The 201,876-nt window shown below is 70.5% G+C and carries 170 protein-coding genes, 1 rRNA gene and 8 pseudogenes (1 of these 179 running past the window's edge); 98 read left to right on the top strand and 81 right to left on the bottom strand.

Annotated elements, in window-relative coordinates; translation table 11 throughout:
• Positions 1-179: 179 nt before the first annotated feature.
• From rrf to ACIRB1_RS20775, 3 genes and pseudogenes are all read left to right on the top strand, one after another.
• A 5S ribosomal RNA gene (rrf, locus tag ACIRB1_RS20785) occupies positions 180-296 on the top strand.
• 147 nt (positions 297-443) lie between these two features.
• A pseudogene (locus ACIRB1_RS20780) lies at positions 444-1,697 on the top strand (hypothetical protein); the annotation flags it as partial.
• A 246-nt stretch (positions 1,698-1,943) separates the two neighbouring features.
• Positions 1,944-2,885, top strand: a complete 942-nt coding sequence (locus ACIRB1_RS20775) for a hypothetical protein (RefSeq protein WP_403466508.1) — start codon at positions 1,944-1,946, stop codon at positions 2,883-2,885.
• Between the two features lie 82 nt (positions 2,886-2,967).
• Here ACIRB1_RS20775 and ACIRB1_RS20770 read toward each other — a convergent pair whose 3' ends face one another.
• On the bottom strand, positions 2,968-4,260 hold the full coding sequence (locus ACIRB1_RS20770) for a DUF1015 domain-containing protein (RefSeq protein ID WP_352180115.1): 1,293 nt from the start codon (positions 4,258-4,260) through the stop codon (positions 2,968-2,970).
• Between the two features lie 72 nt (positions 4,261-4,332).
• Between ACIRB1_RS20770 and ACIRB1_RS20765 the strand changes: the two genes are divergently transcribed.
• The 4 genes from ACIRB1_RS20765 to ACIRB1_RS20750 all read left to right on the top strand — a co-directional run bounded on the left by ACIRB1_RS20765 (position 4,333) and on the right by ACIRB1_RS20750 (position 8,519).
• On the top strand, positions 4,333-5,361 hold the full coding sequence (locus ACIRB1_RS20765) for an HAD hydrolase-like protein (RefSeq protein WP_352180116.1): 1,029 nt from the start codon (positions 4,333-4,335) through the stop codon (positions 5,359-5,361).
• Positions 5,362-5,455: 94 nt separating this feature from the next.
• Positions 5,456-6,499, top strand: coding sequence for an iron chelate uptake ABC transporter family permease subunit (locus ACIRB1_RS20760; RefSeq protein ID WP_352180117.1), 1,044 nt, complete (start codon positions 5,456-5,458; stop codon positions 6,497-6,499).
• Entirely contained in the window at positions 6,496-7,551 is a 1,056-nt protein-coding gene (locus ACIRB1_RS20755; protein WP_403466491.1) for a FecCD family ABC transporter permease, read from the top strand. Before ACIRB1_RS20760 ends, ACIRB1_RS20755 begins: the two co-directional genes overlap by 4 nt.
• Before the next feature lie 122 nt (positions 7,552-7,673).
• Complete coding sequence (locus ACIRB1_RS20750; RefSeq protein ID WP_403466507.1) at positions 7,674-8,519, top strand: ABC transporter ATP-binding protein; 846 nt, start codon at positions 7,674-7,676, stop codon at positions 8,517-8,519.
• Here ACIRB1_RS20750 and ACIRB1_RS20745 read toward each other — a convergent pair.
• Positions 8,503-8,850 carry an SCP2 sterol-binding domain-containing protein gene (locus ACIRB1_RS20745; RefSeq protein WP_352180119.1) on the bottom strand — a complete coding sequence of 116 codons (348 nt, stop codon included), beginning with the start codon at positions 8,848-8,850 and terminating at the stop codon, positions 8,503-8,505. The genes ACIRB1_RS20750 and ACIRB1_RS20745 overlap by 17 nt on opposite strands.
• 42 nt (positions 8,851-8,892) lie before the next feature.
• On the opposite strand from ACIRB1_RS20745, the gene ACIRB1_RS20740 reads away from it, so the two are divergent.
• From ACIRB1_RS20740 to ACIRB1_RS20720, 5 genes are all read left to right on the top strand, one after another.
• Complete coding sequence (locus tag ACIRB1_RS20740; protein WP_403466490.1) at positions 8,893-9,210, top strand: hypothetical protein; 318 nt, start codon at positions 8,893-8,895, stop codon at positions 9,208-9,210.
• 7 nt (positions 9,211-9,217) lie between these two features.
• Positions 9,218-10,033 (top strand): TlyA family RNA methyltransferase, encoded by an 816-nt coding sequence (locus ACIRB1_RS20735; protein ID WP_403466489.1) that lies wholly within the window; start codon positions 9,218-9,220, stop codon positions 10,031-10,033.
• A complete protein-coding gene (locus tag ACIRB1_RS20730) occupies positions 10,030-10,935 on the top strand; it encodes an NAD kinase (RefSeq protein ID WP_352180122.1) in 906 nt (301 codons plus the stop codon). The genes ACIRB1_RS20735 and ACIRB1_RS20730 overlap by 4 nt, the downstream gene beginning before the upstream one ends.
• A 208-nt stretch (positions 10,936-11,143) precedes the next feature.
• Complete coding sequence (gene recN, locus ACIRB1_RS20725; protein WP_403466506.1) at positions 11,144-12,862, top strand: DNA repair protein RecN; 1,719 nt, start codon at positions 11,144-11,146, stop codon at positions 12,860-12,862.
• Between the two features lie 359 nt (positions 12,863-13,221).
• Positions 13,222-14,361 carry a glycosyltransferase family 4 protein gene (locus ACIRB1_RS20720; RefSeq protein ID WP_403466488.1) on the top strand — a complete coding sequence of 380 codons (1,140 nt, stop codon included), beginning with the start codon at positions 13,222-13,224 and terminating at the stop codon, positions 14,359-14,361.
• A gap of 10 nt (positions 14,362-14,371) precedes the next feature.
• Here ACIRB1_RS20720 and ACIRB1_RS20715 read toward each other — a convergent pair whose 3' ends face one another.
• A complete protein-coding gene (locus ACIRB1_RS20715) occupies positions 14,372-16,018 on the bottom strand; it encodes a PucR family transcriptional regulator (RefSeq protein ID WP_403466487.1) in 1,647 nt (548 codons plus the stop codon).
• 66 nt (positions 16,019-16,084) lie between these two features.
• A complete protein-coding gene (locus tag ACIRB1_RS20710; protein ID WP_352180125.1) occupies positions 16,085-17,887 on the bottom strand; it encodes a glycoside hydrolase family 15 protein in 1,803 nt (600 codons plus the stop codon).
• 458 nt (positions 17,888-18,345) lie between these two features.
• Between ACIRB1_RS20710 and ACIRB1_RS20705 the strand changes: the two genes are divergently transcribed.
• The 12 genes from ACIRB1_RS20705 to ACIRB1_RS20650 all read left to right on the top strand — a co-directional run bounded on the left by ACIRB1_RS20705 (position 18,346) and on the right by ACIRB1_RS20650 (position 31,886).
• Entirely contained in the window at positions 18,346-19,995 is a 1,650-nt protein-coding gene (locus ACIRB1_RS20705) for a CTP synthase (protein WP_352180126.1), read from the top strand.
• 126 nt (positions 19,996-20,121) lie between these two features.
• Positions 20,122-20,748 (top strand): NUDIX domain-containing protein, encoded by a 627-nt coding sequence (locus ACIRB1_RS20700; protein WP_403466486.1) that lies wholly within the window; start codon positions 20,122-20,124, stop codon positions 20,746-20,748.
• Positions 20,749-20,967: 219 nt separating this feature from the next.
• Positions 20,968-23,055 carry a tetratricopeptide repeat protein gene (locus ACIRB1_RS20695; RefSeq protein WP_403466485.1) on the top strand — a complete coding sequence of 696 codons (2,088 nt, stop codon included), beginning with the start codon at positions 20,968-20,970 and terminating at the stop codon, positions 23,053-23,055.
• Positions 23,056-23,197: 142 nt separating this feature from the next.
• On the top strand, positions 23,198-24,313 hold the full coding sequence (gene ald, locus ACIRB1_RS20690; RefSeq protein ID WP_403466505.1) for an alanine dehydrogenase: 1,116 nt from the start codon (positions 23,198-23,200) through the stop codon (positions 24,311-24,313).
• A 401-nt stretch (positions 24,314-24,714) separates the two neighbouring features.
• Entirely contained in the window at positions 24,715-25,851 is a 1,137-nt protein-coding gene (locus tag ACIRB1_RS20685; RefSeq protein WP_078532803.1) for a ParA family protein, read from the top strand.
• On the top strand, positions 25,848-26,384 hold the full coding sequence (locus ACIRB1_RS20680) for a hypothetical protein (RefSeq protein ID WP_352180527.1): 537 nt from the start codon (positions 25,848-25,850) through the stop codon (positions 26,382-26,384). Before ACIRB1_RS20685 ends, ACIRB1_RS20680 begins: the two co-directional genes overlap by 4 nt.
• Before the next feature lie 18 nt (positions 26,385-26,402).
• A complete protein-coding gene (locus ACIRB1_RS20675; protein WP_403466484.1) occupies positions 26,403-27,425 on the top strand; it encodes a segregation and condensation protein A in 1,023 nt (340 codons plus the stop codon).
• On the top strand, positions 27,422-28,078 hold the full coding sequence (scpB, locus tag ACIRB1_RS20670) for an SMC-Scp complex subunit ScpB (RefSeq protein WP_352180130.1): 657 nt from the start codon (positions 27,422-27,424) through the stop codon (positions 28,076-28,078). The genes ACIRB1_RS20675 and scpB overlap by 4 nt, the downstream gene beginning before the upstream one ends.
• A complete protein-coding gene (locus ACIRB1_RS20665) occupies positions 28,078-29,232 on the top strand; it encodes a pseudouridine synthase (protein ID WP_403466483.1) in 1,155 nt (384 codons plus the stop codon). The genes scpB and ACIRB1_RS20665 overlap by 1 nt, the downstream gene beginning before the upstream one ends.
• 153 nt (positions 29,233-29,385) lie before the next feature.
• Positions 29,386-30,114 (top strand): NUDIX hydrolase, encoded by a 729-nt coding sequence (locus ACIRB1_RS20660; protein ID WP_403466482.1) that lies wholly within the window; start codon positions 29,386-29,388, stop codon positions 30,112-30,114.
• Positions 30,111-31,133: an ADP-ribosylglycohydrolase family protein gene (locus ACIRB1_RS20655; RefSeq protein ID WP_403466481.1), complete on the top strand. Its 1,023-nt coding sequence runs from the start codon at positions 30,111-30,113 to the stop codon at positions 31,131-31,133. Before ACIRB1_RS20660 ends, ACIRB1_RS20655 begins: the two co-directional genes overlap by 4 nt.
• Positions 31,134-31,136: 3 nt before the next feature.
• Complete coding sequence (locus ACIRB1_RS20650) at positions 31,137-31,886, top strand: DNA polymerase beta superfamily protein (protein ID WP_403466480.1); 750 nt, start codon at positions 31,137-31,139, stop codon at positions 31,884-31,886.
• On the opposite strand, the gene ACIRB1_RS20645 is transcribed toward ACIRB1_RS20650, so the two are convergent.
• Genes ACIRB1_RS20645 through ACIRB1_RS20630 form a run of 4 tightly spaced genes read right to left on the bottom strand, consistent with a single transcriptional unit; the run spans position 31,812 to position 34,299 of the window.
• Positions 31,812-32,555 carry a DNA polymerase beta superfamily protein gene (locus tag ACIRB1_RS20645; protein WP_403466479.1) on the bottom strand — a complete coding sequence of 248 codons (744 nt, stop codon included), beginning with the start codon at positions 32,553-32,555 and terminating at the stop codon, positions 31,812-31,814. The two genes, ACIRB1_RS20650 and ACIRB1_RS20645, sit on opposite strands and share 75 nt — an antisense overlap.
• A gap of 21 nt (positions 32,556-32,576) precedes the next feature.
• The gene (locus ACIRB1_RS20640) at positions 32,577-32,990 is read right to left on the bottom strand and encodes a Rieske (2Fe-2S) protein (protein ID WP_403466478.1); all 414 of its coding nucleotides are present in this window, start codon (positions 32,988-32,990) and stop codon (positions 32,577-32,579) included.
• A 22-nt stretch (positions 32,991-33,012) separates the two neighbouring features.
• Entirely contained in the window at positions 33,013-33,597 is a 585-nt protein-coding gene (locus ACIRB1_RS20635) for a DUF6529 family protein (RefSeq protein ID WP_403466477.1), read from the bottom strand.
• 27 nt (positions 33,598-33,624) lie between these two features.
• Positions 33,625-34,299, bottom strand: coding sequence for a hypothetical protein (locus tag ACIRB1_RS20630; protein ID WP_403466476.1), 675 nt, complete (start codon positions 34,297-34,299; stop codon positions 33,625-33,627).
• Positions 34,300-34,456: 157 nt separating this feature from the next.
• On the opposite strand from ACIRB1_RS20630, the pseudogene ACIRB1_RS20625 reads away from it, so the two are divergent.
• The 6 genes and pseudogenes from ACIRB1_RS20625 to der all read left to right on the top strand — a co-directional run.
• A pseudogene (locus ACIRB1_RS20625) lies at positions 34,457-34,915 on the top strand (YidB family protein); the annotation flags it as partial.
• Between the two features lie 91 nt (positions 34,916-35,006).
• Positions 35,007-35,375, top strand: a complete 369-nt coding sequence (aroH, locus tag ACIRB1_RS20620; protein WP_403466475.1) for a chorismate mutase — start codon at positions 35,007-35,009, stop codon at positions 35,373-35,375.
• Positions 35,372-36,457 (top strand): prephenate dehydrogenase, encoded by a 1,086-nt coding sequence (locus tag ACIRB1_RS20615; RefSeq protein ID WP_352180140.1) that lies wholly within the window; start codon positions 35,372-35,374, stop codon positions 36,455-36,457. The genes aroH and ACIRB1_RS20615 overlap by 4 nt, the downstream gene beginning before the upstream one ends.
• Before the next feature lie 288 nt (positions 36,458-36,745).
• The gene (gene cmk / locus ACIRB1_RS20610) at positions 36,746-37,441 is read left to right on the top strand and encodes a (d)CMP kinase (RefSeq protein ID WP_352180141.1); all 696 of its coding nucleotides are present in this window, start codon (positions 36,746-36,748) and stop codon (positions 37,439-37,441) included.
• Positions 37,399-38,082, top strand: a complete 684-nt coding sequence (locus ACIRB1_RS20605) for a lysophospholipid acyltransferase family protein (RefSeq protein ID WP_403466474.1) — start codon at positions 37,399-37,401, stop codon at positions 38,080-38,082. The genes cmk and ACIRB1_RS20605 overlap by 43 nt, the downstream gene beginning before the upstream one ends.
• A 74-nt stretch (positions 38,083-38,156) precedes the next feature.
• The gene (der, locus tag ACIRB1_RS20600; RefSeq protein ID WP_352180143.1) at positions 38,157-39,632 is read left to right on the top strand and encodes a ribosome biogenesis GTPase Der; all 1,476 of its coding nucleotides are present in this window, start codon (positions 38,157-38,159) and stop codon (positions 39,630-39,632) included.
• Positions 39,633-39,707: 75 nt separating this feature from the next.
• Here der and ACIRB1_RS20595 read toward each other — a convergent pair whose 3' ends face one another.
• Entirely contained in the window at positions 39,708-40,112 is a 405-nt protein-coding gene (locus ACIRB1_RS20595) for a hypothetical protein (RefSeq protein ID WP_403466473.1), read from the bottom strand.
• Between the two features lie 38 nt (positions 40,113-40,150).
• Complete coding sequence (locus ACIRB1_RS20590; protein WP_352180145.1) at positions 40,151-40,939, bottom strand: hypothetical protein; 789 nt, start codon at positions 40,937-40,939, stop codon at positions 40,151-40,153.
• 504 nt (positions 40,940-41,443) lie between these two features.
• On the opposite strand from ACIRB1_RS20590, the gene ACIRB1_RS20585 reads away from it, so the two are divergent.
• Complete coding sequence (locus ACIRB1_RS20585; protein WP_352180146.1) at positions 41,444-42,160, top strand: transglycosylase family protein; 717 nt, start codon at positions 41,444-41,446, stop codon at positions 42,158-42,160.
• Between the two features lie 54 nt (positions 42,161-42,214).
• Here ACIRB1_RS20585 and ACIRB1_RS20580 read toward each other — a convergent pair whose 3' ends face one another.
• From ACIRB1_RS20580 to ACIRB1_RS20570, 3 genes are read right to left on the bottom strand one after another with little or no spacing between them, the layout of a single operon-like run.
• On the bottom strand, positions 42,215-42,850 hold the full coding sequence (locus ACIRB1_RS20580; protein ID WP_403466472.1) for an ATP-binding cassette domain-containing protein: 636 nt from the start codon (positions 42,848-42,850) through the stop codon (positions 42,215-42,217).
• Positions 42,847-45,525: an ATP-binding cassette domain-containing protein gene (locus ACIRB1_RS20575; protein ID WP_403466471.1), complete on the bottom strand. Its 2,679-nt coding sequence runs from the start codon at positions 45,523-45,525 to the stop codon at positions 42,847-42,849. The genes ACIRB1_RS20580 and ACIRB1_RS20575 overlap by 4 nt, the downstream gene beginning before the upstream one ends.
• The gene (locus ACIRB1_RS20570; protein ID WP_352180149.1) at positions 45,525-46,001 is read right to left on the bottom strand and encodes a hypothetical protein; all 477 of its coding nucleotides are present in this window, start codon (positions 45,999-46,001) and stop codon (positions 45,525-45,527) included. The genes ACIRB1_RS20575 and ACIRB1_RS20570 overlap by 1 nt, the downstream gene beginning before the upstream one ends.
• 122 nt (positions 46,002-46,123) lie before the next feature.
• Between ACIRB1_RS20570 and ACIRB1_RS20565 the strand changes: the two genes are divergently transcribed.
• From ACIRB1_RS20565 to ACIRB1_RS20550, 4 genes are all read left to right on the top strand, one after another.
• Positions 46,124-46,678, top strand: coding sequence for a hypothetical protein (locus ACIRB1_RS20565; RefSeq protein ID WP_403466470.1), 555 nt, complete (start codon positions 46,124-46,126; stop codon positions 46,676-46,678).
• Positions 46,647-47,942: an ABC transporter substrate-binding protein gene (locus ACIRB1_RS20560; protein ID WP_403466469.1), complete on the top strand. Its 1,296-nt coding sequence runs from the start codon at positions 46,647-46,649 to the stop codon at positions 47,940-47,942. Before ACIRB1_RS20565 ends, ACIRB1_RS20560 begins: the two co-directional genes overlap by 32 nt.
• A gap of 63 nt (positions 47,943-48,005) precedes the next feature.
• Complete coding sequence (locus ACIRB1_RS20555; protein ID WP_403466468.1) at positions 48,006-49,010, top strand: helix-turn-helix transcriptional regulator; 1,005 nt, start codon at positions 48,006-48,008, stop codon at positions 49,008-49,010.
• A 261-nt stretch (positions 49,011-49,271) separates the two neighbouring features.
• On the top strand, positions 49,272-49,487 hold the full coding sequence (locus ACIRB1_RS20550) for an I78 family peptidase inhibitor (RefSeq protein WP_352180152.1): 216 nt from the start codon (positions 49,272-49,274) through the stop codon (positions 49,485-49,487).
• Positions 49,488-49,585: 98 nt separating this feature from the next.
• Here ACIRB1_RS20550 and ACIRB1_RS20545 read toward each other — a convergent pair whose 3' ends face one another.
• Both ACIRB1_RS20545 and ACIRB1_RS20540 read right to left on the bottom strand, forming a co-directional pair.
• Positions 49,586-50,620: a phosphatase PAP2 family protein gene (locus tag ACIRB1_RS20545; protein ID WP_352112452.1), complete on the bottom strand. Its 1,035-nt coding sequence runs from the start codon at positions 50,618-50,620 to the stop codon at positions 49,586-49,588.
• Between the two features lie 239 nt (positions 50,621-50,859).
• A complete protein-coding gene (locus ACIRB1_RS20540; RefSeq protein ID WP_403466467.1) occupies positions 50,860-52,086 on the bottom strand; it encodes a hypothetical protein in 1,227 nt (408 codons plus the stop codon).
• 262 nt (positions 52,087-52,348) lie between these two features.
• Between ACIRB1_RS20540 and ACIRB1_RS20535 the strand changes: the two genes are divergently transcribed.
• Both ACIRB1_RS20535 and ACIRB1_RS20530 read left to right on the top strand, forming a co-directional pair.
• A complete protein-coding gene (locus tag ACIRB1_RS20535; RefSeq protein ID WP_403466466.1) occupies positions 52,349-53,950 on the top strand; it encodes an MFS transporter in 1,602 nt (533 codons plus the stop codon).
• A 201-nt stretch (positions 53,951-54,151) separates the two neighbouring features.
• Positions 54,152-55,342 (top strand): acyl-CoA dehydrogenase family protein, encoded by a 1,191-nt coding sequence (locus ACIRB1_RS20530; protein WP_403466465.1) that lies wholly within the window; start codon positions 54,152-54,154, stop codon positions 55,340-55,342.
• Between the two features lie 57 nt (positions 55,343-55,399).
• Here ACIRB1_RS20530 and ACIRB1_RS20525 read toward each other — a convergent pair whose 3' ends face one another.
• On the bottom strand, positions 55,400-55,840 hold the full coding sequence (locus ACIRB1_RS20525) for a cell division protein SepF (protein ID WP_019059292.1): 441 nt from the start codon (positions 55,838-55,840) through the stop codon (positions 55,400-55,402).
• 332 nt (positions 55,841-56,172) lie between these two features.
• Here ACIRB1_RS20525 and ACIRB1_RS20520 point away from each other — a divergent pair, with 332 nt between their 5' ends.
• From ACIRB1_RS20520 to ACIRB1_RS20500, 5 genes are all read left to right on the top strand, one after another.
• Positions 56,173-57,336, top strand: coding sequence for a DUF5685 family protein (locus ACIRB1_RS20520; RefSeq protein WP_403466464.1), 1,164 nt, complete (start codon positions 56,173-56,175; stop codon positions 57,334-57,336).
• A gap of 305 nt (positions 57,337-57,641) precedes the next feature.
• Complete coding sequence (locus ACIRB1_RS20515) at positions 57,642-59,903, top strand: nitrate- and nitrite sensing domain-containing protein (RefSeq protein WP_403466463.1); 2,262 nt, start codon at positions 57,642-57,644, stop codon at positions 59,901-59,903.
• Positions 59,900-60,328 carry a roadblock/LC7 domain-containing protein gene (locus ACIRB1_RS20510; protein ID WP_033286269.1) on the top strand — a complete coding sequence of 143 codons (429 nt, stop codon included), beginning with the start codon at positions 59,900-59,902 and terminating at the stop codon, positions 60,326-60,328. Before ACIRB1_RS20515 ends, ACIRB1_RS20510 begins: the two co-directional genes overlap by 4 nt.
• Positions 60,325-60,681: a DUF742 domain-containing protein gene (locus ACIRB1_RS20505; RefSeq protein WP_352180158.1), complete on the top strand. Its 357-nt coding sequence runs from the start codon at positions 60,325-60,327 to the stop codon at positions 60,679-60,681. The genes ACIRB1_RS20510 and ACIRB1_RS20505 overlap by 4 nt, the downstream gene beginning before the upstream one ends.
• The gene (locus ACIRB1_RS20500; protein WP_403466462.1) at positions 60,665-61,264 is read left to right on the top strand and encodes a GTP-binding protein; all 600 of its coding nucleotides are present in this window, start codon (positions 60,665-60,667) and stop codon (positions 61,262-61,264) included. Before ACIRB1_RS20505 ends, ACIRB1_RS20500 begins: the two co-directional genes overlap by 17 nt.
• Positions 61,265-61,307: 43 nt before the next feature.
• On the opposite strand, the gene ACIRB1_RS20495 is transcribed toward ACIRB1_RS20500, so the two are convergent.
• Complete coding sequence (locus ACIRB1_RS20495; protein ID WP_403466461.1) at positions 61,308-62,264, bottom strand: ABC transporter substrate-binding protein; 957 nt, start codon at positions 62,262-62,264, stop codon at positions 61,308-61,310.
• Positions 62,265-62,679: 415 nt separating this feature from the next.
• Between ACIRB1_RS20495 and ACIRB1_RS20490 the strand changes: the two genes are divergently transcribed.
• From ACIRB1_RS20490 to ACIRB1_RS20450, 9 genes and pseudogenes are all read left to right on the top strand, one after another.
• Positions 62,680-63,537 carry an amino acid ABC transporter permease gene (locus ACIRB1_RS20490; protein WP_403466460.1) on the top strand — a complete coding sequence of 286 codons (858 nt, stop codon included), beginning with the start codon at positions 62,680-62,682 and terminating at the stop codon, positions 63,535-63,537.
• Positions 63,534-65,333 carry an FAD/NAD(P)-binding protein gene (locus tag ACIRB1_RS20485; protein ID WP_403466459.1) on the top strand — a complete coding sequence of 600 codons (1,800 nt, stop codon included), beginning with the start codon at positions 63,534-63,536 and terminating at the stop codon, positions 65,331-65,333. The genes ACIRB1_RS20490 and ACIRB1_RS20485 overlap by 4 nt, the downstream gene beginning before the upstream one ends.
• Before the next feature lie 43 nt (positions 65,334-65,376).
• Positions 65,377-66,138 carry an amino acid ABC transporter ATP-binding protein gene (locus ACIRB1_RS20480; protein WP_403466458.1) on the top strand — a complete coding sequence of 254 codons (762 nt, stop codon included), beginning with the start codon at positions 65,377-65,379 and terminating at the stop codon, positions 66,136-66,138.
• Positions 66,139-66,162: 24 nt separating this feature from the next.
• Complete coding sequence (locus ACIRB1_RS20475) at positions 66,163-67,239, top strand: LLM class flavin-dependent oxidoreductase (protein ID WP_403466457.1); 1,077 nt, start codon at positions 66,163-66,165, stop codon at positions 67,237-67,239.
• Positions 67,236-68,588 carry an NtaA/DmoA family FMN-dependent monooxygenase gene (locus ACIRB1_RS20470; RefSeq protein ID WP_403466456.1) on the top strand — a complete coding sequence of 451 codons (1,353 nt, stop codon included), beginning with the start codon at positions 67,236-67,238 and terminating at the stop codon, positions 68,586-68,588. The genes ACIRB1_RS20475 and ACIRB1_RS20470 overlap by 4 nt, the downstream gene beginning before the upstream one ends.
• A gap of 137 nt (positions 68,589-68,725) precedes the next feature.
• A pseudogene (locus tag ACIRB1_RS20465) lies at positions 68,726-68,951 on the top strand (DUF1684 domain-containing protein); the annotation flags it as partial.
• 241 nt (positions 68,952-69,192) lie between these two features.
• Complete coding sequence (locus ACIRB1_RS20460) at positions 69,193-70,092, top strand: S1 family peptidase (RefSeq protein WP_352180166.1); 900 nt, start codon at positions 69,193-69,195, stop codon at positions 70,090-70,092.
• A 159-nt stretch (positions 70,093-70,251) separates the two neighbouring features.
• Positions 70,252-71,169 carry a slipin family protein gene (locus ACIRB1_RS20455; protein ID WP_403466504.1) on the top strand — a complete coding sequence of 306 codons (918 nt, stop codon included), beginning with the start codon at positions 70,252-70,254 and terminating at the stop codon, positions 71,167-71,169.
• Positions 71,170-71,400: 231 nt separating this feature from the next.
• Complete coding sequence (locus tag ACIRB1_RS20450; RefSeq protein ID WP_403466455.1) at positions 71,401-72,483, top strand: S1 family peptidase; 1,083 nt, start codon at positions 71,401-71,403, stop codon at positions 72,481-72,483.
• A 106-nt stretch (positions 72,484-72,589) separates the two neighbouring features.
• On the opposite strand, the gene ACIRB1_RS20445 is transcribed toward ACIRB1_RS20450, so the two are convergent.
• Both ACIRB1_RS20445 and ACIRB1_RS20440 read right to left on the bottom strand, forming a co-directional pair.
• Entirely contained in the window at positions 72,590-73,789 is a 1,200-nt protein-coding gene (locus ACIRB1_RS20445; protein WP_403466454.1) for an AAA family ATPase, read from the bottom strand.
• Positions 73,786-74,868: a DUF3533 domain-containing protein gene (locus ACIRB1_RS20440; RefSeq protein ID WP_352180169.1), complete on the bottom strand. Its 1,083-nt coding sequence runs from the start codon at positions 74,866-74,868 to the stop codon at positions 73,786-73,788. Before ACIRB1_RS20440 ends, ACIRB1_RS20445 begins: the two co-directional genes overlap by 4 nt.
• Before the next feature lie 278 nt (positions 74,869-75,146).
• Between ACIRB1_RS20440 and ACIRB1_RS20435 the strand changes: the two are divergent.
• The 5 genes and pseudogenes from ACIRB1_RS20435 to ACIRB1_RS20415 all read left to right on the top strand — a co-directional run.
• Positions 75,147-76,898 (top strand): annotated as a pseudogene (locus ACIRB1_RS20435) (PHP domain-containing protein); the annotation flags it as partial.
• A 110-nt stretch (positions 76,899-77,008) separates the two neighbouring features.
• Complete coding sequence (locus ACIRB1_RS20430; protein WP_403466453.1) at positions 77,009-78,466, top strand: site-specific integrase; 1,458 nt, start codon at positions 77,009-77,011, stop codon at positions 78,464-78,466.
• Complete coding sequence (locus ACIRB1_RS20425; RefSeq protein ID WP_403466452.1) at positions 78,466-80,169, top strand: hypothetical protein; 1,704 nt, start codon at positions 78,466-78,468, stop codon at positions 80,167-80,169. The genes ACIRB1_RS20430 and ACIRB1_RS20425 overlap by 1 nt, the downstream gene beginning before the upstream one ends.
• Positions 80,166-82,337: a site-specific integrase gene (locus ACIRB1_RS20420; RefSeq protein ID WP_403466451.1), complete on the top strand. Its 2,172-nt coding sequence runs from the start codon at positions 80,166-80,168 to the stop codon at positions 82,335-82,337. Before ACIRB1_RS20425 ends, ACIRB1_RS20420 begins: the two co-directional genes overlap by 4 nt.
• The gene (locus ACIRB1_RS20415) at positions 82,334-82,783 is read left to right on the top strand and encodes a hypothetical protein (protein ID WP_403466450.1); all 450 of its coding nucleotides are present in this window, start codon (positions 82,334-82,336) and stop codon (positions 82,781-82,783) included. Before ACIRB1_RS20420 ends, ACIRB1_RS20415 begins: the two co-directional genes overlap by 4 nt.
• A 43-nt stretch (positions 82,784-82,826) precedes the next feature.
• Here ACIRB1_RS20415 and ACIRB1_RS20410 read toward each other — a convergent pair whose 3' ends face one another.
• The 4 genes from ACIRB1_RS20410 to ACIRB1_RS20395 form a co-directional block, all read right to left on the bottom strand.
• Positions 82,827-84,287: a UvrD-helicase domain-containing protein gene (locus ACIRB1_RS20410; RefSeq protein ID WP_403466449.1), complete on the bottom strand. Its 1,461-nt coding sequence runs from the start codon at positions 84,285-84,287 to the stop codon at positions 82,827-82,829.
• A gap of 9 nt (positions 84,288-84,296) precedes the next feature.
• Positions 84,297-84,788 carry a hypothetical protein gene (locus ACIRB1_RS20405; RefSeq protein WP_403466448.1) on the bottom strand — a complete coding sequence of 164 codons (492 nt, stop codon included), beginning with the start codon at positions 84,786-84,788 and terminating at the stop codon, positions 84,297-84,299.
• Positions 84,785-85,669 (bottom strand): DUF6083 domain-containing protein, encoded by an 885-nt coding sequence (locus ACIRB1_RS20400; RefSeq protein WP_403466447.1) that lies wholly within the window; start codon positions 85,667-85,669, stop codon positions 84,785-84,787. Before ACIRB1_RS20400 ends, ACIRB1_RS20405 begins: the two co-directional genes overlap by 4 nt.
• Positions 85,670-85,828: 159 nt before the next feature.
• Positions 85,829-86,092 (bottom strand): helix-turn-helix transcriptional regulator, encoded by a 264-nt coding sequence (locus tag ACIRB1_RS20395; protein WP_403466446.1) that lies wholly within the window; start codon positions 86,090-86,092, stop codon positions 85,829-85,831.
• A gap of 1,450 nt (positions 86,093-87,542) precedes the next feature.
• On the opposite strand from ACIRB1_RS20395, the gene ACIRB1_RS20390 reads away from it, so the two are divergent.
• Together ACIRB1_RS20390 and ACIRB1_RS20385 are read left to right on the top strand one after the other, a co-directional pair.
• Complete coding sequence (locus ACIRB1_RS20390; protein WP_403466445.1) at positions 87,543-90,995, top strand: DNA polymerase III subunit alpha; 3,453 nt, start codon at positions 87,543-87,545, stop codon at positions 90,993-90,995.
• Positions 90,992-91,972, top strand: a complete 981-nt coding sequence (locus ACIRB1_RS20385; RefSeq protein ID WP_403466444.1) for a DNA polymerase thumb domain-containing protein — start codon at positions 90,992-90,994, stop codon at positions 91,970-91,972. Before ACIRB1_RS20390 ends, ACIRB1_RS20385 begins: the two co-directional genes overlap by 4 nt.
• Before the next feature lie 62 nt (positions 91,973-92,034).
• On the opposite strand, the gene ACIRB1_RS20380 is transcribed toward ACIRB1_RS20385, so the two are convergent.
• The 6 genes from ACIRB1_RS20380 to ACIRB1_RS20355 form a co-directional block, all read right to left on the bottom strand.
• Positions 92,035-93,375 (bottom strand): NtaA/DmoA family FMN-dependent monooxygenase, encoded by a 1,341-nt coding sequence (locus ACIRB1_RS20380; protein WP_403466443.1) that lies wholly within the window; start codon positions 93,373-93,375, stop codon positions 92,035-92,037.
• A gap of 97 nt (positions 93,376-93,472) precedes the next feature.
• The gene (locus ACIRB1_RS20375; RefSeq protein ID WP_403466442.1) at positions 93,473-94,174 is read right to left on the bottom strand and encodes a nitroreductase; all 702 of its coding nucleotides are present in this window, start codon (positions 94,172-94,174) and stop codon (positions 93,473-93,475) included.
• Positions 94,175-94,414: 240 nt separating this feature from the next.
• Positions 94,415-95,152 (bottom strand): NAD(P)-binding domain-containing protein, encoded by a 738-nt coding sequence (locus ACIRB1_RS20370; RefSeq protein ID WP_319097815.1) that lies wholly within the window; start codon positions 95,150-95,152, stop codon positions 94,415-94,417.
• Between the two features lie 105 nt (positions 95,153-95,257).
• Positions 95,258-95,851: a helix-turn-helix domain-containing protein gene (locus tag ACIRB1_RS20365; protein ID WP_319097813.1), complete on the bottom strand. Its 594-nt coding sequence runs from the start codon at positions 95,849-95,851 to the stop codon at positions 95,258-95,260.
• 248 nt (positions 95,852-96,099) lie between these two features.
• Positions 96,100-96,936, bottom strand: coding sequence for a helix-turn-helix transcriptional regulator (locus tag ACIRB1_RS20360; RefSeq protein ID WP_403466441.1), 837 nt, complete (start codon positions 96,934-96,936; stop codon positions 96,100-96,102).
• A gap of 509 nt (positions 96,937-97,445) precedes the next feature.
• On the bottom strand, positions 97,446-98,195 hold the full coding sequence (locus tag ACIRB1_RS20355) for an SDR family oxidoreductase (RefSeq protein ID WP_286253758.1): 750 nt from the start codon (positions 98,193-98,195) through the stop codon (positions 97,446-97,448).
• Positions 98,196-98,318: 123 nt separating this feature from the next.
• Between ACIRB1_RS20355 and ACIRB1_RS20350 the strand changes: the two are divergent.
• A pseudogene (locus tag ACIRB1_RS20350) lies at positions 98,319-98,492 on the top strand (DUF6233 domain-containing protein); the annotation flags it as partial.
• Positions 98,493-98,786: 294 nt separating this feature from the next.
• Positions 98,787-99,179, top strand: coding sequence for a nuclear transport factor 2 family protein (locus ACIRB1_RS20345; RefSeq protein ID WP_385993986.1), 393 nt, complete (start codon positions 98,787-98,789; stop codon positions 99,177-99,179).
• Here the strand turns inward: ACIRB1_RS20345 and ACIRB1_RS20340 are convergent.
• Positions 99,157-100,003: pseudogene (locus ACIRB1_RS20340) on the bottom strand (IS5 family transposase). The gene ACIRB1_RS20345 and the pseudogene ACIRB1_RS20340 sit on opposite strands and share 23 nt — an antisense overlap.
• Positions 100,004-100,100: 97 nt before the next feature.
• Between ACIRB1_RS20340 and ACIRB1_RS20335 the strand changes: the two are divergent.
• Positions 100,101-101,039 carry an alpha/beta hydrolase gene (locus tag ACIRB1_RS20335; protein ID WP_316779893.1) on the top strand — a complete coding sequence of 313 codons (939 nt, stop codon included), beginning with the start codon at positions 100,101-100,103 and terminating at the stop codon, positions 101,037-101,039.
• A 105-nt stretch (positions 101,040-101,144) separates the two neighbouring features.
• Positions 101,145-101,594 carry a hypothetical protein gene (locus ACIRB1_RS20330; protein ID WP_403466440.1) on the top strand — a complete coding sequence of 150 codons (450 nt, stop codon included), beginning with the start codon at positions 101,145-101,147 and terminating at the stop codon, positions 101,592-101,594.
• Positions 101,595-102,005: 411 nt separating this feature from the next.
• Here the strand turns inward: ACIRB1_RS20330 and ACIRB1_RS20325 are convergent, their stop codons facing one another.
• The 21 genes and pseudogenes from ACIRB1_RS20325 to ACIRB1_RS20225 all read right to left on the bottom strand — a co-directional run bounded on the left by ACIRB1_RS20325 (position 102,006) and on the right by ACIRB1_RS20225 (position 127,132).
• Positions 102,006-102,749, bottom strand: a complete 744-nt coding sequence (locus ACIRB1_RS20325; RefSeq protein WP_185007532.1) for an NADPH-dependent F420 reductase — start codon at positions 102,747-102,749, stop codon at positions 102,006-102,008.
• A gap of 229 nt (positions 102,750-102,978) precedes the next feature.
• A complete protein-coding gene (locus tag ACIRB1_RS20320) occupies positions 102,979-103,215 on the bottom strand; it encodes a hypothetical protein (RefSeq protein ID WP_286253768.1) in 237 nt (78 codons plus the stop codon).
• 487 nt (positions 103,216-103,702) lie between these two features.
• A complete protein-coding gene (locus tag ACIRB1_RS20315; protein WP_316779882.1) occupies positions 103,703-104,542 on the bottom strand; it encodes a helix-turn-helix transcriptional regulator in 840 nt (279 codons plus the stop codon).
• A 353-nt stretch (positions 104,543-104,895) separates the two neighbouring features.
• Positions 104,896-105,645: an SDR family NAD(P)-dependent oxidoreductase gene (locus ACIRB1_RS20310; RefSeq protein ID WP_316779879.1), complete on the bottom strand. Its 750-nt coding sequence runs from the start codon at positions 105,643-105,645 to the stop codon at positions 104,896-104,898.
• Positions 105,646-105,733: 88 nt separating this feature from the next.
• A complete protein-coding gene (locus ACIRB1_RS20305; RefSeq protein ID WP_286260058.1) occupies positions 105,734-106,099 on the bottom strand; it encodes a hypothetical protein in 366 nt (121 codons plus the stop codon).
• Between the two features lie 82 nt (positions 106,100-106,181).
• Positions 106,182-106,721: pseudogene (locus ACIRB1_RS20300) on the bottom strand (winged helix-turn-helix domain-containing protein).
• 114 nt (positions 106,722-106,835) lie between these two features.
• Complete coding sequence (locus tag ACIRB1_RS20295; RefSeq protein WP_319097805.1) at positions 106,836-107,849, bottom strand: amidohydrolase family protein; 1,014 nt, start codon at positions 107,847-107,849, stop codon at positions 106,836-106,838.
• 52 nt (positions 107,850-107,901) lie between these two features.
• Complete coding sequence (locus ACIRB1_RS20290; RefSeq protein ID WP_316779874.1) at positions 107,902-108,876, bottom strand: Lrp/AsnC family transcriptional regulator; 975 nt, start codon at positions 108,874-108,876, stop codon at positions 107,902-107,904.
• A 201-nt stretch (positions 108,877-109,077) separates the two neighbouring features.
• Positions 109,078-110,718: an MFS transporter gene (locus ACIRB1_RS20285; protein WP_316779871.1), complete on the bottom strand. Its 1,641-nt coding sequence runs from the start codon at positions 110,716-110,718 to the stop codon at positions 109,078-109,080.
• A gap of 329 nt (positions 110,719-111,047) precedes the next feature.
• A complete protein-coding gene (locus tag ACIRB1_RS20280) occupies positions 111,048-112,208 on the bottom strand; it encodes an XdhC family protein (RefSeq protein ID WP_403466439.1) in 1,161 nt (386 codons plus the stop codon).
• A gap of 303 nt (positions 112,209-112,511) precedes the next feature.
• Positions 112,512-114,686 carry a xanthine dehydrogenase family protein molybdopterin-binding subunit gene (locus ACIRB1_RS20275; RefSeq protein ID WP_403466438.1) on the bottom strand — a complete coding sequence of 725 codons (2,175 nt, stop codon included), beginning with the start codon at positions 114,684-114,686 and terminating at the stop codon, positions 112,512-112,514.
• Positions 114,683-115,684: a xanthine dehydrogenase family protein subunit M gene (locus tag ACIRB1_RS20270; protein WP_351417194.1), complete on the bottom strand. Its 1,002-nt coding sequence runs from the start codon at positions 115,682-115,684 to the stop codon at positions 114,683-114,685. The genes ACIRB1_RS20275 and ACIRB1_RS20270 overlap by 4 nt, the downstream gene beginning before the upstream one ends.
• 3 nt (positions 115,685-115,687) lie before the next feature.
• Positions 115,688-116,206 carry a (2Fe-2S)-binding protein gene (locus ACIRB1_RS20265; protein ID WP_403466437.1) on the bottom strand — a complete coding sequence of 173 codons (519 nt, stop codon included), beginning with the start codon at positions 116,204-116,206 and terminating at the stop codon, positions 115,688-115,690.
• Positions 116,207-117,039: 833 nt separating this feature from the next.
• Positions 117,040-117,729, bottom strand: coding sequence for a TetR/AcrR family transcriptional regulator (locus ACIRB1_RS20260; RefSeq protein ID WP_319097798.1), 690 nt, complete (start codon positions 117,727-117,729; stop codon positions 117,040-117,042).
• A 134-nt stretch (positions 117,730-117,863) separates the two neighbouring features.
• Entirely contained in the window at positions 117,864-118,832 is a 969-nt protein-coding gene (locus ACIRB1_RS20255; protein WP_286253789.1) for an NADPH:quinone oxidoreductase family protein, read from the bottom strand.
• A gap of 126 nt (positions 118,833-118,958) precedes the next feature.
• Positions 118,959-119,717, bottom strand: coding sequence for an SDR family NAD(P)-dependent oxidoreductase (locus ACIRB1_RS20250; protein WP_286253790.1), 759 nt, complete (start codon positions 119,715-119,717; stop codon positions 118,959-118,961).
• Positions 119,714-120,502 carry an enoyl-CoA hydratase/isomerase family protein gene (locus ACIRB1_RS20245; protein WP_319097796.1) on the bottom strand — a complete coding sequence of 263 codons (789 nt, stop codon included), beginning with the start codon at positions 120,500-120,502 and terminating at the stop codon, positions 119,714-119,716. The genes ACIRB1_RS20250 and ACIRB1_RS20245 overlap by 4 nt, the downstream gene beginning before the upstream one ends.
• Positions 120,499-122,142 carry an AMP-binding protein gene (locus ACIRB1_RS20240; protein ID WP_319097795.1) on the bottom strand — a complete coding sequence of 548 codons (1,644 nt, stop codon included), beginning with the start codon at positions 122,140-122,142 and terminating at the stop codon, positions 120,499-120,501. Before ACIRB1_RS20240 ends, ACIRB1_RS20245 begins: the two co-directional genes overlap by 4 nt.
• Positions 122,139-123,884 carry a CocE/NonD family hydrolase gene (locus ACIRB1_RS20235; protein ID WP_319097794.1) on the bottom strand — a complete coding sequence of 582 codons (1,746 nt, stop codon included), beginning with the start codon at positions 123,882-123,884 and terminating at the stop codon, positions 122,139-122,141. The genes ACIRB1_RS20240 and ACIRB1_RS20235 overlap by 4 nt, the downstream gene beginning before the upstream one ends.
• A 574-nt stretch (positions 123,885-124,458) precedes the next feature.
• A complete protein-coding gene (locus ACIRB1_RS20230) occupies positions 124,459-125,802 on the bottom strand; it encodes a cation:dicarboxylate symporter family transporter (protein ID WP_390105897.1) in 1,344 nt (447 codons plus the stop codon).
• A gap of 163 nt (positions 125,803-125,965) precedes the next feature.
• Positions 125,966-127,132 carry a mandelate racemase/muconate lactonizing enzyme family protein gene (locus tag ACIRB1_RS20225; protein WP_403466436.1) on the bottom strand — a complete coding sequence of 389 codons (1,167 nt, stop codon included), beginning with the start codon at positions 127,130-127,132 and terminating at the stop codon, positions 125,966-125,968.
• Between the two features lie 110 nt (positions 127,133-127,242).
• Here ACIRB1_RS20225 and ACIRB1_RS20220 point away from each other — a divergent pair, with 110 nt between their 5' ends.
• The gene (locus ACIRB1_RS20220; RefSeq protein WP_403466435.1) at positions 127,243-127,926 is read left to right on the top strand and encodes a GntR family transcriptional regulator; all 684 of its coding nucleotides are present in this window, start codon (positions 127,243-127,245) and stop codon (positions 127,924-127,926) included.
• 526 nt (positions 127,927-128,452) lie between these two features.
• Here ACIRB1_RS20220 and ACIRB1_RS20215 read toward each other — a convergent pair.
• A complete protein-coding gene (locus ACIRB1_RS20215) occupies positions 128,453-129,028 on the bottom strand; it encodes an ImmA/IrrE family metallo-endopeptidase (protein WP_403466434.1) in 576 nt (191 codons plus the stop codon).
• Positions 129,029-129,031: 3 nt separating this feature from the next.
• On the bottom strand, positions 129,032-129,514 hold the full coding sequence (locus ACIRB1_RS20210; protein ID WP_403466433.1) for a helix-turn-helix domain-containing protein: 483 nt from the start codon (positions 129,512-129,514) through the stop codon (positions 129,032-129,034).
• A gap of 239 nt (positions 129,515-129,753) precedes the next feature.
• Here ACIRB1_RS20210 and ACIRB1_RS20205 point away from each other — a divergent pair, with 239 nt between their 5' ends.
• The 7 genes and pseudogenes from ACIRB1_RS20205 (at position 129,754) to ACIRB1_RS20175 (ending at position 136,521) form a co-directional block, all read left to right on the top strand.
• Positions 129,754-130,671: an AAA family ATPase gene (locus tag ACIRB1_RS20205; RefSeq protein ID WP_403466432.1), complete on the top strand. Its 918-nt coding sequence runs from the start codon at positions 129,754-129,756 to the stop codon at positions 130,669-130,671.
• A complete protein-coding gene (locus ACIRB1_RS20200; RefSeq protein ID WP_403466431.1) occupies positions 130,668-131,132 on the top strand; it encodes a hypothetical protein in 465 nt (154 codons plus the stop codon). The genes ACIRB1_RS20205 and ACIRB1_RS20200 overlap by 4 nt, the downstream gene beginning before the upstream one ends.
• Positions 131,129-131,650: an HORMA domain containing protein gene (locus ACIRB1_RS20195; RefSeq protein WP_095749562.1), complete on the top strand. Its 522-nt coding sequence runs from the start codon at positions 131,129-131,131 to the stop codon at positions 131,648-131,650. The genes ACIRB1_RS20200 and ACIRB1_RS20195 overlap by 4 nt, the downstream gene beginning before the upstream one ends.
• Positions 131,647-132,534 (top strand): CBASS oligonucleotide cyclase, encoded by an 888-nt coding sequence (locus ACIRB1_RS20190; protein ID WP_403466430.1) that lies wholly within the window; start codon positions 131,647-131,649, stop codon positions 132,532-132,534. The genes ACIRB1_RS20195 and ACIRB1_RS20190 overlap by 4 nt, the downstream gene beginning before the upstream one ends.
• Entirely contained in the window at positions 132,531-133,454 is a 924-nt protein-coding gene (locus tag ACIRB1_RS20185) for an S-4TM family putative pore-forming effector (RefSeq protein ID WP_403466429.1), read from the top strand. Before ACIRB1_RS20190 ends, ACIRB1_RS20185 begins: the two co-directional genes overlap by 4 nt.
• Positions 133,455-133,798: 344 nt before the next feature.
• Positions 133,799-135,544: pseudogene (locus ACIRB1_RS20180) on the top strand (DNA polymerase III subunit alpha); the annotation flags it as partial.
• Entirely contained in the window at positions 135,541-136,521 is a 981-nt protein-coding gene (locus tag ACIRB1_RS20175; RefSeq protein ID WP_352180171.1) for a DNA polymerase thumb domain-containing protein, read from the top strand. The pseudogene ACIRB1_RS20180 and the gene ACIRB1_RS20175, both read left to right, overlap by 4 nt.
• 28 nt (positions 136,522-136,549) lie before the next feature.
• Here the strand turns inward: ACIRB1_RS20175 and ACIRB1_RS20170 are convergent, their stop codons facing one another.
• On the bottom strand, positions 136,550-136,753 hold the full coding sequence (locus tag ACIRB1_RS20170; protein WP_352180172.1) for a hypothetical protein: 204 nt from the start codon (positions 136,751-136,753) through the stop codon (positions 136,550-136,552).
• A 188-nt stretch (positions 136,754-136,941) separates the two neighbouring features.
• Positions 136,942-137,316, bottom strand: coding sequence for a cupin domain-containing protein (locus tag ACIRB1_RS20165; RefSeq protein ID WP_403466428.1), 375 nt, complete (start codon positions 137,314-137,316; stop codon positions 136,942-136,944).
• Positions 137,317-137,411: 95 nt separating this feature from the next.
• Between ACIRB1_RS20165 and ACIRB1_RS20160 the strand changes: the two genes are divergently transcribed.
• Both ACIRB1_RS20160 and ACIRB1_RS20155 read left to right on the top strand, forming a co-directional pair.
• Positions 137,412-137,855: a MarR family winged helix-turn-helix transcriptional regulator gene (locus ACIRB1_RS20160; protein WP_403466427.1), complete on the top strand. Its 444-nt coding sequence runs from the start codon at positions 137,412-137,414 to the stop codon at positions 137,853-137,855.
• 146 nt (positions 137,856-138,001) lie between these two features.
• Positions 138,002-138,862: an esterase/lipase family protein gene (locus tag ACIRB1_RS20155; RefSeq protein WP_403466426.1), complete on the top strand. Its 861-nt coding sequence runs from the start codon at positions 138,002-138,004 to the stop codon at positions 138,860-138,862.
• A gap of 67 nt (positions 138,863-138,929) precedes the next feature.
• Here ACIRB1_RS20155 and ACIRB1_RS20150 read toward each other — a convergent pair whose 3' ends face one another.
• Complete coding sequence (locus ACIRB1_RS20150) at positions 138,930-139,967, bottom strand: lytic polysaccharide monooxygenase (RefSeq protein ID WP_403466425.1); 1,038 nt, start codon at positions 139,965-139,967, stop codon at positions 138,930-138,932.
• Positions 139,968-140,277: 310 nt separating this feature from the next.
• Entirely contained in the window at positions 140,278-140,412 is a 135-nt protein-coding gene (locus tag ACIRB1_RS20145; protein WP_352180177.1) for a hypothetical protein, read from the bottom strand.
• A 135-nt stretch (positions 140,413-140,547) separates the two neighbouring features.
• Between ACIRB1_RS20145 and ACIRB1_RS20140 the strand changes: the two genes are divergently transcribed.
• Positions 140,548-141,156 carry a class I SAM-dependent methyltransferase gene (locus tag ACIRB1_RS20140; RefSeq protein WP_403466424.1) on the top strand — a complete coding sequence of 203 codons (609 nt, stop codon included), beginning with the start codon at positions 140,548-140,550 and terminating at the stop codon, positions 141,154-141,156.
• Positions 141,157-141,163: 7 nt separating this feature from the next.
• Here the strand turns inward: ACIRB1_RS20140 and ACIRB1_RS20135 are convergent, their stop codons facing one another.
• Entirely contained in the window at positions 141,164-141,664 is a 501-nt protein-coding gene (locus ACIRB1_RS20135; RefSeq protein ID WP_403466423.1) for a DUF402 domain-containing protein, read from the bottom strand.
• Positions 141,645-142,574: a GNAT family N-acetyltransferase gene (locus ACIRB1_RS20130; protein WP_403466422.1), complete on the bottom strand. Its 930-nt coding sequence runs from the start codon at positions 142,572-142,574 to the stop codon at positions 141,645-141,647. Before ACIRB1_RS20130 ends, ACIRB1_RS20135 begins: the two co-directional genes overlap by 20 nt.
• A gap of 104 nt (positions 142,575-142,678) precedes the next feature.
• On the opposite strand from ACIRB1_RS20130, the gene ACIRB1_RS20125 reads away from it, so the two are divergent.
• On the top strand, positions 142,679-143,050 hold the full coding sequence (locus tag ACIRB1_RS20125) for a GntR family transcriptional regulator (protein WP_403466421.1): 372 nt from the start codon (positions 142,679-142,681) through the stop codon (positions 143,048-143,050).
• Between the two features lie 144 nt (positions 143,051-143,194).
• On the opposite strand, the gene ACIRB1_RS20120 is transcribed toward ACIRB1_RS20125, so the two are convergent.
• The gene (locus tag ACIRB1_RS20120) at positions 143,195-144,289 is read right to left on the bottom strand and encodes a DUF5925 domain-containing protein (RefSeq protein ID WP_352180182.1); all 1,095 of its coding nucleotides are present in this window, start codon (positions 144,287-144,289) and stop codon (positions 143,195-143,197) included.
• Between the two features lie 238 nt (positions 144,290-144,527).
• Between ACIRB1_RS20120 and ACIRB1_RS20115 the strand changes: the two genes are divergently transcribed.
• Positions 144,528-145,952 carry a xylan 1,4-beta-xylosidase gene (locus ACIRB1_RS20115; protein WP_403466420.1) on the top strand — a complete coding sequence of 475 codons (1,425 nt, stop codon included), beginning with the start codon at positions 144,528-144,530 and terminating at the stop codon, positions 145,950-145,952.
• 35 nt (positions 145,953-145,987) lie between these two features.
• Here the strand turns inward: ACIRB1_RS20115 and ACIRB1_RS20110 are convergent, their stop codons facing one another.
• The 5 genes from ACIRB1_RS20110 to ACIRB1_RS20090 form a co-directional block, all read right to left on the bottom strand.
• Positions 145,988-149,812 carry a lipopolysaccharide biosynthesis protein gene (locus ACIRB1_RS20110; protein ID WP_403466419.1) on the bottom strand — a complete coding sequence of 1,275 codons (3,825 nt, stop codon included), beginning with the start codon at positions 149,810-149,812 and terminating at the stop codon, positions 145,988-145,990.
• The gene (locus ACIRB1_RS20105; protein ID WP_403466418.1) at positions 149,805-150,605 is read right to left on the bottom strand and encodes a polysaccharide deacetylase family protein; all 801 of its coding nucleotides are present in this window, start codon (positions 150,603-150,605) and stop codon (positions 149,805-149,807) included. The genes ACIRB1_RS20110 and ACIRB1_RS20105 overlap by 8 nt, the downstream gene beginning before the upstream one ends.
• Positions 150,602-151,651 carry a glycosyltransferase family 2 protein gene (locus tag ACIRB1_RS20100; RefSeq protein ID WP_403466417.1) on the bottom strand — a complete coding sequence of 350 codons (1,050 nt, stop codon included), beginning with the start codon at positions 151,649-151,651 and terminating at the stop codon, positions 150,602-150,604. Before ACIRB1_RS20100 ends, ACIRB1_RS20105 begins: the two co-directional genes overlap by 4 nt.
• Positions 151,648-152,466: a glycosyltransferase family 2 protein gene (locus ACIRB1_RS20095; protein ID WP_352180187.1), complete on the bottom strand. Its 819-nt coding sequence runs from the start codon at positions 152,464-152,466 to the stop codon at positions 151,648-151,650. Before ACIRB1_RS20095 ends, ACIRB1_RS20100 begins: the two co-directional genes overlap by 4 nt.
• Before the next feature lie 370 nt (positions 152,467-152,836).
• Positions 152,837-153,331 carry a hypothetical protein gene (locus ACIRB1_RS20090; RefSeq protein WP_403466416.1) on the bottom strand — a complete coding sequence of 165 codons (495 nt, stop codon included), beginning with the start codon at positions 153,329-153,331 and terminating at the stop codon, positions 152,837-152,839.
• 139 nt (positions 153,332-153,470) lie between these two features.
• Here ACIRB1_RS20090 and ACIRB1_RS20085 point away from each other — a divergent pair, with 139 nt between their 5' ends.
• Positions 153,471-154,277: an SGNH/GDSL hydrolase family protein gene (locus ACIRB1_RS20085; protein ID WP_403466415.1), complete on the top strand. Its 807-nt coding sequence runs from the start codon at positions 153,471-153,473 to the stop codon at positions 154,275-154,277.
• Between the two features lie 22 nt (positions 154,278-154,299).
• Here ACIRB1_RS20085 and ACIRB1_RS20080 read toward each other — a convergent pair whose 3' ends face one another.
• The 4 genes from ACIRB1_RS20080 to ACIRB1_RS20065 form a co-directional block, all read right to left on the bottom strand.
• Positions 154,300-155,907, bottom strand: a complete 1,608-nt coding sequence (locus ACIRB1_RS20080) for a serine/threonine-protein kinase (protein WP_403466414.1) — start codon at positions 155,905-155,907, stop codon at positions 154,300-154,302.
• A 45-nt stretch (positions 155,908-155,952) separates the two neighbouring features.
• A complete protein-coding gene (locus tag ACIRB1_RS20075) occupies positions 155,953-157,668 on the bottom strand; it encodes a sulfite exporter TauE/SafE family protein (RefSeq protein WP_403466413.1) in 1,716 nt (571 codons plus the stop codon).
• Entirely contained in the window at positions 157,665-159,275 is a 1,611-nt protein-coding gene (locus ACIRB1_RS20070; protein WP_403466503.1) for a tetratricopeptide repeat protein, read from the bottom strand. The genes ACIRB1_RS20075 and ACIRB1_RS20070 overlap by 4 nt, the downstream gene beginning before the upstream one ends.
• Before the next feature lie 706 nt (positions 159,276-159,981).
• Entirely contained in the window at positions 159,982-161,523 is a 1,542-nt protein-coding gene (locus ACIRB1_RS20065; protein ID WP_403466412.1) for a DUF4331 domain-containing protein, read from the bottom strand.
• A 230-nt stretch (positions 161,524-161,753) separates the two neighbouring features.
• Here ACIRB1_RS20065 and ACIRB1_RS20060 point away from each other — a divergent pair, with 230 nt between their 5' ends.
• From ACIRB1_RS20060 to ACIRB1_RS20050, 3 genes are all read left to right on the top strand, one after another.
• A complete protein-coding gene (locus ACIRB1_RS20060) occupies positions 161,754-162,296 on the top strand; it encodes a sigma-70 family RNA polymerase sigma factor (RefSeq protein ID WP_352180194.1) in 543 nt (180 codons plus the stop codon).
• Positions 162,293-163,132, top strand: a complete 840-nt coding sequence (locus ACIRB1_RS20055) for an anti-sigma factor domain-containing protein (RefSeq protein ID WP_403466411.1) — start codon at positions 162,293-162,295, stop codon at positions 163,130-163,132. Before ACIRB1_RS20060 ends, ACIRB1_RS20055 begins: the two co-directional genes overlap by 4 nt.
• 126 nt (positions 163,133-163,258) lie before the next feature.
• Positions 163,259-163,525, top strand: coding sequence for a hypothetical protein (locus tag ACIRB1_RS20050; RefSeq protein ID WP_033286328.1), 267 nt, complete (start codon positions 163,259-163,261; stop codon positions 163,523-163,525).
• Positions 163,526-163,567: 42 nt separating this feature from the next.
• On the opposite strand, the gene ACIRB1_RS20045 is transcribed toward ACIRB1_RS20050, so the two are convergent.
• The 4 genes from ACIRB1_RS20045 to hmgA all read right to left on the bottom strand — a co-directional run bounded on the left by ACIRB1_RS20045 (position 163,568) and on the right by hmgA (position 168,181).
• A complete protein-coding gene (locus ACIRB1_RS20045) occupies positions 163,568-164,764 on the bottom strand; it encodes a CaiB/BaiF CoA transferase family protein (protein ID WP_403466410.1) in 1,197 nt (398 codons plus the stop codon).
• Positions 164,765-164,784: 20 nt separating this feature from the next.
• Complete coding sequence (locus tag ACIRB1_RS20040; RefSeq protein WP_403466409.1) at positions 164,785-165,951, bottom strand: type ISP restriction/modification enzyme; 1,167 nt, start codon at positions 165,949-165,951, stop codon at positions 164,785-164,787.
• Between the two features lie 139 nt (positions 165,952-166,090).
• Positions 166,091-166,837 (bottom strand): GntR family transcriptional regulator, encoded by a 747-nt coding sequence (locus tag ACIRB1_RS20035; RefSeq protein WP_352180198.1) that lies wholly within the window; start codon positions 166,835-166,837, stop codon positions 166,091-166,093.
• 27 nt (positions 166,838-166,864) lie between these two features.
• Complete coding sequence (gene hmgA, locus ACIRB1_RS20030) at positions 166,865-168,181, bottom strand: homogentisate 1,2-dioxygenase (RefSeq protein WP_403466408.1); 1,317 nt, start codon at positions 168,179-168,181, stop codon at positions 166,865-166,867.
• Between the two features lie 161 nt (positions 168,182-168,342).
• Here hmgA and ACIRB1_RS20025 point away from each other — a divergent pair, with 161 nt between their 5' ends.
• From ACIRB1_RS20025 to ACIRB1_RS19965, 13 genes are all read left to right on the top strand, one after another.
• Entirely contained in the window at positions 168,343-168,906 is a 564-nt protein-coding gene (locus ACIRB1_RS20025; protein ID WP_352180200.1) for a hypothetical protein, read from the top strand.
• A 64-nt stretch (positions 168,907-168,970) separates the two neighbouring features.
• Positions 168,971-169,588 (top strand): TetR/AcrR family transcriptional regulator, encoded by a 618-nt coding sequence (locus ACIRB1_RS20020; RefSeq protein ID WP_352180201.1) that lies wholly within the window; start codon positions 168,971-168,973, stop codon positions 169,586-169,588.
• Between the two features lie 66 nt (positions 169,589-169,654).
• A complete protein-coding gene (locus ACIRB1_RS20015) occupies positions 169,655-170,515 on the top strand; it encodes a hypothetical protein (RefSeq protein WP_403466407.1) in 861 nt (286 codons plus the stop codon).
• Positions 170,496-175,925 carry a caspase family protein gene (locus tag ACIRB1_RS20010; RefSeq protein WP_403466406.1) on the top strand — a complete coding sequence of 1,810 codons (5,430 nt, stop codon included), beginning with the start codon at positions 170,496-170,498 and terminating at the stop codon, positions 175,923-175,925. Before ACIRB1_RS20015 ends, ACIRB1_RS20010 begins: the two co-directional genes overlap by 20 nt.
• Positions 175,926-176,073: 148 nt before the next feature.
• Positions 176,074-178,314, top strand: a complete 2,241-nt coding sequence (locus ACIRB1_RS20005; RefSeq protein WP_403466405.1) for a molybdopterin oxidoreductase family protein — start codon at positions 176,074-176,076, stop codon at positions 178,312-178,314.
• 122 nt (positions 178,315-178,436) lie between these two features.
• Positions 178,437-179,840: a citrate:proton symporter gene (locus ACIRB1_RS20000; protein ID WP_352180203.1), complete on the top strand. Its 1,404-nt coding sequence runs from the start codon at positions 178,437-178,439 to the stop codon at positions 179,838-179,840.
• 23 nt (positions 179,841-179,863) lie between these two features.
• The gene (locus tag ACIRB1_RS19995) at positions 179,864-181,102 is read left to right on the top strand and encodes an MFS transporter (RefSeq protein WP_403466404.1); all 1,239 of its coding nucleotides are present in this window, start codon (positions 179,864-179,866) and stop codon (positions 181,100-181,102) included.
• A 112-nt stretch (positions 181,103-181,214) separates the two neighbouring features.
• A complete protein-coding gene (locus ACIRB1_RS19990) occupies positions 181,215-181,823 on the top strand; it encodes a hypothetical protein (protein WP_403466403.1) in 609 nt (202 codons plus the stop codon).
• 630 nt (positions 181,824-182,453) lie between these two features.
• Complete coding sequence (locus tag ACIRB1_RS19985) at positions 182,454-183,200, top strand: class F sortase (protein ID WP_403466402.1); 747 nt, start codon at positions 182,454-182,456, stop codon at positions 183,198-183,200.
• 174 nt (positions 183,201-183,374) lie between these two features.
• A complete protein-coding gene (locus tag ACIRB1_RS19980; protein WP_352180207.1) occupies positions 183,375-184,709 on the top strand; it encodes an ABC transporter ATP-binding protein in 1,335 nt (444 codons plus the stop codon).
• A gap of 20 nt (positions 184,710-184,729) precedes the next feature.
• Positions 184,730-185,245, top strand: coding sequence for a DUF3574 domain-containing protein (locus ACIRB1_RS19975; protein WP_352180208.1), 516 nt, complete (start codon positions 184,730-184,732; stop codon positions 185,243-185,245).
• Positions 185,246-185,324: 79 nt separating this feature from the next.
• Positions 185,325-186,713 carry an aldehyde dehydrogenase family protein gene (locus ACIRB1_RS19970; RefSeq protein WP_403466401.1) on the top strand — a complete coding sequence of 463 codons (1,389 nt, stop codon included), beginning with the start codon at positions 185,325-185,327 and terminating at the stop codon, positions 186,711-186,713.
• A 19-nt stretch (positions 186,714-186,732) separates the two neighbouring features.
• Positions 186,733-187,815 carry a Zn-dependent alcohol dehydrogenase gene (locus tag ACIRB1_RS19965; protein WP_403466400.1) on the top strand — a complete coding sequence of 361 codons (1,083 nt, stop codon included), beginning with the start codon at positions 186,733-186,735 and terminating at the stop codon, positions 187,813-187,815.
• Between the two features lie 59 nt (positions 187,816-187,874).
• Here the strand turns inward: ACIRB1_RS19965 and ACIRB1_RS19960 are convergent, their stop codons facing one another.
• Both ACIRB1_RS19960 and ACIRB1_RS19955 read right to left on the bottom strand, forming a co-directional pair.
• Positions 187,875-188,843 carry a DMT family transporter gene (locus ACIRB1_RS19960; RefSeq protein WP_403466399.1) on the bottom strand — a complete coding sequence of 323 codons (969 nt, stop codon included), beginning with the start codon at positions 188,841-188,843 and terminating at the stop codon, positions 187,875-187,877.
• 251 nt (positions 188,844-189,094) lie between these two features.
• Positions 189,095-189,733, bottom strand: a complete 639-nt coding sequence (locus tag ACIRB1_RS19955; RefSeq protein WP_390921477.1) for a TetR/AcrR family transcriptional regulator C-terminal domain-containing protein — start codon at positions 189,731-189,733, stop codon at positions 189,095-189,097.
• A 93-nt stretch (positions 189,734-189,826) separates the two neighbouring features.
• Here ACIRB1_RS19955 and ACIRB1_RS19950 point away from each other — a divergent pair, with 93 nt between their 5' ends.
• The 3 genes from ACIRB1_RS19950 (at position 189,827) to ACIRB1_RS19940 (ending at position 192,027) form a co-directional block, all read left to right on the top strand.
• Positions 189,827-190,978: an acyl-CoA dehydrogenase family protein gene (locus tag ACIRB1_RS19950; RefSeq protein WP_403466398.1), complete on the top strand. Its 1,152-nt coding sequence runs from the start codon at positions 189,827-189,829 to the stop codon at positions 190,976-190,978.
• Between the two features lie 106 nt (positions 190,979-191,084).
• A complete protein-coding gene (locus tag ACIRB1_RS19945; RefSeq protein ID WP_352180214.1) occupies positions 191,085-191,330 on the top strand; it encodes a YiaA/YiaB family inner membrane protein in 246 nt (81 codons plus the stop codon).
• Between the two features lie 73 nt (positions 191,331-191,403).
• A complete protein-coding gene (locus tag ACIRB1_RS19940; protein ID WP_043681459.1) occupies positions 191,404-192,027 on the top strand; it encodes a TetR/AcrR family transcriptional regulator in 624 nt (207 codons plus the stop codon).
• Between the two features lie 27 nt (positions 192,028-192,054).
• Here the strand turns inward: ACIRB1_RS19940 and ACIRB1_RS19935 are convergent, their stop codons facing one another.
• The gene (locus ACIRB1_RS19935; protein ID WP_352180215.1) at positions 192,055-192,516 is read right to left on the bottom strand and encodes a MaoC family dehydratase; all 462 of its coding nucleotides are present in this window, start codon (positions 192,514-192,516) and stop codon (positions 192,055-192,057) included.
• A 125-nt stretch (positions 192,517-192,641) separates the two neighbouring features.
• Between ACIRB1_RS19935 and soxR the strand changes: the two genes are divergently transcribed.
• Positions 192,642-193,148, top strand: a complete 507-nt coding sequence (gene soxR / locus ACIRB1_RS19930) for a redox-sensitive transcriptional activator SoxR (protein ID WP_403466397.1) — start codon at positions 192,642-192,644, stop codon at positions 193,146-193,148.
• Positions 193,149-193,200: 52 nt separating this feature from the next.
• Here soxR and ACIRB1_RS19925 read toward each other — a convergent pair whose 3' ends face one another.
• The 3 genes from ACIRB1_RS19925 to ACIRB1_RS19915 all read right to left on the bottom strand — a co-directional run bounded on the left by ACIRB1_RS19925 (position 193,201) and on the right by ACIRB1_RS19915 (position 196,201).
• Complete coding sequence (locus tag ACIRB1_RS19925; RefSeq protein ID WP_403466396.1) at positions 193,201-194,286, bottom strand: RNA ligase (ATP); 1,086 nt, start codon at positions 194,284-194,286, stop codon at positions 193,201-193,203.
• A gap of 119 nt (positions 194,287-194,405) precedes the next feature.
• On the bottom strand, positions 194,406-195,134 hold the full coding sequence (locus tag ACIRB1_RS19920; RefSeq protein WP_403466395.1) for a 3-keto-5-aminohexanoate cleavage protein: 729 nt from the start codon (positions 195,132-195,134) through the stop codon (positions 194,406-194,408).
• A 50-nt stretch (positions 195,135-195,184) separates the two neighbouring features.
• Entirely contained in the window at positions 195,185-196,201 is a 1,017-nt protein-coding gene (locus tag ACIRB1_RS19915; protein ID WP_403466394.1) for a hypothetical protein, read from the bottom strand.
• Positions 196,202-196,481: 280 nt separating this feature from the next.
• Between ACIRB1_RS19915 and ACIRB1_RS19910 the strand changes: the two genes are divergently transcribed.
• Positions 196,482-197,285 (top strand): G1 family glutamic endopeptidase, encoded by an 804-nt coding sequence (locus tag ACIRB1_RS19910; protein WP_403466393.1) that lies wholly within the window; start codon positions 196,482-196,484, stop codon positions 197,283-197,285.
• Between the two features lie 145 nt (positions 197,286-197,430).
• On the opposite strand, the gene ACIRB1_RS19905 is transcribed toward ACIRB1_RS19910, so the two are convergent.
• Complete coding sequence (locus tag ACIRB1_RS19905; protein ID WP_352180221.1) at positions 197,431-198,033, bottom strand: hypothetical protein; 603 nt, start codon at positions 198,031-198,033, stop codon at positions 197,431-197,433.
• Between the two features lie 222 nt (positions 198,034-198,255).
• Here ACIRB1_RS19905 and ACIRB1_RS19900 point away from each other — a divergent pair, with 222 nt between their 5' ends.
• Positions 198,256-201,054, top strand: coding sequence for a penicillin acylase family protein (locus ACIRB1_RS19900; protein WP_352180222.1), 2,799 nt, complete (start codon positions 198,256-198,258; stop codon positions 201,052-201,054).
• Here the strand turns inward: ACIRB1_RS19900 and ACIRB1_RS19895 are convergent.
• Positions 201,043-201,876, bottom strand: the 3' portion of a protein-coding gene (locus tag ACIRB1_RS19895; protein WP_403466392.1) for a serine-threonine protein kinase. It continues 531 nt past the right edge of the window; the window shows 834 of its 1,365 coding nt (coding positions 532-1,365); the start codon falls outside the window, past its right edge; it ends in the stop codon at positions 201,043-201,045. The two genes, ACIRB1_RS19900 and ACIRB1_RS19895, sit on opposite strands and share 12 nt — an antisense overlap.

Raw genomic sequence — 201,876 nt, 5'->3', positions numbered from 1 at the left:
GTTGATAGGCCGGATCTGGAAGGCGGGTAACCGCTGGAGGTGACCGGTACTAATAGGCCGAGGGCTTGTCCTCAGTTGCTCGCGTCCACTGTGTTAGTTCTGAGACAACGAACAGTTGTCGGCTAGAGCTTGAACGACACAACAGAAAAGTGTGCTTGTTCGCTCGAAACCATTAGGGTTTCGGTGGTCATAGCGTGAGGGAAACGCCCGGTTACATTTCGAACCCGGAAGCTAAGCCTTACAGCGCCGATGGTACTGCAGGGGGGACCCTGTGGGAGAGTAGGACGCCGCCGAACAATCTTTGGAGGACCCCTGGTCCCAGCGTTCACGCTGGGACCAGGGGTCCTTTTGTTTTTCCAGAAACTTTCAGAAACACAGTCCGGAGCGCGCCGCGTAGCTGGCTGCGCGAGAATGACTTGCGGTACCGAAGACAGGAGTCACCGATGTCCACCAACTCTCCCGAGGACCGACCGGAGCGCGAGGAGCGGCGACGGGACAGTGGTGACCGCGGCGACCGTGGCGGGTACCGCGGAGGCCCGAGTCGTAGCAACGATCGTGGAAACGACCGCGGCGGCAGCGGCGATCGCGGGGGCTACGGCCGCCGTGACGACAACCGGGGCGGCGCCCCTCGCCGTGACGACCGCGGCGGTGCCGGTAGCGGGGGCGGTGGCGACCGCGGTGGGTACCGCGGGCGTGACGACCGTTCCGCCGGCCCCCGTCGCGATGACCGGCCCGCGGGTCCTCGTCGTGACGACCGTCCGTCCGGGCCCCGTCGGGATGACCGTGGTGGCGAGCGTGGCGGGCGTCCCGGTGGTTTCCGTCGGGACGACAACCGCGGTGAGCGGCCCCCGTTCCGCCGTGACGACCGCAGCGACAACCGGGGTGGAGAGCGTCGCGACGACAACCGCGGTGGCGGTTTCCGGCGCGATGACAGCCGTGGTGAGCGTCCGCCCTTCCGGCGGGACGACAACCGGGGCAGCGGTGGCGGCTTCCGGCGTGACGACAATCGCGGTGAGCGGCCTCCGTTCCGCCGTGATGACCGCGGCGACAACCGTGGTGACAACCGGGGCGAGCGCCCTGCCTTCCGGCGTGACGACGACCGCGGCGACCGTGGCAGCTACCCCCGCCGTGACGACCGTCGCGATGACCGTCGTAGCGATGACCGTGGCAGTGGCGATCGCGGTGGATTCCGTGGGCGTGACGACCGTTCCGCCGCCCCGCGTCGTGACGACCGTTTCGCCGGCCCCCGCCGGGATGACCGCGGCGGCGATCGTGGTGGCTTCCGGCGCGATGACAGTCGTGGTGAGCGTCCTCCGTTCCGGCGTGATGACCGCGGCGACAACCGTGGTGACAACCGTGGTGAGCGTCCGCCCTTCCGGCGTGACGACCGCCGTGACGACCGTCGTGACGGTGACCGTCCTGCCTTCCGGCGTGACGACAACCGCGGGGACCGTGGCAGCTACCCCCGCCGTGACGACCGCTCCGCCGCCCCGCGTCGTGATGACCGTGGTGGGGATCGTCCTGCCTTCCGGCGTGACGACAGTCGTGGTGAGCGTCCTCCGTTCCGCCGTGATGATCGGGGCGACAACCGTGGTGACAACCGGGGCGAGCGTCCTGCCTTCCGGCGTGACGACGACCGCGGCGACCGTGGCAGCTATGCCCGCCGTGACGACCGTTCCGCCGCTCCCCGCCGTGACGACCGTCCGTCCGGGCCCCGTCGCGATGACCGCCGTGATGACCGTGGCGGCGATCGTGGAGGGCGTCCCGGTGGTTTCCGTCGGGACGACAGCCGTGGTGACCGTCCCGCGTTCCGGCGTGACGACGAGCGCGGTGGCTACCCCCGCCGCGACGACCGGCGTGACGACCGTCGCGGCGACGACCGCCGTGGTGGCGGCAGCCGGTTCCGGGACGAGCGGGACCGCGACCGGGAGCCGATCAAGCGGCTGCCGATCCCCGAGGACGTCACCGGCGAGGAGATCGACAAGGACGTACGGCAGGAGCTGCTCAGCCTGCCGAAGGGGCTCGCGGAGGACGTCTCCAAGAACCTGGTGATGGTCGCCCGGCTCATCGACGAGGACCCCGAGGGCGCCTACGCCTACTCCAAGATCGCCCTGCGCCTGGCGTCCCGTGTCGCCGCCGTGCGCGAGGCGGCCGGTTTCGCCGCGTACGCCAACCAGAAGTACAGCGAGGCGCTGGCCGAGTTCCGGGCCGCGCGTCGGATGACCGGCAGCGTGGACCTGTGGCCCGTGATGGCCGACTGCGAGCGTGGGCTCGGGCGGCCCGAGAAGGCGCTGGAGATGGCCGGCGCGGCCGAGGTGCACAAGCTCGACAAGGCCGGCCAGGTCGAGATGCGGCTCGTCGCGGCCGGTGCCCGGCGTGACATGGACCAGCTCGACGCGGCGATCGTCACGCTCCAGAGCCCCGAGCTGGCCTCGAACACCGTGCAGCCGTGGACCGCGCGACTGCGGTACGCCTACGCCGACGCCCTGCTCGCCGCCGGGCGCGAGGGCGAGGCGCGGGAGTGGTTCGCCAAGGCCGTGGAGTCCGACAAGGACGGCAGCACGGACGCGTCGGACCGGCTCGCCGAGATGGACGGGGTCGAGTTCGTCGACGCGTTCGTCGAGGACGACGACGAGGACGACAGCGACACCGTGACCGACGCTGAGGCCGAGGCCCTGGTCGATGACGAGGTCGAGCCCCAGGACGATGTCTCCGTAGTCGACGAGTTGGACGACGAGGACGAGGACGACGACATCGAGGACGACGCCGAGGACGAGGACGACGGTGTCGAAGCCGCTGCCGAGTCCACGGAAGACGTCGTCAAGGAAGACGTCGTCAAGGACGATGCCCTTCCTAAAGAAGATGACGACGACGACAAGAACTGACCCACGTCGGTGAAGTGACAAGGGCGGGACCCCAGCACCTGGGGTCCCGCCCTTTCGCGTTCCGGGTGGTGACGGCCGCGGCTCAGTCGTCCAGTGCGCGCAGCACCAGTCCCGACGCCGGTTTCGGGCCGAAGGACGTCGACTTGCGGGGCATCGTGACCCCTTGGCGGGCCAGGTCGCGGACGATCTCCTCGCGGACGGGGTGCATCAACACGGCCGTGCCGCCGTCGCGTTCGGCCTTGCGGACCGTGGCGGCGGTGTCGTGGATGTAGGCGATGCGGGCCGGGTCGTCCTCAGGGACGTGCCAGACGTGGTCCAGGAGGGTGGCGTGCAGGACCGTCGCGTCCAGGGTGCGCCAGGCGGCCGGGCGGTCGGCCGGGATCGTGCGGGCCAGGAGGTCCGGGTCCGGGTGGTCGACCAGGTGGAAGGCGCCGTCGCCGGCGAGGAGGAAGGCGTTGCCCTCGCAGGCCGCGTCGGCGAGGGCGTCCAGCGCTTCCGGGAGGGGCATCTCCAGGTGCCGTACCCGGAACAGGCCCTCCAGGGCGGCGAGGGCGGCGGAGACCGGGACGCCGTGCAGGAGGCGGTGGATCGCGCGGACGCGGAGCGGGTAGCGGGCCGTGTCCACGAGGAGGACGAGGCCGTAGTCCCAGGGACTGGGGGAGGGGTGCTCCGCGCGTAGACGTCGATAGGTCGCCCAGCGGTGGTGGCCGTCGGCGATCAGGGCCTGGTGGTGGGCCAGGTCCTGCTGGATGCGGGCCAGGTCGGCGGGGTCGGTGACCGACCAGAGGCGGTGGCTGTAGCCGTCCTCCGTGGTCGTCGACAGCAGGGCGGGGTCCTGGGCGATGCGCTCGACGACCGTCGTCGTGTCGGACGGCGTGCCATTGCCGCGGTAGGTCAGGAGCAGGGGTTCGAAGTTCGCCGAGGTGGCGCGCATGAGGGCCGCGCGGTCGGCGACCACGTGCGGCATGACGTCCTCGTGCGGCAGGACCACGCCCTCCGACGGGTCCGACAGGCGCAGGGCGCCGATGACACCGCGCTGCAACAGGCCGTTGCCGTCGTGCTGTTCGTAGACGTACAGGCCGGGCTCGGGGTCGGTGGTGAGGACGCCCTCGGAGAGCCAGCGGTGCAGGGTGTCGGCGGCCTGTTCGTTGCGGGCGCTGGGGGTGGTGGCCTGCGGGAGGATCAGCCGGACGATGTTGTGCGGGTCGGAGTCCTGGAGATGGTGCAGGCCGTCGGGGCGTACGACGACGTCGTACGGTGGGGACGTCACGGCGGCCAGGCTGCCGACCAGGTCGGGGTCGTAGCGAAGGCCTCGGAACGGGGTGAGTTCCAGGCCTCGGCGCTCCGTTGCTTCCGAGTGACCTGCGGTGTTCATCCCGGCATCGTACGTGTGTCAGTGGCATGCGGGATGATCGGGTGAAAGCGATCGAACGAGGAGCGATGTGGAATGAGCCAGAGCGTCAGGACGAGGCCCGAGGGCAGTGGCCGGGCCCTGAGCGAGGCGTACGACACGGCGCTGCTCGACCTCGACGGGGTGGTGTACGCGGGGGGTGAGGCGATCGCCCACGCGGTCGACTCGCTCGCCACCGCCCGCGCGGGCGGGATGCGGCTGGCCTACGTCACGAACAACGCGCTGCGGACCCCGGACGCGGTGGCCGACCACCTCACCGAGCTGGGCATACCGACGGGTGCCGACGACGTCATCACCTCCGCGCAGGCCGTCGCCCGGCTGATCAGCGAGCAGGTGCCGGCGGGCTCCCGGGTGCTGGTCATCGGCGGCGAGGGGCTGCGGGTCGCGCTGCGCGAGCGCGGCCTTGAGCCCGTCGACTCGGCGGACGACGAGCCGGTGGCCGTGGTGCAGGGCTACGGCGGTCCCGACCTGATGTGGTCGCGGTTCGCGGAGGCCTGTTACGCCATCGCGCGCGGGGTGCCGTGGTTCGCGTCCAACACCGACCTGACGATCCCGAGCGCGCGCGGCATCGCCCCGGGCAACGGCGCGGCGGTGGAGGTCGTACGCATCGCGACCGGGGCCGAGCCGCAGGTCGCGGGCAAGCCGTTGCCGCCCATGCACAAGGAGACGATCCTGCGCACGGGCGCCGAGCGGCCGTTGGTCGTGGGGGACCGCCTGGACACGGACATCGAGGGGGCGTTCAACGGCGAGGTGGATTCGCTGCTCGTCCTGACCGGGGTGACCGACGGCCCGCAGCTGCTGGCCGCGCCGCCGCAGCACCGGCCGACGTACGTCGACGCCGATCTGCGGGGCATGCTCACCGGGCAGCCCGAGGTCACCGAGGCGGGAGACGGCTTCCGGTGCGGTGGCTGGACGGCGACGGCGGGCCGTGACCGGCTGGAACTCGACGGTGAGGGCGAGCCCTTGGACGGGTTGCGCGCCCTGTGCGCGGCGGCCTGGACGGCGGCGGGGGACGGTTCCTGCACGCTGGACGGCGAGAAGGCGCTGGCGCGGCTGGAGTTGTGACACGGGGAGGCGGGCTCGGCGTCCGGGGCGCTGAACGGCGGGGGAGCGGGACACGGCCTCCGGAACACATGCGAGGGTAGGCTAACCTAACCTGGTGTTGGTCGACAGTCCTCCAGAACAGCGCGCGGAGACCGCCCCCGCGCCCCCAACCCACCGGGCGATACGTGTCCTTGGGCTCTTCGCCTCGATGGCGCTCCTGGTCCTCGTGGCCCTGGCGAGCATCGCGATCGGCGCGAAATCGCTGCCGTTGGGGGATGTGTGGCACGGCCTGTTCCATGACTCGGGGACCTATGCGGACGTCGTGGTCGGCGACCGCGTCTCCCGTACGGTCCTCGGGCTGCTCGCCGGTGCCGCGCTCGGCCTGTCCGGCGCGGTCCTCCAGGCGCTCACCCGCAACCCCCTCGCGGACCCCGGCCTCCTCGGCATCAACGCCGGCGCCTCCGCCGCGGTCGTCACCGCGATCACGTACTTCGGTGTCACCTCGCTGAGCGGCTACGTCTGGTTCGCCTTCGCGGGCGCGGCCGTGGTCGGCGCGCTGGTCTGGTTCCTGGGCGGCAGCCGGGGCGCCACCCCCGTACGCCTCGCCCTCGCCGGCACCGCGATCAGCGCCGCGCTCTACGGCTATCTCCAGGCCGTCATGATCATGGACGACGCGGCGCTCTCCAAGATGCGCTTCTGGACGGTCGGTTCACTGGCCTCGGCCACCGGCTCGACGATCACCCAGGTCGCGCCGTTCTTCGCGGTCGGCACGGTCGTCGCGCTGCTGCTCGCCCGCCCCCTGAACGCGGTCGCGATGGGCGACGACACCGCCCGCGCCCTCGGCGCCGACCTCAACCGCACCCGCGCGCTCGCCATGCTCTCCGCGACCGTGCTGTGCGGAGCGGCGACCGCGGCCTGCGGCCCGATCGTCTTCGTCGGCCTGATGGTCCCGCACGTGGTGCGCTCCTTCACCGGCCCCGATCTGCGCTGGATCCTGCCGTACGCCACGATCCTGTCGCCCGTGCTGCTGCTCTCGGCGGACGTGCTCGGCCGGCTGATCGCGCGGCCCGCGGAGCTCCAGGTCGGCATCGTGACCGCGATCATCGGCGGCCCGGTCTTCATCTATCTCGTACGACGGCGGAGGACGGCCCAGCTGTGAAGGCCACACGCACTCAGACTCTCCGTACCCGGGCCGTACGGACCGGCGGTCTCTCGCTGCGTCTCGACCCCCGCGCCGTGACGGTCGTCGTCCTTCTCCTGGTCTGCGCGCTCGCCGCGAGCGTCGTGCTGATCGGCACCGGGGACTTCCCGATCCCGGCCGGTGACGTCCTCAAGACGCTGTTCGGCGGCGGGAACGCGGGACAGGAGTTCATCGTCAACGAACTGCGGCTGCCCCGCGTCCTCGTCGGCCTCCTGGTCGGTGCCTCGCTCGGGCTCGGGGGTGCGCTGTTCCAGTCCATCTCCCGCAATCCGCTGGGCAGTCCGGACGTGCTCGGCCTCTCACAGGGGTCGACGGCCGGGGCGCTCGTCATGATCGTGCTGTTCTCCGGCAGCGCGACCGCCGTCACCCTCGGGGCGCTCGTCGGCGGTCTGGTGACCGGGCTCGCGATCTATCTGCTCGCCTGGAAGCAGGGCGTGCACGGGTACCGGCTCGTCCTGGTCGGCATCGGGGTCTCCGCCGTCGTCACCGCCGTCAACGGCTATCTGCTCACCAAGGCCGACCTCGTCGACGCGGCCCGCGCGGTTGTCTGGATGACCGGCTCCCTCAACGGCCGTGACTGGACGCAGGTCTGGCCGCTGCTCGCGCTGTGCGCCGTGCTGCTGCCGCTGGTCCTCGCCAACGGGCGCGGGCTGCGGATGATGGAGATGGGCGACGACGTGTCGTACGCCCTCGGGGTGCGCGTCGAGCGCGTACGGCTGCTGCTGTTGGTGGCCGCCGTGCTGCTCACCTCGGCCGCGACCGCCGCCGCGGGACCCGTCGGCTTCGTCGCTCTCACGGCACCGCAGCTCGCCCGCCGGCTGACCCGCTCGCCCGGTCCCAATCTGGTGCCCTCCCTCTGCATGGGCGCCACCCTGCTGGTCACCGCCGACTGGGCGTCCCAACGGGCCTTCGGCGCCGACCAGTTGCCCGTCGGCGTGGTCACCGGGGTCCTCGGCGGGATCTACCTGCTGTGGCTCCTGGTCACCGAGCGGAAGGCGGGCCGGATATGAGCGCGGCCAGGGCCACCACTCCCGCGAGCGCCGCCACGAACGTCTCCGCGAGCCTCTCCACGTATACCTCCACGCACACCTCTACGAACGCCTCGGCGAACGAGAACCACCGAAGGAGCACCGTGAACCGCCTGTCCGCCGAGAACGTCACCCTCGCCTACGACCAGCGCGTCATCGCGCGCGAGTTGTCCGTGGAGATCCCCGACAACTCCTTCACGGTGATCGTCGGCCCGAACGCGTGCGGCAAGTCCACGCTGCTGCGCGCCCTGTCCCGGATGCTGAAGCCGAACGAGGGCCGGGTGCTGCTCGACGGGCAGGTCATCCAGTCGATGCCGGCGAAGAAGGTCGCGCGCACCCTGGGGCTGCTGCCCCAGTCGTCCATCGCGCCCGACGGCATCACCGTCGGCGACCTCGTGGGCCGCGGCCGGTACCCGCACCAGGGCATCCTGCGCCAGTGGTCCGCCGAGGACGAGCGGGTCGTACAGGAGTCGATGGCACAGACCGGAGTCGCCGAACTGGCCGATCGCTATGTCGACGAACTGTCCGGCGGGCAGCGGCAGCGCGTGTGGATCGCGATGGCGCTGGCCCAGCAGACACCCCTGCTGCTGCTCGACGAGCCGACCACCTACCTGGACATCCAGCACCAGATCGACGTCCTCGACCTCTGTGCCGAACTGCACGAGGAGCAGGGCCGCACGCTGGTCGCGGTGCTGCACGACCTCAACCACGCCGCCCGGTACGCCACCCACCTCATCGCGCTGCGGGAGGGCACGGTCATCGCGGAGGGCGCCCCGAGCGACATCGTGACGGCCGACCTGGTCGAGGAGGTCTTCGGGCTGCGCTGCCAGGTGATCGACGACCCGGAGACGGGCACACCGCTGGTGGTGCCGGCGGCACGCAAGGCACGCGCGCGTGCGGGAGCCGCCGCCGGGGCAGGGACGGTAGCGGTGACTACAGAAGCTTCCTGAGGCGGAACAGGTCGAACACGTTGGCCTCCAGCTTCACCCGGCCCGAGCCCCAGGCCTTGGCGAAGTTCAGGCCGCCGTCGACCATGGCGACGAGGTCGTCACCGGCCATGGTCAGCCTGATCTGGGCCTTCTCCGCCGGAAGGCCCCGCACGGTCTCGTCCACCACGATCCGGCCGCCGGTGAGCCGGCCGACGAACGTGGTGTCGAGGTCGGTGATCCGGCAGCTGACCGAACGGTCCATGGCCGCGGCGGCGCGGACATTCCCATCGGCCTTCTGCATGTTGTCCGAGAGCTTCTCGAGTGCGGCGCGGCACTCTTCGATCGTTGCCATCGTGATCGACGGTACCCCAGGGCTTCGGGGTAGCGTCTGGGCATGAGCGACTCATTGCCCGAGGCCGAGGTCGGGGCCGTAGCGCAGGGTGTTCCGGCGGGTGTTCCGGAGGCCGTCGTGGAGCCGGAGCCCGCGTACGACCCGGCCGCCCCCGCGCCCCTGCACGTGGACCGCGCCCCGAGCGGCAACGCCGACGTCGATGCCCAGCTCGGGCGGCTCGCCGACACCGACCACCTCGCCACCGACGGACATGTCGAGGTGTACGAGGATGTACACCGGGGGCTGCGCGACGCGCTCACAGCGCTGGACGCCCGCCCGGGACCTCCGGGGCCCCCGAGGCCGTACGACAACAGGAGCTGAACCGAACGTGGCAGGAGTGGCACGCCGCCGTCTCGACGCCGAGCTGGTCCGACGGAAGCTCGCGCGCTCGCGGGAGCACGCGAGCCAGCTGATCGCCGCCGGCCGGGTCACCGTGGGCAAGACCGTCGCGACCAAGCCCGCCACCCAGGTGGAGACCGCGGCCGCCATCGTGGTCGTGCGGGACGACGACGATCCCGACTACGTCTCGCGGGGCGGCCACAAGCTCGCGGGCGCGCTGGCGGCCTTCGTACCGCGGGGGCTCGTGGTCGAGGGGCGGCGGGCGCTGGACGCCGGCGCGTCCACCGGAGGCTTCACCGATGTGCTGCTGCGGGCGCGTGCCACGCAGGTCGTGGCCGTCGACGTCGGGTACGGACAACTCGCCTGGTCTCTTCAGAGCGATGAACGCGTCACCGTCAAGGACCGTACGAACGTACGCGAGTTGACGCTTGAAGCGATCGATGGGGAGCCTGTGGATCTTGTCGTGGGGGATCTGTCCTTCATCCCGCTCGGGCTGGTGCTGCCCGCCCTGGTGCGGTGCACGAAGCCGGACGCGGACCTGGTGATGATGGTCAAGCCGCAGTTCGAGGTGGGGAAGGAGCGGCTGGGGAGCGGCGGAGTCGTCCGCAGCCCGGAACTCCGGGCCGAGGCCGTGCGCGAGGTCGCCCGGCGGGCGGCCGAGCTGGGGCTCGGGGTGCGCGGGGTCACCGCCAGCCCGCTGCCCGGGCCGTCGGGGAATGTCGAGTACTTTCTGTGGCTGCGGGCCGGCGCACCCGAACTGGACCCGGCCGATGTTGACCGTGCAGTGGCGGAGGGGCCGCGTTGACACAGAACCGAGCTCGTACTGTTTTCCTGCTCGCGCACACGGGTCGCCCGGCGGCCATCCGGAGTGCCGAACTGGTGGTGAAGGGGCTCCTGCAATCCGGTATCGGAGTGCGCGTCCTGGAGTACGAGGCACGCGACCTGCCGCTGCCCCCCGAGGTGGAGACGGTCACCGAGGCCACCCCGCAGTGCCTTGAGGGCTGCGAGCTGCTCATCGTCCTCGGCGGCGACGGCACGCTGCTGCGCGGCGCGGAGTTCGCCCGGGCGTCCGGGGTGCCGATGCTCGGCGTCAACCTCGGCAGCGTGGGGTTCCTCGCGGAGGCGGAGCGGGACGATCTCGACAAGGTCGTGGACCGGGTGGTCACGCGGGCGTACGAGGTCGAGGAGCGGATGACCGTCGATGTCGTGGTGCACAAGAACGGGAACATCGTGCACACGGACTGGGCGCTGAACGAGGCGGCGGTGCAGAAGGCCGGCGCGGAGAAGCTGCTTGAGGTCGTGCTGGAGATCGACGGGCGGCCGGTGACGGGGTTCGGGTGTGACGGGATCGTCTGCGCGACGCCCACCGGGTCCACGGCGTACGCCTTCTCCGCCGGCGGTCCTGTGGTGTGGCCCGAGGTCGAGGCGTTGCTGATGGTGCCGATCAGCGCGCACGCGTTGTTCGCCAAGCCGTTGGTCACCTCGCCGGACTCCGTGCTCGCCGTCGAGGTGCTGCCGCACATCCCGCCGGGGGTCCTGTGGTGCGACGGGCGGCGGACCGTCGAACTGCCTCCCGGGGCTCGCGTCGAGGTTCGGCGAGGTGCCGTGCCCGTGCGGCTTGCCCGGCTGCATCATGCGTCGTTCACGGACCGGCTCGTCGCGAAGTTCGCCCTGCCTGTTTCGGGGTGGCGTGGGGCTCCTCAGTAAGGTGCCGGTCGGTGAGGGCTTGTCGCGCTCGCGCGGCGGAGCCGCACATCGACACTGCCTCGCGCCCCTAAAAGAAGGGTCTGTCCACTCAGGTGGGTGACATGGGGGGCCTGTGTGCATTCGTCTACCTGGGCGTTCTCACTCGTGAGGTGGGGGGCGTCGCACAGGCGGCCCCCGACCTCGTAAGGTCGTGTCCGTGTTGGAGGAGATGCGGATACGGTCGCTCGGAGTCATCGACGACGCTGTCGTCGAGCTGTCGCCGGGATTCACCGCTGTCACGGGTGAGACCGGTGCGGGCAAGACCATGGTCGTCACCAGTCTCGGGCTGCTGCTCGGAGGGCGGGCGGACCCGGCGCTGGTGCGGATCGGGGCGAAGAACGCGGTCGTGGAGGGGCGGATCTCCGTGCCTCCGGGAGCCTCGGCCGTCCTGCGTGCCGAGGAGGCCGGTGCCGAGCTGGACGACGGGACGCTGCTCATCAGCCGTACCGTTTCCGCCGAGGGGCGGTCCCGGGCGCACCTGGGCGGGCGATCCGTGCCGGTGGGGCTGCTCGCCGAGCTGGCCGACGACCTCGTCGCCGTGCACGGGCAGACCGATCAGCAGGGGCTGTTGAAGCAGTCCCGGCAGCGGCAGGCGCTCGACCGGTACGCCGGGGACGCCGTCACCGGGCCGCTGGCCAAGTACGGCGAGGCGTATCGACGGCTGCGCGCCGTCGCCGTCGAGCTGGACGAGATCACCACGCGCGCTCGTGAACGGGCCCAGGAAGCCGACATGTTGCGCTACGGCCTCGACGAGATCGCCGGCGTCGAGCCGCGCCCCGGGGAGGACGTCGAACTCGCCGCCGAGGCCGAACGGCTCGGTCACGCCGAGGCGTTGGCGTCCGCGGCGACGGCCGCCCATGCCGCGCTCGCCGGTAACCCGGAGGACCCCGAGGGCATCGACGCGGCGACGCTCGTCGCGGGTGCGCAGCGGGCCCTGGAAGCCGTCCGGTCCCACGACTCCGAACTCGCCTCGCTCACCGACCGGATCGGTGAGATCGGCATCCTTCTCGGCGATGTGGCGGGGGAGTTGGCGGGATACGCCGACGACCTGGACGCCGATCCGCTGCGGCTGGCCGCCGTCGAGGAACGCCGGGCCGCCCTCAACGCGCTCACCCGGAAGTACGGCGAGGACATCACCGCTGTGCTCGCGTACGCGGAACAGGGCGCCTCGCGGCTGACCGAACTCGACGGTGACGACGAGCGCATCGACGAGCTGACCGCCGAGCGGGACGCGCTGCGCGGTGAACTGGGCGGCCTCGCCCAGGCGTTGACCGACGCCCGCACGGAGGCCGCCGAGCGCTTCGCCGCGGCGGTGACCGCGGAGCTGGCGTCCCTCGCGATGCCGCACGCGCGTGTGTCGTTCGAGATCCGGCAGACCGAGGACCCGGAGGGCGTCGAGGTCGGCGGCCGTGCGGTCGCCTACGGCCCGTCGGGCGTCGACGAGGTCGAACTGCTCCTCGCCCCGCACCCGGGCGCTCCGCCCCGGCCCATCGCCAAGGGCGCGTCCGGCGGTGAGCTGTCCCGCGTGATGCTCGCCGTGGAGGTCGTGTTCGCGGGTACCGACCCCGTCCCGACCTATCTGTTCGACGAGGTCGACGCGGGCGTCGGCGGCAAGGCGGCCGTCGAGATCGGCCGCCGCCTCGCGAAGCTCGCCAAGACCGCCCAGGTCGTCGTCGTCACCCACCTGCCCCAGGTCGCCGCGTTCGCCGACCGGCAGTTGCTGGTGGAGAAGACCAACGACGGCTCCGTCACCCGCTCCGGTGTGAAGGTCCTCGAAGGCGAGGAGCGTGTACGGGAGTTGTCCCGCATGCTCGCCGGCCAGGAGGACTCGGAGACGGCGCGGGCGCATGCGGAGGAGCTGCTGGCGACGGCACGGGCGGACGGGTAGCGGAACTTTGTACGCGGGCCCGGTCGTCCCCGGCAGTGAGCTGAGCGGGCGGGGCTGGTCGCGCCTGCCGCCGCCGTGGTGGGCGCGGCGGTGTACGGGGACAGGGTGAGCGAGCCGGCGCGGGCGAGCTGAGGCGGGGAGCCCGTTCCGGACGCGCCGCCTCCTCACTCGTACGGGTGACACCCGTGCCCCTGTTGCCCCTCGGCACGGCCCCCATGCCCGCCGGCGTTGCCGGAACACCCGTACGTGCTGGCATCCTTGAGTCGGAACGCGTAGGAAGCGTGCGGTACACCCCCTCCGCCCGATCCTTCTGTACTTTCTTCGTGACCGCCCGTCGCCGAACCAGGAGCCCCGGCCACGTGACCCCCGTGAGCAGCCACTCACCGCACGGCCAGTCGCCGCTGCGCACCGTGCAGGTGCTCGGCGGAGGCAACGCCGCGAGCAGCGCGCATGTGCGCTCCCTGGCCTCCGGGCTCGTCGCGCGGGGCGTGCGCGTGACGGTGTGCGCCCCCGTCGAGGCCGATCACCTCTACGACTTCACGGGCGTCGGCGCCGACCATGTGCACGTGCCCCGCAGCAGCGACCCGGCGTCCGTGGCCGTGCTCCGGGCGGCCTGCGCGGACGCCGACCTGGTGCACGCGCACGGGCTGCACGCCTCCTTCCGTGCCGTCCTCGCCCTCAGCGGTCGCCGCACCCCGCTCGTCGTGACATGGCACAACCGCACCCAGGTCGAGGGAGCCCGGGCGCACCTGCTGCGGCTGCTGGAGCGGCGGGTCGTGAAGGCCGCCGTGGTGGTGCTGGGTACTACGTCCGATCTCGTCGACCGGGCCCGGCGCACCGGCGCCCGCGACGCCCGCCTCGCCGCCGTCGCCCTGCCCGGACCGCGTCGAGCCGCCCCGGACCACGAAGATCCCGACCGGCTCAGCCCCAAGCTCCGGGCCGAACTCGGCGCCACCGCCCGCCCGTTGCTCGTCGCCGTCGGCTCCCTCGACCGGGAGCGCGGCTACGACACCCTCCTGGACGCCTCGCGCGGCTGGTGCCGACTCGATCCGGCGCCGTTGCTCGTGATCGCCGGGGAGGGGCCGCTGCGGGGCGAGTTGCAGCGCCGCATCGAGGACGAGGAACTGCCGGTCCGGCTTCTCGGGCGGCGCGACGACGCGAGCGAGATCCTCGCCGCCGCCGATCTGGCACTCCTGCCCAGCAGTTGGGAGTCCCGCTCGGTGATCGCCCAGGAGGCACTGCACGCCCGCGTCCCGCTCGTCGCGACCGCCGTCGGCGGCATCCCCGAACTCGTCGGCGACGCCGCCGAACTCGTGCCCTACGGCGACGCGAAGGCCCTCGCCGACGCCGTCTCCCGCCTGCTGGGCGACCCGGAACGCCGGGAACTGCTGCGGGAGAAGGGCGCCCGGCAGGCGGCCAGTTGGCCCACCGAGGACGAGACCGTCGCCCAAGTGCTCAGCGTCTACGACGAGTTGACCCAGCCGCTGCCGTTCACCTGAGAGCGCCGCCTCAGGGGACGAGTCTGCGGGCGCGCAGCGCGAGGCTCAACGCCAGTACCGTCTGCGGGTCTTCGAGGTCGGTGCCGAGCAACTCCCCTATCCGGGCGAGCCGGTTGTAGAGGGTCTGCCGGTTGAGGTGCAGTTCGCGGGCGGTCTCCGCCTTGCGGCCCGCGTGCGCCAAGTACGTTTCCAGGGTGGGCAGCAGCGGCGGCTTGGAGCGGTTGTCGTGGTCCCGGAGCGGGCCGATCGCGCGGTCCACGAAGGCCGCGAGGTCCGGGTGGTCGCGCAGCCGCCACAGCAGCAGCTCGATGTCGAGGCGCCGTGCGTCGTACCAGGGCCGGTCGGACAGGCCCTGTGCCGCCGTCGCCGTCTCCGCCGCGTGCCGCAGCCCCGCGGACGCCGCCGTCCAGCCGCCGGCCACCCCGACGACCACGATCGGCGGCTGCGCGCCCGGGCGTTGCATTCCGGCGCGCTCGACTCCCGCGCGCAGCGCGGCCGCCACCCGGTCCGCGACCGCCGACCGCTCCGACTCCGAGCGCAGGCCGAGAAGGAGCGGGACGCGGCCCTCGACCGGTCGTACGCCCAGCAGGACCGGAACTCCCACCGAGGCCAGCTCCTCGGCGACCGCGCGGGCCAGGACCGCCCAGCCGCCGCCGGGTGCGGCGAGGGCGTCGCCGAGCCGCATGACCACCGGCAGCAGCGGGCTGGTGCCGGGCTTGAAGCCCAGGACGCGGGCCTGCGCCGGGGCGTCCTCGGCGGCGATGCGGCCCTCGGCGAGGTCGGTGAGGAAGTCGCCGCGTCCGCGCGCGGCCAACTCCTCTTCCTGGCGGGCCTGCATGAGGACCACGGCCAGGCTGCCCGCGGCCCGTTCGGCGGCGATGCGGTGCACCGGCGCGAGCGGCGCCCGTACCGGAAGCAGCACGATCCGCGCCCGTACCGACCCCGTACCGGGACCGCCCCCCGGCACGTCCACCAGGACCGAACCGGCGGGCGGCGAGGCGTCCTTGTGCTGGCCGCGCAGGCCCTCCCACACCTCCAGCGGGTCCGCGCCCTCGGGCCCCGACCCCGCCGCGTACAGGAGTTGGCCGTCCGGGGTCTCCAGGAAGACCGGGTTGCCGCTGAAGTCGGCCAGGATGCCCAGGACTTGGGGGATTCCGCCGCCGCCGAGCAGGGCCTCCGTGCAGCGTCGGTGGACCTCCTCGGCCTGCTGGAGCAGCGCGTAGTGGCCGTTGACGATCTCGGTGTGGATCTCCTCGGTGACCGCGACGAACGGCACCTCGCGGTGCAGCTGGACGAGGGGGAGGCCGGTCGTCCGGGCCGTCTCCACCAAGGTCGCGGGGAGGCGGGTGAAGCGCGGACCCAGTTCGACGACCAGGGCCGCGATGCCACGCTCGGCGAGGGTGCGGACGAACGCGCGCTGCTCCGCGGGGCGCGTGCCGAGGCCGTAGCCCGTGGTCAGGAGGAGTTCGCCGCCCTTGAGGAGGGAGGCGATGTTCGGGACCTCGCCCGCGTGCACCCAGCGCACGGTCCGCTGGAGGCGGTCGGCGCCCGCCAGGATCTCCGGCAGCCCGCTGCGCAGCCCGGGCAGCTCCAGCGCCCGTTGAACGGTGATGCCGGCGCCCTGGCCGGCGACTGTGCTGTCCGTACGGCTGTCCATGCAGCGGACGGTACCTGCGGGAACGCCCCGGGCACATCTCGGGCCCGGGGCGTGCGCTCGGCGCGGTCAGCCGCCGTAGGCCCCCGAGGCCGTCAGGCGCAGGGCCGTGTCGATCAGGGGGACGTGGCTGAAGGCCTGCGGGAAGTTGCCGACCTGGCGTTGCAGGCGCGGGTCCCACTCCTCGGCGAGGAGGCCCAGGTCGTTGCGGAGCGACAGGAGCTTCTCGAAGAGCTTGCGGGCCTCGTCGACCCGGCCGATCATCGCGAGGTCGTCCGCCATCCAGAACGAGCAGGCCAGGAACGCGCCCTCGTCGCCGGGGAGACCGTCGACGCCCTCGTCCGTGCCCGAGGTCGGGTAGCGCAGGATGAAGCCGTCCGGCGTGGACAGCTCCCGCTGGATCGCCTCGATGGTGCCGATCACGCGCTTGTCGTCCGGAGGCAGGAAGCCCATCTGCGGGATGAGCAGCAGCGAGGCGTCCAGCTCCTTCGAGCCGTACGACTGTGTGAAGGTGTTGCGCTCCTTGTCGTAGCCGCGCTCGCACACGTCCCGGTGGATGTCGTCGCGCAGCTCGCGCCACTTCTCCAGCGGGCCGTCCGCGTCGCCCGACTCGATCAGCTTGATCGTGCGGTCGACCGCGACCCAGGCCATCACCTTCGAGTGCACGAAGTGGCGGCGCGGGCCGCGCACCTCCCAGATGCCCTCGTCCGGCTCGTCCCAGTGCTTCTCCAGGTAGCGGATCAGCTTCAGCTGGAGCAGGGAGGCGTAGTCGTTGCGGGCCAGGCCCGTCATGTGGGCCAGGTGCAGGGCCTCGGTGACCTCGCCGTAGACGTCCAGCTGGAGCTGGTGCGCGGCGCCGTTGCCGACCCGGACCGGGCCCGAGTTCTCGTAGCCCGGCAGCCAGTCCAGCTCCGCCTCGCCCAGCTCGCGCTCGCCGGCGATGCCGTACATGATCTGGAGGTTCTCCGGGTCTCCCGCGACGGCGCGCAGCAGCCACTCGCGCCAGGCGCGGGCCTCCTCGCGGTAGCCGGTGCGCAGCAGCGAGGAGAGGGTGATGGCCGCGTCGCGGAGCCAGGTGTAGCGGTAGTCCCAGTTGCGGACGCCGCCGATCTCCTCCGGGAGGGAGGTGGTGGGCGCGGCGACGATGCCGCCCGTCGGGGCGTACGTCAGGGCCTTCAGCGTGATCAGGGAGCGGACCACGGCCTCGCGGTAGGGGCCGTGGTACGTGCACTGCTCGACCCAGTCGCGCCAGAAGTCCTCGGTGGCCTCCAGCGACTGCTCCGGCTCGGGGAGCGGCGGCGGCTGCTTGTGCGAGGGCTCCCAGGAGATGGTGAACGCGATGCGGTCACCGGGGGCGACGGTGAAGTCCGAGTACGTCGTCAGGGACTTTCCGTAGGTCTCGCAGTCTGTGTCGAACCACACGGAGTCGGGGCCCGCGACGGCGACCGTGCGGCCCTCGTGCTTGTGCACCCAGGGGACGACCCGGCCGTAGGAGAAACGCATGCGGAGGGCCGAGCGCATCGGGACGCGGCCGGAGACGCCCTCCACGATGCGGATCAGCTGGGGGGCGCCGTCGCGAGGGGGCATGAAATCGGTCACGCGGACCGTGCCTCGCGGGGTGTCCCACTCGGACTCCAGGATCAGCGAGTCGCCGCGGTAGCCGCGCCGGGCCGCGGTGGGCGGCTGCGCGTCGGCGGCGTGGGCCGGGCCCAGCCGCCAGAAGCCGTGTTCCTCGGTGCCCAGCAGGCCGGCGAAGATGGCGTGGGAGTCGAAACGGGGCAGGCACAGCCAGTCCACCGTGCCGTCCCGGCAGACCAGGGCAGCGGTCTGCATGTCTCCGATGAGTGCGTAATCTTCGATGCGCCCGGCCACGTGCAACTCCAGTCGAACGGCCACGTCGCCCCATGCGAAAGGGGCGGTCGCTGTGTGCGGTCAAGGGATCGTTTGTAGTGCGTCGTTGAGCCATGAAGCAAATGAGGGTCGTTGCTCAACGAACTGACGAGCTCTCGTTGTTCCGGGAGATACGGGCGGGGGTGGTGCCGTGTTCCGGACCGGCTCGGCAGCGAGTGTCCGAGCAGGATACGACGCACGTAGATGATCTGTGTGCCGCTCTCGCCAACGGACCTGGGCCGAACGGGTGAGCAACCGGTGAGAACCAGGTAACCAGGGCGCGTCTGTGTCGACGGCGGCCCTGTGTGTGTCGAGGTGGCTGCGGAGCGTGGCCGGAAGCCATCTCGTCCGGGCGCTGATACCCTGGTAGCCCGTGGACCGGTGGGCACAAAACCCCCGACCGCACTTCGAACCGCGACCACGGGAGCCCCCTCTTGGCCATGCCGCCCAAATCCACGACGACCAAGCACATCTTCGTCACCGGGGGTGTCGCCTCCTCGCTCGGCAAGGGCCTCACCGCCTCCAGCCTGGGAATGCTCCTCAAGGCGCGGGGCCTGCGCGTCGTGATGCAGAAGCTCGACCCGTATCTGAACGTCGACCCCGGCACGATGAACCCCTTCCAGCACGGTGAGGTGTTCGTCACCAACGACGGTGCCGAGACGGACCTCGACATCGGACACTACGAGCGCTTCCTGGACCGCGACTTGGACGGCAGTGCCAATGTCACTACAGGCCAGGTCTACTCGACGGTGATCGCCAAGGAGCGGCGCGGCGAGTACCTGGGCGACACCGTGCAGGTCATCCCGCACATCACCAACGAGATCAAGCACCGCATCCGGCGCATGGCGACCGACGAGGTCGACGTCGTCATCACCGAGGTCGGCGGCACGGTCGGCGACATCGAGTCGCTGCCCTTCCTGGAGACGGTCCGCCAGGTCCGCCACGAGGTCGGCCGGGACAACGTGTTCGTGGTGCACATCTCCCTCCTCCCGTACATCGGCCCCTCGGGAGAGCTGAAGACGAAGCCGACCCAGCACTCGGTCGCCGCCCTGCGCAACATCGGTATCCAGCCGGACGCCATCGTGCTGCGCTCCGACCGCGAGGTGCCGACCGCGATCAAGCGCAAGATCTCGCTGATGTGCGACGTCGACGAGGCCGCCGTCGTGGCCTGCCCCGACGCCCGCTCCATCTACGACATCCCGAAGACCGTGCACAGCGAGGGCCTGGACGCCTACGTCGTCCGCAAGCTGGACCTGCCGTTCCGTGATGTGGACTGGCGGACCTGGGACGACCTGCTCGACCGCGTCCACAACCCGCTGCACGAGATCAACCTCGCGCTGGTCGGCAAGTACATCGACCTGCCCGACGCCTACCTCTCGGTCACCGAGGCGCTGCGCGCCGGCGGGTTCGCCAACAAGGCCCGTGTGAAGATCAAGTGGGTCACCTCGGACGACTGCAAGACCCCGGCCGGCGCCGCCAAGCAGCTCGCCGACGTGGACGCGATCTGCATCCCCGGCGGCTTCGGCGACCGCGGGGTGTCCGGCAAGGTCGGCGCCATCCAGTACGCCCGCGAGCACAAGATCCCGCTGCTCGGCCTCTGCCTGGGCCTCCAGTGCATCGTGATCGAGGCCGCGCGCAACCTCGCCGGCATCGCGGACGCCAACTCCACCGAGTTCGACGCGGCCACCGGCCACCCGGTCATCTCCACGATGGCCGAGCAGCTCGACATCGTCGCCGGCGAGGGTGACATGGGCGGCACCATGCGCCTGGGCATGTACCCCGCCAAGCTCGCCGAGGGCTCCATCGTGCGCGAGGTCTACGACGGCAAGGAGTACGTCGAGGAGCGGCACCGCCACCGCTACGAGGTCAACAACGCCTACCGCGCCGAGCTGGAGAAGAAGGCCGGGCTCCAGTTCTCCGGCACGTCCCCGGACGGCAAGCTCGTGGAGTACGTGGAGTACCCGCGCGAGGCGCACCCCTACCTCGTCGCGACGCAGGCCCACCCCGAGCTGCGTTCCCGCCCGACCCGGCCGCACCCGCTCTTCGCGGGCCTGGTCAAGGCGGCCGTGGCACGCAAGACGGGCGAGTAGTACGAGGGTTGTACGGTGACCGGGGTGCGCGCCTTCAAGAGGTGTGCACCCCGGCCGTTTTTCAGGCGACGTCCGTGAACGTGTGTTCTCGGGAACGTGTTTCGTGTACGTGTGGAGGGACAGCGCATGACGATCAAGGACACCCCCGAGGAGTGGGAGATCCGGGCGACCGCGACCCCCTTCGTCGGCAACAAGACCTCCGTGCGCACCGACGACGTGGTCATGCCCGGCGGCGCGGTCGTGCACCGCGACTACCAGGTCCACCCCGGCTCCGTGGCCGTCCTCGCCCTCGACGAGGAGGACCGGGTGCTGGTGATCCGGCAGTACCGCCACCCCGTGCGGCAGAAGCTGTGGGAGATCCCGGCCGGACTGCTCGACATCCCTGGTGAGAACCCGCTGCACGCCGCCCAGCGCGAGCTGTACGAGGAGGCGCACGTCAAGGCCGAGGACTGGCGGGTGCTGACCGACGTCTACACCACGCCCGGCGGCTGCGACGAGGCCATCCGCATCTTCCTGGCCCGGAACCTGTCCGAGGCCGACGGGCAGCGCTTCGAGGTCGAGGACGAGGAGGCCGACATGGAGCACGCGCGTGTGTCCGTCGACGACCTGGTCCGCGGGGTCCTCGCCGGCGAACTGCACAACAACTGCCTCGTCGTCGGCGTCCTCTCCCTGGTCGCCGCCCGGCACGGCGAGGGCCTCGACGCGCTGCGCCCGGCCGAGGCGCCGTGGCCCGCGCGTCCCTTCGAGTCCTGAAGCCACGCGAGCCGAACCCCGCACCTCGCCCCGCGTCACCCACCCCTCATCCTTTTCGCGTCCCCATGCGTCCTCCGGTGTGACGATCGGCTGATCCGATCGAGGGACGTGCCCGCCGCGCTCCGCACGGTTCGTCGCAGAGCGTGAACTAGGCTCTGGAAGCACCCGATCCGGAGTCCCGGCGGGCTATGCGCGTGCAGTGGGACGGGAGTGTGGCCCGTGACGGATCAGGCGGTGGACACCGGCGGCGTGAAGCTGTCCGAGGACACTTCTACCGAGGGCCAATTCCTGGGCCGCGCAAGAGAGTTGAAGGAACTGCGCGCCGACATCGAGCGCGCGGGCCTGGACACCATCGCCGGCCGCAAGGCGCCCCGCGCCCGGGTCCTGCTCATCGCGGGCAAGCCCGGCTCGGGCCGCAGCGCGCTCGCCGGGGAACTCGCCCGGCAGGTCGCTGACCGTTACGAAGGCGGGGTGCTCCGGGCCCGGCTCAGCGAGCCCGACGGCACCCCCGTCCCCACCGAGCGCACCGCCCGTGAACTCCTCACCGCGCTGGAGCTGCCGACCCCGGCCGGCGCCTCCGAGGACGATCTCTCGGACATCCTGCGCGAAGCCCTCACCGACCGCCGGGTGCTGCTCCTGCTGGACGACGCGGTCGACGCCGAACAGGTCGACGCGCTGCTCCCGGACTCCCCGGACTGCCTGGTCGTCGCCGTCTCCGGCGGCCCGCTCACCGGCATCGCCGACGTCCGCCCCTGCACCCTGGGCGGCCTCGACACCAAGTCCGCACTGGAACTCCTCACCCGCTACACCGGCGCGGTCCGCATCACCGTCGACCCGGTCGCCGCCGAGGGCCTCGTCGAGGTGTGCCAGGCCCAGCCCGCCGCGCTGACCCTGGCCGGCGGCTGGCTCGCCGCCCGCCCGCAGGCCGCCGTCGCCGACCTCGCCAAGCACCTGCACACCGAGACCGACGAGGGCACCCCCCTCAGCCGCGTCTTCCGGCTCGTCTACGGCTCCCTGCCGAGCCCCGCCGCCCGGATACTGCGACTGCTCTCCCTGGCCCCGGCCGGCCTGGTCGATCCGCAGACCGCCTCCGCGCTCGCCGGCTGCTCCGTCAACGGCGCCCGCACCACCCTGGACGACTTCGTCGACGCCGGTCTGCTGCGGGCCCTGGACTCGCCGCTCCCGCAGTACGAGGTCCCCGGCTGCCTCCAGCCGCTCCTGTACGCCCTCGCCGAGGCCCAGGACCGCCCGGCCGAACTCCAGCTGGCCCGCGCCCGCATGCTGGAGCGCACCGTACGGCTGTTGCAGTCCTGCCGTGCCATCACCGAGACGGACAGCCCGCAGGCCCGCGAGAAACTCCTCGGGACGCCCCGCGCGCTGCGCTTCCCGACCCCCCGGGCCGCCGCCGACTGGCTCCACGTCCGCCAGCCCGCCCTGCTCGCCTCCGCCCGCCTCGCGGTCGCCGACGGGGAGCTCGACACCCTCGCCCGACGGCTGATGTCCCAGCTGGTGCGGGCGATGGTCGCCCACGTCGGCACCCAGGCCGCGGCCCCCGAGCTGTACGGCATCCACCGGCTCGTCCTGGACGTGGCCGAGCGGCGGAACCTGCCCCGCGAGAAGGCCGCCGCGCTGCTCAACCTCGCCGATCTGGACGCGCAGACCGGCCGCACGACCGAGGCACTGGCGCGCTACCGGGCCGCGCTGGACGCCGGACGCGAAGCAAATGACCCGTATGCGACCGGCCGCGCGATGGAATCCGTAGGCGGCGCGCACCAGGAGCTCGGCGACTACGACCGGGCCGCCGACTGGTTCGGCCGCGCGCTCGCCCAGCGGCAGGCGCGGGACGAGCGCGCGGACGCCGCCCGGCTCTACGGCCGGATCGCCGCCGCGCACACCTACGCGGGCCGCTACGGCGAGGCGCTCAGGAACTGGCGGGCCGCCGTCGCCGGGCACCGCAAGAACGGCGATGTCCCCGCCCAGGCACGGGCGTTGAGCGAGCTGGCGCGGGTCCAGGAGTACGCGGGCCGCCCCGAGGAATCCCTCGCCACCTGCCACGAGGCCGTCGAGTGGGCGCGCCGCGCGGAGGACGTACGGCTCCAGGCGGCGCTCCAGCTGCGGCTGGCCGACACCCTCGACCGGCTCGGCGACCCGGCGTCCGCCGCGCTGCACCGGGGGACCGCCGAGCGGATGCTCGGAGAGGAGCTCGAGGAGGGCGATACGGAGGCCGAATCCCCGGAATCCGCCTCCGAACCCCTGGAACAAGACGCTAACGCCTGCGAAATCCGTAGTACATCCGCAGAAGATTGATGCATTGAAAGGCTAGACACCGAGAACACCTTCATTAAACTGGCTCTGCCGCACCTTCTCCTGCGGTCTCCTGGTGTGCTCCGTCATGCCCGGGTATGAGATGTATTGCCCCACACCCTCTGAGCCAAGGACCGTGATCGACGTGAAGGTCGGCATCCCCCGCGAGGTCAAGAACAACGAGTTCCGGGTGGCCATCACCCCCGCCGGCGTGCACGAGCTGGTGCGCCACGGCCACCAGGTCTTCATCGAGCAGAACGCCGGCGTCGGCTCCTCGATCTCGGACGACGAGTACGTCTCGGCCGGTGCGCGGATCCTGGCCACCGCCGACGAGGTCTGGGCCACCACCGACCTGCTGCTCAAGGTCAAGGAGCCCATCGCCGAGGAGTACCACCGCCTCCGCAAGGACCAGACGCTCTTCACCTACCTGCACCTCGCCGCCTCCAAGGAGTGCACCGACGCCCTCGTCGCGTCCGGCACCACGGCGATCGCCTACGAGACGGTCGAACTGCCGGGCCGCGCCCTGCCGTTGCTCGCCCCGATGTCCGAGGTCGCGGGCCGGCTGGCCCCGCAGGTCGGCGCCTACCACCTGATGCGCTCGGTCGGCGGCCGCGGTGTCCTCCCCGGCGGCGTCCCCGGCACCCAGCCCGCGCGCGCCGTCGTCATCGGCGGCGGGGTCTCCGGCTGGAACGCCACCCAGATCGCCGTCGGCATGGGCTTCCACGTCACGCTGCTCGACCGCGACATCAACAAGCTCCGCGAGGCCGACAGGGTCTTCGGCACCAAGGTCCGGGCGATCATGTCCAACGCCTTCGAGCTGGAGAAGGCCGTCCTGGACGCCGACCTCGTCATCGGCGCGGTGCTCATCCCGGGCGCCAAGGCGCCGAAGCTGGTCACCAACGAACTCGTGTCGCGGATGAAGCCCGGAAGTGTTCTTGTCGACATCGCGATCGACCAGGGCGGCTGCTTCGAGGACTCGCGTCCGACCACGCACGCCGAGCCGACCTTCCCGGTCCACAACTCGGTCTTCTACTGCGTCGCCAACATGCCCGGCGCGGTGCCCAACACGTCGACCTACGCGCTCACCAACGCGACGCTCCCGTACATCGTGGAGCTCGCCAACCGCGGCTGGGCCGACGCGCTGCGACGTGATCCTGCTCTCGCCAAGGGTCTCAACACCCATGACGGCAAGGTGACTTACCGCGAGGTCGCCGAGGCGCACGGACTGGAGCACGTCGAGCTGGAATCGCTGCTCGGCTGACCCTGTCGACTAAGTCACCGTTCGGTAAAAGGCGATACGTCAACACAGGTCGTCAACACCGCACGCCTGGCCGGACCTTGCCCGACAAGGTCCGGCCGGATGTGTGTATGGTCACTTTGCGGCACTCGGTCAACTCGCGCCGAACGTAACCCTTGAACCGATTCGTGCACCGGTGAAACCTGCCGTGCGACGGCCGTACGCCCTTGACAGAGGGATGTTTCATTGCCGACACATCGGGCCGGGTCCGGCGGATTGTGTTGCTGCGAACACCCGACACGCCATAGAGTCGCCAACCGTCGGCATGGTGCCACGCTGACCTATCGAGAAGTTCCCTGGTCACCAAGGAGGTAAGACGACTTGTGAATGAGTCGACATTTTCTCCCGGGGGTGGTCAACCAGGAATGCCTGCAAGGGGCCAGGAGCCCGCGGGGTTCGAGGCTGTCGGCTCCGTTGCGGTGCGCACCTTCGCAGCCCACCAGGGTCACCACAAGCCAGGGGTGACCCAGCCAGCACACCAGAGCATGGATGGCCATCACGTGAACGCCATGGCCGGCGACGGAAGGGGCGCGCCCCACAACCATTTCGCCGACTACGACGAACTGCCCGACGGGCACTTCTACGACCCCGACGCCGAGTACGAGCCCGATCCCGAGTACGCGGCCACACTCGCGCCCGACGCTGCCCGCCAGCGCCGCGAGCGCGTGGGCCCGACCGGACGCCCGCTGCCCTACTTCCCGATCCCGGGCCCGCTGACCAGTCACGGCCCCGCGACGATCATCGCGATGTGCAACCAGAAGGGCGGCGTCGGCAAGACCACGTCGACCATCAACCTGGGTGCCGCGCTCGCGGAGTACGGCCGGCGTGTACTGCTCGTCGACTTCGACCCGCAGGGCGCGCTGTCGGTCGGACTGGGCGTCAATCCCATGGAGTTGGACCTCACCGTCTACAACCTGCTCATGGAGCGGGGCATGTCGGCCGACGAGGTACTGCTCAAGACAGCTGTCCCGAACATGGACTTGCTGCCCAGCAACATCGACTTGTCGGCTGCGGAAGTGCAGTTGGTGAGCGAGGTCGCGCGCGAGTCCACGCTGCAACGGGCGTTGAAGCCGCTGATGGCCGACTACGACTACATCGTGATCGACTGCCAGCCCTCCCTCGGCCTGCTCACCGTGAACGCCCTGACGGCGGCTCACAAGGTGATCGTGCCGCTGGAGTGCGAGTTCTTCGCGCTGCGCGGTGTCGCCCTGCTGACGGAGACCATCGAGAAGGTCCAGGAGCGCCTCAACCCCGAGTTGGAGCTCGACGGGATCCTCGCCACGATGTACGACTCCCGCACCGTGCACAGCCGTGAGGTGCTCGCGCGCGTGGTCGAGGCGTTCGACGACCACGTCTACCACACGGTCATCGGGCGCACGGTGCGCTTCCCGGAGACCACGGTCGCCGGTGAGCCGATCACCACGTACGCCTCCAACTCCGTCGGTGCCGCCGCCTATCGCCAGCTCGCCAGGGAGGTGCTCGCCCGGTGTCACGCCGAGTGAGTCTGCCGGGGGCCGACGAACTGTTCCGTACGACAGGGGGGATGGCGCTCCAGTCATCCAGCCCCAGGCGCCCGGCCAACGGCGAGGCCAGGGTGCCGGCTCCGGCGGGGGAGAGCGATCCCGCCGCCGGGGAGGACGCCCCGCACTCCGTACCCGCCCAGGGCGGTGACGGCGAGGGCGCCGAGCACGTCGCGGCGGACGCGGACGGCGGGGAATCCCGTAGCCGCGCCGGGGACGGCTCGGGGCGGCGTCAGGACGCGCAGGAAGGTTCTGCCCAGCCCCGCAAGCAGCGCCAGCGGGCGCAGGCCCAGCGGCGCCCCAGCGGGCGGGAGCGGCACGACGAGAAGATCACCGTGTACGTCTCCGCCGAGGAACTGATCGACCTGGAGCACGCCCGGCTGATGCTCCGGGGCGAGCACGGCCTCGCGGTCGACCGCGGCCGCATCGTGCGGGAGGCGGTCGCCGTCGTCCTGGCCGATCTGGAGTCCCGCGGGGACGCGAGCATTCTCGTCCGCCGGCTTCGCGGACGGTAGCGGTAGCCTGCGGGGGCCATGACCTCGAACGACGCTCCCGTCCCCGGCGCACCTGCCGGCCGTCGGCGTGCGCTGGGCAAGGGACCGGGCGCGGCTCCCGGGCCCGAGGCGCCGGTCGCCGTGGCGGAGCCGGAGCCCGAGGCCGTCGTAGCAGAGCCCGTGGGGGCTGTCGAGGAGCTCATCGGGGCTGCCGGGGCGGCTGTTGCGGAGGCCGATGACGCCGATGACGGGGTCTTCAAGGTTCGGCTCGCGAACTTCGAGGGGCCCTTCGATCTTCTTCTCCAGCTGATCTCGAAGCACAAGCTCGATGTGACCGAGGTGGCGCTGTCCAAGGTCACCGACGAGTTCATGGCGCACATCAGGGCGATGGGGCCCGACTGGGATCTTGACCAGACGACCGAGTTCCTCGTCGTCGCGGCGACCCTGCTGGATCTGAAGGCGGCGCGGCTGCTGCCCGCCGCCGAGGTCGAGGACGAGGCCGATCTCGCGCTGCTGGAGGCCCGCGACCTGCTGTTCGCGCGGTTGCTCCAGTACCGGGCGTACAAGCAGATCGCCGACATCTTCAACCGGCGGCTCGACGAGGAGGCCCGGCGCTACCCCCGGACCGTCGGCCTCGAACCGCACCACGCCGAGCTGCTGCCCGAGGTCGTCATCCGCATCGGGCCCGAGGGCTTCGCCAGGCTCGCCGTGAAGGCGATGCAGCCCAGGCCCAAGCCGCAGGTGTACGTCGACCACATCCACGCGCCGCTCGTCAGCGTGCAGGAGCAGGCCGGGATCGTCGTCGCGCGGCTGCGGGAGCTCGGCGAGGCCAGCTTCAGCGTGCTCGTCGACGACACCGACGACACCCTCACCGTCGTGGCGAGGTTCCTGGCGCTGCTGGAGCTGTACCGGGAGAAGGCCGTCGCGCTGGACCAGGAGACCGCGCTCGGGGATCTCATCGTGCGCTGGACCGGTGGGGAGGGGGAGGGCGAGCCCGTGGTCACGGACGAGTTCGACCGGCCGCCCGAGCCGGTCACGGAGACCAAGGAGGAGTCGGCGTGAGCGAGGAGACCACGGGCGTACCGGCGAGCCCGTCCGGCGTCGCCGAGCTCGACCTCAAGCCCGCCCTGGAGGCCGTCCTCATGGTCGTGGACGAGCCCGCGACCGAGGAACACCTCGCGAAAATACTCCAGCGGCCCAGACGCCGGATCGCGGACGCGCTGCGCGAGCTGGCCGACGAGTACACCGTCCAGGGGCGCGGTTTCGAGCTGCGGCTGATCGCGGGCGGCTGGCGGTTCTACTCCCGGCCCGCGTTCGCGCCGGCCGTCGAGGGCTTCGTCCTGGACGGCCAGCAGGCCCGGCTCACCCAGGCGGCGCTGGAGACCCTGGCGGTCGTCGCGTACCGCCAGCCGGTCAGCCGCAGCCGGGTCTCGATGGTCCGCGGAGTCAACTGCGACGGCGTGATGCGCACCCTGTTGCAGCGCGGTCTCGTCGAGGAGGCGGGCACGGAACCCGAAACAGGTGCGATCCTGTACGTGACGACGAACTACTTTCTGGAGCGGATGGGCCTGCGAGGCCTGGACGAGCTCCCGGAGCTCGCGCCCTTCCTCCCTGAGGCTGAGGCGATCGAGGCGGAGACGCTGGAAGGGGTCCCGTCGTTCGATCCGGATGCACCGGATGCAGATGCAGACGACACGACGACGACGGAACTTTGATGCGAAGCAGTGGCAGTGGCAGTGGCAGGAACAGCGGCGGCGGACGCGGCAACCCCCGGGGGACCGGTGGGGGCGGCAACCCCCGCGGTTCCGGCGCGGGCGGCAACTCCCGGGGATCCGGCGGGGGCGGCTCCCAGCCGAGGGGCGCGGGCGGGCGCGACGACAAGCCGAAGCGCGCAGGCAAGCCCCGTCCCGAGGAGCGCCGCTACGACGTAGGCCCCACGGGATCCCACGAAGGCCCCAAGTCGGGGCGCGGTGCCGCCGCGCGCGGCGGTGCCAAGGGCGGCCCCAAGCAGGGCCAGGGCACCGGGCGCGGACGCTGGGCGCCGGCGACCTCGCGCGAGTACGACGCGCGGGCCGAGGAGCGCAACCGGGAGCGGTACGCGGGCAAGAAGGACATCAAGCCGCCCAAGACCTTCCCGGGCGCCGAGCAGGAGGGCGAGCGCCTCCAGAAGGTCCTCGCGCGCGCGGGCTACGGCTCCCGGCGCTCCTGCGAGGAGCTGATCGAGCAGTCCCGCGTCGAGGTCAACGGCGAGATCGTGATCGAGCAGGGGCTGCGCGTCGACCCCGAGCACGACGAGATCAAGGTCGACGGGCTGACGGTGGCGACCCAGTCGTACCAGTTCTTCTCGCTGAACAAGCCCGCCGGTGTCGTCGCGACGATGGAGGACCCCGAGGGCCGGCAGTGCCTCGGCGACTACGTCACCAACCGCGAGACGCGCCTCTTCCACGTCGGGCGGCTCGACACCGAGACCGAGGGTGTGATCCTGCTCACCAACCACGGCGAGCTGGCGCACCGGCTGACCCACCCCAAGTACGGCGTGAAGAAGACCTACCTCGCGCACATCGTGGGCCCGATCCCGCGGGACCTGGGCAAGCAGCTCAAGGACGGCATCCAGCTGGAGGACGGGTACGCGCGAGCGGACCACTTCCGTGTCGTCGAGCAGACCGGCAAGAACTACCTGGTCGAGGTGACCCTCCACGAGGGCCGCAAGCACATCGTCCGCCGCATGCTCGCGGAGGCCGGCTTCCCGGTCGACAAGCTGGTCCGGGTCTCCTTCGGCCCGATCACCCTGGGCGACCAGAAGTCGGGCTGGCTGCGCCGTCTGTCGAACACCGAGGTCGGCATGCTGATGCAGGAAGTCGACCTCTAGGCCCTGCCTGCCCACGGCTCGCTCGTGACGGCCGGTTCCGGATTCTCCGGGGCCGGCCGTTTCCGTTGTCGCCGTTTTTCTCGGGTGCGGGGGTTGTGCCGGACCGTACTCACTCTTTATGGTCAAGCTGACCATTAAGGGGGGTGGTTGCTCATGACCACAACACCGGGCTACGACAAGTACGCCTTCGAACCTTTCGCCGTCACCGCCGACCTCGCCGTCCTCACGATCCGCGCCGGCGCCCTGCATGTGCTGCTCGTCGAGCGCGGCCAGGAGCCGTACGCCGGGCACTGGGCGCTGCCGGGCGGCTTCGTGGCGCCGGACGAGTCCGCGGAGACGGCCGCCCGGCGTGAACTCGCCGAGGAGACCGGCCTGTCGGACGTCTCCGGGCTGCACCTGGAACAACTGCGCACCTACAGCGAACCCGACCGCGACCCCCGCATGCGGGTCGTCACCGTCGCCTTCGCCGCCCTGCTGCCCGACCCTCCCGAACCCCGAGCGGGCAGCGACGCGGCACAGGCCCGCTGGCTGCCGTACGACGCGCTCGGGCCGCTCGCCTTCGACCACGACCGGATCCTGGCCGACGCGCACGAACGGTTGGGCGCCAAGCTGGAGTACAGCTGCCTCGCCACCGCGTTCTGCCCGCCGGAGTTCACGCTCGGCGAGCTGCACCAGGTCTACGAGACCGTGTGGGGCGTGGAGTTGGACCGGCCCAACTTCCGCCGCAAGGTGCTCGCGACGCCGGGCTTCGTCGAACCGGTGCCGGGCGCGGCCAAGTTGACGGGCGGTCGCGGCAAACCGGCCGCGCTGTACCGCGCCGGCTCCGCCACCACCCTGTATCCACCACTGCTCCGGCCGACCCGGGAAGGACCTTCCGCATGACCTCGACCGCCGCCGACAAGGGTGCCGCCACAGGGGCGTTGACAGGTCTCGCGCTCGGGGACGCGCTGGGCTTCCCGACCGAGTTCCACGCCGTGCCCGACATCCTCGCCAAGTGCGGTCCCTGGCGGGAGATGGAGCTGCCGAGGCCCGCGATCGTCACCGACGACACGCAGATGACCCTCGCGTTGGGACGGGGGCTGCGAACTGCCATGGAACAGGGGTTGCTTGGACCCAGGCGGATGGAGCGCCCGGTACGGGAGGAGTTCGTGGACTGGTACCAGTCACCGGACAACAACCGTGCCCCCGGGCGGACCTGCCTCGTCGCCTGCAACCTGCTGAAGGAGGAGGGCCGTCCCTGGCAGGACGCCAGCCAGATCGGTTCGAAGGGCTGCGGCGCCAACATGCGCGTCGCGCCGATCGGACTCGTCCCCGGTCTGGACGACGAACAGCGGTCCGGCGCCGCCCAGTTGCAGTCCGCGCTGACCCACGGCCACCCGACCGCCCTCGCCGCGTCCGACCTCACCGCACACGCCGTACGGCTGCTCGCGCAGGGGGCGGAACCGACCGGACTGGTCGGGCTGCTGCGGTCGTACGCCGTCGAGAACCGCACCCGGTACCACGAGCGCTGGCTCGGCGACCTGTGGACCCGGAGCCAGGACCCCTCGCCCGAGCACTTCATCGCGCGCGGCTGGGACGAGTGCCTGGAGATCCTCGGGCGACTGGAGAACGCGGTACGGACCGTCTCCCCGGAGACCGACCCGTGCCTGGCCACCGGCGCGGGCTGGATCGCCGAAGAGGCCATGGCGACAGGCCTGTTGTGCTTCCTCCTGTTCGTCGAGGAACCGGTGACCGCGGTGCGCCGGGCCGCCTGCACGTCCGGCGACTCGGACTCGATCGCCTGTCTCGCGGGGGCGTTCGCCGGGGCGCACCTCGGGGCGGACGCCTGGCCCGAGGAGTGGGCTGAGCGGATCGAGTACCGGGGGGAGCTGATGGGGCTCGGGGGGCTTTGGGATGCTTGAGGGATGATCGACGCCCTGGACATCGACCTCAGGCCGGTGGTGGCGGAGCAGCCCGACCCGCTGCTCTTCGCCACCGTCTCCGGCGCCCACCTCTACGGCTTCCCGTCCCGTGACTCGGACGTCGACCTCCGGGGGGTGCACCTGCTGCCGGCCGCCGAACTGGTCGGTCTGCGCGAGCCGGACGAGACACGGTCGCGGATGTGGCTGCGGGACGGCGTCGAGATGGACCTCGTCACCCACGACCTGCGCAAGTTCGTACGGCTGATGCTGCGGCGCAACGGCTATGTGCTGGAGCAGCTGCTCTCCCCGCTCGTCGTGCACACCACCGACGCCCATCAGGAGCTGGCCGCGCTCGCACCGGACGTGCTCACCACCCACCACGCCCACCACTACCGGGGGTTCGCGGTGACCCAGTGGCGGCTGTTCGAGAAGACCGGCGAACTCAAGCCGCTGCTCTACACGTTCCGCGCGCTGCTCACCGGCATCCATCTGATGCGCGGCGGCGAGGTGCAGGCCCATCTGCCCACGCTTCTCGGGCTGGTCGAGGCTCCGCCGTACGTCACGGAGCTGATCGAGGCGAAGGCCGAGCGGGAGCACGGCGGCGCCGACGTCGACCACGCGCGCGTGCAAGCCGATGTGGAGGGCCTGCACGGCGAGCTGGACGAGGCACAGGGGGCGTCAGCCCTGCCGGACGCCCCGACTGCGTACGACGCCCTGCATGACTTCGTCGTACGGGTCCGGCTGGAGGGCTGACGCGCGGCGGACCCGGAGCAGGAACTCCTCCACGCGGGCCCGGTCCGGTTCCGCCGGGAGGGGGGAGGCCGTGGCCGCCGCGTCCGTCTCCGTGGCCAGACGGGTCATCCAGGACTCGACCTCCGGCCAGGGGACCTCGCCGCGTTTCACCGCGAGGAGCGGGGCGCGTCGGTCTCCGACGTCGATCGTCAGGGTGCCCGTGCGGAGCAGGTCGCGGGCGCTCATCAGGAGGCGGAGGAGATGCATCGCGTGCTTCCAGCGCGGGGCGCCGTGCACACGGATGTCCGCCTCCAGCTTCCTGCGCTGGCCCAACGCGTAGCGCGTGAACGTCTCGTGGACCCGGCGGGAGAGGAACGCCCCGCGCAGGGCGAGGAGTTCGCGGCCCGTGGCGTCGACGTGCTCGACGAGGGGCGAGTGGAGGCACTCCAGGATGTTGGGGTTCGCGCGCAGGGCCAGTTCGCAGAACCGCTCCAGCTCCCAGCTGAACTGCTCCTGTGCCGGGCCCTCGATGTGCGTCGGCGGCTTCTCGAAGCGCCAGAACAGGGGAGTGGGGGCGAGGAACACGCCCCGGCGGTCCGTGTCGCTGCCGTCCGTCGCCAGGCCGAAGGCGCGTGAACCCATCACGCAGGCGTAGATCGTGTGGTCGCGGACCAGGTGTTCGAACGGCATGCCCGGAGCGTACGCGGCAGCTCACGCCAGGCGGATCGAATTTCCCTCCACCTTGATCTGCTCGGCGGGCAGCGGCTTCGGCGCCGGGCCCGTCTCCACGGAACCGTCCTCGATGCGGTACTTGCTCCCGTGGCACGGGCAGTCGATGGTGCCGTTCGCGACGGTGCCGACGGTGCAGCCCTGGTGGGTGCAGATCGCCGAGAAGGCCTTGAACTCGTCCTTCTTCGGCTGCGTGACGACGATCTTCCGGTCCTTGAGGATCTTGCCGCCGCCGACGGGGATGTCGGCGGTCTTCGCCAGCTCCTGCCCGCCGGACGCCTTCACGGACGACGACCCCGAGGAGTCGTTGCCGTCGCCGTACTTGCTGCACCCCGCGGTGAGCGCGGCGGCCGCACCCGTCACGAGAACCGTGCGGCGCGTCGAGCTGTCGGTCATGTGGACCCTCCGAAAGTGGTCGTCATGTCGTCACTCCGACGGTGCGGAAGAACCAGAGGGCGGACGTCAGCCAGATCAGCGCGAGGGCGGTGAAGACCAGTCCGCCGACCAGCGGCAGCAGCCAGCCGGGCAGGCGCTCCGAGCGGAGCAGCAGCATCTTGGCACTGAAGGCGCCGAAGAACGCGCACCCCAGGACGGAATGCCACATCACGCGTGTCGAGTACGTCTGGTACCCGAACGCGTAGAGGCAGTGCACGGCCACCGGCACCGCCACCAGGAACGCGATCCGCCCCGACCAGCGGTGCAGCGCCGGCGCCCAACTCGGGCCCGGCAGCCTGCCGTAGACCATGAAGGCCGAGACGACCTGGACGAGGGCGAAGAGGAACGCGGTCGTCGCCAGCCAGGACTTCACCGCGCCCGTGCTGCTGAAGCCGGCGAGGTTGAAGGCGGTGCCCGCCGGGTCGTGGACCTTGCCGTAGACACCCAGGCCGATGGCCACGGCGGCGGCCACGAGGGCGGGGACGAGGTAGCGGGCGGGGCTGTCGTGGGGGCGCGCGGGCGGGCGGGGCGGGTAGGCCTGGGTGGCGGAGTTCGGGTCGGCGGTCATGAGCGGCTCCCTGAGGCGGACGGTGGGTCAGGGGGTGACGGGGCGTGCGGTGAGCCGCTGTCCGTCGACCGTGACCGCGCCGGTCTCCGGGTCGATACGGGGTGCGGAGGCGGCCTTGCCGTCGCGGGTGACGATGCCGGTCTGACGGCCGTTCGGGAGCACGACCCAGCCGGCGTCGATCTTCGCGCCGCGCACCTTGGCGGTCGCGCGCCAGAGCCCGGAGGGCTTGACCGCCTTGGCCGCGGTGAACGCGTAGCGCCGGCCCTCGTCCTTGACCGTGCCGCGGATCTTCCTGCCCCGGTCGATCGTGCCGTCGAGTACGGCGCCGTTCGGGGCGGTGAGTCTCATGCCGCCGTTGTTGTTCACACGGCCTCTGAGCCAGGCCTCCTTGTAGCGGCCGTCGCAGAAGTACGCGACAGCCTTGCCGTCGCGGACGGACACGGCGACCGAGGCCGCGTCGTCGTCCGTGCGGCCGGCGTAGTCGGCGTTCGGCGCGGGGGGCTTTGTCGGGGTGGGGCTGGGGGTGGGAGTGAGCGTGGGGGTGGGCTCGGGTGTGGAGGACGCGGGCGCGGATGGTGACGGTGACTTCTCGCCGTACGAGGACGACGCCGTCTTCGTCCCCGACGTCACGTTGAGCGTCAGCATGAACAGGGCGAGCACCAGGCCCGCCAGAAGTGTGAGCAGTGGTCCGGGACGCTTCACTGTGGGCCTCCCCCGAGGCGGGCTTCCAGCCCATGAGAGCGGACTCGGAGCCCTGGGTAAAGAGGCAAACCGGGATGATCTCACCCCAAGTAGCGGAACTGGGCGATTCGAGTGACATTGGCAGGGTTCGAGGCCGGGTCCCGACCAGCGGCCGGCCGTTCTCGAAAAGGTGCGAGCCATGGCGGGCAACGATCTCGGCAGTCTCCTCGGCGGGCTTCTGGGCGGATCGGGCGGCGCGAGCCAGGGTGGTTCCGGCAGCGGCAACATCCTGGGCGCGCTGCTCTCCGCCCTCGGCGCTGGTCAGAGCGGTGGCAGCGGTGGCGGGAGCAATCCGCTGGGCGGGCTGCTGGACATGCTCACCAAGTCCGGTCTGACCGAGCAGAAGGACTCCTGGGTCGGCACCGGGCAGAACCAGTCCGTCACCGGCGCCCAGATCCAGCAGGCGCTGCCCGACGACACCCTCCAGAAGGTCGCCGAGCAGGCCGGTGTCACCCCGGAGCAGGCCGCGAGCGACCTCGCGCGGACGCTGCCCCAGGCCGTCGACAGGCTCACCCCGCAGGGGCAGGTGCCGCAGGCCGCCTCCCTGGAGGAACTGGTCCGCCAGCAGTCCCTGTGACCGTCTCGGTGGGCGGGCGCCGCACACCCGTACCGGACGGGCTGACTAGGCTGGATGGACCAAGAGCCGTACATCAGCGAGGAGCAGAGCCGTGGCGGTACGAGCGGTCCGGGGCGCCGTCCAACTCGACAGGGACGAGGCCGGCCACATGGACGAGCAGGTCGGGGCGCTGCTCACCGCCGTCCTGGAGCGGAACGGCCTCACCGCCGACGATCTGATCAGCGTGTGGTTCACGGCGACGCCCGACCTGCACAGCGACTTCCCGGCCGCCGCCGCGCGCAAGCTCGGCAGCGGGTTCGCCGACGTCCCCCTGATCTGCGCGCAGGAACTGGACATCGCGGGCGCGATGCCCCGCGTGGTCCGCGTCCTCGCGCACATCGAGTCCGACCGGGCCCGCGCCGACATCGCGCACGTCTACCTCGGTGCGGCGGCCGCCCTGCGCAAGGACATCGCCCAGTGAGGACCGCGGTCGTCATCGGGACGGGGCTGATCGGTACGTCCGCCGCGCTCGCCCTCACCTCGCGCGGAGTGACCGTGCACCTCGCCGACCACGACCCCGAGCAGGTGCGGATGGCGGTGGCGCTCGGCGCCGGGACCGACGAGGAGCCCGACGGGCCCGTCGACCTCGCGATCGTCGCCGCGCCGCCCGCGCTGGCCGCGGACGTCGTCGCCGGCGCGATGCGGCGGGGTGTCGCCCGGGGCTACCTCGACGTGGCCAGCGTCAAGGGCGGGCCGCGCCGGGAACTGGAGGCGCTCGGGCTCGACCTCTCCTCGTACATCGGTACGCATCCCATGTCGGGGCGCGAGAAGTCGGGGCCGCTGGCCGCCACCGGTGATCTGTTCGAGGGGCGCCCCTGGGTGCTGACCCCCACGCGGGACACCGACACCGAGGTGCTGAACCTCGCCCTGGAACTGGTGTCGTACTGCCGTGCCGTGCCGGTCGTCATGGACGCGGACGCGCACGACCGGGCCGTCGCCCTCGTCTCGCACATGCCCCATCTGGTGTCCAGCATGGTCGCCGCGCGGCTGGAGAACGCCGAGGAGGCCGCCGTACGGCTGTGCGGTCAGGGGATTCGGGATGTGACGCGGATCGCCGCGTCCGATCCCCGGATGTGGATCGACATCCTCTCCGCGAACCCTGGGCCGGTGGCCGATCTGCTGACCGATCTCTCCGGGGACCTGGAGGAGACCGTGCGGGCGTTGCGGGCGTTGCAGTCCGCCGACGCGGGGAAGCGGCAGGCGGGGGCGAAGGGTGTCGAGGACGTGCTGCGGCGGGGGAACGCGGGGCAGGTCCGGGTGCCCGGCAAGCACGGGTCCGCTCCGCGGGTGTACGAGGTTGTCGCCGTGCTGATCGATGACCAGCCTGGGCAGTTGGCCCGGATCTTCGCGGATGCGGGGATGGCGGGGGTCAATATCGAGGATGTGCGGATCGAGCATGCGACCGGGCAGCAGGCGGGGCTTGTGCAGTTGTGGGTGGAGCCCAAGGCTGTGCCGGTGTTGACTGCGGCGTTGCGGGAGCGGGGCTGGGCCATCCGGCAGTAGGCGTGGTGCGGGTGGGTGGGGGTTCGCGTCTTCTGGGGGCTGCGCCCCCAGGCCCCCGCTTCGGCCCTGAAGGGGCCTCGTCCTCAAACGCGCGACGGGCTGAGATATACCGGCCGGAGCTACGAGGCACCCAAGAGACACCGGGCGGGCTGAGTGTGCGCGGCCTGCGTTGGAAATGGTCGGTGGTCACCGTCCGGCCAGACGAGTGACCCGCACCCAGTAACCTTGTGCGGGGCGCACTCGCGTCTCCGCCTCGCTCACCACCCCGCACCAGGAAGGTGTCCTCCCGTGGAAAACGGCGCCGCCCGGACCGCCCCGGCAGTGATTGTCGCCATCGACGGCCCCTCCGGCACGGGCAAGTCGAGCACGTCGAAGGCCGTGGCCGCGCAGCTCGGGCTGAGCTACCTCGACACCGGCGCGCAGTACCGGGCGATCACCTGGTGGATGGTGAGCAACGGGATCGACATCACCGACCCCACCGCGATCGCCGACGCGGCGGGCAAGGCGGAGATCGTCTCGGGCACCGACCCGGCCAACCCGACGATCAGCGTCGACGGCGTGGACGTGTCCGGTCCGATCCGTACGCAGGAGGTCACCTCCAAGGTCAGCGCGGTCAGCGCGGTGCCCGAGGTGCGGGCCAGGATCACCGAGTTGCAGCGTTCGCTGGCCGCCGAGGCCGAGCACGGGATCGTCGTCGAGGGGCGGGACATCGGGACGACCGTGCTGCCCGACGCCGATCTGAAGATCTTCCTCACCGCCTCCCCGGAGGCGCGTGCCGCCCGCCGCAGCGGTGAGCTGAAGAGCGCCGACGTGCAGGCCACCCGCGAGGCGCTGCTGAAGCGCGACGCGGCCGACTCCTCCCGCAAGACCTCGCCGCTCGCGAAGGCGGACGACGCGGTCGAGGTGGACACCTCCGACCTCACGCTCCAGCAGGTCATCGAGTGCGTCGTCACCCTCGTCGGGGAGAAGCGGGCCGCCAAGTGACCGCACCTTCACAGCGCGGCGCCGAGGTCGGGCGGCGCATCGGCGTCGGCCTGATGTACGGGCTGTGGAAGCCGCGCGTGCTGGGCGCCTGGAAGGTCCCCGCGACCGGCCCGGTGATCCTCGCCGTCAACCACTCGCACAACATCGACGGCCCGATGGTCATGGGCGTGGCACCCCGGCCGACGCACTTCCTCATCAAGAAGGAGGCGTTCGTCGGCCCGCTCGACCCCTTCCTGCTCGCCATCGGCCAGCTGAAGGTGGACCGGTCGGTCGCCGACCGTACGGCGATCACCCGGGCGCTGGACGTCCTGACCGACGGCGGGGTCCTCGGCATCTTCCCCGAGGGCAGCCGCGGCGAGGGCGACTTCGCCTCGCTGCGCGCCGGGCTCGCCTACTTCGCGGTCCGCGGCGGCGCCCCGATCGTGCCGGTGGCCGTGCTGGGCAGCGCCGAGAAGAGCGGACGACTGATAAAGGCGCTGCCCCCGCTGCGCTCCCGCGTCGACGTCGTCTTCGGCGACCCGTTCGACGCGGGCGACGGCTCCGGCCGCCGTACGCGCAAGGCACTGGACGAGGCGACCGAGCGCATCCAGAAGCAGCTGGCCGCCCACCTGGACGACGCCAGGCGCCTCACCGGGCGCTAAGAGACACTTGAGTAGTGGATCACCCGAAATCCGGGGGCTCCACCGATCACCACGATGAACGAGGTACCGACTTCATGAACGACCAGATCCAGCCCGACGGCTCCGGCGCGGAGCATGACCACGGGGCGCTCGGCGACGCCGAGTACGCGGAGTTCATGGAGCTCGCCGCCGTCGAGGGCTTCGACATCGAGGACGTCGAGGGCGCCATCGACGAGGCGGGACACGGGCCGCTGCCCGTCCTCGCCGTCGTCGGCCGGCCGAACGTCGGCAAGTCGACTCTCGTCAACCGCATCATCGGCCGCCGCGAGGCCGTCGTGGAGGACAAGCCCGGTGTCACGCGCGACCGTGTGACCTACGAGGCCGAGTGGGCCGGGCGCCGCTTCAAGGTCGTCGACACCGGCGGCTGGGAGCAGGACGTCCTCGGGATCGACGCCTCCGTCGCCGCGCAGGCCGAGTACGCGATCGAGGCCGCCGACGCGGTCGTCTTCGTCGTCGACGCCAAGGTCGGCGCCACCGACACCGACGAGGCGGTCGTACGGCTGCTGCGCAAGGCCGGCAAGCCCGTCGTGCTGGCCGCCAACAAGGTCGACGGCCTCAGCGGCGAGTCCGACGCCGCCTACCTGTGGTCCCTCGGGCTCGGCGAGCCGCACCCCGTCTCCGCGCTGCACGGGCGCGGCACCGGCGACATGCTGGACGCCGTCCTGGAGGCGCTGCCGGAGGCGCCCGAGCAGACCTTCGGCACCGCGGTCGGCGGTCCCCGCCGGATCGCCCTGATCGGCCGCCCGAACGTCGGCAAGTCCTCGCTGCTGAACAAGGTGGCGGGCGAGGAGCGCGTCGTCGTCAACGAGATCGCCGGCACCACCCGTGACCCGGTCGACGAGCTGATCGAACTCGGCGGTGTCACCTGGAAGTTCGTCGACACGGCGGGCATCCGCAAGCGCGTCCACCTCCAGCAGGGCGCCGACTACTACGCCTCGCTGCGCACCGCCGCCGCCGTCGAGAAGGCGGAGGTCGCGGTCATCCTGATCGACGCCTCCGAGAGCATCTCGGTGCAGGACCAGCGCATCGTCACCATGGCGGTCGAGGCGGGCCGCGCGATCGTCCTCGCCTTCAACAAGTGGGACACGCTCGACGAGGAGCGCCGCTACTACCTGGAGCGCGAGATCGAGACCGAGCTGGCCCAGGTCGCGTGGGCGCCCCGGGTCAACATCTCGGCCCGCACCGGCCGCCACATGGAGAAGCTGGTCCCGGGCATCGAGACCGCCCTCGCGGGCTGGGAGACGCGCGTCCCGACGGGCCGGCTGAACGCGTTCCTCGGCGAGTTGGTCGCCGCCCACCCGCACCCGATCCGCGGCGGCAAGCAGCCGCGCATCCTCTTCGGCACCCAGGCGGGCACCAAGCCCCCGCGCTTCGTCCTCTTCGCCTCCGGCTTCATCGAGGCGGGCTACCGCCGCTTCATCGAGCGCCGCCTGCGCGAGGAGTTCAGCTTCGAGGGCACCCCGATCCACATCTCGGTCCGGGTCCGCGAGAAGCGCGGCAAGAAGAAGTAGCCGCAGCCCTACGGCTGTTGTACGACGAGGAGGGCGGCCCCAGTGGAGACTGGGGCCGCCCTCCTCGTCATGGCGTCAGATGCCTCGGCGCGGGCCGGGTGGCAGGGCCGCCGGGATGTGGTGCATCCCGGTGCGGCCGTGCTGGTGCTGCTGGGCGACCTGGCCGAGCTGCCCGACGCGCTGCCACTGCGACTGCTGCCGGGCGCTGTAGGCCCCCGCGCTGTACGCGCTGTACGAGCCGCCGCCCAGGGAACCCCCGCCGAACGTGCCGGTGCTGTGCGGGCTGTGCCCGAAGGCGGTGAAGCCCAGCTCCTCCTCGCCGCTGCGGTCACCCGGCAGTGAGCGGAAGGTCTTGACCCACTCCGAGTAGAGCCGGTCGTAGATCGGCGTGGCCGAGGGGCCGCCGGGGCTGTCCCGGTCCGCTCGCGAGGGCGGGATCGGCTGGTAGTTCCGGCTGCGGGGTACGTCGTATGCGTGCACGTATGTCCAAACGACGCGTGACCCTGAAGGGATGCGGCTCAGGTGCCCGCGAGCGGGAGCGCGGAGCCGACCAGCTGGCCGCCCGCCGCGGCCTTGTCGAGGGCGCCGCGCAGCAGGTCCTCGCGGGGCTGGCGGCCGATGGAGCCGACCGGTGCCGCGAACATCAGCACCTGCTGGTGCTTGTTGGCGGCGGCCCGCCAGCTGTCGGTGACCTGGAGCGGCTGGTGGGCCTGCCACCAGGCCACCGGGGAACCGCCGTTGGCGCCCGGCTGGAGCACCGCGTGCAGCTGGCCCGCGGCGAGCAGCACCGACCAGCCGTGCAGCACCGGCGGCACGGTGGTGATCTCGCTGAGCGGCATGAAGCCCTGCTCGATCAGCAGCGGCAGGAAGTCGTCCCCGACGCCGGTCGAGCCGGGCCGCACGATCGGCGCGGTCGGCTCGACGACCAGGGCGGGGTGCAACTCCCCTGAGATCAGGACGAGTCCGCTGGTCACCCCGAGCACGGCCTGCTCGGGCACGGCCCGCTCCGGTTCGCCGGCCGGGGCGTGCGCGTTGCCGCTGATGGAGCGGACCGCGCCCTGCAACTGCTCCTCGGTGACCTGCACGACCTGGGAGGGCAGGCAGGTGGCGTGGGCGAAGGCGAGGACGGCGGTCTCGTCGCCGATGAACAGGACGGTGCTGGTGCGCTCCTGTTCGGAGTCGCCCTGGGTGCGGCACGACGTGCAGTCGTAACTGCCCGGGGCGTTGTCTCCGGCGAGCAGCCGGTCGGCTTCATCGTCGCCGATCTCGGCGCGTACGTCGTCGCTGACGTCGAGCATGCGCGGCACGGGTGGCTCCCTCGGAAGGCGGTGCCCGGTGGGTCCCGGGCTCATGAAGATGACAACGGAGGATCTGTGGCGGGAGTCACGCTTCGGAGCGAACCGAATCGAACCAACCGACGCGGACGGTCACAGCGCGTGCGGAATTGACCACTCCGTGTCAACTGGACGAAAGGTCAAGGGAGTTGGACGCGTGAACCGGGTCACAGCGCGTGTCGGCAACTGGTTGCAAAATCATGAAATCAGGGGATGTAGTGGGTGGCCGAAAAGTGCCGATACCCGCGGTAACAGTGAACTGGCCTGCGGCGACGGGCAGTTGGTCGACATCGGCTCGTTGACCTCCGTACATTCCTCCGCCGTGTGCAGCGAGCACCGCTCGGGACACGTCCGTCGGCCGAACAAGCCAGCAAGCAGCACGACTTCCGACGGACGGGGAGGAGCGCGGGGACCACGCCGATGCGTGGGAGCCGCGGACCGCCTTGGGGGACCCCGGGTTGTTGGAGAGGGAACTACATGACCGACTGTGCCGATACCACTCGCGAGAACGCTCATAAGTCCCCCATGGGGCAGGCGCGTACGACGGCGGTCCTCGCCGGGGCGGCCCTGCTCGCCCCCCTCGGACTGCTGGCCGCAAGCGGCAACGCCGCGGCGGCCGACAGCGGAGTGTGGGACCGCATCGCCCAGTGCGAGAGCGGCGGCAACTGGCACATCAACACCGGCAACGGCTACTACGGAGGACTCCAGTTCTCCGCCGGAACCTGGCGCGCCTACGGCGGCTCGGCCTACGCGGCCACCGCCGACCAGGCCTCCAGGTCCGCGCAGATCGCCGTCGCCAGCAAGGTCCAGCACGCCCAGGGCTGGGGCGCGTGGCCGGTCTGCTCGGTACGGGCCGGAGCGAGCGGCAGCGCACCCGCGGCCTCGTCCGGCACGGTGAGCGAGAAATCGACCAACACGACGAAGACGGCCAAGAAGTCGACCACCGGATCGACCTCCGAGTCGACGACGAAGAGGTCGGCCAAGAAGGCGACCCCGTCGAAGACCCCGGCCCGCGGGACGAACAACGCCTCGCGCGGCACGTCCCGCGGCGACTACACCGTCCGCGAGGGCGACACCCTGAGCGGCATCGCCGCCCAGCACGGGACCACCTGGCGGAAGGTCTACGCCGCCAACAAGGCCGTCATCGGCGGTGACCCCGATCTGATCGTGCCCGGGCAGCAGCTCGACCTCTGAGCCGCCCCGCCCGCCCCGCCCCCGTCCGGTCCCTCGACCGGGCGGGGGCGCGCGTCACTCCCGTTCGGCCGCCTCGCCGCCGAACACGACCTCCCCGCGCCGCAGTTCGTACACCAGGGCGCCCCGGCCGCGCAGCACGGGCGGCAGCCGCTGCTCGGCCACGACCACACACGCGTCCAGCCCGGCCAGCAGCTCGTACGTGTGCGCCGCGACCGCCGGCGACATGCCCTGCGCCAGCTCGTCCACGAGCACCACACGCGCGCGAGCCAGCAGCGCCCGCGACAGCGCCAGCATCCGCTGCTCGCCGCCGGAGAGCGTGCCCGCCCGGCGGGGGAGCAGCGGGCCCAGCTGCGGGTACGCGTCGAGGGCCACGGAGCAGTCCCGCGCGGCGAGTTCGAGGTTCTCGCGCACGGTGAGCGACCCGAACACGGCCCGCCGCTCCGGCACCAGACACAGCCCCCGGCGGGCCCGTTCGTACGCGGGCACACGGGTCACCTCGGCGCCGTCCCACACCACCGCGCCGCCCGACAGGGCGACCGTACCGGCGAGCGCCCGCAGCACGGTCGTACGGCCGGAGCCGTTGCGGCCCAGCAGGACGGTGAGCCCGCGCGTCGGGGCGGCGAGGGTGACGCCGTGCAGGGCTTCGAGAGGGCCGTAGCGGACGCGGGCGTGGCGCAGGGAGATGGTCATGCGGGGAACTCCCGGGCGCCCTCGGCGGTGTTGGGGGCGTCGTGCGCTTCCAGGACGCGATCCGGTGGGCCGGAGGCGACGATCCGGCCCACCGTCATCACATGGACCACGTCCGCGAGGCCGGCCACCAGATCGAGATCGTGCTCGACGACGAGCAGGGCGGTGCCCTCCGCTGCCAGCGCCCTCAACACCTGGGTCAGGGATGCCACTTCGTCGGTGTCGAGTCCGGCGGCGGGCTCGTCGAGCAGCAGGACGCGCGGGCCGCCGGCGAACGCCCGCGCCAGTTCGACCCGGCGCAGCGTCCCCGTGGGCAGTCCGGCGGCGGGCAGCGACCGTATGTCCCCGTCCAGCCCGAACAGCCGCAACGCCCGCTCCACGGCGCCCGGTTCGGCGACCCGCCCCTGCTCGGCGCCGACCCGGACGTTCTCGGCGACGGTCAACGAGGGGAACACGGCGAGCTGTTGGAAGGTCCGGGCGATCCCGAGCCGGGTGCGCGCATGCGCGGCCAGCCGCGTGATGTCCCGCCCGTCGAGCCCGACCCGCCCCCGCATGGGCCGCACGGTCCCGGCCAGACAGTGGAACAGGGTGCTCTTTCCCGCCCCGTTGGGACCGACGACGGCGGTGACCTGACCGGCCCGCACGACGAGATCGACTCCGTCGAGCGCGGTGAAGCCGCCGTAACGGGCGTACAGGGCATGGGCGGTGAGGACGGGGGGAGTGAGGGGGCGGACCGCGCGAGGCCGGGGCGTTGGATGGGGGACGATCGCGGGCCTGTGCGCAACACCCGCCGTGACAGCCGGCGTTGAGCCCGCGCGGACCTCCGCGGCCCGCAGTTTCCTCCGCACGCCCGTCCCCAACTCCGTGAGCCGTACCGTCCGTCGCGGCCGCAGCCGCTCCGCCGCGGCGCGCACCGCCTCGTACGGCCCGCCGGGAAACCGGCCCACGCACACCGCCGCCACCCCGACCAGTGCCGCCGCCACCCCGCCCCGCGCCCCCGCGTCCAGCCCGACCAGCAGAGCCGCGGCGGCCAGGGCACCGAGGGTGCTGTCGGCGCCCAGCACGACCACCGCGGCGAACCACAGCAGGCCGCGCACGGGGTCGTAGGCCGAGGGGTCGAAGGCGCGCACGCCCATGCCGAGCATGCCGCCGCCCAGGGCGGCCAGCGCGGCGCCCGCGACGAAGGCGAGGAGTTTCAGGGACGGGACCTGGACGCCCGCCGCCGACGCGCCCTGTTCGTGGTCGCGCAGGGCGGCGAGGGCGCGGCCCGTGCGGCCCCGGCGCAGGGCGTGGACCGCCAGCAACGCACCTGCCAGCAAGGCGAGTTCGAGGACGTAATAGGCGCGGTCGCCGTCGAAGCCGGACGGGCGGGCCGGCGACAGGCCCGAGGTGGCGTACGGCTGGGCGAAGACGAAGCGGCTGACCCCGACGCCGACCGCGAAGGTCGCGAGGGCGAGGGCCAGGCCGTGGCGGCTTATCGCGGGCCAGCCCGTCAGCAGGCCCAGGGGGGCGACCAGGAGGACGGCGAGGGCGAGCGCGGCCAGCTCCGGGACGCGGGGGAGTCCCGGGAAGCGGCCCGCCGCCAGCAGCGCGGTGAACAGGGCACCCAGGCCCGCGTACGCCGCCTGCCCCAGCGAGAGCTGCCCGCCGCGCCCGGTGACCACCACCAGCGACAGCAACACCACGCCCAGCGCCGGAACCTGGACCGAGGTGTGCAGGTCCGAGCCCGCGAAACCCAGCGGGAGGAGGAACAGCACCCCGGCCACGATCCAGGCGCCGGGAGGCGTCGCGACCCGGGCCGTCGCCGTGCGCGGGAGGGCGTCCTTCGTGCCGACACCGGGCAGCACCAGTGCCGCGACCAGCAGGGCGGCCACGAACAGGTTCGCGCCCACCGCCTGCGTCAACCGGCCCTCCCCGCCCGGCAGATGGAACCGCGTCAACTGGCTCTGCCCGACCCCGACGCCCAGCGCCGCCACCACCGCGACCGGCAGACTCCGCATCCGCGCCGCCACCGCGACGGCCATCACCTCCATGACGAGCAGCGGCAGACCGTACGGGTCCAGGCGCACCGACGGCGCGAGGAGCACACCCGTCAGCCCCGCCGTGAACGACCCGAACGCCCAGCCCGCGGCGGCCACCCGGTCGGCGTCCACCCCACCCAGGACGGCGAGCCGGCGATCGTCCACGACGGCCCGCAGCTCTCGCCCGAACCGCGTCCAGCGGATCACCGCCCCGACTCCGGCGGCCAGCACGAGCACCACCGCCAACTGCCCCCAGGGATCGGCCGGCACCAGCTCCGGCGCGTCGTCCCGCGCCCCCTGCCCCCACACCAGCGCGGCCCCGCCGACCAGCAGCACGAAGACCCCGATGGACGCGACCAGGGTCTGCGCCGGATCGCCGCCCAGGACCGCCGACGGCCGGAAGACGAACCGTTCCAGCGCCACCCCGATGCCGGGCGCCAGGAACAGCAGGGTCACCACCGCGCCCAGCCACAGCGGCCAGCCCCACCCGACCACGCACTGCCGCAGCACGTACGCGCACACCATCGCGATCGCGCCGTGCGCGAAGTTGAGGACGCCGGTCGCGCGGAAGGTCACGATCAGGCCGATCCCGGTGAGCGCGGCGGCGCTGCCGACGGAGAGGCCGGCGAGGGTGAGGTCGTAGGTGAAGGACGACATCAGTCGTCGGCTTCGGCGGGCTCGCAGATCGGGCAGGGGCTCAACTCGCCGTTCGCCACGAGCTTCGCGTCCACCGGCACCGCCTCCGGCTTCCCGGCGACCAACGGGCAGTCCGCGCGATGCCACAGCGTGCCGCCCGGCACCATCAGCAGGTCCCCGCTGACCGCCAGGGGTGCGACGGCGGCCCGCGCGGACTCCTCGGCGTCGGCGGGTCCGGCGGCCACGAGAAGTCCGTACAGCTCCTCCACGCGGGCCGCCGCGAGGGCGGAGCGGCCGTGGGCGAGCAGGATCGCGGCGGCGACGAGCAGGGCGGCGCCGGGGATCGTGCAGGAGGCCAGGTAGGGGAGCTGGCGTTCCGCGTAGCGCTCGCCGGAGACGCCGTACCAGCCGAGCACGCACAGGACGGCGCCCGCGGCGAGCGCGGTCCAGCCGGCCCACAGGGCGGGGTGCACGGTCCGCAGTCGGGGTGTCCGCATTTCCGGCTCCCACATGTCATGTGTCTGTCCATGCCAGCCAATGGCTTGCACTATGCCTTCTGACACCTGACCTGAAAACACCGGGCGAGCACGGCCCGGAACGACACCCGGCGGTGAGCCACATGGTTCTCGGGAGCGACCTCAGGCGAAGGAACACACGGCGCGTGCGGGGCACGGTAGTCACGGCGGCCATGGTCCTCGTGCTCGGCCCGGCACTCGCGGCCTGCGGCGACGACAGCGGCGGCGGGAGCAGCGCGCCGCCGCCCACGCCGTCCGTCGAGCGGACGACCGGCGCACCGGCGACCGCGCCCGCCGACCCGGCCGCCGCGACGACCCAGATCAAGGCCAACTGGAAGAAGTTCTTCGACCCGGCCAGCTCCAGTGCGGACAAACAGGCCGTCCTGGAGAACGGCGACAAGATGGGCTCGGTTCTCAAGGCCTTCGGCGGCGACAAACGCGGCGGACAGGTCCAGGCGGACGTCCAGAAGGTCGAGTTCACCTCCGCGACCCAGGCGACCGTGACCTACAGCCTCACCCTGAACGGCGCCACCGCCCTCCCGAACGCCTCCGGGACGAGCGTTCGGCAGGGCGGCACCTGGAAGGTGTCCGTCAACACCCTCTGCGCGCTGGTGGCGTTGAGCGGCGATGCCTCGCAGTCGCCGGGTTCGGGCTGCTGAGGCCGCTGCCGCGGTCCTGCTGCTCCTGGGGAGCGCGGCCTGCGGCAGCCGCCTCCCGGAGAGCGACTTCGACCACGGCGACAGCCGTACGCCCACGCCCGCCGGCGGCGCTCCGATCCGGGTCGGCATCATCACCAGCGCGACCAGCCCGGTCGGCGGCGACACCTTCACCGGCCCCCGCGACGGCGCCAAGGCGTACTTCGACCGCCTCGACGCGCGCGGGGGCATCGACGGCCACCCGGTCGAGGTGCGGCTGTGCGACGACGGCGGCAGCGGTGTCGGCAACAACGCGTGCGTGCACCGGCTGATCGACGAGGACAAGGTCGTCGCCCTGGTCGCCACCACCGCCCTCGACTACGCGGGCGCCTCCCGCGTCTCCCACGCGCGCGTGCCCGACATCGGCGGTCAGCCCATCGGCGCCGCCTACGACACCTACCCGCACCTCTACGGCATCTACGGCAGCCTCGCGCCCCGCGCCGGGACACCGGGCTGGGGCGGGCGGCTGTACGGCGGCACCGAGGTGTACCGGTACTTCAGGCGCGAGCAGGGCGCCCGTACCGCCGCCGTCGTGTCGTACAACCAGGCCGCGTCCGCCGCCTACGCCGGGCTCGTCGAGCAGGGGCTGAAGGCCGAGGGGTACAAGGTCGTCACCGAACAGGTCGACTTCGCGCTGCCCAACTTCCGTGCCGCGGCGGCTGACTTGAAGCAACAGGGCGCCGACCTGGTCTTCGACGCCATCGACACCCACGGAAACGCCCAGCTGTGCCGGGCGATGGACGAGGTCGGCGCGAACGTCGTCGCCAAGGTGACGAACGTACAGAACTGGACGTCCACCGTCCCGGAGGACTACAGAAACTCTCCGCGCTGCCGCAACGCCCTCTGGGCGACCGGCTCCAGCCGCGACGTCGACGACACCTCCCAGCCCGCCGTCCGGGACTTCCGGGACGCGACGAAGGGGCTGAAGACGCACTCCCAGTGGCAGCTGGAGGGGTGGGCGGCGGCGATGTGGTTCACGGACGCGGCGAGGTCGTGTGCGCGAACGGGCGTCACGCGCGCGTGCGTCGACGGGTTCATGGACCGGAGCGAGCACTACACCGCCGACGGCCTGCTGGTTCCCGTCTCCTTCGAGCGGCTCGCCGCACCGCCGCGGACACGCAGGACGTGTCTGTCGGTGGCCCGCTGGCAGGACGGCAGAGGGTGGGTCCCGCAGGGGGACATGAACCGCACGTGTTTCGAGGTGCCGCAACTGCCCTACAGCCCCTGACCCGGATCGCCGTCATCACCAGGGCGCCCTCGACACCGGACGTCCTTGTTGGAGACTTCGACCATGTTGGAGACCTCGGCACGACTCCTGCGCCTGCTCTCGCTGCTCCAGGCCCACCGCGAGTGGTCCGGCGCCGACCTGGCCGACCGGCTCGGGGTCACCGCGCGGACCGTCCGCCGGGACGTGGACCGGCTGCGCGAGCTGGGGTACCCGGTCAACGCCAGCCCCGGCACCGGGGGCGGCTACCAGCTGGGCGCGGGCGCCGAGTTGCCGCCGCTGCTGTTGGACGACGACGAGGCGGTCGCCGTGGCGGTCGGGCTGCGCACCGCCGCGGGGCAGGGCATCGAGGGCATCGGCGAGACCTCCGTACGCGCCCTCACCAAGCTCGAACAGGTGCTGCCGAGCCGGTTGCGCCGCAGGGTGGGCGCTCTCAACGCGTTCACCGTGCCGATGCTGCACAACGCGCTGCCCTCCGCCGTCGACCCGGCCGTGCTGACCGAGCTGGCCGCGCTGTGCCGGGACGCGGAGCGGCTGCGCTTCGACTACGAGAGCCACGACGGCACGCCCACCCGCCGCAGCGTCGAACCGCACCGCCTGGTCTGCACCGAGCGGCGCTGGTACCTGGTCGCCTGGGACCTGGAGCGCGCGGACTGGCGCACCTTCCGCGTCGACCGCATCACCCCCAGACCGCCGCACGGGCCGCGCTTCACCCCGCGCGAGCCCCCGGCCGAGGACCTCGCCGTGCACGTCTCGAAGGGCATCTCCACGCGCGCGTACGCCGCGCACGCCCTGGTCCGGCTGCTGGTGCCCCTCCAGGAGGCGGCCGGACGGATCTCACCGTCCGCCGGGACGCTGGAGGCCGACGGACCGGACGCCTGTCTGCTGCGGACCGGGGCCCCGAACCTCGACCTGATGGTGATCCACGTGATGATGACGGGCTTCGAGTTCGAGGTCCTTGAACCGGCCGGGCTGACCGAGAGGATCAGGACGGCCAGGGACCGGCTGTCCCGTGCGCTGGACCGGGAGCAGGGCCCGCGAGCCGAGGGCGATTCTGTGGCGGAACAGTGAAACTCTTATGCTGCGTCAGCTCCCGCCGTACCCCACGGAATCGGAATGGAATGGGACGCGCGGCCGGATCTCATGGCACTTTCCGCCGGGCTATTCGACCTGCCGGGCCGACAGGCGGGAATTACGTTCGAATGCCTGCGGAAGACGTGCGGAACCGCTCATACGCGCGAGGGAGGGCGAACAAAACACACGTCCTGATCCTGTGACAGAAGTGTGACCGGAGAGGGACGGAGAGAGCGGGAGACGGCTAGCGTGGCGGGCATGGCATCCATTCCGACTCCACCGGCAGAGCCCCAGGACAGCCCGAACAGCTATGTCGGCCTCGACGCGGCAGAGGCCGAGCGGCTCGCGCGCGAGCGCGGGTGGCCGACCGTGCGGTCGCTGCCGCCGGGGGCGATCATCACCATGGAGTTCCGCGCCGGACGGCTCAACTTCGAGGTCAAGGACGGCACCGTGGCGCGCGCCTGGAAGGGCTGAGCGCGGATCTCCGCCGAAGGCCCCGGTTCCGCTGGAGGAACCGGGGCCTTCGTGATGCGGGGCGGGAGTGTGCGTACCGGCCCCGCGGCTCGGTGGGGTCAGCCGCCCGTCGCCGGGCGGGCCGTGGCCGTGCTGGTGCCGCGCGCCACCCGGTCGGGGTGCGGCGGGCGGCGGCTGCCGATCGGGGTGACCGGGGTGCGCTCCGAGCGGGTCGTGTGCGGACCCGGGGCGAGATGGGCCGCCGGCCGCGCCGAACGGCTCGCGCCGACCGTCTCGCGGGCCGCCGGGACCTCCTCGCCCGAGGAGGCGCGGGGCTTGAGCAGCACGGGCGCGGTGACCGGGGACGCGGGCGCCGGAGCGGGTGCCGTACGGCCGCTGCGGGCGCGCCAGCGGTCGCGCAGGTCGAAGATCCGGGTCTCGGCCAGGGCGATCAGCGGCTCGCACCACGGCAGGGCGAGCAGGATCAGCAGACCGGCGGCCCAACCCAGCAGCACGTCGCTCAGCCAGTGCGTGCCCAGGTAGACCGTGGCGAGACCGACGCCGAGCGAGGTCACCGCGGACGCGGCGGACAGCCAGCGGCGGGTGGCCGGAGTGGAGGCCAGATACGCCAGGATTCCCCAGGTCACGACCGCGTTGGCGGTGTGGCCGCTGGGAAATATATCGCCGCCGAGACCCATCTCGTTCGAGCCGATGACGGTCGCGTAGTGCGGGCCGAGGCGGCCCATGCCGAGCTTGGCCGCGCCGACCGTGATGTTCAGCAGCAGCAGCGAGGTGCCCAGGGTCAGCAGCGGGCGCAGGGTGTGCTGCCGCCACGAGCGCCAGCCCAGCCAGGCCGCGACCATCACCGCGGTCGGGCCGCGCTGGCCGAGGACCACGTAGTAGTCCACGAACCAGTGGATGCCCGCCCACTGCTGGTACGGCCGGAAGAACATGACCTGCCAGTCGAACCGGACCAGCCAGGACGTGGTCACGACGAGCCACACGATCGCCAGATAGAAGGCCAGGGTCGCCGCGAACAGCACGACCCTGTGCCGGCTCATCTTCGGCACATCGATGTGGGCCGGCCGTTCAGGTTCACGGTCCAGCCTCGCGAACACCCGGTCCAGACGGGTGAGGTTTCGTTCGGTACGCACCCAATCGACGTTACAGCGAGTGAGTGTGGATCCCCGTCGAATCAGCGGCTTTGTGATGACGATGTGATGTGGGAAAGCTCTCAGGAGCAGGTTTATTTCCGAGGATTCCGCAATCCCGGACGGCTCCGTCCTTCAATTCCTTTGATCATGTCGGGGTCGAGTTTTATGGCCCTTATGAATTAGTTCACCGAATGCTGGGGTGGAATTGGCCGGGCGCTCATCGACCGTACCCCGGTCGATCATGGTGGACCGGAGCCGTTCAGCCAGAACGCGCCGTACACCGCCGACGCCACCGCGACACCGCCCGTCACCCACGCTGACCTGGACGTACGCAGCCGCGCCAGGGCGAGCGCGAGGGGGAACAACAGGGGGAAAGCGGGCATCAGCAGGCGCGGTTTCGAGCCGAAGTAGCTCGACGCGCACAGCGCGAGCGCGGTCACGACCCCGGTGTACACCAGGAGTGGCAGCGGCTGGCCCTGCCGGACGCCCACGACGTACAGCCAGAGCACCAGGCCGACCCCGACGATCAGCCCCACCCCGGCGAGCGCCGAAGGGAACGACGTGAACTTCTCGCCCACGAAACGGGCGAAGGCCGCGCCCCCGTCGAAACCGTTCCGCCAGCCCGCCTGCACGTCGAGATAGCCCAGCGGACCCTTGCCGGTGCGATGCCCGACCCACAGCACGTACCCGGCGGCGCCCAGGGGCGCGATCAGCATCCCGAGGGCGCACCGCCAGTCCCGCGCGCCGGGTGCGGGCGCCGCGCTGCGGTCCCGCACGAAAGAGGGGACGGCCGCGGCGGCGGCAGGGGTGACGGCCGTGGACCTCTCCGCGCGCGAGTCCGCGCGCGAGCCGAATCCGGTGAACGACGCGATGCCCGCGACCCACACCGCCGCCACCACCGCGAGCCCCACGGGCCGGGTCAGCCCGGCCAGCAGCGCCAGCGTGCCCGCCGTCAGCCGGCGGCCGGTCAGGACGGCGTACAGGGACCACGCGGCGAGCGCGGTGAACAGCGACTCGCTGTACGCCATCGACTGCACGATCCCCACCGGCAGCACGGCCCACAGCAGGACGGCGCACACCCCGGCCCTGCGGCCGTACACGTGCTCCGCGACCGCGAAGATCCCCCAGGCCGCCGCGAGCGAGGCGAGCAGGCTCACCACGAAACCGCCGTCGGCGTACGACAGCGGGGACACCGCGTGCAGGGCCCTTTCCAGCCAGGGCAGCAGCGGGAAGAAGGCGAGGTTCGAGTGGACGTCGCCGTTCGGGAGGCGGACCTCGTAGCCGTAGCCCAGGTCGGCGACGCGGGTGTACCAGAGCGCGTCCCAGCGGGCCGTCAGCAGGGTGTACGCGCTCTTGCCGCGCGCGGCGCTCCACACCGCGAGCACCACCAGGCCCAGGGTGCGGACGGCGGCGTACCCGAGGAGGGCCGGGGCCGCCCGGCGCAGAGGTGCTGCAAGATCGGTCACGGACCCGATTATCGAGGGACCCCGGAACCGGCGGACCGGGCGGGGGCGTGGTCCACGGAAGGGCGAGTGGTGTACGCCACACGTGTTCTCCGGGGAGTGTGAGAGGTCCGCCACGTGGTCCTGGCGTGAACTCGCGTACGCTGACGGCTCACTCGCCTTCGTTGCGCGGGGCCGGAGACACCGCTCCTCACCGGCCGCAGTCACGGGGAGTCCCCACCCCGTGAGCCCCGCCGAACGCGAGGGAACATCTGGGAGGTAGTACATGTCCGGGACGACCACGGCCGCCGCAGCGCTGCGCCGTCGGGCGGCCGGGGCCGGTGCCAACCGCTGGGTCGTCCTCGTCGTCCTCTGCGTCAGCCTGCTCCTCGTCGCGCTCGACGCCACCGTGCTGCATGTCGCGGTGCCCGCCGTCACCGAGGACCTCAAACCCGGCGCGATAGAGCTGCTCTGGATCGTCGACGTCTATCCGCTGGTCTGCGCCTCGCTCCTCATCCTCTTCGGCACGCTCGGCGACCGGGTGGGCCGCAGACGCATCCTGCTCCTCGGCTACGGCCTCTTCGGCGTCGCCTCCGGCCTCGCCGCCCTCGCCCACGACGCCCAGGTGCTGATCCTCGCGCGGGCGCTGCTCGGCGTCGGCGGCGCGATGATCATGCCGGCCACGCTGTCGATCCTCCGCCAGGTCTTCCCCGACCGCCGCGAGCGCGCGGTGGCGATCGGCGTGTGGAGCGCGGTGGCGGCGGTGGGCGCGGCGGTGGGCCCCCTGCTCGGCGGCTTCCTGCTCGAACACTTCTGGTGGGGCTCGGTCTTCCTCGTCAACATCCCCCTGATGCTGATCAGCCTGCCGATCGGCCGGCTCCTGCTCCCCGAGTCCCGCGGCGACCGCGACGGCCCCTGGGACGTCGTCGGCGCGCTCATGGCCGCGGGCGGCCTCTTCGGCGTCGTCTTCGGCGTGAAGCGGCTCGGCGGCGGGGAGCCCGTGCAGAGCGCGTGGACGGTGGCCCCGCTGCTCGTGGGCGCGGTGCTGCTGGTTCTCTTCGTACGACGGCAACGGCGCCGTACGCATCCGCTGGTGGACCTGAAGATGTTCCGCAGGCCGGCGTTCAGCACATCGGTGGGCTGCATTGTGCTGGCGATGCTGGCCCTGGTCGGCCTGGAGCTGATCGCGGCGCAGTACCTCCAGCTGGTGCTCGGCCTGTCGCCCCTCCAGACGGGTCTACGACTGCTGCCGCTGACGTTCGCGGCGATGGCGGCGGGGCTGTTCGGGGCGCGGATGCTGCACCGGTTCGGCCCGCGCCGGATGGTGTGTTTCGGGTTCTGTCTGACCGCGTTCTCGGTGCTGACGCTGACCGTGATGGGCGAGCGGGACAACACGGGGCTGCTGCTCTTCGGGTTCCTGCTGCTCGGGTTCGGTCTGGAGATGACGCTCTTCGGGGCGTACGAGTCGATGCTGAGCGAGGCGCCGCCGGCCCAGGCGGGCGGCGCGGCGGCGATCGGCGAGACGTCCTACCAGCTCGGCGCCGGCATCGGCATCGCGCTCCTCGGCAGCGTCATGAACGCGGCCTACGCGCCCGGGCTGTCCTCCGTTCCCGGCGTACCGGCGTCCGCGGCGACGTCCGCGGGGCATTCGCTGGGGGAGGCGTACGACGTGGCCGGGCGGCTCGGCGGGGCCCGTGGCGCCGCCCTGCGCGACGCGGCGCGGCACGCCTTCATCCACGGCCTCCACGTCACGCTCCTGGTGAGCGCGGCGCTGCTGTTGCTGGGCGCGGTGATGGCGCTGCGCCTCCCCCGGATCATGCAGTGCGAGGCCTCCCTCGCGGCGGTCCCGGCCCCCAGGGAAGCAGCACAGCCCCGCGTCTCAGCCTGACCGACCCCTTGCTGCGGAGGCCTGAACGCTGGACGCGGATGGTGGTGAACGCACCCGCAGCCGCCGACGCCGACGTACCCCCACAAGCGGCGTCCACCTCCCAGCACCCCCGCACGAGCGGGCGCGTGGGGAAAGCCGTGGGGTAACGTCGACCCGTCCCCATAACTAGCGCTGATAGTTATAACCGCCGGAGGCCCTGTCATGGCTGCGTCCCCGAAGCTGCCCCCCTTCGACCCCACCGACCCCCTCGGCCTCGACGACCTCCTGGACCCGGAGGACCTCGCGATCCGGGACACGGTCAGGACCTGGGCCGCCGACAGGGTGCTGCCGTACGTCGCCGAGTGGTACGAGAAGGGGGAGCTGCCCGGCATCAGGGACCTCGCCAGGGAACTCGGCGGCATCGGCGCCCTCGGCATGTCGCTCGACGGATACGGCTGCGCCGGCGCCTCCGCCGTCCAGTACGGCCTCGCTTGCCTGGAGTTGGAGGCGGCGGACTCCGGCATCAGATCCCTCGTGTCGGTACAGGGCTCCCTCGCGATGTACGCCATCCACCGCTTCGGCAGCGAGGAGCAGAAGCAGACCTGGCTGCCCCGCATGGCCTCCGGCGACGTCATCGGCTGCTTCGGCCTCACCGAACCCGACCACGGCTCCGACCCCGCCGCCATGCGCACCTACGCCAAGCGCGACGCCGGCGACTGGGTCCTCAACGGGCGGAAGATGTGGATCACCAACGGGTCGGTCGCCGGCGTCGCCGTCGTATGGGCGGCGACCGATGAAGGCATCCGCGGCTTCGTCGTACCGACCGACAGCAGTGGCTTCTCGGCGCCCGAGATCAAGCACAAGTGGTCACTCCGCGCATCCGTCACCAGCGAACTCGTCCTCGACGACGTGCGGTTGCCGGCCGACGCCGTGCTGCCGGAGGTCGTAGGACTGAAGGGTCCGCTCAGCTGTCTGTCGCACGCTCGTTACGGAATCGTGTGGGGTGCGATGGGCGCGGCGCGCGCTTCCTTCGAGTCCGCCGTGGAGTACGCGAAGACCCGGGAGCAGTTCGGGCGGCCGATCGGCGGCTTCCAGCTCACCCAGGCCAAGCTCGCCGACATGGCGGTCGAGCTGCACAAGGGGATTCTGCTCGCCCACCATCTGGGGCGGCGCATGGACGCCGGGCGCCTGCGTCCCGAGCAGGTCAGCTTCGGCAAGCTGAACAACGTACGGGAGGCCATCGAGATCTGCCGTACGGCACGGACGATCCTCGGTGCCAACGGGATCTCGCTGGAGTACCCCGTGATGCGGCACGCGACGAACCTGGAGTCGGTGCTCACCTACGAGGGCACCGTCGAGATGCACCAGCTCGTGCTGGGCAAGGCGCTCACCGGACTCGACGCCTTCCGCTAGGAAGACCCGACGTTCCGTACAACCCTGCGGAAGGCAGGGCCGATGAGCGGCCCTGCCTCAGCTCTGGTTGAAGAACCCGTCCTCACGGCGCACGGCGGGGTCGCCGCTGACGATCTCCGTGTTGGCGGGGGTCAGCAGGAAGACACGGTTCGCGACCCGCTCGATGGTGCCGCGCAGGCCGAAGGTGAGGCCGGCCGCGAAGTCGACCACGCGCTTGGCGTCGGTCGCCTCCATCGCCGTGAGGTTCACGATCACCGGGACACCTTCCCGGAACAGCTCACCGATGGCGCGGGCGTCGCGGAAGCTGTCCGGGGTGACGGTGCCGATCCGGCGGCCCTTCACCTCGGCGACATCCTCGGCCACCTTCACCCGCGGATCCGTGACCCAGGCATCCCCGGGCTGCTCGGTCCCTTCGGAGTAGTCGTCGTCGTAGTAGCGCTCGTCATCGTTGTCGTCAACGAGCCCAAGCCAGGCACTCGCCTTGCGTACCGATCCCATGGACGCCTCCTCTCACAGCGGTCTTTCTTGCTTTCCGCATCCCTATGGTCATCCATGATGCGGATCGCGCGCCAAGTGGATAGACGCCGCGCGGGGGGTTTGTGACGCTACTGGTGCACAGCCAATACGTCGAGGGCCCCCGTGTATCAAGGGTGTTGCTTGATACGGCTGCTGACTGAGAGTGAAATATGATTCTTCACGGCGACCGGGTGACGGCTGGTGCGTACGGGTGAACGGAGTGGTCGAAGTGAAGCGTCTGCTCAACGCCCTGTCAGTGCCCTATCGATCTTCGGATGCCCAGTCAGTTGTCGTTCACGCCACGGGGGGTTGTCGTGTTCGGAATGGTCCGGCCCTGCTCACATCGGCTCGGTGAGAGCCTCAAGACGCAATGGATGGCGCATTTGTGCGGGCTGTGTCTCGCACTGCGCGGAGATCACGGTCAGCTCGCGAGAGTCGTCACCAACTACGACGGCCTGATCCTCTCGGTGTTGACGGAGGCTCAGGCCGAGCCGGCGGGCGGCGGCCTGCGGCGTACGGCCGGGCCCTGCCCGTTGCGCGGGATGCGGACCGCGTCCGTCGCCCAGGGCGAGGGGGCGCGGCTCGCGGCGGCCGTCTCGCTGGTGCTCGCCTCCGCCAAGGTGCGCGACCATGTTGCCGACGGGGACGGGCTGCTGGCCCGCCGGCCGGTGGCGCCGGCCGCGCGGCGGGTCGCCGCAAGCTGGGGGCGGGCCGGGGCGCGGACCGGCGCCGACATCGGGTTCGACGCCGCCGTACTCGTGGACGCCGTGGAACGGCAGTTCGGCATCGAGTCCCTGGCCGGCCCCGGAACACCGATCCTGACCGTCACCGAACCGACCGAGACCGCCACCGCCGCCGCGTTCGCGCACACCGCGATCCTGGCCGGACGGCCCGCCAACGCCGCGCCCCTCGCCGAGGCCGGGCGCCTCTTCGGACGGCTCGCGCATCTCCTGGACGCCGTGCAGGACAAGGAGGCCGACGCGGCGTCGGGTGCCTGGAACCCGCTCACCGCGACCGGCACCCCGCTCACCGAGGCCCGCCGCCTCGCCGACGACGCGCTGCACGGGATACGCCTCGCCCTGCGCGAGACCGAGTTCACCGACGGCAAGCTGGCGCATCTGCTCCTCGCGCACGAACTGGGCCGCTCGGTCGACCGGGCCTTCGGCACGCGGTCGTGCGGACACGGACCCGAAGCCGCCTTCGGGCCGCCGAGGACTCCTTACCTGCCGGGCGATCCGCGACACGGTGGCAATCCCTACGGCGGTGAGCCCCCGCGGCCCGACCGGCGCGGGTTCTGGGCCGGGTGCGCCGCCGCCCTCGGGCTCTGCTGCACCTGCAAGGTGTGCTGTGCCGACGAGTTCGAGGGGCCGTGGTCGGGGCGGCGGCGCGAGGGCTGCCGCTCCAGCTGCGACTGCTCGTGCTGCGACGCCTGCGAATGCTGCGAGTGCTGTGAATGCCTGTCGTGCTGCGACTGTTGATCCACGGCTGTTGATCCATAGCTGTTGATCCACGCCTGCTGATCAACGTCTGCTGATCAACGTCTGCTGGGCAACGGCTGTTTGGTCGGTGGCGGACGGCGGTGACGGCGCGTCACCGCCGTTGTATACGAACCGTATCCGGATCAGGGGTGACCTGCGGGTGCGGACGTCCATGTTTCGGCGCGGTAAAACAAAAACATGATCCGGTGACCGGTGTGCTGTGCGGGTCGTTGGGCGGGAGGCGAACCATTTCTGCCCCAGGTTCGGCCTCCCCTCCCAACTCGCCACCCACTTAAGGCACTTCAGTGGACGTCACAACAAAAGCGACCACCAGCATCCGCACCAGGCTGCTGAGGATTCTGATCCTCGCCCTCGCGGTGCTGCTCGTCCTGCTCGGTATCGCGGCCGCCGAACAGATCTCCGCCTATCGCAACGCCTCCGCGACCGCCGACAACGCCCGCCTGGAGATCACCCTTCAGGGACTGGTGCACGAACTGCAGAAGGAGCGCGGACTCACCACCGGATACGTGGGCGGCGTCCGGCAGTTCAGCGCCAAGCTGCCAGCGCAGCGCAAGGCGACCGACGCCGCCCGCCAGCAGCTGGACGTGGCACTGGAGGGGCGTGAGGACTCCGCCGCCGGTTCGGTGCGCGAGTCCCTCGGCCGGCTCGACGGCCTCGCAGGCATCCGTAAGGACGCCGACGACGGCTCCGGCGTGGTGAAGGACACCTTCGACTACTTCACCACCACGATCACCGTCCTCGACCGGCTCGACCTCGGCCTCGAAGACGTCCACGACGGCCTGCTGCGCGACGCCTACCAGTCCCTCCAAGTCCTCGGCAACGCCAAGGAGTTCACCGGCGAGGAGCGCGCCATCGTGCTCGGCTCGGTGCGCGCAGGGAAGTTCCGCGGCGACGACTACAGCCGCTTCATGGAGATCCGCGCCGGACGCCTCGCCGCCCTCGACGCCTTCCCGCGCTCGGCGACCGCCGTCCAGGAACGCCGTCTGAACACCGCCCTGACCACGCCCGACGCCGAACGCGCGCTGGCCTACGAGAGCAAGGCGGTGCACGGCACCGGGAAGCTGAAGTCCAGCTCGATCCCGCCCATGGCCTGGTGGGACTCCATGACCTCCACCATCAACGGGATGCGGAGCGTCCAGATCGCCCTCGGCGCCGACGTCGAGAACAGGGCCGCCCAGCTGGAGGGTTCGGCCCAGCGCGACCTGCTGCTGTTCCTGCTGCTCGCCCTCGGCACGATCGCCGCGCTCGCCGCGCTGGCCCTCGACTGCGTGCGGTCCGTGTCCACACCGCTCGTCGAACTCGCCCAGCAGGCACGGGAGGTGGCCGGCAGCCGGCTGCCGCAGGCCGTGGCCGCCGTACAGGACGGGTCGGCCGGGTCGGCGCCCGAGCCGCCAGCTCCGCTCGCCGTCGCCGACAGGGCGGGGGCCGAAGTCCGGGAGGTGGCCGACGCGTTCGACCGGGTGCAGCGGTCCGCCTTCGAACTCGCCACCGAGCAGGCGGTGTTGCGGCGCAACGCCACCGACTCCCTGGTGAGCCTCGGCCGTCGCAACCAGAACCTGGTGCGCCGTCAGATCAGCTTCATCAACAAGCTGGAGCACGAGGACGCCGACCCCGCGACCCTCGCCAACCTCTTCGAACTCGACCACCTGGCCACCCGCATGCGCCGCAACGCCGAAAGCCTCCTGGTGCTCGCCGGAGAGTCCAGCCCCCGCCCCTGGTCCACCCCGCTCTCCGTCAACGACGTGCTGCGCGCCGCGCTGTCCGAGGTCGAGGAGTACCGCCGGGTCACCCTGCGCCGGATCGAGCCCGCGTTCGTCACCGGCTCCGTCGTCGTCGAAATCGCCCATCTGCTCGCCGAGTTGGTGGAGAACGCGCTGAGCTTCTCGCCGCCGGACTCCGACGTGGAGATCGAGGGCCGGCGCACCAGCGCCGGGTATCTGGTCGCGATCGTCGACCACGGCTTCGGCATGGACACCCAGGCCCTCGCCGAGGCGAACGTACGGCTGTCCGGCACCGCCAGCTTCATGGCCGAACCCACCCGGTTCCTGGGCCACTTCGTGGTCGGCGCCCTCGCCCGCAAGTGCGGTATCGAGGTACGCCTCGGCGAGGCACCGGCGGCCGGTGTGGTCGCCCGAGTGCTCATCCCCGCGGGGCTGTTGACGGAGAAGGGGGCCGAGGAGGGACCGGTGGTCCCGGCCCCGAGGAAGGCGGAGGCGGAGCAGGTGGAGAGTCCGGAGGCCGAAGCGGTGGCCTCCCCGGTCGCCGCCAAGGGCGGTTCGTCCGCCGCGCGCACCCGCAACGGCCTCGTCAAGCGGCCCCAGCGCAGCGGTATCGCGGCGGCGGTGAGCGAGACCGACCTGAGCGGCCGACCCGCTCCCACCGCGCCGGCCAACCCGGAACGGTCCCCTGAACAGGTCTCCGGGATGCTCTCCACCCTGCGCAGCGCCCACATGCGGGGCGGCATCAGCGTCGAGAAGGAGAAGCAGCAGAAGTCCGGGAAGAGTGCCGCGAAGAACACCGAGACGAACGAGGGTGCCGCCAAGTGACCACCGTCGACACCCCGCACGACTCCCAGACCTTCAACTGGCTGCTCGCCAACTTCGTCAAGAGCACCGACGGCGTACGCGACGCGGTCGCCGTCTCCTCCGACGGACTGCTCATCGCCGTCTCGGACGGGCTCGGCCGCACCGAGGCCGACCATCTCGCCGCGATCGTCTCGGGGTTGAGCAGTCTGGCCCGCAGCGCGTCCAAGCGGTACAGCTTCGACGGGGTCAAGCTGATCATGATCGAGATGGGCCGCGGTTTCCTGCTCGTCTCGGCGATCCGGGACGGCAGCTGTCTCGGCGTCCTCGCCGACAGCAGCGGTGAACTGGGCTTGGTCGGCTACGAGATGGCGGTGCTCGCGGAGCGGGCGGGTGATCTGCTCACCCCGACGCTCATCGCCGATCTGCGGCAGGCGTTGCCACGGTGAACGGTGAACAGCCCAGGGACGTACAACCTGACGAGGACGCGACGTTCGTCCGGCCGTTCATCATCACCGGCGGCCGGTCCGAGCCCCTCCAGGCCGATCTGCGGCTGGAGACGCTGGTCGTCGCCGTCGGCGTGCCGGATCCGTCGCTCGTGTTCGAGCGGCGCCACATCGTCGCGGTGTGCGAACAGCCGACGACCGTCGCGGAGGTGGCGCACCGGGTCGGCGTACCCCTCGGAGTGGCCAAGGTGCTGATCTCCGACCTCGTCGTCGCCGGGCAACTCGCCTGCCGGCAACCCGCGGAGCTGCCGCTCCCGATGCTCGAAAGGATCAGGGACCATGTCCGGGCGCTCTGACAAGATCGTGCCGCTGGCCGTGAAGATCGTGGTCAGCGGCGGCCTCGGGGTCGGCAAGACCACCTTCATCGGGGCCATTTCGGAGATCGAACCCCTCGACACGGAGGCGGCGATCACCCAAGTCTCCGTCGGCGTCGACTCGTTGGTGGGTGTGGAGGCGAAGACCACCACGACCGTCGCCCTCGACTTCGGGCGGATCACCCTCGACCCGACGATCTCCCTGTATCTGTTCGGTACGCCGGGGCAGGACCGATTTTCCTTCCTCTGGGACGACTTGGTGGAGGGCGCGCTCGGCACGGTGGTCCTCGTCGACACCCGGCGGATCGAGGAGTGCTTCCCGGCGGTCGACTACTTCGAGTCGCAGGGCGCGCCGTTCGTCCTCGCCGTCAACCGCTTCGACGGCGCCGAGCGCTTCGATGTGGACGAGGTCCGGGAGGCGTTGGGGCTGGGCGCGGATGTGCCGGTGCTGGAGTGCGACGCACGCGAACGGGACTCCGTACGGGATGTGCTGGGGGCGTTGATGGACCGGATGATCGGGGTCCGGGCCACACCGCGTCGTCGTACGGCCGCCCTGTCGCGATAGGGGAGGACAGGGGGCCGGTTCGCGAACTCGGCCCCCTGCACGCCTAGTTCTTCAGTTCCGGCGGCGAGATCTGCGACTTCGCTATCGCCGAACCCGTCGTACCCCACTTCTTCAGGATCTTGTCGTACGTCCCGTCGGCGATCAGCTTGTTCACGGCCGCCTGGAAGGCCGGGGCCAGCTTGGTGTTCTTCTTGAAGGCGAAGCCGACGTCGAGGCGGTGGAACTCGTTGAGGAACTTGACGCCGGTCTGCTGGGCGACGGCGTAGCGCAGGCCGTTGATCGTGGACATCACGACGTCGCTGCGGCCCTGCTGGAGGGACGACCAGATCGCGCCGGACTCGCTGTAGGTCTGCACGCTGTACGCCTTCTTGCCGGCGTCCGCGCAGACCTTCTTGTTCTCCTCCAGCGTGGCCTCGAAGGTGGTGCCCGCGCCGGTCGCGACGTTCAGGCCGCAGAGCTGCTTGAGGTCGGTGACCTTGGTGAGCTTGCTGTCGGAGCGGGTGGCGAAGCCCTGGCCGTCGTTGATGTAGGTGACGAAGTCGATCGTCTTGCGCCGTTCGTCGGTCACGCCGAAGTTGCTGGCGCCGAAGTCGTACTTGCCGCTGTCCAGGGCGGGCAGGATCGCCTCGAAACTGGCCTGTTCCGTCCTGAGCCTGATGCCGAGGACCTTGGCGACGGCGTCCGCGAAGTCGACGTCCTGGCCGGTCAGCGTCTTGCCGTCGTCGAGGTAGGTGGTGCCGGGCGGTTGGCCGCCGACGGACACCGCGACGGTCAGGCTCGTGGTGCCGGGCGGGAGCAGCTTCGCCGCCGCCGCGTCCTTCGGGATGGCCGAGACGACGTCCGTGGTGGGGATCTTGTCGGCCTTGGCCGCCGCCGCGTTCGCCGTGGTGCCGGACGCGTCGTCCGAGCCGGAGCCGCAGGCCGTGAGCAGCAGGGCCGCCGAGGTGATCAGGGCAAAAGGCGCAAAATGCCGATAACGGGAGCGCGTGGGCGTACGCATCGTGAGCGGTCTCCTGAGAGCAAGAGTGAAGAGGACCCGAGGGGAGGGTGAGGGGTGCGCGTGTGAAGGCGACGGAGAAAGTGCGGGGGAGAACGCGAGAAGCGCCCGATCGATCAAGGGATCAGGGCGCGCAGTGGGTCAGCTCAACAGGAAGAGGACCACACTCGACCGAGGTCGATGTGGGAGCGCTTGACCAGCCACTGCTGTGGATGCATGGGGTAAGTGGAACAGGCATCCGGTGGGGCGTCAACTGACTTGAGACGTACCGCTCACAGTATGGACAGCCTTGACAGCGGGGGGAAACGGCGCCGTACTCTCGGTGGACGGCCCTGCTGAGGGGCTAGGCCGTACCGCGCCGCGAGGCGCTCCGTGTGAAGGCACCACCCGTGCTCGACCGACGCCACGGAGTCTTCGCATGTCTTCCGACATCCTCGCCAAGTCAGCCGCCGCACCGGACATACCGGAGCTGGCCGGCTCCCCGCGGATCGTCCCGCAGCGCCGTCTCGGGCAGTGGACGGCCGCCGTCGCCGTCCTGGTCCTGCTCGGGTTCGCCGTCGCCTCCGTCGTCCGCAACAAGGCGTTCCAGTGGGGCGTGGTCGGCGACTACTTCACCTCGGACTCCGTACTGCGCGGCCTGTGGCTCACCCTGTGGCTGACGGCCGTGGTGATGGTGCTCGGCTTCGTCCTCGGCGCACTGCTCGCGGCGGCCCGGCTGTCCGCCAACCCCGTGCTGCGCGCCGTGAGTTGGGGCTACGTCTGGCTGTTCCGGTCCATCCCGATCCTGGTGCAGCTGCTGCTGTGGTTCAACATCGGGGCGCTGTACCCCGAGTTGCTCGGCGTGAAGACCGTCAACCTGTTCACGCCGATCGCGGTCGCGATCATCGGGCTCACCCTGCACGAGGCCGCCTACGCCGCCGAGGTCGTCCGGGGCGGCATCCTCTCCGTCGACCGGGGTCAGGTCGAGGCCGCGCAGGCGCTCGGGCTGAGCCGGTGGCGCCGCTGGTGGCGGATCGTGCTGCCCCAGGCGATGCGCTCCATCGTGCCGCCCGCCGGGAACATGCTCATCGGCACCCTCAAGGGCACCTCGATCGTCAGCGTCATCGCCGTCCAGGACCTGCTGTTCTCCGCGCAGTTGATCTATCACCGCACCTACCAGGTGATCCCGCTGCTGATGGTCGCCACCATCTGGTACACCGTCGTCACCTCGGTGCTCGGCGTCGGCCAGTACTACGTCGAGAAGCACTACGCACGCGGCTCGGAGCGCACCCGATGAGCGGGTCCAGGCGGACCCTGGTGATCGTCGGGGCCGGGCCGCGGGGGACCGGTCTCATCGAGCGCATCGCCGCCAACGCGCCCGAGCTGTACGACGGTTCGGGCCTCGACATCCATCTCGTCGACCCCCATCCGCCGGGCGCCGGACGCATCTGGCGCGCGGCCCAGTCGCCGCTGCTGTGGATGAACTCGCACGCCGAGGACGTCACCATGTTCACCGATGAGACGGTGGTCATGGAGGGCCCGGTGCGCCCGGGACCGACCCTGCACGAATGGGCGGAGATCGACGGCGGCACCTTCGCCGACCGCCAGCTCCAGGGCGCCTATCTGCGCTGGGTGCACGAGCGAGCCGTCGCGGACCTGCCCCCGGGCGTCACCGTCCACCACCACCCGCGGCGTGCCCTCCGGATCAGCGGCCCGCGCGAGGGACGCCAGCAGGTGTGGATCGAGGGCCGCCCGCGCCCGCTCCTCGCCGACCTCGTCGTCCTCGCCCTCGGTCACCTCGACGCCGAACTCGACGAGGAACAGCGCGAGTTGGCGGCGTACGCCCGCGAACACGACCTGGTCCACCTGCCGCCCGACTTCACCGCCGACAGCGACCTCTCCGCCCTCGCCCCCGGCGAACCCGTCCTCGTCCGCGGCTTCGGCCTCGCCTTCGTCGACCTGATGGTCCTGCTCACCGAGGGCAGGGGCGGGCGCTACGACGGCGACACCTACCTCCCCTCGGGGCAGGAGCCGGTGCTGTACGTCGGGTCGCGGCGCGGAGTGCCGTACCACTCGAAGATCGGTTACGAGTGGAGCGGTGAACGGCCGCCGCTGCCGCGGTTCTTCGGGCCCGCCGAGGTCGACGCGATCCTCGCGCGGGCAGCGGGTTCCCCCGGCTCCGGCGAAGCCGGGGGTGGGGGAGGGTTCGATTTCCGGCGGGACGTATGGCCCCTGATCGAGAAGGAGTTGGGGTTCGCGCACTACCACCGGCTGTTCGGTGTGCACCCCGAGCGGACGAGCATCGCCTGGACCGACTTCGAGGAGAAGTACGCGGCCTGCGAGGCGACGGAGCGCGAGATCCTCGTGGCGTCCGCGGTGCCCGACCCCGCCGACCGGCTCGACCTCGCGGCCCTCGACCACCCGCTGGCCGGGGTGACATACGCGTCCCAGGAGGAGTTCCAGGACGGGCTGCGCTCCTACATCGAGGACGATCTGAGCCGCCGTCACGACCCCGCCAACAGCCCGGACCTGGCGGTCTTCCTCGGACTGCTGTCCGTCTACGGCCAGTTGATCCGGCTCGGTGACGTCGGGCCCTGGTGGCACGGGTTCTTCAGCTATCTCGCCTCCGGGCCGCCGGGACCCCGGCTGCGTCAACTCCTCGCGCTGTCCCGGGCCGGCGTCGTGCGGTTCGTCGGGGCCGACATGGCCGTAGCGGCCGAGGACGGGGTGTTCCGGGCGTCGAGCGCGACCGTGCCCGGGGTGACGGTCGAGGCGCGGGCGCTGGTCGAGGCTCGGCTGCCGGAGCCCACGGTCGGGCGGACCGTCGACCCGTTGCTGCGTGACCTGCACGCCGACGGGGCCGTGGAGAGCCCCGAGGGGCTGCTGCGGGTGGACCGCACCGACGGGCGGCTGCTGGACCGGTCCGGGCAGCCGCATCCCCGGCGGTTCGCGCTCGGGCCCTACACCGACGTCCGCACGCCCGGCGCCTTCACCCGGCCGCGCACCGGCGGGCCCGCCTTCCGGCAGAACGACGCCACCGCGCGGGCCCTGCTGGCGTTCCTGCGCGACCTCGCGTGTCGGGCCTCCGCGTAGCCCCCGACCGCCAACTCCACTGCCAGCACAAGGGATTCACACCATGACCGTCATGGTCGACATCAGGTCCGTCCACAAGAGCTTCGGACCGCTCGACGTGCTCAAGGGCATCGACCTCGCGGTGCGCGCGGGCGAAGTCACCGTGATCCTGGGCCCGTCGGGCTCCGGCAAGTCGACGCTGCTGCGCACCATCAACCACCTGGAGAAGGTCGACCAGGGCACGATCAGCGTCGACGGCACACTCGTCGGCTACCGCCGCTCCGGCGACAAGCTGTACGAACTGCGCGAGCGCGAGGTCCTGAGACAGCGCACCCGGATCGGGTTCGTGTTCCAGAACTTCAATCTGTTCCCGCATCTCACCGTGCTCGACAACATCGTCGAGGCACCCGTCTCCGCGCTGAAACGCCCCCGCAAGGCGGCGGTCGAGAGCGCGCGCCTGCTCCTCGACCGGGTGGGGCTCGCCGACAAGGCCGACGCCTACCCGAAGCAGTTGTCCGGCGGTCAGCAGCAGCGGGTCGCGATCGCCCGCGCGCTCGCCCTGGAGCCGAAACTGCTGCTCTTCGACGAACCGACCTCCGCGCTCGACCCCGAGCTGGTCGGTGAAGTCCTGGACGTCATCAAGGACTTGGCCCACCAGGGCACCACGATGATCGTCGTCACCCACGAGATCGGTTTCGCCCGCGAGGTCGCCGACACCGTCGTCTTCATGGACGACGGGCGGATCGTCGAGCAGGGCGCCCCCACCGACGTACTCGACCGACCCCGGCACGAGCGCACCCGGACCTTTCTCTCCAAGGTGCTGTGACGTGCGCGGAAAGGGACTCCCCAGATGACCTCCTCGCACGGCCGCGGCCTGCATCTGGCCGCCGCCGTCGACCAGCGATCGGCCTACGACGCCGGCTCCTACGTCGAGTTGGCGCGGCTCGCCGAGAGCGGCGGCCTCGACTTCGTGACGCTCGACGACACCTTCGCGCGGCCCGGACCCGACGCCCTCGCCGTGCTGTCCCGGGTGGCCCCGGCGACCAACCGGATCGGCCTGGTGCCGACCGTGACCACCACGCACACCGAGCCCTTCCATGTGCAGGCCGCGGTCGCGACCCTCGACTGGGTCAGCCGGGGCCGGGCCGGCTGGCGGCTCGACGTGTCGACCACCGAGGGCGAGGCCCGCCTGTTCGGCAGACGGCATGCGGTGGCCGCCGACGCGCTGTGGCAGGAGGCCGGTGAAGTCGCCGAGGTGGCAGCCGAGTTGTGGGACAGCTGGGAGGACGACGCCGAGATCCGGGACACGGCCACAGGCCGCTTCGTCGACCGCGACAAGCTGCACCACGTCGACTTCCAGGGCTCCGCATTCTCGGTCAAGGGCCCCTCGATCGTGCCCAGACCACCGCAGGGCCACCCCGTCCGGGTGGTCGACGCGACCGAGGGCCAGGCCCGGCGCACGGCCGCCCGGTACGCCGATGTGGCGCTCGTGCGCGCCGCGAGTTCCGCGCAGGCCGGCGCCGTACGGGCCGAACTGCGGGCGTCCGCCGAGAAGTTCGGCCGCGACCCCGACACCCTGCGGGTCCTCGCGAGCCTCGTCGTCGACCTCGGCGACGGCGAGCACGCGGCCGAACCGGGCCACGGCGGAGGCGGCCCCCGGCAGACCGCGCACGGCCCGCTGTACCGGGGCGGCCCGGTCGACCTCGCGGAGCTGATCGCGGGCTGGCACGGCGACCGCACCGTCGACGGCTTCCACCTCACGCCCGTCGAACCCCGCCGCGACCTGGAGCGGCTCGCCAACGGCACGGTCGCGCTGCTCCAACACCGGGGCCTGTTCCGCACGTTCTACCCGGGCAGCACCCTCAGGGAGCACCTCGGCCTGGCCCGACCCGTCAACAAATACGCGGTGACCGGGGGAGCGTCATGACCGTACGGAGCTCCTCCCGCAAGCAGATCCATCTGGCCGCGCACTTCCCCGGCGCCAACAGCACCACCGTGTGGGCCGATCCCCGGTCGCGGTCCCAGGTCGCGTTCTCCTCCTTCGAGCAGCTCGCCCGCACCGCCGAACGCGGCCTCTTCGACTTCCTCCTCCTCGCCGAGGGGCTGCGGCTGCGTGAACACAAGGGCCGTATCCACGACCTGGACGTCGTCGGCCGCCCGGAGTCCCTCACCGTCCTGAACGCGCTCGCCGCCGTCACCGAGCGGATCGGGCTGGCCGCCACGGTCGGCACGACCTTCAACGAGCCGTTCGAACTCGCCCGCAGACTCGCCACGTTGGACCATCTCAGCGGCGGCCGGGCCGCCTGGAACGTGGTGACCTCGTCCGACGCCCTCACCGGCGAGAACTTCCGGCGCGGGGGATACCTCGACCGCGCGGACCGCTATCCCCGGGCGGCCGAATTCGTTGACGTGGCACGGGAGTTGTGGGATTCCTGGACCCCGGACGGAGTGCCCCGCCCCTTCGCCCACCGGGGCCGGCACTTCGACATCGCGGGCGAGTTCACCGTTCCGCGCTCACCGCAGGGGCACCCGGTCGTCATCCGGGCCGGGGACTCGGGGGAGGGGAGGGAGCTCGCGGCCAGGACCGCCGACGTGGTCGTCTCCCGCTGGGGGTCCGGGGGTTGGCTCCCGGGAGGACACGGCACCCGGCACGGCACGCTGGAGGACGGCCGCGCCTTCTACGCCGACGTGAAGGGACGCCTCGCCCAGTACGGCCGCAGCGCGGACGACCTCAGGATCATGCCCGGCGTCTCCGTCGTCCTCGGCGACACCGCGGCCGAGGCCCAGGAGCGCGCCGCCGAGATCAGACGGCAGCAGGTCTCCCCGCAGAACGCGATCCTCGCCCTGGAACAGCTCTGGGGCACCGACCTCTCCTCCTACGACCCCGACGGCCCGTTCCCCGACGTCGACCCGGTGCCGGACCCGACGCTCACCCAGGGCCAAAACCGGCGCGGCGACACCGTCGCGCTGGCCGAGAAGTGGCGGGCGCTCTCCCGTGAGAAGGGGCTGTCCATCCGCCAGACCGTGATCGAGGCGAGCGCCCGCCAGTCCTTCATCGGCACCCCGGAAGCGGTCGCCGCCGAACTGGAGACCTGGGTACGACAGGACGCCGCCGACGGCTTCGTCCTGCTCCCGCACCTCACCCCGGGCGGCCTCGACGAGTTCGTGGACCGGGTGGTGCCACTGCTCCAGGAACGCCGCGCCTTCCGCACGGAGTACCGGGGCACCACCCTGCGCTCCCACCTCGGCCTGCCCGAACCGGCGTGGCAGGGCTGACCGGCGGGCCGGCCGGAGGCTGTCCGGACGGCTGGCTTCCGGGCATCCCCGGGGGATGGATTCCGAGCCGAGCCGTTCGGTGTCGGGGCGCGTCATGCCGTACGACCCACAGCGCACCGCGCGCGTCGGTGCCGCGGGCGGTGTTCGCCGACTCCGCGAGCGGGCAGGGCAGTTGTCGCTTCCGGGTTCCGGTATCCGGCCGCGCCGGACGCCGAGGGGCGCACGACGGTGGACTTCAACCGGGCTGTGCTCCCACCGCGCGCGTTCGCCGAACATTTCATCTGCCCTTTCCCGCCGCCCGGGAATACGCTGGGCGTCGCGATCGAGGCGGGGGAGCGCACCCTTCGGCGGACAAGGCGCTGACCTGCGGCGGGCCGGGTTCCGGGCCACCGCGCCCGGGTGATCAACTCGCGTAGATTGTGGGCCAGTTGAACGCCGTACGGCCGAAAGGCGCCCTTGCGCCCAGCGGGCGGGCGGCCGAATACTCCCCCACAGCGCTTGTCAGGGGCACGGCGTGTTCGAAAACCGGACGCCCGACCCTGACTGCGCCTCACGGGCCCCGACCCCACGCGGGCCCCCGAATTCCCCTAGGAGGGAACGAAACGTGAGGATCAAGCGCACCACCCCGCGCAGCGGAATCGCGAGACGGACCAGGCTGATCGCCGTGGCCACCGGATTCGTCGCCGCTGCCGCGTTCGCCGTCCCCACCGCGAGCGCGAGCGACTCCCCGACGTTCAGCGCGACCCAGCTCTCCGCGGCCAACTCGTCCGTGCTCAAGGCCGATGTCCCGGGCACCGCCTGGGCGGTCGACAGCAAGACGAACCGTGTCGTCGTCACCGTCGACAGCACGGTCTCCCAGGCCGAGATCGCGAAGATCAAGGCGCAGGCGGGCAGCACCGCCGATGCGATCACGATCAAGCACACGGCCGGTCAGTTCAAGAAGCTGATCACCGGTGGCGACGCCATCTACGGCGGCGCCTACCGCTGCTCGCTCGGCTTCAACGTGCACAGCGGGAGCACGTACTACTTCCTGACCGCCGGCCACTGTGGTCAGGTCGCCTCCACCTGGTACTCCAACTCCTCGAAGACCACGGTGCTGGGCACGAACGTCGGCTACAGCTTCCCGACCAACGACTTCGCGCTGGTCAGGTACACCAACAGCTCGGTGGCCCACCCGAGCGCGGTCGGCAGCCAGACCATCTCCAGCGCGGCCACGCCGAGCGTCGGCACGACCGTCTACCGCCGCGGCTCCACCACCGGCACGCACAGCGGCCGGGTCACCGCCCTGAACGCCACCGTCAACTACGGCAGCGGCGACGTCGTCTACGGCATGATCCAGACCACGGTCTGCGCCGAGGGCGGCGACAGCGGCGGTCCGCTCTACGGCGGTTCCGTGGCCTACGGTCTGACCTCGGGCGGCAGCGGCAACTGCACCTCCGGCGGCACGACCTTCTTCCAGCCGGTCACCGAGGCGCTGAGCTACTACGGCGTGAGCGTCGGCTGACGTCCGTCTGAACGTCCTCCGCTCCGGACTGCAGCCGGCAGCGGGTGAGCCCCCGCACGCAACTGGCGTGCGGGGGCTCGCTCTTGTGCCGAGCGCGGAGTTACCGTCGTTGCATCGGAGCAAGCACCTGATGCGCCACGTCGGACCCTGGGGGCCGTGATGGTCGAGGAGCTGGTGACGGCGGGAGTGACACTCGCGTCCGTCGGAGCGGTGTACGCGATGGCGGCGGCGCGGGTCGTCAAACAGTACGAGCGCGGGGTGGTGTTCCGGCTCGGCAGGCTCAGGTCCGAAGTGCGCGGGGCCGGGTTCACCATGGTCGTCCCGTTCGTGGACAAACTCCGCAAGGTCAACATGCAGATCGTGACGATGCCCGTGCCCGCGCAGGAGGGCATCACCCGGGACAACGTGACGGTCCGGGTGGACGCGGTCGTCTACTTCAAGGTCGTCGACGCGGCGGACGCGCTGGTGCAGGTCGAGGACTACCGCTTCGCCGTCTCGCAGATGGCGCAGACCTCGCTGCGGTCGATCATCGGCAAGAGCGACCTCGACGATCTGCTCTCCAACCGCGAAAAGCTCAACCAGGGACTGGAGTTGATGATCGACAGCCCCTCCATCGGCTGGGGCGTGCAGATCGACCGGGTCGAGATCAAGGACGTCTCCCTGCCCGAGACGATGAAGCGGTCGATGGCCCGGCAGGCCGAGGCGGACCGTGAGCGCCGGGCCCGGATCATCAACGCGGACGCCGAGTTGCAGGCCTCGAAGAAACTCGCCGAGGCCGCCGAGCAGATGTCGGAGCAGCCCGCCGCGCTCCAACTCCGGCTGCTGCAAACGGTGGTGGCGGTCGCTGCCGAGAAGAACTCCACGCTGGTGCTGCCGTTCCCGGTCGAGCTGCTGCGGTTCCTGGAGCGGGCGGCCCCGGCTCCGGCCGCCCCTGCCGCGCCCGCCGCGCCCGCCGCGCCCGCGGCACCCGTGGCACCGGTTGCCCCTGAGGCGGCGCAACCGGTGCAGGAGCAACTTCCGCCCGCGGAGCCCCAGTCGGATCCGGACTCCGAGGGGTCGATTTCAAGACAGGACTAGTCCTCACCGGCTGATGAGCGTCACTCGCACCGAGTATTTGCAGTGCGAATGGCCAGGGCTGACCGTGAACAGTCAAAACGAGGGGGGCGTGCAACCGCGTTCCCCGCACGACCTGAAGTCGACCTTGTGCGCTCCCTGTGCGATTAGGAAGAGTAGGCGCTCGTCAACCTACCTTTCGGCCGGTCGGGTCACCATCACCTGGCGGGCCGACCCCCCACAGGAGGACACGAGTTGAAGCACCGACGCATACCCGGGCGACGGGTGGCCGTGGCGGGTGCGGCCATAGCCGCACTGGTCGTCGCGGGAGTCACCTTGCAGAGTGCGAACGCCAGCGAAACCACCCCGGCGTCCGCACCGCACACCCTCTCGGTCCTCGCGGCCGGAAAGCTCGCCTCGACGCTCGACAGGAACCTCGGCACGGACGCGGCCGGCACGTTCTACGACGCGAAGACCAAGAGCCTCGTGGTCAACGTGCTCGACCGGAACGCGGCCGACACCGTCGAGGCGGCCGGAGCCAGGGCGAGAATCGTCGAGAACTCCCTCGCCGAACTGGCGGGCGCCCGCACGACCCTGAAGCGGGACGCCACCATCCCCGGCACCTCGTGGGCGACCGACCCCACCACCAACAAGGTCGTCGTCACCGCCGACCGCACGGTCTCCGACGCCGAGTGGACCAAGCTCGGCAAGGTCGTGGACGGGCTCGGCGCGAAGGCCGAACTCCAGCGCACCAAAGGGGAGTTCAAGCCCTTCATCGCAGGTGGCGACGCCATTTCCGGCTCGGGCGGCCGCTGTTCGCTCGGCTTCAACGTGGTCAAGGGCGGCGCGCCGTACTTCATCACCGCCGGGCACTGCACCGAGGCCATCTCCACCTGGTCCGACTCCAGCGGCAACGAGATCGGCACGAACGAGCGGTCCAGCTTCCCGGACAACGACTTCGGCCTGGTCAAGTACACCTCGGGCGTGGCCCACCCCAGCGCGGTCGACCTCTACAACGGCTCCTCGCAGACCATCACCCACGCCGCCGACGCCACCGTCGGCGAGAAGGTGACCCGCAGCGGCTCGACGACCCAGGTGCACACCGGCACGGTCACCGGCCTGGACGCCACCGTGAACTACGGCAACGGCGACATCGTCAACGGCCTGATCCAGACCGACGTCTGCGCCGAGCCCGGTGACAGCGGCGGCTCGCTCTTCGACGGCGACGCGGCGATCGGCCTGACCTCCGGTGGCAGCGGCGACTGCGCCTCGGGCGGCGAGACCTTCTTCCAGCCGGTCACCGAGGCACTGTCGACGTTCGGGGCGCAGATCGGCTGACCTGCCCGTACGGCACCGCGAAGTCCCGTCCCCGCGTGCGAGGGGGACGGGACCTTCGCGTAGGGACGGGCTCCGTCGGCTTCGCGTCCGCGCCCGTGCGGCGGGCTCAGCGCTTGGGCCAGTACCAGAGCGGTTCGTCGAGCGGACCCTCGCGCCCCGCCACCGTCGTCTGCCCGAACTCCTTCACCAGCTCTATGGAGTTGACGTCGAGACGGTGTGGTGTCGCGCCCTTCCGGAGGGCGTCGGCGAGTGGCCTGGCATGGGTGACGACGACGATCTGGGTGTCCTTCGTGGCGGTGAGGATCAGGTCGGCGAGCGGGGGGATCAGGTCCGGGTGGAGGCTGGTCTCCGGCTCGTTCAACACCAGCAGCGACGGCGGCCGGGGGGTCAGCAGGGCCGCCGCCCACAGGAGATAGCGCAGGGTGCCGTCCGACAGCTCGGCCGCGGTCAGCGGGCGCAGCAGGCCGTGCTGGCGCAGGCCGAGCCGGAAGCGGCCGCCGAGGTCGGCGATCTGGACCCGGCTGCCGGGGAAGGCCGCGTCCACGGCCTCGTCCAGCGCGTCGGCGGCACCGATCTCGCGGATCGTCTGAAGGGCGGCGGCCAGGTCGGAGCCGTCACCGCTGAGCACGGGCGTCCGGGTGCCGATCCGGTCGGCCCGGGCCGGTGCGTGCGCGTCGGTGCGGACATGGTCGTAGAACCGCCAGGACCTCATGAACTCCCGGACCGCCAGGTCGTCCGGGGCGTGCTGGGGGTCGGCCAGTTCGCCGAGCATGCTGTCGTACGGGCGCAGGGTGCCGTGGGCCCGGGACCAGCCGCCGCTCGCGCCGCGGAGTTTGACGACGGCTCCCGCGCGGTCGGAGAGCGTGGCGGCCGGGCGCAGGACGGGGCCGCTCCAGATGGACTCGCGCTTGATCTCCGGGTCGAGGTTGAACATCGACGGCGCCTCGCCCGCGCCCGAGGAGGGGCTCGGGTGCCCGAAGTCCACCGCGTAGCCGAACTCGTCGCCCGCGAAGCCCAGTCGCAGACTGACCGGGCCCGAGCGGACCGTGCCCTGCACGGCATGTCTGCCCTCGCGCACCGCGCGGCCGATCGTCTCCGGGCCCGCCCACAGCACCGACGGCAGCCCGCCCTCCCGCGCGAGCGCGGCGACGGCACCGCCGCGCGCGGACTCGGCGAGCAGGCGCAGGGACCGGTAGAGGCTCGACTTGCCCGTGCCGTTGGCCCCCGTGATCACGTTCAGTCGCGTCAGCGGGACGATCAGGCGGCGCAGGGAGCGGTAGTTCTCGACGGCGAGGGTGCTGATCATCCGTCCAGCGTCGCAGACGGGTCCGACAGTCCCGGTCGGCCCAGCAGGTCCTCGTGCTTCCGGCGCAGCGTTGCCGCCAGCAGGGTGACCACGATCCCGGCGAGCGCCCAGGCGGACAGGACCAGCAGCGGGCCGGTGACGGCGTTGCCCTTGAAGTAGGCGATCGAGCGCGCCACCCAGGTGCCGGCGCCCGGTGGCAGCGCGGGCCCGATCGCGTTCCAGAACGGCGGCAGCAGCGGCAGCGGGAAGGCGCCGCCCGCGCTCGGGTTGCCCGCGATCACCACGAGCAGGATCGCCAGGCCGATGCCCACCACCCCGAAGACCCCCTGGAGGGCGAGGGTCGCCGCCCCCACGGCGAACGTGACCAGCGCGCCGAGCCCCCAGAGCGCCGTCACGCTGCCGGGCAGCGCGCCCAGGATCGGCCCGATGATCACCGCGCCGCCGAGGCCGCCGACGAGCGCGACCAGTGCCATCACGGTCAGCCGGATCACCGCGCGGCGAGGGTTGGCGGGCCGGGCGCCGGTGCTGATCGCCAGGATCGAGGCGCAGAGATAGCCGCCGACGCACCAGCCGACGACCAGGTAGAAGGACGACAGCCCGTCGAAGTCCTGGCTGGACGCCGGTGCCACGTCCACCGTCCGGACCGTGCGCTGCTCGGTCCTCTCCAGGGAGGAGGTGATGGTCTCCAGGGTGGTGGCGAGGACGGTGCCGCCGCCGGTGGCGACCAGGAGCGTGTCCTTGGTGCCGCGCGGGTCGAGGACGAGGGCGCCGTCGATGTCCCGGTTCAGGATCTGCTTCCGCGCGGTCGCCGCGTCGGACACCGCGCGCGGGTCCAGCGGTGAGCCGGGCAGCCGCTTCAGCCGGGCCACCGTCTGCTCGGCGGTGACCCCGGGAGCGACGACCCCGAACGGCACGTCCCTGGGCTTCGGGTGGTGCAGCGCCCCTACGTAGGAGGCGATGAAGAGCAGCTGAAGGGCGACCACACCGACGACGAGGAGGGTGGCCCGCAGGCTGACCGCGTCCTTCACCTCCCCGAGAAAGGACGTACGGGACGTACCGGTACCGGGGGTCTCTCTCATGTCCCCACGGTCCCGGCGGGCCGGTGTTCGCGCAGGCGGAAAGGGGCCGAACGGATGTCGTACACGCGTTCGAAGATCTTTTCTCTCCAACTGCCCGGCGCGGCTGGGGAGCTGACGGAGTGGGGCTTGTTTCGGACACCGCGGACCTCCCCAGAGAATCGCTGGTGTGTTCGAATGAGGTCGCTGACCGGGGCTGATGGGGCTAGAGTAATCGAACGAGAGTACGATGAACATATCGGGCGGATGGCCGAAAAGGGGTGGATGGATGGAGGTGCGGCATGGCGGGCTTCGCCCACGTGCACGTCGCGTCCGGTTACTCCGCCCGCTACGGCGCCTCCCACCCCGAGCAGCTCGCCCGGCGGGCGGCCGAGCGGGGGATGTCCGCGCTCGCGCTCACCGACCGGGACACGGTCACCGGTGCCGTCCGGTTCGCGCAGGCGTGCGCCGGAGCCGGGGTCCGGCCGCTTTTCGGCATCGACCTGGCGGTGGAGGCCCTCGCGCCCCCGCCGCCCGCGCAGCGCCCGCGCACCCCCGCCCGCGGCGGCGCGCACGTGGTCGAGCCACCGCTGCGGTTCGTACTGCTCGCCCAGGACCGGGCGGGCTGGGCGCGGCTGTGCCGCATCACGTCGGCGGCGCACGAGGGCGCCCTGTCCGGTACGCCGCCGGTGGTGCCGTGGGAGGCGCTGCGCGAGTACGGCGGTCCCGGCCTGACCGTGCTGCTGGGCCCGCTCTCGGAGCCGGTGCGGGCGCTGTCGGTGGGCCGGGAGGACGTCGCGATGAAGCTGCTGGCTCCCTGGCGGGAGGTCTTCGGGAGGGGGGTGCGGTTGGAGGCCGTAGCGCAGAATCGTTTCGGCACCGCTCCGGGTTCCCTGCGCCTGGCCGCCCGCACCCTCGCCCTGGCCGACCGCACCCGCACCACCGCCGTGCTCTCCAACGCCGTCCGCTACGCCGACCCCGACCAGCACCGCCTCGCCGACGTCCTCGACGCGGCCCGGCTGCTGCGCCCCGTCGACAGGCGCCGCCTGGACAGCGGGCAGCGCTGGCTCAAGGACGAGAGGGAGATGACGGTCGTGGCACGGATGATCGCCGAGTCCGCCGGAGCGGACGTCCGCCGGGCCCGCCGGCTGCTGGCGGACACCGTGGCCACGGCGGATGTGTGCGCCGTCGACCCGGTGGCCGACCTCGGCCTCGGCGTCCCGCACTTCCCGGAACCCTCGCTCTTCGGCGCCGGACCGGAGACGGGCGGCGCGGCCGCGCTGCTGCGCCTGAGGTCCGAGGAGGGCCTGGTCCGGCGCGGCCTCGACCGCGACCGGGCGGCACGCGACCGGCTGGAGGAGGAACTCGCCGTCATCTCCCACTGGAACTACGACGCGTACTTCCTCGCCGTCGGCCAGGTCGTCGCCGACATCCGGGCCAAGGGCATCCGGGTCGCCGCCCGCGGCTCCGGCGCCGGTTCGCTGGTCTGCCACGCGCTGGACATCGCCACCGCCAACCCGCTCGACCACAGCCTGCTGTTCGAACGCTTCCTGAGCACCCGCCGGGAGTCACTGCCCGACATCGACATCGACGTGGAGTCGGCCCGCCGCCTGGAGTGCTACGACACGATCTTCGAACGCTTCGGCAAGGAGCGGGTGGCGGTCACCGCGATGCCCGAGACCTACCGGGCACGCAGGGCACTGCGCGACACCGGCCTCGCGCTGGGGATCGCCCCGGCCGACGTCGACCGGATCGCCAAGAGCTTCCCGCACCTGCGCGCCTCCGACATCACCAGTGCCCTCGCCGAACTGCCCGAACTGCGCCAACTGGCCGCCGAGGCACACCGGTTCGGCCCTCTGTGGGAACTCGCCGAAGGCCTCGACTCGCTGGTCCACGGCATGGCCATGCACCCCTGCGGCGTGGTCATCAGCGACGCCACCCTCCTGGACCGGCTGCCGGTGCAGCCCACTCCGCAGGGCGACTACCCGATGGCGATGGCCGCGAAGGAGGAGATCGAGGCGCTGGGCAACATCAAACTCGACGTCCTGGGCGTTTTCGCCGCTTACTTTGTGTGTCGCTATAAGTACCTGAACAGGCACTCGAGTGAGGCATCGAATCTCTTGTTCTATGCATTTCCTCGTGTGTCATAAGTACGCTGGGGCGCATGCTGCTTGAGAGGTTCAACGCGGCCGGGTGGGAACAGTGGGACGTTCCACGGCTTCCGGCGATTCCTGACGGGATGCCGATCTTGGTTGACGACGATCTACTGTTCGCCGACGGTGTCTCGCGGCGTCCGGCCACGGTGGTGAACCGATGGCTCAGGGACTTGCCGAATAACAAGGTCGCCTCGGTTGGAAGTTGGTGGGCATACGGGCGAGCTGTGAAGGCTTGGATGGAGCACCTGCGTGTCCATGGAATCGAATTGTTCGACACACGTGTCCGATTGAAAGAGGCGTTGAGTACTTACGCCGCTTTTCATGAGTCCGGCCCGATCGGCGAGCGTTGGCAGGCGACCTATTGGAACCAGCAGGTGAGTATCCTGTCCGGTTTCTACCAGTGGGCGGTCGCCGAAGCCGGAGTCAGTGCCGTGCCGTTCACCTACAAGCAGGCAACGGCTGCGTTTGGTGGTACCAAAATCACGGTGATGACGAACCTGGCCACGAGGCGGGTCGGGAAGCCTCATGTGACGGTCCGCTACCTGGAACCGGAGTTCGAGGATCTTTTCCTCAAGGGGCTGGGGGGACTTGGTCCAGATGGCGCCGCGGATATGAACTTTCACGGCCGGGAGTTGTCGAGGAATGGCGCGGGTGGGGCGTTGGCCTTGGGGACGGGGATGCGTCGTAGGGAGTTCAGCATGCTGCTGGTGTACGAACTTCCTGCGTTACCAAGGCGCCCGACCGAGGTGCCGATCGAGTTCCCCGTGCCGGCACCACTCGCGAAGGGGAGGAAGTTCAGGCGGACTTGGATCACTTTCGAGGACCTTGAGAGGGTGCACGGACATGTCCGCCTGGACCGGCAGATGACCGGAGTCGGATCTACGTGGACGCCCCCGCGGTCGTGGGGAGAGCCTTTGCACGTGACCGAGCCGGATGTGCGCGGTGGCCGGGTGAACGGCACTCGCGTCATGTGGGGGGCGCTGACGCCGGCTGAACGTCTGAGACTCGTTGCCCCCGAAGGTGGTTCGTGTCTGCTCTGGCTCAAAAGCCGCGGAGCCCCGTTCACCGCTTGGTCCACCGTCTTCGAACGCACCTCCCAGCGAATCGCCAAACGATGGGACCCGCGGTTTCCACACGTCTATCCACACCGGTGCCGGCACACGTTTGCCATGCGGACCCTGGAAAAGCTCGCGCGTGGCTACTACGCGAGTGCCGCCCAACTAGGTTCGGGCGACGCAGATGCGGTGTGGCTGCACTTCCTGACTGCCAATGAGCCGTTGCTGATTCTGCGCGATCTCCTTGGCCACAGCAGCGTCCTGACCACGGAAATGTACGTCAAGCGCCTTGATGTGTCGCGCATTTACAAGCAGGCATATGCCTCTTCATATGAAGCCCGTGCAAGTTCGCTTCAATTAACCAAGGCAGAAATTGAAGTGGAAGCCGAGTTCAAAGAGGAGGGCAGCTGATGCCCGCACGTTTGGTGAAATCCCCGCTGGGCGTGACCTGCACCTTCAGCAAGGGCCGCACCAGATCGCTGACTCTCACACTCGCGGAGAGTTACCAGGGTGCTCTTGCCGAAGACCTTTTGACCGGGCTCGTTTCCCTCGTCCATCCGCATGGCCGGGTCGATTCCGCGGGGTTGGTGCGGGACTATGTTCTGTCGATCAGGCTCATGGTCGATGCGCTCGCCGACCGGACTCCAGGCGGCGCGCGGGACTTGACCGTTGCGATGCTGTCCGAGTTCTGGCTCTCACATTCTAATCGAGCCGAGCGGCACACCAGGGCCATGCTTCTCGGGCTGAAGGAAGGTGGGGCTGGGCTTCGGAGCGAGGCGCAACGGTTCGCGGAGGGGCGAAAGTTCAATCGCGTGAGCCGTTCGGAGCCGCTCGCACCGTATACAGAGGATGAATGGGAAGCCCTCCAGACAAGATGCCAGGAGATCGTAGATGCCGCCTATGCCGACCATCAGACTGCCCTGCACGAAGTGGAGGCGACCGACGGATCCGCCCGGCTGGAGCCAACACCGGCAGGAGTGCTGCGGCTCCTCGCGCGAAATGGCCCAGCCACCACGGGGGAGATCTGTAAGTATTTCGGGATCAGAAACTCAGTGAGGCAATCGGCCCTGCAGGTCGGACCAACGAGTGTGCGGTTGTTCCCGTCTGTGGAGACAGCTTTCGCCTACCGGACCTTGTTCGCTGCTCGAAGTGGGATCGTTCCAGACGGCATCGAGGACTTGGGTCTTGGGGATATCGATTGGGCGGGAGACAACACCATCCTGCTCAACTACTTCAAGGGGCGGACCTCGCGCGAGAGTAATAACCTGCCCAAGTTGGCCGTAGCCATCCTCCAGCAGTGGCTACAGCACTCTGATTTCTTACGGAACTTCGCTAGCCCCGAGGTACGCGGAGCTTTGTGGATCCGATGCAGACGAGGTGCACCTGGCCGGATCGTTTCGAGACCTATAAGCAACGGGGAGTATCTGCGGCTCCAGGGCCTGCGACTGCCGGTACGAGTGTCCGCGCCGCGAGTGCGCACGACGTTCGAAGCGCTACGGGACCGTAGCCACTGGCACGGCAGCGAAAGGGCAACCATCGACCCCAACCATTCGTCTCCGACTGAGGCGGAGCGGTACGTGGGCAAGCCAACTCCCAAACAGCGCGACTTGCTGGACTCCGTCATCGAGGACGGCCAGGGCGACATGCTGAAGCGGGCCCGCACACCGCTCAGGGTGGTCACTGCGCAAGACGCAGCGGAAGCCGCACGGCAGCTGCCGCAGGTAGTGGCGGATCTGCAACTGGATGAGACGGTGATCGCTGAATTGGCAGGCGCGGAGCGTGACGTGTTTGCCGCCTCCTGTGTGAACATCTTTTCTGGTGTGTTCGGGCCGAAAGGCAAGCCATGCCCGGCACGCCCGTGGGTGTGCCTGGCCTGCCCGCTGGCCGTCTTTGCGCCCCGCCATGCGGTGAACCTTCTGAGGTTGAAGGGGTTCTTCACTGAGCAATGGCGACAGATGCCGTCAGGTGAGTTCATGCGGCATTTCGGCTACTACTCGGCCAGGGTCGACGAGGTGATTCGCAGGTTTGAAGACGGTGTCATTGATCGCGCCCGTCGGTGCCTGGAGACTGAGCCGAGCACGCTACCGCTGCGTCCTGAGGAGACGACAGCATGAAGCATGAAATCGGAACCGTCGCCGTACGGGAATCGATTTTCGCGGGTCTTTGGGTGTGTGCGGAGGCCGATCTGCCCATGCCTGCTGGCGTACCCGGGCCTTGCTTTGACGACGACATGTGGGATTTCGTTGATGTCGTTGGATTGCCAGCCCAATGGGGAACATCCGAATTACGCTTCAACTTCCGTAACGTGGAGAACCCGATATGGCGTTTGGTGGCGAAGGAGTACATCTTCGCATTGATGGTGCCCACCCATCCTGCAGTTGCCCAGCTGCCGCTCGCGTACCGTACAGTGCGGAGCATCCGCACCTGCTCTGCCAAGTTCGGGCGCCTGGCGGGCTGGCTGAATTGGCTCAGCCGCAACGGTGTGCTCTCCCTTTCCCAGGTCGGCGACCGGGAATGCGATGGCTATCTTATTGAAGCCCGCAAGGTTCGAGACCGTATCACTGGCGCCGTGGTGCGCACAGCTGGAGACGGTGAGGTACGTGCTGCAACCAGACCGGTCATCGAGCTGGATTTCTATGGCGATCTGTTCCCGGATGACACCTACGCGGAAGGCTACCTCCCCTGGAAGGGCAGGCATCCGGGAACAGTTGACGGAACCTCGGATGTCTGGACGGCGAACCGTACTCCCGAGGTGAAAGACGAACTGCTGCGTCCGTTGCTGGCCGCCGCCCTATACGTGACCGAGCATATCGCGCCGCGGATCATCGAGCTGCGCAAGCAGGTACCCGATGAGGCACCACCGACCTGTGGGAATCGGTACCCGAGAAAGCCGCCGATCCGGGAGTTCCAACAGCTTCTCCAGCGATACGTCCGGTCCGGGACACCGCTCCCTCAGATCTACGTCGCAAAGGTCGTCGAACGTCTCAATGATGGCTGGTCAGCAGAGGATCCGTTGCTGTTGCTGTCGTTGTCGCATCTGGCGAGGGAGGCGGGTTTCCGGCAGTTCCGTCGCCCCTGGCTCGATAAGTTGCGGCCGCTCTTCGAGGAAGCCGTAGACCAAGTAGGAATCGAGTACCCCTACGGGCGAGACGCGGAACTCATCAGACGGGCAGACGGAGAGGGCAAGGTTCCTTGGACAGAGCCGGTATCCCCCCGGGACGTCGCTCTCCAGATGTCCATGCTGGTTTGGGCAGCAGCAGTGATCGTGGTGGCTGCTGTGGCCGGCATGCGGTCGTGTGAGTTGATGGAATTCGAGCGTGACTGCTGTTTGCCGCCTGAAGAGCGTGCTCCGGGGCTTTTTCGCTATCGCGTCCAGGGAAAACTGATCAAGGGGCAGAAGTTGGGCGGAGTTCGCGACGAGTGGGTCGTGGTGAAGGAGGTGTGGGACGCTATGAGGACTGCAGCAGCTGTGACTCCCACCCGTGAGCGGGCCGGCCGAATCTTTGGCCGATTCGCCTTTGACTCATGGTCGAATCAGTTTCGCGCCTGGGTCAACGGGCACGCTGGACGTCGTCTCGGGCTTGATCCGATCCCGGACGGCGCGGTCACGTTGAGGATGCTGCGGCGGACGCTCGCTGTGGAGATGGCATACCGGCCGCACGGGCTGATGGCGACGAAGCTTGCACTGAAACATCTGCATGCGACCACGACCGAGGGCTACACACGCCGCCCGGGTGGCGCCCAGGGCAAGTTCCTTGCCGAGGTTCAGAGCCTGGAGGAGACTCGCAACGTGGAGATCCTCGTGGAGGAGTTCGAGAACTTCCAGGACGGAATCATGCCCGCCGGACGGGGAGCGACTGAACTTGTGACGTTCTTCGAGTACATCGACGAGCTTGTGAAGGAGCACGCGGCGGACGAGACGAATGTGCTCATGAACGACACAGAGATTTTGGGGCTGATGCGCAAACGCGCGAGCATCCTCCACGTTGGGCTGGCGAACTACTGTTGGTTCGCCGATCCTTCCCGGGCGCTCTGTCTGATCCTGGCCGGCTCCACGGACGCAGATCAGCCCCTGATCGGGATGTGCGACTCGGCCCGCTGCCCGCAGGCGACCCATCACCAGCGACATCGGCCTGTATGGGCCGAACACGAACGTAAGCAGAAGGTGTTCCTCGGGCAGCTCGGTGTTACGCGCAAGCTGGAGGGCCCGCGCCAGCAGGCCGAACTGGAGCGGACTCAGCGGGTCTTGGCAGAGATCGACGCCGCAGGAGCGGATACGTGAGGATCACGGCCGAGCAGAGGCGGCAGAACGAGGACCGAATCCGCGCCGCCATGGATCGCTTGCTGCGAGGCGAGATTCCAGCCGGTGGCAGGTGTGACGTACAGACTCTGGCGGCCGAAGCTCAAGTGGCGCGGGCCGCGTTCTACAGCGGTCGCCCGTACGAGCATCTGCGCAATGAGTTTGAGCGCAGGTTGGCCGCCCTACGTGAAAGCGGGGCGATCCCCGACCCGAGGGACGCGCAGATCGCCCGCTTGAAGGAGTCGATCGCGAAATTGAAGGAGCGATTGGCCGTCAGTGAGGCGAAGGAGACCGAGCATGACAGCTTCCGTGAGCTGGCTCTGTCACGACTGGCTGCCCAGCATGACGAGATCGAACGGCTTCGGGAGTTGCTGAACGTCAGTGGCGCGGTTCTACCGCTCGTCGGGAGGGTTCCAGGTCAGAAGTGATCAATCCTTACTGAAGAAAGCTCGCCGATTATGAAGAGCGTGCTTACCTCACTGGATGGGCGTCGATCCAGGAGAGACCACCGAGGTCGAGTTGGTGGCGTGCGCGTGTGACGGCGACGTAGGCGAGGCGGGCGTCGGTGTCGGTGATCGGTTCCGGGACCGGTTGTCCCTGAGCATCGAGTTGATCAGTGTCCTTGGGAGGTGGGAAGTCGTCGCCGATCTTCACGGTGGACCATTCGCGCCCTTTCGCTTTGTGAGCCGTGGATACGGTTACGTCGGATTGCTCCTCGTCCGTGAGTTCATTGACCGCGGCGAGGATCGCATCGGGACCGTTCGTGTCGACCAGGTCGACGAAGGGCTGGAGGTCGCCGCCGGCGGGGTCATACGCCGCGTAGTCCTGTACTTCGCCCCAGGAGGCAAAGAGGACAAGTTCGGGATGGCTGGTTCGGCGGCCTTCTTTGAGGTCGCGTGCTGCCAACGCCAGTGCGGCGAGTGTGTGTGCGCCGCGGGCCAGGGCGACGCGGCGGCCTTCGGCGAGGAGCCGCATGACCTCGGTCATGGCGCCGATGTTGGTGCGACAGAGCACCGCATCCGGGTTGGCCACGTCTCCGACTTCCGTGGGCATCGTCTCGCTTCCGGTCAACCGGATGGGAGCCTCGGCGAGTTCGAGCCAGCGGTTGGCCTGTTCGGCGAGGAGGGGGCCGAAACGGAAGGAGCGGGTGAGGGTGAGCGCCGTGGCGTCGTCGAAGCCGGTCATCACGTCGCGGGCGCCGCGCCAGCCGTAAATGGCCTGTGCGGAGTCGCCCACCATGACGAGCTGGGCGTGGTCACGCTGGGCATGGAAGACCTGCTCCAGGACGGGGTTGGTGTCCTGGGCTTCGTCGAGGAAGAGGAAGTCCGCTTCGATCTTCGGCTGGGTCAGGGCCCACATCTTCAGATAGTGATCGTGTTCGAAGTGGACTACGCCCTGGTCGGGGTTCTGAAGGTCGGCCCACGCTTTGACCGCGAACGGAAAGACAGCGTCGGTCAGTTGGGCATGCTCGGCTTGTGTCGCCAGGCGGCGAAGCCGCGGTACATGATGGCGGCTCAGGGCCCGGTCGGCGGAGTAGCAGAAGCGCTTCACGGCGCGTAGCGCCGTGTTGGAGAGCGTCCTGTGGCTGATCTCGTGATCGCCGATGCGGATGGGGCGGGTGATGCCGAGGGCTTGGCCGGTTTTCCAAGCGGCTTGGCGCGGACCGTTGAGCCGACCGGCATAGCGGTGGCCGAGGGCGGCGTACGCGGTCGCATGGGCGGTCCTGCACGTCACTGTACGGGGGAAGCGCATAGCGGCGTGGCAGGCGATGTCCTTGTTGAAGGCGACGTAGCGGCCACGTCGTTTGGTGCTGGCGGCGAGCATCTCGAGGGTGGTGGTCTTGCCGGTACCGGCTCCCGCTTGCAGGGCGAGGTGGTGTCCTGCCCGGAAGGCGTCGACGGCGTGGACCTGCTCGTCGGTCGGTGTGGACACAAAGGCTCCTCAGGAAGGGACGGAGGCACACTTGCCTCTGGACCGGCGATGGAGAGCGTGCGCTGCACAGAGCAGTAGCTCTTCGGGGGCGTGATCGACGAGCAGTTCTTCCAGCCGACTTGCCAGATGGCGGGCACGCTCTTCGCCGTGCCGGGCAACGGCGTCGGTAATGATCTCGCTCAGGAAGTCCCGGGGCCGTTGACCGCGGGCTGACGCAGCGCGGCGGACGACAGTACGGGTGGCGGGACTGAGGGAGATGTTCAGCAGGACCCGGCCATGTCGGTCAGGGTAGTGGGTGGTGAGAACATCGATGGGCAGCATCGCATCGAGCCGGTGACGTAGCGCCCGCAGAGCGCGGCCAGGCGTTCTGGCGCGCTGCAGGGCCAGCAGTCTGGTGCGGCTGGTGTCGTTGGCCAGAGCCACGACACGACGGGCGCGGCACAGTTCGTCGTCGGTGGCGGGCCGAGTCAGGGCGATCTCGATCGCGTGGTGCGCGGTCACGGCTGCAGCGCCCTCCTGCTCCGGTCAGCGGGCCCTGGACGTCGGATGGCCGCCGGGAGCCGGGTGCGGATGTACTGGTGGTGGACGAGCGGGTCGAAGGGCTCCCACTCGGCCACCGCTACATCGGGCGCTGCGGGAATGGCGGCGTGTTCTGGGCAGCGTTGGGCTCTCCAGCGCAGTTGCTCGGCATAGGGCAGATGAGTGAGCGCGTAGACGGCCATGACCTCCCCGTGCAAAGGAAGTTGGCCGTGCGCAGCCGTGGTGGGCACGAGGGTCCAGACCCCTGCTGGAGACTCATGTGTGAGCAGTGAACTTGTACAGCGGTGGCGTCGGCGGGTCTGGGCGACGCACTGGATCTCGTCCACCGGGCGGCTGGCGAGGTAACGGACGTACAGGAGTTGCACGATAGGGCGGGCCGGCCGGCACGTAGCCGTCGGCGAGGTCTCGGCGTTTGGCGGAGCGGCAGGGGGAGCGAATGCGCCGAGGTCGATCAGGCGGCGGGTGTTGACCGCCAGGGCGCGGCGCAGTCCTGCCAATTCAGGGGCAGCGGGAAGGGCGTCGCGGGCGGGGCACAGCAGGGCGTGCGGCAAGCGGCACCAGTCGCTGCCGTCGCCCGCTGGATGAGCGACACCGCGGCTGACGTGCCAGTGGCAGGTCGAAGGCACCTTCTCGGTGGGCAGTTCGTCCGGGTGCAGGCGGATCGGGTGCTCGTTGGTGCGGTGGTACCACTCGATGCGGTTGCCGCAATCCCGGCAGCGGTCGCTCTGACCGCACCGCAGCAGACGGCTGGCGCTGTCGCCGCTTACACGGAGGGAGCGCCTCGCGTGGTTGTGGACGGGGCTGTCGTTCCGGCGGTGCGGGGAAGGGGGTGTGGAGCGCATGCGGGCGAACCTGCCAGTCAACACGCCGCTCAGCCGGTGTCGCTGCCGCAAGTGTCCCCTGGACGGCCGTATCTGTTGAGACTGGCTTTCGAAGGTGCGAGTGCGCGTTCGTTTCGGGTCACCAATTCGGGCGGTTGGCGAATGCCGTCCCGGAGCTGGTCAGCCGTCGGCTTTTGTAGGTGGTTCGTGTCCGCTGCACAGCGTGGAGAAGAACTCGTCGAGCGGAGTGCTCAGAGCGTGCGCGAGGGCATGCCAGGTCTTCAGAGTTCCGATCGTGCGGCCCTGCTCGATCTCGATGAGGGTCCGTCTGGCGAGGCCGCTACGGGCGGCGAGCTCGTCATAGCTCCACCCTCGGGCCGCCCGCAGGCGCGCGAGCTCCTGGCGGAGCGCCTCGAAGTCCGGATCGGGCGGAAAGATCGTCACCTGACCATCCGACGGGGCAGAGGCCTGCCCTGTCAGTGCAGACCTCTGCCCTATTTCCCCAGGTGACGGCGCGAGCGATGGGGCAGATGTCTGCACTACCGTGTGCTGCCGCTCTTCTCTGGGCGGACAACGGCGCGGGACAGGACTGGGAGGAGCGCGCGCCCCATGAGGCTCCGCACAACATGCCCGACAGCGCGGCGTGCCTGGACTGTGGAGCTGCGGCCCGGCTCCGGCGGTCCGCAGCTCGTATGTCAGCAGTGCGACCACCAAGGCGTACTGCTCGCTGCGGTATCCGCGCGCTCTGCGGCACTCGAACATCTGGCCGGGCACGCCCGGCGCGACGTTCTGCCCTCGTATCTGCGCACCTGCCAGTGCCACGAGCGGGGCTGCCGCTGGCACCCCCGTCATCGCGGCTGCGCCGGCCCTGTTCGACTTCTTCTCGCCCGTGAACGGGGAGGGCGGCTTTGGAGACTCGCCGATGCCTGCACGGCCTGTGCCTCGGTGACGGTGCAGGCCGCTGTGGTCCCGGAGACTCTCCTGCGTGTGACCGTGATGCCGGCGGACGGTGCCTCGCGGCGGCGTAAGCGACAGCGCAAAGGGCCGGGCGACCAGGTCCGGGTGCGGGAGATGCTCAGCTACTTGGCCGCAGCCCTGCCGAGCCACACCGGGGCTGCGGCACGACTGCTCGCCGTGCAGTGCGCCCTGCGCATGAACACTGACGGGCAGGTCCGATTGCCAACCGGGGTCCTGCGCAGTCTCCGCCTGGGCCGCGATCCGCTCCCCTGGCGTGAACTGGAGCAGGCGCGATGTCTCCGCAGAGCACCTGTTGCCTCTGCCGAGAGTGGGGTGGCCGCCCAGATCCTCGACAGCGGACTGTTTGCCCAACATCCAGCGCGCCCGGACCGCAGGAGGGCTGCTGACTGGGCGCTGCGCATGGCGAGAGGAGGCTGGCCGGGCTCAGGCGACCCGACTCTGCGGCTGGCTGCACTCTGCCTTGCGGCACACGCAGACTTTGCGATTGGTCACGGTTGCGTCGAAGCGGAACGGATTGCGCGTGAGTGCGGGCTCGCTCCCGAGGCTTTGTTCCCCGTGCTCGACCAGTTGGAGGCACTCCTCGCCTCCTGGAGTGTGGGCCTTGGCTCAGGAGATCTGTGCTGGGAGCTACTGCCAAGGCCAGCCTGAGGCTCGAACCGTTAGCGACGTCGTTCGTTCGTGGAACCACTGCTTGTCTGCGCGGTCTCCGCCTGGGCCGCGATCCCCAACTACTTTGCCCTGCTGGGGAGGTGGCGAAATTGTGTCTGTTTCCGGATGCTGCTCACCTCGCAATGAATCGCTGTTGTGTTCGAATCTAGTCGCTGATCGGGGCTGATGGGGTTAGAGTAATCGAACGAGCGTACGATGAAGATATCGGGCTTATGGCCGAAAAGGGGTGGAGTGATGGAGGTGCGGCATGACGGGCTTCGCCCATCTGCACGTCGCGTCCGGTTACTCCGCCCGCTACGGCGCCGCCCACCCCGAGCACCTCGCCCGGCGGGCGGCCGAGCGAGGCATGGCGGCGCTCGCGCTCACCGACCGGGACACGGTCACCGGTGCCGTCCGGTTTGCGCAAGCGTGTGCGAAAGACAGGGTCCGGCCGATCTTCGGTATCGACCTCGCGGTGGAGGCTCTCGCGCCCGCGCCGCCCGCCCGGCGCCGCCGCACTCCGGCGCGCGGCGGTGCGCACGTCGTCGAGCCGCCCCTGCGGTTCGTGCTGCTCGCGCAGAACCGGGCGGGATGGGCGCGGCTGTGCCGCATCACCTCGGCCGCCCATGTTGGCGCCGTGTCCGGTACGGCGCCGGTGGTGCCGTGGGATGCGCTGCGCGAGTACGGCGGTCCCGGTCTGACCGTGCTGCTCGGGCCGCTCTCGGAGCCGGTGCGGGCGCTGTCGGTGGGCCGGGAGGATGTCGCGATGAAGCTGCTGGCGCCCTGGAAGGAGATCTTCGGAAGTGGGGTCCGATTGGAAGTCGTCGCGCAGAAACGTTTCGGCATCGGCCCAGGATCCCTGCGCCTGGCCGCCCGCACCCTCGTGCTGGCCGACCGCACCCGCACCCCCGCCGTGCTCTCCAACGCCGTCCGCTACGCCGACCCCGACCAGCACCGCCTCGCCGACGTCCTGGATGCTGCACGGCTGCTGAGACCGATCGACCGGCGCCACTTGGACAGCGGACAGCGCTGGCTCAAGGACGAGAAAGGGATGGAGACCGTCGCGCGAATGATCGTGGAATGTGCTGGAGCAGACATCCGTCGGACCCGCCGTCTGATGGCGGACACCGCCGCTACGGCAGCCGAATGCACCGTCGATCCGGTGGCGGACCTCGGGCTCGGCGCCCGGCACTTCCCGGAACCGGCGCTCTTCGGCGCCAGGCCCCGAGCGGGCGGAGCCGCACAGTTGCTGCGCCGACAGTGCGAGGCGGGCATGGTCCGACGCGGCCTCGACCGTGACCGGGCGGCGCTCGACCGGCTGGACGAAGAGCTCAAGGTGATTTCCGCGCTGGACTACAACTCGTACTTCCTCGCCGTCGGCCAGGTCGTGGCCGACATCCGGGCCAAGGGCATCAGGGTCGCGGCCCGAGGCTCCGGCGCCGGCTCGATGGTTTGCCACGCGCTGGACATCGCCACCGCCAACCCGCTCGACCACCGTCTTTTGTTCGAACGCTTCCTGAGCGTGCGCCGGGCCTCGCTGCCCGACATCGACATCGACGTGGAGTCCGCCCGTCGGCTGGAGTGTTACGACACGATCTTCGAACGGTTCGGCAAGGAACGGGTGGCGGTCACCGCCATGCCCGAGACCTACCGGGCCCGTCGCGCCCTGCGCGACACCGGCCTAGCCCTCGGTATCGCGCCCGCGGACGTCGACCGGATCGCCAAGAGCTTCCCGCACCTGCCCGCCTCGGACATCACCGGTGCCCTCGCTGAACTGCCTGAGCTGCAGCAGCTGGCTGCCGAGGCGCACCGGTACGGTCCGCTGTGGGAGCTCGCCGAAGGCCTCGACTCCCTGGTTCACGGCATGGCCATGCACCCCTGCGGCGTGGTCATCAGCGATGCCTCCCTCCTGGACCGACTGCCGGTGCAGCCCACCCCCCAGGGTGACTACCCCATGGCCATGGCGGCGAAGGAGGAGATCGAGGCACTGGGCAATATCAAACTGGATGTCCTGGGCGTCCGGATGTTGTCCTCCATGGCTCATACGATCACCGAGATCGAACGGGTGACCGGCAATCGCATCGATCTGGACGACCCGAAACATGTGCCGCTCGACGACGTCTTCGCCTTCAAGCTTATTCAGGACAGTCGGACCCTGGGCCTGTTCCAACTGGAGTCGCCTGGCCAACAGGACCTGCTGTCCCGGCTGCAGCCACGCAACCCGCAGGACGTCATCGCTGACATCAGCCTCTTCCGCCCCGGCCCGGTCGCAGGTGGCATGCCCGAGCGCTACATCGCCGCCCGTCATGGCGGCACGCCTTCCTATGCCCATCCTGACCTGGAACCCGTGCTCGCCGACACCTACGGCGTGACCATCTGGCACGAACAGATCATCGAGACACTGTCGGTCATGACGGGCTGTGACTACGCGCTGGCGGAGATCGCCCGGCGGGCGCTCGGAGAGAAGGACCGGTTGCCGCAGATCAGGGACTGGTTCCACGGCCTGGCGCGCGCGCGCGGCTACAGCGCGGCCGTCCGGGACGAAGTCTGGAAGACCGTCGAGGCTTTCGGCGCCTATGGCTTCTGCCGGGCCCACGCGGTCGCCTTCGCGGTACCCGCTCTGCAAAGCGCCTGGCTCAAGGCGCACTACCCGGCATTCCTGCTGGCCGGCCTGCTCGAACACGACCCCGGTATGTGGCCCAAGCGCGTCCTGGTCTCCGATGCCCGCCGCGGCGGCGTACAGGTCCTGCCCGTCGACATCAACCACTCCCAGGTGAAGCACACCGTGGAGAAGACCGACGGAGACCAGTGGGGCGTACGGCTCGCGCTGTCCGCGGTGCGAGGCATCAGCGAGGAGGAGTGCGCCCGGATCGAGGAGGGGCAACCGTACGGATCGCTGTCGGACTTCTGGCAGCGGGCCCACCCCAGCCGCCCTGTCGCCGAACGCCTTGCCGAGGTCGGCGCCCTGGACTGTCTGCACGACAGCCGGCTCACCCGACGTGATCTGCTGCTCCAGATCGCAGAGTTGCATCGGCAGTCCCGCACCCGGTCCGCGCACGAGGGTCAACTGCCCATCGAAGCAGGCGCAGTTGGCGGCGCGGAGCCCAGCGGGCTGCCGGAGATGACCGGACGCGAGGCCCTGAGCGCTGAGTTGAGCACACTCGGCATCGACGTCTCCAAGCACCTGATGGAACACCACCACCGGCTGCTGCGTGAGATCGGCGCGACCGACGCGGCGCATCTGGCTGAGATGCGCGCGGGCCAGCAGGTTCTCGTGGCGGGTGTACGGGCCTCGACCCAGACCCCGCCGATCGCCAGCGGCAAGCGGATCATCTTCGTCACCCTGGAGGACGGCTCCGGCCTGGTCGACCTGGCGTTCTTCGAGGACTCCCACCCGGCCTGCGCGCACACCGTCTTCCACAGCGGACTGCTGCTGGTGCGCGGCACGGTCCAGGTGCGCGGCACCCGCCGTACCGTCGTCGGCGCCATGGCCTGGGACCTCGACGAGATCGCCGCCGCCCGCCGCGACCACGGTCCGGAGGCCGCTCTCGCCCTCCTCGGCGAGACCCGCCCGCACCCGACCCCCGCCCAGCCGCACCGCACCCTGATCAACGGCACTACCGGCGCGCGCCTGCACCCCTATGCTGACCTCCAGCCTGCCGGCACCCGCTCCGCCGACCTGAAGAAGTTCGGCCACCGCAGCCCGGGGAGCGCAGGATGACCACACGCCAGCGGCACATCGCCCACCTCCACCTGCACGCAGCACTGACCGAGGATCAGTACACCGATGTCATCGAACTGATGTCCGGCGTCACGCCCCATGTCCAGGCCGTCCCGCCCAATGCCGTCCAGCTCGATCTGACGTCGGCGCTCCGGTACTTCGAGCTGTCCCCCTATGACGTCGTCCAGTTGGCGAAGATCCGTCTGAAGGCGCTGTACGCCATCGACAGCAGCGCCGGGCTCGCAGGAAACCGCATGCTGGCGGCTATGGCGGCCGACGCGTCCGCGCCAGGAGACACCACCTGGGTCCCCGCCGGGCAGGCGGCCGACTGGCTGTATCCGCGGCCGGTCACCGCGCTGCCCGGGATCGGCCGCACCACATCGGAGGCGCTCAGCAAATACGGCCTGCACACCATCGGCCAGATCGTCGACCTGCCCGCCGGAACCCTGCAGCGGCTGCTCGGCGCGGGTCCCGCCCGTCTGCTGGCCGAGCGCGCCCGCGGGCATGACCCCCGCCCGGTCACCCCGTCGGAACCGGCGGCACATCTGGTCGCCGACCTGGCGTTGGATCGGGACTGTCTCGACCCGGCGCAGCATCACCGGGCAGTCCTGGGACTTGCCGACCAGATCGGCCAACGCCTGCGCGGTGAACGCCAGATCACCAGTCGGCTCACCCTCACCGTGCGGTACGCCGACGGCAGCTCGACTACGCGCACCCGCGCCTTGTCGGAGCCCACCGACCACTCATCCGCGCTCGTGACAGCTGCCTTGGGTCTGCTGAACGCACTCGGGCTGCAGCGGGCGCGAGTACGCGCCTTCGTGATCCGCGCCGACGCCCTGCTCCCGGCTGATAGCGCCTACCGCCAGCTCTCCCTGGATCCCGGTGACGATCGCGCCCGCGCGGCCGAAGCCGCCGCCGACCGAGCCCGCCGACGCTTTGGGCCCGAGGTCATTCGTCCAGCGACTCTGGCCAACTAAATGTTCCATGCTCCGCCAGCCGTTCGAAGTCGCTGTGCCTCAGACTGAACCCGGCGTGGTGGTCATGACCGGGCCAGCTTCGTGAGACGCGGGTCGAGGCCATACTGCTCGTGGGCGCCGAGGTTCTCGCGCAGGGTGGGGCCTTCGTAGTCGTCGTGGAACAGGCCGCGTTCCTGCAGGATCGGGACGACCTGGTCGACGAAGGCGTCGAAGCCGTCGTGGTAGCTGTCGACGGCGATCGAGAAGCCGTCGCAGGCACCTGCCTCGAACCACTGCTGCATGTGGTCGGCCACGTCGGCGGCGGTGCCGGCGACCACCGGGTGGTAGTCGATGACGCCATGGGCGAGCACGTCGCGCAGGGTCCAGCCTTCCCGGGCCACTTCGAGGGCGCGGACGGAGCGCGGGTCGTGCGGGCTGGGTATGGCATCGGCGAGCTGGTCCGCCGTCAGCGGCTCGTCGAGCTGGCCGGGGTCGAGCGGGAGGCCGATCATGGCGCCGAGGTAGCGGACGCGTTGGTTCAGGTCGACGACCTCGTCCAGGAAGCGGCGCCGCTGAAGGGCGGCCTGGCGGGAGGGGGCGATGGTCGGCATGAAGCCGGCGAGCATCTTCACCTCCTCCGGGTCGCGTCCGGCGCGCTTGGCGGCGTCCCGCAGGGCCTGGCGCTGGGCCCGGGCGTCCTCGATGGTGTACGGGTTGGCGTAGACGCCGCTGGCGTAACGGCCCGCGAGTTCCAGGCCGTAACTGCCGCCGCCTGCCTGGAAGATGACCGGCTGGCCCTGCTCGGACGGGGGGATGGGCAGCGGGCCGCGGGAGGCAACGTGCTTGCCCTGCAGGTTGACCGGCTGGATCTTGTCCATGTCGGCGAACCGCTTGCCGTCGACGTCGAGAAGCCAGGCGTCCTTCTCCCAGCTGCCCCACAGTCCCTGCACGATCTGGATGACCTCGTGGGCACGCTCGTACTTCTCCGCGCGCGGCGGGATCGTCGCGCCGAAGTTCGCCGCGGCGGCGGGGTCGGAGGTGGTCACCGCGTTCCAGCCGGCCCGGCCGTGGCTGATCACGTCCAGGGCCTTGAACTGGCGGGCGAGGTTGTAGGGCTCGGTGAACGTGGTGGAGGCGGTGGTGACCAGGCCGATCCGCTCGGTCTCGCGCGCGAGGACGGTCAGGATCAGCAGCGGGTCGATCATGTGGTGCGGGGCATGATGGTCGAGGTCGACGTCCAGGACCGGGGTGTCAGCGATGAACAGCAGCTGGACCTTGCCGCGCTCGGCGGCCTGCGCGTAACGCACGAACTGGTCCATGTCCGTATAGCTGTTCAGGTTCGCACCCGGCAGCCGCCAGGCCCCGGGTGCGGCCCCGTATCCGCCGCTGAACTGCATGCCCAGGATCATCTGTCGGCTTGTCATGGTTACTCCTCAGGCGAGGCGATGAGAAACGGAGAATGTCTCCGACGCGGGCGCCGGGCCCGGGCCCGGCGTCGGATGGTTCCTGCGGGCGGAGGAACTACGGCCTGTCGAGGACTCCCGGGGTGTCATGCAGGACCACGCTCCGCTGCAGCGGAACCCGCTCTGTGCGGAGCGTGTTCACCGGTGCCGCGGGGGCGGCCATGCCGAAGGAGATGCCGAACAGCAGCTTGAGGTCCGGGGGGACGCCCAGGAACTCGCGGACGGTGTCGGCGTAGACGCCGAGGATGGTCTGCGGGATGCCGGCCAGCCCCCGGGTCGCCAGCGAGAGCAGGAAGTTCTGCGCGTACATGCCGATGTCACCGGCCGTCCGTACCCCGTCGCCGAGGACCGGCATGAACAGGAAGGCGGCATGGGGAGCGCCGTAGAACTCCAGGTTCTCGCGGACCGCCACCCTCCTGCCGTCCCGGTCCGAGCGCTCGACGCCCCGGGCCCGGTAGACACTCGCGCCCAGGGCCCGCGACCGCTCGACGTAGATGCCCTCCTCGCCGTAGCCGTCGGTGAAATCCGGGGAGGTCCGCCCCTCCTCCTCGGCCCGGAGCAGCTCTTTGGCCAGGGCGTCCCGTGCCGCACCCGAGACGACGTGCACCGTCCATGGCTGGGTGTTGCTGTTCGAGGGGGCGGTCTGCGCGTCTTCCAGCACGCCGCGGATGTCCGCAGGGGACAGGGCGGTGGGCAGGAACCGCCGGGGGGAGCGTCGGGAGCGTGCGATGTCGGTGAAGGGTGATGCGGTGCCGGGCAAGGCGGTTCCTCTCCATGGCGCGCAGTCATCTGCCATGCTGCGCTGCGCGGAGGCCGCCGCGGCTGCGGACGCACCCTGCGGGTGCCGGCAGGCTTGCGGATGCTCGCGGGCAGCGGCGTGCCGAAGCCGCGGTCTGCAGCGCGGGGGACTGTGCGCTCTTCGTGTTCGTCTTGTGGGTTCGTGGCGTGCCGGCGCTGCCGCTCTCGTGCCGTTGCGTGCCCGAGGGCCGCGTCGGGTGCCTCAGCGGTGGGCGGCGCGGTTCATCTCGACGACGTCGTCGACGGTGGGATTGGCACCGAGGGCGGCGATGCGTTCCGGGAGGCTGTCGCGGATGGCTGCGTCCTTGGCGCGGTCGGCCGCGGCCAGGGCCGCGGGCAGCTCGTCGAGGGTCAGTTCGGTGCAGTAGGCGGGGCTGTTCGGTTGCTGGCGCCAGGAGTCGGCCAGTGTGCCGGCGTCGTAGGGGTCGAAGCCGGTGTCGTCCACCAGCTGCATGGCCACCTTCCGCGCCTCTTCGGAGTCGCCGGCGACGGGGATGGCGAGGCGGCCGGGTGTTCCGGCCGGGACGCCCTTGGTCCGCTGGGTTTCGGCCAGGGCGGCGTTCCACGCCTTGACCACGGGGCGGCCGAGCAGCTCGGCGGTGTACGCGCTCTCCACCTGGCCGTTGTCCACCGCCTTGATCGGCTCGCTGAGCATGCCGGGGTAGTAGTTCGCGGTGTCGATGACCACTGTCTCGTCGGGCACCGACGCGAACAGGTCCGCCAGCTGGCCCGCCACTCCGAAGGGGATCGACAGGACGATGACGTCCCTGCCCTGAACGGCGTCGGCGAGCTGCACCGCGCGGGCCCCGGACTCCAGCACCTCCGCCCGGACGGTCTCGGGGCCGCGGGCGTCGGCCACCTGGACGTCGTGACCGGCCGTGCTGAGCTTGGCAGCGAGGTTTCCTCCGATGGCGCCAGCGCCTATGACAGTAATTTTCATGATTTGTTCCTTAGGAGGTTGTGCCGCCCCTGAGGGCAGCACGATGTGATGGATGGGTGGTGGTGCCGCCTGGCCTTGCGGGGCGGAGCAGGGTGCCTGGCGGCTTTACGCCTGGGTGTCCTGCTGGCGGTAGCCGCTCGCGATGAGCGTGCGGAGCCGGTCGAGCGACTCCTCCTCGGTACCGGTGCCCTTGATCCAGGCAACGGAACAGGCCGCGAGGAACAGGTCGTTCCCCCGCACCGACGCGCGCACGCGCCCCGCGAGCTGCGCGGCTCGCACGTATTGATCGGTGGCGGTGATGAGGATGTGGCAGGGAATGGTGAGCGGGTTGTCCGGCTCCTGCGCCCGGGCGGCGGCCATGAGCGGGTCCGGCAGACCGCTGAAGGCGCTGAAGTACTCCTCCATCGCGCGCAGCCACTGCTCCAACGCCTCGGCCGGGTCACCGAGTTGCTCGATGTCCGCCTGGCGGGCCACCAACTCTTCGGAGCGGGTCTGCAGCACGGCCGCCAACAGTGCCTCCCGGGTGGGGAAGTGCCGGTACAGGGTGCCGGGCCCGACGCCTGCCTCCTTGGCCACCGCTTCGAGGGAGGTGCCGACCCCGTGCTGCAGGAAGTGACGCTGCGCGGTCTCCAGGAGGGCCGCGCGGTTGCGCTGGACGTCCGCGCGGGGCTTGCGTCCCCGCTGCTCAGCGACGCTCATGCGCCCTCCTGACTGCCGTGATCCTGCGGCCGCATCAAAACGGATGCTGCCTCCGTACTTAGTCGAGAGTAAAACGGAGGCAGCGTCCGGTCAAATGGGCGGCTCGAGCGCGAAGCACTGACATCGCAGGGGGCCGACATATTCGGCCGTAGAGCGCAGGCAGAAGCCGTGCGGGCTGCACCAGTCCAGGGTGCCCATGTCCGGCCCCTCCCGCGCCGAGCCCGGCCCGGTCCCCCCAGTCCAGGACTTCAGGGGGTGAGCTGTTGGTGTCCGATGACGGAGAGCAGTTCGAGTTTGCTGTGGCTCTCTGTGCCGGGGCGGGTGGTCAGCACCACCAGGGTCTGGGCGCGGTTCTCGGTGTACAGGAGCTGGGCGTCGACGTCGATGCGGCCGAGTTCGGGATGGAGGAGGGTCTTGCAGTCGCCGTAGCGGGCGACCTCCTGAAGTTCCCACATGCGGACGAACTCGGGGCTGTGTTCCTGGAGTTCGGCGAGGATCCGGGCGGCCCGGGGGGTGTCGCTGCCGGCGGTCAGCGCGGCCCGCAGGCGTGCCGCTTGGGCGCGGCCGTGGCTTTCGTGAGTCTCCTCGGGGTACACCAGACGCTCGGCCGGGTCCATGAACCAGCGGTAGTAGCCGCTACTGGCCAGACCGGTGTGGCGGGTCTGGTCGCCGAGCAGCGCGATGGCCATCGGGTTCATCGCAAGAGTGTCGGACAGGTCGGTCGTTACCAGGGCCGGGGAGTCGTCCAGGCGGTCCAGGACCCGCATCAGGGTCGGGCTGACATGCTCGGAGCGGTGAAAGCGGGCCGGGGCGTTGTGGCCGATGAGGGCGAAGAGGTGGTCGCATTCGTCCAGGGTCAGCCGCAGTGCCCGGGCGAGGGCGGTGGTGATCTGGACGGAGGGCTGCGGAGCACGCTGCTGTTCCAGCCGGGCGTAGTAGTCGGTGGACATGCCGGCGAGCTGCGCGACCTCCTCGCGTCGCAGCCCCTGCGTACGCCTGCGCGGACCCTCGACCAGCCCGACATCGCGGGGCCGTAGCGCCTCACGCCGATGACGCAGGAATTCCGCCAGTTCCTTCTTGTCCATGCCACCCATCCTCGCCCCATCCCGCCCGGCTATCCAGAGACCGCCGATCCATGGCTAAGCCACTCCTCTCCCAGCCGCGCGAAGCCGCTCACACGGCCGACACCGAGGGCGCTCGCAGCGAGACGACCCGATGATCATCAGCCCTGCGTGATCCGCTGGGAGATTCACCAGCTGTCGGCAGTGCGCCGGAGGCCGTCGGCATGGCAGACAGCTGGCCGCGACATTGCCCCGTCGAGGACACCCAACGCTTGACCGGCCCCGGGCCTCGTCGCCCGGCCCGGCTGGCACGACGAAGTTCGCCGTGTCAGCCGGGCGCTCGCGTGCCCCTCGGCGCTCGGACGGCGCCGGTCGCCTCCAGTGCGACGACCGGGGCGGAGCCGAAGGCGCTTCCGTACCGTTCCGCGGCCTCGGTGAGGAGCTCCCCGAGGCGGATCCTGCTCGCGTTGGTCCATGATGCGGCTCAACAGGACCCGCCCGCGTGCTGTTGTTCCGCGTCTGTCACAGGTCGGTCAGCTGCCGCTGATCATGGCGAGGACCTCGTCGTAGGAGCCGTTGGCCTGTGCGTCGCGGAGGAACCTGGCGCGCTCGACGACAATCTCCTTCGCGTCGGGCTTCTCGCGCAGCAGGTCGAGAGCCTCGGTGAGGAAATCGTCCAACGGCATGGATTGCTCGTTGTCCTGCTGGCCCATCAGGGTCGTGCGTACAGCCGGCGGGACCACCTCGATCACCTGGACGCCGGCGTCAGCGCCGGCGAGCTGGATGCGCAGGCTCTCGGAGAAGGAGTGCAGCGCGGCCTTGGTCGCGCTGTAGGTCGGTGTGAACGGGAGCGGTACGAACGCCAGCGCGGAGGTGACGTTCACGACGGCCGCGTCGTCCTTGCCCGAAAGCAGCGGCAGGAAGGCGTACGTCATCCGGATCGTGCCGAGCAGATTGGTCGCGATGTGATCCTCCGCGGCCTGGAGTCCGGCCGGGTCGAGGACGCTCTCCAGCAGCTGAATGCCGGCGTTGTTGACCAGGATGTTCAGCCCGGGGTGGCTCGCCGCCACGGTCTCACGGGCCCGGGCGATCGAGGAGGGGTCGGCGACATCGAGGACGAGGGCGTCGATGCCGGGGTGCTCGGCCGTGATCTCGTCGAGGAGTTCTTTGCGCCGGCCGGCGACGATCACCTTGTTGCCTGCCTCGTGCAGACGCAGGGCCAGACCGAGGCCGATGCCCGAGGTTCCGCCGGTGATCAGGATCGTGTTGCCGGTCATCTTCATGGGGGACTTGCTCCTTCGGTACGGCGGGCCGGTGAGCGCCCGCAGCCTCGACCGTAGGAGCGCCCGCGCAGCGGCGGGAGAGGACGGTTTATCCATGGGTCGGCGGTCTCTGTCTCGTGAAGCGAACGCCGGCCGTCGGGCTGGGTCCTGCAGAAGCCGGACGGCGGCCGCGGTCCCGGCCGAGGCGTCGTCCACGCCGTCGACTGCGAGGAAGCACCCACCGGGGCGCCGCTGCCGACCCCGGGCCAGGCACTGGACGCCGCGAAGCATCCCGGTACCCGGCTGTGCCCCCTGTGCAGCCCATGCTCGACGTCCCGTACGAGCTGGTTGAGCACGTCTCGTAGCTCACGACCGCAGCTCTTTCTCGTGCGCGATCTCCATGGTGGCCGGCTGGGGAGGATTGTCGGTCCATGGACATGTGATCCTCTCCCGCCCTCGCCGATACACCCCCATAGTCGAGACTGCCGGGCGCGCCCGGCCCCTGCGGCGAAGGAGAGTATCGCCGAGGTCAACGGCGCCTACGACCAGGTGCTGGCCCTGCTGAGCGGCGCCAAGGCCTGATCCAGCAACGCACAAAATGGAGAGCCGAACGTGAAACCCACGAATGAAGACACCGTCGAAATCAGCAGGGTCGTGGCGCTGTGGGCGCACATCATGGACGACCACGAACTGGACCGTCTCGGCGAATGCCTCACCGAAGACGCGGTGTGGGACGGCAGCGTCTTCGGCGGTGCCCCGGTCGTCGGGCTGGACGCGATCGCGGCCTTCATGAACGCCCCCGGACACGCGAAGGCCCACCACACGACGAACATCGTCGTGTCGGAAGGCCCGGGCGACGAGGTGCGGGCCCGATCCAAAGGACTGAGCCTGCTGGAGGGCGGCGATGTCGCCAGCGTCGTATACGCCGACGACCTGCGACGCACCGATGACGGCTGGCGCATTTCCCGGCGGGCCATCCATCTCACCTGGCCACGTCGCTTCTAGGGGTGCTTGCAAAAGCCGGGTGCTTGCGGGCGAGTGTCATGCAATGGGCGAGTTGCAGTAAGGCGTCGTGCATGTCCTCGCGTGCTCCCACCGGATCCACAGGCGGCGAGGGCCACGGAGCCAGGCGTTGGCGGACTCGGCGTCCCAGCGGACCTTGCCCGGACCCGAGCCGTGCGGCCGGCTCCGTCGAGCGATCTCCGGTGTGATGCCACGCTCGCGCAGTCGGCGGCGATAGAGGTCGTAGTCCTGGCCGCGGTCGGCATACAGCATCCTGGGTTTGCGCCGGGGGCGGCCCCGCTTGCCCGCACCGGCCCAAGGCTGTCGATCAGCGTCAGAAGCCCGGTGACATCGTGGCGGTGACCGCCGGTCAGAGACACCCGCAGCGGAGTGCCGCGGGCATCGGTCAGCACGTGATGCTTCGAACCCGGCCGCCCGCGGTCAACCGGGCTCGGACCGACTTTCGGGCTGCTTCGTCCCCGCTTGGCCTGCACATGAGAGGCGTCGACGGTGGCGCGGGAGAAGTCGAGACGGTCCGCCGCCCGCAACCCGTCCAGCAGCACCCGCTGGAGCTCCTCCCACACCCCTGCCTCCTGCCACTCGGCCAGCCGCCGCCAGCAGGCAGGACCCGAACCGAACCCCAACTCCTGCGGCAGGAACTCTCACTGGACACCTGTGTACAGGACGAACAACACACCCTGGAGTGTCCTGCGGTCATCGCTCCGCTTACACCCCCGGTATCGGAACCGCCGCTCATGCTTCGGCAACAGCGGCTCGATCACCACCCACAACCCGTCACTGACCTCCCACGGCTTCCGCCGCGCCATGGTCACACCCCACAGAAAACACGGGATTACGTACATCGCCGCCGTAGCACAACACGATCTTTCTGCACGGACCCCTAAAAAAGGACGTAACACCGCCATGAACGCTTTCACCACCGCCGTAGCCGTCGGGTCGGAGGAGCCGCTCAGCCCCGGCTACGACGCGGCGACCAAGGACGACGCCGAGTTCAACAAGTACTTCCGGCACGGCTTCATCACCATCGACGACGTGCAGATGCACTACGTCATCGGCGGCGACGGCCCGCAGGTCATGGTGCTGCTGCACGGCTGGCCGCAGAGCTGGTACGAGTACCGCCCGATCATGCCCTCACTGCTGCCCGGCCGCACCGTCATCGCCATCGACCTGCCGGGCATGGGCGACTCGACCGGAAACCCGCCCTCCATGACCAAGACGGTCCTGGCCACGTACGTCCACAAGCTGCTCAACCACCTGGGCCACCACGAGAACGTACAGGTCGTCGGCCACGACTTCGGCCTCAACGTCGCCTACCCACTGGCCGCCCAGCACCGCGACCAGGTGGCGGGCCTGTTCCTCATGGACGGCGGCCTCGTCGGCAAGAACCTGAGGTTCGCCACCCTCGCATCGGTATCTTGGCACTTCTCCTTCTTCTTGCAGAATCCGCTCGCCGAGGAACTGGTAACCGGCCGGGTCGAAACCTTCCTCACCCACTTCTTCCAGAGTGTGAAGACCGCCGGCGAGAACGTCTCCGACGACGAACTCGCCGAGTTCGTCCGGGTGTTCTCCCGCCCCCAGGTCCTGCACGCCGGCTTCGAGCTCTACCGGACCCTGACCCAGGACGAGGCCGACAACACCACACTCCAGGACACCCCGCTGACCATCCCGGTCCACATGATCACCCAGGCCGCCCTCGCCGACGTGTTCCTGCCGCCCATCCATGACGCCGCCCCCCACGCCACCTCCGCCGTCGTCCCCGGCGCCGGACACTTCCTCGCCCACGAAGCACCCGACCGCGTCCTGGCCGAGATCAACGCCTTCTACCCCACCTCCACCCCCTGACCAAAAAGCACCACACGACCACATGACGTCCAAACCATCCGATGCCAGAACTCGCGCGGTCCCTGAACGGCGACCTCGAAAGCCGGCACACCGAGGCCAACATAAATGGCGCCTGACGACGTCTCAGCCAGATCACACCTGCCGGCATCCGCGGACGAGTGGATCCGCACCCCGGTCGGGGAACACGTCGAGGTGCAGTCCGCGAGCGGTGGGACGGGCGTGGCGACCGCGCTCGTCGGCGGCGCACCGATCCTGCCGGTCCGACCCGGCGAGCTGTCCGGTCCGTCCCTGGGAGTCACGCTGGAGGCGTGGGGTCCGGCGGGCGGGCCGGTCCGTGGGCAGACCGCCGAGCTGGTGATCATCCTACCGATGCCGTCCATGCCGCTGCACTTCTGGAACGACGCAGGTGGCAGCCGTCACAACGACTCCTACTTCCCCGCCTGCCCGGGACTGCGGCGGCACTACGACCGGGTCACCATGACCCAGCGCGGCACGGTGATCGTGAACAGCCGTCCGGACTCCCCCCTGAACCGCCCGGGGGTTCGGATCGGATGAGGAGCGCGGGAGGGCGGCGGTGTCGCCAGCGTCGTCCACGCCGACGACCTGCGACGCACCGATGCCGGCTTCCAGTGAGGTGTCTGTTGCCTGGCGTCACCACCTGTGGCAGTTGACTGGCTTTCAGGAGAGCAGAAGGCCGGTACGCGCGGTTCGCCGACGAGCCCTCCATTCAGGAGCCGGAGGGGTTCTCCGGCTGGACGTGGTGGCCTTGGAACAGACCCGGGCCAAGCGCCTGTCTCACAACCGGCTGGGCCGCGGTGCAGTGGGGCACTGTACGGATGCCGGCACCTTCTTGTCGGCGCCGGCCGACGTGCCGCCGGGGGTGGCGGGGTTCGTCGCGGAGCAGTTGGAGACAGGGGCGAGACACGAGGGCCTCTCACGGGTCACCGCGTCGGCCCCCGTACCTCCTCACATGGAAATTGCGCGGTTCAGGCGGACAAGGTATTCCGCGTCCGGTTGCACGCCGGCCCCGAAGCGTTCCCGGATCACGGCGAGCCCGAGGTCACGCCGCTTCGGTGATCGCGCCGCGTCGGCCGTCGCCAGTGCGTCCGGCAGCTCTTGACGGGTGAGATCCGTGCAGTAGGCGGGTGTGCCGGGCTGCTGCCGCCACGATTCCGCGAGCGGCCCCGCATCAAAGGCGTCGAACCCGGTGTCCTCCACGAGTGCCATGGCCAGGTCACGCTCGCGCGGACTGTCGGCCGCGACGGGGAGCGAGATGCGGTCCGCACTTCCCACCGGCTTGTTCCTGTGCGCGAACGACTCGGCTCCGATCGAGTTCCACGCCTTGACGATGGGCCGGCCCAGCAGCTTTGCAACCCACACGCTCTCGGCCTGGCCGGCCTCGATCGCCGCGATTCCGTTGTCCCGATGCGGGAAGTAGTTCGACGTGTCGATGACCACCGTGTCAGCCGGAACCTTGGCGATCAGTGGTGCGACCTGCGAAATGCGGGCGAAGGGAATCGAGAGGACCACGGCGTCGACGTCCGCTACAGCTTCCGCCGCTGTCACCGCTCGTCCGCCCGAGGCCAGTACGTCCGCCTCGATCGTCTCCGGGCCGCGCGAATTGGCCGCCTTCACCTCGTGCCCGGCCGCGCTCAACCGCCTGGTCAACGTCTTGCCGATGTTCCCGGTGCCGAGAATGCCGATCTTCATGGTGAAACTCCTTGTCCGGAACGGAACCCCGGTTTCGGTGACCGGGGTTCCCGGGCTTGGTCCCTGCGGCGCGACCGGGGCTGCGGCCGATCGCGGACGCGGTGGTGTCAGTGGGTGATGGCGACCTTGCCGAAGTGAGCGCCGCTCTTCGTGCTCGTCGTGTGTGTTCGTGGTGTGCCGGCATTGCCGCCCTCGTGCCGTCGCGTCCGCGAGAGTCGCGTCGGGCGACTCAGCGGTGGGCGGCGCGGTTCATCTCGACGACGTCATCGACGGTGGGGTTGGCCGGGAGGGCGGCGAAGCGTTCCGGGAGGCTGTCGCGGATGGCCGCGCCCTTGCCGCGGTCGGCCGCGGGAAGCTCGTCGAGGGGCAGTTCGGTGCAGTAGGCGGGGCTGTTCGGCTGCTGGCGCCAGGAGTCGGCCAGCATGCCGGCGTCGTAGCCGGTGTCGTCCACGAGCCGCATGGCCACACGCCGCGCCTCCTCAAAGTCGCCGGTGACGGAGCTGGCGAGGCTGCCGGGCGTCCCGGCCGGAACGCCCCGGATGCGCTCAGGAGGGCAGCGCGGTTGCGCTGGACGACCGCGCGGGGCTTACGTCCCCGCTGTTCACCGGCGCTCATGCACCCTCCTGCCTGCCGTGATCCTGCGGCCGCATCAAAACGGATGCCGCCTCCGCCTATCTGCGAGAGTAAAACGGAGGCTGCATCCGGTCAAACCGGCGGCCCGACCACGGAGTCCGGACAGCCCAGGGGCCCACCTGTCTGGCCGCAGCGCGCAGGACAAGAGCCGTGCGGAAGTGGGTGCGCGGGGGCCGCGCCGCCGGACCCGACGACTTCCGGCGTCCTGGACCGTGCCCCGCATGCATCACCAGCGCCCCTGGCCGGATTCGGCACACAGGTCTCCAGCTTGTTCGGCCCCTCCCGCGCCGAGCCCGGCCCGGTCCCCCCAGTCCAGGACGTCAGGGGGTGAGCTGCTGGTGCCCGATGACGGAGAGCAGTTCAAGCTTGCTGTGGCTCTCCGTGCCGGGGCGAGTGGTCAGCACCACCAGGGTCTGGGCACGGTTCTCGGTGAACAGGAGCTGGGCGTCGACATCGATGCGGCCGAGTTCGGGATGGAGGAGGGTCTTGCAGTCGTCGTAGCTCTGTGCGACTTCCTGCAGTTCCCACATGCGGACGAACTCGGGGCTGTGTTCTTGGAGTTCGGCGAGGATCCGGGCGGCTCGGGGGGTGTCGCTGCCGGCGGTCAGCGCGGCCCGCAGGCGCGCCGCATGGGCGCGGCCGTGGTGTTCGTGGACCTCCTCGGGATACACCAGACGTTCGGCCGGGTCCATGAACCAGCGGTAGTAGCCGCTACTGGCCAGACCGGTGTGGCGGGTCTGGTCGCCGAGCAGCGCGATGGCCAAGGGGTTCATCGCGAGGGTGTCGAGCAGGTCGGTCTGCACCAGGGCCGGGGAGTCGTCCAGGCGGTCCAGGACCCGCATCAGGGTCGGGCTGACATGCTCGGAGCGGTGAAAGCGGGCCGGAGCGTTGTGGCCGATGAGCGCGAAGAGATGGTCGCGTTCGTCCAGGGTCAGCCGTAGTGCCCGGGCGAGAGCCGTGGTGATCTGGACGGAGGGCTGCGGGGCGCGCTGCTGTTCCAGCCGGGCGTAGTAGTCGGTGGACATGCCGACGAGCTGGGCGACCTCCTCACGTCGCAGCCCCTGCGTACGCCTGCGCGGCCCCTCGACCAGCCCGACATCGCGGGGCCGCAGCGCCTCACGCCGATGACGCAGGAATTCCGCCAGTTCCTTCTTGTCCATGCCACCCATCCTCGCCCCATCCCGCCCGGCTATCCAGAGACCGCCGATCCATGGCTAAGCCACTCCTCTCCCAGCCGCGCGAAGCCGCTCACACGGCCGACACCGAGGGCGCTCGCAGCGAGACGACCCGATGATCACCTGCCCCTGCCTGATCCGCTGGGAGATTCACCATCCGTCGGCGGTACGCCGCAGGCCGTCGGTCTGGAAGACGGCCCGCCGCGATGGTCCCCCGTCGAGGACACCCAACGCTTTGACCGGCCCCGGGCCTCGTCGCCCGGCCCGGCCGATGGGACGAGGTTCGTCGCGTGACGGCTCTCGCGTGCTGTTGTTTCCCGTCGGAAACAACAGGTCGGTCAACTGCCGGCGATCATGGCGAGGACGTCGTCGTAGGAGCCGGTGGCCACTGCGTCGCGGATGAACCTGGCACGCTCGACGACAATCTCCTTCGCGTCGGGCTTCTCGCGCAGCAGGTCGAGGGCTTCGGTGAGGAAGTCGTCCAGCGGCATGGCGTGTTCGCTGTCCTGCTGGCCGAACAGGTTGGTTTGCACGCCCGGCGGGACCATCTCGATCACCTGGACACCGGTGTCAGCGCCGGCGAGCTGGATGCGCAGGCTCTCGGAGAAGGAGTGCAGCGCGGCCTTGGTCGCACTGTAGGTCGGGGTGCTCTGATAGGGGACGAACGCCAGCGCTGAGGTGACGTTCATGACGACCGCGTCGTCCTTGCCCACCAGCAGCGGCAGGAAGGCGTACGTCATCCGGATCGTGCCGAGCAGATTGGTCGCGATGTGATCTTCGGAGACCTGGAGTCCGGCCGGGTCGAGGAGGTTCTCCCGCTGCATGATGCCGGCGTTGTTGACGAGGACGTTCAGCCCGGGGTGGCTCGCCGCCACGGTCTCACGGGCCCGGGCGATCGAGTCGGGGTCCGCGACATCGAGAACGAGGGCGTCGATGCCGGGGTGCTCGGCCGTGATCTCGTCGAGGAGTTCCTTGCGCCGGCCGGCGACGATCACCTTGTTGCCTGCCTCGTGCAGACGCAGGGCCAGACCGAGGCCGATGCCCGAGGTTCCGCCGGTGATCAGGATCGTGTTGCCGGTCATCTTCATGGGGGACTTGCTCCTTCGGTACGGCGGGCCGGTGAGCGCCCGCAGCCTCGACCGTAGGAGCGCCCGCGCAGCGGCGGGAGAGGACGGCTTATCCATGGACCGGCGCTCCCTGGCTGAGCCGCAGACGACGCTCCTGCCCGGTCAGCGCCTCCAGAGCGGGCGTAGCGAGCCACCGGTAGGAGAACCCGGGGGCCAGGATCACAACCTGTTGGAAGACGGTGAGCCAGGTGGCGTTCGCAGCGATGAACTCACCCATCCCCGCGGTGAGATGGAGGCGCACGTTGTCCCAGACGAGCACGATGAGCCCGCCGAGCTGGATGCGGGCCCGCACGACCAGGTCGCGCAGGTCTCGCCAGCCGAAACCCTTCGGCTGGCCCAGGCGGCACCGGTACTCGCGTACCGCGTAGAACATCCGCGAGCGGCGGCCCGGCTGGTAGCAGACCATCCCTGCCATCGACACCCGGCCCGATCCTCGCCCGCGTACCCGCACCACGGCGTGCAGCCCCTGCGGCCCCAGGTCCTGGAGCGCGGCGGCGTCAGCGACTGCCCGGCCTCGTCCTGGAAGACGATCCAGGCACCGAGAGCCGCCGCGGTGCTTTTACCCGCAGCCAGACGTCCTTCTTCCACAACTCGACCGCCGCGTCGTCGCGTTCGATGGCCCGGCGGGCGGGCTGCTGCCACGATCAGCCGTGCCGTCTCAGGAGCCGCCACGTGCCTTGGAGCGTGTACGAGACGTGGAGCATGAGACCGATGAGCGTCTTCACCCGGGCCAGTGTCCACCGCTGATCTGCCCAGCCGTGTGCCAACGGCCCACGCTGCAACTCGCTTTCAAGCCGGGACAATTGAGCATTGCTGAGCTGGGGTCGTCCGGGTGATCCCACGGAGGCGGCACCGGCCGCACCGTGTTCGCGCCAGGGCCGGCGCCACCGCTCCACGGACCGCTCACTCACTCGCAGCGCGGCGGCGACCTCCCGGTTCTTCTCCCCGCGCTCGAAGCGGTCCACGGCCTGCAGTCGGACCCGCTCCCGCGCTGCCCTCCCAGCGTCGGTCAGCTCGCCGCCCTGCGCACATCTCACAAGCCCACAGCTACCTGACCATCGCAGAGGCGTCAGGAGAACGCCCCGACATCACCCGATCAAGTTCAGCAGGTTCTCTCCGGAGTCCTTGAGAGTGTGTGAGAGCGCGAACGATCAGGCTCCTGACAAGCCAAGGAGCGCGTCGGCGTTGCCATGGGCGATCCGCGCCCGATCGGCGGGAGAAACCGGCAAGTTGTTGAGGAACGCCGTGGCCTCGTCATTGGGGCTGTACGGATAATCGACCGAGAAGAGGATGCGATCCGCGCCGAAAGCGGTCAGGGCGGCGAGGAACGCGGATTGGTCGAAGAAGCCACTGGTCGTGATCCACACCTGATCCAAGATGGTCTGCGATACGTCTCGCTGCAGCCCGATTTCCTTTCCCGGTCCGAACATCGCATCGACGCGCTGAAGCATCATCGGCAGCAGCTCGCCCATATGGCCGATGATCAGCTTCAGATCCGGATTTCGGTCGAGTGCGCCCGACACGGCCAGGCGCAGAATGTGAAGCCCTGTTTCCGCATGCCAGCCGAAACCGGCATTGGACAAGATGAACGCGGTAAAGTCCGGCAGCCCCTGGAAGTAGATGTCGCGCACCGCACGTGGCGCGGGTCCGGGATGGATATAGAGGGGGGCGCCGATGGCCTCGGCACGTGACAGGATCGGAGCGAAGCGCGGGTCGTCGAGGAACAGTCCGTCGGTGGTCCCGTTGATCGAGGCGCCACGGAAGCCCAATCGGGTCACGCACCGTTCCAGTTCGTCCGCGGCCGCCTCGGGATCCTTCATGGGGAGGTGCGCGAACGCCGCGAACCGATCCGGTTGCCGTTCGACGGCCTGAGCCAGTCGGTCGTTATAGTCGCGCGCAAGGCTCACACCCTCCTCACCGGCCAGCATCTCGGCGCCCGGGCCCACGGCCGACAGCACCTGCATGGTGATTCCGGCTTCGTCCATCGAGCCGATGCGTTCCTGCTCTGTATCGTCCAGGGCCCGGTCGAGCGCACTCGCCGGCTCGTCTGCATCAGAGGGCGCCCATCCGGCCGGCACCCATCCGGATGCAGCGACGTCCGCGGTGGAAATCCTTTGCGCCAGATCAGTGAAAAGGACATGTTCCTCTAGAGCAACGATGCGCATGATCTTGTTCTCCGTCCAATTGGAATGTGAGTGCGACACAAGGGGGCGGCGGTCAGCGGCTCGGCTCGTAGGTGAGTTGCTTGACGTGCCGCAGGGTCAGGGCGGTTTCCACGGCCTGCACTCCGTCGAGGCCGCCGATCTTCTTGCTGAGGTATGTGTAGAGCTCGCCGGTGCTCGAGGTGGCGACGGTCGCGAGGAGGTTGGCCTGGCCGGTGGTGGCGCCGGCGAAGCGGACCTCGTGGTGTTCGGCCAGTTTCCGTCCGGCGGTGTCGAGTGCGGAGGGGGCGACGGTGAGCCAGAGCATCGCGCTGATGCCGTGTCCGAGGGACTCGCGGTCATGCTGCACCTTGAAGTAGAGGATGCCCGTGGAGCGCAGACGCTCCAGGCGCCGCTTGACAGCGAACTCCGACTGGCCGGTGCTGGTCTGCAATTCACTGAAGGTCGCCCGGCCGTCGCGCCGCAGCACGGCGAGCAGCGCCTCGTCTGCTCCGTCGAGAGCGATGCGGGCGGCTACCGGCTCGCTGTACGGGAGACGCAGTGCCGCCTCCTGGTCGGGTTCGAGCGCTTGAGTCTTGTCGAGCCAGCCGAGCGGGCCGCCGTAGAAGGTGTGCAGCAGGCAGTGGGCGCTGACCGAAATGACCTGAGGCGTGCGTTGCAGGCGGTCGAAGAGCAGTTCGTCGCGGTCCTGTCGGCTGCGGGCTCCCATGGCGCACAGCACTTCGGTGCCGCCGGAGATGAGATCGACGTGTGAGGTGTCGGGACGCCGGGCCAGCGCGGTGGCGAGTTGTTCGGCTACGTCGGGAGTGCAGCGCAGCCGGACGATCCAGCTCTGGCGGCCCAGCAGGCTCTCGTCGGTCATGCCGACGATCCTGAGTCCGGCGGTGGTGCGCAGTTTGCGGAAGCGGCGGGCGACGGTCTGGTCGGACACTCCGAGGATTTCGGCGATGCGGCTGAACGGCGCCCGCCCGTCCACCTGGAGCGCGTGCAGCAGCTTCAGATCGAGCGCGTCGGGTGAAGGGGACTGCATCGATGGCTCCTGCTTCGGCCGGGTGAAGTTCACGTCGTGTCGTACGACAGCGCTGTGTGGCCCGGGACGGGAAGGGTCCGATCCCGGGCCACTGCGCGGCGCCGCGCCCGTCCCCACGGTCGGCGCCGGTACCGGCGCGGTGACTGTCCGCTCCTGAGCCGTGCCGGTACGTCTGGTGTCATCTCGGTGCGGGTCCGGGGCTCACGAGGGGCGGCTGCCTGCGCCAGGCACCGTCTGAGTGCCGGCGGTGGGCAGGTCGGGTGTGCGAGGCCCTTGTACGGAGGCAGCCGGGTCTGTTGCCGGTAGGACCGACTGCTGCTGCGGCCGGCGCAGCAGGAAGAAGCCCACCACGGCCGCCAGCAGGGTCAGGACGGCCGCGACGACCAGGCAGAGCTGAAGACCGTCGATGAACGCCTGCGACACGGCGCCGAGGACACGCGGGGTGTCCGCGCCCAGGCGAAGCCTGCCGACCGAACGCAGTCCGCCGGCGTCCGCTGCCTCGGTGACGCGCCGGATCGTCGCTCCGCCCAGCCCCGCGTCGGTGAGATGTCCGGGCAGAGCGTCCACAGCACGAGAGGACAGCAGCGCGCCCAGGACGGCGGGGCCCAGGGCGCCGCCGAGTTGACGGAAGGCGTTGTTGGCGGCAGCGGCCATACCGGCCTGGTGGAACGGCACCGAACTGACGGCGGTGGCGGTCATCGGGGTCAGGACGAACGACACGCCCAGGCCGAGCAGGGCCATCCGCCAGGCCAGTGAACCGAACGAGGTGTTGGCGTCGATCGTGGTCAGCGACAGCAGCGCGACCGCCACGACCAGCAGGCCGCCGGGAATCAGCACCCGCGGAGAGACCCGGTGCACCAGGCGTCCCATGGGGACACCGAGGACCAGCGGCACCATGCACACCATCAGCAGCCGCCAGGCCGATTCGAGGGTGCTGAGCTGCTGGACCATGCCGAAGTAGAGGCTGAGGGCGAAGAAGAACCCGATGAGCCCGAGGAAGCTGATCATGGCGATCAGTGAGGTGGCGGTGAAGGAGGGGCTGCGGAACAGTGTCAGGTCCAGCATCGGGCTGGAGCTGCGCCGCTCCACCCGTATGAAAGCGACCGATGCGGCAACGGCGGTGGACAGGGCAAGCATCACCTTGGTGGCGGTGAAGGAGTCGGCGCCGCCCTCGATGATCCCGTAGACCAGAGCGGTGATGGCCAGCGCGGCGGTGATCTGGCCGGGCCAGTCCAGTCGGCGCGTGCCTGGGGCACGGGAGTCGGTGAGCAGCTTCGTCGAGACGACCAGCGCGAGCAGCGAGGCGGGGACGGGCAGCAGGTAGAGCCAGCGCCACGCGAAGTGCTCGAGGATCACGCCCGCGATGACGGGGCCGAGTGCGAGGGCGGCCACCAGGGAGGTCGCCCACACGCCGATGAAGTTCCCGCGCTCTCGCGGATCGGGAACGGTGTGGCTGATCAGGGCCAGAGTCGAGGGCAGCAACGCGGCCGCGCCCAGACCGGCGAAGGCCTGTCCGGCCCAGACGACCTCGATCGACTGGGCGCACAGTGCGATCAGGGCACCCAGACCGCTGAAGGCCAGGCCCGCCTGGAAGACCTTCTTACGGCCGTGCACGTCACCGAAGACGCCCGCGGTGAGGATGAGCGCGGCCATGGGCAGCACGAACGCGACGCTCACCCAGGACAGCTGCGAGGTCGACGTGTCCAGCGCCCGCTGAATGGCGGGCAGGCTCGCCGAGACGGTAGTCACCGGCAGATAGGCGACGAACACGCCGACGCAGGCCATGACGAGTGTGGGCACCCGCCGCTCCTGCGGCGGGTTCGCCGTGGTCGTGACGTTCACAAAAGACTCTCTCCCTTAGGTACCAGGCGCTGTGGTCGGCTGGCTTCCGCCGCAACGTTCCGGCTTGCCGGGGAGCCGAGGCCAGCCACGAGCGCCGGATCCCGGAAATCCGACATCGGGGCCTTCGGTCCGGAGGAAGTCCGACCCGGCAGAGAACAACGGTCGGCAGCTGTCGGCGTGCCCGAAGATCTGGCAGAGCCGCGGATACAGCCGTTCCGGCCGCCCAGTGATGCGGGCCCGGGGACGGCGCAGGCGCCGCCCTCGACGAGGGCGAAGGTCGTCATGATCAGTCCTTGTGTGGGAGGGGCCGTCCCGGAGGGCGTGCCAGGTCACGGCGTCACCAGCCGGTTGAGGGCACGATGTTCGTCGATTGCCTGGGGACCCGGCCGGTGTATCGGGCCCGTGCCCAGGGTCAGGGACAGGCCCGTGCCCTGGTTGGCATGGGCGATGATCTCCGCGGTGATGGAGACCGCCGTCTCCTCAGGCGTGCGTGCACCGACGTCGAGACCGATCGGGGAACGCAGCCGAGCCAGTCGGTCCTGCGCGACGCCCGCCTCGCGCAGGAGACGCAGGCGTTCGTCGTGCGTCCGGCGGGATCCCATCGCGCCCACGTAACCGACGGGCAGATCGAGTGCCAACTGCAGCAGGGGGATGTCGAACCTGGCGTCGTGGGTGAGGACGCAGACGGCGGTACGGCCGTCGACCTCGGTGCGTTCCAGATAGCGGTGCGGCCAGTCGACCACGACCTCGTCCGCGTGCGGGAGGCGGGCCGCGGTGGCGAAGACGGGGCGGGCGTCGCACACGGTGACCCGGTAGCCGAGGAAGCGGCCGGCCTGGCTGAGCGCGGTGGCGAAGTCGACCGCGCCGAAGATCAGCATGCGGGGGCGGGTCGCGGCCACATGGACGAGGACGGACAGCCGGTCGGGGCAGGTGTCCGCGTCCCCGCCGAACGAGGCGGCCGCGGTGCGTCCCGCCCGGAGCTGGGCTGTGGCCCGGTCCGCCACCGCCTGGCCTGTCGGCCCTGCGGCCAGCGTCGCGTCGGCGGTCCAGCTGTCGCCGAGAACGCTCAGGGTGGCGCCGATGAGTGCGTCGGGGCCGTCGACGACCTGTGCCACGGCGGCGGGTCGGTCCCCGGCAACCTCGGCGAGGGCCGCGCCGAGATGCGGCCGGGTCGCGGGGTCGATGCGCTGGACGAGAACGTCGAGTTCGCCGCCGCAGGTCAGGCCGACGGCGAAGGCGTCGTCGTCGGAGTAGCCGAACCATGCGCGCTGTGGGGCGCCCCGGTCCTGTAGCACCTGTCGGCACAGTTCGTAGACGGCGCCTTCGACACAGCCGCCGGAGATGCTTCCGACGGCGTTGCCGTCCTCGTCCACCGCGACCGACGTACCGACGGGCAGGGGCGCGCTGCCGGTGACGTCGACGACGGTGGCCAGGGCGAAGGGGCGTGCCTCGCGGCACCAGCGGTGCAGTGTGTCCGCGATGTTCAGCATGAGTCCTTCTCCGTGGTTTGCCGTCGGGGCGTGGGGCGGGTCGCCGCCGCGCCGTCGGGGAGTGCATACGCGGCGGCGACCCTGGTGGGTCCGGCAGCCGGGCGGGAGACCGGTTACCGGACAGGCCGGTGGCATCGAAGACCGCGTTGGCGAACGGGGCCTGCGCCGTGCAGAACGGCACCCGGGCAAGCCCCGGATGTGCATTTCCGGGGAGGCTGAATTTCCAGTGATCCCGTGGGTGGTGCGATGTCGGTCGCACCACCCGAGCACTCCTGCCCGGAGTGATCCTGACGGGTTGACGGCCTACATCACGTGCTCGATCCGGATGGGCAGCCGGTTCTGGCGCTGTCCGGTGGCGTGGAAGACCGCGTTCGCGACAGCGGCTGCCGCGCCGATCATCGTGACCTCTCCGAGGCCCTTCACACCGACGTCGTTGAGGAGCAGATCGGGCTCGTCGATGAAGTCGAAGTCGATCTCCTGTATGTCGGCGTTGACCACGAAGGGATACTCCTCCAGCGTGGTGTTGAGGAATCCGCCGAAGCGCGGGTCGACCTCGCTCGACTCCCGGAGCGCCTGGCTGATGCCCCAGGTCACGCCCCCGCGGACCTGACTGGCCGCGGTGACCGGGCTGGCGACCCGGCCGCAGTCGACCACACAGAGCGCCCTGGGCACACTGATGCGCCGTGTCGTGGCCTCGATGCGGACCTCGACGAAGTGAGCGACCCAGCTGAAGGCCGTGAACTCCGGGAAGACCGGACCCGCGGCGGAGAACAGGCCGGCCCGCGAACGGTCCAGCATCTCGGGGGGCTGGCCCGGTCCCACGGAGGTCACCTCCACCTCCGTCGCCCCGCCTCCGGTGGCCCGGACCGCGTCTGCCACATCCACGGTCCCGGTGTCGCCCGCGCCGAGCTGCTTGCGCAGCTCGCGCAGTGCCTTGTGCACCGCGGGCAACGCCGTCGCGGTGCCCCACGCACCGGCGGTGAGATGCTGCGGCGCGATGCGCGTGTCACCCACCTGCACGACGACTTCCCGCACGGGCACACCGAGGTCTTCCGCGACCAGGAGAGCGATCGCCGAGCGGATGCCCTGCCCCATCTCGTGACCGTCGACGCCGACGGTCACCCGGCCATCGACCGCCGCGGACATACGGGCCACGGCCGGAGCGACCAGGACCGGGTGGGCGCCGACAGCGACGCCAAGGCCCACGAACGATCCGTCAGCGGCACGCATCGACCCCGGCCGCGGATCGCGTTTGTCCCATCCGAACCGCTCCGCACCCCGTGTCAGACACCGCGCCAGGTGGCGGGAGGAGAAAGGCAGCCCGGTGACCGGGTCCGTGGCGGTGTCGTTGGCCAACCGCAGCTCGACGGGATCCCGGCCGGTGGCGTAGGCCAGTGCGTCGATGGCCGACTCGAACGCGAAGCTGGCCGGGCCCTCCATCGGAGCCCTCATGAATCCCGGCGTCTGGACATCGGTCTGAACCAGGCGCTGACGTCCCCCGAAATTGGGTACGCCGTACAGCCTCGACGTCATCTCCGTGAACATGGCGGGGTACAGGTCGTGGCGGGACGTCTGGTGCTCCGCGTCGTGGAGGGCGGCCAGGAGCCGTCCCGACGGGTCGGCGCCGAGCCGGATGCGGTGACGGCTGACCGGCCGGAAGCTGCCGGCGTGGAACATCTGCGGGCGCGGAACGACCAGCTTGACCGGACGCATCAGCCGGCGTGCGGCGAGCGCCAGCGGCCCGATGTGCGGCTGCAGTGCGTTGCGGGATCCGAAGCCGCCTCCGGTGTAGGGCGAGATCACTTCGACATCCGCCGGATCGAGGTTCAGCTGCGTGGCGACTCCGTGGCGCAGTGCGCCGGCGTTCTGGGTGCCCTCGTGCACCACGAGCCTGTCGCCCCGCCATTCCACGACCGAGCTGATCAGTTCCATCGGGACCTGGTGCTGCGCCGGGTGCAGGTAGGTCTCGTCGATCTGCACGGGGCTCGCCGCGTACGCGCCCTCGGCGTCGCCCACCTTGATGTCGGGAAACCAGGGCAGGGCTTCTTCCTGGACGACGGAGGTGGCGCCTTCGTCGTCGAGTCCGACGGCGAACGGCTCGGTCTCGTAGCGTGCCCGGACGAGTTCCGCCGCCTCGGTGGCGGCGACCAGGGTGTCGGCGACGACCAACGCGATCGGCTGTCCCCGGTAGGCGACGACATCGCTGAGCAGCGGCTGCAGGCTCTGGAAGGAGAAGCCTCCACCCATCAGGAACCCGGGACCGCGCAGTTCGTCCTCGGTGAACCGGGTCAGGACCAGACGGACTCCGGGGACCGCCTCGGCCGCGGCGGTGTCGATGGCCACGGTGCGGCCCTTGCCGATCGTGGCCACGGCGAACATGGCATACGCCAGGTCGTCCGGGACGCGGTCGGCGCCGTAGCGTGCGCTGCCGGTGACCTTTTCGTGGGCATCGACGCGGCGCAGGTCTGGGGGCTTCATCGGGCGGCTCTCTTCCCGGCGGTGAGCAGTGCGTCAGTAACGGTGCGGATGCCCAGCTCCACGCGGAACGCGCCGGTGCGAGGAGGGCGGGCCCCGGCGAAGGCGACTTCCCCCGCGCGGCGGGCGGTTTCCCTGGTGAGTCGCTCGCCGATCAGTGAGCGTTCCGCTGTCGTCGCCCGCCAGGGGCGCGTGGCGACCCCTCCCAAACCGATCCGGCAGTCCGTGACCATTCCCTGGGCGTCCAGCGTCACGGCGGTGGCGGCCGAGGTGAGAGCGAAGGCGTAGGACTCCCGGTCACGGATCTTGTGATACGTGGAGCCGCGACCGGCGGGTGTCGCGGGAACGCGGATCCGCAGAATCAACTCATCGGGAGCCAGGGTGTGTTCGAGCAGGGCGTTGTTTCCCGGTTCGACGTGCAGCTCGCCGAGCGGCAGCGTCCGCTCGCCGCCTGGGCCGACCACGTCGAGTACGGCGTCGAACGCGATCAGGGCTACGGCCCAGTCGCCCGGGTAGGTGGCGATGCAGGTGTCACTGGTGCCCAGCAGCGCGTGGGTACGGTCGAGTCCCTCGAGAGCCGCACAGCCGCTGCCGGGATTCCTCTTGTTGCAGGGGAACTCCGCCCCGCCGCGGAAGTAGCCGCATCGCGTGCGTTGCAGCAGGTTCCCGCCCACCGTCGCCATGTTGCGCAGTTGCTGGGACGCCGCCCGCCACAAGGATTCCGACAGCGCCGGATAGTCACGGCGTACGACCGGATGGTCGGCGACCTCGGCCATTCTCGCTCCCGCACCGAACGACAGTTCGCCGTCACTGGTGCTGATCTCGGTCAGCTCGGCGAGACGGTGAATGTCGATGACGGCCGGCGGCGCCTCGATGCCGAGCTTCATCAGGTCGTACAGGGTCGTGCCACCGGCCAGGATCCTGGTACCCGGCTCGGCGGCGGCCAGGGCATCGACGGCCCCGGCGACGCTGTCGGGTACCACATAGGCGAAGGAGCGCACCGTCTACACCTCGCTCTGCGCGGCCTGGTAGGCCACCTGGCGGATGGCGGCGGTGATGCCGACATACGCGCCGCACCGGCACAGGTTGCCGCTCATGTACTCACGGATGGCGCCGTCGGTCTCGGCGTGGCCTTCGGCCAGGCAGGCCAGGCCGGACATCACCTGCCCAGGTGTGCAGTAGCCGCACTGCAGGGCGTCGCAGTCGACGAAAGCCTGCTGCAACGGGTGCAGCGTGCCGTCGGGAGCCGCGACCCCCTCGATGGTCGTCACGTCCTGTCCTGCGACCTGGACCGCCGGAGTCAGACAGGACACGACGCGACGGCCGTCGATGTGCACCGTGCAGGCACCGCACTGCCCCTGATCGCACCCCTTCTTGGTCCCGGTCAGCACGAGACGCTCCCGCAGCACGTCCAGCAGAGACTCACGAGGATCCAGCGCGAGGCACACCTCCTCGCCGTTGACGGTGAAGGCCGTCTCCACCAGGCCGGTCGGCGGCCTCGTGGTCGTCGATGTCTTCTCCATAGGGGGCTCGCTCCTTCGTTGCGGCGGGCGGGTGAGCGCCTGCGGCCTCGACCGTAGAAGCGCCCGCGCAGGAGCGGGAGAGGAAGGTTTATCCATGGATCGGCGGTCTCTGCCTGATGGAGAGGTCCCTGAACGGTCCAGCCACCCCAGCCCAAGCCCCTCGGACGACACGCACAGGCGCACATCCGCCAGGCCGTTTCCCGGTCGGTCGTCGGTACGTCGCGTGGTCTGATCGAGTGATCGCGGAGGGTTTCGCACCACGTCTGACCAGCGGGCGCCTACGGGGGATTGTGCGGGCTCGCGACAATCGTCGAAGGCGGAAGATCCGACCGCCCCGCACTCCGGACGAAACCCCCAGAGCGGGTCTACCTGACCTGCACCTTCAGGCCACCAAAGGATGGCCGCCAACGGCCCCTCGGCGGCAGGTGCGTTCGGCGGCGGAAGGTCGGACTGAAACCAGGCGGCCCGCGGGGTGCGTGCCGAAGGAACGCCGACGCGGGGCGTCCGCGCCCGACTCGGCGGCGGTGACGTCGGCGAGCGCGACGGCGCGCTCCCCGGCCGGGTCCGGGCCGCGCGGTACGTCACGCCCTGCGCGTGGCTGTCCGTGTCACGCCTTCGGCGGCACCACCAAGGACAGTTGATACGCGTGGGAATGCCCGGCGTCCCCGCAGGCCCAGCGGTCGATGCGGCTCGTTGACGATCACATGGTCCCACCGCCCATGTACACCCTCATGTGGTGAAAGCCGGACCGTCCGACAATGACAGCGCACGTCGTCTGGATAGGGGGTGGTGCCTGCGGAGACGATCCGAGAGGTGCGCCCCTTCCCTGGGGCTTACCTGGGCGTCGACACCTGGTCCTTGGACGAGCGCGCAGTTGTGGAAAGGGGCTCGGATGCGCCCTGCCCCGAGCTGAGCCCGTCCAGCAGGAGATCGCCGAGCTCGGAGAAGGCGTCGCCGGCGGTCAGGCTGGTCCTCTCCAGGAGGACCCCCGACTGGACCGCGTCGATGGTGACCGCTACGACGTGGGCGGCGAAGTGGCCGTTGAGGGCGCGGAAGACGCCGGTCTGCACGCCCTCTTCGATCAGTTCGTGGACCCGGTGCGCCGCGGCGGCGGAGTTCTTGCGGTAGATCTGCGCCGTCGGCTCGTAGCCGACCATGTCGTCGTAGAAGGCGTGGGAGTGCCGGCGCATGGCTGTGCCGACGCCGGTGAGGTAGACGCGGATGCGCTGCCGGGGGTCGGGCTCGGCCTGGACAGCCTGTTCGATCTCGGCGGTCGCCTCCCGGAAGAAGGCGCGGGTGACTGCCAGTACCAGCTGTTCCTTCGTGGAGGCGAGGCTGTACAGCGTCGCCTTGGAGCACTCGAGCCGTTGGGCGAGCTCGTCCATGGTCACCGCGGTGAAGCCTTCGGCCAGGATGATCGCCTCGGCCTGGAGCAGCAGTTCGTCCCGCCGGCGTGTGTCGACGACGCGCCTGCGCGCTGTTCGGCGTGGGCGTCGGTCACGCGAGTCAGTTTGGGCCGTCACCGCGGCAGTCTCCCATGAGGATCTTCGCCTGAAGCGGCGAGTGGTCGTCCGGGCCGGAAGCCGACCCCTTGCAAATGGGTACCAGCGTACCTCCTAACGTACCCACGGGGAATGTTCGCGTGAGCGACTCGTCGTCAGGCACCGACTTGCAGCAGTGTGCGGCCGAGGCCCCTTCGCTGGTCCAGGTGCTTCAGCGCAGCCGCCGCCTGTTCCAGGGGAAAGACGGACGAGAGGGGCGGGTCCAGCCGACCGGACTTCAGCAAGGGCCGGAGTTCGCGCCAACAGGCACGGGCGGCCTCCGGATCCTGTCGCCAGTACTCGTCCATCCCCACTCCGAGCACAGAGGTGTTGGTCAGCAGCAGACGATTCACTTTGACCGTGGGGATGCCCCGGCCCGCGAATCCCAGGACGAGGAGGCGCCCCCCGCCGTGCCGCAGCGCGCGAAGCGAGTCCGGGAAGCGATCCCCACCGACCGGGTCGACCACGAGGTCGACGCCCTGGCCGTCGGTGAGGGCTCTGACTGCGTCGAGGAATCCGCCGACACGTATGACCTCATGTGCTCCTACGGACCTGGCCAGTTCGGCCTTCTCCTCAGTGGATACGACCGCGATGACGCGCGCGCCGTGTGCTGCGGCCAGTTGGCAGGCCGCGCTCCCCACTCCGCCCGCGGCTCCGTGGACGAGGACGACCTCGCCGGGGCGGAGAGCACCCCGGTGGACGAGCGCGAAATGCGCGGTCAGGTAGTTAAGGGGCAGGGCCGCACCGCGGCGGGTGTCGACGTTGTCCGGGAGAGGAAAGACCATCGTTGCGTCGACAGCGACGGTCTGGGCGAAGCCACCGGTGACCGGCAGGGCTGCCACGCGGTCACCGGCGCGGAATCCGGCGCCGTCCGTGCGGACCGTTCCGGACACCTCCCAGCCGAGGACGAACGGCAGTTCGGGACGTGTCTGGTACTCCCCGCGAGTCTGCAGGATGTCCGGGAAGACCACACCCGCCCATTCGACGTCGATGAGAACCTGGCCCTCTCGGGTCTCCGGCTCCGGAAGCTCTTGTACGACCAGGGCATCAGGACCCTCGAATGCGGTGACGAGTACTCCCTGCATCAGTACCTCCCGGTCCCAAGGACCGTTTCGTGACCACTGTGTGTTTGCACATCTGCGAACCGGGTCGGCTGTGTGACCGTCCTCGACGACTCCCTCTCACGGGTCACTCGTTCGCGGGGCTCGCGGTTACCGGATGGAGGATCCGATGGAGATGCCGCCGTCGACGTCGAGGACGATGCCGGTGATGTAGCCGGCGGCTTCGCTGGCGAGGAAGGCCGCGGCTTCGGCGATGTCCTCGGGCCTGCCGGTGTGGCGCATCGGGACCTTGTTGGTGAGTTTGTCGCGTGCGGGGCCGTTCATGGAGGCGAGCATCGGAGTCTCGATGAGGCCGGGGGCGATGGCGTTGGCGGTGATGCCGTGGCGGGCGCCTTCGAGTGCGAGGGTGCGGGTCATGCCGACGATGCCGGCCTTGGCGGCTACGTAGTTGGTCTGGCCGAAGTTTCCGCGCCATGACATGGACGAGAAGCTGATGATGCGTCCGTAGCCCTGGCGTTTCATGGGGCCGAACGCGGCGCGGGCGCAGTGGAAGCCGCCGGTGAGGCTGACGTCGATGACCGCGTGCCAGTCGTCGTCGGTGATGTCCTCGACGCGGTTGTCGCGGATGATGCCGGCGTTGTTGACGAGCACGTCGAGGCGGCCGAGATCGGCGGTGATGCCGGTGATCCAGGCATTGACCTGGGCCGAGTCGGTCACGTCCATCACGTCGGTACGGAGTTTCGGGTCGTGGGTGTCGGCGATGGTCCCGGCGGCATCGGTGAGGGCTTGTTCGTTGACGTCGGCCAGCGCGACGGTGGCGCCCTCCGCTGCGAACCGGGTCGCCATGGCGAGGCCGAGACCTTGTGCGGCCCCGGTGATGGCGACGACCCGTCCGTGGTAGCGGTTCACTTGTTGTCTGCTTTCGTGGTCCGGAGAGCGAGAAAGGCGCGCAGGGCGTCGGCCACCGAGCTCGCCGTCCAGTTGTCGGCGAAGGTGGCCAGTTCCTCGCGCAGAGCCTGCTCGGGGGTGATGCCGTCGATGCGGTGCAGGAGTGTCTTGAGGCGTTGCTGGGCGGGGCTGTGGCGGTCGGCCAACTGGTGGCAGACGCGGGTGGCTGTGTCGTCGAGGTCGGCCTCGGGCACGATCGCGTGGATCCAGCCGGTGTGCGCGAACTCGGTGGCGGGCAGCAGTTCGCCGGTGAGCAGGAGCCAGCGCGACAGGCCCCGTCCGACCGCGCCGGGAAGCCGGACGCTGGACCCGCCGGCCGGTACCAGCCGCCGCTGTAGGTGGCCGTCGCCGATGAGGGTGGTGTCGGCGGCGACGACGACATCGCAGGCCAGCGCGAGTTCGAGGCCCCCGGCGACGGCGTGACCGTGCAGGACGGCGACCCAGGGTTTCGGGCTGGCCGCGATGCGGCTGAAGCAGGCGGATACGTCGGCCAGGAAGCCGACCGGGTTGTCGCCGCGGTCGTGCAGCTGGAGGAACTGGTGGAAGTCCCCGCCGGCGCAGAAGCTCGGCCCGTTGCCCGCCACGGCGATCACTGCTGTGGCGGGGTCGTCCTCGGCGCTGGTGATCTCCTTGCCCAGGGCCTCGATGAGTGCGGCGTCGAGGGCGTTGCGCCGCTCCGGGCGGTTGAGCAGCAACCACCTGACGGCGCCGCGTTGTTCGACGAGGAGAGGTGCGGTGTCGGTCACTGTGGCTCTCGGCTTGAAAGTTCCGTGCGGCGACGGCTGCGCAGCAGGTAGCGCTGGGTCTTCCCGCTGGGTGTCTTGGGCAGGGCGTCGATGAAGTGGATCGTGCGCGGGTAGGCGTGGGCGGCGTAGCGGGTCTTGACCAGCAGCTGCAGCTCAGCGGCCAGCTCCGGTGATCCGTCACCGCCGTCGCGGAGGACGACGTATGCCTCGATGACCTCGCCGCGGACGTCGTCGGGTGCGCCAATGACGCTGCACTCGGCGACGGCGGGATGCTGCGCGAGGACGCTCTCGATCTCGAACGGCCCGATCCGGTAGCCCGCCATGATGATGACGTCGTCGTCGCGGGAGGAGAAGAAGAAGTCCCCGTCGTCGTCGACCCGGCCGGCGTCGCCCGTGAGGTACCAGCGGCCGTCGGCGGTGAACTTGGCGCCGGCCTGACCCGGGATCTGGTAGTCACGGAAGGTCATCAGCGGGCTTTCGGTGACGTCGATCGCGACCCGGCCGAGCACGCCCGGTCCGGCGGGCTCGTCCTTGTCGTCGGCCAGGACGGTCAGGCTCCAGCCGGGTACCGGCCGGCCCATCGATCCGGTCTTGAGGGGGCGGGAGAGTTCGGGGTGGTGGTGGTTGGCCAGGGGCATGCCGACCTCGGTCTGGCCGAAGTGGTCGTGCACCGCCAGGCCGAGCGCGGCGCCGGCCCACTCGTTGACCTCAGGGGTCAGTGGCTCGCCCGCGCTGGACGCCCGCTGCAGGCGCAGTCCCTGCGGTACCGGCGCCGTTGAGGAGCGCAGTCCCCGGTACACGGTCGGGGCGGCGGTGAAGTCGGTGACCTGGTGGTCGAGGAGGGTGCGCCAGGTTGTCTCGGGGGAGAAGCCGCCGGACAGCAGCAGGCTGGGGATGCCGGCGGCCATCGGAGCGACGATGGCGGAGTACAGCCCGTAGGCCCAGCCGGGGTCGGCGGCACACCAGTAGACGCTGTCCCGGGTGACGCCAAGGCCGTACTCCAGGTAAACCTGCCATCCGGCGATGTAGGAGACAGGGTGGATGACCCCCTTGGGCTTGCCGGTGGTGCCGGAGGTGAACATGTGCACCAGCGGGCCGTCCCCGCTCGTGAGGACGGCGGGCACCGGCTCGGTCGACGCGTCCGCGACGAGATCGGCCAGCGACGCGTCACCGTGCTGCGCGCCGGTTCCGGTGACGACGAGGCGGCGCTGGGGGTCGTCCGGCATGTCGGGGCCCGGGTCGAGCTTGTGGCGCTGGTCCGGGTCGACGACCACGACGCGCGCACCGGCGCCTTCCAGGCGCAGGGCGATGGCCTGGGGTGCGAAGGCGGTGAACAGCGGGACGTAGACCGCGCCGAGCCGCCAGATCGCGAGGATGACGGTGACCAGGTCGGTGCTCTTGCCCATCAGGGTCGCCACCCGGTCGCCCGGACCGACCCCGAGCCCCTGCAACGCCCGCGCCCAGCGGTGCGACTCCGCGGCGAGCTCGCCGAAGGTCAGGGCGGAAGTCTTCCCGGCGCTGTCGACCACGGTGAACGCCGTGCGGTCGGCGGGATGCCGGTCGCACAGCAGTCGGGCAACATTCAGGGACGGAGCCGTGAAGGTCTCGGTCAGTTCGGCGACCCGGTCGGCGGCGCTCATCGCTGGTCCTTGCGGTCGATGATCGGCAGGACCAGACGGCTGGGGTGGTTCGGCCCGTGATGGATGTGGTTGACGGCGGGGATCATCTGCTCCTCGCTCTCACGGGCGATGACACCGCCGGTGTTGGTGTTGCGGTCGTAGCGGGGGAAGTTGCTGCTGGAGACGTCCACGCGGATGCGGTGACCGGGAAGGAACACGTTCGAGGTGGCTGTCATGTCGATGGTGATCTCGTAGACCGTGCCGGGCTCCATCAGCTCTTCCGTGGCGAGGCCGCCCCGGTAGCGGGTGCGCAGGATCCCGTCGCACAGGTTGATCGCCTTGCCGTCGGGGAAGACGTCGACGAGCTTGGCGGTGAAGTCGGTGTCCACCGCCGACGAGGAGACGAACAGGGTCAGGCTGACCGGACCGGTGACCTCGACAGGCTCTTCGAGCACGGGGGTGGCGAAACACAGCACGTCGTCGCGGCCGGTGACGGTCCGCTGGTCGACCGGGCCGCAGAATCCCGGTGTCACCGGCATGGACGCCCCGCCGGCCGAGGGAACCGGACGGCGCGGGTCGTAGAGGTAGGTGTCGTGCTCGACGCCGGCCGGTGGCTCGGTGGTCAACGCGCCGTCACCGTCAGCAGTGTTGGCACGACCGCCGCTGGTGAGGTGGAAGTCGGTCCACAGCGTGTCGGGCAACGGCCACTCCTGCTCGTCGCGCCACTGGTCAATACCCATCACGAAGATCTTCACCGGTGCCACGTCGTCCAGAGCGGTGGTGTCGCCGCGCAGCCAGCGGTCGAAGAACTTCACATGCAGACCGGTCAGGCCCAGCATCTGGGCACTGGCCAGCGGGCCGAAGGAGCGGTCGGGATAGACGCCGGTCGTGGCCATGTGATCCCACGGACCGATGATCAGCCGCTGCCCCTCGCGCGCCTGCGCAGTGCCCGTCTGTCGGCGGGCGGTGGTGTAGGTGCGGATGGTCTGCCCGATGTAGAGGTCGTACCAGCCGCCGATGTTGAGCGCCGGAACGGTGACGTTCTTGAGCTCGGGCGTCAGCTCCATGGCGTCCCAGTACGCGTCGTGGGAGGGGTGGGCCATCCAGTCGTCCCACCACTTCCCGTACGCCGCCAGGACCGGAACCTCCGCCGTCGGCAGCACCTCGTTGAGGGACTCGGCGGACAGCAGCGCCTGACCGAGCCGCTGCACCTGGTCCACGGAGCCCTCACCGGCCGCCAAAGACCGCTGCGCATCGGCCGCGTACATCATGGCGTTCCACAGCGTGACCAGACTCAGTGAGAGCGCACCGCCCGCGCCATACCAGGGCGACTCGTAGTTGTCGATCGAGGTGAAGGCCGGCGCGATCGCCTTGAGCGCAGGAGCGCCGGTCACGGCGGTCTCCCACTGCACCATCCCGAGGTAGGACGGCCCGTACATGCCCACCGTGCCCTCCGACCACGGCTGTTCCGCGATCCAGGCGACGGTGTCCTCGCCGTCGGCCCGATCGGCCATATGCGGAACGAACTCGCCTGCCGAGCGGTGAGTGCCCCGGCAGTCCTGCACCACCACCGCGTAACCGGCCTCCACCAGAGTCAGGAGGTCGGGGATGGCTGACTGGCCGAAGCCCATCACGTCCTTGCCGTACGGCAGGCGCACGAGCAGCGTCGGGGCCGCCCCTTCGGCCGGATGCCACACGTTGGCGGCGAGGGCTACGCCATCACGCATCGGGACCTGGACGTCTATGTCGTATATGTGCTGCATCGGTGCTCCTCATTGAGCTGACGGCGTCGCCCCCGGATGTGGGTACGTTAAGAGGTACGTTCGTACCCTGTCAATTACCGGATGGAAGGTAGACCGCACGTGATTCACTTGCGCGGAACCCGGTGAGGACCCCAAGGTCCGCGAGGGTGTATCGATGCGTGGCGCCTTGCGCGAGTTCCTCGACGCCGCCGAGGGGCGGCTTCCGAACAGGTGCAGGCGAGGTGGCAGACGGCAGAAGCCGGGGCCCGGAGACGACATCCCAGGTGGCCGTCCGGACGATGAGTACCGGGCCCGGGCACGTCGTCGAGAATCTCAGGGAAGGACCGTTCGAGACGGTCGGTTGGCTGACGACGGCGAGGGCGGTGACTGAACCGCCCAGCGCCTCCAGAGTGGCCGTCAGCTGAAGGACCGCATTGCCTGCCGCGGGGCTTCGAGGCGGATGGTCATCGAGTGGGCGACGCCGGGCGTGCTCACTGGAAGGGTCCTCATCCGTCCTGGTGTGCGGCGGCCTGGAGGGTGCCGCCGGTGGGTGACGTGTACGGGGTCGAGGGATGACCGCACTCGACGGGCACGGCTACTTGCCCGCGCTGACCTTGGCGGTGTCCAACTCGTCCTGCGGCGGCGTGGTGGTGCGGGCGTGCAGGACCCTGCGGGCCTGTTCGGTGTCGAAGTCGTTCTCCCACTTGCCGATCACGATGGCGGCGACGGCGTTGCCGAGAACATTGATGAACACGCGGCCCTCGTTGAGGATGCGGTCGATGCCCACGATCAGGGAGAGGGCGGCGAGCGGGATGTGGCCGACCGCGGTGACGGTGCTCGCGAGAACGATGAACGCGCCGCCCGCGATCCCGGCGGTGCCCTTGCTGGTGAGCATCATGACGCCGACCATGATCAGCTGCTGCTGCCAGGACAGGTCGATGCCCATGGCCTGGGCCAGGAAGAGGGAGGCCATCGTGAGGTAGACCGCGGAGCCGTCCAGGTTGAAGGAGAACCCGGAGGGGATGACGATGCCGACCACGGGCCGGCCGATGCCGAGGATCTCCAGTTTGCGTACCAGCTGGGGCAGTACGGCCTCGCTGGAACAGGTGCTGAGGGCGACGAGCAGTTCGGCCTTGAGGAAGCGGATGAGGCCGAACAGGCTCAGGCGGCAGGCCCGCATGATGGCGCCGAGGACGACCAGGACGTAGACGACGCAGGTCGCGGTGAACAGGATGATGAGGTAGCCGAGCTGTTTGAGGCTCTCGGCGCCGTAGGTGGCGACCACGGTGGCCAGGGCGCCGAAGGTGCCCAAGGGTGCGAGCCGCATCACCCAGCCCACGATGCGGAAGACGACGTCCGACAGCGCCTTGATGCCGCGGGTCAGCGGTGCCCCTTCCTCGCCGGCCATGTTCAGGGCCACACCGAAGACGATCGAGACCATCAGCGCGGACAGGATCGCGTCCCCGGTGATCGCGCCCAGAAGGGAGGCGGGGATGAGGGAGGAGATGAAGCCGGTGAAGGTGGCGTGCTCGGTGGCGGTCTTGGGCACGTCGTCGGCGTTCAGTGACGAGGGGTCGACGTGCAGGCCGGAGCCGGGTTGGAAGATGTTGGCGACGACCAGCCCGATCAGCATGGACACCAGGGACAGCACCAGGAAGTAGCCGATCGCCTTCACACCGATCCGGCCGGCCTTGCGCAGGTTGTCCATGGAGGCGATGCCGGTGGTGACCACGCAGAAGACGACCGGGATCACGATCATCTTGACCAGCGCGATGAACCAGTCGTTGAGCGGCTTCAGGTCCTCACCCACCCCGGGCGCGAGGATGCCGACGGCGATGCCGAGGACGGCGGCCACTACGACCTGGAACCACAGCTCCCGTATGAGACGGCTCAGCCGTGACCGCTGCGGGCGGCCGGCGACGGTGGTGGTGCTTGTCATCGTTGGTGCTCCTTTGCACGACGATCGTGTGTAGCCCTGTCCCGTGGGGGTGCGGGGGACGCGACGCGGCTCGGGCGTCCCCGCTCTCGTGTGGCGCCCGTATCCGGCGGCGTCGGCCGACGGCGCCCGCCCGGTGGCGGGCGCGCCCGCGGTGGGGTGGCGGTCAGCTGTGCAGGGCGCGCAGCACCTTGTGGAAGGCGGCCTTGCTCTCGAAGCCGATGCCGGGGGTGTCGGTCAGGCCGACGCGGCTCTTGTCGACGACGGCGTCGTCGGCGAAGCCGCCGGTGGGCTGGAACTCGCCCGGGTAGGACTCGTTGCCGCCGAGCTTGAGAGCGGCTGCGATGTGCAGGGAGAACTGGTGCCCGCCGTGCGGGATGCAGCGCCTCGATGACCAGCCGTGCTGACGGAGCATGTCCTGGATGCGCAGGTACTCCACCAGGCCGTAGGAGAGCGCGGGGTCGACCTGGATGGTGTCGCGGTCGGGGCGCAGGCCGCCGTAGCGGATCAGGTTGCGGGCGTCCTGGAGGGAGAAGAGGTTCTCGCCCGTGGCGATGGAGCCGGTGTAGTGCTCGGCGACGGTGGCGTTGAGGTGGTAGTCGAGCGGGTCGCCGATCTCCTCGTACCAGAACAGCCCGTAGGGCTCGATGGCCCGCCCGTACTCCAGGGCCGTGTCGAGGTCGAAGCGGCCGTTGACGTCGACGGCCAGCCGGGAGCCGTCGCCGTCCAGGACGTCGATGACGGCCTCGATACGGCGCAGGTCCTCCGCCAGGTCGGCGCCGCCGATCTTCATCTTGACGACGTCGTAGCCCAGGTCGAGGAAGCCGCGCATCTCGTCCTGAAGGTCGGTGAGGGTCTTGCCCGGGGCGTAGTAGCCGCCGGCGGCGTAGACGAAGACGGAGTCGTCGGGCTGCCCGTCGCCGTAGCGCTCGGACAGATACCGGTACAGCGGCTTGTCCTCGATCTTGGAGGCCAGATCGAACAGGGCCATGTCCACCACACCGACCGCGACCGAGCGCTCGCCGTGCCCGCCGGGCTTCTCGTTGCGCATCATCACGTCCCACGCCTTGGCATGGTCCAGGCCGCCCCGCTCGTCGAGCAGGCTGCCGGGCTCGGCCTCGATGAGGCGGGGCAGGACCCGGCGGCGCAGGATCTCTCCGGCGCTGTAGCGGCCGTTGGAGTTGAAGCCGTAGCCCACCACGGGCTTGCCGTCCCGGATGACGTCGCTCTCGATCGCCACGATCGAACAGTCCATGGAGCTGAAGTCGATCCAGGCGTTACGGATCGAGGAGCTGATCGGAACGACGCCCTCGTAGACGTTGGTGATCTTCACTGCGGAGCCTCTCTCATATCTTATAAGATGCAACGCCTGTTAGAGTGAGCTGGTCCGCTGCGGGATGTCAAGGGGTGGGGAAACCTCCGGAAAGGGATGGTCAGGGGGCCATGGCAGGGCAGAACCTGTTCTTCAGCAAGAGCGACCTCGCCTACGCGGAACTCCGCGATCGGATCCTCTCCGGCACCCTTCCTGCCGGGTCACGGCTCGCCCAGTACGACCTCGCCGAGTCCCTCAACATGAGCATCACGCCCCTGCGCGAGGCCATCCGCCGCCTCAGCAGCGAGGGACTCGTCACCGTCGAAACCCACCGCGACGTCCGGGTCTCCGTCATGAACTCGATCGAAGCCCGCCAGCTGTTCGAGGTCCGCCTGTCCCTGGACCCGACCGCCGCCGAACTCGCCGCCCAGCGACGCACCGACGACGACATCGCCACCATGCAGGCCGCCGTCAACAAGCTCCTCCCCGTCACCCGCCAATGGGGGGAAGAGGCGCTCACGGCCCACCGCACCTTCCACCAGGCGGTGTACCGGGCCTCGCACAACGACGTCCTCATCCGTCTCCTGGACGACCTGTGGGACAAGTCCGACCGCTACCGACGCCTCGGCCTCGAACTCCCGCCCGGCGACGAACCCCGCACCCGGGACCTACAAGAACACCACCAACTTGTCTCCCTCATCGTGGACGGCCGCGCCGCCGAAGCCGCCCAGCTGATGCGAGGTCACATCACCCACAGCCTCACCGCCACCGCCATCAGTGCCCTGGAAGACCGCGAGGGCATTCGCGTGACGTGACGCGCGGCGACCGGCGCTGTCGTGATGCATGGAGTGGGAGGACAGGTGGAAATGCATGAGCTGGAGCATGTCCTGGCAGTCATCGACCCCGGCGGCTTCAACCGTGCCTCAGCCCTGTACGTCTCGCAGCCGCCCCTGTCGATTCCAGGGAGCCGTGTGCTGAGGCACGACAGGATTCAAAGTGTTCTCCGCTTCGATGACCGCCGGCGATGTCCGTGCCGACATGGTTCGGGGCGAACAGGGCCGAAGCGATCTCAGTGACGAGGGGAGTGAGGAGCTCATCGAGCTCCTCGCCGAGTCGCTGCTGGCAGGGCAAGGGTCCGCAGTGCGAGCCTGGCCGCGACGACCGGCTCGCCGGCCCGTTTCGCGTCCGGCCGTTAGGCGGCGCACGTAGCGATCAGCTGCCGTTCGCCCAATTTCCGCAGAACGCCGCGTAGTTCCTTCGACACCGTGATGATGAGTGTTTTCATCTGTGGCGGCGGCCAGAGTGTCATGTGGGTAGGACGCCCGCTCGCTTCAGGGCCGTTCAAGACCGTCCGCGGCCACCGGCTGTCCGACCACGGCGGGCCTGGAGCAGGACGCCGCTGGTGTTCAGGCGGAAGCGCGCCATGGGAACGCTGACGCCGGCTGCGGCTGCGAGGGTCGCAGCGTCTGATCCGGCGTACGCGTGGCGGAGGAGAAGCTGACGGGGGAGCAGCAGGCAGCCGGCCAGCCAGTTGGCTTCTTCCTCCTGTTCTGGGTCGCATGTGAAGAACGCATGCCCGCCGATCTGTTGCAGTTCGCGAACCTCGTGGCCGAGTAGGACATGAGCCAGTTCATGGGCGATGTCGCTCTTGGTGCGCGCAGGCTCGTTGCAGGGGTTGTAGACGGCCACGGTGCGTCCACCTGGCAGGTGGAAGGTGGCCGCGGAGAACGCGCCGGGCTGCAGTGCCTCGAGCTCTTGAAGGCTGTCCATGCCGACCAGTTCCTGCGCGTCGACAACCTCGACGCGCAGGTGCTCAGCCAGCTGACGAATGTCCGGGGGGACATCGGAACGCAGGCCGAGCTGTGTGCGCACGCGGTCCGCCAGCCGTTCCGCTTCTGACTTGAACCCTCGTCGCACTTCCTAGCCCCCTTCCTGGGGCGAGCGGCCTGTGTCCGAGGCCACCAGCTTGGTCTGCATGGTGCCGAGAAGGTCGGCGAGTATACGGCTGGCCTGCGGCGTGAAAGTAGAGGCCGCGCGCAGATGCACCTTCACCTCGGTCTCGCGGGCCGCCAGACTGCCGTACAGCTCCTTGACCAGTCCGGCGATCTTCTCGGCCGCGGCGTCGGTGAGGTTGGGGTCGCGTGACAGGTGATAGGCGATGACGTCCGGGGTGCTCTCCGTACGGAGCCGTGTGGGCTGGAAGAAACGCTCCGGAGGGAGTCCCAGCCAATCGACGATCCGGGTGAAGTTGGCGAGGTCCGGCAAGTGCCCCTTCTCCACCCTGGCCAGGGTGTTGAACGGCACATCGGCTTGCTCCGCTGCCGCCCGCAGGCTCAGCCCCAGCTGAGCGCGATGTTGCTGTACAAGCGTCTGCAGGGCCTCGATGTCGATCGGTTCGTCCATGCCTGCCACCTCCTTCCGCCGGGCGTCTCCCAGCGCACCGTAGCGTGGTGACTCTAGGACGATCACCTGGGCGTGATCATTCCACCCCTCCGCAACGTGCCTCCTAAGTCAGTTGTACCTCTTCCGGTACACGTCGTACAGTGTGAGTCAATGCTGGTCTCTCTGGCTGCATTCCGGACCTCCAGCACCGCTGTGCACTTCTGTTCGCCTTGCCGCGTGGATCCGGAAGGGACCGCCTGATGAGCGAAACCGCACGACTGCACGCCTTGCCCCGCTCCCTGCCCGATGAGTCGACCCAGGGGATCGCGGATGCCCGCCTGCTGCCGGACCAGGAGTTCCGGGAGGCCTGGTCGAGCATCGCACTGCCCACTGACATGAAGGAGCGGATGCTCCGAGGCGCGGTGGCCAGCATTCGACTGCGCCAAGCCGTTCCCTTCGACGCCGTGCCCTTGCACGGCATCACGCTGCTCACGGGTGCACCGGGGGTCGGCAAGACCACCGTCGCCTGGGGACTCGCAGACAAGATCGCCCGCACTCTCGGCTCCTCCACCCCCTGGTTGTTCATCGAAGTCGACCCGCACGCTCTGGCCAGCGCCTCACTCGGCCGAAGCCAGCGCAGCGTGGAGGCCCTGTTCGGCACCGTCATCGAGGAGTTGGCGTTCGCTGGCCCCCTGGTGGTGCTGGTCGACGAGGTCGAGACGCTCCTCACCGATCGCGCGGCCCTATCCATGGACGCCAACCCCATCGACGTACACCGCGCAGTGGACGCGGCCCTTGTCGGACTCGACCGGCTCGCACGTCGGCACACCGACGTATTCGTCCTCGCCACCAGCAACTTCCCCGACGCGATCGACCCGGCTCTCGCCTCCCGCGCGGACAACGTCATCCAGGTGCCGCTTCCCGACCGCAGTGCTCGGCGCTGGATCCTGGAGCACACCGTCATGGCCGTTGCCCACGCGTTCCCCGGAGCCCAGTCACTGGCCGCCGCCGATGCCCTTGACGCGGCTGCTGAGCAGGCCGAGGGCTTGGACGGCCGGCGCCTGCGCAAGGCCGTCGCCGCCGCGTGCGCCTACAGGCCGGAGACTCAGGGCGACCCGAACCGCGTCACCGTTCAGGATCTCCTGGGTGCCATCGAGCACGCTCGGGGGACCGTATGAGTGTCATCGCGCGCCGCGTCGCCTCGGTGCCCCATCGGACCTCCTCCCAGACCTGGGAGGCGATCGTCGACCTGCTCGCCCCGAGTGCCGGATCGGCCCGTACCGCTCTGCTCGAGGTCACCGGACCGGCGTCGGTGATCATTGCTGAGGAGTACACGAACAGTGCTCCCATCGTGGTTCTCCCTGCCGAAGGCCCGCGTATCAGAATCCGTACGGCCCACGGCGGTGACGCTGTCGACGCCGCAGGGGACGAGATGCCCTTGATGTCCCCCCCGCTGGATCAGCCGGGCTGGCGTCTGTCTTTGCCCTGCGCCGAGGACGACCTGGACGAGCTGCGCGCGGCCCTCGCCGGAAACTCGCAGATCAGTGTCCGCGCCCTCGACGACGTACCTGACGAGACCAAGGCCCGCGCCGGTTCCGCCCGGATCGTCATCAACACCGACGAGTTGGAGCTGCCGTGAGCACCGCCGTCCACGTCAACACTCATGCGCACGCCGTCACTCACGTGTCGACCGGCCTCATCAGGAGCCTGCGTCAGATCATCAAGGAGAGCGGGCTCGACCCCGCCAAGATGACCAACCAGTGGCCGACTCTGGAGAACGGCGTCGAGGTCTGGCTCACCTCCAGGCACCTGCGGTCCCTCGTGCTGGAGATCCATGACCCGAGCCGACGTCACGGCGACGATCTCGTCGGGCGCTTCGACTTCACCATCAACTACGGCTACTACCCGGACGCCGACGGCGAATTGTGGCTCGACCCGGACACCGTCTACTACACCGTCCGCAAAGCCGGAGCCTTCCCGTCCCTCTGCGACTACCGCATCGTCGCCGACAACGAGCCTGGCCGTCCGGACGTCGCCGGATGGTCCACGACCAGCCTGCGCTCCACCGCCGGATTCACCCGCCACGAGGTCGGCACCGCCATCGGCGGCGGCAGCCTCGGTGCCGGGCTCTCCTACTACACCCGGACAGGATCATGATCAGCGTCAGTGAGGCTTTCGAGAACTTCAGCGGCAATCTGGAGATCACACCGATCGAGTCGGACCAGGCCAGCAAGCGTCAACAGAGCATGCGCGAGCACCTCGACGACAGCACCCTCGACATCGCCGACACGTTCCTTACCGGTGCCTATCGGCGGGCGACCAAGACCAAGCCGCTGGCCGATGTCGACATCATGGCCGTGCTCAACGACAGGACCTACCTCGACAAGCATCCGCACAAGGTCCTCGAGGACGTACGCGCGATCCTGGCGCCGATCTACGGCGAGGACCGCGTCTGTTGTGACCGGCGTGCCGTACGCGTCGACTTCGGCGTGAAACTGGTCGACGACCTCACGGGCGACGTGGTTTCCTTCGACGTCGTGCCCGCCTTCACTGAGGACGACCACTACCTGATCCCCGACGACGTACTCGCGAAGTGGATCCCCACCAACCCCAAGGTCCACGAGGATCTTGCGGTCCAGGCGAACAAGGACTTCTCCGAGCGGTGGAAGCCCCTCGTGAAGATGATCAAGACCTGGAATCGGCACCACGGCCACCCCATCGAAGCGTCGTTCCTCATCGAGGTCATGGCGCTGGAACTCGTCAAGGGTGTGTGGGCCGGGCCCTACCCCCGGGAGCTGCGACAGTTCTTCGCCACTGCCGTCAACGCCATCGCGGAGCGCTGGCCGGACCCGGCCCACTTGGGCCCGGATGTCTCCGACATGTTCGACGGCCATCCCGAGAAGCTCCAGGCCGCCCAGTCGGCCCTGCGAGCCGCAGAGGCTGGGTGCACCGAGGCGCTCCGGCTTGAACGTGCGGGACGTACCGGCGACGCGCTGGCGCAGTGGCAGCTTCTCTTCGGCCCGCTCTTCACCAAGTCATGACCGCAGGCCGGCAGTCTCCTGTGCCACCGGGCGCCTCCGCCCGGATCAAGGAACGCCAAGATCAGCCAGAACACCTCAACAGACTGCTGGCCTACTCCCACCTGTACAAGACAGCGATGTGGTGGCGCCGCCTTAGGACGTGGGGCAACGTCCTTCTGGCTCTGACGGCACCGCTCTTCGCGGTGTTCCTCCCGGCGGGGGCGAGCACCCGCGGGGCGATCGCCGCGGCCTGGCTGGTACTCGGGAAGACCGTACTCAAAGGGCTGGAGGCAAGCGCCACCCTGAGGGCCGCCAATATCCAGGAGTTGTACGACACCAAGCTCTTCCACTTGGATTGGAATCAAGCCCTCGTCGGCCGACAGCCCGTCCCTGATGACGTCTCCTCGGCCGCTCGTCACATCCGTGAGCAGGGCCCCTATCTCGATTGGTACAGCATCGACTTGGGCGACACCCCCTGGCCCGGCGATGTCCTTCTGTGCCAGCGGCAAAGCGCAGTCTGGAGCCGTCGGGATCACCATGCTTATGGCGCCTTCCTGGCGGTCGGCGGCGGAACGTGGGCTGTCGCGATCATCATGTTCGCCCTCGTACGTGACATGACGCTGCTCGCCTTTCTCGTGGCGCTCTTCCTGCCTAGCGCCGCGGCGCTTCTCGATACCGTCGAACTCGCCCGCGAGCACTGGCAGCAGTCCACCAAACGCCGACAAGTCGAGGACGACATCCACGACGTATGGAACAAGTACCAGGCCAGGCCAGCAGATATCCCAGCCGAAGAATGCCGACGCCTTCAGGACGCCACCTACCTCCTGCGGAGGGACGGCCCATCGGTACCCAAGTGGTTCTACGATCGCCGCCGCCCCGAAACCGCTGCCGTCACGAACGACGGCACCACACTCCTGCGCTCATCGTCAGATCCCGACTGACTGATCAGCCGCGTTGTGTCGCTCACCCTCCGCCCTTGTGACGGCGGGGCTGTTCAGGGCAGTTGTGGCTCTGAGGCGACGCGGCTTGGTACGCGTCGTTGCCCTGATGTGAGCTCCATACGGGTTGAAGGCTCAGCGCTTCCCCGCAGTGCGCCAGGCCTGCATCCCGACCTTCTTTGCCGGGCGACTGGTCGCCATGCTGCCATGTGACCTCAGTCACAGGCGCGCCCGTCTCCTCAAGTGGAATCGCGACATCGAGAGGCGGCCGACCGGTACGCTCGCCACGTGGCAGTTCGCCCGTAATCGCGACACGATGTGGAGTGGACACGGGGACTGCGGCGAAAATGGGTGTCCGCATGCAGTCCGCGATGGCCCACGCCGTCACCGAGATCGAACGCGCCACCGGCAACCGCATCGACCTCGACGACCCCGGGCAGGTGCCGCTCGACGACGTGTTCGCGTTCAAGCTCATCCAGGAGAGCCAGACGCTGGGCCTGTTCCAGCTGGAATCCCCCGGCCAGCAGGACCTGTTGTCCCGGCTCCAGCCCCGTGACGTGCAGGACGTCATCGCCGACATCAGCCTGTTCCGCCCGGGCCCGGTCGCCGGCGGTATGCCCGAGCGGTACATCGCCGCCCGGCACGGCGGTACGGCGGTGTACGCCCACCCGGACCTCGAACCCGTGCTCGCCGACACCTACGGCGTGACCATCTGGCACGAGCAGATCATCGAGACCCTGCGGGTCATGACCGGCTGCGACCGGGCCTTCGGAGAGATCACCCGGCGTGCCCTCGGCGACAAGGACCAACTGCCCCGGATCAAGGAGTGGTTCCACCGGAAAGCACGCGCGCGTGGCTACAGCGCGGCCGTCCGGGACGAGGTCTGGAGGACCGTCGAGGCCTTCGGGGCGTACGGCTTCTGCCGCGCCCACGCGGTGGCCTTCGCCGTGCCCGCCTTGCAAAGCGCCTGGCTCAAGGCGCATCATCCGGCGTTCCTGCTGGCCGGGTTGCTCGAACACGATCCCGGGATGTGGCCCAAGCGTGTCCTGGTCTCCGACGCCCGCCGACGCGGTGTGCCGGTCCTCCCCGTCGACATCAACCGCTCCCGGGTGAAGCACACCGTGGAGATGACCGAGAAGGAGGAGTGGGGCGTGCGGCTCGCGCTGTCCGGGGTGCGCGGTATCAGCGAGGAGGAGTGCGCGCGGATCGAGGAGGGCCAGCCGTACGGATCGCTGTCGGACTTCTGGCAGCGGGGCCGTCCCAGCCGTCCGGTCGCCGAACGCCTCGCCGAGATCGGTGCGTTGGCCTGTCTGCACGACGGTGCTCTCACCCGGCGCGATCTGCTGCTCCAGATCACCGAGCTGCACCGGCAGTCCCGCAACCGGACCGCGGGAGCCGGTCAACTGCCCATGGACACGGGCGCTGTCGGGGGAGCGGAGCCGAGCGGGCTGCCGGAGATGACCGGACGCGAGGCGCTGAGCGCCGAGTTGGGCACGCTCGGCATCGATGTCTCCCGGCATCTGATGGAGCACCACCACCGGCTGCTGCGCGAGATCGGCGCGACGGACGCGGCCCATCTGGCCGAACTGCGCGCGGGCCGGCAGGTGTTGGTCGCCGGAGTGCGGGCCTCGACGCAGACCCCGCCGATCGCGAGCGGCAAGCGGGTCATCTTCGTCACCCTGGAGGACGGCTCGGGCCTGGTCGACCTCGCCTTCTTCGAGGACTCCCACCCGGCCTGCGCGTACACCGTCTTCCACAGCGGACTGCTCCTGGTGCGCGGCACGGTCCAGGTGCGCGGCACCCGTCGTACCGTCGTCGGTTCCATGGCCTGGGACCTGGACGAGATCGCGGCCGCCCGCCGCGACCACGGTCCCGAGGCCGCACTCGCCCTCCTGGGCGCCGACCGCCCGCATCCGACGCCCGCCCAGCAGGGTCCGGGACCGTCGCGGCCCGCCCCCGCCCGGCCGCGGCGCACCTTGGCCAACGGCACCACCGGCGCCCGCCTCCACCCCTACGCCGACCTCCAGCCCGCGGGCACCCGCTCGGCGGACCTGAAGAAGTTCGGCCACCGCAGCCCGGGGAGCGCGGGATGACCACGCGCCGGCGGCACATCGCCCACTTCCACCTGCACACCGCGCTGACCGGGACCCAGTACGACGACATAATCGAACTGGTGTCCGGAATCACGCCCCACGTCCAGGCCATCCCGCCCAACGCCCTTCAGGTGGACCTGACGTCGGCGCTCCGGTACTTCGACATGTCCGCCTACGACGCGGTCCAGACGGTGAAGATGAGACTGAAGGCCCTCTACGACATCGACAGCAGCGCGGGCCTCGCGGGCAACCGCATGCTGGCGGCGATGGCCGCCGACGCGTCCGCCCCGGGGGACACCACCTGGGTGCCCACCGGGCAGGCGGCCGACTGGCTCTACCCCCGGCCGGTCACCGCACTGCCCGGGATCGGCCGCGCCACGGCGGACACGCTGCACCGATACGGGCTGCACACCATCGGCCAGCTCACCGACCTGCCGTCGGCGACCCTGCAACGGCTCCTCGGCGCGGGCCAGGCGCGGCTGTTGACCGAACGCGCCCGCGGCCACGACCCCCGCCCGGTCGTCCCCGCGGAACCGGCGGCACACCTGGCCGCCGACCTGACCCTGAGCCGTGACTGCCTGGACCCGGCCCAACACCACCGAGCCGTCCTGGGACTTGCCGACCGCATCGGCCAACGCCTGCGCGGGGAAAGGAAGTTCGCGGGCCGGCTCACCCTCACGGTCCGCTACGCCGACCGCACCTCCACCACGCGCACCCGCGCCCTGCCGGAACCCACCGACCACTCACCCGCCGTCGCCGCCACCGCCCTGGGCTTGTTGACCTCCCTCGGGCTGCAACGCGCCCGCGTACGGGCCTTCGTGCTCCGCGCCGACGACCTGCGACCGGCCGGGAGCGCCTACCGCCAGCTCTCCATGGACCCGGCGGACGCCCGCGCCCGCGCGGTCGAGGCCGCCGCCGACCGTGCCCGCCGGCGCTTCGGGCAGGAGGCGGTGCGCCCGGCGACGCTGGCCGACTGACCCCTCTCCCCGTGAACCGCCCGTCCGCTCAAGGGCGTTGACGGAGGTCCCGGCTGCGCAGCTGCCAGGCGCGCACCAGCAGGAAGAGTCCGACCAGCGCGACCACCACACCCAGCACCGCGTACTGGCCGTGGCCTGACATGGCCGAGCCGTTCATCGCGCCGAGACCCTGCGCGATCCAGACCGCGCCGAGCACGACGAGGACGATCCCGCCGACACCCCGGACCACCATGGTCACTCCATTCCCCGCACCACGTACGTCCGCGGCGGTGCCCGCCCGTGTTCCTCGCTCAGCTTCGCCCCGTTCGGTGCGCCGGGGGTGGGCGAAAACCTTACGGAACGAGAACGTCGTACCGGCCGGGGAGCCGGGGGCGCGGTATTGCCCGGTTCTTCGGCGGTGCAACACGCCTCATGTGCGGGTCAGTTGGCCCACGGGGCGACGATGCGTGTCCCGTCGTCCAGCTCCGCCTCCAGGCCGATGGAGGTGGTGACCCAGGTGACCGCGGTCCGGTCGGTGGGGTTCTCCACGCCGAAGGCCGCGCCGGGGTTGATGATCAGCGTGTCGCCCGCGGTGACCCGCTCGGTGCGGCCGTCCAGGGTGATCACCAGGTCGCCTTCGAGGATGTGCAGGATCTCCTCGTGGTTGACGGTGTGCAGGGGCGCCTTGGTGCCGGCGGGGATCTCGCCCCGCCATGCGCACAGCTCCTTGCTGCCGGTGCGGGGGTGGGCGTACGAGACGAAACGGGCGCCGTGGATCTCGTGGACGACGGCGTCGGACGGATGGATGACGGGCATGGACTGCCTCCAGGAGTAGATGGTCAAGCCGCTTGACCATATATTCACATGGTCAAGCAGCTTGACCAATCCGTCAAGGGTGTTTCAATGCCCCCGTGGAGAACTCCGAGGCCATCGCCCTGACCGCCGCCCTGCTCGCCGCCGCGGGTGACCTGACGAAGCGCATCAACGACGGGGTCGTGGCCCGCGGGTTCGAGGCGCGCCCGGCGTACGGCTTCGCCTTCGCGCGGCTCGCGCCGGACGGGGCGACGGCCACCGAACTCGCGGCGCATCTCGGCGTCACCAAGCAGGCGGCGAGTCAGCTCGTCGACGAGCTCGTGCGCAAGGGGTACGCCGAACGGCGTCCGCACCCCGGCGATGCCCGCGCCCGGCTGGTCGTGCTCTCCGCGTCGGGGTGGGCCTGCGCGCGGGCGGCGGAGGAGGCGGCTCTGGAAGCCGTGCAGCCCTGGGTCAAGGTGTTGGGCGAGGGTGAAGTGCGCGTGTTGTGTGACCGTTTGCGGCGAATCGCGCCCTACGGTCCCCTCAGGCCCACCTGGTGACTGGTTATCACTGGAAGTTTTTACTGACGCGTAACTTCACACTTCACCTACTCGCTCGTAACTTGACGAGTGAACAGCATTCTTGTGATCCGGGTCACAGGTCGTAAGGCCGTCGCACCTCCCTTGAGCCGCAAGGAGATCACACGATGCTGCCCTGGAAACGACTGCTCAGACCCCTGGCCGCGCTGCTGCTGACCGCCGCGGTCGCCGCCGTTCCCACCGCCGCCGCCCATGCGTCGAGCGCCCCTTCCCACGGCTGGAACGACTACAGCTGCCGGCCCTCCGCCGCCCACCCCCGCCCCGTCGTCCTCGTCCACGGCACCTTCGCCAACGCCACCGACAACTGGCTGACCCTCGCGCCGTACCTCGAAGCCCGCGGCTACTGCGTCTTCTCCCTCGACTACGGACAGCTCCCCGGCGTCCCGCTCGTTTACGGCCTCGGCCCCATCGACAGGTCGGCAGAGCAACTCCAGGTCTACGTCGACCAGGTGCTCGCCGCGACCGGCGCGGCCAAGGCCGACCTGGTCGGGCACTCGCAGGGCGGGATGATGCCCCGCTACTACCTCAAGTTCCTCGGCGGAGCCGCCAAGGTGAACACCTTCGTCGGCATCGCGCCCGACAACCACGGCACCACCCTGAACGGCCTCACCCAACTCCTGCCGTACTTCCCCGGCGCCGAGGACGTGATCGCGTCGGCGGCCCCCGGCCTCGCCGACCAGGTCGCGGGCTCGGCCTTCCTCGCCAAGCTGAACGCGGGCGGCGACACCGTCCCCGGCGTCCACTACACGGTCATCGCCACCAGGTACGACGAGGTCGTCACGCCGTACACGAGTCAGTTCCTGAGCGGGTCCGACGTCCACAACGTGCTGATCCAGAACCTGTGTTCAGCGGATCTGTCCGAGCACGCCCTGCTCGGGCTGACGGACCGGATCGCCTTCCACGAGGTCGCCAACGCCCTCGACCCCGCGCACGCCACCGCCACCACCTGCCTGTCGGCGCTGAGTTGACCGCAGGCACACCGCGGGGCCTGTCCGACCTGAGCCGCCGGACAGGCCCCGCCCACCGCACGGCCCGCTAACGGCCGTGCCGGCCACCGCCGTTGGCCGCGCGACGGCGTACCGAGGCGAACAGGGCCGCCGCGCCGAGCGCCAGGGAGGCGGCGCCGCCCACGATGAGATACGGCGAGCTGTTGTTGGCGCCGGTCTCCGCGAGATCCCGCGAACTTCCCGCCGCCTGCGGCTCGTCGGCCCGCTTCGTCGCGGCGACCGGCTCCGCCGAGGTGCTCGCGTCCGCGTCCCCGTGACCGTGGTGCTCGACGGTCGACTTGTCGGCGCCGGCCGCGATCTGCTCGTCGGAGGGCGCGGAGGCGGAGGGCGCGGGAGTGCTGGGCGCGGAAGAGGCGGGGGCGGTCGGCTTCGACGGCGCTGCCGGGGTCGAACTGCCTGTCGTACCACCGCCGTTGGCGGCCGTACCGCTGCCGCCGAAGCTGACGTCCGAGCAGGAGTAGAACGCCTCCGGGCTGTCCGAGCGTTGCCAGACCGCGTACAGGAGCTGCTTGCCGGAGCGCTGCGGGAGGGTGCCGGAGAAGGTGTAGAAGCCGCCCGTCGCGACCGGGTCGGTGGACGTCGCGACCGGGTGCTCCAGATCCAGGTCGGACCAGGCGAGCGGCCGCGCGGGGTCGTAGCCGGAGCGGGTGATGTACACCTTGAACGTGCCCTTGTGCGGGGCGGTCACCCGGTACTTGAAGGTGTACGAGCCGCTGCTCACGCTCGTCGCCGGCCAGTCGGCGCGGGCCAGGTCGAGGCCCTTGAACTCCTCGTTGTTCGCGCTGCACAGCTTGCCGTCCGGGATCAGCGTCTGGTGCTGCCCGTTCGCGTCGCCGATCCGGATGCCGTTCCAGTCGTAGAGCGCCTGCGTGCCACCGGCCGCGACCGCCGCCTTGCACGCGTCCGACCTGGGGCTCTCCGGCCCCTCCGCGTAGCACTGCGAGACCCTGCTGACCGGGTCCCCCATCGAACCGTGCGCCACCGCGGGCGCCGCGGCGAGCGCGGACAGGGCGAGGGGTATCACCCCGAGAACGGCGACAGCGGCGACCTTGCGGCGTGCGGGCATGGGGGAACTCCAACTCCTCGGACGGTGCTCGGCGCGGGGACTGATCCCGTGGGGGGCGATCAGAAGCTAGCCCCTGGAAACCGCGAAATCGCCTGCTGGAGACGGGGAGGGGAGATCCTTATGGTCGCGTTAAGTCAGGGCTAACCGACGGCTCAGGGAGGGGCGGTTCCATGACGGGGGAGCCCGTGGCCGGGCTGGTGGTGATCGAGGAGCGCGGGGATCGCGCGCGCGTGCCCTCGGGCTGGGCGAGGTCAGGCTCCGCACGAATGCCGCCGATGTACCGGAAGCGGCTGGGCCGACCCGGCCGGGGTCAGGCGTCGGGCCACCACGTGCGGGCGATGTCCTTGCGGATCTCGGGGCGCTCCGCGGGGCGCTCGTCGGGCTCTTCGCGCACACGGCGGGTGTCCGACTTCCTCAGGGGCTTCTGCACGGTTGTGCGGCGCATGGCTGCCTCCTTGTGTCCACCCGGGTTCGTGTTCTCACGAGGTAGACCGTTCCCGGGAGGGTGACTCATCGGCGGGTGTCTGTCTGTGGCGGCTGTCACCATTGGACTGTCAGTGGCGGGTGTCACGCTGGGTCCATGAGTGAACCTGTAGCGAACGTCGACTGGGACGCGGAGGCCGCCGCCTTCGACGACGAGCCCGACCACGGCCTGCGGGACCCGGAGATCCGGCGGGCCTGGGCCGACCGGCTGCGCGGCTGGCTGCCCGCGGGCGCCGCCGACATCCTCGACGTCGGCTGCGGCACCGGCAGCCTGTCGCTCCTCGCCGCCGAGCAGGGCCATCACGTCACCGGCGTCGACCTCTCCCCGGCGATGGTGGACCGCGCCCGCGCGAAGCTCGCCGGCCGTGACGCGGTGTTCCTCGTCGGTGACGCGACGGCACCCCCGGTGGGCGAGCAGCGCTTCGACGTCGTCCTCGTACGGCATGTGCTGTGGGCCCTGCCCGACCCCGCCCGGGTCCTGCGGCACTGGCGCGGACTGCTCCGCCCCGGAGGGCGGCTCGTGCTGATCGAGGGCCGCTGGGGCACGGTCAGCCCGGTCGGCATACCCGCCGAGCGCCTCACCGAGCTCCTGGCACCGCTGGTGCCCGACGCCGGGCACGTGCGCGTGGACCGGCTCTCGGACGACCCGCTGCTGTGGGGCGGGCCGGTGGACGACGAGCGGTACGCGGCGGTGGCCCTGACATGAGCCGGACTCACCGCAACAGCGCGGCGAACCCGCCCGCACGGGCCAGCCCCTCCAGCTCGTCGAGCGCCGCCACCGCCGCCGTCGCGGCCGCGGGGTCCGACACGGCCAGCCCGCTCTCCTCGAACTCGTCCTCGTCCAGCCGCCGTACGTCCGACCCGTCGGCGGAGACCCACAGGTCCAGATCGAGGTCCTCGACGACGAGTTCGGTGCCGGAGAGCGTGGCGGGGCGGGTGACGTCGCAGTACCAGCCCTTCAACCGGCCCGCGCCGTCCCGGACCTCCTTCACGGCGTACCAGCGGTCCCGCCAGTAGTACTCGGTGAACACGTCGCCGCGCTCGAAGCGCACGAAGCCGAAGTCGCGGACGCCGTCACCGGCCCACGGGGCGCGGACGGCGAGGCGGATGCCGTCGTCGGACAGCAGCTCGGCCGCGTAACGGATCTTCGTGCGGCCCGCCTTGACCAGGACGACGTCCAACCGGCGTGCGGGATCAGGTGAGTTCACGGACATGGCGCACCTCCGTGGCGCAGATCTCGTAGCCGAACCACGTGTTGATCGCGAGCATCGGACCGTTGCCGGTGTCGTTGCCCGTGAACGCCTCCGTGCAGCCGGCGGCTCGGGCGCGGTGCAGGGAGTCGTTCTTGGCGAGCTTGGCGAGGCCCCGGCCGCGGTGGGCGCGGGCGGTGCCGGTCATGACCGTGCCGTACCGGCTGTCATCGTCCGTGCGGGCGGCGCTGAAGGCCGCGGGGCGTCCGTCGACCAGCACCACGGACGTCAACTCCTGGCTGAACAGCGGGTGTTGCCAGGTCCCTGCCAGCCAGTCCGCGTAGTCGGTGAACTCGACGCCGATGTCACTGGGTTCGTCGGCCATCGTCTCCGCGTCCAGCTCGAACAGCGGGCGTGGGTCGTCCGCGAAGTCCGAGCCCGGGCGGATCTCCACGCCCGGCGGCGGGGTGTCGAGCGGGGGCAGAGTGCCGTGTGCCAGGTCCAGGCGGAGGAAGTGCGCGGAGCGGCTCGCCGTATAGCCGAAGCCCTCGGCGAAGGCGCGGTTGGCCGGGGCGTCCAGGACCCAGGCGTAGAACCCGGTCGCCCCATGGGCGGCGAGGTGCTCCTCGGCGGTGCGGGCCAGGAGTGAGCCCGCGCCCCGGTGGGTCCGCTCCGGGTGGACGTACACGTTGATGAAGGCCCGGCCGGGCTCGGGGCTGTCGTAGGCGAGGCCCACTTGGGCGGTGCCGATGATCTCGCCGTCCTCCTCCGCGACCAGTCTGCGCAGCGCGGCCCGCGGGTGGGCGTGGGCGATCTCGTGGGCGACGGACTCCGGGGTGAGCAGCATGAAGGGAAGGGCGAGCCGGCGTACCGCGACGAAGCCGTCCAGTTCGGCGCGTACGTCGGGACGCAGGTCGCGTGCGATCACGGTCATGGGGCCGCACGCTACGGCGGGGCCGCGCCGGAGTGCCTCCCATTTTCCCGGGGTGTGGCTCGTCCGGAGGGTGCGTTCCCGGGTGGGTGCGGGACAATCGGGCCGTGACCTTGAAGATCCACATCGACGACAGTGCGGCACCGTACGAGCAGGTGCGGGCGCAGATCTCCGAGCAGGCGCGGGCGGGGGTGCTGCCGGTGGGGTACCGGCTGCCCACCGTCCGGGGGCTCGCCGAGTCGCTCGGGCTCGCCGCGAACACGGTCGCCAAGGCGTATCGGGCGCTGGAGGCGGACGGGGTGATCGAGACGCGTGGGCGCAACGGAACGTTCGTCGCCGCCGCGGGCTCGGCGGCGGAGCGCGAGGCTTCGTCGGCGGCGCAGGCGTATGCGGAGAAGGTGCGCCGGTTGGGGCTTTCGGAGGGGGACGCGGTGGCGGCCGTGCGGGATGCCCTGCGGGCGGCTTACGGGGAAGGGTGAGCTGAGCTCGGCACCGCCGGTGTGCGCCGGTGCGGATGAGCGTCGTCGCGGCGGACAGGAGCAGCCGCCGTACCGGATGGGCTGCCGGTCCGCCACGAGGCGTGGCGCGAGCGGGGTCGGCGAAAGCGGTAGCGGTAGCGGTGCCTACAGGTACAACCCCGCGTCCGTGCCCTCGCGTTGGTCCGGGACCGTTGTCGGCTGGGTGCCGCGGCGCAGGGCGTACAGCTCGGCCAGGGTGGCGCCCTCGCGGCCCACGCCCTCTTCCGTGCCGAGCCAGGTGACCGACTCCTCGCGGGTGAGGGGGCCGACCTCGATGCGGGCGAGGCAGCGGCCGGGGCGGACGACGGCGGGGTGCAGGCGCTCCAGGTCCTCGTTCGTGGTGACGCCGACCAGGACGTTGCGGCCCTGGCCGAGCAGGCCGTCGGTGAGGTTGAGGAGCCGGGACAGCGCCTGGCCCGCCGTGTGCTTGGCCTCGCCGCGGATCAACTCGTCGCAGTCCTCCAGGAGGAGGAGCCGCCAGCGGCCCTTGCCCGTGGTGTCGTCCTCGCCGATCGCGATGTCCATCAGATAGCCGACATCGCTGAACAGCCGCTCCGGGTCGAGCACACAGTCCACCTGACACCAGTCCCGCCAGGACCGGGCCAGCGTGCGCAGCGCCGAGGTCTTGCCGGTGCCCGGCGGACCGTGCAGCAACAGCAGGCGGCCCGCGATGTCCTCCGGGGTCGTCTTCATCAGGCGGTCCATCGCGTCCGCCACCGGGCCCGTGTAGTTCGGGCGCACCTCGTCCCACGTGCCCGCCGAGATCTGCCGGGTCGTGCGGTGCGGGCCGCGCCTGGGGGAGACGTACCAGAACCCCATCGTCACGTTCTCCGGCTGCGGTTCGGGCTCGTCGGCCGCGCCGTCGGTCGCCTGGTCGAGGACCTTCTCCGCGAGTTCCTCGCTGGTCGCGGTGACGGTGACGTCGGCGCCGCGGTTCCAGCGGGAGATCAGCAGGGTCCAGCCGTCGCCCTCGGCGAGCGTCGCGCTGCGGTCGTCGTCGCGGGCGGCGCGCAGCACCCGGGCGCCCGGCGGGAGCAGGGTCGCCCCGGACCGTACGCGGTCGATGTTCGCCGCGTGCGAGTACGGCTGCTCGCCCGTCGCGAACCGGCCGAGGAACAGCGCGTCGACGACGTCGGACGGGGAGTCGGAGTCGTCGACGTTGAGCCGGATCGGCAGTGCGTCGTGTGGGTTCGCAGACATGGGGCCATGATCCGGCACGACGACCCCGTCCGCACTCGCTTTCCGCAGTGCGCCCCCGAGTGTCGGCGAAGCGCCCCGAAGCGGAGCCGCTGACGCCGGCGGCCCAGGGCCCTTTCGGGGCATGGCCGAACCGCGGACTTCGCGGAGCCGCTCACGCCGTCACCCCTCCGGCCTGTTACAAGCCTGTGTGCGCAAGGAACTGCCCCACCTGCTCCCGCCACCGTTACTGTTGCCCTTGATGGGACGTCATGGGTGGAATTCGGGGGCACTGCGGTGGCGGCTCACCGCGCTGCTCGGCGTGGGTGTGGCCGCACTGGCTCTGATCGTGACCCTGATCAACACGCTTCCCGGCGGCGGAAGCACCGCGGGCACCTCGCGCGACGGCGACAAGGTGCACGGCACTCCGGCGACCCCGCCCGACGCGGACCGGCCCGAGGTCGGCTGGGGCTTCACCCACACCCAGTACAGCGCCGACGAGGGCAGCGACACCGCGACCGAGCGGGTGAAGGGGCTGCTGGAGAAGTCCCCGCTCCCGCAGGACCAGGCCATCATGGGCTGGGGCGCCGACAACCCCGAGCCGGTGAAGGGGCGTTACGACTTCGGCGCCCTGGACCGCCGTATCGACTTCATGCGCACGTCGGGCGGCACCCCGGTCATCACGCTGTGCTGCTCGCCGGACTGGATGAAGGGCGGCACGTCCGGTGTGGACAACACCGACTGGAGCCAGGCCTCGCTGGAGACGGCACCGAAGCCGGACCACTACGCGGACTACGCCGCGCTCGCCGCGACCGTCGCCAAAAGGTACCCGGACGTCACCCACTTCATCGTGTGGAACGAGTTCAAGGGCTTCTGGAACAACTCGAAACAGCGCTGGAACTACGAGGGGTACACCGAGCTGTACAACCTGGTCTACAAGGCGCTGAAGAAGGTCAACCCGAAGATCATGGTCGGCGGCCCGTATCTGGTGATGGACAGCGTGGACCCGCGCGACGCCAACGCCTCCCGTACGTTCAAGGGCAGTTGGGGCGCGATGGACCAGCGGATCATCGACGCCTTCGACTACTGGAACGAGCACAAGGCCGGAGCGGACTTCGTGGTCGTCGACGGCTCCAGCTACACCAACGACGACGAACTCCTCCCGGACGAGTTCGGGGCCACCGACAAACTCACCGCCGTCAGCACATGGGTGCGGCAGCAGACGCACGATCTGCCGCTGTGGTGGGCCGAGTACTACGTCGAGCCCGCCGACGGCAACGACGACCGCAAGGGCTGGTCCGAGCCCCACCGCGTCGCCGTCCAGGCCACCGGCATGATCGCCATGGCCAAGGGCGGTGCCACCTCCGGCTTCTACTGGAACCCGGAGGACGAGAAGGGCACGGGGTGCGCGGGCTGTCTGTGGACCCCGACCGACGGCTCCGACGGCGGACGGCAACTGCCGATGTACGACCTGGTGTCCCGGTTCGACGCGGCCTTCGGGCCCGGCGTGAGATTCGAGACCGTGTCGGTCGCCCCCGACGACGTGCCGAACGTACGGGTCCTCGCCACCGACAAGTCGGTCCTGGTCGTGAACACCCTGGACCGGCAGATCAGCGCGAAGGTCGACGGCAGGACGTTCGACATGACGGCCTACGAGGTCAAGTGGCTGACGCGCCGGCCCACTTGACCCCGTAGAACCACGTACAACCCTGTTGGAACGCGTTACTTCATCGTCAGGAACCGCTGCACCAGCGAGGCCAGCAGCACCGCGAGCAGCGGCAGCGAGAACCAGAAACTGCTCTGCAACCACCGCAGTTGACGCACCCCGGGCCGGACCGCGACCCGGACGACCTCGCGGGCCGTCAGCATCAGGATCAGGGCGACGGCGGCGAGCGCGCCGACCACCGACCACGGCGTCCAGGTGATCTGTGGTCCGATCGGCCCGGGATCGGGCTCCGGGACCGCGCCCGCCGGCTGCCTGCGCAGTGTGTACACCGTCGCGTCGGCGTTGACGAGGACCTTCTTCAACTCCTGCCGGTTGTCCAGGTTCCGGATGAGCCGGGACTCCCAGGCCGGCGCGTAGCCCGCGTCCAGCTGGAGCGAGACGACCTGGCTCGTGTTGAGCATCAGATACGAGTTCGGGCCCGCGTCCTTGAGTGCCTTGACGAGCCCGGACACCAGCACCGGGTCCGCGGGGGCCAGCGTGGGAACGTAGTCGACCCGCTCCATGTCCTTCGCGCCCCACGGCATCGCCGGCGTCACGTCGTTGACGGTGTCGTCGCTCAGCCACAGCAGCCGTACCGTCGGCCTGTCGTGGGCGTACACGTAGTTCATGGCCGCGACCTCGCCGGGCCGGACCCGCTCGAAGCCCTCGTTGCCCCAACGGGCCACCAGGAAGCCGCCCATGAGCAGCAGACCGGCGAGCAGCGCGGCCAGCGGGGCGAGGTGGCTCGACCGGTCCTTCTCGCGCTCCTGGGCGGTGGCACCGGTGCGCGGGAAGAGGGCGAGACCCGCGAGCAGGGCGGCGCCCGGTACCGCGAACATGAAGACGCGCAGCGCCATCTCGCCGCCGTAGGACTGCATGCCGAAGCCCAGGAACGGGACGAACGTGAGGACGAGCAGGGAGCGTTCGCGGTACTTGTGGGTGCGGCGGCGCCACCAGCCCCAGCAGGCGAAGGTCATGATGCCGCCGGCCAGCAGGACACGGGTGTAGAGGACCAGCTTGTGGGTCGAACTGCCGCCCTGGATACGGCCGGAGACGGACGTCGAGACGTTGCTGCCGACGCCGCCGACCCCGCCGAAGAGGTCGTTGAAGTGCCCGGACCAGTACGGCTCGGCCATGAAACCGAGCCAGACCGCGACGAGCACCGCGAACAGGATGGGCAGGCCGCGGAGTTCGGAGCGGCCGATCAGGACGAGGACCGTGAGCACGCCCAGCATCACGAACGGCGTCAGCTGGTGGGCCGGGACGCTCGCCGCGAACAGCCCGGTCAACACCATGAGCAGGACGGCCTGTTGACGCCGGTCGGTGGGTTCGACCTCCGCCTCGCCCGGCCGCATCTTCGACCACAGGACGTGCGGCGCCCGGAACCAGACCAGCAGGATCGCCACGAAGGCCAGGTAGAGCAGGAAGGTGAAGCCCTGCGGGGAGAAGTAGTCCTGGCCGACCCAGCCGCTGAGCACGAAGATCCAGATGCCGGTCCACTTCGCCCGCCAGCTCGCCCGCAGCGACCGCACCAGCAGGAACATCGGTGCCAGATAGGCGAGTTGGATGGCGGTGGGCCACCAGCGGATGACCTCGGACCAGTCGGTGATCCCGCACGCCTTGCCGACGAACGCGGCCACCGCGAAGAAGCCCGGCCAGCTCCAGCGCGCGTCCAGGTCGGGCACCGCCGACCCGGTGCGGTCGATGTAGTCGATGAACCCGAGGTGCTGCCAGGCCGTCGGGAAGCGCGGCTCGGTCTCGATCACCGCGGGCAGCGCGTGCAGCGAGAACACGGTCGCGAGCAGGGTGATCAGCAGCAGTGTCCTGTGCTCGCGGCCCAGCCACAGCAGCGAGGCGAACACCACGATCAGCAGCGCGGCGCCGACCAGCGTGGGCAGCGGCAGCACGGAGATCAGGCCGAGCCCGCCCATGCGGTCCAGGTCGGACTCGCCGAGCCGCAGCGCGGGCACCCAGTACAGCAGTAGCGCGGCCACCAGCAGACAGCCGAGCACGACACCGGGCCGCGTCGGCACCAGCCGCTCCCGCAGTGACAACGGCCGTGCGGGCGGCGGCACTTCGGCCTCCGGCGCCCGCTCCGTGCCCGTCTCCTCCGCCGACCGCTCCGGCGCCTCATCGGGTACGGCGGACTCGAACGGCGCGTGCGCCTCCGGCTCGGCTGCCGGGCTCAGCGAGGACTCCGAGCCGGGCTCGCGCTCCTCCACCGGCAGACCGACGATCTCGGGCCGCCTGACACCGAGCGCCCGGGTCGGACGCTGGTCGCCGGACACGATCGGGGTGCCGGTGGGCGGGGTCCCGGGACCCGGCCGTACATCCGGCCGGCGTTCCAGGTGGTCGAAGTCGACGTGGATGCCGAGCGCGAGGGTGTCGGAGTCGAGCGCCCAGGCCGGACCGCGCCGGCGCGGGGCGGTGGCCGGGACCTCGCGGGTCCCCAGGTCGGCGAGGTCCCCGTCGGGCGCCGCGTCCTCGGGCAACTCCGCGGCCGGTGCGGCCCGCAGCGTCCGGAACAGCCTGGGCGCGGCGATCGTCACGATCACCGCGAGGCTGGAGATCTCGGCGACGCCCGCGCCGGTCAGGCCCATGCGGGGGAGCAGCAGCAGCGTCAGACTGAGCACCAGGACGCACAACAGGCCCTGCAACCAGGCGAGTCCACTGGTACGGCTCTGCGCGCGCAGCACCGCGAAGTACGTCTCCATGACGACCCGCAGCAGCGCGCCCACCGCGAACCAGCGCAGCAGCGGGGTCGCCGCGTCCGCGTAGCCCGCGCCGAACACGCCCAGGATGTACGGCGCCGCGATGAACAGCAGCCCGCAGATCGGCAGCATGATCCGGGCCATCCGTCTGAGCGCGGCCCGGGTGTTGGCGGCGATGCGCGCCGGATCGTGCGAGCCCTCGACGGTCAGCGAGGCGCCCATGTTGATGGCGAGCAGGTTGACCGTGCCGCCTATCGTCGTGGTGATGTAGAAGTACGCGTTGTCCTCGGAGCTGACCTGCGAGGCGATGATCACCGGCACGAGGTAGACCACGGCGAGCGAGAACAGCGAGCCGGTGTAGTCCCCGGCGAGGAACCGCCCGATCTCCCGCAGCGTCGGCGGCTTGGCGTGCGCCTCGGTCGCCTTGACATGCCGGGGCACCAGCCGCCGGAACACCAGCCAGCCGAGCGGCACCACGGAGGTGGCGATCGCGGCGACCCAGGACACGAAGACACCGCTCGTGGCGAGCAGCGACGCCAGCCCGACGAGCAGCGCCAGTTTCACCGCCGAGAACACGGTGTTGCCCACCGGCACCCACGGCGCGCTGCGCAGCCCGGTCAGCACCCCGTCCTGGAGGGTCAGCAGGTTCCAGGCGATCACCGCGACGACGAAGCCGAGCGCCGGGACCGGACCGTGCAGGAAGCGGTACGAGGGTCCCCAGTCGTTCAGCGTCAGCAGGAAGATCCCGGCCCCGCACGCGACGACGATCGAACTGCCCGCGTACGTACGGAAGATGAGCCGCCCGGTGGCGCGTCCCGCGACCGGGATGAAGCGGGCCAGGGCGCCCGTCAGGGTCACCGCGGTGAGCCCGGCGAGCAGTTTCATCGCGGCGATCGCCGCCGAGCCCTGCCCGACCGCGGACGCCGAGTAGTAGTGGGCCGCGATCAGCCAGTAGCCGAGCCCGAGCACCGCGGAGATCCCGGTGTTGAGCATCAGGGCGTAGGCGTTGCGGAACAGCGGGCTGCCGCCGGAGGAGTTGCCCCTCCCCGGCAGGCGCAGGCGGCGCCCCGTCTGCCGGGGCGCCTCCGTCTCGGGCGCTGCGGACTGGGTGGTGGTCGTCGTGTCAGACACGGGAACGGATGGCCTTCCGGCGGACCTGTCGAGCTCTGCGGACCACGGCGTAACCCTGGGTGAGGGCACGGTCCCTGGCGAAGGTGTGGGCGATGGCACGGCCCTCGACGAGCCGCGCGAACTCCTCGACACCCGTACTGCGGCGCACGGTCACCCGCCGCAGGGCGTACGGTCCCTGGCGGCGGCGGGCGAGGTCGTTGCCGACGGCGAGGGCCTGCGCGAACCCCGCCTCCCGCACCGCGTGCCGCACCCGGCGGCTGGAGTAGCCGTAGGGATACGCGAACGAGACCGGCGGGGCGCCGAGTTCGTCGGCGACGATCTCCCTGCACCGGACCAGCTCCGCGCGCAGGGAGTCGTCGTCGAGCTGGTCGAGCTGCGGGTGGGTGTGGCTGTGGCCGCCGATCTCGACGTCCGTGCCCGCGAGTTCGCGCACCTGGTCCCAGTCGAGCATGGTGTCCAGTCCGCCGCCGGTGTCGTGGGCGCCCCGGAGCCAGCCGGTGGAGACGAACAGGGTAGCGGCGAAGCCGTGTTGGGCCAGCGCGGGCAGGGCGTGCCGGTGCACGCCCTCGTATCCGTCGTCGAAGGTGATCAGCACCGGGCGCTCGGGCAGCGGTTTGTCCGAGCGCCAACTCGCCGCCAGATCGGCCGTGTTGACCGGCGTGAAGTCCAGGTCGCCGAGGAGTGCCAGCTGCTCGGCGAACGCCTCGGGCGCCACGGACAGTTCACGGGTGGCGTCGTTCGGGGCGGTGGCGATCGAGTGGTACATCAGGATCGGCACCGGTGTGTCACTCATGTCCGCCCCCTGTGTTCATGCCCGCCCCCACGGTTGTCCGCGTGCCCGTGCTCCTGTGCGTCCCCGGCGATCCGCACCACCGAGAAGACGACCCCGCCGCGCCGGGCCCGCACGCTCCCGACGACATACCCGCCCGCCGCGCCGAGGACCCCGGCGACGATCGCGCCCGCCCGGCCCGCACCGCCCGGCCGGGCGAGCACGGCGTCCCGCAGCCCGCGTACCACTCCGGCCGGCAGAACCCGGGTCGTGTACCGGCGCTCCGACTCAAGTCCCTTGTCCGCGCCGACACTTCGGGCCACCAGCGCCTTGGAGAGACCCTCGGCGTACGTCCGCGTACGGAAGTAGCCGAAGTGCTCGCGCACCGCGGGCACCCGGTGGTGGATCACCGCCCGGTCGTCGATCAGCAGCACCGCGTCCGGCCTGGCCCGGGTGAGCCGGATGCACAGCTCCGTCTCCTCGCCGCCCAGCGGCCGTTTGTCGCCGTCGCGCCCGATGCCGGTCGCGAAGCCGCCGGCCGCGTCGAACGCCGTACGCCGGAACGAGGCGTTGCCGCCCAGGACGTTGCGCACCCGGACCCGGCCCGGCGGCAGGCCCTTGTACGTGCAGCCCACCACCCAGTCGAACTCCTCGGGGAACCAGGCCGGTCGGCGCCCGGACGCCCAGGCGGGCATCGTGCGACCCCCGACGGCCATCACCTTCGGATCGGTGTACGCCTCGGCGAAGTACCGCAGCCACTCGCGCTCGGCCACGGCGTCGTCGTCGAGGAAGGCGATGACCTCGCCGCGCGAGGCGGCGATGCCGGTGTTGCGGCCGGCGGACAGACCGCGCGGGCCCGCGTTCGCCAGCACGCGGACCTCGCCGGTCTCCTCGACGTCCTTGTACTCCCTGGTGAGCCGGTCCAGGAGAGCGGGGTTGTGGTCGACGACCAGCAACGTCTCCAGCGCGGGCCGTGACTGCGCCCGCACCGAGGAGACCGCCGCGAGAATGTCCTCCCAGCGGTCCTCGGTGTAGACGCAGATCACGACAGAGATGCCGGGACCGCTCAAGACACCTCTCCCCGGAACGGGTCGATCATCGTGGAGTGCGAACGGCGGCGCAGCGCACGCCGGTTGGAGCGCTCCTTGAGGATCACCTTGAGCACCCGGATTCCGTCCCGAACGGCGCGCAGATTGCTCGTGCCGTGGATGCGGAGGTACTCGTGGCTCGGGATCTCCTGCACCTTGAGGCCGGCCTTGACCACCCGGATGTTGATGAGCGTCTCGATCTCGAAGCCGGTGCAGTCGAGGTCGATCTTGTCGAGGCAGTGCCGCCAGAACGCGTTGTATCCGTAGCAGAGATCGGTGTAGCGGGCGCCGAACTTGCGGTTGACGATCGTGCACAGCGCCCAGTTGCCGAGTTTGCGGATGAACGTCATGTCGTCCGTGCCGCCGCCGTTGGCGAAGCGTGAGCCCTTGGCGAAGTCCGCGCCCGAGACGAGGGCGGAGACATAGCTGACGATCTCGTGCCCGTCGGCCGACCCGTCCGCGTCGACCATCACGATGATGTCGCCGCTGCATGCCTCGAACCCGGTGATCAGGGCATCCCCCTTGCCCTTGCCCTGCTGTTCGACGACCTTGACCCCGGGCCACAGCTCGCGGGCCACCTCGACGGTGTTGTCGGTGGAATTGCCGTCCACGAGAACCACTTCGTGTATCCACGCAGGAAGTGTCTTGAAGACGTAGGGGAGATTCTCCGCCTCATTCATGGCGGGAATCACCACGCTCACCGGCGGTGTGATCGCCAGGTGAGAGGAGATGGGCCGGAATGCGGCCGACATTAACGGATCTTGGCCCGATGACGCTGGGCGCAGAACAGAACTCACGAGTCTGGTCCCTCTCGTCCGGCGGACCGCCCGCCCCTGGGCGGCCCGGCTATGTGCTCCGGTTCGAAAGGGGGGTTCTCACGGGCGACACGGAGAAATAGATCTCCGTGCACGCGTGGTGAGCTGGCAAATCTGGTCGGCCCCCCGAAAAACATGAAAGCCGGCCCGCGCGGACGACTCGGTCACACAAGCGGTCACCGAGCACGGCACCCCCCTACCGCGCCCCGCCCCGGATTCATCGCGGTCCTTGAGCCCTCCCCTAGAGCCGCTAGATGATGAACCAGTACGGGTGAGATGTACGACGGTATTGATGATTGAACCTGTATGGCAAGACCTGGAACGAGGCCTCACCTTTTTGTTGGTTTGACCGTTACACAACTTTGTCAGCCGTTGTACGGCCCGGCATATGCCGAATGAATACCGATAGCGATATCAGGCCACTGATCACCGCCACCGTGATGATGCCGCCGTCGACGGACCACCGGTGCACGGCCAGCATTCCCTGGGCCACCAGCATGTCGACGACCACCGCGCCCGCCACCGAGGTGAGAACACGGCTGAAGGGATCAAGTCCGCGCAACACCGCGGCAATTGCCGAAGTCGGCGCCGCGAAAAGGAAGAACAGCGCGAACGGACCGCGAAGCGGCGATCCCGAGTCGAGGAGCGCGAGCAGTGCGCCCACGCCCCCTGCGGCGACCGCCGCGCCCGCGAGCAGTGGCGCCAGGTCCCTCCCCGGTCCTGACCGCACCCGCTCGACGCCGTCCGTGGACGTTCTCTTGATACGTAAGGTCTGCATTGGCGACTTTGCCCCCCGACGCGCCGGATGCCGGGTTTCAATGTCGCGCAGCCCGGCCGCGATCGTCAAGACGCGGAGGGCACTCATGCCGGTTGTGATGCATGGGTGAACACCAGTTCCCACCGGCAAACCCTTGGCATGCACACTTCCCGTCAACGCGCGTCACTGCTACGACAGTTGTGGCAGAGATCCTGCTAAGGGAGGTTCCATGAGACGTTCCCGATTTACGGCATACGTGACCTCGCTCCTCCTGGCCGCCGGCCTCGCCCTCACCGGGGCGATGACGGCGCAGGCGTCCCAAGTCGCCCCCACCGGCGGCTATGTGGCCCTCGGCGACTCCTACTCCTCGGGGGTCGGCTCGGGCAGCTACCTCAGTTCCAGCGGTTCCTGCGACCGCAGCACCAAGGCCTATCCCTACCTCTGGGCAGCCGCCCACTCACCCTCGACGTTCGACTTCATGGCCTGCTCGGGCGCTCGTACGGGTGATGTTCTCGCCAACCAACTCGGCACCCTCAGCAGCTCGACCGGCCTCGTCTCCATCAGCATCGGCGGCAACGACGCCGGCTTCGCCGACGTCATGACCACCTGCGTCCTCCAGTCCGACAGCTCCTGCCTCTCGCGGATCGCCACCGCGAAGGCGTACGTCGACTCGACACTCCCCGGCCTCCTCGACAAGGTCTACTCGACGATCAGCGCCAAAGCCCCCGCCGCGCACGTGGTCGTGCTCGGCTACCCGCGCTTCTACAAACTCGGCACCACCTGCCTCGGCCTCTCCGCGACCAAGCGCACCGCCATCAACGGCGCGGCCGACTACCTCGACACCGCCATCGCCAAGCGCGCCGCCGACCACGGCTTCACCTACGGCGACGTACGCACCACGTTCACCGGCCACGAGATCTGCTCCGGCAGCTCCTGGCTGCACAGCCTCAACCTGCTGGACATCGGCGAGTCGTACCACCCGACCGCGGCCGGCCAGTCCGGCGGCTACCTGCCCGTCCTGACCGGCGCGGTCTGACCCTCGCCCAGGGTGCGCCGCCTCACGCCGAGGGCGACGCCGAGTCCGACGCGGAGGCCCCGCCCGACGGGGTCTCCGCCAGGCAAGTGACCGAGAACGGCACCGAGTTGGACTCCCCGTGGACCGGGCTGCGGATCTCCACACTGATCTCGTTCTGGAAGGTCCCGGTGTTCGAGTACGTCGTCAGGAACACCCGGTCCTGCTTGGTCTTCCCGCCGCCCGCAGGGAACGACAGCGTCTTCCACCCGGGGTCGGAGACCGAACCGGTCTTCGTCACCCAGCGGTAGGACACCTCCGCGGGCACCTTCCCCACCGTGATGCTGGCCGTGAAGGTCGGCGCCTTCGCGTTCGGCGGCGGACAGCTGCCCGAGTACTCGGTGTGGGCCCCCTCCACCGTCGCCTTCACCGACTGCGGCGCCGACGAGGACTTGCTGCTGGTGGGGCTCGGCGTCTCGCTCGCCTTGGTGGTCTCACTGCTCGCACGGGACGAAGTCCCGCCCGGGGGCCGGCTCTTGGGGGTGCTCGCCCCCTGACCCGTCGCGCCCTTGTCGCCGTTGCGGTTGAGCAGCGTGTACGTCAGCCCGCCGATCGCCAGCGCCAGCGCGACAAGCCCCGCGACCAGGACGATGGCCGCGCGCCGGTTGCGCGGGGGTTCCTCCGCCCCCGTCCGCGTCCCGTAGGGGTCGGCCTCGGGGCCGACAGCGGGCATCGGCTGCGGCGGCGTCGGGGGATAGGTGTCCTGCGGAACGCCCGCCATCATCGGCGAGTACGGCGTCGTCGGCGCCGTGGACGCGCGCGGCGCACCGCCCGCCGCGACCAGCCGCAGATCCTGCTCGGCCTGCTCGGCGGACATCCGCTGGGCCGGGTCCTTGCGCAGCAGCCCCTCGATGACCGGCGTGAGCGGCCCCGCCAGCCGCGGCGTCGGCAACTCCTCGTCGACGATGGCGCGCAGGGTGCTCAGCGGGGTGTTCTGACGGAACGGCGAGTGCCCCTCGACCGCCGAGTACAGCAGGACGCCCAGCGCCCACAGGTCCGACTCGGGACCGGGGGTGCGCCCCAACGCCCGCTCCGGGGCTAGGAATTCGGGCGAGCCGATGACCTCACCGGTCATGGTCAGCGCCGAACTGCCCTCGACCATCGCGATACCGAAGTCGGTCAGGACGACCCGGCCGTCGTTCGAAATCAGCACGTTGGCCGGTTTCACGTCCCGGTGCAGCACCCCCGCGTCGTGCGCGGCCCGCAGCGCGGCGAGCACCTCGGCACCGATGTGCGCGGTCCGCTGCGGCGACAACGGGCCCTCGGCGTCCAGGAGATCGGCCAGGGACACGCCCCGCACCAGCTCCATGACGATCCAGGGGCGGCCGTCCTCCGTCGCCACGTCGTACACCGTCACCACATTGCGGTTGGCGACCCGCGCCGCCGCCCACGCCTCGCGCTCCAGCCGGGCGTACATCCGCTCCACGTCGTCGGAGGCCAGCCCGCCGGGCGCGCGTACCTCCTTGACGGCGACCTCGCGTTGCAGCACCTCGTCGCGGGCCCGCCACACCGTGCCCATCCCGCCCTCACCGAGGGGGGACAGAAGCCGGTAGCGGCCCGCGATCACACGTTCAGTGCCCGGATCTTCGGACATGGGCTCCCCCCATTCGCAGCCGGGCGAATTCTCGCCGTACACGACTCAGCCGAGTGCTGATGCCGCCCCCTTGAGCACCAGTCCGACCCCGAGACCCACGACGACCAGCGCCGATGCCAGCGGCGCGGTCCTGCGGACCAGTACGGCCATGGGGCTGGTGGTCCAGCGGGGGCGCCGGTCCAGCACTCGGTTCATCCCTGTACCCAGCTTGACGACGGCGAATCCGGCGGCGGTGAGGGTGAGGGCGAGACCGACGCCGTACGCGACGACGAGCAGCAGCCCGAACCACGCCTGGCCGAGCGCGGCGGCCCCCACCAGGACCACCACGGCGGACGGGCTCGGCACCAGCCCGCCGGCGAAGCCGAGCAGGATCGTGCCGCGCAGGGTGGGGGCGGTCTCGTGGGTGTGGGTGAAGCCGCCGTGCGTGTGCTCCACGGCGTGGTCGTGGGGGTGGGGATGCGCATGGTCGTGCCCGTGCTCGTGCGGGTGGTCGTGATCGTGATCGTGACTGTGGGCGTGGGTGTGGTTGTCGTCGTGGCTGTGAGGGTGCGGGTGCGGGTGGGTCTCCGTGTGGGGGGCACCGGCTTCGGCGTGCGCCGAGACGAGGACCAGGGCGCGTTCGGGGGCCTCGGCGGTCTCGTGGTCGTGATCGTGGTCGTGCTCGTGCGGGTGGGGACGGGGGTGCGGATGAGCGTGTGAAGTGGCCTGCGGGCGTGGGCGGTTGCGCCATGCGCGGCGTACGAGGTTGGCGCCCGCGAAGAGGACCAGGACTCCGCTCGCGATGCCCAGCCAGGCGATCACCGACGGGGTCGCGGCGGAGCCGGCCGTGACCAGGAGGCCCAGGGCGATGACGCCGAGGGTGTGGGTGACGGTGACCGAGGCGGCGAGGGGGAGCACGTCCTTGAGGCGGGCGCGACCGCCCCGTGCGGCTGCCGTGGCGGCCATCAGGGTCTTGCCGTGGCCGGGCGCGAGCGCGTGCATCGCGCCCAGGGCGACGGCGATGAGCAGCGAGAGCGCGGCGAAGCCGACCGTGAGGTGGTGGCGGGCCACCAGGTTGTTCAGGGCCTCCGTCCAGCGGTCGGCGCCGCGTGGCAGCACGGAGCCGGCGGGCGGCTCCGACGTGGACCGACCGTCGTTGGCGAGCGCCGGACCGCCGGGACGCGCGTGCAGGGACGCCGTCGTGGTGTCGGCGGGGGACGACAGCAAGTCCTTGGGGTAGCTGGTGAGTTCGTGCGAGATCGACGTCTTCGCCACGTCCGACTTCGTGAGCGTCATCCGGTCGGCGCGCGCGGTGATCTCCCGCCAGCCGGGCCCGGTGGTCAGCCCCGCGCTGTGGAAGCCCAGGGCGACCGTGCTCCCCTTGGGCAGTGCGGCGCTCGAACCGCACTCCACCCGCAGGGTGTTGAGCCCGGCCTGCCCCGGTCGCAGGTGCGCGGTGCTGGTGCCGGGCGTGAGGGCGACCGTACGGCCGTCGACGGTGACCTTGCTGCCCTCGGCGGCCTTGGCGCAGCGCTCGCGGGCCCACTCCGTCATGCCCAACCGCTTGATGTCCGGCTTGACTTGGGTCGCGGGGATCTCGGCGAGGTCCTCGACGTGGGTGACGCGCAGCCGGCCCGGGGCGACGACGAGTCCGTCGTAGCGGTTGACCGTGAAGTTGCCGAGGGGGTGCGCGCTCGCGGTGGCCGCGGGGACCAGGAGGAGTGCGCCCGCGGTCGTGAGGACGGCCGCGGCGGAGGCCAACAGGCGGCGGAACGTTGTCACTTGGTGGCCTCCAGCGCCTTACGGGCCTTGGCGGCGCCCAGCGGGGAGAAGCCCGGGTTCAGCTTCAGGGCCTTGGTCAGGTGGGCGCGGCCGTCGGCCCGGTGGCCGGTGGCGAGCTCGATCATGCCGAGGTGGTAGATGAACGACGCGTTGTGGTAGTTCGTGGCCGTGGCCCGGCGGGCGTAGGGGAGGGCCTCCTTGTCGCGGCCGTTGACGTGCAGGGCCCAGGCCAGCGCGTCCGCGGTGTGCACGGTGTGGCGGCGGGCCCACTCGGCGCGGGCGGCCTTCAGGGCGGACGCGGCGTCCCCGTGGTCGGCGGCGGCGAGTGCGGTGTCCAAGTCGGCGTTGACGCCGTTGGCGCGGGCCAGCGCGATCCAGGCGTCGACCAGGGCGTACTGGTCCTCGGCCTTCGCCCGGTCGCCCTCGGCGCCCCGGCTCTCGTACAACTCGCCCAGCTCGACGAGGGGTTGGGGCAGCGGGTAGCGGGAGACGACCAGCTCCATGCCCTTGATGGCCGCGGCGCGGTCGCCCAGGGCTGCCTGGGTGCGGGCGCGGCCCTCCAGTGCGGGGAGGTAGTTCTCGTCGGCGGCGAGGGCGCGGCCGTAGTCGTTCAGGGCGGTCTTGTAGTCGCCCTGGTTCCAGGCGAGTTGGCCGAGTGTGCCGGCCACGTACGAGATGTCGCCGGGCGAGGTGGCGGCGGCGAGGGCCTGTTCCAGGACCTTGCGGGCCGTGGTGACGTCGCCGCGCAGTTCGTGCACGTACGCGTACCGGGTGAAGACCGGGACGCCGGGTTTGCGGGCGTCGGCGAGGTCGGCGGCCTTCGACGCGTCGGCGTAGCGGCCGAGTTCGACGAGGGCGTCGATCCGTGAGCACAGGGCGCGCTCGCTGTACGGGTTCTCCTTCAGCACCTGGTCCGCGTAGGTCAGGGCCTCCGTGAACTCGTGCCGGGCGGCGGCGAGCGCGGCGCGGCCCTCCAGGGCGTTCTCGTTGGCGGGCGAGATCTTCAGCGACCGCTGGAAGGCGGCCTGCGCCTGCGGGTACCGGGACGGGTCGCCCTTCGTCCTGGCCTGCTCCACATACGCGAGCCCGAGCGTCGCCCACCCGTCGAAGTCCTTGGGCTGCGTCCTCAGATGGGCCTGTAGCGAGGCGATGCTCGCGTCCAGGCTTCCGCTGGCGAGCAACTCCGGTGACACGGCGCTGGATCCGACGGCGACACCGGTCGCGCCGCTGTCCTTCGCGGCGCCGATGGCGATGGCACCGGCGGTCATCGCGACGGCCAACAAGGCGGCACATGCGGCGAGTTGGAGTGTCCGCCAGCGACGACCCACGGCGGCCACGCGACGTACGGCGGCGACGCGTTCGTCGTCGAGGTGGGGGGTCGTGGGGGGTGCCGGGGCGGCGGCGGGGGGTGTGTGGCTGTGGGGGGTCCCGGACTCATCGGCGTTGCTGGGTGCTGGAGTCGAGGCCGGCGGTGAGTCGCCGCCGGCGCCCCCGGAAGTCTCGGTGCCCGCATCCACCGTCCCGGAAGTGCCGCTGCCCGCGTCCGCCGTCCCGGAAGTGCCGGCGCCCGCGCCCCGCTCATCCTCCGGCTCCGTGCCGGTCTCCAGCTCGGCGTCGGTCTTCGCGGGCCGCCTGGCCTCCGGTCCGGCGTCCGCCTTGGCAGGCGGCCTGTTCTCCGGCTCGGCCTCCGCCTTCGCGGGTCGCTTGGTCCGTGGCTCGGCGTCCGCCTTCGCGGGCCGACTGTTCTCCGGCTCGGCGTCCGCCTTGGAAGGTCGCCTGTTCCCCGGTTCGGCGTTCGCCTTGGCGGGCTGCCGGGTCTTCGGCTCGGTGCCTGCCTTCGCGGGCCGCCTGCTCTCCGGTCCCGCGTCCGCCCTTGCGGGCCGCCCGGTCTCCGGTCCGGCGTCCGCCTTGGCAGGCTGCCGGGTCTCCGGCTCAGCGCCTGCCTTCGCGGGTCGCCCGGTCTCCGGCTCGGCGTCCGCCTTCGTGGGTTGCCCGGTCTCCGGTCCGGCGTCCGCCCTAGTGGGCCGCGCGCTCTCCGGTCCGGCGTCCGTCTTCGCAGGCCGCCCGGTCCCCGGCTGGGTGTTTGGCGATTCGGTGTCGTCCCCCTCCTCCCACAGCCGTTCCCACTCCCGCTGTGCCGCCGCCGGCTGGTCGGCCTCCGTCGGGTTGTTGTCGGTCTCGCGCGGGGCCATGCCGTTCCTCCATCGCCTGGGGTGGTTCAAGTGCCGTGGTGCCGAAGGGGGTTGTCACGTGGGGGTGGCGCGGCCCGCACCGTGGGGGAAGGTGAGTGCGGGCCGCGCCAGTCTGCGGGGGTCAGTACGGGCGGTGGGTCATCCGGCGGCGCCACCACGCGACGCCCGCGCCGATCAGCAGGACACCGGCGACACCCGAGGCCGCCGACGCGACCATCAGCATCATGTTGTCGCTGCCGGAGGACGCCCCGGCCGGCTGGAGCGCGTCGCCCAGCTGGTTCTTGACGTCGGTGCCGCCGGCCGTGCCCTTGGCGAGCGGGCCGCGCGACCCCGAGGTGGGCTCGGCGACGTACGGGAAGTACTTCTCGAAGCCCTTGTCGTTCTTGTCGACCGCGTCGCCCAAGTCGTTCTTGGAACCGACGAGTTCACCCTCCATGACCTGGAGCGCGGAGTCGATCACGTCGTCGCTGAGCCGACGGCCGTTCGGGAAGCCCGCGTTGTCGCCGTCGAGCACGCCGAGGCGCTTGGGGTGCGCGGTCGGCGGGATCGACGTGTTGAGGCGCAGCATCTCCGACGGCTTCGCGTACGGCTGCTCGATGTTGAGGCCCTTGACGCCGGTGAGGAACACGCTGACGAGGTCGTTGCGCGGCTCGCTCGGCGCCTTGATCTTGTAGATCGACTCGATGAGCTTCGGGATCTCGGGCTCGGTCACGTTCTTCAGGAACTGCGCGTCGTCCTTGGGCTGGGACGCGTTGAACTTGTCCTTGTCCTTCTGCGGGTTGACGACCTCGTTGACCAGCGGGTTGCCCAGGCGCGAGACCTGCGTGTAGTAGCCCCGCGCGTTCTTGCGCTGGGTCGTGGAGTAAATACCCACGGTCGGGCGGGACTTGGACTGCCGGATCAGGTCGTTGGGCACCTGGAGGGCGATCGTGTTGACGTTGTAGCCCTTGAGGGTGTCGTTGCCGACCTCGCTCAGGTTGCCGCCGTAGAGCAGGTCGAAGACGCGCAGGTCGGCGAAGAACGGGTCGTCGGCTTGTCCGGCGAAGGTCGCGCCGCCGTTGGTCGTCTTGTAGATCGCCTGCGAGCGCAGCTTGGCGTAGTCCGGCATCGACGCGTCGCCCACGTCGGACGGGGCCGCCGGGACGTTGTCGGCGATCTTCGTCTTGTAGACCGCCCGGCCCTTCTTCAGCTTGATCAGCTCGATGTCGTACGTCTGCGTGATGTTGAGGTCGGGGTCGGTGAGGCTGGTGACCGGGCCCGTGTTGTAGAGGAACGTCTTCTTGTTCTTGACCTGCGTGTTGAAGGTGTAGCGGAAGATGAAGTCGTCCAGCGCGTCACCGTTGTTGTCGATGTGCAGGTCGTACTGGGCGTCGTCCGCGAACTGGTAGAAGTTCGGGCCGCCGGCGGGCTCCTCGAACGGTATCCAGTTCGCCACGATCGTCGTCGTGTCCGGCTTGTCCGGGCTGACGAACGCGTACAGGTCCGTGTTGTCGTACTGCGGGGTGCCCGAGATGAGGGGGGCCTCCCGGTGGGAGGAGGCCGCGGCCACTCCCGGTTCCAGCGCGGCCGTACCGGCGGCTGCGAGCCCCCCGGCGGCCAGCGCGCCACATACGAGGGCCGCGAGCTTCCTGCGTCCCGCACCGCTCCTGGAGATAGGTGTCATGCCGTCCGTCCTCAGTGCCAACTTGCCTGACGCCCGGAGATTCGGAGCACGTGCCGGGGCGGATTGGTCAAACCCGAAAAGTTTTTTCTGGCGCCCTCCAATCCGTCCCCTGACCCGCGTTTTGGGCGCGCTGATCCGTAACCCATCCGTAGAGGCGCTCGCTGCGAATGCCTCATGTGACGGGATGTGATGAGGGGATGGGCCGCGTGCGGTCGAAGAGTGGGGGACGGGTGGCGGCTGACGAGCTCCTGGTGCAGGTTGCGGCAGGGGATCAGCGGGCCTTCGAAGAGCTGTACGGACTGGTGTCCGGGCCGGTGTTCGGTCTTGTGCGCCGGGTGGTGCGCGACCCGGCGCAGTCCGAGGAGGTGGCACAGGAGGTGCTGCTGGAGATGTGGCGGTCCGCCGCCCGCTTCGACCCCGGCCGAGGCAGCGCCCTGTCCTGGGTCCTCACCCTCGCCCACCGCAGGGCCGTCGACCGGGTGCGCAGCGCCCGCGCGGCCGTCGACCGCGAGCAGCGCGAGGCCCGCCGCTCCCACCACCCCGCCTTCGACCAGGTGACCGAGGAGGTCGAGGCGGGCCTGGAACGGCAGTTGGTGCGCCGCTGCCTGGACCGGCTCACGGCCCTCCAGCGCCAGTCCGTCACTCTCGCCTATTACGACGGCTATACGTACCGTGAAGTGGCCGAGCGGCTCTCGCTGCCGCTGGGTACGGTCAAGACCCGCATGCGTGACGGACTCACCCGGCTGCGCGACTGCCTGGGAGGTGCCGCATGAGTGTCCTCGCCCGACTGTTCGGCCGGGGGGATGTCCACTCGCTCGCGGCCCCCTACGCCCTGGACGCCCTCGAAGCCGGTGAGCGACGCCAGTTCGAGAAACATCTCAGGGGCTGCGACCGCTGCGCCGAGGAGGTCAGCGCGCTGACCGAGGACGCGGTCCGGCTGGCCTGGTCCACGGCCGCGCAGCCGCCGCCGGCCATGCGCGACCGGGTGCTGGCCGCCGTACGGCAGACTCCGCAGGAACCCGGGCCGCTGCGCGAACACGTGCGCGAACCGCGGGCGCGGGAGTACACGCCCCGGCTGCCGGCGCATGTGTGGGGTACGGAGCCGCAGGCCTCGCGCGCCCGCGCACCCCAACGGCGGCCGTTCTTCGTGCCGTTCGCCACCGCGACGGCCGCCGCCGCGCTCGTCGTGGCCTCGCTGTTCGCCGTCCAGGCCAACCAGACCCAGGACAAACTGACCGCCGAGCAGGCGCAGGCACGTGAGATCGCCCACGTTCTCGCAGCTCCCGACGCCCGCGCGACCACCGGCGCGGACACCGCGGGCCGGAGCCTCGGCGTGATCGCCTCCGCGTCGGAGGGGCGCGCGGTCGTCACCCTGAGCGGATACGGCGCGTTGCCGAGCGGGCGCGTGCACCAGCTGTGGCTGATGCGCCCCGATGTGCAACCGCGCTCCCTCGGGCTCTTCAAGGACGACACGCCCTTGGTGGCCACCGGACTCGACAAGTCTGCAACATCACTCGCAGTGACCGTCGAGCCCGACGGAGGCTCAGCGCAGCCCACAACTCAGCCAGTTGTCCAACTCGCCCTGAAATCGGTCGGATTCGGAGAGTAATCACGGAGGGGTCGTCAACACCCTTACGGGGAAGGTGAATCCTGTGACCGCGATACACGAGTGCCCGGTTGGGGCGATAGGGTTACCCTGCCCGGGCCGGGTGGACTCGTACGGGTGGGGAGTGACATGGAACAGATAGTGCGCAGCAGGGCAAGGGTCCCTGCGATCACGTGCGGGAGCAGCGCGACGAGTTCGCGCCTCGACCGCCATCTCTCGGTGCTGGGCGGCCCCGTCGTCCCGCAACGGGAAACGGCGGAGGCGACCTCACTGATGCGCGAACTGACATCGCGTGACACCACGCAGGAACGCAGTGCGACAGGTACGCGAGTGAGCCGCGTCAAGCTCTTCGCGCCTCTGCGCAGGCTGCGCCGTTCGCTCTTCGGCGGGCGCTGAGCAAGTCCTCGGCGCCCCCGGGGAGTTCCCGGGGGCCCGCGCTCAGGCCACCACACCGTCCCGGCGCAGTGCTGCGATCTCCACGCCCGCCATCCCCACGGCACGCAGCAGCGCCTCGGTGTGCTCCCCGAGGGCGGGCACGTCACCCATCCGTGCCTCGCCTCCGCCCGGCAAGGTGATCGGCGGCAGCAGCGCCCGCAACGGCCCGACCGGCGAACCCACTTCCCGCCACCGCTCCCGGGCCGCCAACTGCGGGTGCTCCGCCAGCTGTTGTACGTCCCTGAGGCGCGCGCAGGCCACGCCCGCGCGCTCCAGCAGCTCCACGGCCTCGTCGGCATCGAGCCCACCCAGCGCCTCGCCGACGAGGGCGTCGGTGCGTTTCCGGTTCGCGACCCGCGCGGAGTTGGTGGCGAAGTCGGGGTCGGTCCCCAACTCCGGTCGCCGGATGACCTGTTCGGCCAGGCGCCGCCACTCCCGGTCGTTCTGCACCGACAGCAGCACCTTGCCGCCGTCCGCCGTGGGATAGGCGTCGTAGGGCGCGATGACGGCGTGCGCAAGTCCCGTGCGCGCCGGGGAAGTTCCCCCGTGCATCGCGTGATGCAGAGGATGCCCCATCCACTCCGCCAGCGCGTCCAGCATCGACACCTCGACGGGCCCGCCGCGCCCGCTCGCACCCCGGCGCACGAGCGCCGCGAGCACTCCGGAGAAGGCGTACATGGCCGCCGCGATGTCGGCGGCCGGAATCCCGGCCTTCACCGGCTGCCCCGGCGTCCCGGTCACCGACACCAGTCCCGCCTCGCACTGCACGAGCATGTCGTAGGCCCGTTTGCCGGCGTACGGACCGCTCGGCCCGTACCCGGAGATGTCCACGGCGACCAGCCGGGGATGCGCCGCACACAGGGTGGCCGCGTCGAGCCCGAGCCGGGCGGCGGCCCCGTGCGCGAGATTCTGCACGAACACGTCCGCACCGGCGATGAGTTGACGTACGACATCGACCCCGCGTGAATCCTTCAAATCGAGCGCGATCGACTCCTTGCCCCGGTTGCACCACACGAAGTGCGAGGCCATCCCGCCCGCCGCGCTGTCGTACCCCCGCGCGAAATCACCTCCGTCGATCCGCTCCACCTTGATCACCCGGGCGCCGAGGTCGGCGAGTTGACGGGTGGCGAAGGGGGCGGCCACGGCTTGTTCCACGGCTACGACGGTGATGCCGTCCAGGGGGAGGGGCTGGGACTCCATGCAGGGGATCGCCTTGTTCTCTAGAGCAGCGCGTACTGGCCCTCGGGGCCTTCTTCGTGGTGGTCGAGGACCGATGCCGGGTGCCGGGTCCACTCCGGTGCCGGGAGGACGCCCGCCCTGCGCAGCTCCGCCGCCGTGATCCGGTCGGTCACCTCCAACTCCTCCTGTTGTGGACGGAGTTCCGCCAGCAGTGCCAGCACTGTGATCAGTTCGAGGAGTTCCGACGTCCACGTCTGCTGCCAGGTCGGTGGGCGGATGGCCGTCAGGGTGCCGGGTTCCGCCTCTGCCGTGCGGGACGCGAACCACTGTTCCAGTACGCGTACTCCGCTCACCTCGAAGTCCCAGGACTCGGGCGGTACCGGGGAGATGCGTCCCTCGTCGAGGTGGAGGGTCTCCTCGTCGCGGTCGTAGTGGAGGGTGAGGGGGAGGGTCGGCAGCGGGGCGCGGACGTAGGGACGTCGGCCGCCGGGGAGTTTGGGGCGGTCGCCGTCGCGGCGCATCAGCCGGAGGACACGGTGGCCCAACTCGACGCCCCGTGACCAGAGTTCCGGGTCACGGGTGAGAGGGACCGTGGGGCCGGGGCGGGCCGTCGTCACCGACCAGGCGAGGACGTCCGCCGGGGTGGGGGAGTGGCCGAGGTGGGTGGCCAGGTGGTCCGACAGGCCCGGCGCCAGGTTGGGTTCCTCGGCTCCGGGGCGGCGGTAGAGGGGGCGGACGCGGCCGGGGCGGAGCAGGGGGAGGGCCGAGGACGCGAGCAGGAACGGGCCGGAGGCGCCGGGGGCGACCGGTGTCTCGACCACGAAGATCTGCTGCTCGTCCGCCACCCGCCACAGCTCCGGCCGTGCCATGTCGATGAGGCGGTGGTCCGGGATCAGCCACTGCTCGTCGAACGGGGCGTGCAGGACGCGGACCGGTTGCGGGGCGGGGCCCGTGGCGCGGATCAGCTTCTCCGTGCCGCTGGACTGGCCCGGCAGCTGGGACACCGCCGAGTGCAGGGTGCGTGAGCGCGTCGGCTCGAACAGCGTTTCCCGGTCGGGGACTTCGGCCTTCAGCAGGGCGTCCCAGCGGGCTTTCAGGGTTGCCGCGTCGGGTGCCGTCGGCCACCCCCGGCCGAGCCGGATCGGTGCGACGGACCACGGCATCAGGTCCGCGAGCAGCGGAGCGTCGTCGTGCGTCACGCTGGGCATCGTACGACCTGCCTACGGCGGCAGGAGTGGGCGTAGTGCCCCACAGGGGCGGGAGGGGGTATCAAGGTGCGGCTCCGCCGCGTGGGCGCGACCGGCCCCGACGGACCCGATACGGAGGGCCGGCCAACCGGCGGAGCGTTCACGCGTCGAGGGTGACCGAGAAGGAGAAACGGTCGCCCCGGTAATGGATGACTGCCACGTCCAGGACCCTGCCCTGTGCGTCGTAGGTGATGCCCGTGTAGTGCAGGATCGGGCTGAGGAGCGGGACCTGGAGGAGGCGGGCGGTCTCCGGGTCGGCGAGGCGGGCCTCCACCGTGTCCGTGATGCGGCTGATGTCCGCGCCGACGACGTCCCGCAGCACCTTGGTCATCGGCCAGCGGATGAGGTCGTCGAGGTCGAGGCGGGCGGCGAGTTCGGGGCGGATGTGGTTGCGGGCGTGGTTCGTCGGCTCGCCGGTCTTCTCGTCGCTGCGGAGGCGGTGGTACGTCGCCACCTCGGGCAGGTCCGGGAAGTGCTCGGCGAGTTCGGGCGGCACCGGCGCCCTGCCGTGGTCCAGGAGTTCCGTGGTCATGCCGGACTGCTGGGCGACGATCGCGTCCACCGAGCCCAACAGCCGTACCGGCGTGGCCCGCTGGACGTCCGGCTCGATGAACGTGCCCCGGCGGCGGTGCCTGGTGATCAGCCCCTCGTCCTCAAGCTCCTTCAGCGCCTGCCGCATGGTGAGCACGCTGACGCCGTAGTGCACCGCGAGCTGTTCCTCCGTGGGCAGCCGCAGCGGGTCCCGGGGCGAGCGGCCGAGTATCGAGGCGCGCAGGGACTGCGACACCTGGTACCAGAGCGGCAGCTTGCGGTTCAGGACGATCGAGTCCGGGGCGAAGGAGGTCACGGGGCCATCCGTACCGGTCGGGGATCGTCAGGGCAAGGGGCGGAAGTGCCGTTGCAGGCCCTGCCACACACCGTCGTAGTCCTGCTGGAGGTGTTCGGCCCGGGCCGCCTGCGCGGTCGCCGTCACCGGCCACCGGGTCTCGAACATGAACGCCAGCCCGTCGTCGATCTTCTGCGGACGCAGTTCCGCCGCGCTCGCGCGGTCGAAGGTCTCCCGGTCCGGCCCGTGCGCCGACATCATGTTGTGCAGCGAGCCGCCGCCCGGCACGAACCCCTCCGCCTTCGCGTCGTAGGCGCCCTCGATCAGGCCCATGTACTCGCTCATCACGTTCCGGTGGAAGTACGGCGGCCGGAACGTGTCCTCGCCCACCAGCCAGCGCGGCGCGAAGACCACGAAGTCCACACCGGCCAGGCCCGGGGTGTCCGACGGGGACGTCAGCACGGTGAAGATCGACGGGTCGGGGTGGTCGTAGGAGATGGAGCCGAGCACATTGAACCGGCGCAGGTCATAGGCGTACGGCACATGGTTGCCGTGCCAGGCGACCACGTCGAGGGGGGAGTGGTCGTAGGTCGCGGTCCAGAGGTTGCCGCAGAACTTGTTCACCACCTCGACCGGTCCCTCGACGTCCTCGTACGCGGCGACCGGGGCGCGGAAGTCCCGTGCGTTGGCGAGGCCGTTGGCGCCGATCGGGCCGAGGTCGGGGAGCTGGAAGGGCGCCCCATAGTTCTCGCACACATATCCGCGGGCTGAAGCATCCAGCAGCTCCACACGGAAGCGCACCCCACGAGGGATCAACGCCACATGTCCCGGCTCCACATGGAGGAGCCCGAACTCCGTGCGCAGCAGCAGCCCGCCGCGCTCCGGGACGATCAGCAGCTCGCCGTCCGCGTCGCTGAAGACCCGGTCCATCGAGGAGTCGGCGTGGTAGAGGTGCACGGCCATGCCGGTGCGCTGGGTCGCGTCGCCGTTGCCGCCCAGGGTCCACAGGCCGGCCAGGAAGTCGGTGCCGGGCGCGGGGGCGGGGAGCGGGTTCCAGCGCAGGCGGTTCGGGTCGGGGACCGACTCCGTGAAGGGCGCCGTACGGATCCGGCCGTTGTCGGCGCGGGTGAACGCGGGGTGCGCGGCCGAGGGGCGGATGCGGTACAGCCACGAGCGCCGGTTGTGCGCCCTCGGCTCGGTGAACGCCGTACCGCTGAGCTGCTCGGCGTAGAGACCCAGCGGTGCGCGCTGCGGCGCGTTGCGGCCCTCCGGCAGGGCGCCCGGCACGGCCTCCGAGCTGTGTTCGTTGCCGAAACCGGTGAGGTGGGTCAGTCCCTCGGCCGTCTTGCGCGCGTCCCCGCTCATGCCTGCTCCCTAGCCAGCTGGTTCCTATGCAACACCGTAGGATTGCGGTTTCGCGGACGCAAGGGGAAGGGGAGTGAGCGGCCGAAAATCCGACTCACGGAGACCAAGAACCCACCTCTGGGGGGATCCGGCTGTCGGACCGGTGTTCTACTCTCCCCCGCATGTCGTGGTCGCGCGCACTCCTCACCGCGCTCGCGGTCTGTGCCCTGCTGCTGGCCGGATCGGCGGGCTGCGTCTCCGGTGACGCCCACAAAGGGAAGGGTGGCGGGGCGTCCCCGTCGCCGGTGGGAAAGGTCCTGGAGAACACGGACGAGCAGGGCCGGCACTACCGCGAGGTCGGCGGGAGCGACGCCCCCGAGGTCGGGATCGAGGTGGCGCCCGACGCCGCCGACAACAGCTGGGACGTCCGGCTGACCGTCCACGACTTCCGTTTCTCCCCGGCCGGCGTGCGGCCACGGGCCGTCGCCGGGCGCGGCACCGTCCGCCTCCTCGTGGACGGCCGCACCGTCGCGCGCCTCCGCGTCCCCGAGTACCACCTGGCCGCCGGCCTCGTCCCGCACGGCACCCACCACGTCACCGCGCGCCTCTACGCCGACGACGGCACGGTATGGGCCGTCCACGGCAAACCGGTGCAGAGCACGGCCGACATCACGGCATCGGCGGACCAGGCCACCCCCGACGGCAGCAAGGTCCCCCACCCCACACCGGCGCAGGGGGAGAAATGAGTGCAAGGGACAGCCAGTTCCGTACTCAGGTTCGCGCTTCTCCTGATCACGGCGGAAAGGCATCATGAAGCCCGTGCCCGACACGACATCGCTCCGGCGTGCGCCCGTGCAGCGGCGCAGCGCCGAACGGCTGACCAGGATTCTCGACGCCTGCGCCGACCTCCTCGACGAGGTCGGCTACGACGCGCTGAGCACCCGGGCCGTCGCCCTGCGCGCCGGTGTCCCCATCGGCTCGGTCTACCGCTTCTTCGGGAACAAGCGCGCGATGGCCGACGCCCTGGCCCAGCGGAACCTGGAGCGGTACACGGAGCGGGTCACCGAGCGCCTCGAGGAGACCGGCGCGGAGGGCTGGCGGGCCGCGGTGGACGCCGTCCTGGACGAGTACCTCGCGATGAAGCGCACGGCGCCCGGCTTCTCCCTCGTCGACTTCGGCAACCAGATCCCCATCGGCTCGGGCCACGCCGAACCCAACCGCCGCGTCGCCGACCGCCTCACCGACCTCCTCTCCGGCTACCTCGCCCGCGACCCGGACGACGACCTCCGCCGCACCTTCCTGATCGCCGTGGAAACCGCCGACGCCCTCGTCCACCTCGCGTTCCGGGTCGCACCGGAGGGCGACGAGAAGGTCATCGGGGAGACGCGGGAGCTGTTGCGGGCTTATCTGGCGCGGGTGTTGGACTGAGCGGGGCTCGCGCGCACTCTCGTTGCTAAGGTGATCGCATCCTTGGGTCGGGCATGGGGGGACGCTGTGGCTCGAGTGGTCTGCGTTCACGGGATTGGACAACAGCACACCGGGGAGCGGGAGTTGCACGGCTCCTGGCATCCTGCGCTGAGTGACGGACTGATCCGCGCCGAAGCGCGGTTCGCGCTGGACGCCTCCGACGTCCAATGCGTCTTCTACGGCGACCTGTTCCGCCCGCCCGGCCGCACCCTCACCTTCAACGATCCGCCCCTGGACGCCTCCGATGTGGCAGACGGCTTCGAGACGGAGCTGCTCCTGGCCTGGTGGCATGAGGCGGCCCGCACGGACGAGACGGTACTCGCACCCGACGCCCGCACCCTGGCCCGGACTCCGCACGCGGTGCAGCGCGCCCTCAACTCCCTCAGCCGCTCACGCTTCTTCGCGGGGATCGCCCTGCGCGGCCTCGTCCTCGACCTCCGGCAGGTCCGCGCCTACCTGTGCGACCCGGACCTGCGCGCCGCCGTCCAGCAGCGGGTCGCCGACGTCGTGACCGACCGGACGCGGATCGTCGTCGGCCACTCCCTCGGCAGCGTAGTGGCCTACGAAGCGCTGTGCGCCCACCTCGAGTGGCCGGTGCGCGCCCTGCTCACCCTTGGCTCCCCGCTCGGCATCCGCAACCTCGTCTTCGACCGGCTGCACACAGGAGGTGGCGACAAGTCAGGTAACTGGCCGGGCGCCGTCGAGCAGTGGACGAACCTCGCCGACGAGGGCGATGTCGTAGCGCTTGTGAAGGACCTGCGACCGCTCTTCGGCGAACGGGTCCGTTGTCAGATGGTGCACAACGGAGCAAGGGCCCACGACGCCACGCGCTACCTGAACACGGCGGAGGCGGGCCGGGCGGTGGCGGATGCGTGCGAAGCCGGCTGAGCCGGCGGACCCCGGAGAGCGTGCCGCCCGCCGGTTCCTGATCACCGCCGCCGTCACCGACGTACGCGCCCACCCCGAGGCGGAACGAGCGGAACTCGCCGACGACGTACGGCGGATGGACGACCTCTTCCTCAATGAACTCGGCTACCGCAGAGGCGTCGCCTGCGGCCTCAACCCGACAGGCGCGGAGCTGAAGGACTCCCTGCGCGCCTTCGCCACCGACCCGGCCCGCCGCCCCGACGACTACGTCGTCCTCTACCTCGCCGCGCACGGAGTCACCGACGAGGGGAGCGGACGCCACTACCTGCTCCTGCACGACAGCGACGCTCGCGACCTGTACGGCACCGCGCTGCCCACCGAGGACCTCGTCGCCCGGCTCTGGGACGGCACCGCCATCGAGCGGCTGCTCGTCCTGATCGACGCCTGCTACGCCGAGGAGGGCGCCGACCGCGCGCTGCGCGCCGCCCTGGAGGCCCGTCGGTTCCGGGACCAGGTCACCGACCACGGATCCACCGGACTGGTTGTCGTCTCCTCCTCCCGCCGCAAGGAGGAGTCGTACACCGGCGCACTGTCGTCGGCCTTCGACCGTGCCGTGCGCGGCCGGGCCACCGTGGGACACGCACCCGCGCACATCAGCCTCGCCGAGGTCATGTCCGCGATCCAGAGCGACCCCCAAGTCCCGCCCGCGCAGCGCCCCTTGTGGTCCATCACCCACGCCACCGGAGACATCCCCGCTTTCCTCCCCAATCACCGCCACCTGCCCGACTCCGCCGGCCTGCGCCTGGAGGAGATCGACCGGATCGTCGCCCTCGGGGCGCGCGAACGCGACGCGCGCGAACAGGACATGCGCGGCTTCTTCCTGCCCCGCGCGCGCGGCACCGACATACCCACCGAGGCGGTCTGGGACTTCACCGGCCGGCACGTGGCCCTCGGTGACCTCACCACCTGGCTCGACCCGCGCCGCATCGACGAGCGCCTGTGCGTGGTCACCGGCGATCCCGGGTCCGGCAAGTCCTCGCTGCTCGGCATGGTCGCCGTCCTCACAGACGGAGAACGCGCCGCCGCTGTCCCGCGCACCGGACTCCCGTCCGTCCTGCCCCGCCCCGGCGACGTCGACGAACGCATCAACGCGAGCCATCTCTCCACCCGGCAACTCCTCGACGCCCTGGCCGCGGCGACGGGCTGCGCGGCGGAGTCCCTCGGCGCGCTCACCGCCCACCTCCAGACCCGGACGAGACCCCTGGTGGTGCTCGTCGACTCCCTCGACGAGGCCCTCGCCCCGCATGAGAGCGTCGAGGAACTCCTCGCCCCGCTCACCGACCCGGAGCGCCGCCTCCCGCTGCGCCTGCTGATCGGCTGCCGCCCGCACATCGCCGCCCGGCTGCCCGCCGCCGCGCCCCGCATCGACCTCGACTCCGAGCGCTACGGCGACCCGGACGCCATCCGCGCCTACACCCGCAAGCTGCTCTGTACCCCCGGCTCGGTCCTGGTCACCGCTCCGCCGCACCTGGTGGACGCGATCGCCGAGGCCGTCGCCGAAGCCGCGGGCCGCTCCTTCCTGGTGGCCCGTATCACCGCCCGCACCATCGCCCGCGAACCGCGCCCGCCGGACCCGTACGACCAGCGTTGGCGTGAGGAACTCCCGCGGCTGCCCGGCGAGGCGATGGAGCGGGACCTGACCCAGCAGCTCGGCCCGCTGGCCAGTCGGGCCCGCGACCTCCTTCTCCCGCTCGCCTACGCCCAGGGCGCGGGCCTGCCCTGGGCGAGTGTGTGGCCCCGGCTCGCCTCCGCGCTGACGGGCCGGGACTACCGCGACGACGACATCGTGTGGCTGCGCAAGGCGGCCGGCTCGTACGTCGTCGAGGGCATCGATCGCGGCGGCTCCGTGTACCGCGTCTACCACCGGGCGCTGATCGAGTACCTGCGGGAGGGCAGCGACACCGAGACCGTCCAGCGCACCGTGACCGAGGCGCTGAAGGACGTCGAACACCCCTACGTCCGACGCTACTTGGCCCTGCATGCGGCCGAAGGCGCGGTGTTGGACCCGCTGGTGCAGGACGCGGAGTTCGTACTCGGCGCGGAACCGGGCCAGTTGATCGCCGCCCTGCCCCGACTGCGCACGGCGGAGGGACGGCGCGCCGGGCAGGCGGTACGGGACCTCGCGGATGTGCTGCGGAAGCGCGAGGGCGGTGGCGCCGACCCCGAGGCACGGGCCCGGCTGCGGCTCGCGGCCGTGTGCCGGAAGGCCACCGCACTGGCCGACTCCTGCGACACGGCGGAGGGCGAACTACTCTGGCGGGCGCGCTGGGCCGCCTGGAGTCCGCACGAGGGGGCGCGGCGCTACGAGGGCATGTCGAGCGGGCTCACGGACGGACTCGTCGTCCCCGACGACCGCGGCGCCTGGTACCTCGATCTTGCCGCCCGGTTCGGTTCGCGCTGGCAGGACCTGCGCGACGGCGGGACTCGGCAGGCGAGCCAGCGGACGGTGTGGCACTACGGCCACACCCTGACCGCTGTGCCCCAACTGCCCGGCGCTGCCGCCGCGTTGTGGTTCGACGCGCACATCACGCTCGGGGCCGAGCTCGTGGCGCCGCAACATCAGTCGCGCGTGCTCCACTTCTGGCGGGGCACGGAGCTCCGGACCTGGATGCTCCACCCCAAGCCCGACTTCGAACAGCCCAACCTCTGGCACGCCCCCGAACTGGCCGAGCAACTCGTCCTGTTGGCCGGAGCGGACGGTGAGCCGCTCGGCGCCGTACTGCTCCTCCCACGCGGTCGGATCCTCGTCCACCGGCTCGGCTCCGCGCGGCGCTACCCGCCCCTCACCCGCCGCCAGCGCCGGTCACTGTGGCGCGGGCAGGCCGAGAGATGGGAGGAGCGTGCCGACCTGCTCGCGTCCGAGCTCGACCTGACCCTGACCCCGGAGGACACCGGCACCCGTGTCACCTCGTGCGCGGCTCCCGCAGGACTGGACGAGATGCGGGTCCTGTTCGGCCACGTGGACGGACGTGTCACCCAATTCGCCCCTGGCACCGGGGAGTTCGAGGCGGAGACGGCCACCGGTCATGACGGCTCCGTCACCCACGTCGACCTGGTGGCCGACCATCCGCACGGCAGGCTCGTCGTCACCGCCGGCACGGACCGCACCGTCCGGCTGTCCTCCCTGGCCCGGGGCAGGCCCGTTCGCACCCTTCTGGCGGCCGACTCCGCCGTCGTCGCCCTCGGCGTGCGCCGGGTCGGACGGCAGTGGATCGTCGCCGTGGCGACCGTCGGCGGACAACTGCACCGTGTGGACCTCGACAGCGGCCGCCCGGTCGGCCTGCCGCTGCGCATCGAGCGAGGCAGCTCCCTGCGCCTGGAGGTGTTCTCCCTCGGGCCGACGGCCTGTGTCTCCGTGCAGGGCTACGCGCACGGACTCCAGGTGTACGACCTGGTGACCGGTGACCGGGTCGGCGGCCAGGTCTTCGACCACGCCGCCTCCACAGTCTGCGCGGTGGACGGTACGGTCTGCGTGGGCGGCTCGGACGGGAACATCCGGTTCTGGCCCACCCCTGACGCGGCCGACTCCGTGCACGTCACCGCACACCAGCGACGCGTCCTCGCCCTGGGGGAGATCCGCGGCCCCTCGGGCCGCCCCGCCGTCGTCAGCGTCGGCGAGGACCATGCGATCCGCTGCTGGGACCTGGCCCGCCCGCACGAACTGTGGCGCCGCCCGGCACCCGACCGGAGTCCCTGGCAGGTGCCGCTGATCGCCTGCGCCACGACCGGCCGCACCTCCGACGGCCGCGACTACGTCGTCACCGGCGAGCACGGCGGACGCGTCACTGTCCTCGTCCTGCGGGACGGGCTGCCGGTCGCGGAACAGGAGTTCACCGTCCCCGACATCGTCACCACGCTGGCCACGGGACGCGTCCGCGACCGGGACGTCCTCGTCGTCGGCACCGACTCCGGCCGTATCGCCTGCTGGGACGTGGGCGCGGCCCGCATGTTCGGCTACGGCCCGCTCCCCGCCACCCCGGTGTGGACCGCCGCCCTCGCCCTGGCCCCCGACGGCTCCGGACGCCTGGCCGTCGGTGGCACCGACGGCACGGTGCGCGAGTGGTCGCTGCCCACCTGTCGCCCCTTGACCCCGGTCCGCCGCGCGCACCAGGGCCCCGTGAGCGCGCTGGCCTACACCGAGACCGGCCTCGTCGGCTATGGCGCCGACACCCGGCTCGTCTCCTACGGCGACGGGTGGGAGCGCCGGATGCCGCAGCCCGGCGGCTCGCTGCACGCCACCGGCGCCGGGCTCCTGTGCGGCGACGACAGCGGCGACGTGTGGCTGGTGCGGGACACGCCGGACGGTCGGAAGGTCACGGAAGCGGTCGACCGGGTGCGGTCGGTGACCGCCGTCGCGGCCGTACCCCTCGCCGACGGACTCGCCGTGGCGGCCGCAGGGAGCGACGGCTCCCTCCGGGCGTGGGACGGCGCGCGGGGCACACCGTTGCGCCGCCTGAACCCGGTCGGCCAGGGTGACGCGGCCCAACTGGCCGCCGTGGCATGGCGTTCACCCGGCCGCGACGTACGGCCCGTGCTGTTCGCGCGCGGCGAGAACGGTCTCCTTCAGTACTGGGACTTCGGCACCGGCGACCCGGTCCGCTCGACAGGCCTGCCGCTGTTCACCCCCGCACCCCACCACCATGACGCCGTGCGTCTGGCCGTACTGCCCGACGGGGCGGGAGCGCAGTCCCTGCTGTCGCTCGCCCTCTGGGACGAGGGGGAGTTCGACGCATCCGGCGGCTCCACGCGCGGGCGGCTCTCCGTCCACGACGTCGCTGCGGGGCCGCTCCTCGACCTGCCCTGTTCCGCGCCGGGCGACGACCGCACGGCGTTCGTGGACGCCCGCGCGGTCCGCTGCGCGGGCAGGGTGCTGGTCCTCCTGCCGTTCCTGGACGACGTGCTCCGCGTCCTCGACACCACGACCGCCCGTTGGGCCGCGCTGTGGTTGCCCGACGACGACCTCGTGGACGCCTTCGCCCTGCACGCGCCGGACGGCGACGAACTGCTGCTCATCGGGCGGTACCGCACCCGAATCATCCGCTGGGAGACCCTTCGCCCCCTCTTCCTGGCGGAGGGCCATCCTGCCCGGCACCGTGCGCCGTCGCGCCGCCGCCTCCCGCACCGCCGGGCCGCCCGCGAACCGGACACCGTCCACCAGCACGAGGGGCAGGTGTTCGCCGATCACGCCGCCCTGCTTCCAGGAGGGGACACCTACGCCGTGGCGGGAAACACCGATCTCCTCGTCGTGGGCACCCGCACCGGCGAGGTCCGCCACGCGGTCGAACTGCCCTCCCCGTGCACCGCCCTCACGGCTGGCCCCCGAGGTGAACTGGTCGTCGGCACCCGCAACGGCCTGATCCTCTTCGACTGACGAGGGCCGCGCCCGGAGGCACACCCCGCAGCGGATTCGCAGCCTCGCGCCCCGCGGATTCACGACCCCACCCCCCACCCCCCCTCGCCACCCCGCATACCGCTCGGTATGCTCGCCGCCAAGAGGCGACGAAGCCCTGGGAGGCCCCGTGTCCCGCACCGCCCCGCGTATCTGCCCCCTGTGCGAAGCCACCTGTGGGCTGACGCTCACCATCGAGGGCACCCGGGTCACCGGCGCCCGGGGTGATCACGACGATGTGTTCAGCCGGGGGTTCATCTGCCCCAAGGGCGCCTCCTTCGGTGCCGTCGACAGCGACCCCGACCGGCTGCGCACCCCGCTCGTCCGCAAGGACGGCGAGCTGCGCGAGGCCACCTGGGACGAGGCGTTCGACGCGGTCGCGGCCGGCCTGCGCCCGGTCGTCGAGCGGTACGGCCCGCACGCCGTCGGTGTCGTCCTCGGCAACCCCAACGTGCACACCATGGCGGGTGCCCTCTACCCGTCCGTCCTGCTCGGCGCCCTCGGCACCCGCAGCGTCTTCACCGCGTCCACGGTCGACCAGATGCCCAAACACGTCTCCTGCGGCCTGCTCTTCGGCGACGCCAACGCGATCCCGGTCCCGGACCTCGACCACACCGACCATCTGCTCCTCATCGGCGCCAACCCCCTTGAGTCCAACGGGAGTCTGTGCACCGCGCCCGACTTCCCCGGCAAGCTGAAAGCCCTCAAGGCCCGCGGCGGCACCCTCACCGTGATCGACCCGCGCCGCACCCGCACCGCCAAGCTCGCCGACCGCCACATCGCGGTCCGCCCCGGCGGCGACGCCCTGCTGCTCGCGGCGATGACCCACGTCCTCTTCGACGAACACCTCGTGCGGCTGGGCGAGTTGGCCCCACATGTGCAGGGGGTGGATGAACTCCGAGCCGCCGTACGGGACTTCACCCCGGAGGCCGTGAGTGGCGCCTGTGACGTCACCGCCGACGAGATCCGCGCCCTCGCCCGCGAACTCGCCGCCGCCCCGACCGCCGCCGTCTACGGCCGTATCGGCAGCTGCACCGTCCCGCACGGCACCCTGGCCAGCTGGCTCGTCGACGTCCTCAACATCCTCACCGGCAACCTCGACCGTCCCGGCGGCGCCCTCTTCCCGCAGGCCGCCACCGACCGGGCACCCCGGCCCGCCGGACCCGGCCGCGGGTTCGCGCTCGGGCGCTGGCGCTCGCGGGTGAGCCAATACCCTGAGGCCAAGGGCGAGTTGCCGCTCTCCGCGCTCGCCGAGGAGATCGACACCGCGACCGCCGAGGGCGAACCGATCCGCGCGCTGATCGCCGTCGCCGCCAACCCCGTGCTCTCCGCACCGGACGGCGCCCGCCTCGACAAGGCCCTCGGCTCACTGGACTTCATGGTGAGCGTCGACCCGTACCTCAACGAGACCGCCCGCCACGCCGACGTGGTGCTGCCGCCGCCCCCGCCGTCCCAGAGCCCGCACCACGACTTCGCGTTCAACACCCTCGCCGTCCGCAACCAGGTCCGCTACACCCGCCCCGCGATCCCCCTGGAGCCCGGCCGGATGGCCGAGACCGAGATCCTGGCCCGGCTGATCCTCGCCGCGAGCGGCATGCACGGTACCGACCCCGCCGCCGTGGACACGATGGTCATCGACCAGACCCTGGGGAAGGCCGTCACGGACCCCGACTCGCCCGTCCACGGCCGTGACGCGGGCGAGCTCGCCGCCCGGCTCACCGGCGACACCGGCCCCGAGCGACGGCTCGACATGATGCTGCGCCTCGGCCCCTACGGCGACGGCTTCGGCGTACGGCCCGACGGGCTCACCCTCCAGCAACTGCTCGCGCATCCGCACGGCATCGACCTCGGCCCGCTCGCCTCCCGCCTCCCGCAGCCGCTCAAGACCCGTAGCGGCAAGGTCGAACTCCTGCCCCAGCCGATCCTCGACGACCTGCCCCGGCTCCGGCAGGCGATGAGCGAGCGCGCCGAGGGACTCGTGCTCGTCGGCCGCCGGCATCTGCGCTCCAACAACAGCTGGATGCACAACGTGCCCGCCCTCACCGGCGGCACCAACCGCTGCACCCTGCACATCCACCCCGAGGACGCGGAACGCCTCGGCGTTGCCGACGGAGCGCCGGTCCGGATCAAAGGCGCCGGAGGAGAGGTGACCGCCCCCGCCGAGATCACCGACGCGCTGCGGCGCGGGGTCGTGAGCCTTCCGCACGGGTGGGGACACGACCGTCCCGGCACCCGGCTCAGCCACGCGGCCACCGATCCGGGTGTCAACGTGAACCAGCTGCTGGACGGCAGTCAGCTCGACCCGCTGTCGGGCAACGCGGTGCTCAACGGCGTGCCCGTGGAGGTCGCCGCCCTCACCGCACCGCTGTGACCTGGAGTTTTGCGCTTATTGCTCGCGCGTCAACATCTTGTTAACAGCGCTTTGCGCGACCTAACGTCGTCGGACCGCCGTCCCTGGTGGGAGTTCAAAGGCGAACGTTAGGTGTTCCACTCATGCTGACCATCCTCGGGTTCACCATGATCGCGACCTTCCTGGTCCTGATCATGCTGAAGAAGATGTCGCCGATCGCGGCGCTCGTACTGATACCCGCCCTGTTCTGCGTCTTCGTCGGAAAGGGCGCCAAGCTCGGCGACTACGTCATCGACGGCGTCACCAGCCTCGCGCCCACCGCGGCGATGCTCATGTTCGCGATCGTCTACTTCGGCGTGATGATCGACGTGGGTCTCTTCGACCCGATCGTGCGGGGAATCCTCAAGTTCTGCAAGGCGGACCCGCTGCGCATCGTCGTCGGTACGGCGGTCCTCGCCGCGATCGTCTCCCTGGACGGCGACGGCTCGACCACCTTCATGATCACGGTCTCGGCGATGTACCCGCTGTACAAACGCCTCAAGATGAGCCTGGTCGTGATGACCGGCGTCGCCGCGATGGCCAACGGCGTGATGAACACGCTCCCTTGGGGCGGGCCCACCGCCCGCGCCGCGACCGCCCTCAAGGTCAGCGCCAGCGACATCTTCGTCCCGATGATCCCGGCCCTCGCCGTCGGCATGCTGGCCGTCCTCGTCCTCTCCTACGTCCTCGGCCGCCGCGAGCGCAAGCGGCTCGGCGTGCTGACGCTGGACGAGGTGCTCGTCGAGGAGCCGCAGACCGAGACGGTGCTCGTGGGAGCCGGCGGCGACGGCAACAGGCGGGCCCGAACCGGCGGTTCGGGCTCCGGCGCGGACGCGGACGCCGAACTCCCCGACGAGGACGAGGGGTTCCAGGGCCTCGACCCCAACAGGCCCACCCTGCGCCCCAAGCTGTACTGGTTCAACGCGCTGCTCACGGTCACCCTGCTCACCGCCATGATCATGGAGTGGCTGCCGATCCCGGTCCTCTTCCTGCTCGGCGCCGCCCTCGCCCTGACCGTCAACTTCCCCCACATGCCCGACCAGAAGGCCCGCCTCGGCGCCCACGCCGAGAACGTCCTCAACGTCTCCGGCATGGTCTTCGCCGCCGCCGTCTTCACCGGAGTCCTCCAGGGCACCGGCATGGTCGACCACATGGCGACCTGGCTGGTCGACAACATCCCCGACGGCATGGGCCCGCACATGGCCTTCGTCACCGGCGTGCTCAGCATCCCGCTCACGTACTTCATGTCGAACGACGGCTTCTACTTCGGCATCCTCCCGGTGCTCGCCGAGGCCGGGAACGCCCACGGTGTCTCGACCCTGGAGATCGCCCGCGCCTCCCTCGTCGGCCAGCCCCTGCACATGTCCAGCCCGCTGGTGCCCGCCGTGTACGTCCTGGTCGGCATGGCCAAGGTCGAGTTCGGCGACCACACCCGGTTCGTCGTCAAGTGGGCCGCCCTGACATCACTGGTGGTGCTCGGGGCAGGAATCCTCTTCGGCATCATCTGACCCACGGCACAAGGGACTTCACCATGACGCCCGGCAGGAACCGCGGCTGGCTGCTCCGCCTCGTCATCGCCTTCAGCTTCACGCAGGGGGCGGTGTCGATGGCCCGCCCCGCCGTCTCCTACCGGGCCCTCGCACTCGGCGCCGACGAGCGGGCCATCGGCGTCATCGCGGGCGTGTACGCACTGCTCCCGCTCTTCGCCGCCGTACCGCTCGGCCGCCGCACCGACCACGGCCGCTGCGCGCCCCTGCTGCCCGTCGGCGTGATCCTCATCTCCGGCGGCTGCGCCCTGAGCGGACTCGCGGGCTCCCTCTGGACGATGGCCATGTGGAGCGGAGTGATGGGCCTCGGCCATCTCTGCTTCGTGATCGGCGCCCAGTCGCTGGTCGCCCGCCAGTCCGCCCCGCACGAACAGGACCGCAACTTCGGCCACTTCACCATCGGCGCCTCCCTCGGCCAGCTCATCGGTCCGATCGCCGCGGGCGCCCTGATCGGCGGCTCCGACATGGCCGGCACCAGCGCCCGCGCCCTCCTCGTCGCGGGCGCGGGCGCCGCCGTCTCCTTCACATCCCTCTGGCGCATCGAGGACCGTACGGCCGTCAAGTCCCGTACCGAGCAGGGCGATCCGGTGCCCATGCGGAGCATCCTGGGTGCCCGGGGCGTCCCCGCGGGCATCTTCATCAGCCTCTCCGTGCTCTCCGCGACCGACATCCTCACCGCCTACCTCCCGGTGGTCGGCGAACACCGGGGCATCGCGCCCTCCGTGATCGGCGTCCTGCTCAGCATCCGCGCGGCGGCCACCATCGCCTGCCGGCTGGTCCTGACCCCGCTGCTCCAACTCCTCGGCAGGGCGGCCCTGTTGACCGCGACCTGCCTGCTGGCGGGCGTCCTGTGCGCGGGTATCGCCCTGCCGCTGCCGGTGTGGGCCATCGGCCTGATGCTCACGATCCTGGGCTTCTGCCTGGGCGTCGGCCAGCCCCTCTCCATGACCACGGTCGTACAGGCCGCCCCCGACGGCGCCCGCTCCACCGCCCTCGCCCTGCGGCTCACCGGCAACCGCCTCGGCCAGGTCGCCGCGCCCGCCGGTGCGGGCCTCGTCGCCGGAGTCGCGGGCGTGGCCGCGCCGTTCGTGATGCTCGGCGCGCTGCTGGTGCTCTCGGCGGGGGTCGCGCTGCGGTCGAGGGGCGGAGCCGCCCGGGAGACGACGGCACCCGAGGCGGTTCGGCGCCGGGGGTCGTCCTTGAGCCGGAAGGGCGATATCTAGAGGTATCTGACGGTCCGTACGGCGATGCGCGTGCGTTCGGCCCGTCGAATGTGAAAGGGAATCAGGTCACAGAGCAATTCGTACGATAATCACCTGATTCGGAGGGCTGTTCATGCCGACCTCATTCCTGCCCCGTAGAGCCGCCGCCTGGACGGTTCTCGCCGCCGCGGCGACCGTCGGCCTCGGAGCGCCCGTCGCCGTCGCCGCCCCCGGCGACAACGGAGACGTCAAGATCCACGAGGTGGGCACGGCCTTCACCGACCAGCGCAACCAGCCGAAGGTCTGCGACTTCTACCTCGACGCCTTCAACTTCGACAGGGGCCAGCAGGTCACCTGGTCCATCGAGACCCAGCCGTCGATCCCGGGCGGCGCGACCCGCTCCGGCTCGATCACGATCGCGACCAAGGCCGGCACCGGCCACACCATGCCCATCGCGACACTGCCCAACGGCATGTACAAGCTGACCTGGACCTTCACCGGCGAGCACGGTGCGGGCAAGCACAAGGTCTTCAAGGTCGACTGCCCGACAACGCCCGGCGGAGGCACCACGGGTGGTCCCGGCGGCGGACCGGGCGGCCCGAACGGCGGTCCGCCCGCCGGTGGCGGCGGGCTGGCCCGCGAAGCGGCCCTGACCCCGCTCGCGGGCGCCGCGGGAGTGGGTCTGGCGGCGGTCGGCGGGGTGGTCTGGTTCCGGCGCCGCCGTCCCCATGGCGCGTCCTGAGCGGATGCGATGAACTCCAGCGCCGCCCCGCGCCCCACCCGGGCGCGGGGCCCCGACACCGCCCACCCACACCAGGCGCCACACCCGACCGAACACACCACACCGCCCGCCACCGCCTCCCGCGAGGCGTCGGACCGGACCGCTGCCGGCGGCTGTGCGGGCGGCACCGCCTCCCGTGGGCCGTCGGCCGGCACCCCCACCCGTGAGGTGTCGGGCCGTACTGCCTCCTCCGGGACCCCGGCCCGCACCACCCCGCGCGGGACGCTCGGCCGCACCGCCACCCGTGGGCCTTCGGCCGGCACCCCCACCCGTGAGGTGTCGGGACGTACTGTCCCTTCCGGGACCCCGGGCCGCACCACGCCGCGCGGGACGCTCGGCCGCACCGTTGCCCGGGGGGCATCGGCCGGTCCCGCTGCGCGCCGGACCTCGGGCGGCAGTGCTCCCCGCGGGACACGGGGTGGTGGCGCCTCCCGCGAGGCGTCCGGGCGGGCCGCCCTGCCTGGGGCATCGGGTCGTCCTGCCCCGCGTCGGACGGCGGGCCGCGTCGACCCCCGCGCGACATCGGTCCGCCGCGCCACCCGGGTGGTGCGGCGTCGGCGGCCCTGGTATCGGAGGCGTGCCTACCGGCTCGTGCGGACCTTTCTGCTGGCCGTCGTGGTGATGGCCGGCGGTGCCCGGTGTGCCGGGGGTGCGGACCCCTCCGGTTCCGCCCGGGTGGTGGCGTCGCCGGCGGGTGCCTCCGGGGCGGACGCGGGGGACTCCGGCTCGGGGCGGTCCGCTGCCTCGGGTGCGGGCGCCTCCCGTCCGGCCCGGTCGGCGCCCCCGGCCGTGGGTGACCGTGTGGACGGGCGTGGTGGGCGGCGGTCGCCCCCGGCGCGCCCCGCGCCGCCACCCCGGCCCCTCCCGCGCTCCCGTGCGACCGGGCTCGTCATCCCCTACCTCGGGGTCGACGCGCCGGTCATCCCGCTCCGGCTCGGGCGTGAACGGCGTATGTCCGCGCCGCCGGACGACGATCCGAAGCGGGTGGGCTGGTACGCGGACGGGCCCACGCCGGGCGAGCAGGGCACCGCCGTCGCCGTCGGACACCTCGACACCATGACCGGCCCCGCCGTCTTCGCGGGCCTCGGCCAACTGAAGCCCGGCCGCCTGATCGAGGCCCGCCGCGCCGATGGCCGGACCGCCGTGTACACGGTCGACGCGGTACGGACGTACGAGAAGGCGCACTTCCCCGACCGGGAGGTCTACGGCGCCCGCGGCCGGCCCGAACTCCGTCTCATCACCTGCGGCGGCAGTTTCGACCACCGGACCGGCTACTCGGGCAACACCGTCGTGTTCGCCCACCTCACCGCGGTCCGCGAACCCGGCCGCTCCCACTGAACGCGATCGTCCGTTTTCTCACCACCCGGACCGACCCGCCCGATCCCGTCCGGTCTCTTCCCCCGTGCGCGCACATTCCGTTAGCTTCCGTGACTCACAAGCCTCGTACGGCCCGTGCGAGGTGTCCGGATCGCGGAGCACCGTCGCCCAAGTGAGCCCCCGGGGGCACTCGTCATGACACGCGCCATCTCCCTGCACGACGTCAGCAAGGCCTACACGCGAGGCGTCCGCGTGGTCGACCGGATGTCGCTGGACATCGCGCCGGGGGAGTTCCTCGTCCTGCTCGGGCCGTCCGGGTGCGGCAAGTCGACCGTGCTGAGGATGATCGCGGGCCTGGAGCAGATCACCGAGGGCGAGTTGCGGCTCGACGGCGAGCTGGCCAACGAACTCGCCCCCTCCGACCGGGACATGGCGATGGTGTTCCAGAACTTCGCCCTCTACCCGAGCATGACCAGCCGCGACAACATCGGCTTCCCGCTGCGCATCGAGACCCCCGGCGAGGACCCGCGCGCCCGCGTCGACGCCACCGCCCGCATGCTGGGCATCGAGGACCTCCTGGAACGCTTCCCCAGCCAGCTCTCCGGCGGCGAACGCCAGCGCGTCGCCATGGGCCGCGCCATCGCCCGACACCCCTCCGCCTTCCTCATGGACGAGCCGCTCTCCAACCTCGACGCCAAACTCCGCAACCACCTCCGCGCCGAAATCTCCGCCCTCACCCGCAAGTTGGGCGTCACCACGGTCTACGTCACCCACGACCAGGCCGAGGCCATGTCGCTCGGCGACCGGGTCGCCGTGCTGCGCGGCGGCGTCCTCCAGCAGGTCGGCACCCCGCGCTCGGTGTACGCGCTGCCCCGCAACGTCTTCGTCGCCGCCTTCATCGGCACCCCGCGCATCAACCTCCTCCGGGGCCTGGTCCGGGCCCCGTTGGACGGTGCGATGACCATCAGCCTCGGCAAGCAGTACCTCCGGCTGCCCGAACCCCTGTGCCTGGACCACCAGTTGCTCCGCGTCCAGCAGGGCCGTGAGGTCATCGTCGGTCTGCGCTCCGAGGCCGTGCGCATCGCCAAGCCCGCCGCCGCCCGCCCCGGCGAGGTGGCGATCAGCGGTCTCGTCGAGCACGTCGAGTTCCAGGGCCACGAGGTCCTCGTCCACTTCAACACCGGCTCCCGGCCCGCCGTCGTACCGGAGTTGGAGGCCCCGCGTCCGGTCCGCCCGGTCCGCCGCCGCCGACGCGAGGGCAGCGTCCTCGGGCGGCTGCGGGAGCGCGCGGGAGCGTTGCGCGCCGGTCCCGTGGTGGCCCTGGACCCCTCGGTGGAGGCGGCGGCCGACCCGGTACCGCCCGAGGGCCGCCTCCCCGGCGATCTCGTCGTGCGCACCACCCCCGACATCGAACTCCGGTACGGCATGCAGGTTCCGCTGCTCGTCGACATCGACCACCTGTTCGTCTTCGACCAGCACGGCGACCGGATCTCCCCGGCCCCGGCGCGGCTGCCCGACCTGGAGGAGTGACGCCCGGTACGGATAGGCGCATGAACGTGCACTTCACCCGAAACCGGTCAGCCCTCGCCGTCGCCGGCCTCCTCCTGGCGGTCGCGGCCCCCACCGCCTACGCGAGCCTCGACACCGCGAACGCGAGCCCCGACCCCAGGACCGCGCCCGCGCCGACGCGCGGAACGCCGTACATCGAGACGCAGCTCTTCTTCGGCACCGAGCGGCCGGACGGCGGACCGGCCGTCACCGAGCGGCAGTTCGCTGACTTCGTCGACAAGGAAGTCACGCCCGGCTTCCCGGACGGGCTGACCGTGCAGGAGGGGCGCGGGCAGTGGCGGGACGCGAACGGGCGGGTCGAGAAGGAGCGGTCGTACGAGCTGATCCTGCTGTATCCGGTGTCGGCGGCGGGCGCGAACGACCGGAAGATCGAGGAGGTCCGGCGGGCCTACGAGAAGGCCTTCGGGCAGGAGGCGGTGGCCCGGGTGGACGACCGGACCCGGGTCGACTTCCGAGGTGCCCGCCCCGCGGCTTCCGAGGTCTCCGCGGGTCTGTGACCCGGGGTCTCTGGCGCCGGAAAACTAACATCGCTAGTTTGTGAGGCGGACGACGTAGTCACGCCCGGGAGGCAGCACGATGAAGGCACACGACGGCATGTACATCGACGGCGCCTGGCGCCCCGCCGCGAGCGGGGACACCATCGACGTGGTGAACCCGCTCGACGAGCAGGTGATCGACCGCGTCCCGGCCGGTACCGCCGCCGACGTCGACGCCGCCGTACGGGCCGCCCGTGCCGCCCTCCCGGGCTGGGCCGCGACCCCGCCCGCCGAACGCGCCGCCCGACTCGCCTCGCTGCGGGACGTGTTGGCGGCCCGCAAGGACGAGATCGCCGAGACGGTCACCGCCGAACTCGGCTCACCGCTCGCCTTCTCGCAGGCCGTCCACGCGAGCGTGCCGATCGCCGTAGCGGGCTCCTACGCCGAACTCGCCGCGTCCCACGCCTTCGAGGAGAAGGTCGGCAACTCGACGGTCTACCAGGAGCCGATCGGCGTGGTCGGCGCGATCACCCCCTGGAACTACCCCCTCCACCAGATCGTCGCCAAGGTCGCCCCGGCCCTCGCGGCGGGCTGCACGGTGGTGCTCAAGCCCGCCGAAGACACCCCGCTCACCGCCCAGTTGTTCGCCGAGGCGGTCGACGAGGCGGGCATCCCGGCCGGTGTCTTCAACCTCGTCACGGGCCTCGGCCCGATCGCGGGACAGGCCCTCGCGGAACACCCGGGCGTCGACCTGGTCTCCTTCACCGGCTCCACGGCGGTGGGCCGCCGGATCGGCGCGACGGCGGGTGCCGCGGTCAAGAAGGTCGCCCTGGAACTGGGCGGCAAGTCCGCCAACGTCATCCTCCCGAGCGCCGACCTCGCCAAGGCCGTCAACGTCGGCGTCGCCAACGTGATGTCCAACTCCGGCCAGACATGCAGCGCTTGGACCCGCATGCTCGTCCACCGCGACCAGTACGACGAGGCGGTGGAGCTGGCGGCGACGGCCGCCGCCAAGTACGGCTCCCGCATCGGCCCGGTCGTCAACGCCAAGCAGCGGGCGAGGGTGCGCGGTTACATCGAGAAGGGCATCGCGGAGGGCGCGCGCCTGGTGGCGGGCGGCCCCGAATCCCCCTCCGGGCAGGGCTACTTCATCAGCCCGACCGTCTTCGCCGACGTCACCCCGGACATGACGATCGCCCAGGAGGAGATCTTCGGCCCGGTCCTCTCGATCCTCCGCTACGACGACGAGGACGACGCCGTCCGCATCGCCAACGGCACGGTCTACGGCCTCGCGGGCGCGGTGTGGGCGGGCGAGGAGGCCGAAGCGGTCGCGTTCGCACGGCGGCTGGAGACCGGGCAGGTGGACATCAACGGCGGGCGCTTCAACCCCCGTGCCCCGTTCGGGGGTTACAAGCAGTCGGGGGTGGGCCGGGAGCTCGGCGCGCACGGGCTGTCCGAGTATCTCCAGACCAAGTCCCTTCAGTTCTAGACCCCTCAGGAGGCCTCACATGGTCCGCGCCGCCGTACTGCCCGCCGTGGGCGCCCCGTTGGAGATCGCCGAGATCGACCTCCCGGACCCCGGCCTCGGCCAGGTCCGCGTCCGTCTCGCCGCCGCCGGGGTCTGCCACTCCGACCTGTCCCTCAGCAACGGCACCATGCGCGTGCCCGTCCCGGCGGTCCTCGGCCACGAGGGCGCGGGCACGGTCATGGCCGTGGGGGAGGGCGTCACGCATGTCGCACCCGGCGACTCGGTCATCCTCAACTGGGCCCCGTCCTGCGGCACTTGCCACGCCTGCACGCTGGGCGAGGTCTGGCTCTGCGCCAACGCGCTCAACGGCGCCGCCGATGTCCACGCCCGCCGCAGCTCCGACGGCAGCGACCTCCACCCCGGCCTGAACGTGGCCGCGTTCGCCGAGGAGACGGTCGTAGCGGCGTCCTGTGTCCTGCCGCTCCCGGAGGGCATCCCGCTGACGGACGCGGCCCTCCTCGGCTGCGCGGTCCTCACCGGCTACGGCGCGATCCACCACTCGGCACAGGTCCGGGAGGGCGAGACGGTGGCCGTCTTCGGCGTCGGCGGAGTGGGCCTGGCGACCCTTCAGTCCGCCCGGATCGCGGGCGCCACGACGATCGTCGCGGTCGATGTCTCCCCGGAGAAGGAGGAGTTGGCCCGCGCGGCCGGGGCGACGGACTACGTGGTCGCCTCCGAGAACACCGCCCGCGAGATCCGCACCCTCACCGGAAAACAGGGTGTCGACGTCGCCGTCGAGTGTGTGGGCCGCGCGGTCACCATCCGTACCGCCTGGGAATCCACCCGCCGAGGCGGCCGTACGACAGTCGTCGGCATCGGTGGCAAGGACCAGCAGGTCACCTTCAATGCCCTCGAACTCTTCCACTGGGGACGCACGTTGAGCGGCTGCGTCTACGGCAACTCGGACCCGGCGAAGGACGTTCCGGTGCTCGCCGAACACGTCAGGGCCGGACGGCTGGACCTCGGCTCGCTGGTGACGGAACGGATCGCGCTGGACGGGATTCCGGGGGCGTTCGAGAACATGGTGGCGGGGAAGGGCGGACGGGCCCTGGTCATCTTCTGAGGCCGGCCGCCGGTAGCGCAGGGTGGCCGTCTCCAGCGCAGGGCGGCCGGGAGCGCCGGTCACTTTCCGACGGGCGCTTCCTCGGGCGGCGGCTCGACCGCGACCACCGGAGCCGCCGCCGCACCCGTACCGCTCACGGCCCCCGCGTTCCGCGCCCGGGACCGCGACACCGCCACGCCCGCCAGGCACAGCACGCCACCTGCCAGCGTGAGGAGACCCGGCACCTCGCCCAGCAGCAGCCACGACATCAGGACGACCAGCGCGGGCACCGCGTATGTGGTCGCGCCCATCTTGCCTGCGGTGGTCCGGGCGAGGGCGTAGGCCCAGGTCGTGAAGGCGAGCGCGGTCGGGAAGACGCCCAGGTAGACCATGTTGAGGGTGGCGGAGACGGGTGCGTCGGCGGCCTGCTCGACCAGCTGTCCGGCGAACGGCAGGCACATCACCGCCCCGACGAGACACCCGAACGTCGTCACCTGAAGGGCGCTCGCCCGCGCCAGGGCCGGCTTCTGGGCGACGACCCCACCGGCGTACGCGACCGCGGCGAGCAGACACAGCACCACACCCAGCACGGACGAACCGCCCTCGCCCGACATGGAAAGCCCCACCGTCACCGCGCCGGCGAACGACACCGCCATCCCCGCGAGCAGCCGCGGCGGCATCGCGTCTCCGAGCAGCCGGGAGCCGAGCAGGGCGATGAGGATCGGCCCGATGTTGACGACGAGGGCGGCGGTGCCGGCGTCGACCTGCTGCTCGCCCCAGTTCAGGACGACCATGTAGAACCCGAACCACAGCACGCCCGAGACCGCGATCCCGCGCCACGCGGACCGGGGCGGCACGCCTGCCCGTCGTACGAGAGAGATCACGCCCAGCGCCAGCGCTCCGCCGGCCAACCGGCCCAGGGCGAGCGCGCCCGGCGAATAGGCGGATCCCGCGCTGCGGATGGACACGAACGCGGACGCCCAGAGCACGACGGTGACGACCGCTGCGGCTGCGGCTGCCCGTTCGGGACGGCGGAGGGGGTTCGTCATGCCATGAGGCTAGACGGCGGAAGAGCGGCACCGCTGGCGGAAATCGGACGCCATCGTCGGGGCAGGGGGTGGGGGTTCTGTGAGATGCCGGGTGCAGGTGGGCGGTGGCTGGTCGCGCAGTTCCCCGCGCCCCTTCGGAGCGCGCCCCACGCGAACCTCCCAGGGGCGCGGGGAACTGCGCGACCGGCCACGACGCTCGCGCACCCGGCATCTCACAGAACCCCCCACCCCCATAGCCGGCGCCTGCCCCCCTACCCCCCGACCACCTCATCGAACTGCCTCGCCAACCCGTCCAGCAACGCCGCGAGCCCCACCTCGAACGCCCGCTCATCGACCTTCTCCTGCTGCTCGGCCAGCAGATGCGCCTGCCCGAGATGCGGATAGTCCGCGGGATCGTACGCACTCTCGTCGTCCACGAACCCCCCGGCGAACGACCCCAGCGCCGACCCCATGATGAAGTACCGCATCAACGCCCCGATCGACGTGGCCTGAGCCGCGGGCCACCCGGCATCGACCATCGCGCCGTAGACCGCGTCGGCGAGCCGCAGCCCCGCCGGCCGCCGCCCCGGCCCGGTCGCCAGCACAGGCACGATGTTCGGATGGTCACGCAAGGCGGACCGGTAGGACACGGCCCAGTCGTGCAGCGCCGTACGCCAGTCCCGCCCGTCCGAGAACATCGACAGATCGACCTGCGCGCTGACCGAGTCGGCGACCGCCTCCAGGATCTGGTCCTTCGTGCGGAAGTGGTTGTAGAGCGAGGGGCCACTCACGCCCAGCTCCGCGGCGAGCCGCCGCGTGGACACGGCCGCGAGGCCCTCCGCGTCCACCAGTACCCGCGCCGTCTCGACGATCCGGTCGGTACTGAGAAGGGGCTTGCGCGGTCGGGCCATGCCGCACATAGTAGGGCTGCGAGAGCGAAACTAGCAGTGCTAATTTAAATGTGCAGCAGTCGATGTACGGCCTTCCACTTGGGGTGACGCGCAATGAACCTGGGACTGAGCGAGGAGCAGGAGGCCGTACGGCGGCTCGCCGAGGACTTCGTGAACCGCGAGATCGCCCCGCACGTCATCGCCTGGGACCGCGCCGAGGAAATCGACCGCTCGATCGTCAAGAAGCTCGGCGGAGTCGGCTTCCTGGGCCTGACCATCGACGAGGAGTACGGCGGCTCGGGCGGCGACCACCTCGCGTACTGCCTGGTCACCGAGGAACTCGGCCGGGGCGACTCCTCCGTGCGCGGCATCGTCTCCGTCTCGCTGGGCCTCGTCGCGAAGTCGATCGCGGCCTGGGGGAACGAGGAGCAGAAGCGGCGCTGGCTTCCCGGCCTCACCTCCGGCGAGTACGTCGGCTGCTTCGGCCTCACCGAGCCGGGCACGGGTTCCGACGCCGGCAACCTCACCACCCGGGCGGTCCGCGACGGCGACGACTACGTCGTCAACGGCACCAAGATGTTCATCACGAACGGCACCTGGGCCGACGTGGTCCTCCTCTTCGCGCGTTCGACCGACGCCCCCGGACACAAGGGCGTCTCCGCGTTCCTCGTCCCGGCCGACACCCCCGGCCTGACCCGCCGCACCATCCACGGCAAGCTCGGCCTGCGCGGCCAGGCCACCGCCGAGATCGTCCTGGAGGACGTGCGCGTGCCCGCCTCCGCGATGCTCGCCCCCGAGGGCAAGGGTTTCTCGGTCGCCATGTCGGCGCTGGCCAAGGGCCGGATGTCGGTCGCGGCGGGCTGTGTCGGCATCGCCCAGGCCGCGCTCGACGTGGCGCTCCGCTACGCCGGGGAGCGCGAGCAGTTCGGCAAGCCCATCGCGCAGCACCAGCTCGTCCAGGAACTGATCAGCGACATCGCCGTCGACGTGGACGCGGCCCGCCTGCTGACCTGGCGCGTCGCCGACCTCATCGACCGGGGGCTGCCCTTCGCCACCGAGTCCTCCAAGGCCAAGCTCTTCGCCTCGGAGGCCGCCGTGCGCGCCGCCAACAACGCGCTCCAGGTCTTCGGCGGCTACGGCTACATCGACGAGTACCCGGCGGGCAAGCTGCTGCGCGACGCCCGCGTGATGACCCTCTACGAGGGCACCAGCCAGATCCAGAAACTCCTCATCGGACGCGCGCTGACGGGCGTCTCGGCGTTCTGAGGGCCGCTCGTCCCACCTTCGGCTTCCCGCTGAAGGCCGGTTCTGAGTACGTGAGTTGAGTATCCGCACGGATGCCGTGGGGGCCGTGGCGCCCGATGCTGTCCCCATGAGTGAAGCATCGGGCAAACCGCAGAACACGGCCGCCTTCTACGGCCAGGCCGTCGCGTCCTTCTCCGTCGCCATCGCGGCGACCGCCATCGGCATCTTCAAGCTGCACGCCGACGCCTGGGTACGGGCCTTCCTCGCGATCGCCGTCCTGTATCTCGTCACGTCCTCCTTCACCCTCGCCAAGGTGATCCGGGACCGGCAGGATGCGTCGCGTACCGCCTACAACCCGTTCGAGAAGCTCTGAGCGGGGAGACTAAGCGCTCGCTCAGGTTCGGCGGTATGGTGGACCCCTTGTCATCGAGAGGGGTTCACGAGCGATGAGTACGGCGGAGGAGACGACCGCGGGCGACCCGCAGGCCTGGGCAGAGGTCACGCCCGACGCGGCCCGGCGGCTGCTGATCGCCGCCGTGGAGGCCTTCGCCGAGCGCGGCTACCACGCGACGACCACCCGGGACATCGCGGGCCGCGCCGGCATGAGCCCGGCCGCGCTCTACATCCACTACAAGACCAAGGAAGAGCTGCTCCACCGGATCAGCAGGATCGGCCACGAGAAGGCCCTCGACATCCTGCGGACGGCGGCGGGGCGAGAGGGCAGCGCCGCCGAGCGGCTCGCGGACGCCGTCAGCTCCTTCGTGCGCTGGCACGCGGGCGGGCGCACCACCGCGCGGGTCGTGCAGTACGAACTCGACTCGCTCGGCCCGGACGCCCGCGCCGAGATCCTGGCGCTGCGCCGGCAGGTCGACGCCGAGGTGCGCGGGATCGTCGAGGACGGGGTGGCCGACGGCTCCTTCGACGTGCCCGACGTGAAGGGCACCACCCTCGCGATCCTGTCGCTGTGCATCGACGTGGCCCGCTGGTTCAGCCTCGACGGCCCCCGGACACCGGACGAGGTCGGCGCGCTCTACGCCGACCTCGTGCTCCGGATGGTGGGGTCCAAGTAGCTTCCGTACCGGGGGAGGCGGTCTCGGTCAGAGGTAGTAGCGCGACACCGACTCGGCCACGCACACCGGCTTGTCGCCGCCCTCGCGCTCCACGGTGAACGCGACGGTCACCTGGACGCCGCCCGGCACGTCGTCCACGCCGGTGATCGTCGCGGTGGCGCGCAGCCGGGAGTCGACCGGGACCGGGGCGGGGAAACGGACCTTGTTCGTCCCGTAGTTGACGCCCATCCGCACGCCCTCGACCTTGATCAGCTGTGGGCCGAAGAGCGGGAGCAGCGACAGGGTGAGGTAGCCGTGCGCGATGGTGGTCTTGAAGGGGCCGGCCGCCGCCTTCTCCGGGTCCACGTGGATCCACTGGTGGTCGCCCGTCGCCTCCGCGAACAGGTCGATCCGCTTCTGGTCGATCTCCAGCCAGTCGGTGTGCCCCAACTGCTCACCGACCGCCGCCCGCAGGTCGTCGACGGAGGTGAAGATCCTCGGCTCTGCCATGTCCTGTCCCGGCCTCTCACGTCATCCAGCACGCCATCACATACCTAAGCAACTGCTTAGCATGGTCGGCTCCGGGGTCCCTGTCAACGGACCACGGGTGTGACGCGGTGGGTAGGCTCTGACGGGTGCCTCAGATCCCGATGAAGATCCACGAGCTGACGGTCGGCCAACTCGCCGCACGCAGCGGAGCCGCCGTCTCCGCGCTGCACTTCTACGAGGCCAAGGGCCTGATCAGCAGCAGCCGCACCACGGGCAACCAGCGCCGGTACACCCGTGACACCCTGCGCCGGGTCGCCTTCGTGCGGGCCGCGCAGCGCGTCGGCATCCCGCTGGCCACGATCCGCGAGGCGCTCGCGGAACTCCCCGAGGAGCGCACCCCGACCCGCGAGGACTGGGCGCGCCTTTCCGAGGCCTGGCGTTCCGAACTCGACGAGCGCATCAAGCAGCTCAACCGCCTCCGCGACCACCTCACCGACTGCATCGGCTGCGGCTGTCTGTCCCTGTCGGCCTGCGTGCTGTCCAACCCGGACGACGTGGTGGGCGAGCGGGGCGCGGGTTCGCGGCTGATGACGGAACGGGGGGAGCGCGGAACGGGCCGCACGCCCCGGGACGAGGACCTGGACCAGGACTAGAACCCTGGACCGGGACCCGGTGCCCGAGGCGTGCGGCTGAGGACGGCGGCGGTCACTCGTACTCGGTGCCGCCCTTCCGCGTGAGATACGCGGGGCTGACCGCCTTGGCGATCGCCCGGCCGCCGGTCACCGCGCTGTAGCGCTCCGCCGCCGGACGGATCACGACCCCCTCGCGCAGATGCAGCCCGCGCCCGGACACGGTCTCCCGCCCGCTCGCGACCTCCAGCACCCGCTCGACGTCGTACGGCCCCTCGTACAGCCGGGGTACCAACGGCAGCTCCCCGTCGAGGAGTTGGGCGGCGTCCAGCCACCGCACGACCCCGTCGATCTCGGCGGACACGTCGAACACGGCATAGCCGAGCGTCTCGCGGCGGCCATCGGCGCCGTAGGTCAGGTCCTGTACGCCCGCGCCGAAGACCTCGCCGAAGATGCCGACCCGGCGGGCGCCGAGCCGTTCGGCGAGGCGGGCGGCGGCCTCGGGGACGCCGTGGCCGCGGACCGCTCGCCAGTACAGGTTGCGCGGATCTTCCTTCAGGGCGAGGGACTTGGCGCCGAAGCCCTTGGAGCAGACCTGCACGCGACCGCCCCCGTCTCCGCCCTCGTGCTCGGCGAAGTAGGTCAACAGGCAGGCGGAGCCGTGGAGTTTCTCGGTCAGGACCACATCCTCGCCCGGTTCGAAGATCCCGGGAAACCGCTGGATGTTCTCGATGTCCACCCAGGGCAGCAGATCGGGCGCGTGCTCCACGTCGCCGTCCATCGTGGGCGGGATCGGCGGCACCCACTTGACGATGCCGAGCCGCTCCGCGAAGTCGGTGCCGTCCAGGGCGGCCCGGGCCAGGTCGACGTCGGCGAGGGCCTTGGGCCGGCACACGATGCCCTGCGACAGTTCACCGCGCAGCCGCACCGCCCTGACCCGGTCGTGCGTGCTTCCCGCGAGGCGCCCGGTGAGCCCCAGCTCCTCGATCAACTCGACCGGCAGCACGGCCTGTTCGGGGATGTAGACGGCGGTCTCGCCGGTACGGAACGCACCCTTGGCGACCACGGCCCGGTACAGCCCGACCTGGGCCAGCTCAAGGGCATCGGCGTTCGGGTGCTCATGCACGGTCAGCACTTCCGCGGTGACACGCAGCGTCGACATCGGGACTCCTCGGGTTCCTCAACCGGGTTTCATCGCCCTCAACTGTCCTGAGCCAAAAGGGGTGGAGCGACCGAATTAGCGGCTGCTAGCTTCGGCGGTGCCGAACTCCTCTCCCTGCCCTACGACGAGCGCCGGGCCGCCCTGTACTGAGCCAGCCCCTCGGTCACCAACTGGGCGTTGGACCGGGCCCGTTCGCCGGTCGGGAGGAGCAGGGTGTCCTCCAGGCCGATGCGGGTGGCGAGGCCCAGGCGGGCCGCGAGGCGGAGCACCGGCCAGGCGCCGCCGTCCTCGCCGTGGAGCAGTACCGGGTGCCCGTGGGCGTCGCCGAGAGCGGAGAGCAGCGCCCGCGCGGACGCCTCCGCCGTGTCCGCGGCCGGGTCGGTCACCTCCGCGAGTACCCGCAGCACCTTCGGACGGAGCGGTGACACGGCGAACCGGGTGGCGCCCTCCGTGCCGGACCAGATGCCCGCCTCCACACCGACACCCCGGTCCAGCAAGGCCGTCGCGACCTCCTCCGCGCCCGGCTCGTGCCAGTTGACCGACGCGTGGTCGGGGAGGACCGTCCACCCACGCACCCGCTCGGCCCGCGCCGCCGGGTCCGGTTCAGCCCACGCGCCCGTGGTCACGCCGATCGGGACCGACACCCGCGCACGGATCGCCTCCAGCGTCACCGCGAGGACCCTCGGCGACAACGTGTCATGTCCGCAAGGGGTCTTGGGATGAAGGTGGACATCCGTGGCCCCCGCCGCGACGGCCTCCACCGCGGCGTCGGCCAACGCCCCGGGCGAGACCGGCACCATCCAGCCGTCGGTGGCCCCACGGGCCCCGTTGAGACAGACCTGCACCATGCCCCGATGGTGTCACCCGCCACTGACAACCGCCCCGCGACCGGGTCTCCTCACCCCCACACCCACCGAATCCCCACCCGGCAGGGCCCCGCCCCCAACGCCACCGCGTGCACCGAGCCCGACGCGTCGACCCGGAGCCGTTGTTCGCGCGGTCGCCCGGCGCGGTGCCGGGGATCGAGGCTGTTCGTGCGGAAGGAGTAACACGTGCGCGGCAGGCACTCCTTGGCGAAGCGGACCTCAAGGAGGTGTTCGCGCATCGGGACGTGAATGGTGGTCTCGGCGCGCTGGGAGCAGGGGCGCGGGTCACGATGCTCGACGGTGTAGTCGACGATCACGGTCTCACCGCGTGCCAGGGGGCTGTCGAAGAGCAACTCGGCCGCCACCAGCCCCTCTTCGGGGATTTCGACGACCGTGCCGAGCCGCGCCGGTGCCGCCAGGCGGAAGCGGGGCAGCGGGCCGGGGCCGGGTGCGTCGAGGCGGTACACGGCGATCCACCGGTCCGCGCCGTCCGCCTCGGCGCGCAGCACCCGCCGGCTGGTCATCGAGCGGACACGGCGGTCGGCGTCCACGTCCACCCGGTTGTGACAGCTGAGCCGGGTCAGGCTGTCGTCCCAGCGAGTGTCGAGCGCGGCGAGGGCGGCGGTGAGGTCGTGGTGGTCCGACCAGGCCCGGGCGAGATCGGGGTGATCACCGTCCGGCGGCAGCCAGCGCCCGCGCGGCCGGGGCGGCCCCAGCAGCCCGGCCAGCGCCCCGGGCGGCAGCCGTAGGACGTCTTCGAGCACGGCGAGTGCGGCCAACGACCGTTGCCGCTCGGGCTGGTAGCGCCCGGACTGCCAGGAACTGAGCGTCGCCGACGCCACCGGGGTGCCCCGGCGCAGCAGCCGGTCCTGAATCCGGTCCAGACTGAGCCCACTCGCCGCGATGGCCGCCCGCAGTGCCTCGTGGAAGGGCATCGCCCCGGTGCCGGACGCGGAGTCCTCCGGCCCGGTCGGCGGCGGCGCGTCATCCGGTCCGGAGCCCGCGTACCCCGGTCCGGGCGGCGCGTACCCCCGTCTCGAAGGTGCCACGCTCTCCGGTCTCGTCCGCACGTACCCCGGTCTGGAAGTCACGTACTCCAGCTCAAGTCAAGGGTGTCGTGGGGCGGAAGGGCGTTGGCCTGAAGTTTGGCCAGTCTTGCCCGGTGATTGATCAACCGTGAACGAACCTGTGAGATTTCCCGGGTGTTGCGCCGCCAATACCCGCAAGACTGAAGGAACTTGTCTGTCTTGCCATGCACATGAGGGCTCGCGGAAGCTGCTGTGCACTGCCGCCACGGCAGCCCCCCACCCCCTCGAATGACGGAGAGTCATGTCCCCGAGATCTTCCGCCGGGTTCGTTCTCGTCAGCGCCGCCGCCCTCACCGCCTCGCTCGCGACGCCCGCGCTCGCGGCCGCCCCGAGCACCGCGCACACCCCGGCGCAGCTCACCCAGGCCATAGCGAGCCACGAGAGTCACGCACTGCACGGGCTCGCGCGGTCCGGCAAGGTCAACGCCACCGTCTCCTCCACCAACTGGTCCGGCTACGCGGCCACCGGCTCGACCGGCGCGTACACCTCGGTCACCTCGTCCTGGACCCAGCCGAGCGTCAGCTGCTCCTCGGCCACCACGTACTCCTCGTTCTGGGTCGGACTCGACGGGTACAGCAACTCCGCGCTGGAGCAGACCGGTACGGAAGCCGACTGCATCGGCGGCAAGGCGACCTACGGCGCCTGGTGGGAGGTGCTGCCCGCCTCCGAGAGCGCGTACTCCGGTGTCACGGTCAAGGGCGGCGACAAGTTCACCGCGACGGTGACCTACTCCGGCTCGACCTTCACCATGACCCTCGCCGACTCCACCGAGGGCTGGACGAAGACCACCACGCACGCCGGCTCGTCCGGCTTCAAGAACGCCTCCGCCGAGGTCATCGCCGAGGCCCCCGAGGTCGGCGGCTCGGTCGCGAGCCTCGCCAACTTCGGCACCGTGAACTTCACCGGCGCCAAGGCGAACGGCAGCAACCTGGACACCTACGCGCCGAACGAGATCGTCATGACGAAGAGCGGCAGCTCCGCCGTGCGGGCTCAGCCGGGCTCGATCTCCGGCGGCAGCTTCGCCGACGTCTGGAAGGCCAGCTGACGCCTGCGGCGCGCTGGTCGGGGGGCTGTCGACGGAACGCCGTCGGCAGCCTCCGTCGTTGCACCGGCAAGCGCGAAGCGGCTGACGTGTAAAGGGGTGCGGCATCCCCGGCGCACCCCTGGCGCCCTTCCTCGATTCGTCCGGTTCACGCGGACATGAGCAGCCGTCCGCGCCTGGCGTACGCCAGTGCCTCGGGCGTGAGCACCGGACGCGGTACGACGATGCCGCAGTCCGTGCAGACCGGGCCCGAGGAGGGTTCGTGGGCCAGGTCGTACTTCCACTGGAGGCGCTCCCCGGCGCAGACCGGGCACACGGAACCCGGTTCGCGCTCCAGGGCGGCGATCAGCCGGCGCAGCACCTCGGCGAGTGGTTCATGGGGGTGGAGGCGTGGGTCGTCGCACCAGGCGACGCCGAAGCCGCCCCAGGTCAGCCGGTGCCAGTCGTCCACGGTGCCCGGGCGGCGGAGCCCGTCGTGCTTCTCCTTCTTGCGGCGCTCGGCGAATTCGACCTCGTAGGCGAGCCAGACCTTGCGCGCTTCCTCCAGTTCGTCCAGTGCGGCCACGAGCCGCGCCGGGTCGGGGGAGCGGTCCTCGGGTCCGAACCCGGCCCGGGAGCACAAGTGGTCCCAGGTCGCCCTGTGCCCATAAGGGGCGAACCGCTCAAGGCACTTGCGCAGCGAGTAGCGCCGAAGCGCCAGATCGCACCGAGGGTCTCGCACCTGTCTCGCCAGACTCCGGAAACCGGCCATCGCCCTGCACCTCCGTCACACCTGCACCTGTACTTCGGTCACCTCGGCGTCGTCGAACGGACGTCGCCGAATAGACGTATCGACAAGCGTTTTGGCTCCATCCGATTTCCGATGCCCCCCATAAGCCACTTGCCCCGATCCAAAACTTGACGCATGTTCATCTTCAATCTCGGGGATACCGGCGGTAACGTCCGGCCCCACCCCCTGTCGGTAGGAGCTGCCATGCCACGGCGCACCCCGCGTAACTTGCTCGACAGACTGAGAACTCCCGGCACATTCCCCGGGTTCCTGAAGACCGCATCCGTATGCGCCCTCGTTGCCGCCCTTTTGTCTCCTCTTGCCCAGGGGACGGCCTCGGCCGCGACGCCGTCGGCCGTGACCGCGTCGAACGACTACTGCGGCGGCCAGTGCTCGGACATCCTCCCGGCAGGCGAGAACGGCAACGCCACCCTCGCCCAGATCCTGCTGAACCAGGCCTTCGGTGTGCAGCCCGCGCACGCCGAGGACCAGCTCGGGCCCTACGCCAACCTGGCCACCGGCGCCTCCACGCTGACCGACGCGAAGATCAACAACTTCTTCAACGACGCCTCGTTCGGCGTCGCCTCCGACCAGGTCGCCTCGACCGAGAGCCCGAGCGGCCGCACCGATGTCACGATCGTCCGCGACAAGAAGACCGGTGTGCCGCACATCACAGGCACCACGCGCTACGGCACCGAGTACGGCGCCGGATACGCCGCCGCCGAGGACCGGCTGTGGCTGATGGACGTCTTCCGGCACGTCGGACGCGGCCAGCTGACCACGTTCGCGGGCGGCGCGGCCTCCAACCAGGGCCTTGAGCAGGAGTTCTACCGCAACGCCCCCTACACCGAGGCCGATCTTCAGTCCCAGATCGACAACGCCGTGGCCAACAACGGCGCCCGCGGCCAGCAGGCGCTCGCCGACGCCAACGCCTATCTGGCCGGCATCAACGCCTACATCGACGCCTCGGACAGCGGCCGCTACTTCCCCGGCGAGTACGTCCTCACCGGCCACAAGGACTCGATCACCAACGCGGGCACGATCGACCACTTCAAGATCACCGACCTGGTCGCCCTCGCCTCCGTGATCGGCACGCTCTTCGGCTCCGGCGGCGGCGGCGAGGTCAACAACGCGCTGTCGCTGATAGCCGCCCAGTCCAAGTACGGGGTGGAGGAGGGCACCAAGGTCTGGGAGTCGTTCCGCGAACGCAACGACCCCGAGGCCGTGGTCACCGTCCACAACGGCGAGAGCTTCCCGTACGCGACCAAGCCCACCACCGCCGTCGGCGCGGCGATGCCGGACGCCGGCTCCGTGGTCCAGCAGCCACTGGTCTACGACGCCACCGGCACCGGAGCCGGCGCGAGCGCCACCGCCGCCGCCAAGGCCGCGGCCACCACCACCCTCAGCTCGGCCAAGCGCGGGATGTCCAACGCCCTGGTGGTGAGCGGCAAGTACACCGCGAGCGGCCACCCGATCGCCGTCTTCGGGCCCCAAACGGGTTACTTCGCCCCGCAGTTGCTCATGCTCCAGGAGATCCAGGGCCCGGGCATCAGCGCCCGCGGCGCCTCCTTCGCGGGGCTGAGCATGTACGTCGAACTCGGGCGCGGCCAGGACTACTCGTGGAGCGCGACCACGTCCGGCCAGGACATCATCGACACCTACGCCGTCGAACTCTGCCAGGACGACTACCACTACCTCTTCCGCGGCACCTGCACCGCCATGGACGAGGTCCAGCAGGCCAACTCCTGGAAGCCGACCACCGCCGACGGCACCGCGGCCGGGTCGTACACCATGAAGGTCTGGAAGACGAAGTACGGGCCGGTCGAATACAGAGCCACGGTCGGCGGCAAAAAGGTCGCCTACACGACCCTGCGCTCCTCCTATATGCACGAGGCCGACTCGATCATCGGCTTCCAGATGCTCAACGACCCGGACTACGTGAAGAGTCCGCAGACCTTCCAGACCGCCGCGCAGCACATCAACTTCACGTTCAACTGGTTCTACGCCGACTCCCAGCACACCGCGTACTACAACAGCGGTGACAACCCGGTCCGCGCGAGCGGGGTCGACGCCGAGTTCCCGGTGTGGGCGCAGTCGGCCTACGAGTGGAAGAACTGGGACCCCGCCACCAACACCGCCGACTACACGCCGGCTTCGCAGCACCCGAACTCCATCGACCAGGACTACTACATCTCCTGGAACAACAAACAGGCCGACGACTACACCACCGCCTCCTGGGGCGACGGCTCGGTCCACCGCGGCAACCTGCTCGACGACCGCGTCAAAAAACTCGTCGCGGCGGGCGGTGTCACCAGAACCTCGCTCGTGAAGGCCATGTCGGACGCCTCCCTCGAAGACCTGCGCGCCGAGGACGTGCTGCCGAAACTCCTCCAGGTCATCAACAGCTCCACGGTGACCGACACCACCGCGGCGGCAGCGGTCGGCAAGCTCTCCGCGTGGGTCACGGCGGGCGCCAAGCGCACCGAGACGTCGGCCGGTTCGAAGACCTACGCCAACGCCGACGCGATCCGCATCCTGGACGCGTGGTGGCCCGCCCTCGTGCAGGCCGAGTTCCAGCCGGGCCTCGGCAGCGACCTGTACACGGCCTTCACCAACAACCTCTACATCGACGAGACCCCGTCGGCGGCGCACGGCCCGACCGGCGCCCACGCCGGCAGCTCCTTCCAGTACGGCTGGTGGAGCTACGTCGACAAGGACATCCGGGCGGTGCTCGGACAGACCGTGAAGGGCGGCCTCGCACAGGAGTACTGCGGCGGCGGCAGCCTCAGCGCCTGCCGGGACATCCTGATCAGCACCCTGAAGACCGCGGCCGGCCAGACGGCGGCCCAGGTCTACCCGGGCGACAGCCTGTGCTCGGCGGGTGACCAGTGGTGTGCCGACTCGATCGTCCAGCGCACCCTGGGCGGCATCAAGCACTCCAACATCAGTTGGCAGAACCGGCCCACCTTCCAGCAAGTGGTGGAGTACACGTCACACCGGTGACGCCGACGCGGCGGCGGGCCGGCCGATCCGGCCCGCCGCCAGCACCACCCGGGCGAGTTCCGGGTGCACGATGTCGCCGTGCGCCCCCGTGGGGGCCGCGCCGTGACAGACCACCGCGCACGCGTCGACGTTCACACAACCCGACGCGGGCAGCGCTGAGCCGAGCGCTTCGTCCAAGGTCAGCGACGGGGTGCCGGGCACCGCCCGCACCCCGTCGTGGCCCAGCGCGCCCCACTTGTCGCCCAACACCCGGACGAGGTCGTCGGCGGCGAACGAGCAGTCGTCGTCCGCCATCCGGGAGGCCAGCGGGTAGAGCGTGCCGAGCGCCGAGTCGAAGTGCGAGTAGCAGCACACCAACGGCCCGTCGACACGGTTCTGCTGCCCCTGCAGCACACCCCCGCTCCGCGCGTCCTCCGGCAGTCTGGCCGCGAACGCGTAGTGGGAGAAGGCCCCTTGGAGCAGCGTCACCGACTTCACCGAGCGCACCCCCTCGGGCAGCCCCCGCAGCGCGAACGACACCAGGCGCCCGCCGAAACTGTGCCCCACCAGATGCACCCGGACCTCCGGCGCCGCCGCCGCGAGCCGCCCGATCGCCGGGCCGAGCCCCCGCTCACCGACCGTGCCCGCCCGTCGCTTCATCGCGTAGTACGCCGCCTGCCGCAACAGCTCCCGCGCACCCTTCCACGGGTTCGGCAACGCGAACTTCTCCACCGGGCCGGTGGATCCGGGCGCGGTGAGCCGGTCCAGCGCCTGCGCGAACTGCCCGCACACCTCGGCCGTACAGCCCACGGCGAACATCCGGGGCTCGCACTGTGGCACCCC

The organism is Streptomyces sp. NPDC096013, assembly GCF_044763565.1.
Lineage (GTDB): Bacteria > Actinomycetota > Actinomycetes > Streptomycetales > Streptomycetaceae > Streptomyces.
Note: the sequence above shows the minus strand (reverse complement) of the source record. Positions and strands in the feature narration are given on the sequence as shown.

Bases quoted from the DNA above. Each gene is read 5' to 3' on its own strand.
- ACIRB1_RS20770 (WP_352180115.1), bottom strand. From the start codon at position 4,260: ATGAACACCGCAGGTCACTCGGAAGCAACGGAGCGCCGAGGCCTGGAA.
- ACIRB1_RS20765 (WP_352180116.1), top strand. From the start codon at position 4,333: ATGAGCCAGAGCGTCAGGACGAGGCCCGAGGGCAGTGGCCGGGCCCTG.
- ACIRB1_RS20745 (WP_352180119.1), bottom strand. From the start codon at position 8,850: ATGGCAACGATCGAAGAGTGCCGCGCCGCACTCGAGAAGCTCTCGGAC.
- ACIRB1_RS20740 (WP_403466490.1), top strand. From the start codon at position 8,893: ATGAGCGACTCATTGCCCGAGGCCGAGGTCGGGGCCGTAGCGCAGGGT.
- recN (WP_403466506.1), top strand. From the start codon at position 11,144: ATGCGGATACGGTCGCTCGGAGTCATCGACGACGCTGTCGTCGAGCTG.
- ACIRB1_RS20715 (WP_403466487.1), bottom strand. From the start codon at position 16,018: ATGGACAGCCGTACGGACAGCACAGTCGCCGGCCAGGGCGCCGGCATC.
- ACIRB1_RS20705 (WP_352180126.1), top strand. From the start codon at position 18,346: ATGCCGCCCAAATCCACGACGACCAAGCACATCTTCGTCACCGGGGGT.
- ACIRB1_RS20700 (WP_403466486.1), top strand. From the start codon at position 20,122: ATGACGATCAAGGACACCCCCGAGGAGTGGGAGATCCGGGCGACCGCG.
- ACIRB1_RS20685 (WP_078532803.1), top strand. From the start codon at position 24,715: ATGCCTGCAAGGGGCCAGGAGCCCGCGGGGTTCGAGGCTGTCGGCTCC.
- ACIRB1_RS20675 (WP_403466484.1), top strand. From the start codon at position 26,403: ATGACCTCGAACGACGCTCCCGTCCCCGGCGCACCTGCCGGCCGTCGG.
- ACIRB1_RS20665 (WP_403466483.1), top strand. From the start codon at position 28,078: ATGCGAAGCAGTGGCAGTGGCAGTGGCAGGAACAGCGGCGGCGGACGC.
- ACIRB1_RS20660 (WP_403466482.1), top strand. From the start codon at position 29,386: ATGACCACAACACCGGGCTACGACAAGTACGCCTTCGAACCTTTCGCC.
- ACIRB1_RS20655 (WP_403466481.1), top strand. From the start codon at position 30,111: ATGACCTCGACCGCCGCCGACAAGGGTGCCGCCACAGGGGCGTTGACA.
- ACIRB1_RS20650 (WP_403466480.1), top strand. From the start codon at position 31,137: ATGATCGACGCCCTGGACATCGACCTCAGGCCGGTGGTGGCGGAGCAG.
- ACIRB1_RS20645 (WP_403466479.1), bottom strand. From the start codon at position 32,555: ATGCCGTTCGAACACCTGGTCCGCGACCACACGATCTACGCCTGCGTG.
- ACIRB1_RS20640 (WP_403466478.1), bottom strand. From the start codon at position 32,990: ATGACCGACAGCTCGACGCGCCGCACGGTTCTCGTGACGGGTGCGGCC.
- ACIRB1_RS20635 (WP_403466477.1), bottom strand. From the start codon at position 33,597: ATGACCGCCGACCCGAACTCCGCCACCCAGGCCTACCCGCCCCGCCCG.
- der (WP_352180143.1), top strand. From the start codon at position 38,157: ATGAACGACCAGATCCAGCCCGACGGCTCCGGCGCGGAGCATGACCAC.
- ACIRB1_RS20585 (WP_352180146.1), top strand. From the start codon at position 41,444: ATGACCGACTGTGCCGATACCACTCGCGAGAACGCTCATAAGTCCCCC.
- ACIRB1_RS20580 (WP_403466472.1), bottom strand. From the start codon at position 42,850: ATGACCATCTCCCTGCGCCACGCCCGCGTCCGCTACGGCCCTCTCGAA.
- ACIRB1_RS20575 (WP_403466471.1), bottom strand. From the start codon at position 45,525: ATGTCGTCCTTCACCTACGACCTCACCCTCGCCGGCCTCTCCGTCGGC.
- ACIRB1_RS20570 (WP_352180149.1), bottom strand. From the start codon at position 46,001: ATGCGGACACCCCGACTGCGGACCGTGCACCCCGCCCTGTGGGCCGGC.
- ACIRB1_RS20565 (WP_403466470.1), top strand. From the start codon at position 46,124: ATGGTTCTCGGGAGCGACCTCAGGCGAAGGAACACACGGCGCGTGCGG.
- ACIRB1_RS20560 (WP_403466469.1), top strand. From the start codon at position 46,647: ATGCCTCGCAGTCGCCGGGTTCGGGCTGCTGAGGCCGCTGCCGCGGTC.
- ACIRB1_RS20555 (WP_403466468.1), top strand. From the start codon at position 48,006: ATGTTGGAGACCTCGGCACGACTCCTGCGCCTGCTCTCGCTGCTCCAG.
- ACIRB1_RS20550 (WP_352180152.1), top strand. From the start codon at position 49,272: ATGGCATCCATTCCGACTCCACCGGCAGAGCCCCAGGACAGCCCGAAC.
- ACIRB1_RS20535 (WP_403466466.1), top strand. From the start codon at position 52,349: ATGTCCGGGACGACCACGGCCGCCGCAGCGCTGCGCCGTCGGGCGGCC.
- ACIRB1_RS20530 (WP_403466465.1), top strand. From the start codon at position 54,152: ATGGCTGCGTCCCCGAAGCTGCCCCCCTTCGACCCCACCGACCCCCTC.
- ACIRB1_RS20525 (WP_019059292.1), bottom strand. From the start codon at position 55,840: ATGGGATCGGTACGCAAGGCGAGTGCCTGGCTTGGGCTCGTTGACGAC.
- ACIRB1_RS20500 (WP_403466462.1), top strand. From the start codon at position 60,665: ATGTCCGGGCGCTCTGACAAGATCGTGCCGCTGGCCGTGAAGATCGTG.
- ACIRB1_RS20495 (WP_403466461.1), bottom strand. From the start codon at position 62,264: ATGCGTACGCCCACGCGCTCCCGTTATCGGCATTTTGCGCCTTTTGCC.
- ACIRB1_RS20490 (WP_403466460.1), top strand. From the start codon at position 62,680: ATGTCTTCCGACATCCTCGCCAAGTCAGCCGCCGCACCGGACATACCG.
- ACIRB1_RS20485 (WP_403466459.1), top strand. From the start codon at position 63,534: ATGAGCGGGTCCAGGCGGACCCTGGTGATCGTCGGGGCCGGGCCGCGG.
- ACIRB1_RS20480 (WP_403466458.1), top strand. From the start codon at position 65,377: ATGACCGTCATGGTCGACATCAGGTCCGTCCACAAGAGCTTCGGACCG.
- ACIRB1_RS20475 (WP_403466457.1), top strand. From the start codon at position 66,163: ATGACCTCCTCGCACGGCCGCGGCCTGCATCTGGCCGCCGCCGTCGAC.
- ACIRB1_RS20470 (WP_403466456.1), top strand. From the start codon at position 67,236: ATGACCGTACGGAGCTCCTCCCGCAAGCAGATCCATCTGGCCGCGCAC.
- ACIRB1_RS20455 (WP_403466504.1), top strand. From the start codon at position 70,252: ATGGTCGAGGAGCTGGTGACGGCGGGAGTGACACTCGCGTCCGTCGGA.
- ACIRB1_RS20445 (WP_403466454.1), bottom strand. From the start codon at position 73,789: ATGATCAGCACCCTCGCCGTCGAGAACTACCGCTCCCTGCGCCGCCTG.
- ACIRB1_RS20440 (WP_352180169.1), bottom strand. From the start codon at position 74,868: ATGAGAGAGACCCCCGGTACCGGTACGTCCCGTACGTCCTTTCTCGGG.
- ACIRB1_RS20430 (WP_403466453.1), top strand. From the start codon at position 77,009: ATGCTGCTTGAGAGGTTCAACGCGGCCGGGTGGGAACAGTGGGACGTT.
- ACIRB1_RS20425 (WP_403466452.1), top strand. From the start codon at position 78,466: ATGCCCGCACGTTTGGTGAAATCCCCGCTGGGCGTGACCTGCACCTTC.
- ACIRB1_RS20420 (WP_403466451.1), top strand. From the start codon at position 80,166: ATGAAGCATGAAATCGGAACCGTCGCCGTACGGGAATCGATTTTCGCG.
- ACIRB1_RS20400 (WP_403466447.1), bottom strand. From the start codon at position 85,669: ATGCGCTCCACACCCCCTTCCCCGCACCGCCGGAACGACAGCCCCGTC.
- ACIRB1_RS20390 (WP_403466445.1), top strand. From the start codon at position 87,543: ATGACGGGCTTCGCCCATCTGCACGTCGCGTCCGGTTACTCCGCCCGC.
- ACIRB1_RS20385 (WP_403466444.1), top strand. From the start codon at position 90,992: ATGACCACACGCCAGCGGCACATCGCCCACCTCCACCTGCACGCAGCA.
- ACIRB1_RS20380 (WP_403466443.1), bottom strand. From the start codon at position 93,375: ATGACAAGCCGACAGATGATCCTGGGCATGCAGTTCAGCGGCGGATAC.
- ACIRB1_RS20370 (WP_319097815.1), bottom strand. From the start codon at position 95,152: ATGAAAATTACTGTCATAGGCGCTGGCGCCATCGGAGGAAACCTCGCT.
- ACIRB1_RS20365 (WP_319097813.1), bottom strand. From the start codon at position 95,851: ATGAGCGTCGCTGAGCAGCGGGGACGCAAGCCCCGCGCGGACGTCCAG.
- ACIRB1_RS20360 (WP_403466441.1), bottom strand. From the start codon at position 96,936: ATGGACAAGAAGGAACTGGCGGAATTCCTGCGTCATCGGCGTGAGGCG.
- ACIRB1_RS20355 (WP_286253758.1), bottom strand. From the start codon at position 98,195: ATGAAGATGACCGGCAACACGATCCTGATCACCGGCGGAACCTCGGGC.
- ACIRB1_RS20335 (WP_316779893.1), top strand. From the start codon at position 100,101: ATGAACGCTTTCACCACCGCCGTAGCCGTCGGGTCGGAGGAGCCGCTC.
- ACIRB1_RS20330 (WP_403466440.1), top strand. From the start codon at position 101,145: ATGGCGCCTGACGACGTCTCAGCCAGATCACACCTGCCGGCATCCGCG.
- ACIRB1_RS20325 (WP_185007532.1), bottom strand. From the start codon at position 102,749: ATGAAGATCGGCATTCTCGGCACCGGGAACATCGGCAAGACGTTGACC.
- ACIRB1_RS20315 (WP_316779882.1), bottom strand. From the start codon at position 104,542: ATGGACAAGAAGGAACTGGCGGAATTCCTGCGTCATCGGCGTGAGGCG.
- ACIRB1_RS20310 (WP_316779879.1), bottom strand. From the start codon at position 105,645: ATGAAGATGACCGGCAACACGATCCTGATCACCGGCGGAACCTCGGGC.
- ACIRB1_RS20305 (WP_286260058.1), bottom strand. From the start codon at position 106,099: ATGGCAGGGATGGTCTGCTACCAGCCGGGCCGCCGCTCGCGGATGTTC.
- ACIRB1_RS20295 (WP_319097805.1), bottom strand. From the start codon at position 107,849: ATGCGCATCGTTGCTCTAGAGGAACATGTCCTTTTCACTGATCTGGCG.
- ACIRB1_RS20290 (WP_316779874.1), bottom strand. From the start codon at position 108,876: ATGCAGTCCCCTTCACCCGACGCGCTCGATCTGAAGCTGCTGCACGCG.
- ACIRB1_RS20280 (WP_403466439.1), bottom strand. From the start codon at position 112,208: ATGCTGAACATCGCGGACACACTGCACCGCTGGTGCCGCGAGGCACGC.
- ACIRB1_RS20275 (WP_403466438.1), bottom strand. From the start codon at position 114,686: ATGAAGCCCCCAGACCTGCGCCGCGTCGATGCCCACGAAAAGGTCACC.
- ACIRB1_RS20265 (WP_403466437.1), bottom strand. From the start codon at position 116,206: ATGGAGAAGACATCGACGACCACGAGGCCGCCGACCGGCCTGGTGGAG.
- ACIRB1_RS20255 (WP_286253789.1), bottom strand. From the start codon at position 118,832: ATGCAGGGAGTACTCGTCACCGCATTCGAGGGTCCTGATGCCCTGGTC.
- ACIRB1_RS20240 (WP_319097795.1), bottom strand. From the start codon at position 122,142: ATGAGCGCCGCCGACCGGGTCGCCGAACTGACCGAGACCTTCACGGCT.
- ACIRB1_RS20235 (WP_319097794.1), bottom strand. From the start codon at position 123,884: ATGCAGCACATATACGACATAGACGTCCAGGTCCCGATGCGTGATGGC.
- ACIRB1_RS20230 (WP_390105897.1), bottom strand. From the start codon at position 125,802: ATGACAAGCACCACCACCGTCGCCGGCCGCCCGCAGCGGTCACGGCTG.
- ACIRB1_RS20220 (WP_403466435.1), top strand. From the start codon at position 127,243: ATGGCAGGGCAGAACCTGTTCTTCAGCAAGAGCGACCTCGCCTACGCG.
- ACIRB1_RS20210 (WP_403466433.1), bottom strand. From the start codon at position 129,514: ATGGACGAACCGATCGACATCGAGGCCCTGCAGACGCTTGTACAGCAA.
- ACIRB1_RS20205 (WP_403466432.1), top strand. From the start codon at position 129,754: ATGAGCGAAACCGCACGACTGCACGCCTTGCCCCGCTCCCTGCCCGAT.
- ACIRB1_RS20200 (WP_403466431.1), top strand. From the start codon at position 130,668: ATGAGTGTCATCGCGCGCCGCGTCGCCTCGGTGCCCCATCGGACCTCC.
- ACIRB1_RS20190 (WP_403466430.1), top strand. From the start codon at position 131,647: ATGATCAGCGTCAGTGAGGCTTTCGAGAACTTCAGCGGCAATCTGGAG.
- ACIRB1_RS20185 (WP_403466429.1), top strand. From the start codon at position 132,531: ATGACCGCAGGCCGGCAGTCTCCTGTGCCACCGGGCGCCTCCGCCCGG.
- ACIRB1_RS20175 (WP_352180171.1), top strand. From the start codon at position 135,541: ATGACCACGCGCCGGCGGCACATCGCCCACTTCCACCTGCACACCGCG.
- ACIRB1_RS20170 (WP_352180172.1), bottom strand. From the start codon at position 136,753: ATGGTGGTCCGGGGTGTCGGCGGGATCGTCCTCGTCGTGCTCGGCGCG.
- ACIRB1_RS20165 (WP_403466428.1), bottom strand. From the start codon at position 137,316: ATGCCCGTCATCCATCCGTCCGACGCCGTCGTCCACGAGATCCACGGC.
- ACIRB1_RS20155 (WP_403466426.1), top strand. From the start codon at position 138,002: ATGCTGCCCTGGAAACGACTGCTCAGACCCCTGGCCGCGCTGCTGCTG.
- ACIRB1_RS20150 (WP_403466425.1), bottom strand. From the start codon at position 139,967: ATGCCCGCACGCCGCAAGGTCGCCGCTGTCGCCGTTCTCGGGGTGATA.
- ACIRB1_RS20145 (WP_352180177.1), bottom strand. From the start codon at position 140,412: ATGCGCCGCACAACCGTGCAGAAGCCCCTGAGGAAGTCGGACACCCGC.
- ACIRB1_RS20140 (WP_403466424.1), top strand. From the start codon at position 140,548: ATGAGTGAACCTGTAGCGAACGTCGACTGGGACGCGGAGGCCGCCGCC.
- ACIRB1_RS20135 (WP_403466423.1), bottom strand. From the start codon at position 141,664: ATGTCCGTGAACTCACCTGATCCCGCACGCCGGTTGGACGTCGTCCTG.
- ACIRB1_RS20130 (WP_403466422.1), bottom strand. From the start codon at position 142,574: ATGACCGTGATCGCACGCGACCTGCGTCCCGACGTACGCGCCGAACTG.
- ACIRB1_RS20120 (WP_352180182.1), bottom strand. From the start codon at position 144,289: ATGTCTGCGAACCCACACGACGCACTGCCGATCCGGCTCAACGTCGAC.
- ACIRB1_RS20115 (WP_403466420.1), top strand. From the start codon at position 144,528: ATGGGACGTCATGGGTGGAATTCGGGGGCACTGCGGTGGCGGCTCACC.
- ACIRB1_RS20105 (WP_403466418.1), bottom strand. From the start codon at position 150,605: ATGAGTGACACACCGGTGCCGATCCTGATGTACCACTCGATCGCCACC.
- ACIRB1_RS20085 (WP_403466415.1), top strand. From the start codon at position 153,471: ATGAGACGTTCCCGATTTACGGCATACGTGACCTCGCTCCTCCTGGCC.
- ACIRB1_RS20080 (WP_403466414.1), bottom strand. From the start codon at position 155,907: ATGTCCGAAGATCCGGGCACTGAACGTGTGATCGCGGGCCGCTACCGG.
- ACIRB1_RS20065 (WP_403466412.1), bottom strand. From the start codon at position 161,523: ATGACACCTATCTCCAGGAGCGGTGCGGGACGCAGGAAGCTCGCGGCC.
- ACIRB1_RS20055 (WP_403466411.1), top strand. From the start codon at position 162,293: ATGAGTGTCCTCGCCCGACTGTTCGGCCGGGGGGATGTCCACTCGCTC.
- ACIRB1_RS20050 (WP_033286328.1), top strand. From the start codon at position 163,259: ATGGAACAGATAGTGCGCAGCAGGGCAAGGGTCCCTGCGATCACGTGC.
- ACIRB1_RS20045 (WP_403466410.1), bottom strand. From the start codon at position 164,764: ATGGAGTCCCAGCCCCTCCCCCTGGACGGCATCACCGTCGTAGCCGTG.
- ACIRB1_RS20040 (WP_403466409.1), bottom strand. From the start codon at position 165,951: ATGCCCAGCGTGACGCACGACGACGCTCCGCTGCTCGCGGACCTGATG.
- hmgA (WP_403466408.1), bottom strand. From the start codon at position 168,181: ATGAGCGGGGACGCGCGCAAGACGGCCGAGGGACTGACCCACCTCACC.
- ACIRB1_RS20025 (WP_352180200.1), top strand. From the start codon at position 168,343: ATGTCGTGGTCGCGCGCACTCCTCACCGCGCTCGCGGTCTGTGCCCTG.
- ACIRB1_RS20020 (WP_352180201.1), top strand. From the start codon at position 168,971: ATGAAGCCCGTGCCCGACACGACATCGCTCCGGCGTGCGCCCGTGCAG.
- ACIRB1_RS20010 (WP_403466406.1), top strand. From the start codon at position 170,496: ATGCGTGCGAAGCCGGCTGAGCCGGCGGACCCCGGAGAGCGTGCCGCC.
- ACIRB1_RS20000 (WP_352180203.1), top strand. From the start codon at position 178,437: ATGCTGACCATCCTCGGGTTCACCATGATCGCGACCTTCCTGGTCCTG.
- ACIRB1_RS19995 (WP_403466404.1), top strand. From the start codon at position 179,864: ATGACGCCCGGCAGGAACCGCGGCTGGCTGCTCCGCCTCGTCATCGCC.
- ACIRB1_RS19990 (WP_403466403.1), top strand. From the start codon at position 181,215: ATGCCGACCTCATTCCTGCCCCGTAGAGCCGCCGCCTGGACGGTTCTC.
- ACIRB1_RS19980 (WP_352180207.1), top strand. From the start codon at position 183,375: ATGACACGCGCCATCTCCCTGCACGACGTCAGCAAGGCCTACACGCGA.
- ACIRB1_RS19975 (WP_352180208.1), top strand. From the start codon at position 184,730: ATGAACGTGCACTTCACCCGAAACCGGTCAGCCCTCGCCGTCGCCGGC.
- ACIRB1_RS19970 (WP_403466401.1), top strand. From the start codon at position 185,325: ATGAAGGCACACGACGGCATGTACATCGACGGCGCCTGGCGCCCCGCC.
- ACIRB1_RS19965 (WP_403466400.1), top strand. From the start codon at position 186,733: ATGGTCCGCGCCGCCGTACTGCCCGCCGTGGGCGCCCCGTTGGAGATC.
- ACIRB1_RS19960 (WP_403466399.1), bottom strand. From the start codon at position 188,843: ATGACGAACCCCCTCCGCCGTCCCGAACGGGCAGCCGCAGCCGCAGCG.
- ACIRB1_RS19955 (WP_390921477.1), bottom strand. From the start codon at position 189,733: ATGGCCCGACCGCGCAAGCCCCTTCTCAGTACCGACCGGATCGTCGAG.
- ACIRB1_RS19950 (WP_403466398.1), top strand. From the start codon at position 189,827: ATGAACCTGGGACTGAGCGAGGAGCAGGAGGCCGTACGGCGGCTCGCC.
- ACIRB1_RS19945 (WP_352180214.1), top strand. From the start codon at position 191,085: ATGAGTGAAGCATCGGGCAAACCGCAGAACACGGCCGCCTTCTACGGC.
- ACIRB1_RS19940 (WP_043681459.1), top strand. From the start codon at position 191,404: ATGAGTACGGCGGAGGAGACGACCGCGGGCGACCCGCAGGCCTGGGCA.
- ACIRB1_RS19935 (WP_352180215.1), bottom strand. From the start codon at position 192,516: ATGGCAGAGCCGAGGATCTTCACCTCCGTCGACGACCTGCGGGCGGCG.
- ACIRB1_RS19925 (WP_403466396.1), bottom strand. From the start codon at position 194,286: ATGTCGACGCTGCGTGTCACCGCGGAAGTGCTGACCGTGCATGAGCAC.
- ACIRB1_RS19920 (WP_403466395.1), bottom strand. From the start codon at position 195,134: ATGGTGCAGGTCTGTCTCAACGGGGCCCGTGGGGCCACCGACGGCTGG.
- ACIRB1_RS19910 (WP_403466393.1), top strand. From the start codon at position 196,482: ATGTCCCCGAGATCTTCCGCCGGGTTCGTTCTCGTCAGCGCCGCCGCC.
- ACIRB1_RS19905 (WP_352180221.1), bottom strand. From the start codon at position 198,033: ATGGCCGGTTTCCGGAGTCTGGCGAGACAGGTGCGAGACCCTCGGTGC.
- ACIRB1_RS19900 (WP_352180222.1), top strand. From the start codon at position 198,256: ATGCCACGGCGCACCCCGCGTAACTTGCTCGACAGACTGAGAACTCCC.